This window comes from Corynebacterium sp. CNCTC7651, from assembly GCF_021496665.1.
In the GTDB taxonomy this organism is placed as follows: Bacteria; Actinomycetota; Actinomycetes; order Mycobacteriales; family Mycobacteriaceae; genus Corynebacterium.
In genome coordinates this window covers 1,768,823-1,999,508 of sequence record NZ_CP071246.1, presented here as the reverse complement: position 1 = coordinate 1,999,508, position 230,686 = coordinate 1,768,823, and the positions used below count along the sequence as shown (strand labels likewise).

187 protein-coding genes, 12 tRNA genes, 3 rRNA genes and 18 pseudogenes (1 of these 220 only partly in view) are annotated in these 230,686 nt (G+C 64.3%); 140 read left to right on the top strand and 80 right to left on the bottom strand.

Going from position 1 to position 230,686, the window contains the following annotated elements:
- Window positions 1–34: 34 nt before the first annotated feature.
- A complete protein-coding gene (locus tag JZY91_RS09625) occupies window positions 35–1,378 on the bottom strand; it encodes a M20/M25/M40 family metallo-hydrolase (protein ID WP_234947657.1) in 1,344 nt (447 codons plus the stop codon).
- Between the two features lie 181 nt (window positions 1,379–1,559).
- Here JZY91_RS09625 and groL point away from each other — a divergent pair, with 181 nt between their 5' ends.
- The 4 genes from groL (at window position 1,560) to ppk2 (ending at window position 5,100) form a co-directional block, all read left to right on the top strand.
- A complete protein-coding gene (gene groL / locus JZY91_RS09620; protein ID WP_234947656.1) occupies window positions 1,560–3,197 on the top strand; it encodes a chaperonin GroEL in 1,638 nt (545 codons plus the stop codon).
- A 509-nt stretch (window positions 3,198–3,706) separates the two neighbouring features.
- A complete protein-coding gene (locus JZY91_RS09615) occupies window positions 3,707–3,859 on the top strand; it encodes a hypothetical protein (RefSeq protein WP_234947655.1) in 153 nt (50 codons plus the stop codon).
- Between the two features lie 41 nt (window positions 3,860–3,900).
- Window positions 3,901–4,044: a hypothetical protein gene (locus tag JZY91_RS09610; RefSeq protein WP_234947654.1), complete on the top strand. Its 144-nt coding sequence runs from the start codon at window positions 3,901–3,903 to the stop codon at window positions 4,042–4,044.
- 156 nt (window positions 4,045–4,200) lie between these two features.
- Window positions 4,201–5,100: a polyphosphate kinase 2 gene (gene ppk2, locus JZY91_RS09605; RefSeq protein ID WP_234947653.1), complete on the top strand. Its 900-nt coding sequence runs from the start codon at window positions 4,201–4,203 to the stop codon at window positions 5,098–5,100.
- Window positions 5,101–5,259: 159 nt separating this feature from the next.
- On the opposite strand, the gene JZY91_RS09600 is transcribed toward ppk2, so the two are convergent.
- The 5 genes from JZY91_RS09600 to JZY91_RS09580 form a co-directional block, all read right to left on the bottom strand.
- Window positions 5,260–5,919 (bottom strand): hypothetical protein, encoded by a 660-nt coding sequence (locus JZY91_RS09600; RefSeq protein WP_234947652.1) that lies wholly within the window; start codon window positions 5,917–5,919, stop codon window positions 5,260–5,262.
- Window positions 5,920–6,064: 145 nt separating this feature from the next.
- On the bottom strand, window positions 6,065–6,799 hold the full coding sequence (locus JZY91_RS09595) for an amino acid ABC transporter ATP-binding protein (protein ID WP_234947651.1): 735 nt from the start codon (window positions 6,797–6,799) through the stop codon (window positions 6,065–6,067).
- On the bottom strand, window positions 6,800–7,471 hold the full coding sequence (locus JZY91_RS09590) for an amino acid ABC transporter permease (RefSeq protein ID WP_234947650.1): 672 nt from the start codon (window positions 7,469–7,471) through the stop codon (window positions 6,800–6,802). It lies immediately after the preceding gene.
- Window positions 7,461–8,114: an amino acid ABC transporter permease gene (locus JZY91_RS09585; RefSeq protein WP_255695742.1), complete on the bottom strand. Its 654-nt coding sequence runs from the start codon at window positions 8,112–8,114 to the stop codon at window positions 7,461–7,463. Before JZY91_RS09585 ends, JZY91_RS09590 begins: the two co-directional genes overlap by 11 nt.
- A gap of 34 nt (window positions 8,115–8,148) precedes the next feature.
- Window positions 8,149–9,033, bottom strand: coding sequence for a transporter substrate-binding domain-containing protein (locus tag JZY91_RS09580; RefSeq protein WP_234947649.1), 885 nt, complete (start codon window positions 9,031–9,033; stop codon window positions 8,149–8,151).
- A 169-nt stretch (window positions 9,034–9,202) separates the two neighbouring features.
- Between JZY91_RS09580 and JZY91_RS09575 the strand changes: the two genes are divergently transcribed.
- Both JZY91_RS09575 and JZY91_RS09570 read left to right on the top strand, forming a co-directional pair.
- Window positions 9,203–9,487, top strand: a complete 285-nt coding sequence (locus JZY91_RS09575) for a DUF1778 domain-containing protein (RefSeq protein WP_234947648.1) — start codon at window positions 9,203–9,205, stop codon at window positions 9,485–9,487.
- Window positions 9,477–9,989 (top strand): GNAT family N-acetyltransferase, encoded by a 513-nt coding sequence (locus JZY91_RS09570; RefSeq protein WP_234947647.1) that lies wholly within the window; start codon window positions 9,477–9,479, stop codon window positions 9,987–9,989. The genes JZY91_RS09575 and JZY91_RS09570 overlap by 11 nt, the downstream gene beginning before the upstream one ends.
- A 44-nt stretch (window positions 9,990–10,033) precedes the next feature.
- Here JZY91_RS09570 and JZY91_RS09565 read toward each other — a convergent pair whose 3' ends face one another.
- The 4 genes from JZY91_RS09565 to JZY91_RS09550 form a co-directional block, all read right to left on the bottom strand.
- Window positions 10,034–14,038, bottom strand: a complete 4,005-nt coding sequence (locus JZY91_RS09565) for a Pls/PosA family non-ribosomal peptide synthetase (protein WP_234947646.1) — start codon at window positions 14,036–14,038, stop codon at window positions 10,034–10,036.
- 325 nt (window positions 14,039–14,363) lie between these two features.
- A complete protein-coding gene (locus tag JZY91_RS09560; protein WP_234947645.1) occupies window positions 14,364–15,404 on the bottom strand; it encodes a hypothetical protein in 1,041 nt (346 codons plus the stop codon).
- A 286-nt stretch (window positions 15,405–15,690) separates the two neighbouring features.
- Complete coding sequence (locus JZY91_RS09555) at window positions 15,691–16,131, bottom strand: MarR family winged helix-turn-helix transcriptional regulator (protein WP_234947644.1); 441 nt, start codon at window positions 16,129–16,131, stop codon at window positions 15,691–15,693.
- 69 nt (window positions 16,132–16,200) lie between these two features.
- The gene (locus JZY91_RS09550; RefSeq protein WP_234947643.1) at window positions 16,201–16,500 is read right to left on the bottom strand and encodes a rhodanese-like domain-containing protein; all 300 of its coding nucleotides are present in this window, start codon (window positions 16,498–16,500) and stop codon (window positions 16,201–16,203) included.
- Window positions 16,501–16,524: 24 nt separating this feature from the next.
- Here JZY91_RS09550 and JZY91_RS09545 point away from each other — a divergent pair, with 24 nt between their 5' ends.
- The 6 genes from JZY91_RS09545 to JZY91_RS09520 all read left to right on the top strand — a co-directional run bounded on the left by JZY91_RS09545 (window position 16,525) and on the right by JZY91_RS09520 (window position 27,602).
- Window positions 16,525–17,331, top strand: coding sequence for a hypothetical protein (locus JZY91_RS09545; RefSeq protein ID WP_234947642.1), 807 nt, complete (start codon window positions 16,525–16,527; stop codon window positions 17,329–17,331).
- Between the two features lie 179 nt (window positions 17,332–17,510).
- Window positions 17,511–18,866 carry a hypothetical protein gene (locus JZY91_RS09540; protein ID WP_234947641.1) on the top strand — a complete coding sequence of 452 codons (1,356 nt, stop codon included), beginning with the start codon at window positions 17,511–17,513 and terminating at the stop codon, window positions 18,864–18,866.
- 797 nt (window positions 18,867–19,663) lie between these two features.
- Window positions 19,664–21,157, top strand: coding sequence for a SpaH/EbpB family LPXTG-anchored major pilin (locus JZY91_RS09535; RefSeq protein WP_234947640.1), 1,494 nt, complete (start codon window positions 19,664–19,666; stop codon window positions 21,155–21,157).
- A gap of 53 nt (window positions 21,158–21,210) precedes the next feature.
- Complete coding sequence (locus tag JZY91_RS09530; protein WP_370639219.1) at window positions 21,211–22,176, top strand: class C sortase; 966 nt, start codon at window positions 21,211–21,213, stop codon at window positions 22,174–22,176.
- Window positions 22,173–23,024 (top strand): SpaA isopeptide-forming pilin-related protein, encoded by an 852-nt coding sequence (locus JZY91_RS09525; RefSeq protein WP_234947638.1) that lies wholly within the window; start codon window positions 22,173–22,175, stop codon window positions 23,022–23,024. Before JZY91_RS09530 ends, JZY91_RS09525 begins: the two co-directional genes overlap by 4 nt.
- Window positions 23,025–23,042: 18 nt before the next feature.
- Window positions 23,043–27,602, top strand: coding sequence for a SpaA isopeptide-forming pilin-related protein (locus JZY91_RS09520; protein ID WP_234947637.1), 4,560 nt, complete (start codon window positions 23,043–23,045; stop codon window positions 27,600–27,602).
- A 296-nt stretch (window positions 27,603–27,898) separates the two neighbouring features.
- On the opposite strand, the gene JZY91_RS09515 is transcribed toward JZY91_RS09520, so the two are convergent.
- Entirely contained in the window at window positions 27,899–28,432 is a 534-nt protein-coding gene (locus JZY91_RS09515; protein WP_234947636.1) for an inorganic diphosphatase, read from the bottom strand.
- A 61-nt stretch (window positions 28,433–28,493) separates the two neighbouring features.
- Here JZY91_RS09515 and dacB point away from each other — a divergent pair, with 61 nt between their 5' ends.
- The 23 genes from dacB (at window position 28,494) to JZY91_RS09400 (ending at window position 56,497) form a co-directional block, all read left to right on the top strand.
- Entirely contained in the window at window positions 28,494–29,867 is a 1,374-nt protein-coding gene (gene dacB / locus JZY91_RS09510) for a D-alanyl-D-alanine carboxypeptidase/D-alanyl-D-alanine-endopeptidase (protein WP_234947635.1), read from the top strand.
- A 2-nt stretch (window positions 29,868–29,869) separates the two neighbouring features.
- Window positions 29,870–30,925, top strand: a complete 1,056-nt coding sequence (tilS, locus tag JZY91_RS09505; RefSeq protein WP_234947634.1) for a tRNA lysidine(34) synthetase TilS — start codon at window positions 29,870–29,872, stop codon at window positions 30,923–30,925.
- A 63-nt stretch (window positions 30,926–30,988) separates the two neighbouring features.
- A complete protein-coding gene (locus JZY91_RS09500; protein WP_234947633.1) occupies window positions 30,989–31,933 on the top strand; it encodes an endonuclease domain-containing protein in 945 nt (314 codons plus the stop codon).
- 594 nt (window positions 31,934–32,527) lie between these two features.
- Complete coding sequence (gene hpt, locus JZY91_RS09495; RefSeq protein ID WP_234949118.1) at window positions 32,528–33,115, top strand: hypoxanthine phosphoribosyltransferase; 588 nt, start codon at window positions 32,528–32,530, stop codon at window positions 33,113–33,115.
- Between the two features lie 2 nt (window positions 33,116–33,117).
- The gene (gene ftsH, locus JZY91_RS09490) at window positions 33,118–35,712 is read left to right on the top strand and encodes an ATP-dependent zinc metalloprotease FtsH (RefSeq protein WP_234947632.1); all 2,595 of its coding nucleotides are present in this window, start codon (window positions 33,118–33,120) and stop codon (window positions 35,710–35,712) included.
- Window positions 35,713–35,725: 13 nt separating this feature from the next.
- A complete protein-coding gene (gene folE, locus JZY91_RS09485; RefSeq protein WP_234947631.1) occupies window positions 35,726–36,370 on the top strand; it encodes a GTP cyclohydrolase I FolE in 645 nt (214 codons plus the stop codon).
- Between the two features lie 3 nt (window positions 36,371–36,373).
- On the top strand, window positions 36,374–37,225 hold the full coding sequence (gene folP, locus JZY91_RS09480) for a dihydropteroate synthase (RefSeq protein WP_234947630.1): 852 nt from the start codon (window positions 36,374–36,376) through the stop codon (window positions 37,223–37,225).
- Window positions 37,226–37,597 carry a dihydroneopterin aldolase gene (gene folB, locus JZY91_RS09475; RefSeq protein ID WP_234947629.1) on the top strand — a complete coding sequence of 124 codons (372 nt, stop codon included), beginning with the start codon at window positions 37,226–37,228 and terminating at the stop codon, window positions 37,595–37,597.
- Window position 37,598: 1 nt separating this feature from the next.
- A complete protein-coding gene (gene folK, locus JZY91_RS09470) occupies window positions 37,599–38,081 on the top strand; it encodes a 2-amino-4-hydroxy-6-hydroxymethyldihydropteridine diphosphokinase (RefSeq protein ID WP_234947628.1) in 483 nt (160 codons plus the stop codon).
- Window positions 38,078–38,545, top strand: a complete 468-nt coding sequence (locus tag JZY91_RS09465; protein ID WP_234947627.1) for a DUF3180 domain-containing protein — start codon at window positions 38,078–38,080, stop codon at window positions 38,543–38,545. Before folK ends, JZY91_RS09465 begins: the two co-directional genes overlap by 4 nt.
- Window positions 38,546–38,555: 10 nt before the next feature.
- Window positions 38,556–39,896 (top strand): DUF6779 domain-containing protein, encoded by a 1,341-nt coding sequence (locus JZY91_RS09460; protein ID WP_234947626.1) that lies wholly within the window; start codon window positions 38,556–38,558, stop codon window positions 39,894–39,896.
- Between the two features lie 7 nt (window positions 39,897–39,903).
- On the top strand, window positions 39,904–40,608 hold the full coding sequence (locus JZY91_RS09455; protein WP_234947625.1) for a hypothetical protein: 705 nt from the start codon (window positions 39,904–39,906) through the stop codon (window positions 40,606–40,608).
- Window positions 40,605–41,543, top strand: a complete 939-nt coding sequence (locus JZY91_RS09450; RefSeq protein WP_234947624.1) for a pantoate--beta-alanine ligase — start codon at window positions 40,605–40,607, stop codon at window positions 41,541–41,543. Before JZY91_RS09455 ends, JZY91_RS09450 begins: the two co-directional genes overlap by 4 nt.
- Before the next feature lie 361 nt (window positions 41,544–41,904).
- A complete protein-coding gene (locus JZY91_RS09445) occupies window positions 41,905–43,212 on the top strand; it encodes a hypothetical protein (RefSeq protein ID WP_234947623.1) in 1,308 nt (435 codons plus the stop codon).
- A 29-nt stretch (window positions 43,213–43,241) separates the two neighbouring features.
- Window positions 43,242–44,813, top strand: coding sequence for a lysine--tRNA ligase (gene lysS, locus JZY91_RS09440; protein WP_234947622.1), 1,572 nt, complete (start codon window positions 43,242–43,244; stop codon window positions 44,811–44,813).
- Window positions 44,814–44,866: 53 nt separating this feature from the next.
- Entirely contained in the window at window positions 44,867–46,633 is a 1,767-nt protein-coding gene (locus JZY91_RS09435) for an ATP-binding protein (protein WP_234947621.1), read from the top strand.
- Window positions 46,634–46,672: 39 nt separating this feature from the next.
- A complete protein-coding gene (locus JZY91_RS09430; protein WP_234947620.1) occupies window positions 46,673–47,656 on the top strand; it encodes a hypothetical protein in 984 nt (327 codons plus the stop codon).
- A 9-nt stretch (window positions 47,657–47,665) separates the two neighbouring features.
- Window positions 47,666–48,280: a hypothetical protein gene (locus JZY91_RS09425; RefSeq protein WP_234947619.1), complete on the top strand. Its 615-nt coding sequence runs from the start codon at window positions 47,666–47,668 to the stop codon at window positions 48,278–48,280.
- A gap of 137 nt (window positions 48,281–48,417) precedes the next feature.
- A complete protein-coding gene (locus JZY91_RS09420) occupies window positions 48,418–50,583 on the top strand; it encodes a glucose PTS transporter subunit IIA (protein WP_234947618.1) in 2,166 nt (721 codons plus the stop codon).
- Between the two features lie 101 nt (window positions 50,584–50,684).
- Window positions 50,685–52,064, top strand: coding sequence for an AAA family ATPase (locus tag JZY91_RS09415; RefSeq protein ID WP_234947617.1), 1,380 nt, complete (start codon window positions 50,685–50,687; stop codon window positions 52,062–52,064).
- The gene (locus JZY91_RS09410; RefSeq protein ID WP_370639218.1) at window positions 52,052–52,756 is read left to right on the top strand and encodes a retron system putative HNH endonuclease; all 705 of its coding nucleotides are present in this window, start codon (window positions 52,052–52,054) and stop codon (window positions 52,754–52,756) included. The genes JZY91_RS09415 and JZY91_RS09410 overlap by 13 nt, the downstream gene beginning before the upstream one ends.
- A gap of 110 nt (window positions 52,757–52,866) precedes the next feature.
- A complete protein-coding gene (ptsP, locus tag JZY91_RS09405; protein ID WP_234947615.1) occupies window positions 52,867–54,579 on the top strand; it encodes a phosphoenolpyruvate--protein phosphotransferase in 1,713 nt (570 codons plus the stop codon).
- 436 nt (window positions 54,580–55,015) lie between these two features.
- On the top strand, window positions 55,016–56,497 hold the full coding sequence (locus JZY91_RS09400; RefSeq protein WP_234947614.1) for a hypothetical protein: 1,482 nt from the start codon (window positions 55,016–55,018) through the stop codon (window positions 56,495–56,497).
- A gap of 657 nt (window positions 56,498–57,154) precedes the next feature.
- Here the strand turns inward: JZY91_RS09400 and JZY91_RS09395 are convergent.
- Window positions 57,155–58,009 (bottom strand): annotated as a pseudogene (locus JZY91_RS09395) (IS256 family transposase); the annotation flags it as partial.
- Window positions 58,010–58,284: 275 nt separating this feature from the next.
- Here JZY91_RS09395 and JZY91_RS09390 point away from each other — a divergent pair.
- Together JZY91_RS09390 and JZY91_RS09385 are read left to right on the top strand one after the other, a co-directional pair.
- A complete protein-coding gene (locus tag JZY91_RS09390) occupies window positions 58,285–58,488 on the top strand; it encodes a hypothetical protein (RefSeq protein ID WP_234947613.1) in 204 nt (67 codons plus the stop codon).
- Between the two features lie 12 nt (window positions 58,489–58,500).
- Window positions 58,501–59,067, top strand: a pseudogene (locus JZY91_RS09385) (ATP-binding protein); the annotation flags it as partial.
- A 621-nt stretch (window positions 59,068–59,688) separates the two neighbouring features.
- Here the strand turns inward: JZY91_RS09385 and JZY91_RS09380 are convergent.
- The 4 genes from JZY91_RS09380 to JZY91_RS09365 all read right to left on the bottom strand — a co-directional run bounded on the left by JZY91_RS09380 (window position 59,689) and on the right by JZY91_RS09365 (window position 64,869).
- Window positions 59,689–60,357, bottom strand: a complete 669-nt coding sequence (locus JZY91_RS09380) for a hypothetical protein (protein ID WP_234947612.1) — start codon at window positions 60,355–60,357, stop codon at window positions 59,689–59,691.
- 420 nt (window positions 60,358–60,777) lie between these two features.
- Window positions 60,778–61,959, bottom strand: a complete 1,182-nt coding sequence (locus JZY91_RS09375) for an IS1249 family transposase (protein WP_234947517.1) — start codon at window positions 61,957–61,959, stop codon at window positions 60,778–60,780.
- A gap of 64 nt (window positions 61,960–62,023) precedes the next feature.
- Complete coding sequence (locus tag JZY91_RS09370) at window positions 62,024–63,373, bottom strand: IS256 family transposase (RefSeq protein ID WP_234947083.1); 1,350 nt, start codon at window positions 63,371–63,373, stop codon at window positions 62,024–62,026.
- A 314-nt stretch (window positions 63,374–63,687) separates the two neighbouring features.
- Window positions 63,688–64,869, bottom strand: coding sequence for an IS1249 family transposase (locus JZY91_RS09365; protein ID WP_234947517.1), 1,182 nt, complete (start codon window positions 64,867–64,869; stop codon window positions 63,688–63,690).
- Between the two features lie 290 nt (window positions 64,870–65,159).
- On the opposite strand from JZY91_RS09365, the pseudogene JZY91_RS09360 reads away from it, so the two are divergent.
- Window positions 65,160–65,987: pseudogene (locus tag JZY91_RS09360) on the top strand (IS1249 family transposase); the annotation flags it as partial.
- A 95-nt stretch (window positions 65,988–66,082) separates the two neighbouring features.
- On the opposite strand, the gene istB (JZY91_RS09355) reads toward JZY91_RS09360, so the two are convergent.
- On the bottom strand, window positions 66,083–66,823 hold the full coding sequence (gene istB, locus JZY91_RS09355; RefSeq protein ID WP_234947519.1) for an IS21-like element helper ATPase IstB: 741 nt from the start codon (window positions 66,821–66,823) through the stop codon (window positions 66,083–66,085).
- A complete protein-coding gene (istA, locus tag JZY91_RS09350) occupies window positions 66,820–68,310 on the bottom strand; it encodes an IS21 family transposase (protein ID WP_234947520.1) in 1,491 nt (496 codons plus the stop codon). The genes istB (JZY91_RS09355) and istA (JZY91_RS09350) overlap by 4 nt, the downstream gene beginning before the upstream one ends.
- Before the next feature lie 240 nt (window positions 68,311–68,550).
- On the opposite strand from istA (JZY91_RS09350), the pseudogene JZY91_RS09345 reads away from it, so the two are divergent.
- Window positions 68,551–68,935: pseudogene (locus JZY91_RS09345) on the top strand (IS256 family transposase); the annotation flags it as partial.
- 281 nt (window positions 68,936–69,216) lie between these two features.
- On the opposite strand, the gene JZY91_RS09340 reads toward JZY91_RS09345, so the two are convergent.
- The 3 genes and pseudogenes from JZY91_RS09340 to JZY91_RS11905 all read right to left on the bottom strand — a co-directional run.
- Entirely contained in the window at window positions 69,217–70,209 is a 993-nt protein-coding gene (locus JZY91_RS09340; protein WP_234947611.1) for a DDE-type integrase/transposase/recombinase, read from the bottom strand.
- Window positions 70,206–70,547 carry a hypothetical protein gene (locus JZY91_RS09335; protein ID WP_234947610.1) on the bottom strand — a complete coding sequence of 114 codons (342 nt, stop codon included), beginning with the start codon at window positions 70,545–70,547 and terminating at the stop codon, window positions 70,206–70,208. Before JZY91_RS09335 ends, JZY91_RS09340 begins: the two co-directional genes overlap by 4 nt.
- Window positions 70,548–70,553: 6 nt before the next feature.
- Window positions 70,554–70,712, bottom strand: a pseudogene (locus JZY91_RS11905) (transposase); the annotation flags it as partial.
- A 351-nt stretch (window positions 70,713–71,063) separates the two neighbouring features.
- On the opposite strand from JZY91_RS11905, the gene JZY91_RS09330 reads away from it, so the two are divergent.
- The 3 genes and pseudogenes from JZY91_RS09330 to JZY91_RS09320 all read left to right on the top strand — a co-directional run bounded on the left by JZY91_RS09330 (window position 71,064) and on the right by JZY91_RS09320 (window position 76,305).
- Window positions 71,064–72,281 (top strand): DUF262 domain-containing protein, encoded by a 1,218-nt coding sequence (locus JZY91_RS09330; protein ID WP_234947609.1) that lies wholly within the window; start codon window positions 71,064–71,066, stop codon window positions 72,279–72,281.
- The gene (locus tag JZY91_RS09325; protein ID WP_234947608.1) at window positions 72,268–73,350 is read left to right on the top strand and encodes a hypothetical protein; all 1,083 of its coding nucleotides are present in this window, start codon (window positions 72,268–72,270) and stop codon (window positions 73,348–73,350) included. Before JZY91_RS09330 ends, JZY91_RS09325 begins: the two co-directional genes overlap by 14 nt.
- A gap of 203 nt (window positions 73,351–73,553) precedes the next feature.
- A pseudogene (locus JZY91_RS09320) lies at window positions 73,554–76,305 on the top strand (ATP-dependent Clp protease ATP-binding subunit).
- 59 nt (window positions 76,306–76,364) lie between these two features.
- Here JZY91_RS09320 and JZY91_RS09315 read toward each other — a convergent pair.
- A complete protein-coding gene (locus JZY91_RS09315) occupies window positions 76,365–78,005 on the bottom strand; it encodes an alpha/beta fold hydrolase (protein WP_234947607.1) in 1,641 nt (546 codons plus the stop codon).
- 24 nt (window positions 78,006–78,029) lie between these two features.
- On the opposite strand from JZY91_RS09315, the gene JZY91_RS09310 reads away from it, so the two are divergent.
- Window positions 78,030–78,200, top strand: a complete 171-nt coding sequence (locus JZY91_RS09310) for a DUF4236 domain-containing protein (RefSeq protein ID WP_234947606.1) — start codon at window positions 78,030–78,032, stop codon at window positions 78,198–78,200.
- A gap of 646 nt (window positions 78,201–78,846) precedes the next feature.
- On the opposite strand, the gene JZY91_RS09305 is transcribed toward JZY91_RS09310, so the two are convergent.
- Window positions 78,847–79,773: an A/G-specific adenine glycosylase gene (locus JZY91_RS09305; protein ID WP_234947605.1), complete on the bottom strand. Its 927-nt coding sequence runs from the start codon at window positions 79,771–79,773 to the stop codon at window positions 78,847–78,849.
- Between JZY91_RS09305 and JZY91_RS09300 the strand changes: the two genes are divergently transcribed.
- Window positions 79,772–80,371: a carbonic anhydrase gene (locus tag JZY91_RS09300; RefSeq protein WP_234947604.1), complete on the top strand. Its 600-nt coding sequence runs from the start codon at window positions 79,772–79,774 to the stop codon at window positions 80,369–80,371. The genes JZY91_RS09305 and JZY91_RS09300 overlap by 2 nt on opposite strands.
- Before the next feature lie 44 nt (window positions 80,372–80,415).
- On the opposite strand, the gene JZY91_RS11900 is transcribed toward JZY91_RS09300, so the two are convergent.
- A complete protein-coding gene (locus tag JZY91_RS11900; protein WP_370639217.1) occupies window positions 80,416–80,799 on the bottom strand; it encodes a hypothetical protein in 384 nt (127 codons plus the stop codon).
- A gap of 32 nt (window positions 80,800–80,831) precedes the next feature.
- Between JZY91_RS11900 and JZY91_RS11895 the strand changes: the two genes are divergently transcribed.
- Window positions 80,832–81,107, top strand: a complete 276-nt coding sequence (locus tag JZY91_RS11895) for a hypothetical protein (protein WP_370639216.1) — start codon at window positions 80,832–80,834, stop codon at window positions 81,105–81,107.
- Window positions 81,108–81,116: 9 nt separating this feature from the next.
- Here the strand turns inward: JZY91_RS11895 and JZY91_RS09290 are convergent, their stop codons facing one another.
- Genes JZY91_RS09290 through JZY91_RS09280 form a run of 3 tightly spaced genes read right to left on the bottom strand, consistent with a single transcriptional unit; the run spans window position 81,117 to window position 83,337 of the window.
- Window positions 81,117–81,389, bottom strand: a complete 273-nt coding sequence (locus JZY91_RS09290; protein ID WP_234947603.1) for a hypothetical protein — start codon at window positions 81,387–81,389, stop codon at window positions 81,117–81,119.
- A 59-nt stretch (window positions 81,390–81,448) separates the two neighbouring features.
- The gene (gene radA, locus JZY91_RS09285) at window positions 81,449–82,789 is read right to left on the bottom strand and encodes a DNA repair protein RadA (protein WP_234947602.1); all 1,341 of its coding nucleotides are present in this window, start codon (window positions 82,787–82,789) and stop codon (window positions 81,449–81,451) included.
- A 2-nt stretch (window positions 82,790–82,791) separates the two neighbouring features.
- Window positions 82,792–83,337 (bottom strand): hypothetical protein, encoded by a 546-nt coding sequence (locus tag JZY91_RS09280; RefSeq protein WP_234947601.1) that lies wholly within the window; start codon window positions 83,335–83,337, stop codon window positions 82,792–82,794.
- Between the two features lie 162 nt (window positions 83,338–83,499).
- On the opposite strand from JZY91_RS09280, the gene JZY91_RS09275 reads away from it, so the two are divergent.
- The 6 genes from JZY91_RS09275 to rlmB all read left to right on the top strand — a co-directional run bounded on the left by JZY91_RS09275 (window position 83,500) and on the right by rlmB (window position 89,040).
- A complete protein-coding gene (locus JZY91_RS09275) occupies window positions 83,500–84,087 on the top strand; it encodes a CarD family transcriptional regulator (protein ID WP_234947600.1) in 588 nt (195 codons plus the stop codon).
- Between the two features lie 75 nt (window positions 84,088–84,162).
- The gene (gene ispD / locus JZY91_RS09270) at window positions 84,163–84,897 is read left to right on the top strand and encodes a 2-C-methyl-D-erythritol 4-phosphate cytidylyltransferase (RefSeq protein WP_234949116.1); all 735 of its coding nucleotides are present in this window, start codon (window positions 84,163–84,165) and stop codon (window positions 84,895–84,897) included.
- A 265-nt stretch (window positions 84,898–85,162) separates the two neighbouring features.
- Window positions 85,163–86,107 carry a hypothetical protein gene (locus JZY91_RS09265; RefSeq protein WP_234947599.1) on the top strand — a complete coding sequence of 315 codons (945 nt, stop codon included), beginning with the start codon at window positions 85,163–85,165 and terminating at the stop codon, window positions 86,105–86,107.
- Window positions 86,108–86,214: 107 nt separating this feature from the next.
- Entirely contained in the window at window positions 86,215–86,712 is a 498-nt protein-coding gene (ispF, locus tag JZY91_RS09260; protein WP_234949115.1) for a 2-C-methyl-D-erythritol 2,4-cyclodiphosphate synthase, read from the top strand.
- Between the two features lie 10 nt (window positions 86,713–86,722).
- Window positions 86,723–88,096 (top strand): cysteine--tRNA ligase, encoded by a 1,374-nt coding sequence (gene cysS / locus JZY91_RS09255; RefSeq protein WP_234947598.1) that lies wholly within the window; start codon window positions 86,723–86,725, stop codon window positions 88,094–88,096.
- Window positions 88,096–89,040 (top strand): 23S rRNA (guanosine(2251)-2'-O)-methyltransferase RlmB, encoded by a 945-nt coding sequence (gene rlmB / locus JZY91_RS09250; RefSeq protein WP_234947597.1) that lies wholly within the window; start codon window positions 88,096–88,098, stop codon window positions 89,038–89,040. The genes cysS and rlmB overlap by 1 nt, the downstream gene beginning before the upstream one ends.
- On the opposite strand, the gene JZY91_RS09245 is transcribed toward rlmB, so the two are convergent.
- Window positions 89,000–89,812 carry a PHB depolymerase family esterase gene (locus tag JZY91_RS09245; protein WP_234947596.1) on the bottom strand — a complete coding sequence of 271 codons (813 nt, stop codon included), beginning with the start codon at window positions 89,810–89,812 and terminating at the stop codon, window positions 89,000–89,002. The two genes, rlmB and JZY91_RS09245, sit on opposite strands and share 41 nt — an antisense overlap.
- A 20-nt stretch (window positions 89,813–89,832) precedes the next feature.
- Between JZY91_RS09245 and JZY91_RS09240 the strand changes: the two genes are divergently transcribed.
- Window positions 89,833–90,900, top strand: a complete 1,068-nt coding sequence (locus tag JZY91_RS09240) for a LacI family DNA-binding transcriptional regulator (RefSeq protein WP_234947595.1) — start codon at window positions 89,833–89,835, stop codon at window positions 90,898–90,900.
- A gap of 78 nt (window positions 90,901–90,978) precedes the next feature.
- On the opposite strand, the gene JZY91_RS09235 is transcribed toward JZY91_RS09240, so the two are convergent.
- From JZY91_RS09235 to JZY91_RS09225, 3 genes are all read right to left on the bottom strand, one after another.
- Window positions 90,979–91,371 (bottom strand): hypothetical protein, encoded by a 393-nt coding sequence (locus JZY91_RS09235; RefSeq protein WP_234947594.1) that lies wholly within the window; start codon window positions 91,369–91,371, stop codon window positions 90,979–90,981.
- A 174-nt stretch (window positions 91,372–91,545) separates the two neighbouring features.
- A complete protein-coding gene (locus JZY91_RS09230; protein ID WP_234947593.1) occupies window positions 91,546–91,971 on the bottom strand; it encodes a histone in 426 nt (141 codons plus the stop codon).
- Between the two features lie 60 nt (window positions 91,972–92,031).
- A complete protein-coding gene (locus tag JZY91_RS09225; RefSeq protein ID WP_234947592.1) occupies window positions 92,032–93,537 on the bottom strand; it encodes a threonine/serine exporter ThrE family protein in 1,506 nt (501 codons plus the stop codon).
- Window positions 93,538–93,604: 67 nt separating this feature from the next.
- Between JZY91_RS09225 and JZY91_RS09220 the strand changes: the two genes are divergently transcribed.
- The 3 genes from JZY91_RS09220 (at window position 93,605) to JZY91_RS09210 (ending at window position 95,976) form a co-directional block, all read left to right on the top strand.
- Window positions 93,605–93,680 (top strand) — tRNA-Thr (locus JZY91_RS09220).
- Window positions 93,681–93,835: 155 nt separating this feature from the next.
- The gene (locus JZY91_RS09215) at window positions 93,836–94,540 is read left to right on the top strand and encodes a response regulator transcription factor (protein ID WP_234947591.1); all 705 of its coding nucleotides are present in this window, start codon (window positions 93,836–93,838) and stop codon (window positions 94,538–94,540) included.
- A 53-nt stretch (window positions 94,541–94,593) separates the two neighbouring features.
- Window positions 94,594–95,976 carry a cell wall metabolism sensor histidine kinase WalK gene (locus JZY91_RS09210; protein WP_234947590.1) on the top strand — a complete coding sequence of 461 codons (1,383 nt, stop codon included), beginning with the start codon at window positions 94,594–94,596 and terminating at the stop codon, window positions 95,974–95,976.
- Here JZY91_RS09210 and JZY91_RS09205 read toward each other — a convergent pair.
- The gene (locus JZY91_RS09205; protein ID WP_234947589.1) at window positions 95,948–96,358 is read right to left on the bottom strand and encodes an HIT family protein; all 411 of its coding nucleotides are present in this window, start codon (window positions 96,356–96,358) and stop codon (window positions 95,948–95,950) included. The two genes, JZY91_RS09210 and JZY91_RS09205, sit on opposite strands and share 29 nt — an antisense overlap.
- Before the next feature lie 31 nt (window positions 96,359–96,389).
- Here JZY91_RS09205 and purD point away from each other — a divergent pair.
- Together purD and purB are read left to right on the top strand one after the other, a co-directional pair.
- A pseudogene (gene purD, locus JZY91_RS09200) lies at window positions 96,390–97,734 on the top strand (phosphoribosylamine--glycine ligase).
- Window positions 97,735–97,954: 220 nt separating this feature from the next.
- On the top strand, window positions 97,955–99,385 hold the full coding sequence (gene purB / locus JZY91_RS09195) for an adenylosuccinate lyase (RefSeq protein WP_234947588.1): 1,431 nt from the start codon (window positions 97,955–97,957) through the stop codon (window positions 99,383–99,385).
- 188 nt (window positions 99,386–99,573) lie between these two features.
- Here purB and JZY91_RS09190 read toward each other — a convergent pair whose 3' ends face one another.
- Both JZY91_RS09190 and JZY91_RS09185 read right to left on the bottom strand, forming a co-directional pair.
- Window positions 99,574–100,563 (bottom strand): hypothetical protein, encoded by a 990-nt coding sequence (locus JZY91_RS09190; protein WP_234947587.1) that lies wholly within the window; start codon window positions 100,561–100,563, stop codon window positions 99,574–99,576.
- Window positions 100,564–100,833: 270 nt separating this feature from the next.
- Window positions 100,834–101,601, bottom strand: a complete 768-nt coding sequence (locus JZY91_RS09185; RefSeq protein ID WP_234947586.1) for a hypothetical protein — start codon at window positions 101,599–101,601, stop codon at window positions 100,834–100,836.
- Between the two features lie 19 nt (window positions 101,602–101,620).
- On the opposite strand from JZY91_RS09185, the gene JZY91_RS09180 reads away from it, so the two are divergent.
- From JZY91_RS09180 to JZY91_RS09170, 3 genes and pseudogenes are all read left to right on the top strand, one after another.
- Window positions 101,621–102,508 (top strand): phosphoribosylaminoimidazolesuccinocarboxamide synthase, encoded by an 888-nt coding sequence (locus JZY91_RS09180; RefSeq protein ID WP_234947585.1) that lies wholly within the window; start codon window positions 101,621–101,623, stop codon window positions 102,506–102,508.
- Between the two features lie 75 nt (window positions 102,509–102,583).
- Window positions 102,584–104,809 (top strand): annotated as a pseudogene (locus tag JZY91_RS09175) (S9 family peptidase).
- Between the two features lie 138 nt (window positions 104,810–104,947).
- Window positions 104,948–105,622: a DUF2334 domain-containing protein gene (locus tag JZY91_RS09170; RefSeq protein WP_234947584.1), complete on the top strand. Its 675-nt coding sequence runs from the start codon at window positions 104,948–104,950 to the stop codon at window positions 105,620–105,622.
- Between the two features lie 489 nt (window positions 105,623–106,111).
- On the opposite strand, the gene JZY91_RS09165 is transcribed toward JZY91_RS09170, so the two are convergent.
- From JZY91_RS09165 to JZY91_RS09145, 5 genes and pseudogenes are all read right to left on the bottom strand, one after another.
- Window positions 106,112–106,978, bottom strand: a complete 867-nt coding sequence (locus tag JZY91_RS09165; RefSeq protein ID WP_234947583.1) for a metal ABC transporter permease — start codon at window positions 106,976–106,978, stop codon at window positions 106,112–106,114.
- Window positions 106,978–107,661 (bottom strand): metal ABC transporter ATP-binding protein, encoded by a 684-nt coding sequence (locus JZY91_RS09160; RefSeq protein WP_234947582.1) that lies wholly within the window; start codon window positions 107,659–107,661, stop codon window positions 106,978–106,980. Before JZY91_RS09160 ends, JZY91_RS09165 begins: the two co-directional genes overlap by 1 nt.
- Before the next feature lie 11 nt (window positions 107,662–107,672).
- On the bottom strand, window positions 107,673–108,719 hold the full coding sequence (locus tag JZY91_RS09155) for a metal ABC transporter solute-binding protein, Zn/Mn family (RefSeq protein ID WP_234947581.1): 1,047 nt from the start codon (window positions 108,717–108,719) through the stop codon (window positions 107,673–107,675).
- 142 nt (window positions 108,720–108,861) lie between these two features.
- Window positions 108,862–111,378 (bottom strand): annotated as a pseudogene (locus JZY91_RS11760) (hypothetical protein); the annotation flags it as partial.
- Window positions 111,279–114,062, bottom strand: coding sequence for an ExeM/NucH family extracellular endonuclease (locus JZY91_RS09145; RefSeq protein ID WP_234947580.1), 2,784 nt, complete (start codon window positions 114,060–114,062; stop codon window positions 111,279–111,281). The pseudogene JZY91_RS11760 and the gene JZY91_RS09145, both read right to left, overlap by 100 nt.
- Window positions 114,063–114,343: 281 nt before the next feature.
- Between JZY91_RS09145 and purS the strand changes: the two genes are divergently transcribed.
- The 3 genes and pseudogenes from purS (at window position 114,344) to purL (ending at window position 117,591) form a co-directional block, all read left to right on the top strand.
- Complete coding sequence (purS, locus tag JZY91_RS09140; protein ID WP_234947579.1) at window positions 114,344–114,574, top strand: phosphoribosylformylglycinamidine synthase subunit PurS; 231 nt, start codon at window positions 114,344–114,346, stop codon at window positions 114,572–114,574.
- On the top strand, window positions 114,571–115,251 hold the full coding sequence (purQ, locus tag JZY91_RS09135; RefSeq protein ID WP_234947578.1) for a phosphoribosylformylglycinamidine synthase subunit PurQ: 681 nt from the start codon (window positions 114,571–114,573) through the stop codon (window positions 115,249–115,251). Before purS ends, purQ begins: the two co-directional genes overlap by 4 nt.
- 8 nt (window positions 115,252–115,259) lie before the next feature.
- Window positions 115,260–117,591 (top strand): annotated as a pseudogene (gene purL / locus JZY91_RS09130) (phosphoribosylformylglycinamidine synthase subunit PurL).
- A 331-nt stretch (window positions 117,592–117,922) separates the two neighbouring features.
- On the opposite strand, the gene JZY91_RS09125 reads toward purL, so the two are convergent.
- A complete protein-coding gene (locus tag JZY91_RS09125) occupies window positions 117,923–118,930 on the bottom strand; it encodes an acyl-CoA thioesterase (protein WP_234947577.1) in 1,008 nt (335 codons plus the stop codon).
- Between the two features lie 24 nt (window positions 118,931–118,954).
- On the opposite strand from JZY91_RS09125, the gene JZY91_RS09120 reads away from it, so the two are divergent.
- Genes JZY91_RS09120 through purM form a run of 3 tightly spaced genes read left to right on the top strand, consistent with a single transcriptional unit; the run spans window position 118,955 to window position 121,951 of the window.
- Complete coding sequence (locus tag JZY91_RS09120) at window positions 118,955–119,338, top strand: sterol carrier family protein (RefSeq protein WP_234947576.1); 384 nt, start codon at window positions 118,955–118,957, stop codon at window positions 119,336–119,338.
- 1 nt (window position 119,339) lies between these two features.
- Complete coding sequence (gene purF / locus JZY91_RS09115) at window positions 119,340–120,851, top strand: amidophosphoribosyltransferase (protein WP_370639215.1); 1,512 nt, start codon at window positions 119,340–119,342, stop codon at window positions 120,849–120,851.
- Entirely contained in the window at window positions 120,848–121,951 is a 1,104-nt protein-coding gene (gene purM / locus JZY91_RS09110; RefSeq protein WP_234947574.1) for a phosphoribosylformylglycinamidine cyclo-ligase, read from the top strand. The genes purF and purM overlap by 4 nt, the downstream gene beginning before the upstream one ends.
- Before the next feature lie 130 nt (window positions 121,952–122,081).
- On the opposite strand, the gene JZY91_RS09105 is transcribed toward purM, so the two are convergent.
- Both JZY91_RS09105 and JZY91_RS09100 read right to left on the bottom strand, forming a co-directional pair.
- Window positions 122,082–122,297 (bottom strand): DUF3073 domain-containing protein, encoded by a 216-nt coding sequence (locus tag JZY91_RS09105; RefSeq protein ID WP_234947573.1) that lies wholly within the window; start codon window positions 122,295–122,297, stop codon window positions 122,082–122,084.
- Window positions 122,298–122,427: 130 nt separating this feature from the next.
- Window positions 122,428–123,546, bottom strand: coding sequence for a folate-binding protein YgfZ (locus JZY91_RS09100; RefSeq protein WP_234947572.1), 1,119 nt, complete (start codon window positions 123,544–123,546; stop codon window positions 122,428–122,430).
- 32 nt (window positions 123,547–123,578) lie between these two features.
- Between JZY91_RS09100 and JZY91_RS09095 the strand changes: the two genes are divergently transcribed.
- A complete protein-coding gene (locus JZY91_RS09095) occupies window positions 123,579–124,526 on the top strand; it encodes an aminodeoxychorismate lyase (protein WP_234947571.1) in 948 nt (315 codons plus the stop codon).
- Window positions 124,527–124,545: 19 nt separating this feature from the next.
- On the opposite strand, the pseudogene JZY91_RS09090 reads toward JZY91_RS09095, so the two are convergent.
- A pseudogene (locus JZY91_RS09090) lies at window positions 124,546–125,257 on the bottom strand (FABP family protein).
- Window positions 125,258–125,280: 23 nt separating this feature from the next.
- On the opposite strand from JZY91_RS09090, the gene mshD reads away from it, so the two are divergent.
- From mshD to pstB, 5 genes are all read left to right on the top strand, one after another.
- Window positions 125,281–126,165 (top strand): mycothiol synthase, encoded by an 885-nt coding sequence (gene mshD, locus JZY91_RS09085; RefSeq protein WP_234947570.1) that lies wholly within the window; start codon window positions 125,281–125,283, stop codon window positions 126,163–126,165.
- 164 nt (window positions 126,166–126,329) lie between these two features.
- Complete coding sequence (gene pstS, locus JZY91_RS09080; protein WP_234947569.1) at window positions 126,330–127,532, top strand: phosphate ABC transporter substrate-binding protein PstS; 1,203 nt, start codon at window positions 126,330–126,332, stop codon at window positions 127,530–127,532.
- Between the two features lie 165 nt (window positions 127,533–127,697).
- Window positions 127,698–128,813, top strand: a complete 1,116-nt coding sequence (pstC, locus tag JZY91_RS09075; RefSeq protein WP_234947568.1) for a phosphate ABC transporter permease subunit PstC — start codon at window positions 127,698–127,700, stop codon at window positions 128,811–128,813.
- A gap of 18 nt (window positions 128,814–128,831) precedes the next feature.
- On the top strand, window positions 128,832–129,821 hold the full coding sequence (gene pstA / locus JZY91_RS09070; RefSeq protein WP_370639214.1) for a phosphate ABC transporter permease PstA: 990 nt from the start codon (window positions 128,832–128,834) through the stop codon (window positions 129,819–129,821).
- A gap of 37 nt (window positions 129,822–129,858) precedes the next feature.
- Entirely contained in the window at window positions 129,859–130,635 is a 777-nt protein-coding gene (gene pstB / locus JZY91_RS09065; protein WP_234947567.1) for a phosphate ABC transporter ATP-binding protein PstB, read from the top strand.
- A 403-nt stretch (window positions 130,636–131,038) separates the two neighbouring features.
- Here pstB and phoU read toward each other — a convergent pair whose 3' ends face one another.
- Together phoU and dusB are read right to left on the bottom strand one after the other, a co-directional pair.
- Window positions 131,039–131,881 carry a phosphate signaling complex protein PhoU gene (phoU, locus tag JZY91_RS09060; protein ID WP_234947566.1) on the bottom strand — a complete coding sequence of 281 codons (843 nt, stop codon included), beginning with the start codon at window positions 131,879–131,881 and terminating at the stop codon, window positions 131,039–131,041.
- A complete protein-coding gene (gene dusB, locus JZY91_RS09055) occupies window positions 131,862–133,034 on the bottom strand; it encodes a tRNA dihydrouridine synthase DusB (RefSeq protein WP_234947565.1) in 1,173 nt (390 codons plus the stop codon). The genes phoU and dusB overlap by 20 nt, the downstream gene beginning before the upstream one ends.
- A 181-nt stretch (window positions 133,035–133,215) precedes the next feature.
- Here dusB and JZY91_RS09050 point away from each other — a divergent pair.
- A pseudogene (locus tag JZY91_RS09050) lies at window positions 133,216–134,698 on the top strand (acetyl-CoA hydrolase/transferase family protein).
- 69 nt (window positions 134,699–134,767) lie between these two features.
- Here the strand turns inward: JZY91_RS09050 and cydC are convergent.
- The 4 genes from cydC to JZY91_RS09030 form a co-directional block, all read right to left on the bottom strand.
- Complete coding sequence (gene cydC, locus JZY91_RS09045; protein WP_234947564.1) at window positions 134,768–136,297, bottom strand: thiol reductant ABC exporter subunit CydC; 1,530 nt, start codon at window positions 136,295–136,297, stop codon at window positions 134,768–134,770.
- Complete coding sequence (locus JZY91_RS09040) at window positions 136,294–137,688, bottom strand: ABC transporter ATP-binding protein/permease (RefSeq protein WP_370639213.1); 1,395 nt, start codon at window positions 137,686–137,688, stop codon at window positions 136,294–136,296. The genes cydC and JZY91_RS09040 overlap by 4 nt, the downstream gene beginning before the upstream one ends.
- A 163-nt stretch (window positions 137,689–137,851) precedes the next feature.
- On the bottom strand, window positions 137,852–138,856 hold the full coding sequence (gene cydB / locus JZY91_RS09035) for a cytochrome d ubiquinol oxidase subunit II (protein ID WP_234947563.1): 1,005 nt from the start codon (window positions 138,854–138,856) through the stop codon (window positions 137,852–137,854).
- 4 nt (window positions 138,857–138,860) lie between these two features.
- The gene (locus JZY91_RS09030; protein WP_234947562.1) at window positions 138,861–140,411 is read right to left on the bottom strand and encodes a cytochrome ubiquinol oxidase subunit I; all 1,551 of its coding nucleotides are present in this window, start codon (window positions 140,409–140,411) and stop codon (window positions 138,861–138,863) included.
- A 176-nt stretch (window positions 140,412–140,587) separates the two neighbouring features.
- Between JZY91_RS09030 and JZY91_RS09025 the strand changes: the two genes are divergently transcribed.
- The 9 genes from JZY91_RS09025 to JZY91_RS08985 all read left to right on the top strand — a co-directional run bounded on the left by JZY91_RS09025 (window position 140,588) and on the right by JZY91_RS08985 (window position 150,327).
- Window positions 140,588–140,660: transfer RNA gene (locus JZY91_RS09025), tRNA-Lys, on the top strand.
- Between the two features lie 65 nt (window positions 140,661–140,725).
- The gene (zupT, locus tag JZY91_RS09020) at window positions 140,726–141,592 is read left to right on the top strand and encodes a zinc transporter ZupT (RefSeq protein WP_234947561.1); all 867 of its coding nucleotides are present in this window, start codon (window positions 140,726–140,728) and stop codon (window positions 141,590–141,592) included.
- Between the two features lie 37 nt (window positions 141,593–141,629).
- Window positions 141,630–142,043 (top strand): YccF domain-containing protein, encoded by a 414-nt coding sequence (locus JZY91_RS09015; RefSeq protein WP_234947560.1) that lies wholly within the window; start codon window positions 141,630–141,632, stop codon window positions 142,041–142,043.
- A gap of 69 nt (window positions 142,044–142,112) precedes the next feature.
- Window positions 142,113–142,185 (top strand) — tRNA-Glu (locus JZY91_RS09010).
- A 1-nt stretch (window position 142,186) separates the two neighbouring features.
- Window positions 142,187–142,263: transfer RNA gene (locus JZY91_RS09005), tRNA-Asp, on the top strand.
- A 226-nt stretch (window positions 142,264–142,489) separates the two neighbouring features.
- Entirely contained in the window at window positions 142,490–149,578 is a 7,089-nt protein-coding gene (locus JZY91_RS09000; RefSeq protein ID WP_234949153.1) for a hypothetical protein, read from the top strand.
- Between the two features lie 196 nt (window positions 149,579–149,774).
- A tRNA-Asp gene (locus tag JZY91_RS08995) sits at window positions 149,775–149,848 on the top strand.
- Between the two features lie 44 nt (window positions 149,849–149,892).
- Window positions 149,893–149,965, top strand: a tRNA-Phe gene (locus tag JZY91_RS08990).
- Between the two features lie 77 nt (window positions 149,966–150,042).
- Window positions 150,043–150,327 carry a GNAT family N-acetyltransferase gene (locus JZY91_RS08985; protein ID WP_234947559.1) on the top strand — a complete coding sequence of 95 codons (285 nt, stop codon included), beginning with the start codon at window positions 150,043–150,045 and terminating at the stop codon, window positions 150,325–150,327.
- Between the two features lie 30 nt (window positions 150,328–150,357).
- Here JZY91_RS08985 and epsC read toward each other — a convergent pair whose 3' ends face one another.
- Together epsC and cysK are read right to left on the bottom strand one after the other, a co-directional pair.
- Window positions 150,358–150,948, bottom strand: a complete 591-nt coding sequence (gene epsC / locus JZY91_RS08980) for a serine O-acetyltransferase EpsC (RefSeq protein WP_370639212.1) — start codon at window positions 150,946–150,948, stop codon at window positions 150,358–150,360.
- Window positions 150,949–151,038: 90 nt separating this feature from the next.
- Complete coding sequence (gene cysK, locus JZY91_RS08975; RefSeq protein WP_234947558.1) at window positions 151,039–151,980, bottom strand: cysteine synthase A; 942 nt, start codon at window positions 151,978–151,980, stop codon at window positions 151,039–151,041.
- A 327-nt stretch (window positions 151,981–152,307) separates the two neighbouring features.
- Between cysK and ramA the strand changes: the two genes are divergently transcribed.
- The 7 genes from ramA to JZY91_RS08940 all read left to right on the top strand — a co-directional run bounded on the left by ramA (window position 152,308) and on the right by JZY91_RS08940 (window position 163,863).
- Entirely contained in the window at window positions 152,308–153,147 is an 840-nt protein-coding gene (gene ramA, locus JZY91_RS08970) for an acetate metabolism transcriptional regulator RamA (RefSeq protein ID WP_234949112.1), read from the top strand.
- Between the two features lie 40 nt (window positions 153,148–153,187).
- A complete protein-coding gene (gene murA / locus JZY91_RS08965; RefSeq protein WP_234947557.1) occupies window positions 153,188–154,444 on the top strand; it encodes a UDP-N-acetylglucosamine 1-carboxyvinyltransferase in 1,257 nt (418 codons plus the stop codon).
- Window positions 154,445–155,070: 626 nt separating this feature from the next.
- Window positions 155,071–156,585, top strand: a 16S ribosomal RNA gene (locus tag JZY91_RS08960).
- A 451-nt stretch (window positions 156,586–157,036) separates the two neighbouring features.
- Window positions 157,037–160,114: ribosomal RNA gene (locus JZY91_RS08955) — 23S ribosomal RNA — on the top strand.
- A 163-nt stretch (window positions 160,115–160,277) separates the two neighbouring features.
- Window positions 160,278–160,394, top strand: a 5S ribosomal RNA gene (gene rrf / locus JZY91_RS08950).
- Together the 16S, 23S and 5S rRNA genes form the textbook arrangement of a ribosomal RNA operon.
- A gap of 166 nt (window positions 160,395–160,560) precedes the next feature.
- Window positions 160,561–161,286, top strand: coding sequence for an ABC transporter ATP-binding protein (locus JZY91_RS08945; RefSeq protein ID WP_234947556.1), 726 nt, complete (start codon window positions 160,561–160,563; stop codon window positions 161,284–161,286).
- Between the two features lie 3 nt (window positions 161,287–161,289).
- Window positions 161,290–163,863, top strand: a complete 2,574-nt coding sequence (locus JZY91_RS08940; protein ID WP_370639211.1) for an ABC transporter permease — start codon at window positions 161,290–161,292, stop codon at window positions 163,861–163,863.
- Window positions 163,864–163,870: 7 nt separating this feature from the next.
- Here the strand turns inward: JZY91_RS08940 and JZY91_RS08935 are convergent, their stop codons facing one another.
- Window positions 163,871–164,227, bottom strand: coding sequence for a CrcB family protein (locus JZY91_RS08935; protein WP_234947555.1), 357 nt, complete (start codon window positions 164,225–164,227; stop codon window positions 163,871–163,873).
- The gene (locus tag JZY91_RS08930) at window positions 164,220–164,564 is read right to left on the bottom strand and encodes a CrcB family protein (protein ID WP_234947554.1); all 345 of its coding nucleotides are present in this window, start codon (window positions 164,562–164,564) and stop codon (window positions 164,220–164,222) included. Before JZY91_RS08930 ends, JZY91_RS08935 begins: the two co-directional genes overlap by 8 nt.
- Before the next feature lie 103 nt (window positions 164,565–164,667).
- Here JZY91_RS08930 and pgm point away from each other — a divergent pair.
- The 7 genes and pseudogenes from pgm to JZY91_RS08895 all read left to right on the top strand — a co-directional run bounded on the left by pgm (window position 164,668) and on the right by JZY91_RS08895 (window position 169,190).
- Window positions 164,668–166,325, top strand: a pseudogene (gene pgm, locus JZY91_RS08925) (phosphoglucomutase (alpha-D-glucose-1,6-bisphosphate-dependent)).
- Window positions 166,326–166,349: 24 nt separating this feature from the next.
- Complete coding sequence (locus JZY91_RS08920) at window positions 166,350–166,853, top strand: MauE/DoxX family redox-associated membrane protein (RefSeq protein WP_350354525.1); 504 nt, start codon at window positions 166,350–166,352, stop codon at window positions 166,851–166,853.
- 41 nt (window positions 166,854–166,894) lie between these two features.
- Complete coding sequence (locus JZY91_RS08915) at window positions 166,895–167,635, top strand: thioredoxin domain-containing protein (RefSeq protein ID WP_234947553.1); 741 nt, start codon at window positions 166,895–166,897, stop codon at window positions 167,633–167,635.
- A gap of 81 nt (window positions 167,636–167,716) precedes the next feature.
- Window positions 167,717–167,789: transfer RNA gene (locus JZY91_RS08910), tRNA-Ala, on the top strand.
- A 44-nt stretch (window positions 167,790–167,833) separates the two neighbouring features.
- Window positions 167,834–167,909 (top strand) — tRNA-Ala (locus JZY91_RS08905).
- Window positions 167,909–168,388 (top strand): methylated-DNA--[protein]-cysteine S-methyltransferase, encoded by a 480-nt coding sequence (locus JZY91_RS08900; protein WP_234947552.1) that lies wholly within the window; start codon window positions 167,909–167,911, stop codon window positions 168,386–168,388. The genes JZY91_RS08905 and JZY91_RS08900 overlap by 1 nt, the downstream gene beginning before the upstream one ends.
- A complete protein-coding gene (locus JZY91_RS08895) occupies window positions 168,381–169,190 on the top strand; it encodes a fructosamine kinase family protein (RefSeq protein WP_234947551.1) in 810 nt (269 codons plus the stop codon). Before JZY91_RS08900 ends, JZY91_RS08895 begins: the two co-directional genes overlap by 8 nt.
- Here the strand turns inward: JZY91_RS08895 and nadE are convergent.
- A complete protein-coding gene (nadE, locus tag JZY91_RS08890; protein ID WP_234947550.1) occupies window positions 169,187–170,062 on the bottom strand; it encodes an ammonia-dependent NAD(+) synthetase in 876 nt (291 codons plus the stop codon). The genes JZY91_RS08895 and nadE overlap by 4 nt on opposite strands.
- A 144-nt stretch (window positions 170,063–170,206) precedes the next feature.
- On the opposite strand from nadE, the gene ykgO reads away from it, so the two are divergent.
- The 4 genes and pseudogenes from ykgO (at window position 170,207) to nrdE (ending at window position 173,651) form a co-directional block, all read left to right on the top strand.
- Complete coding sequence (gene ykgO / locus JZY91_RS08885; RefSeq protein ID WP_005288826.1) at window positions 170,207–170,329, top strand: type B 50S ribosomal protein L36; 123 nt, start codon at window positions 170,207–170,209, stop codon at window positions 170,327–170,329.
- Window positions 170,330–170,632: 303 nt separating this feature from the next.
- Window positions 170,633–170,860 (top strand): glutaredoxin-like protein NrdH, encoded by a 228-nt coding sequence (nrdH, locus tag JZY91_RS08880; RefSeq protein ID WP_234947549.1) that lies wholly within the window; start codon window positions 170,633–170,635, stop codon window positions 170,858–170,860.
- 31 nt (window positions 170,861–170,891) lie between these two features.
- Window positions 170,892–171,314, top strand: a pseudogene (nrdI, locus tag JZY91_RS08875) (class Ib ribonucleoside-diphosphate reductase assembly flavoprotein NrdI); the annotation flags it as partial.
- A gap of 228 nt (window positions 171,315–171,542) precedes the next feature.
- Entirely contained in the window at window positions 171,543–173,651 is a 2,109-nt protein-coding gene (gene nrdE / locus JZY91_RS08870; RefSeq protein ID WP_234949109.1) for a class 1b ribonucleoside-diphosphate reductase subunit alpha, read from the top strand.
- A 66-nt stretch (window positions 173,652–173,717) separates the two neighbouring features.
- On the opposite strand, the gene JZY91_RS08865 is transcribed toward nrdE, so the two are convergent.
- A complete protein-coding gene (locus tag JZY91_RS08865; protein ID WP_234947547.1) occupies window positions 173,718–174,452 on the bottom strand; it encodes a FadR/GntR family transcriptional regulator in 735 nt (244 codons plus the stop codon).
- Between the two features lie 103 nt (window positions 174,453–174,555).
- Here JZY91_RS08865 and nrdF point away from each other — a divergent pair, with 103 nt between their 5' ends.
- Window positions 174,556–175,548 carry a class 1b ribonucleoside-diphosphate reductase subunit beta gene (nrdF, locus tag JZY91_RS08860; RefSeq protein ID WP_234947546.1) on the top strand — a complete coding sequence of 331 codons (993 nt, stop codon included), beginning with the start codon at window positions 174,556–174,558 and terminating at the stop codon, window positions 175,546–175,548.
- Here the strand turns inward: nrdF and JZY91_RS08855 are convergent.
- Window positions 175,545–176,813 (bottom strand): HNH endonuclease signature motif containing protein, encoded by a 1,269-nt coding sequence (locus tag JZY91_RS08855; RefSeq protein ID WP_234947545.1) that lies wholly within the window; start codon window positions 176,811–176,813, stop codon window positions 175,545–175,547. The two genes, nrdF and JZY91_RS08855, sit on opposite strands and share 4 nt — an antisense overlap.
- A 355-nt stretch (window positions 176,814–177,168) precedes the next feature.
- Between JZY91_RS08855 and ctaD the strand changes: the two genes are divergently transcribed.
- The 3 genes from ctaD (at window position 177,169) to JZY91_RS08840 (ending at window position 181,047) form a co-directional block, all read left to right on the top strand.
- A complete protein-coding gene (ctaD, locus tag JZY91_RS08850; protein WP_234947544.1) occupies window positions 177,169–178,941 on the top strand; it encodes a cytochrome c oxidase subunit I in 1,773 nt (590 codons plus the stop codon).
- Window positions 178,942–179,038: 97 nt separating this feature from the next.
- Window positions 179,039–180,292 (top strand): phosphoserine phosphatase SerB, encoded by a 1,254-nt coding sequence (gene serB / locus JZY91_RS08845; protein WP_234947543.1) that lies wholly within the window; start codon window positions 179,039–179,041, stop codon window positions 180,290–180,292.
- Window positions 180,289–181,047 (top strand): peptidyl-tRNA hydrolase, encoded by a 759-nt coding sequence (locus JZY91_RS08840; protein ID WP_370639210.1) that lies wholly within the window; start codon window positions 180,289–180,291, stop codon window positions 181,045–181,047. Before serB ends, JZY91_RS08840 begins: the two co-directional genes overlap by 4 nt.
- Window positions 181,048–181,137: 90 nt before the next feature.
- Here JZY91_RS08840 and JZY91_RS08835 read toward each other — a convergent pair whose 3' ends face one another.
- Together JZY91_RS08835 and JZY91_RS08830 are read right to left on the bottom strand one after the other, a co-directional pair.
- Entirely contained in the window at window positions 181,138–183,108 is a 1,971-nt protein-coding gene (locus JZY91_RS08835; protein WP_234947542.1) for an ATP-dependent DNA helicase, read from the bottom strand.
- Window positions 183,109–184,427: pseudogene (locus JZY91_RS08830) on the bottom strand (nicotinate phosphoribosyltransferase).
- Between the two features lie 112 nt (window positions 184,428–184,539).
- Between JZY91_RS08830 and clpS the strand changes: the two are divergent.
- The 8 genes and pseudogenes from clpS to JZY91_RS08790 all read left to right on the top strand — a co-directional run bounded on the left by clpS (window position 184,540) and on the right by JZY91_RS08790 (window position 190,311).
- A complete protein-coding gene (gene clpS, locus JZY91_RS08825; protein ID WP_234949107.1) occupies window positions 184,540–184,827 on the top strand; it encodes an ATP-dependent Clp protease adapter ClpS in 288 nt (95 codons plus the stop codon).
- A gap of 5 nt (window positions 184,828–184,832) precedes the next feature.
- Window positions 184,833–185,372 carry a DUF2017 domain-containing protein gene (locus tag JZY91_RS08820; RefSeq protein ID WP_234949106.1) on the top strand — a complete coding sequence of 180 codons (540 nt, stop codon included), beginning with the start codon at window positions 184,833–184,835 and terminating at the stop codon, window positions 185,370–185,372.
- A gap of 10 nt (window positions 185,373–185,382) precedes the next feature.
- A complete protein-coding gene (locus JZY91_RS08815; RefSeq protein WP_234947541.1) occupies window positions 185,383–186,330 on the top strand; it encodes a P1 family peptidase in 948 nt (315 codons plus the stop codon).
- A 246-nt stretch (window positions 186,331–186,576) separates the two neighbouring features.
- Window positions 186,577–187,239 carry a rhomboid family intramembrane serine protease gene (locus tag JZY91_RS08810; RefSeq protein ID WP_234949105.1) on the top strand — a complete coding sequence of 221 codons (663 nt, stop codon included), beginning with the start codon at window positions 186,577–186,579 and terminating at the stop codon, window positions 187,237–187,239.
- A gap of 4 nt (window positions 187,240–187,243) precedes the next feature.
- Entirely contained in the window at window positions 187,244–188,059 is an 816-nt protein-coding gene (gene murI / locus JZY91_RS08805; protein ID WP_234947540.1) for a glutamate racemase, read from the top strand.
- A 52-nt stretch (window positions 188,060–188,111) separates the two neighbouring features.
- Window positions 188,112–188,887 (top strand): annotated as a pseudogene (locus JZY91_RS08800) (MBL fold metallo-hydrolase).
- Between the two features lie 14 nt (window positions 188,888–188,901).
- Window positions 188,902–189,634 (top strand): annotated as a pseudogene (rph, locus tag JZY91_RS08795) (ribonuclease PH).
- On the top strand, window positions 189,631–190,311 hold the full coding sequence (locus JZY91_RS08790; RefSeq protein WP_234947539.1) for a non-canonical purine NTP pyrophosphatase: 681 nt from the start codon (window positions 189,631–189,633) through the stop codon (window positions 190,309–190,311). The pseudogene rph and the gene JZY91_RS08790 overlap by 4 nt, the downstream one beginning before the upstream one ends.
- A gap of 34 nt (window positions 190,312–190,345) precedes the next feature.
- Here the strand turns inward: JZY91_RS08790 and JZY91_RS08785 are convergent, their stop codons facing one another.
- The 4 genes from JZY91_RS08785 to bcp form a co-directional block, all read right to left on the bottom strand.
- Window positions 190,346–190,633 (bottom strand): DUF3817 domain-containing protein, encoded by a 288-nt coding sequence (locus tag JZY91_RS08785; protein WP_234949104.1) that lies wholly within the window; start codon window positions 190,631–190,633, stop codon window positions 190,346–190,348.
- A gap of 194 nt (window positions 190,634–190,827) precedes the next feature.
- Window positions 190,828–191,295: a hypothetical protein gene (locus tag JZY91_RS08780; RefSeq protein ID WP_234947538.1), complete on the bottom strand. Its 468-nt coding sequence runs from the start codon at window positions 191,293–191,295 to the stop codon at window positions 190,828–190,830.
- A 52-nt stretch (window positions 191,296–191,347) separates the two neighbouring features.
- Window positions 191,348–191,429, bottom strand: a tRNA-Leu gene (locus tag JZY91_RS08775).
- 53 nt (window positions 191,430–191,482) lie between these two features.
- A complete protein-coding gene (bcp, locus tag JZY91_RS08770; protein WP_234947537.1) occupies window positions 191,483–191,956 on the bottom strand; it encodes a thioredoxin-dependent thiol peroxidase in 474 nt (157 codons plus the stop codon).
- 73 nt (window positions 191,957–192,029) lie between these two features.
- On the opposite strand from bcp, the gene JZY91_RS08765 reads away from it, so the two are divergent.
- Together JZY91_RS08765 and JZY91_RS08760 are read left to right on the top strand one after the other, a co-directional pair.
- Window positions 192,030–192,305, top strand: a complete 276-nt coding sequence (locus JZY91_RS08765) for a DUF3618 domain-containing protein (protein WP_234947536.1) — start codon at window positions 192,030–192,032, stop codon at window positions 192,303–192,305.
- An 89-nt stretch (window positions 192,306–192,394) separates the two neighbouring features.
- Window positions 192,395–193,072 carry a DUF305 domain-containing protein gene (locus JZY91_RS08760; RefSeq protein ID WP_234947535.1) on the top strand — a complete coding sequence of 226 codons (678 nt, stop codon included), beginning with the start codon at window positions 192,395–192,397 and terminating at the stop codon, window positions 193,070–193,072.
- A gap of 69 nt (window positions 193,073–193,141) precedes the next feature.
- Here JZY91_RS08760 and JZY91_RS08755 read toward each other — a convergent pair whose 3' ends face one another.
- The 3 genes from JZY91_RS08755 to JZY91_RS08745 form a co-directional block, all read right to left on the bottom strand.
- Window positions 193,142–193,699 (bottom strand): isochorismatase family protein, encoded by a 558-nt coding sequence (locus JZY91_RS08755; RefSeq protein ID WP_234947534.1) that lies wholly within the window; start codon window positions 193,697–193,699, stop codon window positions 193,142–193,144.
- A gap of 212 nt (window positions 193,700–193,911) precedes the next feature.
- Complete coding sequence (locus tag JZY91_RS08750) at window positions 193,912–194,979, bottom strand: site-specific integrase (RefSeq protein WP_234947533.1); 1,068 nt, start codon at window positions 194,977–194,979, stop codon at window positions 193,912–193,914.
- Window positions 194,980–195,058: 79 nt separating this feature from the next.
- Window positions 195,059–195,607 (bottom strand): hypothetical protein, encoded by a 549-nt coding sequence (locus JZY91_RS08745; RefSeq protein ID WP_234947532.1) that lies wholly within the window; start codon window positions 195,605–195,607, stop codon window positions 195,059–195,061.
- Between the two features lie 231 nt (window positions 195,608–195,838).
- Here JZY91_RS08745 and JZY91_RS08740 point away from each other — a divergent pair, with 231 nt between their 5' ends.
- The 12 genes and pseudogenes from JZY91_RS08740 to JZY91_RS08685 all read left to right on the top strand — a co-directional run.
- Window positions 195,839–196,024 (top strand): AlpA family transcriptional regulator, encoded by a 186-nt coding sequence (locus JZY91_RS08740; protein WP_234947531.1) that lies wholly within the window; start codon window positions 195,839–195,841, stop codon window positions 196,022–196,024.
- 16 nt (window positions 196,025–196,040) lie between these two features.
- Complete coding sequence (locus JZY91_RS08735; RefSeq protein ID WP_234947530.1) at window positions 196,041–196,826, top strand: hypothetical protein; 786 nt, start codon at window positions 196,041–196,043, stop codon at window positions 196,824–196,826.
- A gap of 180 nt (window positions 196,827–197,006) precedes the next feature.
- Entirely contained in the window at window positions 197,007–197,237 is a 231-nt protein-coding gene (locus tag JZY91_RS08730) for a hypothetical protein (RefSeq protein ID WP_234947529.1), read from the top strand.
- A 10-nt stretch (window positions 197,238–197,247) separates the two neighbouring features.
- On the top strand, window positions 197,248–197,445 hold the full coding sequence (locus JZY91_RS08725) for a hypothetical protein (protein ID WP_234947528.1): 198 nt from the start codon (window positions 197,248–197,250) through the stop codon (window positions 197,443–197,445).
- The gene (locus tag JZY91_RS08720) at window positions 197,442–197,957 is read left to right on the top strand and encodes a hypothetical protein (RefSeq protein WP_234947527.1); all 516 of its coding nucleotides are present in this window, start codon (window positions 197,442–197,444) and stop codon (window positions 197,955–197,957) included. The genes JZY91_RS08725 and JZY91_RS08720 overlap by 4 nt, the downstream gene beginning before the upstream one ends.
- A gap of 83 nt (window positions 197,958–198,040) precedes the next feature.
- Window positions 198,041–198,292, top strand: coding sequence for a hypothetical protein (locus tag JZY91_RS08715; RefSeq protein ID WP_234947526.1), 252 nt, complete (start codon window positions 198,041–198,043; stop codon window positions 198,290–198,292).
- A 137-nt stretch (window positions 198,293–198,429) separates the two neighbouring features.
- A complete protein-coding gene (locus tag JZY91_RS08710) occupies window positions 198,430–200,535 on the top strand; it encodes an AAA family ATPase (RefSeq protein WP_234947525.1) in 2,106 nt (701 codons plus the stop codon).
- Window positions 200,532–201,050, top strand: coding sequence for a WhiB family transcriptional regulator (locus JZY91_RS08705; RefSeq protein ID WP_234947524.1), 519 nt, complete (start codon window positions 200,532–200,534; stop codon window positions 201,048–201,050). The genes JZY91_RS08710 and JZY91_RS08705 overlap by 4 nt, the downstream gene beginning before the upstream one ends.
- An 85-nt stretch (window positions 201,051–201,135) precedes the next feature.
- Window positions 201,136–202,092, top strand: a complete 957-nt coding sequence (locus JZY91_RS08700; RefSeq protein WP_234947523.1) for a hypothetical protein — start codon at window positions 201,136–201,138, stop codon at window positions 202,090–202,092.
- A gap of 30 nt (window positions 202,093–202,122) precedes the next feature.
- A complete protein-coding gene (locus tag JZY91_RS08695) occupies window positions 202,123–202,479 on the top strand; it encodes a hypothetical protein (RefSeq protein WP_234947522.1) in 357 nt (118 codons plus the stop codon).
- Between the two features lie 889 nt (window positions 202,480–203,368).
- Window positions 203,369–203,773: a hypothetical protein gene (locus tag JZY91_RS08690; RefSeq protein ID WP_234947521.1), complete on the top strand. Its 405-nt coding sequence runs from the start codon at window positions 203,369–203,371 to the stop codon at window positions 203,771–203,773.
- Between the two features lie 29 nt (window positions 203,774–203,802).
- Window positions 203,803–204,049, top strand: a pseudogene (locus JZY91_RS08685) (UDP-N-acetylmuramoyl-tripeptide--D-alanyl-D-alanine ligase); the annotation flags it as partial.
- Window positions 204,050–204,522: 473 nt separating this feature from the next.
- Here the strand turns inward: JZY91_RS08685 and JZY91_RS08680 are convergent.
- A tRNA-Lys gene (locus JZY91_RS08680) sits at window positions 204,523–204,598 on the bottom strand.
- Between the two features lie 635 nt (window positions 204,599–205,233).
- On the opposite strand from JZY91_RS08680, the gene istA (JZY91_RS08675) reads away from it, so the two are divergent.
- The 4 genes from istA (JZY91_RS08675) (at window position 205,234) to JZY91_RS08660 (ending at window position 210,172) form a co-directional block, all read left to right on the top strand.
- Window positions 205,234–206,724, top strand: coding sequence for an IS21 family transposase (istA, locus tag JZY91_RS08675; protein WP_234947520.1), 1,491 nt, complete (start codon window positions 205,234–205,236; stop codon window positions 206,722–206,724).
- Complete coding sequence (gene istB / locus JZY91_RS08670; RefSeq protein ID WP_234947519.1) at window positions 206,721–207,461, top strand: IS21-like element helper ATPase IstB; 741 nt, start codon at window positions 206,721–206,723, stop codon at window positions 207,459–207,461. Before istA (JZY91_RS08675) ends, istB (JZY91_RS08670) begins: the two co-directional genes overlap by 4 nt.
- A gap of 193 nt (window positions 207,462–207,654) precedes the next feature.
- Window positions 207,655–208,890 carry an IS481 family transposase gene (locus JZY91_RS08665; protein ID WP_234947518.1) on the top strand — a complete coding sequence of 412 codons (1,236 nt, stop codon included), beginning with the start codon at window positions 207,655–207,657 and terminating at the stop codon, window positions 208,888–208,890.
- Window positions 208,891–208,990: 100 nt separating this feature from the next.
- A complete protein-coding gene (locus JZY91_RS08660) occupies window positions 208,991–210,172 on the top strand; it encodes an IS1249 family transposase (protein ID WP_234947517.1) in 1,182 nt (393 codons plus the stop codon).
- A 166-nt stretch (window positions 210,173–210,338) separates the two neighbouring features.
- Here the strand turns inward: JZY91_RS08660 and JZY91_RS08655 are convergent.
- From JZY91_RS08655 to JZY91_RS08620, 8 genes are all read right to left on the bottom strand, one after another.
- Window positions 210,339–210,411: transfer RNA gene (locus tag JZY91_RS08655), tRNA-His, on the bottom strand.
- A 47-nt stretch (window positions 210,412–210,458) separates the two neighbouring features.
- Window positions 210,459–211,088 (bottom strand): oligoribonuclease, encoded by a 630-nt coding sequence (gene orn / locus JZY91_RS08650; protein ID WP_255695741.1) that lies wholly within the window; start codon window positions 211,086–211,088, stop codon window positions 210,459–210,461.
- Window positions 211,081–211,896 carry a mycolate reductase gene (cmrA, locus tag JZY91_RS08645; protein WP_234947516.1) on the bottom strand — a complete coding sequence of 272 codons (816 nt, stop codon included), beginning with the start codon at window positions 211,894–211,896 and terminating at the stop codon, window positions 211,081–211,083. The genes orn and cmrA overlap by 8 nt, the downstream gene beginning before the upstream one ends.
- Window positions 211,897–211,916: 20 nt before the next feature.
- Window positions 211,917–212,267 carry a transcriptional regulator gene (locus JZY91_RS08640; RefSeq protein WP_234947515.1) on the bottom strand — a complete coding sequence of 117 codons (351 nt, stop codon included), beginning with the start codon at window positions 212,265–212,267 and terminating at the stop codon, window positions 211,917–211,919.
- Window positions 212,264–212,449, bottom strand: coding sequence for a hypothetical protein (locus tag JZY91_RS08635; RefSeq protein ID WP_234947514.1), 186 nt, complete (start codon window positions 212,447–212,449; stop codon window positions 212,264–212,266). The genes JZY91_RS08640 and JZY91_RS08635 overlap by 4 nt, the downstream gene beginning before the upstream one ends.
- A gap of 231 nt (window positions 212,450–212,680) precedes the next feature.
- Window positions 212,681–213,076, bottom strand: a complete 396-nt coding sequence (locus tag JZY91_RS08630) for a hypothetical protein (RefSeq protein WP_234947513.1) — start codon at window positions 213,074–213,076, stop codon at window positions 212,681–212,683.
- Window positions 213,077–213,078: 2 nt separating this feature from the next.
- A complete protein-coding gene (locus tag JZY91_RS08625) occupies window positions 213,079–213,243 on the bottom strand; it encodes a hypothetical protein (protein ID WP_234947512.1) in 165 nt (54 codons plus the stop codon).
- Between the two features lie 103 nt (window positions 213,244–213,346).
- A tRNA-Arg gene (locus JZY91_RS08620) sits at window positions 213,347–213,423 on the bottom strand.
- Window positions 213,424–213,490: 67 nt separating this feature from the next.
- On the opposite strand from JZY91_RS08620, the gene JZY91_RS08615 reads away from it, so the two are divergent.
- From JZY91_RS08615 to JZY91_RS08595, 5 genes are all read left to right on the top strand, one after another.
- Window positions 213,491–215,476, top strand: a complete 1,986-nt coding sequence (locus JZY91_RS08615) for a cytochrome c oxidase assembly protein (RefSeq protein WP_234947511.1) — start codon at window positions 213,491–213,493, stop codon at window positions 215,474–215,476.
- A 171-nt stretch (window positions 215,477–215,647) separates the two neighbouring features.
- Window positions 215,648–216,259, top strand: a complete 612-nt coding sequence (locus JZY91_RS08610) for a single-stranded DNA-binding protein (RefSeq protein WP_234947510.1) — start codon at window positions 215,648–215,650, stop codon at window positions 216,257–216,259.
- Window positions 216,260–216,429: 170 nt separating this feature from the next.
- On the top strand, window positions 216,430–218,100 hold the full coding sequence (gene ettA, locus JZY91_RS08605; RefSeq protein WP_234947509.1) for an energy-dependent translational throttle protein EttA: 1,671 nt from the start codon (window positions 216,430–216,432) through the stop codon (window positions 218,098–218,100).
- A 45-nt stretch (window positions 218,101–218,145) separates the two neighbouring features.
- Complete coding sequence (locus tag JZY91_RS08600; RefSeq protein ID WP_234947508.1) at window positions 218,146–218,577, top strand: thioesterase family protein; 432 nt, start codon at window positions 218,146–218,148, stop codon at window positions 218,575–218,577.
- A gap of 47 nt (window positions 218,578–218,624) precedes the next feature.
- Window positions 218,625–219,239, top strand: coding sequence for a hypothetical protein (locus tag JZY91_RS08595; protein ID WP_234947507.1), 615 nt, complete (start codon window positions 218,625–218,627; stop codon window positions 219,237–219,239).
- Window positions 219,240–219,257: 18 nt separating this feature from the next.
- Here the strand turns inward: JZY91_RS08595 and JZY91_RS08590 are convergent, their stop codons facing one another.
- Together JZY91_RS08590 and JZY91_RS08585 are read right to left on the bottom strand one after the other, a co-directional pair.
- Entirely contained in the window at window positions 219,258–219,665 is a 408-nt protein-coding gene (locus tag JZY91_RS08590) for a globin (protein WP_234947506.1), read from the bottom strand.
- Window positions 219,658–220,647: a mechanosensitive ion channel family protein gene (locus tag JZY91_RS08585; protein ID WP_234947505.1), complete on the bottom strand. Its 990-nt coding sequence runs from the start codon at window positions 220,645–220,647 to the stop codon at window positions 219,658–219,660. Before JZY91_RS08585 ends, JZY91_RS08590 begins: the two co-directional genes overlap by 8 nt.
- Window positions 220,648–220,723: 76 nt before the next feature.
- Here JZY91_RS08585 and JZY91_RS08580 point away from each other — a divergent pair, with 76 nt between their 5' ends.
- Entirely contained in the window at window positions 220,724–221,881 is a 1,158-nt protein-coding gene (locus JZY91_RS08580) for a cystathionine gamma-synthase (protein ID WP_234947504.1), read from the top strand.
- 41 nt (window positions 221,882–221,922) lie between these two features.
- Here the strand turns inward: JZY91_RS08580 and pepN are convergent, their stop codons facing one another.
- The gene (gene pepN, locus JZY91_RS08575; RefSeq protein ID WP_234947503.1) at window positions 221,923–224,325 is read right to left on the bottom strand and encodes an aminopeptidase N; all 2,403 of its coding nucleotides are present in this window, start codon (window positions 224,323–224,325) and stop codon (window positions 221,923–221,925) included.
- An 89-nt stretch (window positions 224,326–224,414) separates the two neighbouring features.
- Between pepN and JZY91_RS08570 the strand changes: the two genes are divergently transcribed.
- From JZY91_RS08570 to JZY91_RS08560, 3 genes are all read left to right on the top strand, one after another.
- Entirely contained in the window at window positions 224,415–225,041 is a 627-nt protein-coding gene (locus tag JZY91_RS08570) for a DsbA family protein (RefSeq protein ID WP_234947502.1), read from the top strand.
- Window positions 225,042–225,067: 26 nt separating this feature from the next.
- The gene (locus JZY91_RS08565; protein WP_234947501.1) at window positions 225,068–225,541 is read left to right on the top strand and encodes a ribose-5-phosphate isomerase; all 474 of its coding nucleotides are present in this window, start codon (window positions 225,068–225,070) and stop codon (window positions 225,539–225,541) included.
- A 74-nt stretch (window positions 225,542–225,615) separates the two neighbouring features.
- Window positions 225,616–226,824, top strand: coding sequence for an ATP-binding protein (locus JZY91_RS08560; protein ID WP_234947500.1), 1,209 nt, complete (start codon window positions 225,616–225,618; stop codon window positions 226,822–226,824).
- Between the two features lie 23 nt (window positions 226,825–226,847).
- Here the strand turns inward: JZY91_RS08560 and JZY91_RS08555 are convergent, their stop codons facing one another.
- From JZY91_RS08555 to JZY91_RS08545, 3 genes are read right to left on the bottom strand one after another with little or no spacing between them, the layout of a single operon-like run.
- Window positions 226,848–227,954 (bottom strand): glycosyltransferase family 2 protein, encoded by a 1,107-nt coding sequence (locus JZY91_RS08555; RefSeq protein ID WP_234947499.1) that lies wholly within the window; start codon window positions 227,952–227,954, stop codon window positions 226,848–226,850.
- Entirely contained in the window at window positions 227,930–228,832 is a 903-nt protein-coding gene (locus JZY91_RS08550; protein WP_234947498.1) for a glycosyltransferase family 1 protein, read from the bottom strand. Before JZY91_RS08550 ends, JZY91_RS08555 begins: the two co-directional genes overlap by 25 nt.
- Complete coding sequence (locus JZY91_RS08545; protein WP_234947497.1) at window positions 228,829–229,698, bottom strand: WcbI family polysaccharide biosynthesis putative acetyltransferase; 870 nt, start codon at window positions 229,696–229,698, stop codon at window positions 228,829–228,831. Before JZY91_RS08545 ends, JZY91_RS08550 begins: the two co-directional genes overlap by 4 nt.
- A gap of 64 nt (window positions 229,699–229,762) precedes the next feature.
- On the opposite strand from JZY91_RS08545, the gene JZY91_RS08540 reads away from it, so the two are divergent.
- A protein-coding gene (locus tag JZY91_RS08540; protein WP_234947496.1) for a glycosyltransferase crosses the window boundary here: on the top strand, window positions 229,763–230,686 show its 5' portion. It continues 63 nt past the right edge of the window; the window shows 924 of its 987 coding nt (coding positions 1–924); its start codon is at window positions 229,763–229,765; its stop codon lies off the right edge, out of view.

Below are 230,686 nucleotides of genomic sequence, written 5' to 3'. Positions count from 1 at the left end.
CGAGGCCTACTTGCCGAGGCCTCCCCGCCGAGGCCTACTTGCCGTAGCGCAGCAGGAACAGCGCCTGGGCCTTGGCCACGTGCTCGATCTCGGTCGGGTCCACGGACTCGTCCACGCCGTGGATGTTGCACTTCGGCTCCTCAACGCCGTAGAGCGCGAATTCCGCGTCCGGGAAGGTCTGCTGCAGGGTCACGCACAGCGGGATGGAGCCGCCGGAGCCGATCAGGGCGAACTCGTCGGTGCCGTAGGAGTCCTTGAGCGCCTGGATAACGGTGCCCACGCCCTCGCCGTCCACGTCGGTGCCGAACGGCTGGTTCACGCCGGAGATCTCCACCTCCACCTTCGCGCCGTACGGTGCGTGGGCGATCGCGTGCTCCTTGACCTTCTCTGCAACCTCGGCCGCGTCCTGGCCGGCCGGCACGCGGAGGTTCAACAGTGCCTCTGCGGTGGGGTTCACAATATTAGAGGCATCGGCGACCGGCACGGAGGTGAAGCCGATCATGGTCAGTGCCGGGCGGGCCCAGATCATGTCTGCCGGATCCTCGTCCTCAGTGCCCAGGATTTCCACGCCGTCCAGGATGCGTGCGTCCTGGCGGAACGCGTCGCGGCCGTACGGGTCGCCCTGCCACGTGCCGGTGCAATCCACGCCGTCGATACGCGTGCGCCCGTGCTCGTCGAAGAGGGAGTCGATGATGCGCACCAGCGCGTGCGCGGCGTCCGGGGCAGCGCCGCCGTAGCCGCCGGAGTGCACCGCGCCCTCGAGCGTGTTCACGGTAATGTGGACCTGGCCGCCACCTCGCAGGTGGGTGACCAGGGTGGGGTGGCCGACCTCCACGTTGCCGCCGTCGCCGATCACAATCATGTCCGCCTCGAAAAGCTCCGGGCGCTCCTTGATCATCTTGCTCAGGGAGTCCTTGCCGCCGAGCTCCTCGGCGCCCTCGAAGACCACCTTGAGGCCGAGGTCGGTGCCGCCGGCTTCCTCCACCAGGCGCAGGGACTCCAGGTGCATCGCAATGTTGCCCTTGCAGTCCGCGGCGCCGCGGCCGTACCAGCGCCCGTCCCGCTCCGTCAGTTCAGTCGGCGGGTTGGTCCACGCGTCCGGGTTGGTCACAATCACGGTGTCGTAGTGGGAGTACAGCAGCACGGTCGGCGCGCCGTTCTGCGCCTCCTTGGTGCCGACGATCAGGTCCGCATTATCAATGGTTTCAAAGCGCTCGACGTTCAGGCCCAGCTCCTCCAGCCGCTGCGCGCAGAAATCGGCGGCCGCCTGGTGGGATTCCTCCGCCGCCGGCGTGGAGTGCGGGGAGTAGAAGGAGACGAGCTCCTTCATGTCGGTCCAAATACGGTCACGGTTCGGGGTCAAATTTTCGGTACTCATGCCTCCACGCTAGCACCGGTTTCTGGGCGGGAGCTGGGAGCTTTTCGACGTTTGCAAGGAACCGTCGTCAAGCAAGGGCTCCTTGCACTCGGTGGGGCAGAGTGCTAAAAATGAGGCGTTGGCACTCGATTCGTGTGAGTGCTAAATAAACGCGAAACAGATAACGAAGGGCATTTACTCAATGGCAAAGATGATTGCGTTCGATGAGGAAGCACGCCGCAGCCTGGAAAACGGCCTGAACACCCTGGCGGATGCCGTGCGCGTCACGCTTGGCCCGAAGGGCCGCAACGTGGTGCTGGAGAAGAGCTGGGGCGCGCCGACGATCACGAACGACGGTGTGACCATCGCCAAGGAGATCGACCTCGAGGATCCGTACGAGAAGATCGGTGCGGAGCTGGTGAAGGAGGTTGCCAAGAAGACCGACGATGTTGCGGGTGACGGCACCACCACCGCTACCGTGCTCGCCCAGGCGCTCGTGCGCGAGGGCCTGCGCAACGTGGCTGCAGGCTCCAACCCGATGGGCATCAAGCGCGGCATCCAGGCTGCATCCGCCAAGGTGTCCGAGCACCTGCTGGAGACCGCCAAGGAGGTTGAGACCCAGGAGGAGATCGCTTCCACCGCCGGTATCTCCGCGGGCGACCCGGCAATCGGCGCCAAGATCGCCGAGGCGATGTACGCCGTGGGCAACGGTGCCGTGAACAAGGACTCCGTGATCACTGTGGAGGAGTCCAACACCTTCGGTGTTGAGCTCGAGGTCACCGAGGGCATGCGCTTTGACAAGGGCTTCATCTCCGCATACTTCGCCACCGACATGGAGCGCGGCGAGGCTGTGCTGGAGGATCCGTACATCCTCCTCGTCTCCTCCAAGATCTCCAACGTCAAGGAGCTCGTGCCGGTGCTGGAGCAGGTCATGCAGTCCGGCAAGCCGCTGCTGATCATCGCCGAGGACGTTGAAGGCGAGGCCCTGTCCACCCTGGTGGTGAACAAGATCCGCGGCACCTTCAAGTCCGTCGCCGTGAAGGCTCCGGGCTTCGGCGACCGCCGCAAGGCCATGCTGCAGGATCTGGCGATCCTGACCGGCGGCCAGGTCATCTCCGAAGAGGTTGGCCTGAACCTGGAGACCGCGGGCATCGAGCTGCTGGGCCAGGCACGCAAGGCGGTGATTACTAAGGACGAGACCACCATCGTCCAGGGCGCCGGCGACGCCGAGCAGATTGAGGGCCGCGTGCGCCAGATCCGCGCCGAGATTGAGAACACCGACTCTGACTACGACCGCGAGAAGCTGAACGAGCGCTTGGCCAAGCTGGCCGGCGGCGTTGCAGTGATCAAGGTCGGCGCTGCGACCGAGGTTGAGCTCAAGGAGCAGAAGCTGCGCATCGAGGACGCTGTGCGCAACGCGAAGGCTGCTGTGGAGGAGGGCATTGTCGCCGGCGGTGGCGTTGCGCTCCTGCAGGCCGCTTCCGTGCTCGAGGGCGACCTTGGCCTGGAAGGCGACGAGGCCACCGGCGTGAAGATCGTCCGCGAGGCGCTCTCCGCACCGCTGAAGCAGATCGCGCTGAACGCTGGCCTGGAGCCGGGCGTTGTGGCCGACAAGGTTTCCCACCTCCCGGAGGGCGAGGGCCTGAACGCCGCCACCGGCGAGTACGTGAACATGCTGGCAAACGGCATTGCGGACCCGGCTAAGGTGACCCGCTCCGCGCTGCAGAACGCAGCGTCCATCGCTGGTCTCTTCCTGACCACCGAGGCCGTTGTGGCTGACAAGCCGGAGCCGGCCGGTGCAGGCGCTGGCATGGACCCGGAGGCCATGGGCATGATGTAAGCCCCCTAGAGGCTTCCTGAGGCCCTGCTGGGCCGCTAGGCGCGCTCTTCCCGCGTGGGAGGGCGCGCTTTTGCTTTACGACGGCAGGTTGGGGCGCTTGTCCCTGGCGAAGCCCGGTCCGGCGGAGCGGGGCCCCGTGACGGAGGGGCCTGCGCTGGCCGCCGCGGCCACCCCCGATAGAGGGGGCGTCTTAAGGGGTGCAATGCGTTCGGTGGGGCTAGGTATCGATGCTTAGCGCGAGCGCGTTAACCCTTTCCGGGAAGAACTTTTGCCGATTTCGCAGTGTCAACGAAAATCCGCAGGTAATTGGGTGATGCTGATTTGACAATGGGGGCGCGCTGCAAGGTGGTCCAAAAGTGAACAGAAACTTAACGGGGATATAACTTTTCTATAGCCCTTGCGTGTCTTCTTGGGTGTGGCATACTACTTCCCGTGATACCCCTTGGAGGGTGTCAGGTATTTGTCAGTATCAAGCCAGGTTCTCTGGCACCGACACTAAAGGGGACAAAATGGACCTCAAGACCATCATCGATCTGCTCAAGGACTTCACCACCTTCGCAAAGAGCCTGTCCGCAGTTTTCCAGGACACCCCGAAGGCGATCCAGAACCTCACCAAGATCGACCTCGCGGAGACCCGCAAGGCTTTCAAGATCAACAAGTAATCGGTTAATACCCCACCCCTCTTAAGCAGAAGGATATTCAGATGAACAACTTCAAGACCGCTATCGACAACTGGGTCGCCCTCTCCAACGACTCCGCTACCGTTACCGGCGCACTGGTGAAGACCCTGGCTGACCTCGGCAAGATCGCTGAGAACCTCTCCAAGCTGCTCGGCCTGCTCAAGTAAGAGCGCCAAGCTTCTAAGCTTTCACCCCGCCCGCGCGATTGCGCAGGCGGGGTTTCGCTGTTGTTGGGGGATTGTGGTTGGGGAAGTGAACGTCGTCAAGCAACATGCCCCAGAGCGAGCGGGCAGGGCCTAAGTTCGCAGCGTAGAATGCAGATTATGGCTGACCACAAAGATGACGAACTGCCGATGATCGACCTCGCTGCGACCGAGGGTTGGGTCGTGGATGATTCTGACGAGGATGATCCGGTGCTGCTGATGCCGGACGGCTCCCCGATTGAGACGTGGCGCGAGCAGTACCCGTACGAGGAGCGGATGAGCCGCGACGAATACGAGGACAAGAAGCGCGCGCTGCAGATCGAACTGCTGAAGTGGCAGAACTGGACCAAGGACACTGGTCAGCGACACATTATTCTCTTTGAAGGTCGAGACGCTGCCGGCAAGGGCGGCACCATTAAGCGTTTTAACGAGCACCTGAACCCGCGTGGTGCGCGCACGGTGGCGCTGGAGAAGCCCTCCCCGCGCGAATCCACCAGCTGGTACTTCCAGCGCTACATTGAGCACTTCCCGGCTGCAGGCGAGATCGTCTTCTTCGACCGCTCCTGGTACAACCGCTCCGGCGTGGAGCGCGTAATGGGCTTCTGCACCGAATCCCAGCACGCTGAGTTCCTGCGCGAGGTGCCGATGCTGGAGAACATGATCCTCGGCTCCGGCATTTCCCTGACCAAGTTCTGGTTCTCCGTGACGCAGCGTGAGCAGCGCACTCGCTTCGCCATCCGCCAGGTGGACCCGGTGCGCCAGTGGAAGCTCTCCCCGATGGATCTGGCCAGCCTGGACAAGTGGGACGACTACACCCGTGCCAAGGAGGAGACGTTCCGCTACACGGATACGGATGAGTCCCCGTGGATCACCATCAAGTCCAACGACAAGAAGCGCGCCCGCCTCAACGCGATGCGCTACATCCTGTCCAAGTTCGAGTACACGAACAAGGACCACGACGTGGTGGGCGAGCCGGATCCACTGATTGTGAAGCGCGGCCGCGACCAGATCGGCGACTAGGGGCCGGCTGGCGGGCAAGACCCGCTTGCCTTGGGGTTAGGCAAAGAAAAAGAGGTGTGAGCCTGTGGGCTCGCACCTCTTTGGTGTTTAGTGGCCGCGTCGCGCTGGGCGCTGCGGTCAGGCCGGTCGCACCGGCGGTCGCGCCGGCGCGCTTGAGCGTTAGCGCTGGAGCATCTTCTGGATGGTCGGTAGTGCGAACGCGCCGATGCCCAGGACGGCCAGGACACCAACGACGACGGTGATGATGCCGAGCGGGGTCAGGCCCTCGTCGTCCTTAAAGGAAGAGAAGCCGTTCACGAACTTCAGCGCGGACTCGGCCTGTGCAAGCTGCTTCTCCTTCTCGGCGAGCTTTGCTTTGCTGTCAGCCAGCTGCTGCTTCGCGGTGTCGACCTTCTTCTTCTGGTCGTCGTACTTCTTCTGAGCTGCGTCGATCTTGGCCTTGTCGTTGGTCTTCTTCGCGTCCTCGAGCTCCTTGGACAAGTCAGCGAGCTTCTTATCTTCGGCCGCCAAGCGCTCCTCGACGTTGCCGAGCTCCCTGATTTTCTCCGCGCGAATCTGCTTCGCCTTTTCGAGTGCCTCAGCCGGTTTGAGGCCAGCCAGCTGGCGCTTAGCCTCTGCGACCGCGTCATCCGCGCCGACCTTGGTAATCGTGCTGACGGTAGTGGCCGGAGCCGCGTCAGTCTTGGTCACCGTTGCGGTGACATTCACGGAAGGGGCCACAGCTGCGATGGTGGCGGAATCGGCGTGTGCGGCCGGAACAACGATGGTGGTTGCGGCGAGGGAGGCGGCAACGATGCCGGCGCGCAGGGAGTTCTTCATTGGGGTCTCCAGTGTCCAGAGGGAAGGGCAGCGGGGCAGGGAAGCAAGGAGCTGCTCCCCTGGGATAGTACTGTGCCCCTGCTGGTAGCGCGCGGAAAAGGAACACCAAAAATCGGGGTACAGGCAACGCTAAGCGGCGCGAGACCTAGAACACCAGCTGGTTCAAGAACCGCTGGGCGCGCTCAGACTTGGGTGCGGCGAAGAACTCCTCAGGCGGGCCAACCTCGATGATCTGGCCGGCATCCATGAACACAATGCGGTCCGCAACGGCCTTTGCAAAGGACATCTCGTGGGTGACCACCAGCATGGTCATTCCCTCGCGGGCCAAATCCACAACCACCTCAAGTACCTCGCGGACGATTTCGGGGTCGAGGGAGGCTGTGATTTCGTCGAGAAGCAATGCCTTCGGCTGCATCATCAGCGCGCGCACGATGGCAACGCGCTGCTTCTGGCCGCCAGAAAGCTCGCGCGGGCGGGCGTCCGCCTTGTCGGCCAGGCCGACGCGATCCAGCAGCGCCAAGGCGCGCTCGCGTGCCTCTTTCTCGTTGGCGCCCTGCACCACCTTGGGGGCGAGCAGCAGATTCTTCATCACCGTGAGGTGGGGGAAGAGGTCGTAGGACTGGAAGACCATGCCCACGTCGGTGCGCACGTCCTTCAGCTTCGTCCCGGCGGCGGTCACGTCCACGCCGTCTACGAAGATGCGGCCGCTATCCACCGGCTCCAACCCGTTCACGGTGCGAAGGAGCGTGGACTTGCCGCAGCCGGACGGGCCGATGATGGCAACCACCTCGCCGGCCGCCACATCGAGGCTCACGCCGCGGAGGGCTTGGTGTCCGTTGGGGTAGGTCTTGTGAACGTCGTTAAGCGAAATAAGCTCCATTTAGCGCCACCTTTTCTCGAGTTTGCGTGCGGCGAGGGAGATGGGGAAACACACCGCGAAGTAGAGCAGGAACACCACGCCGTAGATCCACAGCGCGGCGGAGGGGTAGTCGAAGCGGTTGGCGTCGATGATTTGTTGCGCAACTTTCAGCACTTCGACAACGCCGATGAGCGCGACCAGCGAAGTGGTCATGATCATGCGGTTGGTCAGGTTAATGGTCAGCGGCAGCAGCCCGCGCACGGCTTGGGGCAGCACCACGTGGCGGTACAGGTCGCGGCCCTCAATGCCCAGCGCCGCCGCGGAAAGATACTGGTGCTGCGGCACGGCCTGGATGGAGCCGCGCACCAGGTCGCCCATCTCCGCGGTGCCCCACAGCGTGAATACGATCACGGCCGCGAGCTTGGCGTCCAGGTTGATGCCGAAGCCGCGCGTGAGGTCGAAGTACACCAGGAACAGCAGCACCAGCTGGGGCATGATGCGCACAAACTGCAGGTAGATCTGGGTGATTACCTGCACGGCGCGGTTCTTGGACGTCATCACCACGCCCAGCAGGGTGCCCAGCACCACAGAGAGCCCCATGGACGCGAGCGCGATCTGCACTGAGACCCACAGGCCGCCCAGCAGGCGGGCGAAGTTGTTGCCTTGGGCGAGGACCTCAAGATCAGAAAACATTCGCGCGCACCTTCCTCTCCACGGCACCCGCGATCAGGGAGATCGGCAGCAGAATCAGCAGGTAGAACGTAACCAGGAGGAACAGGGCCTCCCGCGTCTCGTACGTCTGGCCGATCTGCTCCTTCGCCGTGTACACCAGATCCGGCAGCGCCACGATGCTGACCACCGAGGTCTCCTTGATCAGGAACACAATGTTCGCCGTCAGCGCGGGTAGCGCAATCGCCGCCGCTTGCGGGGAGATCACGTGGCGCAGGGCCTGCGTCCGGCTGAGGCCCAAGCTTAACGACGACTGCAGCTGACTCTCCGGAACCCCTTCCAACCCAGCACGGATCGCCTCAGCCATATAGCTGCCGCCGAGGAACCCGAGGCCAACCACGGCGCACGTCTCCGAGGAGAGCACAATGCCCAGCTTGGGCAGGCCGAAGTAGAGGAAGAACAGCTGGACCAAAAGCGGGGTGTTGCGGGACAGTTCCACGTACGCGGTGACCAGCTGGCTGAGCACCGGCACGCGGAAATACTTCACACTTGCACATACGATGCCGACCAAAAATGCCAGGAGAATGCCTTTGGCGGCAACCCTCACGGTGAGGACTGCCGCCTGCGCATAAACCGGGATGTTGTCGGCTACTACCGAGAAATCCACTGGGGTGTTGGCCTCCGAGCCTAGAACGGGTGGGTTAGAGCTTGCCGCCCTCGACGACCAAGTCGTCGGCGGAGACCGCGTCGCCGTAGACCGGCTTCAGCGTCTTGTCGTAGGCCTGGTGGAAGAAGTTCTCCTTGCCCAGGTCCTCCAGCTCGTTGTTCATCCAGTCGCGCAGGTCGGTGTTGCCCTTGGCCACGGCGCCGGCGATGGTGTCGGTCTCACCCAGCGTGGGGATGGTGGCGGTGAAGCCGTCGGTCTTCGCGGCCCATGCAAGGGCCTCGGTGTTGTCGGTCACCCAGGCATCGCCGCGGCCGTCGATAAGCGCGTTGGTGGCCTCGGTGTACTGCTCAAACTTGGTCAGCTTGATCTCCGGGTGGTTCTTCTCCAGGAAGGTCTCCGCCGTGGTGCCCTTGACCACGATCACGTTCTTGCCCTCAAGCTCTTCCACGCTGTTCAGCGGAGCCTTGTCCGGGGTGACGGCGCCCAGGGAGACCTTCATGTACGGGTTGGCAAAGTCCACCTTCTCCTGGCGCTCCGGGGTGAGGGTGAAGTTGGCCAGGATGATGTCCACCTTGTTGGTGTCCAGGAACTCCACGCGGGAGGCCGCCTCCACCGGCACGTACTCCACGTTCACGCCTAGGTCCTCGCCGAGGCGGTTGCCGTACTCGATGTCGTAGCCCGCGTACTTGCCGTTCGCGTCCACGTAGCCGAACGGAGCCTTGTCGGAGAACACGCCGATCTTCACGGTGCCGTCGTTCTGAATGTCTTCCACGCTGCGGTAGCCGGCGGAGGCGGCGGTGTCGCCGCCCGCGGTGGTGGCGGAGGTGCCGGCGGTTTCGGTGCCGCCGCACGCGGTCAGGGTTGCTGCGGCAACCAGTGCGGCAAGGCCGGCAGCGAGGCGGTTACGGGTTACAGACATATCGGTCTACTTTCCAGTGCAGGTCGCGGAGCTTTTGCAAGCTTTACGACGCTCAGTGAACTATCTTGTCCGCTAAAACTACACCAGTCGGTCTACTTTGCAAATTGCCGGGGCGCCGGTTGGTGAGTGTATGTACAATGTGTGTACAAATGAGATGGGGAGGTTACCGATGACTATCAAGGATCAGCGGCTCAATCTGCGGGCCACGTCAGCGCAGAACGAGCTGCTTCGGCGCGCGGCTGAGGCGACTGAGCAATCGGTGTCGGAGTTCGTGCTGAGCAGCGCAGTGCACGAGGCAGAGATCGTGCTGGCGGACAAGCGCAGGTTTGTGCTTGATCAAGCGGATTTTGACGTGTTCCGTCACGCTCTGGACCAACCGATTCGCGTAGGAAAGCTTGCAGCCCTGTTCGCGGAGCCGGACGTGTTCGGCCAGGAGTTCTCCTTTGACCGCTGACAACGTCCTGCAGCCACCGAGGCGGCTGGAGAAGTCAGACAACCGTAAAGACTTTTCCTCTGGCGAACCGTCCTTGGACATCTGGTTCCACCGCTACGCCATGCAGAACCAGCGTGCGCGGAACTGCGTGGTGTACGTGAGCACGTGGAACGACCGAGTGATGGGGTACTACGCCGTGTGTACCGGCAGCGTGGAAAAGGAGCTCGCACCGGAAGACTTTGCCTCGGGGCGCCCGCGCGCGATTCCGGTGGTGATCCTCGCCCGGCTGGCCGTGGACCAGAGGGCGCAGGGGAAGGGGATCGGCCGGGCGCTGCTCCGGGACGCGTTGACCCGCTGCCTCGCCGGATCGGAGGCGATCGGGGCCGCGGCAGTAGTGGTGCACGCGTTGAACGAGGAAGCGAAGCAGTTCTACCTCAGCGCCGCGGACTTCATTGAGTTGCCGGGGGAGCCGCTGCACCTTATGTTGCCAATCGCCCAGATCGCGCGGGCTCTGCAGGAGTAGGCGGGGTGCGGGATTAGCTGCTCTGCGGGAGCAAGCCGCGCCCGCTACGCCGCCTCGACGGGGTTGCCCTGCCACACGGTGGAGGCCGGCACTACGTCGCCGCGCATGACCAGCGAGCCGGGGGCGATGGTGGCGGCACGCCCAAGCGAGGAACCCGGCAGCGCCACCGAGTTCGCGCCCAACGTGGCGCCATCGCCAATCTCCACCGGCGCGAGCGACATGACGCGGTCCTGGAACAGGTGCGTCTGCACCACGGTGCCGGGGCCCACGGCGGCGCCGGTGCCCACGCGGCACAGATCCGTCTCCGGGAACCAGTAGGACTCCACCCACGCGCCGCGCCCCACCTTCACGCCAAGCAGGCGCAGCGCCAGGTTCATCTCGCCGGAGCCGCCGGCCCAGTTGAAGAACCACGGCGCGGCCAGCGTCTCCACAAACTGGTCCTGCAGCTCGTTGAGCCAGACGAACCAGGAGTAGAGCGGGTGCTCGCCCGCCTTGTGGCGGCCCACGCAGACCCACTTGGCCAGGGCCGTCACCGCAAGCGCAACCGCGCCGAGCGCCATCCACAGCAGGCCGCCGAACGCGAGGACCCACAGGCCGAAGCTATCGAACAGCGCGATGGTGCCGAACACAAACCCGGCCGCGAGCACACCCTGCGCCGCCGGCGCCAGCAGGCGCAGCGTCTCAATCAGTCCGCGCCGGGCGCGCAGGCCCCTGGACGGCTCGAACGTCGCGGCCTCGCCGCCATCCGCGGCAACCTCCACGCGGCGCATGCGTTCCGGCGGGGAACCCCACCAGTTGGACCCGGCCTTGGACTTCTTCGGCGCCGCGGACTGCACCGCCACCAGCGACCCCTTGGCCACCTTGCGGCCCGGCGCCACAACGCCAGAGTTGCCCACGAAGGCGCGTTTGCCGATCACGGTTTCGTCGGCACGCATCCAGCCCCCGCTGAGTTCGTAGGGGGTGATCAGGGTGTCGTCGGCAAGAAATGCCCCCTCGCGCACCTCGGTGAGCGTGGGTGCCATGACCGCGGTGGAGACCTCCGCGCCGCGGCCGATGCGCGCGCCGAGCGCACGCAGCCACACCGGCGTGAGCAGGCTGGCGTAGACGGGGAAGTGGCGCGAGCGGGCGTCGTCCATCAGGCGCGTCACCGTCCACAGCCCCAGGCCCGGCGCGCTGCGTACGGGGTGGGTTCCGGGCTTCACGCTTATCGACGCCACCCTTACACCAACAAGCACAAGCACCATGCCAACTGCTTGGTAGACCACGCCGCCGAGAGCGCCGGCGAGCAGCGGGCGGCCCGTCGCGATGGTGAAGCGGAAGGCTGCCCACGCTGCTACACCGAGGCTGACCAGCGGCAACGCACCGATGATGAGAGCGGTTACTGTGTACGCGGCGGCCCATGCGCGGCCCGCCGGCGGGGCTTCGGTGGGGAAGGTCTGCTTGGTCTTGCCCACCTTGCGCGCCGGCGAGCCAGCCCAGCGCGCGTGCTTCTTCACCGGCTTGCGCCCGGTGACGGTGGAGTTCGGCTCCACCTCTGCGCCCTCGCGGATCTCCGCGCCGGGCAAGAGGGTGGAGCGGGCGCCGATGCGCACGTCCTTGCCGATGGTAATGGTGCCGACCCGCAGGATGTCCCCGTCCAGCCAGTAGCCGGAGAGGTCCGCGCCGGGCTCGATGGACGTGCCCGCGCCGATGGTGACCAGGCCGCTGACCGGCGGCAACGTCTGCATGTCCACGTCTTTGCCCACGCGGTTGCCCAGGATGCGGGCGGTGGTTTTGAACAGTGGCGTGGCTGAGAGGTTCAGCGCGCCGGAGGCCTGCAGCCAGCGCTCCGCGGCCCAGAGGCGCAGGTGCGTGGCGCCGCCGCGCGGGTACTCGCCGGGGGCGAGGCGGCCACGGAAGCCGTCGCGAATCAGGCGTGCGCCGTACGCGCCGATGGGCACGCGGCCCAGCGGGGTGCAGAAGATCAACCACAGGATCAACACCGGGACGATGTAGGATCCGGGCATGGCAATAGCCATGGCCAGCAGAATCCAGATGATCGGGCTAGCGGCGCGCAGCGTCATCACGGCCGCGAGTGTCAGCGTCTGGGCCACGCGGGTGCTCGCGGTGACAGGTTTGACGTGGCGGTCGATGGTTGGGGTGTTGGGTTTGACGGAAGCGTCGATACGCGAAGCGAGCGCCCCGAGGCGGGGATGGTCGTAGAGGTCGCGGACGGCGAACGTCGGCACGCGCTCGCGCAGGCGGGCGACCAGCGCGGCGGCGGCGAGGGAGGTGCCGCCGAGGTCGAAGAAGTCCGCGTCCACGCTGGTGACGTCCATGCCCAGGACCTCGACCCACTGTTCCGCGACCCAGCGCTCCGTGTCGGTCAGGCCCGCGACCTCGACGGATGCAGGCAGCGGCCACGGCAGCGCGGCCTTATCCACCTTGCCGGAGGTGCGCACGGGCAGCTCGTCCAGGATGGCGATGCGCGGCACGAGCGCGGCCGGCATGACCTCGGTGAGCTGGGCGCGCATGGTGGCCGGGTCGAGCTCGGCGCCGGGGTCGGGGGAGACGTAGCCGACCAGGACTTTGTCGCCGCCCGGGAGTTTCTGCACGGCTACGGCGCTGTTGTACACGCCGGGCAGCGCTGCGACGTTCGCCTCAACTTCGCCGAGCTCGATGCGGCGGCCGCCGATTTTCACCTGGTCGTCCGCGCGGCCGATGAAGGCGAGGCCGTCGTCAGTGATGCGCACGTGGTCGCCGGTGCGGTACGCGCGCTGCCAGTCGCCCAGCGGCGCGTACTTCTCCGCGTCCTTCGCCGGGTCCAAGTAGCGCGCGAGGCCCACGCCGCCGATCACCAGCTCGCCGTCCGGCTGAACGCGCAGGTCCCAGCCGTCCAGCGCCCAACCGATGGTCACCGGTTTGCCCGGCTCCAGCTTCGCAGCGCTGGCTACGACGGTCGCTTCCGTCGGCCCGTACGTATTCCACATCTCGCGCTCCGCGCTGAGGCGATCCGCCAGCTCCTGCGGGCAGGCCTCGCCGCCCACGATGAGTAGGCGAACGCCGTCCAGCGCTTCCGCGGGCCACAGGCCGGCGAGGGTGGGGACGGTAGACACGACAGTGACGTCGCGGCGGATCAGCCACGGGCCGAGGTCCTGGCCACTGCGGACCAGGCTGCGCGGGGCGGGGACCAGGCAGGCACCGTGGCGCCAGGCCAGCCACATCTCTTCGCAGCTGGCGTCGAAGGCGACGGACAGGCCCGCGAGCACACGGTCCTCCGGGCCCAGCGGCTCATCCTGGCAGAACAGGCGCGCCTCCGCGTCGACGAATGCGGCTGCGGAGCGGTGCGTCACCGCCACGCCCTTCGGCGTGCCCGTGGAGCCGGAGGTGAAGATGATCCAGCAATCGTCCTCCGGGGTGAGCTCGCGCGGTTGCGCGTGCTGGCGCTTGAGTACCTTCAGGCCGCGGTCGGTGAACATTGCGTCAATGTCCGCCTCGCCGAAGACCAGGTCCGCGCGCTCCTGCGGGTCATCCGCGTCCACCGGCACATAGGCGGCGCCGGCGAACAGCGTGGCCAGGATGGCGATGTACAGGTGGCGGGTACCCGACGTCATGCGGATGCCCACGCGCTGGCCGGGGCCAATGCCGTTGGCATTGAGCGTGGCGGCGAGGTGCTGCGCTTCCTCCACCAGCTCGGCGTAGGTGAGGATGCCGGAGTGGTGGTCGCGGTCGGTGTTGTTGGCGTGGTGGCTGGTCTCTTCCGCGGCCTCGTGGTCGGCGTCGTCGTCGCTGCCGTCGTCGATCGCGGGCGCGTCCGGGTACTGCTCCGCGGTGGCCAGGACGATATCCACCAGCGTGCGTGCCGACGGCGCGAGGTGGCCACGCAGCAAGTGCTCCGCGTGGGCGGACTCGGCATGGGCGTGGGCGTGCTCGGCGTCGGCGTGGGCGTGCTCGGCGTGGGCGTGCGGTTCCGCCGGCGCGGTGGGCTGCGGCTGCTCGGCCGTGCCCTCGTTCGTGCTGGTGCGGGCGTCTGAAGACACCTGCTCAGCGTGAAGTTCCGGTTTTGACATGCGCCTCACGCTAGTTGAGCTCGCCTAATACCTCAATTCGTTGGTGTTGGCCCATGAATTTTCAGTGGGCGGAGGCGCTGCCTGGAGTGAGTTTGCGGGGACTTGTTCCAGATCCGGCAGACACCGAAATATAGGACCCGAAGGGCAGATATCGAAATATAGGACCCGAAGGGCAGACACCGAAAAACGCCGCCGAGGGGGCGAACTTCGATACCTACCATTCGGTACCTAGGTTTCGGTGTCTGGGTTCGGGCTGGTCTGCGGCCAGTTTGCGGGCCGCCAGCGAGGAAACCGACCGATTTTCTTACCCGGCCCGATCTGAGGATTAGCGAGGCAGGAACTGCTGCAGGTTCGGCATCAGGGCTGCGCCGATAGCGAGGATCGCCGCCAGTACGCCGATAACAATGCCCGCGATACCCACCGGTGTCAGGGAGCCGTCCGGGTTGCTGGACTGCGGGAGGCTCGGGGTCTTCTTGTTCGCCTGTGCAGCCTTCTGTGCTTTGAGGTTGTCGAGGTTGGTCTGAGCCGTGGTTACAGCAGCCTCCGCCCGGGCGAGCACGAGCTCCGCTGCGGGCAGGGTGGCCTCCGCGTCCTTGGCGCTAGTCTTGTTTCCCTTGATCTGGTTCTCGACTTTTTTCAGTGCCAAGTCAGCCTCGTTGTATTTCTTCTCCACATCGTCGAACTCAACCGAGACCAGCAAGTCGGTCCCCTGGGCTGTCTGCAGGGCCCAGTTTGCGTTCTCGACGGCCTTCTCCTTGCCAGGCACGGCTTCCTTTGCTTTCGCGAGCTTTTCTTCAGCCGCAGCGATGTCAGCCGCCGTTGGCTGCTTTTCCTTCGGGGTGTCCTTATCGTTGACTTTCGCATTCAGCTGGTTGAGTTCCGCCTGAGCAGTGGTAACCGCATCGTTGGCGCTCTTAAGCGCCTTCGCTGCATCGTTAGCCTTGGTCTGCGCGGCGGTGACGGCGGCCTTTGCATCATCACGCTTCTTCTTTGCGGCTTTGTAGGCGGCCTCATGGGGTGCAAATGCAGCCTTAGCGTCGTCAAGTGCCTTCTGCTGCGCGGCGGTCGGCTTGCCGTCGTTAGCAATTGCTGCCTTGAGGGCCTCCACATTCAGCTTGGCTGTGTCGTAAATGGTCTTGACCTGCTCCAGCTGTGCCTCCGCGTCCGCGATCTGCTCGTCCAGCGTCTTCGGGGTGGACTGCTTGGCAGCGCCGGTATTGCCAGCTGGCTGCTCGGCGGCAAGTGCTGCCGGGGCGATAGCCGCCGGAACGGTTACAGAGGTAGTTGCAAGAGCGACGGCCAGGGCACCGGCGCGGAGGGTCTTCTTCATTGCGTCCTCGAGAAGTAGTTGGGGATACAGCTGCACGTTGAACGTACCTACTCCCAGTCAATCGGGAGAGATCTCTGAAAAATTACGCAGCGGGGCCGGGTCCAGGGGGCCGAGCGGGTTGACGGCTGCCCCGCGGGAGCAGGAGTTTGTGGATTCGCGCTCCCAGGCCACTAAAAGACCTGGTGGATTCATTTCTCCAAAAAGTTTGGCGCGGGCAGGGGCTCAGGCCGGCGCGGGCAGTGGCGTGACGGAGAGGGGGCACCGACCGGCGCTGCAACGGGCGTGACGGGGACGCGACGGCACCAAACCAGGGCCCCAGCCCCTACGCCTCCTCGGAGAGGATGGCCTTGGACAGCTTCTTCAGCGACTTCAGCTGCTTGGTGGTGGACATGTCGAGGGCGCGGTCTTCGGCAGTGGCGACGTCGTCAAGTAGCAGCGCATGCGCCTTCACGCCCTTCTTGGTGGGGGTGACAATCTGGCGGCGGCGGTCCTGCGGGTCGCGCTCGCGTTTGACCCACTCGTGGGCCTCGAGGGAATCGATCAACCGGACCATGTCGGAGGCGTCGATAACCAGCATCTCGGACAGCTGCCGTTGGGAAAGTCCCTGCTCCATCACGCAGCTTAAGATCCAGAATTCGCGCATGGTGGACCCGTGTTCCGCCAGAGTTCGCTCTACCTCATCTTTTGTGTGCCGGCGCACGCGTTCGATCTGAAACGACGGTGACCGGGTGAGGGTTGCGGGCAGCTCAGCGGGTTGGGACATAAATCCAGCGTAGGCGGAAATCGCGGGCAACGTAAACGATTTGGCGCGCCAACTGTTCTGGGCCCGCCGCTACCCGCGCGCGGTCTCCAACCCGGCATCCACCCACGCTTGGGTGCCGCCGGCCACGTTGATCACGTTGTCCCACCCCAGCGCATGCTCCAGGTACTCGGCGGCCTGCGAGGATCGCCCGCCCGATTTGCAGATCAGATAAATATCCCGGTCCGGGTCAATCTCGCGTGCGCGGATCACAAACTCGCTCAGCGGAATATTCACGGCATCCGCGGCGCGGATGTGGGCGAACTCGTCGGTTTCGCGGACGTCGATAAGCTGAGCCCCCTGGGGCACGTCTGTCACTGCAACTTCTTTCATGTCCGCAAAGTGTATTGTTTTCGCATGGCTGGCGATACGTACGTGCCGCGGCGGCCCCCTGAGCTGCCCCGATCTGAGCGCCGCCCCGCGCCGCGCCGCAACCCGCGCCCGCCGCGCTGGGTGTTTCACGTGCGTCGTATCGCCGCGCTGCTCATCCTCCTGCTGCTCATCTTCGGCCTCGTGCGCGCGTGCGGGGCTTTGCGTGACGACGTTTCCCCGGACCCAACCCCCACCGAAACCACCTCTTCGGCTGCGCCGGCGACAACCCCGACACCGACTACCACCGAGGCCGCACCCGCCGAACCGCCCGAGATCATCGACCAGTCCCGCCCGGTGGAGATGCGCATCCCCGCCGTGAACCTCACCGCGAAGTTCGAGGACGGCGATTGCCGGGTGGTCGACGGAAAGATTGATCCGGAGCCGCTGGGGAAGGCGTGTGCTTATACGAGCGTCGATAAGCCGTACCAGCTCCCGGGCACGCATACCTCCGACGTAGTTGTGCTGGCCGGGCACGCGGCGGCGGGTGTGCCGGCGGTGTTTGACAAGCTGTACAACCCGTCCGCGGAGGAGCACACGCTGAAAGTGGGGGACGTGATGTACCTGCGCACGGAGCGCAGCGGGGACTGGTGGCTGAAATACGTGGTCACGGACTTGCACGCGCCGGAGAAGAAGGAGCTTGCGGCCGCCGACGAGATTTGGGGCACGCAGCCCACGCCCGGCCGCCTGCTCACCATTTCCTGCGTGCAGCCGGCGAATCCTTTCCAGGATTCGGTGCGCAACGCGGTGATTGGGTGGCGCTTCGAGGGCGTGTCGCTTAACGACGCTTCCTAGACCAAACCTCCACGTCAGCGAGATGTAGGCCCCCCAATGTGGGGGCATTTTTCGTCGTGTGAAGGATGTGCTCGGCGGGACTTGTGTGACGAATGTGAATTGTGTGACTAGAGTGATGGAAAGTCTAAAGCCTGTATTGAGACTTTAGAGTGAGTCAACTTTTCCGAAGCCTTTCCTGAATGACCCTGGAGAACCTCATGAAGCGTTACGGCACGTCCATCACCGCCCTGGCTCTTGCTGGGGCCATTACCCTGTCGATCGCGCCGAACGCTACGGCGCAGTCCTCCGTTGGCGGCGAGCTCGCCGGCAGCAGCATCAACGCGGCGATCGAAGAGGTCGCGGCACCGGTTGCAAACCCGGTTATTGACTACCTGTCCAGCACCGCCACCACCCAGGCCGGCGCCACCACCGTCCTGGCCGCCATGCCGGAGTGGAAGGCTGGCGCAGAGGCTGGCATCTACCGCGGCAAGACCTGGTTCTACCTGGCAGACGGCCTGAACGTGACCATCGACGAGGCGCTGGCGAAGACCGAGGGCTCCAAGGCCACCGGCAACGCGGACACCGAGATGAGCATCATCGAGCTGGCCGTGATGACCAACCGCACCGTCCCGGCCAACAAGATCGAGGCGCTGAAGGAGGCTCACGCGAAAGCTTCCGTTGGCACCGTTGCTCTGGCTGACTGGCAGCCGGGCGTGCTGGCCATCAAGATCGGCGACATCGAGTGGTACTACCACGCAGACCGCTTCAACGTTGTCTCCGACAAGACCCGCGTCACCGGCGCTCTGCCGGCCACCGGCGTGAAGACCATCCTGGAGATCGCCCGCGAGGCCAAGGTGCGCCTGCCGGAGAACCTGGTGCAGCAGACCCTGCAGGTTGGCATCGGCGCAGCTGGCGCGACCGGCGCTGCCGGCGCCCAGGCTGCGTCCGAGAAGCAGGTCGAGTCCCTCACCGCCAAGAGCTCCAACCCGGCCTTCAACTACAACCTGGCCTCCCTCCCGGCATGGAAGGTCGGCGACCTCGCAGGCCAGCTGGACGGCGAGAGCTGGTTCTACGCCGCGGACTGGCGCTACGTGGTCAACAGCCCGGAGCTGGTTGGCAAGGCATTCGCCGAGGGCCAGTCCGGCTGGATGCGCATCGAGGACTTCGCGCAGCGCATGAACCTGTCCCTCCCGGCTGAGATCCGCCAGAACTTCCAGTTCCAGTTCAACACCGCGGACCTCGCGTTCGCGGGCATGATGGCCCTGCCGGCCATGCTGATCATCGGCGGCGTGAACTGGTACCTGAACCAAGACGGCCGCACCTACGTCATGGACATCACCCGCACCTCCTCCGTGCCCACCGCATGGGAGCGCGAGGCATCCGCCAACATGCTCTCCAGCAACCGCGCAGAGGTGGAGGCTCAGATTGAGACCAAGGGCCGCGGCGAGACCTTCGAGACCGGCTCCAACGCTTTCGGCAAGGGCCTGATCGCACTGCTGGTCGCATCCATCCTGGGTGCCGCGGTCTTCGCATTCGGACGCCGCCAGCTGGTCTAAACCTTCCGGATCTTAACGGTCCCCATCCCGGGTCCTGGGGAGCTTGGGGTGGGGACCTTTCGTCGTTAAGCAGAAACCCTAGATTCGCGCGAGTGCGAGGACTGGCTGAGTAGCTGGCGCAGGATGCGGGCACTGAGTTTTGAGGCCTACAGGGGTGTAGGCCTCAGCGAAGGTGGGCGCTGAGGCCTACCGGAAACCCGCAGGTCGCGTGTTACTGGTGTGACTCGGTTTTCTTGAGGCCTACACCCCTGTAGGCCTCAGCGGGTACCGGGGGTTGAGGCCTACAGTCTTGGGGGTCTGGGTGGTGGGGATTGACAACCTGAAGACAGGGACCGGAGGGTGTCCTGGGCCAACCGTCATGGTTGTTCTGGGGGGAACGAAAAGGCACCACCCGTTCGGGGGTGAAGGTGGGTTCGTGAAATCTGTGACGGCGCGATGTGACGAGGTTGCTGGCACGGTCTCAATGCCTTGGCTTTGCCTCACTCTGCACAGTAAAGAGCCATCTCTTGCCGCGCATGTGATGGAAATAACATCGGGAGGGCGATGTCTTTTCTATCATTAGTTTTGTCGCATGTGGAATATAAAGAGAGTCCAAAGTTGCAGGTTGACACTTTCGAAGCTACTCACCCAAAAACTTTTGGGAAACTAGCTTTTGAAGAAGCTGTTTTTTCGAAGATCTACCGATTGCGGACTGGGCGGGCGAAGGAGTTTACTAAGGGCCTCCCGCGGGCGACCGGCCGTTCGAAAGAAGCCGGCCCGTCGGTCCCAAACTCCCACTTCTTTCGAAAGGATTCGCTTTGGCTATTGCCACGAAGAAAACCGCCGCCATCGCCCTTGCGGCAGGTCTCGCAGTCTCTGGCTCCGCTGGCACCCTGACCGCCCCGATCGCATTCGCGCAGGATGCGACTGCAGAAACTGCGGGTGCCGGGATCAATGACAGCCGTTCCATGTCCCTCACGCTGCACAAGAAGAGGCTGACCAACAATGAGCAGCCCGGTGACAAGGCCACCGGTCAGCCCATGGAGGGCGTCCCGGGTGAGGGACTCTCTGGAGTCACCTACCGTCTTGACCTCATCAAGCCCCTTGAAACCACCAAAGATTGGCAGGAAGCAAACCAGCTCTGGGAATCATCCAAGGACGGCGGCGTCCTGGGCCTGACGGCTGAGCAAGCCAACGTGGCAAACGGCGAGACGAACAATGACGGCGAGCTGAAGTTCGACGGCCTGGCGAAGGGCCTGTACCGCGTCGTCGAGACCAGCGCGCCTGCTGGCGTTGTGCCGGGTGCGCCGTTCCTCGTGTACGTGCCGATGACCAACAGCGAGGGCACTGACTGGATCTACGATGTCCACGCCTACCCGAAGAACACCGAGAACACGGTGAAGAAGGAAGTCAAGGATGAGTGGGCCAATGCTGGCGACAAGTACACCTACACCCTGACCACCGGTGTTCCAGCCGGCAAGCTGACCAAGTACGTCGTCCGAGATGTACTGGACGAGCAGCTCGAGGCGCCGAAGGCGGGCGATGTAGAGGTTGAAGGCTTCGCGGCCGGCACTGATTACAACGTCGTCATCAACGGCCAGACGATCGAGGTTGTTTTCACTGACGCGGGCCTTGCAAAGCTGCAGGCTGGCACCAACGTCGTTACTACCATCAACGCTATCGTCAAGGCTGGTGTCCAGCACATCGCTAACCAGGGCACGCTGATCTACAACAACGGCAGCTCCGACTCTGATGTCGAGCACCCGACGGACAAGGTTCACTCCTACTGGGGCAGCCTCGAGATCACGAAGACCAACGAGGGCGACACCCCGCTGAAGGGCGCCGAGTTCCAGCTGGTGCGCTGTGAGCAGACGGCTGGCTCCGCAGGTGAAACTACCTGGACCCAGCTCGCGAACACCGGTGCCCAGTCCGCTTACGTCGGCGAAACGAAGACCGACAAGTTCGTGACCGGGGACGACGGCAAGGTGACCATCTCCGGCATCCACGTCTCCGACTTTGAAAACAACAGCAGCGCCGCCGTAAATACACAGCTCTGCCTAAAGGAGACCAAGGCACCGGCAGGCTACATCGCGAGCGACAAGCTCACCCCGTTTGAGCTGAAGCGCGGCGAGGTGGACGAGAACGGCAAGCCAACTGTCGCCATCCAAGCCGCCGCCACCGTTGTGAACCTCAAGTCCCCGAATACCCTGCCGAACACCGGTGGCATGGGTGTGGTGGTCCTGGCCCTCGCGGGTCTGACCATCGTCGGCGGCGGCATCTACGCCGCACGCCGCAACTCCAAGGCCGCGTAAGTCTCGCGGCTGGGTGTAACCGAACGTCGACAAGCACAAGCCCCGAGGAAAGGATGACAGCAGTGGCAACAACAACGGTTGAAAGGACGCCTCGGCAGGAGCCGGCGCAGAAGTCCTTCTTCCAGCGCGTTGGTCTGCCCGTCATTCTCATTCTTGTGGGCTTGGCGGTGCTGATGTACCCGGTCGTGGCCACGCAGTGGAATAACCGGGTGCAGCAAGATGTCGCGGAACGGTATGAAGAGCAGGTGCAGGCGACGCCGGCTGAGGAGAAGAACCAGCAGATCGAGTCCGCCCGCACCTTCAACGCCGAGCACACCGACGGCCCGATCTTGGACCCGTGGCTGGCGCGCATCAGTAAGGACAACGTTGAGTATCGCGAGTACCTCGACCAGCTGTCCGGCGCCCCTGCGATGTCGCAGGTGGTAATCCCATCCATCGATGTAAAGCTGCCGCTTTATCACGGCACCTCGGAGGAAACGCTCCAAAAGGGGCTCGGCCACCTGTACGGGACCTCGCTGCCCGTCGGTGGCGAGGGGACTCACTCGGTGATCACGGGGCACACGGGCCTGACGAACGCAACCCTCTTCGACGACCTCATCGATGTCCAGCCGGGCGACGCCATCTACGTCTCCACCTTCGGCGAGCGCATGAAGTACCAGGTGTACGGCACCGAGGTCGTGCTCCCGGACGAGGTGCAGAGCCTGCGCTCCGAGCCGGGCAAAGACCTGGTCACGTTGATCACCTGCACGCCCTACGGCATTAACACCCACCGCCTGCTGGTCCACGCGCAGCGTGTGTCGATGGACGCGGCGGAGGCGGAGGTCCTCGACAAATCCGCTTCCACCATCCAGTGGTGGATGTGGGTGCTCGGCGGGTTGTCGCTGGTCATCTTCGCCGGTATGGCGTTGTGGATCATCCGGGAGAAGCGAAAGGACGCGCAGCACACCGAGCTCGACGCGACCGCGGCGCGACGCCGCCAGCTCGCCCGCGAACTCAACGAGGAGCTGCGCCGCCGATGACCTACACAAACCGCGTCGCGGCCATTGCCGCGGCAGCCGCGATCACGGTCTCTGCGCTGGCTGCCACGCCGGCCGCAGGCCGGGTGATCAGCGGGAATGATGGGGGTTTGGTGGCGGAGAGCGTCGATAAGCAAAGGCCCCTAAGCCTCACCGTGCGCAAAACCGCGACCAACCCCTTCGACGATCTGCCGGCCGGCGAAAAGCCCGCCGCGATCGCCGGGGCGCGCTTCACACTGCGACTGGTGGAGGGCATCGACATCGCCACCACCGCCGGGCGCGAGCGCGCCAAGAGCTTCACGCTTGACGACGTTCAGTCCCACCACCTCACCCTCATCAGCGAGCGCACAACCGACGCCGACGGCGTTGCGCGGTTCACCGGCCTGGAACCCGGGCTGTACCTGCTTGAAGAGGCTGCGCCGGATACGCAGCACAACTACCGCGTTTCCGGTCCCAAGCTGGTGATTTTGCCGCTTGGCAATGTGGCCGGGAAGCAGTTTGAGTACGACAACGTTGTAGTGACCAAGCCGGAGCCGCAGAGCACCACGCCGCAGTCTCCGCAGAACACGCCGCACGCGAGGACGTCGCCGACTCCGACGCCGACGCCGACTCCAACGCCGACTCCAACGCCGACGCTTTCAACCTCGGTGACTACGGAAACCACGGCGACAACCCCCGTCCGGATAACCGGTACGACCGGAACACCCGTGCCTGGGGGCGGGGATTCCACCGGCCGCGGCGGCGGCCTGGCCTACACCGGCGCGAACGTGCTGTGGGCCCTGGGTATCGCGGCGCTGTTGATCGCGGCAGGCATCTACCTCATTCGGCGCGGCGCCGGAGCCACAACCTAGCGGACAGAAAGGAAACCAATGCGAAAGCTGTTTACCCGCGGCACCGAAGCGCCGCGCCTGCGTGCCGGTGGGCGGTTGCGCGGGGTGTCCGCTGCAGTGCTCTCAGCCGCGCTGGTTGTCGGTTCCGGCGCGTACCCGGCTGAAGGTGCTGCGCAGACGCAGGAGGGTGCCGCGACGCAGGCACCGGCTGCGACGCCGGTCAACGTCACTCGCACCAGCGGCGTAGACACCGTCACCGTCACCGATCCCACTGGGGAGGCCTGGGCATTTGGGGCCAAGGCCTCTGCGGAAGACATTTTCGCGCTCAAGCGCGTGGGTGCTGGGGAGATCGAAGAGATCCTCTCAATCACCGCGGACGGCAAGGAATTGGCACCGGAGTTCTACGGCTACGTGAATACCGCTAAGGGCGGTTACCTGGCCTTCGACCTCGACGCGCTGGACCAGGTCCCGCCGCGCGGGGTGACCATTGAAGCCCGCACCAGCGGGGATGCCGCTTATTCCGTCGCGGAGAGCGTTGAGGTGCCCTCCGCACGCGAACTTTCCGCGTCTGGCTACGGCCGCAACCCCGCCGCCGCGGCGACCGTGAACCCGGAGGGTGTGGGACAGGCGCGCGCGGCAACGCTGCCGGACTCCAAAGTGCAGCTGGTGCTCAATCCGATGTCCTTTTCGCAGATCAGCGGCGCACGGGATCCCATGCCGCCGCGGGGCACGCTGAAAACATCTATTGGCGGCGCGGCGGCGCAGCGCAACGTGTACCTGACGGAACTGGTGCTCACCCACAACAACAAGGCGGCTAAGTATTCGCTCGGCGGGCCGATCACCATTAGAAAGAACAACGGCACTGAGTACTGCACGGTGCAGGGCAGCGGCGTCAAGGTGTTGAGCACCAGGTCGGCTGCAGACGGCGGATCGGTGAACAAAATCTCGATTGACCTGACGCAGTGCGATCCGCAGATTGTGGTGTGGCAGGGCTCGAAGGACACTATCGACGTCGATTTCAACGGCCCAGGTACCGGCAACGCCAACAGCGACTACAGCATGGAGCTCTACGGCTCCTACGAAAGGTACCGGAGGCCGGCCCCGGAGACGTCGACAAGCGTGCAGCCCCCGGCGCCGAGTGGCGCCCAGTTCACCGCGTCGAGCCCCAACCTCGCGCTGAGCGGCGCGACCACGACCGGAACGAACCCGTACCGGACCACAGTGAGTGTCAACGGCCCGGCGACCTTCATCGGCGCAACCGTGCGCATCGACGCGCCGAGATCCATCCTGAGCGGCGAGGATTACACTCTCACTGTCGACGGCGTCGAGGGCACCGGCTTCGGCATCGGCCACACCGTGGCCCGCCGCAGCAACGACCTGGTGGAACTTGAATTCTTCCCGACCGAGAACGGCAGGCGCACTGAAGCACTTCCGCTTGGCGACGGCGCCACTTTCACCCTCACCTCCCGTTTCAGCGGTAACTCTGCTGCGACCGGCACGATCACCATCAACGGCCAGCCGCGGGAGACACCCCAAGCGCCGGGCGACAACGCGCCGGTGGTGGACGGCCCGTTGAGCGGCGAGTACAAGCTGCCGCTCGGCGCGGCCACGCTATCGACGCTTTCCGGCGGCGACCAACAAAAGCAGTTGACCGCGCCGCTGCTGGGTACTCGGACACAGCGCGATGTACACCCCACCAAGGTGCGCATCTCCTACAACGGCACCGTGAACAACAACACCGCCAGCCTGCGCGGCCCGGTGACGTTTACGAAGCAAAACGGTGAATCGTGCACAGTGCAAAACCCGCGCCCGGCGGCGACGCAACGCCAGCCGCGCGGCACTGCAGTGGTGACCGCGCTCGAGATCGATCTCAGTTCCTGCCGGATCAAGTTCTGGGAGGGTGCCAGCGACACAATGACCGTGACGTTCGGCGGCCCGGGCGGGCCCACTGGCAGCACCAACACGTACACCTTCGAGGCGTGGGGCCGCAGGGACCAGCTGCAGGCGGGCAGCCAGCCCGCGCCGGGAACCACCCCGCCCAGCCCGGTGGACGCGAACGGCAAGTGCGTTTCCAACGACCCGGAGACCCAGGTGCAGCCGCGCCTGGGCGCGCGGGAGCTGACGGCGCAGGAAAGGGCGCGGGGCACCGAGGTGTACGTCTCCACCTCCGGGGCGGCGAACGGCCAGGATCGGGATCGTGCCGCGTTAACGCACACCCAGCTCAGCGTGGAGCAGCAGGGTTCCGCCGAGTTCGTGCCGGTTGGTTCCAGCAACTGGATTTACAACGGCCTGGCATACAACCCGGAAGATAACTGGCTGTACGCCGTTAGCCAGTTCCGGGGAAGCAGTGCGGCGGTGGATCCGTGCTACCCGGCGGGACACCTGCTGCAGATCGACCCGACCACCGGTGCGGTGCGCGATCTAGGCGAGGTGACGCAGGGCGGCCGAAGCCCGTTCAGGGACGGCGCTGCCGGGCGCGACCGCACATTGATCAACGCCGGCGTGATCAGCGGGGGAGAGCTCTACGTGTCCAACTCCTCCAGCTCTGGGTCCCGCAACATGTACAAGGTCACCCTGCCGGAGGTTGGTGCAGCGAACCCCAGCGGCCGCGATATGGGGTACAAGGTGTACTCCGAGGATTACGCGGTGCTGCCCGACGCCCCCCAGTATGCGTGGGGTCTGGTGAGCACCTCGGCCTACAGGGAGCTCGGCTTCGGCAGCTACCAAAACGGTGTGTGGAGGGACAGCAACGGTGTCTACATCGAGCGCGTTGACCTCACTACCGGCAGGGTGGATCACTGGGCGATGGGATTTCTAGAGCGCCGCGCGAACATGGGCGAGTACCTCACCCAGAAGGCCACTTGGGGTAAAGCGTGGACCTACGGCAATGGCAACCTTGGGTTTGCCCAGGGCGGCGACTCCGCGAACCAGAGGAACCCCGGCGTGCAGATCACTGTGACCAACCCAACTGGTTACCGGCCCTCGTTCCAGGTAGTTGCACTGTTGGATAAGGTCCCGGAGTCCTACAACACGGACGCGGCGAGCAACGCGCGCAGGACACCGCCGCCGGTCAGCGATCTGGCCCTGGAGAAGGTAACCGTCTCGAAGAATGACGGCAGAACCTACCCGGGATTCGACAAACGCCAGATGCAGAGCGGCCGCACGTACTGGGCAATCAACGTCAAGAACTTGGGCCCGGACAACTCTCCCGGCGCGATTGTGACGGATGTCGTGCCCAAGGCGTTCGAGGATGTGCGGCTGGAAGCCGAGTACGGCAGGCAGAAGGATGGGTACGACACGCTGATCCAGCTGTCCCCGAACGACCGCAGCCTGCGCGCGGACGGCCTGTTTGGAACCGGGCCGACCGATTTTCAGTACATTCTCGGGCCGACGATGCCGGGGGATGAGGTCTGGATGTACCTTTCCGCGTCCCTGAAGCGCAAACAGCAGTGCGCCGCCAACACGGCCGCGGTTGCAAACAACGACCTTGACCCCAACCCGGGCAACAACTCGGACGAGTCCGGCTGCCCCCCGGCCGTTGAGCTGCACAAGGAGTTCGCCGGGGAGCCGCGCGACGGTACGTGGCTTGCACCGCTTGCCGACGGCAGCTTTGCCGTCAACTACCGAGTGACCGTGGCCAACAAGACTCCCACGAGCATCACCTACGATCCGCCAATCGACGAACTAGCGGTGCCGAAGGGTTTTGCGCTGAAGCGCGCCACGGTGACCTACACCAACGAGTACGCGAACAAGACGATCACTTGCGCGGTGGATGAGCGCAACGAGTACCTGAAACCGGGCGACTTCACCCCCGGCAGGTCCACGCGGTTCCGATTGCAGGATTGCCGTAAGGAAAACAGCCCGTACATCGGTTTTGACGGCGAGCGGAGCGAATCCAGGAGTGTCGCCGAGGCCAGGGCGCACCGCAACATCAACCCTAAGGGCGGCAGGGTGCTGGAGGGCAGCCACACGTACGACGTCTCGATGGTGCTCACCCTTGACCAAGGCGCCTACCTCGACGCGTACCCGGCTGCCGGCGGCGACGTGTGCACGTACGAGAACGGCGGCCTGGTGAATACGGCCTACATGGATGAGACTGAGTCCGAGCAGCCGTGCACCTACCCCCGCGTCTTCCGGCCTGAGCTGAAACTGGTCAAGCGCGCGGACACCCTGGACGGCCAGAACATTTCCAACCTGGGTGTGAAGTTCTCCATCTTCAACGATGCCAACGGCAAGCCGGGCGACGTGGTGTCCGGCATGGCCACGGACGGCGACGCACTCCGCGCAACTGAGCCCTTGCAGTACGACAAGAAGTACTGGCTGGTGGAGACGAAGGCACCGGCCAACTTCAGCCTGCTCGTAGAGCCGGTTGCGTTGGTCATTCGCCGCGACACCACCGGGTCCGCGCGCGTGGAGCTGCTGGAGAACGCGACGGTGGCGCGCAGTGAGCCTGGTGAATTCAACCTCGCCGTGCTCTCCGTCCTCAACGTCCGCCAGGGTGAGCTGCCCAAGACCGGCGGCGTGGGCATCGGTGTCGTCGCGCTGGTCGGCCTAGTGATTGTCGGTGCCGGCGTGGCGGCCGCGCGGCGCAGGGCCTAGGGGTGCTGGGGCGCGGGGCTCGCCGCGTTGAGAGATGCCGGGTGCAGCTCTCGGACGGGCACCGCGCCTTGAGGCCTACAGGGGTGTAGGCCTCAGCGGAGATGGGCGCTGAGGCCTACCGGAAATCCGCAGGTCGTGTGTTACTGGTGTGACTCGGTTTTCTTGAGGCCTACACCCGTGTAGGCCTCAGCGAAAATGGGGGCCGGCGGGGACGCAAAAGGGGCCGAAAATGGGGGCCGGCCTCGTCGAAAAAAGGGGCTGGCGTGGAAGCCAGCCCCAGCCCCCACAACCAAAACCTAGTTCTCGGTCTCGGTGTCCTTGTCGGCCTCAAGGCCCTCGCGGGAGTTGTCGCCCACGCGCTCGAACGCATCCAGCGCCGCCTGCAGGATCGCCTCAGCCTCAGCCTTGTCGCCCCAGCCGGAGCCGGTGACTTCCTTGTTCGGCTCCAGGTCCTTGTAGTGCACGAAGAAGTGCTCGATCTCGTCCTTGGTGAAGTCGTCCACGTCGGAAATGTCCTGGTACTGCTCGTAGCGCACGTCGTCGATGACGCAGAGCAGCTTGTCGTCGCCGCCGGCCTCATCCGTCATCTTGAACACGCCAATCGGGCGGGCAATGACGGTCACGCCCGGGAACACCGGCTCCGGGGTGATCACGAGGGCGTCGAGGGGATCGCCGTCGTCGGCAAGCGTGTGCTCAATGAAGCCGTAATCCGCCGGGTACGCCATGGGGGTGAACAGGTAGCGGTCCAGGAAGACGCGGCCGGTCTCGTGGTCCACCTCGTACTTGTTGCGGGACCCCTTCGGAATTTCAATGATGACTTCGATGGCCATGATGCTCCTTTGCTTGTGCGAATAGTCGCCGACCATCTTACGTGGGCTAGCATCACACCCGATGAAGGTCTGGACGTGGGTTGCCGCAGCCGCCGCGCTGATCGGCGTAGGCACGGTCGCGGGTTTCGGCGTGGCCGCACATGAGCAGCTCGCGGCCCTCGAGCACGCGCCCGCCTACGCGCTGCCCACTCCCGCGCCCGTCATGGTCCCGGCGTCGCCAAAGGAGCTTATGCTTGCCGACGCTTTCTCGAACCACGCCCAAGACCCCCGCCTCGCCGAGTTCCACGCGCGCATTACCAACGCGGCGACGGGCCAGGTTGTGTTTGACCAGCTCGCGGACGCGCCCCTGCGCCCCGCCTCCACCACTAAGATCCTCACCGCCGCCGCCGCGATCCTGGAGCTTGGCCCCCGCGACACCGTGCGCACCGACGTGTACCGGGTGGGGGATGACCTGGTGATTCGCGCCGCCGGCGACGTGTGGCTGAACGCCGAGGCGCTGGACGATCTCGCCGCCCAGATCTCTAGCGGCAGCGCTGTCACCGGCGCTGCCGCGGCCGGGGCGGGCGCTGCCACCGGCGCTGCCGCGGCCCGCGTCCTCATCGACACCACTGCGTGGGATGGCATGCCCGAACTCCTGCCCGGCTGGGATCCCATCGACATCGACGGCGGTTTCGTCGCGCCGTTGCAGCCCGCCATGCTGAACGGCGGCCGCGGCCTTGAGGAGGAGACCGGCGACGTCCCGCGCTCCCACACCCCGGCACTGGACGTGGCGCAGGCGCTGGCGGACCGGCTGGGGATCGCCGAGGTCGGCTACGGTGAGGCCCCGGCCGCCGGAGCGGTGGGTGGTGCCCCGGCCCCGGCTAGCGCACCTGCTCCGGCCGATGCCGCCGCCCCGGCCGACGAGCCCGTCGCCTCCATCGAGTCGCCCGACTTGGTGTCCCGCCTCGAGGTCATGATGAAGAACTCGGACAACGTGTACGCAGAGGCCATTGGTCGCGAGCTCGCCCTGCACCGCGGCTCCACCGATGCCCCCGGCGCCACGCTGGCCATTCTCGCCGAGCACGGGTTCGACACCTCGGCCGTCACGATCAACGACAACTCCGGCCTCTCCGAGCTCAACTTGATCACGCCGAAGCTGCTGGACGAGATCCTCGCCTCCGCCGCCGCGCCGGGCCCCAGCGACCTGCGCCCACTGCTGGCCACCCTGCCCGTCGCGTCCGGCGACGGCACCCTAATCCAGCGTTACGGCGACCTCCCCGGCCGCGGCTGGGTCCGCGCGAAAACCGGCACGCTGGATGAAACTTCGGCCCTCGCCGGCATTGTGACCAGCAAAAACGGCAACGTCTACACCTTCGCGTTCCTCTCCAACGGCTCAGACATCCTCTCTGCCCGCCGCGCGCTGGACGAGTTCGCCTCCGCCCTCCGCGAGTACTAGCCGTGGACCCCTTCTGGCCCCGTAAGTCCCCGCACTTCCTTGCTTGCCGACGCTCCCTCAAACACCTCCAAACCTCCCCCCACCAACCTGCACTGATCGGCCTCTCAGGAGGACCAGACTCCCTTGCGTTGGTGGCGGCGGCCGCCGCTGAACGCAAACACGTCCGTGCCGTGGTGGTTGATCACGGCCTGCAGTCCGGCTCCGCCGAAGTGGCGGCGCGCGCCGCCGAGCAGGCCCGCTCGCTTGGCGTGCCCGCCGAGGTTGTGCGCGTGGACGTTGCCCCGGGCGCCCCGGGCGCCGCGGGTGCTGCGGGCGCCGCACGCGCTGCGGGCGCCATACGTCCCGTCGGCCTTGAAGCAGCTGCGCGGGAGGCCCGCTACGCGGCCCTCTTCGCTGCGGCTTCTGCTGCGGCTGCTGCCGCGAGTGGGGCCGCGGCGGCTGCCGCGAGTGGGGCCGCGGCGCACAGTGGCGACGCCATCACTACGGCGCCCGAGGTCTGGGTGGCCCACACTGCGGACGACCAGGCCGAGACCCTGCTTCTTGGCGCGATGAGGGGGAATCCGGCGGGGATGGGGAGCGTCGAAAAGCGGCCCGGAGGGCTTCTTGTGCGGCCGTTCCTGCAGATCCGGCGTGCGGACACGGTGGGGGCGTGCGAGGAGCTCGGGTTGGAGTACTGGCGCGACCCGATGAACGATGACCCGGCGTACCGGCGCGTGGCTATGCGCCAACAGATCATTCCTGCGCTGACGGATCTGCTGGGCGGCGATGCCGTTCCGGCGCTTGCCGCCACCGCGGACCGGATTGCGGAGGATCGTCAGCTGCTTGACGCGCTGGTCAACTTGGAACCGACTGACGATTGCACCGAGTTGGCCGCGGACGCAGGACCGGTGCGGCGGCGCAGAATTGCGGCCGGGTTGCTAGAAAAAGGCGTCCCGGTGCAGGGGGATCAGCTGGCGGCCATCGAGCGGCTGGTTACGGATTGGCGCGGTCAGGGGCCGGTGAGCGTGGCGGGTGGATCGGTCGCGCGCCGGGATGGGCGTTTGGTCGTGGAGCGCTAGCGGGCTGCGTGGAAAGGGTGCGCCGCTAACGGAACCTGCGCGCGTTTCCAACGTCTAATACGTATGGGAACTATTGATAGAGAACATGAAACTGTCCGTGTGACTCGTCGAAACCGCGAGTCCGAAATTCTTAGCCACCTGATAAACCTCCGCAGGCTGACACACGAGCAAGCCGGTCAACTCACGGAGGCGTATCACGACCTCCACCCGCATTTGATCTACCCGCAACGGCTGTGGGACTCGCTGCCGTTTCACGAAAAACGCTGGTTAGAGGGGCGTTCCATTGCTATGACAAGTAGGAGAGCGATCCTCGTTGGCCGATCAGCTGCGCGCGAAACCGGGATGTGGGTGATCAGCCTCAGCGATGAACCGATCGAGCTGGTACTCCGCTCCGGTGGCACCGCGCCGCGCCGGGTGAAGCGCGGGGGCGTGGTTTATCGACGCATGAAGCTTCGCGACGATGAAATTACAGCCAGAGACGAATGCCCCGTCACCACGTATTTCCGCACATTTGCAGACATTGCCCGCTACCACGGGTTTCTTGAGGGGTTGATCGCAGCCGATTACCTCCTATATCGCGGGTGTGACCCCGAAACGCTACGCCGGCAGTTGCGACGATTGGGGCCGATCGACCGCATCGCCACGGTTCGGCGATGCCTTGACCACGCCGTGGAGAATTCGGATTCGCCGTACGAGACATTGGCACGGGGATTGTTGATCGAGGCCGGAATCGGGCCCTTGACCACGCAGTTTCAGATCCAGGGCTATTTCGCGGACATACTTATCGACGATTGGCTGATCATCGAAATCGATGGTGACGTGAAGTACGACGGCCCCGACGCCGAGGAAGTTAGGCAGCGGGAATTCAACCGGCAAAAGCGGATCACCAACATGGGCTACGTCATTCTTCGGTTCAGCCCCGACTTCATTCGGAACAATCCTGATCGGTTCATTGCGGAAGTCCGTGAGGCTCTCGCTGCCCGCGGCAAGGTTGTGGCTGGCGGTTAGGTGGCGCTGCCGGTTCGCTGCCGGTTCGCCGCAGTGACCCGGCGGGCCGGATCGCTTGTACCGCTAGGTCGCTCCGCGGACGCCATCGGGTCTGTACACCGGTACCGCCGGTCCGCGGACGCCACCAGGGCGCTCCGCGGAAACCGCAGGACCCACACGCTGCGCTTATGCCCTGCTGTGTTGCGTAGCCCTTATTGCGATCCTCCGTTGCCGATCCTCACACGACGATCCAAAGGCTTATATGCTTTCGGATTGTATGAATATAACCCTCTGGATCGCCACAAAAGGATCGTCTACAGGGGATCGGAATCGCAACCGGGGATCGCAATAGGGGAGCGCACCACCACGCCGACGAGCGCACCGCCAAGCCGCCGCACACCGCCAAGCCGCCGCTGACCACCACGCCAAAGGCGGCCACGCCCAACGCAGCCGGAAACGCAAACCACCAAAACAACCCCCACCACCCCGTTTCTTGAAGCGCCGAGCGGCAAAGTGGCAGTATGTAGTGGTTGAGCCATAAACAGCCACCTGAGCGAAAGGCCCGCCGCCATGACCGAGCACGAGCTGACCGAGCACGAGCTGACCGAGCACACGTTGCACGATAAGAAGGACTTCAACGTCCCCGCGAACCGCTACGGCGATGACGTGGAGGCGGTCCTTATTAATGAGGACGAGCTGCAGGCCCGCATCCAGGAGCTGGCGGACATGGTGTCCGAGAAATACAAGGGCGCGGAGCAGGAACTGATCCTCGTGTGCGTGCTCAAGGGCGCGGTGTTCTTCCTCACCGATTTCGCCCGCAAGCTCTCCATCCCGTGCGAGATGGAGTTCATGGCGGTGTCTTCCTACGGCAACTCCACCACCAGTTCGGGCGTCGTCCGCATTCTCAAGGACCTGGATAAGGAGATCGCCGGCCGCGACGTGCTGGTGGTCGAGGACATCATCGATTCCGGCCTGACCTTGTCCTGGCTGCTCAAGAACCTGAAAGGTCGCGGCCCGAAGACGCTCGAGGTGGTTACGCTCCTGCGCAAGCCGGAGGTGCAGACTGCCAAGATTGAGCTTCTCGACGTCGGCTTTGACATCCCCAACGAGTTCGTCATCGGCTACGGGCTGGATTATGCGGAGCAGTACCGTGATCTTCCGTACGTCGGCACGCTGCACCCGCGCGTTTACTCGGAAAACTAGATATGACAAAAAACCAAAAAGTGATGCGGTGGGGCCTGCTGGGCGCCACCGTCTTGATCGTCCTGTACCTGCTCACCCTGCTCGGGGATGACACGCGCGCCTACCAGCAGGTAGACACGTCCGTCGCCCTCGAGCAGCTCAAGGAGCACAACGCTGAGCAGGTGCAGATCGACGATCGCGAGCAGCGCGTCCGCATCGACCTGCGCGAGCCGATTACTGTCGACGAACGCGAGGGCATCGAGGCCATCAGCGCCCAGTACCCGGCCCGCACGACGCCGATTATCTTCGACGCCGTCCAGGAATCCGGCGCGGACAGCTACAAGACGAATGTGACGCAGGAATCCTTCCTGATGTCCATGATCGGCTTCATGCTGCCGATGATCATCATCTTCGGCCTGCTGATCTACTTCACCTACCGCATGCAGGCGGGCGGCGGCATGTTCGGCATCGGCGGCTCCAAGGCGAAGCAGCTGACCAAGGACAACCCGACGAACACGTTCGCGGACGTCGCCGGCGCGGACGAGGCAGTGGATGAGCTGCAGGAAGTGGTGGACTTCCTGGTCGATCCCACGATTTACCAGAAGCTCGGCGCGAAGATCCCGCGCGGTGTGCTGCTTTACGGCCCACCCGGCACCGGTAAGACGCTCCTGGCCCGCGCCGTGGCTGGTGAGGCCGGCGTGCCGTTCTACACCATCTCCGGTTCGGACTTTGTGGAAATGTTCGTCGGCGTCGGTGCGTCCCGCGTGCGCGACCTGTTCAAGCAGGCGCGCGAGAACTCGCCCTGCATCATCTTCATCGACGAGATTGATGCAGTCGGCCGCCAGCGCGGCTCCGGCATGGGCGGCGGCCACGACGAACGCGAGCAGACCCTCAACCAGCTCCTCGTGGAGCTGGACGGTTTCGACGGCCGCGAGGGCGTGATTCTCATCGCCGCCACCAACCGCCCGGACATCCTCGACCCGGCGCTGCTGCGCCCCGGCCGCTTCGACCGCCAGATCCCGGTGACCAACCCGGACCTGAAGGGCCGCGCCCAGATCCTCAAGGTGCACGCAAAGAACAAGCCGCTGTCCAAGGACGTGGACCTGGACGCGCTGGCCAAGCGCACCGCCGGCATGTCCGGCGCAGACCTGGCCAACGTGCTCAATGAGGCCGCGCTGCTTACCGCCCGCGTGGGCGGCAACGTGATCACCCCGGACGCCCTCGAAGAGGCGACCGACCGCGTGATCGGCGGCCCACGCCGCAGCTCCAAGCTCATCTCCGAAAAGGAGAAGAAGGTCACCGCGTACCACGAGGGCGGCCACACCCTCGCCGCGTGGGCGCTCAAGGACATCGAGCGCGTGTACAAGGTCACCATCCTCCAGCGCGGCAACACCGGCGGTTTCGCCATGACCGCGGATGAGGATGACAAGGGCATGTACAACCGCGACGAGCTCTTCGCCCGCATGGTCTTCGCCATGGGCGGCCGCAGCGCGGAGGAGCTGGTCTTCGGCGAGCCGACCACCGGCGCCTCCAACGACATCGAGCAGGCCACCAAGATCGCCCGCGCGATGGTCACCGAATACGGCATGACCAGCACGCTTGGCACCGTCAAGTACGGCGAGGCCCAGGGCGACCCGTTCTCCGGCCGCGGCGCCGGCGGCGTGCTGGAGTACTCGCCGGCCGTCGCCGAAAGCATCGACCGCGAGGTGCACGAGCTTGTCGACGCCGCACATGAGACCGCCTACAACATCCTGGCCAAGCACCGCGATCACCTGGACACGCTGGTGACCAAGCTCCTGGAAAAGGAGACGCTGCGCCGCCCGGACTTGGAGGCCATCTTCGACGACATCGAGCCGGAGCGCCCAGAGCTCCCGCTTCACGACGTTCGATTTACCCGCCAAAAGGACCACGAACCGGTGAAGACCCCGGTTGAGCTCGCGCTGGAGCGCGGCGAGGAACCGCCGAAGCGTTTCTCCATCTTGGAGGCGTCCCGCGAGACGCGCGAACGCCGCCGCCGCGAGCGCGAGGCCGAGCAGGCACAGCAGAACCAGCCGTACAACCGCTGGCGCGCCGGCAACAACGGCCAGCCCGGCCAGCCGGGCCACTACGGCCAAAGCGAACAGCCCGGCCAGCCTGGCGGACCCAACGGCCAAGGCGGCCAGCCTGGCGGGCCCAACGGCTCGACTCGCTGGCAACCGCACACCGGCAACCGGCCAAATTACGGCCCCACGCCACCTCCGGGTTGGACCTACCCGGGCCAGCCCGGCCAGCCTTCGGCGCCCCAGCAGCCAAACCAGCCCGGCCAGCCGCTGCAGCCGCAGCCACAGCACCCGGGCATGGACCACTACCGCCCCGGCGAAGAGACCGCGCAGTTGCCGCGCCCGCGCCACGCAGCCCCCGAGCAACCGGCACAGCCAGCACAGCCGACCCAGCAGCCGAACGGCCCCGAGGCACCGACCGAGGAGATCGGGTTCCGTTTGCCGGAGCACGAGCGCCCGGATCACCCGTTCGAGGAGGACGCAACGCGCCCCGACGTACCGGAAGAGGCGCCGGCTCGCGACGCAGACGAGATCGCCCAGCCGGACACCGAGGAACGCGAGATTACACGGGAAGAGTAAGAAGAGGACAACCATGACGCAGAACGAAAGCGAGCTCCTCGACCCGGAGCACACCAGCCCGGGCGCGAGCGACCACACGCTGGCAAAGCAGGGCACCTTCGACCGAGAGCGCGCCGAGGCAGCCATCCGTGAACTCCTGCTCGCGGTGGGGGAGGACCCGGACCGCGAGGGTCTGAAGGAAACGCCGGCTCGCGTCGCCCGCGCCTACGAAGAGGTCTTCGCGGGCCTCCACGCAGAGCCGACCGAGGTGCTGGAGAAGACCTTCGCAGAAAACCACCGCGAGCTGGTCCTGGTGCGCGACATCCCGATCTACTCCACCTGCGAGCACCACCTGGTGCCGTTCTACGGCAAGGCGCACATCGGCTACATCCCGGGCCCGGAAGGCAAGGTCACTGGCCTGAGCAAACTGGCCCGTCTCGCGGACCTCTACGCCAAACGCCCGCAGGTGCAGGAGAGGTTGACTGCGCAGGTGGCTGATGCGATCGTCAATAAGCTTGGTGCCTCGGCGGTGATTGTTGTCATCGAGTGCGAGCACCTGTGCATGGCCATGCGCGGCATCCGTAAGCCCGGTGCGGTGACCACCACCTCGGCGGTGCGCGGCGGGTTCCAGCACAACGCGGCCTCGCGCGCCGAGGTCATGAGCCTGATCCGGAGCTAACCCATGAGCGTAACCACCGTGCGGGACCTCACCGCCCCGGGCCGCACCACGGTGATGGGCATTGTGAACGTCACCACGGATAGTTTCTCGGACGGCGGGCAATTCCTCGATGTGGATAACGCCGTCGCGCACGCGCACGAGCTGGTGAGGCTGGGGGCGGACATTATTGACGTCGGTGCCGAATCCACCCGCCCCGGCGCAACCCGCGTCCCGGCTGAACTCGAGGCGGAGCGCGTGAAGCCTGTGATCGCGCAGCTGAACCAAGATGGCATCCGCACCAGCGTGGATACGATGCGCGCCGCCACCGCCCTCGCTGCGGCGGAGGCCGGCGCGGACCTGATCAACGACGTCTCCGGCGGCCTCGCGGACCCGCAGATGTACAGAGTGATGGCGGAAACCGGCCTGCCGGTGTGCCTGATGCACTGGCGCGCAGACCGCTTCGAATCCGCGGCCGGCGCGGCGGATCACGGCGGTGACGTGGTAAAAGACGTGCACCAAGTCCTCCAGCAGCTGGCCGACAACGCCATCGCCGCCGGCGTGAACCCGGAGCAGATCACGGTGGATCCGGGCCTGGGCTTTGCCAAGACCGCTGAGGACAACTGGGCGCTGCTGAACGCGCTGCCGGAGTTCATCGCCGGCCCGTACCCGGTGCTGGTGGGCGCGAGCCGCAAGCGGTTCTTAAGCGCCATTCGCGCAGATCGCGGCCTGGACCACCTGCCCACGGACGCGGACCCGGCTACCGCAGCCGTCACCGCGCTTGCCGCGCACATGGGTGCCTGGTGCGTGCGCGTGCACGAGGTGGCCGTGTCCCGCGATGCCGTCGATGTTGCCGCGGCGTGGAAGGCGGGCCGGTAGATGGCGGACCGCATCGAGCTCAAGGGCCTGACCGTCCACGCCAACCACGGCGTGCTGCCGCACGAGACGGAGCACGGCCAGACCTTCACCATCGACATCACCTGCTGGCTGGACTTTGCCAACGCCGCCGCGAACGACGACCTCACCCAAACCATCAACTACGCAGAGCTGGCTCAGCTGGCCCACGACATCGCCGCCGGCACCCCGCGCCAGCTCATCGAGACCGTGGCCACCGAGATCGCCGAGACCGCCCTGCGCACCTACGCGCAGCTCCACGCCGTGGAGGTCACGCTGCACAAGCCGCATGCGCCGATCCCGCTGGTGTTCCAGGACGTCGCCGTGGTCGCCCGCCGCTCCCGGAAGAGCCTCTAGCATGCGCGCAGTGCTCTCCACCGGCTCCAACATGGAGGATTCGCGCGCGCACCTCGCCGCCGTGGTCCGCGCATTCCGCCCGCACCTCATCCGCGCGAGCTCCCTCTACGCCACCGCGCCGTGGGGCGGCATTGACCAGCCGGACTTTTTGAACCAGGCACTGCTTATCGACGTTCCCCTCACACCCCACGAGCTCCTAGCAACCTGCCAGTCCCTCGAGCGCGAAGCGAACCGCGTGCGCGACGTCCGCTGGGGGCCGCGCACCCTGGACGTGGACATCGTGGACATCGAGGGCGTTACTTCTGACGACCCCACCCTGACCATCCCGCACCCCCGCGCCCACCAGCGCGAATTTGTGCTGCGCCCGTGGCTGGAGATCGACCCGGACGCCACCCTCAACGGCCAGCCGGTGGCGGACATCCTCGCCGCACTGGAGCCGCAGGGCGTGCGCAAGCTTTACGACGCTCCCGGGGACCTCCCATGACCCGCACCCCGCTCGCAGGCCTAATCGGCGCATTCGTGTTCACCACCGCCGCGTCCCTGATCCTGGTGCGCCGCTTCTACAACACGATGGTGAATCTCAGCCTCGTGGTGCCGCTCAGCCTGTGGATTGTCGCCGCCGCCTGCGCCTACTTCGCCTACATGGTGAAGAAGCGTCGCGAGGAGGGCAAAGTGGGCCTGGACCGCAGCCAGCTCAACCCCATGATGGCCGCGAACCTGATGATCTTCGGCAAAGCGTGCTCCTGGGCCGGGGCGCTCTGCGGGGGGCTTTACGCTGGCGTTTTAGTGTACGTCGTCCCGCAACTGAGCGTGCTTGCCGCGGCGGGCGAGGATTTCCCCTCCGTGCTCTCCGGAGCACTCGGCGGCGTTGCACTCGCCGCGGCGGGGGTGTGGCTGGAGCGGTCGTGCGAAGTGTCGCCGCCCTCGGCGGGCGAGGGCGTTAGCTAAGGTAATGCACATGACTGACCGCGAGCCGACGTCCACAACCAGCTCCAAGGGCACCATTTGGGTGATCATCCCCTTCGTGGTGGCTGTGATTGGCACCGTGGTCATGTTGTTCACCAACTCCGCGAACGCGCTGAAGATCGCCCTGATCTTCGCACTGTGGGCAGCCGTCGCCGGCATCATGGTCATTGACCGCACCCGCCGCGACCGCGACACCGCAGTGCAGCGCGCCGCCGAGCGCGAGGCAGAGCTTTCCCAGGCCCGCGCCGAACTGTCCAAGCGCGCCGAGGCTCCGGCCCCCGCGCCGACCGTGGACACCGAGGTGCTGCGCGAGCTCCAGGCCGAGATCAAGGCGCTGCGCACCCAGCTGGAGGACCTGCGCGGCGAGCCCTTCGAGTACGAACCCGCCGCCGTCCGCGCCAACGCCCGCCGCATCCAGGAGCTCGAGCCCACCCCCGCACCGAAGCAGCCGGGCCCCTCCAACGACGACACTGCCAAGATCGCCGCCGTCAAGGAGCCGATTGCTTATCGACGTCAGCGTTCCACCACCACGCCCACCGAGACCACCAAGCCGGCTGAGGCAAAGGCAACCGCTGCGAAGGTAACCGCGGCACCGAAGCCCGCAACGTCTCGCCCGTCTGTAGCGCCGCAGCCGTCCACCGCCTCCCGTCCTGCGGCCCCGCGCCCGGCAGCTCCGCGACCAGCCGCGTCCCGCCCGGCCGCCGCTGCTGCCTCTTCGGCCTCCACGTCCCGCGCCGCAACGCCGGGCGCCCCGACCGCGGACGCCATCTCCGGTCGCCTGGGCCAGCAGCCTACCCGCGAACACCCGAACCCGTTGGCAGCGCTGATCAGCGAGCGCGAACGCGAAGCCGCCCGCGAACAGGGCCGCACTGCGTCCAAGAACACTGCGCCGAAAACCCCGGCCGCCTCCAAGACCTCTGCGCCGAAGACCACCGCACCCACCGCGCCGAAGCCTTACCCGCAGCCGGCGGCGAAGCCGTTCCCAACTGCGGCTGCACCAGCTACTGCACAAAGTCCAGCAGCAACCGCTGCACAAACTCCCGCGGCGCCGAAGCCCGCTGAGCAGCCCAAGCCCGCTGAGCGCCCCGCTCCGTCTGCGCCCGCCGCCCCGAAGCCACAGCCCGCCCCGCCAGCCGCGCCGGCCACCGAGCCGAAGCCGGAACCAACGGCAGCGCCCAAGCCGGAGCAAACCACCGCGCCAACCGCCGAAACCACCACGCCGACCACCGACACCACCGCGCCAACCACGCGTCGTGGTGGCCGCCGTCGTCGTGATGAGCGCGGTGCCAGCGCCATCTCCGTCGCCGATCTGCTGAAGCGCGAAGACCAGTAACGCCCGTATGCCGCCCCGCCTTGCCATCGGCGTGATCGGTCAGCCCTGCCACTTGGCGGACCTCCTCGAGCGCGCCGGCCACACTGTCCACGCGATCGACCCGGACGATGACCCCGGCGCGATTCAGCACGTTGACCTCGTCGTCCTCAACGGCCCCGCCGAGGACATCCGTGCCATCGCCGCGGACCTCGCGCCGCACGCGCGCCCGCGCCAGATGTTCCTCCACACCGCGCTGGAGCACGGCCCCCAGCTGCTTGACGACGTCGAAACCGCCCACGCCATCGTCATGTCCGCCCACAACCTCTTCGACACCATCTGGGTCACCTCCGCCGCGGACGAGCTCGGCGAAACCCTCGTCGCCATCCTCATCGCCGAAGCCGGCGGCACTTCGATCCCCATCCAGGACACCGACCGCCCCGCCATCGCCGCCGCGCAGCACCTCCGCGCACTCGAGCGCACCGCCCGCGAGGACGCCTTCGACATCCTCCGCGCCGTGCTCCCGCTCGACCCGCTTCACGACGCTTTCTTCCAAGCCCCCCAAGCACCCCTCCCACCGACAACCCCCGCCGACCTCGACCGCCTCGCCAACGCCATTGACGATCCCGGCGCCCGCCGCCTCTTCGTCGACCTCCACCGCAGGCGCGCCGAACAAACCCACAGCACAGATATCGAACTGTGGGCCTACGAGCAGTACGAAGGAACCCGACCATGACTTTCACACCTGGCCAAGCCACCGTCGTCACCGATGAAGCCCTCCTTGCCACCTACGGCCGCGCGTTCCGCAAGATCGGCAAGACCATCGCCCTGGTACCCCTCTCCACCGCCCTTCATGCCGGGCACATCGAACTCATCCGCGCCGCTAAATCCCTCCTCGGCGCGTACACCGTGGTCACGTTCACCGGCGACCTCGACGCCACCGACGTCCCCACCCCGCCTCGCGACATCTTCACCCGCGAGAAGGTGGACCTGGTCTTCAACGGCTCGCTGACCACCACCGCCACCATCAACACCGGCCTCAACCACCTCGAGAACGCCGACGACATCGCACGCGACACCGCCCGCATTATCGCCGCCGCCAACCTCACCCACGCCACCGATCTGGTCATGGGGGAGAAGGACTTCGAACTCCTCGTAACCACCCAGCGCGCCGTCTCCGCCCTGCGCATGGAGGTCAAGCTCCACTCCGTCCCCACCGTCCGCACCACGGATGGCCTTGCCATTTCCCTTCGCAATTCGCTTATCGACGCTCCCTCCCAACCACAAGCCCTCGCCCTCGCCGCCGCGTTAACCGCGGGTGCCCACGCTGCCGAACACGGCGAGGAAGTAGTCCTTGAGACAGTCCGTGGCGTCCTCGCCGCTGCGGGCGTGGAGCCCACTTACCTGGAGATCCGCGACCTCGCCTTCGGCCCCGCACCCACAGCCGGCGACGCCCGCCTCCTCGCCGCCATCGACCTCCCCGCTGTCACTGACCTCCCCGCCGCCACTGACCCCGCCGACCCAGCCGATTCCACCGCCGCCACGGCCGGCAACCCAGACACCTCCGATTCCGCACCGGCCGATTCCACCAACCCCGCCACGGTGCACTTGGCGGACAACGTCGGTTTGCCCCTCGGTATCGGCTTCAAGCACATCGGCGACGACTTCTAGGCCCACAAGCCCCCCAACCACCCGGCCGGCCGGGCCCAAACCTGGCTAAATTGCCCCACGTTCCGATCCTCCCGCGGCGATCCTCCGTTACCGATCCTCACACGGCGATCCTCCGTTACCGATCCTCACACTGCGATCCAGAGGGTTAAATGCAACCCGATTGAATGAATAAATGCCTCTGGATCGTCGCAATAGGATCGGCAACGGGGGATCGGCAACAGAAGATCGCAACGGGCCGCCGTGGGAGCAGCGTCGGACCACCACCCGGCGAGAAGCTGAGCGCCACCCGGCCAAAACCCAAGCACCAAAACCCCACCAACCACCGCGCCTCGGCACAAACCCCTGCGCTAAACTCGCAACCATGTCTGCGCCCCTCATCGCCGCAATTCTCAATGACCGCCACGGCTTCAATTTCGCAGCCGATCGCGTCCGCGAGACGGCCCGCACCGCCTCCTCCACGATCTATGAAGCCAGCACCGACGATGGGGCAGCAGTCCAGGTCGAACTCTTCGACGTTCCCGTCGCACACGGCGCGCAGTTCAACGAGGTGCCGTCGCTCGGCGCCTTCCAGCCCCGCGGCGCCGGCCAGCTTGACGACGGCCGCTTGTACGTCCTCCAGGAAGCGCCCGTCGGCACGCCTCTTGCAGAGCTGATCTCCCAGAAGCGCCGCCAGAACGAAGTGTTCAGCCCGGTTGAAACCCGCGACTTGCTCCAGGCCGTCGCTGAAACGGTGGACGCCTACAACTCTTCCGGCCAGGCAGACCTCCTCGCACGCTCCATCAACGCGGAGCGCCTCCTGGTGCAGCCGGCGTGGTCGGACATCCCGGTCAAGCTCTCCCTTGTCGGCCCGAGCCTGGAAACCGCCGCACCGGAAGACAACCTGCACGACTTTTGGAACGTCGTCGCGGAGCTGACCGGCCACCCGGTCGATGAGGAAGCCGCCACCAAGCACACCACCGCCGTCGGCTACCTGGAAACCGCAACGCAGGACCAGATCAATGACAACACGTCGTTGATCCAGGCGCCCGTCGCCGCAGCAGCCCCGGCAGCAGCAATCCCCGCGGCCGCAGCCGCAGACCCCAACGCCACCCCGCAGCCGGACGTTTCCCCAGGCCCGCAGGACGGCTACCGCCGCCCGCCGGAGGCCTACCCGGCAAACGCCGCCCCGGCGCCGCAGCACGCGAAGAAATCCAACGTAAACCCGTGGCCGTGGATTATCGCCGTTCTCGCGCTCGCACTCGTGGCATTGCTCGTCGCATGGTGGTGGACCTCCAACCGTGGCGCTCAGTGGAGTGCGGCGGAGCAGCAGATTTCGGAGGCGTACCCGGGAATCGTCGGCAAGCGGTCCGGCCAAAAGGGCTGGGAGGATCTGAAGTGTGAGTCCGCGACCCCGGACGCGGACCAGGAGGCAAAGATCCGCTGCGCGAACGAGGACCTGGGTGTGTCCGTGGCCAAGTACACCACGCAGTCCGACCGCGATGACGCCGTCCCGGGCTCCGAGTACGCCACGGTCCTGGGCTCCGGCGAGTGCATGATCGATGATTTCGAGATCCCGGACGCCTACCCGCAGGCGTTCGCCATGGCGCCGCGCGATAAGGGCCAGTACCTCATCATTGTCAACGGCAATGAGGCGGAGGCGAAGCGCCTGGATCTGCCCGTCTGCAACTAGCGCAGGCGCAGCGACTACGATAGGCGGGCGTGAATCAGAAGCAGCCCGCCGCCAACGCCCTTAACCTCTCCGAGCAGCAGCAGATCCGCCGCGCGAAGCGCCAGAAGCTTATCGACGACGGCAGGGAAGCCTACCCCGCAGAGGTCAACCGCACGACCAGCCTGCGCGATCTCCGCGCGAAGTACCAGGTTGTGGAGGCTGGCGACCCGGCTGCGGACGGCATCATCAAGCTGGAGCCGGGCCAGGAGACCCAGGACGTGGTTTCCGTTGCCGGCCGCATCATGTTCCAGCGCAACACGGGCAAGCTCTGCTTTGCCACCCTCCAGGAGGGCGACGGCACCCAGCTTCAGGTCATGCTCTCCCTCGCAGAGGTGGGCGAAGAGGGCCTCGCCGATTGGAAGGCGGACACGGACCTGGGCGACATCGTCTCCGTCACCGGCCGCGTGATCGCATCCCGCCGCGGCGAGCTCTCCGTCCAGGCCCAGAGCTGGCAGATGGCCTCCAAGGCGCTGCGCCCGTTGCCGGTTGCGTTCGCGGATATGAATGAGGAGCAGCGCGTCCGCCACCGCTACACGGACCTGATCATGCGCGAGCAGGCCCGCACCAACGCTATGACCCGCATCAAGGTCATCGCCGCCGTGCGCAAGTACCTCACGCAGCTGGACTTCGTGGAGATTGAGACCCCGATGCTGCAGACCCTCCACGGCGGCGCCGCAGCCCGCCCGTTTGTCACCCACTCGAACGCGCTGGATATCGACCTCTACCTCCGCATTGCGCCGGAGCTCTTCCTCAAGCGCGCCGTGGTCGGCGGCATTGACCGCGTCTTTGAAATCAACCGGAACTTCCGCAACGAGGGCATCGATTCTTCCCACTCGCCGGAGTTCACCATGCTGGAGACCTACCAGGCGTGGGGTACCTACAAGGACGGCGCGGAAACCATCAAGGGACTCGTCCAGTTCTGCGCCCGCGAGGTGTTTGGCACGGAGCAGGTCACGCTTGCCGACGGCACTTTGTACGACCTCGGCGGCGAGTGGAAGGTGCTGGAGATGTACCCGAGCCTGAATGAGGCGCTCCAGCGCAAGTTCCCGGGCCAGCCCGAGGTGACCATCGATTCCACTGTTGAGGAGCTCACCGCAATCGCCGAGGCCATCGGCCTCGAGGTGCCCAAGAACGCCGGCTGGCTGCACGGCAAGCTGGTGGAGGAGATCTGGGAGCACCTCTGCTCCGACCAGCTCTACGAGCCGACCTTTGTTACCAACTTCCCGGTCGAGACCTCGCCGCTCACCCGCGACCACCGCGAAAAGCCCGGCGTGACCGAGAAGTGGGACCTCTACGTCCGCGGCTTCGAGCTGGCCACCGGCTACTCCGAGCTGGTGGACCCCGTGATTCAGCGCGAGCGCTTCGAGGACCAGGCACGCCTTGCCGCACACGGCGATGATGAGGCCATGCTTCTCGACGAAAACTTCCTCGCCGCCATGGAACAGGGCATGCCGCCAACCGCCGGTACCGGCATGGGCGTGGATCGCCTGCTGATGGCCCTGACCGGCCTGGGTATCCGCGAGACCGTCCTCTTCCCGTTGGTGAAGCCGGAGGCAAACTAGCCCTCATTGAAGAAACCGTTGTCCTCATTGCAACTCTCACTTAAGCTTTCAGTGTGACTTGGAATGAGCAGCGGCTCAGTGCGACTCTGACAGAGCTCCGGCGATTTGGGGATGACACCACTCTCGTAGAGTGCAAACGAGCTGCGGGTGGGGTGCCGGAGAATCTTGCGACGACTCTCTGTGCATTCGCAAACATGCCTCAACCGGGAATTATCCTCCTCGGTATCGATGAGCGCCAAGATTTTGCGGTGGCCGGCGTCAGTGGCCCTGCCTCATTGGAAAAGGCAGTTGCAAACCTCAATCGGAACTCAGTCGTACCGGCCCCTCAGTTAGAGTTCACTCATTTACAGATCGAGGGAAAGAGCGTTCTAGTTGTCGAAGTGACACCGCTTGCGCCGCAAGAAAAGCCGGCCCGTGTCAATAACCAGCCGTATCTGCGACAGGCCGACGGCGATTACAAGATGAACTCCAATGATCTCCGAGTTCTGGAACTCTCAGCCCTCATTGAAAGTCAGCAGCCTCAGTTTGATTTCGCAGTTCTCACTGGAACTAACACTGAGATTTTGGATCAGGAGATCCTCGCCCGGTATCTCGAGACGGTAAGAGAACGGCCGAGATTGTCCCGTGTGGAGGATGACCGGCGACTGCTGCAAATGACCAACGTCACCGATGGTGAGGGGCAGCTTCGCCGAGCTGGGCTTTACGCTCTTGGATATTTGCCGCAACTGCTCGAACCAGCGTTAGGTGCCACAGTTGCAGTGAGGCTTTCCAGAGAGGAGGGCGGCGGGCGCACAAAAAATCTCACTGAGATTGAGGGGCCTCTTCCGGCCATGCTGCAGGATACGGTGCGATGGATCAGACAAAACACTTCCGTCATCAGCAGTTACAACGCTAACGGGGACCTCGTGGACACACCGGAGTTCCCGCCAAGCGCCATCCGAGAGGTAGTGGCCAACGCGTTGGTTCACAGAGATCTCGGTCCTTCATTGGAAGTTGGAAAGAAAGTTGAAGTCCGCGTCACTGAGAAAGCACTTGTAGTGATGAATCCTGGCGGGCTGCGCGGTCTCTCGGTTGATCAGCTGAACAGCTCCTCGCTCACCAAAGCTGCGGTGAACAAGCGGCTCTACGAGATTGCGCGTTATCTCAGAACACCTGACGGCGCCCGCGTGATTGAGGGTGAAGGGGGAGGGATTCAAGAGATCCTCACCGTCTTGCGCGAAGCGCGGCTACCCAGCCCGCGTTTCGTGGATTCAGGCGTGGAGTTCAAGGTCATCTTCCCGCGTGGCTCTCGCTTCACACAGGAAGAGGATGAGTGGCTCACAAACCTTCCAGCGTCCGGTCCTTCGTTCACTCCGACAGAGGAAGACCTTCTGATCAACATTCGCAATCACGGACCGGTGACGCTGAGGCGAGTAGCTAACCTGTACTCACCCCTGAGTGAGTTCTCATGCCAATCAATGCTTGAACGTCTAACGGAAGCCGGGGTGCTGAACGAAGACGCTGGCGTGTACTCACTCAGCCCGTCATTGGGCCCCGGCCCTCAGTCTGATGCCACTACGGATAATGAGCAGACATTTCCGGAGAATTTCGGGGTCTCAGCATTGTCCGAGTTGGGCAAGAATGTGCCACGCGTGTTTGAGGCCATCAGTCGTCTCGAGAAACAGGAGGAGAGTGCCACCATTAGGGCGCTGGTCGGCCTTACGAGTCTTAGCGAGGGGCAAGTCAGATACGCTCTCGACCCAATGCTGCGAGCTGGCATCGCGGTTATGAACGGTGGGCAGGGTAGCCACACCACCACCTATTCCCTCGTCCGAAACTAAACCGGCTCCTGTAAGAAAATCTGCAGGTAATCTACCCGCATGATCACCTCTCGTCGCGCCGCCAAGAATGCCAACCCGCGCGCAATCCTGGCTACTGTCGCCGCGACCTTCCTCGCGGCTGGATCCCTCACCGGCTGCTCCACCTCTGAGAACGAACTCGCGGAGCCTGACGTGAAGGCCGCGCCGACCAGCGCCAGCGCCTCCAAGGAAACCTTGTCTTCCAAGGACGCAGGAGAGGCCTCCAGCAGCGCAACCACCACCACGCAGAAGCCGGTGTGCGCGGACTCCGCGCTGCAGGAAGATTTCCCTGACATGAGATTCGGCGAGGGTTGCGAGGACGGGTACGCGTTCATCGGCATCCCCAACTCCGACATCACCGCGATTGTGCACTGGACCGGCACGAAGTGGGAGCCGTTGCCCACCCACGGCGAGGCCTACTCTGCCCTGCACGGGATGACCGGCTGCTACGACCGTGCGAAGGCGAAGGAGCTTGCCATCCCCGCAGCTATCCAGAAACGCATGTTCTTCTGCGACCAGGACGAAAGCACCCTCGTCCCGGGCGGCAACCAAGGCAGCCAAAATCAGGCCAACCAGCAAAACCAGGCCAGCCAGCAAAATCAGGCCCAGCCCGCGAACCCCGCGCCGCAGGGCGGGGCCACCTACTTCCAGAACGGCATCATCCTCTCCGCCGGTCTCGGGGAGGCGGGGGAGGACGCGAGCTACCCGGCCTGCGACGGCCGCACCATCCTCATTCTCGATTCCGTCATCGACCAGGGCAACGATGGCGGCGCGATGAACGATATCGCCCGGCAGGTGCTGATCCAGCACCCGTCCGGCCAGCCCGTGCGCTTCACCGTCCCGGGCCAGTGCCCGTCCTTGCGTGCGCAGGTAGACGGCAACAACGTGTACCCCATTTACATCGATTATGGCACCAACACCTCGGCCGCCTGCCAGGCCAAGGCCACGTACGGCGGCAACGCCCGCGTGCTGTCCAACCGCGCCGAGTTCGTAGATCCCTGCTAGGAGCCACCTATGACTGAGCGCCCGCGCCAGCATTTCCCGGACACGGATCCGAACATCCCGGTCGTTGACCAGTACCCGGACCAGTACCCGAGCCAATACCCGAACACCGTCTACATCACCGAGCCCGCCCCGCCGAAGCGCCGTGCCTGGCCCTGGGTGCTGCTGACGATCCTGCTCCTCGCAGGCGCCGGTGCGGGCGGCTGGTACTGGTACGACAACTACGGCTCCACCAAACCGTGGCAGGGGGAGGAGGCGAACCTCGCCGCCGCATTCCCCAACCTCGCCAGCCACCGCGACGGCGGCAAGGGTTTCAACGGCATGCGCTGCCGTAACGCCACCACCGGCGAAAACGAGGTGGCCAAGATCCGCTGCGCCAACCCCACTGACGGCGTGAGCATCGTCCGGTTCAATTCCACCGCGCACCGCGATGCGGCAATCGCCTCCAACGCCGAGCCGGAGCACTTTGCCAACGATGTCTGCCGGCTCACCTCCAAGGAGTTCGAGGGCCAGAATCCTCCCGCGTACTACGTCGCCCCCTCCGGCAACGCAGATCTGGACACGGTCCTCTTCATCGTCAACGGCGCGAACGCCGCGAACCTCCGCCTCCAGCTCCCCATCTGCTAGGGGAGTGCCCAGCGTCACACATCGCCAGCCAATAGCTAATCCGCACAGATCGTACTAAAGTCCTACCTATGCAAACCCGAGCCGCGAACCCCACGCGCTCGGGTCTTTTTGTCCCTTAATCAAGGAGCACACGCACCATGGCACCAACAAAGGCGGACCTCAACGCGCAGGCCGCCGATATCGTCGCCGGCGTCGGCGGCCCAGACAACATCAGCTCTCTTACGCACTGCGCCACGCGCTTGCGCTTCGAGCTTAACGACGCCTCCTTGGCCGACAAAGACCGCCTCGAAGCCAACCCCAAGGTCATGGGCGCGGTCCCGCAAGGCGGTTCGCACTACCAGGTGATCGTGGGCGGCGATGTGGCCACCGTCTACACCGCCATCAACAATCTTCCGGAGATGCAGTCCCGCACCGGCACCGGCGGTCAATCCAACGATGACATCAAAGCCGCCCAGCGCGCCAAGGCCAAGGGCAAGGTCCCGTGGCTGGATGCGTTTTTCGAGTACCTTTCGGATTCCTTCCGCCCCATCCTCGGTGTGCTCCTCGGCGCGTCCCTGATCATCGCGTTCGCCGCGGTCATGGACGCTATCGGCCTCGTGGACTTCCGTGCGGAGGTGAAGTCCCCGGGCTGGCAGTTCGTGGACGCCATGTGGCGTTCCGTGTTCTACTTCCTGCCCGTCATGGTGGCGTACAACGCCGGTAAGAAGCTGAACATCGACGGCTGGGTCCCCGCCGCCATCATGTTCGCCCTGTTCACGCCCGAGTTCATCGACCTCGCCTCCCACCCCGAGGCCACCATTTCGGAAAACGCCATCCTCGGCTCCGAAGTCGCCTCCGTCCATGTCATGGGCCTGCCCATGCTCTTGCCTGAGTACGGCGGCAACGTTTTCGTCCCGCTGATCATGGCCGCCGTCGCGGCCGCGGTCTACAAGGGCCTGCAGAAGATCATCCCCAGCTCGGTGCACATGGTGTTCGTACCCTTCCTCACCATGCTGATCATGATTCCGGTCACTGCCATCGTCATCGGCCCGCTGGGCTACGCGCTCGGCGCGTGGATCGGTGCCGGCCTGGCCTGGCTGAACGGTAACGCCCCGTTCGTCTTCGCCATCCTGATCCCGATGCTGTACCCGTTCCTCGTCCCGCTGGGTCTCCACTGGCCGCTGAACGCGCTCATGCTGGTGAATATCAACACGCTGGGTTACGACTTCATCCAGGGCCCCATGGGCGCCTGGAACTTCGCATGCTTCGGCGCCACCGCCGCGGTCCTGGCCATCTCTATCCGCGACCGCGACCCGCTCATGCGCCAGACCTCCGGCTCCGCCCTCGCGGCCGGCCTCCTCGGCGGCATCTCCGAGCCGTCCCTCTACGGCATCCACCTCCGCTACAAGCGCATCTACCCGCGCATGCTGGTGGGCTGCTTCGCCGGCGGCCTCACCATCGCCATCCTGGGCACCCCGTTCGGCGGCGTGCAGACGAACGCTTTCGTCTTCACCTCGCTGCTTACCATCCCGGTCTTCAACCCGGCGTGGGTGTACATGATCGCCATCGCCGTCGCCTTCTTCACCGCGTTCGCCGTCATCTTCGTCACGGACTACCGCACCCCGGAGGAGAAGGAGGAGGCACTCGCACGCGCCGCGGCAGCTCGGGCTTCTACTGACGACGACACCTCCGCCCTCGAACCGGGCGACGAGCCGATTGTCCCCGCCCCGGCAGCAGCCACCACGACCGCCGCAGCAGCCGGCAGCACCGCCCTCGCCACCAAGCCCGAGACCGCCGCCGCCACTGAAGCCCCGGTTGCAGCCGACGAAACCCCCGCCGAGCCCATCATCACCGACGTCCTCGCACCTATTGCCGGCGAGGTTGTCGCCCAGGAAGCCATCAAGGATGCTGCATTCGCGTCCGGCGCCCTCGGCAAGGCCGTCGGCGTGATCCCGGCCCCCGGCACCGAAACCGCCACCGTGGTCGCCCCGGTCGCCGGCAAGATCATCTCCGTCGCCAAGACCGGCCACGCCTACGGCATCAAGACCACCGATGGCGTGGAGATCCTCGTCCACATCGGCATCGACACCGTCGCACTCGAGGGCGCAGGCTTCACCCCGCGCGTCGAGCGCAAGGAGCAGGTCGAGGCGGGTACCCCGCTTGCCGACGTCGACTTCGCCTCCGTCGTCGCCTCCAACACCGACCCGACCGTGATCACTACGGTGGTGAACACCAAGAAACTGGCGAAGGTCGACGACATCGCCGAACCCGCCCCCAACGGCACCGTCCCCGCCGGTGCCCCCATCCTCCGCGCCACCAAGTAGCCCCGGCCCCGCCACTGCCGCCGCGGGGATCGCCCAGATCCCCGAGCAACGGCCCCGACTTAAACTGGGGTCAATCCACTTATATCGAAAGGGGAACACAGGTGAAGTTCGCCTCTTTGAAGCTGCAGAACTTCCGCAGGTTCGATGAATTTCACATCGACTTCGACTCAGAGCTCACCGTCATCACTGCCCCGAACGGGCAGGGAAAGACGTCGGTCCTCGATGCTGCGGCGCTCTCCCTAGCCCCGTTCGTGGAAGCGCTTAGTCGGTACAACACTGGCGGCCACCAATTCAACATAGATATCGAGCCGACTGATCCGCGGTACGCAGTGAACAGGTCGCCAATCAGTAATGCGGTGGTTTACGAGCAGGTGTATCCGGCCACGCTCACTGCTTCATTCCTCGACCCTGTAATGGAATCCCAGCGTTCGTTTACCGATAACGCTACTAGGCCGAGAAAGGAAGGCACTGACGATCTTCGTGGTTACGGACAGTCGCTTGTTGCCGAACTCGCCACACCAACAACTATTCCGGTGATCCGTTACTTTCGTTCCAATCGCCGTTGGAGTACCGACTACCTGCAGCGTCCGAAGGCCGACTCGGAGCTCACTCGGAGCCGCACAGCGGGTTATAACGACTGCCTAGCAGCTGAAACCGATTTCCGTCAGTTTCAGGACTGGTTTAGGGCGGCGACGCTCGCCTACCTGCAGAACATCCAGCTAAAGGTCGAATCCAATATCGCCGACCTCTTGAACGGTATCGGCAAAGCGGTCGACGAAATGGTTTCCGCTGAGGGGCTTTCTGGCTTCCACTACAGCTTCGTTCACGAAGCGCCCGCGCTGGTCCACCCGGATCACGGGCCCTTGCCGGTCGCGATGCTTAGCGACGGCATTTGCTCAGCCACGACGATGGCTGCGGACCTCGCGCAGCGCTGCGCCCGCCTGAACCCCCACCTCGGGGCCGAAGCGCCAAAGCTCACTCCCGGCATGGTGCTTATCGACGAAGTCGATCTCCACCTCCATCCTGCATGGCAGCAACGAATCCTTCCAGGTCTCCGCGTCGCATTTCCTCTCGTCCAGTTCATAGTGAGTACCCACAGCCCCCAGGTGCTGAGTACCACGGATAGCGAGCAGATTCGAGTTATCGCCCAAGACGGCAACGGTAGATGGTTTACAGACGAGCCGGACCGCCAGGTGGTTGGACGCTCGAGCGCGGATGCCTTAGTCGAGGTGATGGGAGTAAGCCCGACACCACCAACGGAGGAATCACGCAAGGTAGACCACTACATCAACCTCATCGAAACCGGTCAGCATCAAACCAAGGAGGGGCAGGCGCTGAGACAAGAGCTCGAGAACATTTACGGCTCCTCGAACCCGGTGATGGTCCGGGTGAGGCAGCAGGAGCGTTTCCGAGATTTCAAGAAGAGATCTGCACCAAGGCCTCCGGCTCCAAACGGGGGAGTGGAACCATGCGATCCATAGTTCGTGCAGCTGCACCGACTTGCCTCTCCTCGGTCCGCACGAGTGACAAATGGGAAGATCTGGAACCTGTTAGCAAATCCGAAATTAGGGACGCGTTAGCCGGCATGTCCGAGAGCGATGAAGGATCGCTGTGCCACTACTGTGAGCGCAGCATTAAATGGAAGAAGGATCGCTACAGCATTGACCACCTCTTCCCGCGGCATCGCTTCCCGGACAGAACGTTCGACTGGGCGAATCTCTACCTGTCTTGTAAAACTCCTGATCACTGCGAGCAGTACAAGGATGCGCCTGGCCATCCCGACTACGACCCCGCAGACCTCGTCCGTCCCGATGTTGACGACCCCGACCGTTTTTTCCAATTCCTTTCCGACGGCCGCGTGATACCTCGTCCCGGGATTCGGGAGCCTGACCGCCATCGCGCTGAAACCACAATTGAGGTTCTCAACCTGAATTGCCCGCGACTGGTTACCAGCCGCCGGCAAGTCGTGAGCATGGCTGAAGCGATCGTGTCAGAGGTTATGGAGCTCTCGGGACTTTCTCCCGACGAACGCGAGGAACTCCTGCGTCTGGAGATCCGAGACGCAAGATCCGATCTCTCGCGCATTGCGCATGGGACTGTTGCCCGCCACTACTTCTTTTACTTTCGGTGGGCGGACTGCGATGAAGTATCGACATCCCCTTCTAAACCCTAGTCCGAACCCCTTACCGACCGCGTGAGACTGTCCCCGCACAAGTGGGTCCCCAACGCGCATTTAGAACCACACAACACCCAGCACACCCCGAGAACAAGGAATCAACAACGATGACCTCCCCGCAGACCCCAGAAACCACCCGCAAAGTCCTCCACGGCATCGGCGTCTCCGCCGGCACCGCTTCCGGCCCCGTCGCCATCGTCACACCGGCAGTCGGCATCGACGAGCACGAGCCCGCCTCCGTCGACCCCGAGGCCGATTCCCAGCGCGTCCGCGATGCCCTTGACCAGGTCGCAGCCAGCCTCACCAACCGCGCCGAGCACGCGAACTCCGAGACCTCCAAGAAGGTCCTCGAGGCCACCGCGACCCTTGCAACCGACAAGGGTCTCATCAAGCAGATCGACAAGGAACTGAAGAAGGGCACCGGCATCACCAAGGCCATTCACGACGCCGTGGAGGTCTACGCCGGCAAGCTCCGCAAGATCGGCGGTTACATGGCGGAGCGCGTGACGGACCTTTACGACATCCGCGATCGCGCCACCGCCCGCGTCCGCAACCTCCCCGAACCGGGTATCCCCACGCTGGAGCAGCCCTCCATCCTCGTGGCCGAGGACCTCGCGCCGGCAGAGACCGCCACGCTCGACCCGTCTCAGGTCCTCGGCATCGTCACCGAAGCCGGCGGCGCAACTTCCCACACCGCGATTCTCGCGGCCCAGCTCGGCATCCCCGCCGCCGTCCAGGTGAAGGGTATTGCAGAGGCCATCGCTAACAGTCCGGAGGTCGCCCTCGACGGCGGTGTCGGGGAGGTCATCGTCGCCCCCACAGAGCAGGACACTGCGGAGCTGGAGGAGCGCTCCCGCCGCCGCGCCGCAGCCCTCGCCGGCTCCTCCGGCGAAGGCGCTACCAAGGACGGCTTCAAGGTCAAGCTCCTCGCCAACATCGGTACTGCGGACGACGCCAAGAAGGCCGCGGAGTACGACCTCGAAGGCTCCGGCCTCTTCCGCACCGAGTTCCTCTTCCTGGACCGCGACGCCGCCCCAACCGTCGAGGAACAGACTGAGACCTATATATCTGTGCTGAAGAGCTTCGGCCAGCGCCGTGTGGTCGTCCGCACCCTTGACGCCGGCGCGGATAAGCCGCTCTCCTTCGCCGATCTCGGCCCGGAGGAGAACCCGGCCCTCGGCCGCCGCGGTCTGCGCCTCTCCCAGGCCCGCGAGGACCTGCTGAACGACCAGCTCCAGGCCCTCGCCACCGCCCGCGAGTCCGTCGAGGGTGCAGAGCTCTGGGTCATGGCCCCGATGGTCGCCACCGTCGAGGAAGCCCAGTGGTTTGCCGACAAGGCCCGCAGCTACAACCTCCCCCAGGTTGGTGTGATGGTGGAGACTCCCGCTGCGGCCATTCTTTCCGAGGAAATCCTCTCCATCGCGGACTTCGCTTCCATCGGTACCAATGACCTCTCCCAGTACACGATGGCCGCAGACCGCATGCAGGGCGAGCTTGCGGAGCTCCTCTCTCCCTGGCAGCCCGCTGTCCTAAAGATGATCCGCGCAACCGCCAAGGGTGGCGAGCGCAACGGCAAGCCCATCGGCGTCTGCGGCGAGGCCGGGGGAGACCCCCTCATGGCCCTCGTCCTTGTGGGCCTCGGTGTGCAGTCCCTTTCCATGGCCCCGGGCAAGGTTAACGCCGTCCGCGCCGCCCTGCGTCTGCATGAGCTCGATGCTTGCCGACGCATGTCCGCGGCCGCCCTCCAAGCCCCCACCGCGGCCCAGGCCCGAGAGGCGGTGTTGGCAATCGCTGACCCGGTGCTGCGAGACCTCGTGTAGGAAATCCCATCTACACCCCCGACCGGCGTATCGTTCGCGACACGCCGGCCGATGCCATTTCCGGCAAGATAAAGCACGCTGGCGCGTCGCGTTTCCGCAGGTCGTACAATCAGGTACCCCAATATGGGGGGATAACTCCAGAGGTTGTAGTGAAAGTTGTTAATCCCAGAGCCCTGGTGAGTCATGTGGTGAAATTGCAGCTAAACCGTGGTCTGCGGGATAACTAGTTGGCAGCTAACTTTCAGGAACTGAACCTTTTTCGGATATGACTTGCAAGAGTTTTGGTGCATTCGTAATGTATCTGGGGACGGAGCCGATATAGGTAAATGAGAACCACGGGTGATCATTTCCAATGTCCCGTTTGTTCCGGAAAAGTTTTCGGCCGAGACGACCGTCTGGGTCAGACTCACCTACTACTCTCTAGGAGTATTCACACATGTTCAAGAACCGTGTTCGCACCGCAGCTCTTGCTGGTGCTATCGCAGTTGCTACCGGCGTGTCCGGCCTGACCGTTCCGGCTTACGCTGACCCGATTTCTGGTGACCACCACAACCAGCCGGATGCTTCCAAGTCCACCGCGGGTACGGAGAAAGTTAACGCTTCGGCGGTTGCAGGAGTTAAGGCTGCTGACGTTCTGCGCGACGCTGCGACGGCGGACCGCAAGGCTATCGCCAACCACGACTTTGTGAACTTCGAGGACCTCAAGTTCCGTCCGGTGGAGGCAGACTCCAAGGCTAAGGCTGACAAGAAGGTTGCTGAGGCTACCGAGCTGCTGAACAAGGCGGTCGCGACCCTCAACGATATCGATACCACCCTGAAGGCAGTTCAGGCGGAGACCAATGCGGCGAACGATGCATGGGCTAAGTACGCAACGGCTGTCTCCATCTCCCGTTCCGAGTACGAGGCACTTCAGAAGCTTGAGAACGACCTCGACCTGGACGCAGTTCTGGGTAAGACTGGCCCGTTCTACTTCACCGGCAAGATCAACCCGGTTGATAAGAAGGCTGGCCAGGATGGTCACGTTGCTGAGGTTGCAAAGAGCCGTGAGACCCTTGAGGGTACCGAGGGTGAGGCAGGCCTCACCGAGGAGCTGAACAACGAGCTCAAGAAGCTTGACCCGACCGCTGAGGGTGACATCGAGAAGATCAACAAGCTGACCACTTACCAGGCTAAGCTGAACAGCTTCCTGAACGGCTGGACCGAGCGCGATGCACTCTACGCAGACGCGATCAACAAGACCAACACCGCGACGAGCCGCAACATCGCCGTGATCAAGGACGCTTACAAGATTGCGCAGGCTAACGTACGTGCAGCACGTACCCTCCAAGCGTACTACATCTTCGCTTCTCGCTGGCTCGACCTGTACGAGGCTGACGTTCTGAAGAACAACGAGGATACCGACGTTGCAACCGTTCGTGCCGAGTACGAGAACATTCTGTTCAACGCCCCGTCCCTTCGTGACCGTGCCGGTGACGCAATCGCCAACAACTCCAGCAAGAACAAGGCATACGACACCGACAACGAGATCGACAGCAACCTCGCTTGGGAGAGCGGCGTTCAGCGTGTCCGTCTGATCGACAAGCGCTACAACGCTGACGTTGAGGCTGCGGCCGCGGCTGATGCAGCTAAGGAAGCTCAGTCCAAGGATCTGAACGCTCAGCTCGCCAACATTGCTCAGGAGCTCAAGAAGCTCAACGAGGCTAAGGCGACCGGCCAGAACAACTCCAACACCCCGTCCAACACCCCGGCACCGAACAACCCGGCTGCTCCGGCCAAGTCTTCCCTTTCCATCAAGAAGGAAGACGGCTCCGTTAACGGCGGCGTTGTTGCAGCTATCGTGATCGGTATCATCGCTGCTCTCGGCGCAATTGCTACCGTCGCGCTGCCGACCGTCCAGCAGTTCCTGCCGAAGTTCTAACTTCGAAGCCCTGAAACGGGTTTAGAGTAGAGCCACCCAGCTCCCCAGCTGGGTGGCTTTCCTTATGCCGCGTCGGATGGTGGGTCCGGTCAGCATGTCGTGCTACACGGTCTGAAACTTTTGCAAGTTGGTCTTGAACGCAAGCTGCACTGCCTAGTGATCTCGAGCGGGTCGTCAGCCAGCTATGTTTTGGTTTGCAGGTTCCAATCGAACGTGCATGGTGGGACGTGGGTCGATTCCCGATAGCGGATAAGGTTACGCCGCTAATACAGGACGGGTGTTTCTCGCGGAAGAACTTTTAGTAGTCGGCGCCAACGTCGTACGAGTTTAGTGTCCAACCGCATAACTGGCTGAGGCTGGTGATCTTGGTCAATTTCAGCGTGGGGGCGTCGATACTCTGTTCGTTGTCGGTGCGAGCCGGCTGTTGGCTCGTTCTCAGCGCCGCCACAACTGAATTTGAGTCCTTGCCCCGGGGGCTGCCTTGGTGACAAGAGAGGGCGCCGGCTTGCTGAACGAGCGTCGATAAGCAAAAGCCCTGGGGTGAGCTGGGGTAGCAGTATACGGCTCGGTAGGTGCCGAGGGTCGTGGGTTTGGCGCGTTGAATGGTCGTGAGCCTGAGGGAGGGCCTATGGGGTGATGCTGAGAAGGTGTCGGAGTGATCAGGTGCACGATACAGGTCTGCACCATCGAGTTCGGCCAGGTTGCCTCCACCGCCTCGGGCAGGCCCTTGAGCCCGTCGCAGCAGACGATGAACACGTCCTGCACCCCACGGTTAGCAAGGTCAGCGCACACGGACGCCCAGAATGCGGCACCTTCGTTATCGGCGATCCACAAGCCCAAGATGTGTTTGATGCCGTCCATGTCCACACCGACGGCCATGTAGCAGGACTTGTTGACCACGCGGTGGCCGTTGTGGATCTTGACCCGGAGTGCGTCGAGGAAGATCACCGGGTAGAACTCATCTAGTTGGCGGTTCTGCCACAGCACCACCTCATTGAGCACCGCGTCGGTGATCGTGCTGATGGTATCCGGGCTCATATCCACACCCAGGGTGGTTGCAAGGTGGTGCTGGATATCGCGCACGGTCATCCCACCCGCGTACAGGGAGATGATCATGTCATCGAGCTCGGTGAGCCGGCGAGCACCCTTGGGCACCATCTGCGGGCGAAACGTCCCCGCCCGATCCCTGGGCATGGTCACTTCTAACGGGCCGTAGCCGGAATCGACGATCTTGGTGTACGACCCATTTCGGTGGTTACCACCACCAACATCCTCGAGGTGGGCTTTGGCTTTACGGTCGGAGTGCTCGTAGCCCAAATGGGCATCCATCTCCGCCTGCAGGCCAGCGTTGATTGATGCCTGCAAAAGCCCCTTCACCAGCTCGCTGGCGTCATCGGTGGAGGTGGAGAGCTCCCCGATGAGCTTAGCGAGCTCGGGGTTATCCATCAGCTTCTCGCTGATCGCGTTGACCCTCGACGGGTCATAGCCTTTCTTCGGTGACACCGTAGTCATTATCGGTGAAACTCCTTTAGATCAGAGCCTCACACACAAAACTCCTGACACCCTCGGGCGGTGACCTATACCGCGGTGAAAACCATGATGGCCGTCGTGCGTAAAGAAGCAGCCACACGACCCACTGGACCTGTGCCACCCGCAGCGACGTTCACCACGCCACAAGCGGACACAAATACACCCCAACCATCCGCGCACGACACCACAGGTGCCTTCCTAGGTGGCGCGGCCCAGTTCAGCCTCGACAACCTCACCAAGAAAGGACCCTACTAACCATGACCACCCAAACGACCCCACAGCCAGCTTCAGCAAGCGCGCGCTTTCTTGACGAGTCGATCCTGCCGGTGTTGACCGACTTGAGGATGACCGCGTTCGGACAAACCGTCATCGACATCGCCCACAACCCCGACTTCGACGACTGGAGCTTCTCCGACAAAATCCTCTACGCCATCGACAAACAGGTCGCGGCCAAACGCTAAAGGCGGGTCGCCAAACTACTCAAAGCATCCCGATCGCCAAATCCCGATGCTTGCGTCGAAGACATCACCTACGCGCCCGGCCGCACCATCAACAAAGAGCAAATCAGCAGACTCGCTCACTGCCAATGGTGCCAAAACACCCAAAACATTGTCGTCCTGGGCAAATCCTCAGTCGGCAAAACCTACCTCGCACTTGCATTGCTCGCCGCGGCGTGCCGCAAGGACTACTCCGCAACGTTTTTCCGCACCGACACCCTAGCCAACCACCTCGCCGTGCTCACTCCAGCTGATCCAGAACGGATCACGTTTCTCACCGAGCTGCACAACACCGACGTGTTAGTCCTCGACGACTTCTTGACTACACCCATCGACGCACCCACCGCGCACCAGTTGCTCAACATCTTCGCTGAGCGTGAAGGCCGCGGAGCAACCATCGTGACATCGCAGTTCACCCCGGACGAGTGGTACAAATCCACCCCAGATGCCGTGATTGCCGAATCCATCCTCAACCGCCTCGTCGCCGGCGCCGAAATCATCACCATCGAAGGAGAAAACATGCGACTGACCCCGAACCAATAGACCAACCGCCCACGTGGGAGCACCGCTACCACAAACCCACGCGGGCGCTACCAGAAAGCCACCACACCGCTACCATTTGCGTGGTCTAAACACGCAACAACCCCCGCCCTGCAACCACTTCAGGCACAATAACCAACGACCACACTGGGCTACTTTTCAAAGAGCGCCAAGGGGCTACATTTCGAAGAGCGCTTACAGCGTCAGCTACTTCACAGCGGAACTGGCCCGTCTATCCGGACGATGATCGGATGTATCGGCGCGTATCGCGATAGCTTCCAGGTCTGGGCCATCTGTATGGATTAGTCACCTTCTGCGGCTACCGAGTAGCGAAAACGCGAGCCCTAGCGGCAAGGAGCTTGTCACACGCGCTACTTATCTCCGAGTTGGTGAAAGTCGTCGAGGACAACTTCTGCGTGTATGGGGTGGACGAGATTTGGAGGGCCGTGCAGTGAGATGGCTTGGACATTGGCCGTGATCAGACCGCACTGTTGGTGGCACTCATCGGCGTACAAGGCCGCAGGCGGGCGGGCCCTAGCCAGTGCTGCTTATACAATGGCTGGCACATTGGGCTGTCGGCCAAGAATTGACTTGTAAGCAAACCGTGGTTGAAGAAAAATTTAATCAGTACCGGATCGCCGCCCTGAGATTGTAGGTAGGCCCGTTGATCCTACAAGGTCGCTCCATCCAGATGCCCTCGACGCGGTCAAGTGCATTGACGATCTCAACGGGTTCCGGACCGAGTGCTGATAACAGAGGCGTTATGTAATTCTGAAAAGCTTCGGCGATCTCTATATTTAGGAGAGAGTCGACGTGATTGGCGCGGTTCCGGAGATGAACTGCGATGCGTGCATACTCGCCAATGGATTCTCCGGGATTCGATCTTCGCGATATGGTTCGGATGGGTTCGGGAAAGGCTACGGACAGGGATTTCTCCCACAAAGCATCGCGGGAGCTGTTCCGAGTCTGGTTTCGATCGAACCTGTTTGGTAGCAACTGCGTCCACGCGCCAAATGTTGAGTGGGCCACCAGGTCGTCATGGTTGATGTCGCGCCTTGAGGTGGCGTGGCTCTGCGCATAGCCTTTACGATTCCTTCGCACGTCCTCTTTCAGCTTGCGTTCGTTGAAGTAAGGAAGCCCACGCGAATCTCTAATACTTTGCAAGTGCGCAACCCGATCATAATTTGCGATCCATTGGCCGTGAGCGCCGCGGGCACAGCGTAGCTGCGCGTCCATAGCATGGCGAAGATAAACCTCAGTCAGGCCGAGGGTTTCTTGGATGGCTCCTGCCATACGGATCCCCCAAATATAGAGTGCGTCTGGACTAATGTTCCCCGCTCGGGCGGCTTCATAGTAAATGGAATACCGGGTTGGGGGCAGCGTATTTGCTAGGGCTATCGGGGTTAATGGCGATCCTAAGGACATGTTTTAAAATTTTGAAGACAGTCGCTTTTTGTCTGAAAAGTGTCCATTTTGTTACAAAAATCTCATCCTCTGACATTTCGCCATGCTATAGTTACCGCTAGCCGCTGGAGAATTTTCCCCAGCGAAGAAGGAGACGAACCACGGTCTAGTTCGCCGTCGTTGACTGTCCCTTTGGAATGGGCGACTGCTGTTGCAGTCGCCCATTCCTTTTTGGGGGTTAAGTAGGGGTTAAGTAGCAAAAAGGGGTTAAACGACAAAATGTGTGTCTGGGTTCGGCGTGTCGTGGGGTTAGATGTGGCCTTTTTGGATGCCGATTGAGTGTGTGTAGTTGGTGTCGATAGCGTTGTCGTAGAGGGCTGGTCGTCCGGTTTCGTGGTTGGCTTGGTTCTCGTTGGGGGTCAGGGTGGATACTTTGGCGAGTTGGTCCTGGCCCCAGTTGGACTGCCTGGCGATCTCTACTGGATCGTCAGGCAGTTCCGTTTTCAGATACAGCCACCACTCCAGCATCCGGCGCTGATGCTCACCGGATCTGCCGCGGTGGGTGCGGGCCAGCAGTTTCAGCTGGGCGTTGATGCCGCCTTCCAGGCTGTTGGTGGTGGCTTTGATTCGGCTGACATCGAGGACACCGTTGGGTGGTTCGAGGTAGACGAACAGTAGGTTGTTGCGCCATAGGTGGTTGAGGCTGTTGTAGGCCTTGCGGGTGCGTTCGTGTGTCCACGACCAGGTGCGTTGACGTGTCGCCGGGTCGGTTGTCCACGTTTTCTGGTTCATCCAGTCGCGGTAGATCGTGCCGTATTCATGCAGCTGCGCACCCCACACGGCCGCCTCGTCAAGATCGGTGATCTTGGTGAGGTTGAGCGCGAGCTGATAGATCGCTCGTCCTGCATCGGTGCGCGGGCGTGCGGTGGTGTGCCGGCGCACCACGCGTTGAGCGTGGACAAGGCAACGCTGGATCTTGGTGTTAGGCCAGCATGTTTTGATCGCGCTGGCGGCACCTTGGCCACCGTCGATGACAGCGATCAAGGGTGCGGGGATACGCTCGAGGAGCCTTTGGTAGTCGCGGGTGGTTTCACGTGTGCACCAGTGCCAGGCAATGACGTGGTCCAAGGTGGCGGCCACGATGAGACACCCACCGGCGGTGTAGGTGCCGTCAAGAAAGACCTGGTCGTAGACCCGGCCTTCGTGCCCGATCGTGGGATCGGGGACATCAACTAGCCAGAAGTGTTTAAACCGGCGTTGGAGGGTACGAGGATGACACCCTGCTTCGGTGGCAGTGGTTTTCAAGCTCGCACCGGTCGTGAGGTGTGTGATAAATGCTGCGAAGGCTGCGGCGTTGGTGATATCGGGGCGCTGTTTGGTGGTGGAGGCGCCGCAGGTTTTGCATCGCCACCGGGTGCGGTTGGCGGAGGTCTTTCCGTTGCGTTTCATCTCGCCGCCGCACACTTGGCAGCGGGGTTGGTTCTTCGGCATTGATCAAGCCAACACCGGCCACTACCACAGAGAGTGTCCGATTGTTTGTGTGCGGGGGCTTGGTTTACACGTAGTCCGCGAACCGGTCGGGGTATGCCACGGCTAGTTGGTTGATGGCTTGTTTCCACCCGGTGGCTTTCGCCCCTTCAATATAGCCGTTGCACTCAGTTGCCCGTTTCGCCTTCTTCGCACGCTGGGCGGCACGCTTGTCTTCGATGTTGCAGATCATCAACCACAGCGTCTTCAGCGCCGCAGTGTCGTTCGGGAACTGGCCCCGGTTGCGGGTGGCTTTCCGCAATTCCGCGTTGAGCGACTCGATGGAGTTCGTGGTGTAGAGCACCCGGCGGGCTGCCGGCGGGAACTGCAGAAACGGCACGAACCGATCCCACGCGTCGCGCCATACCTTCACCGACTGGGGGTAGCGCCGCCCAAGTTCAGATGCTTCGAACGCGTCTAGGGCGGCGCGCGCGGTGTCTTCGTTGGGTGCGGTGTAGACCTCCCGCAGTGCGCTGGAGACGGGTTTGCGGTCCTGGTAGGACACCCACCTGTTCGCCGCCCGAATCAGGTGCACGATACAGGTCTGCACCATGGAACTCGGCCAGGTTGCCTCCACCGCCTCGGGCAGGCCCTTGAGCCCGTCGCAGCAGACGATGAACACGTCCTGCACCCCACGGTTTGCAAGGTCAGCGCACACGGACGCCCAGAATGCGGCACCTTCGGTATCGGCGATCCACAAGCCCAGGATGTGTTTGATGCCGTCCATGTCCACACCGACGGCCATGTAGCAGGACTTGTTGACCACGCGGTGGCCGTCGCGGATCTTGACCCGCAACGCGTCGAGGAAGATCACCGGGTAGAACTCATCTAACTGGCGGTTCTGCCAGATCATCACCTCATCGAGCACCGCGTCGGTGATCGTGCTGATGGTATCCGGGCTCATATCCACACCCAGGGTGGTTGCAAGGTGATGCTGGATATCGCGCACGGTCATCCCACCCGCGTACAGGGAGATGATCATGTCATCGAGCTCGGTGAGCCGGCGAGCGCCCTTGGGCACCATCTGCGGCCGGAACGTGCCCGCCCGATCCCTGGGCACGGTCACTTCCAGCGGACCGTAGCCGGAATCCACGGTCTTGGTGTACGACCCATTGCGGTGGTTACCACCACCCCGGGCATCGACCTGGGCTTTGGCTTTGCGGTCGGAGTGCTCGTAGCCCAAATGAGCATCCATCTCCGCCTGCAGGCCAGCGTTGATCGATGCTTGTAGAAGACCCTTCACCAGCTCGCTGGCGTCATCGGTGGAGGTGGAGAGCTCCCCGATGAGCTTAGCGAGCTCGGGGTTATTCATCAGCTTCTCGCTGATCGCGTTGACCCTCGACGGGTCATAGCCTTTCTTTGGTGACACCGTAGTCATTATCGGTGAAACTCCATTCAGATCAGAGCCTCACACACAAAACTCCTGACACCCTCCTACCACACGCTGCTGTCACACCCCGGTATTTCGCCGCCCTCGGGCAGATATAAGCCCCAGGAGCATATACTTTCCGGATTACCCCTGATCATCCCAAACAAACCGACGAATCCGGACACACATTCTGTCGTTTAACCCCCGGTCGGCGTGTCCCCGGTGGGGCACACTTTCGAGTTAAGTAGCAGAATGTGTGTCCGGTTTCGGGGTATTGCGGGTTAAACGACAAAATGTGTGTCTGGGTTCGGCGTGTCGTGGGGTTAGATGTGGCCTTTTTGGATGCCGATTGAGTGTGTGTAGTTGGTGTCGATAGCGTTGTCGTAGAGGGCTGGTCGTCCGGTTTCGTGGTTGGCTTGGTTCTCGTTGGGGGTCAGGGTGGATACTTTGGCGAGTTGGTCCTGGCCCCAGTTGGACTGCCTGGCGATCTCTACTGGATCGTCAGGCAGTTCCGTTTTCAGATACAGCCACCACTCCAGCATCCGGCGCTGATGCTCACCGGATCTGCCGCGGTGGGTGCGGGCCAGCAGTTTCAGCTGGGCGTTGATGCCGCCTTCCAGGCTGTTGGTGGTGGCTTTGATTCGGCTGACATCGAGGACACCGTTGGGTGGTTCGAGGTAGACGAACAGTAGGTTGTTGCGCCATAGGTGGTTGAGGCTGTTGTAGGCCTTGCGGGTGCGTTCGTGTGTCCACGACCAGGTGCGTTGACGTGTCGCCGGGTCGGTTGTCCACGTTTTCTGGTTCATCCAGTCGCGGTAGATCGTGCCGTATTCATGCAGCTGCGCACCCCACACGGCCGCCTCGTCAAGATCGGTGATCTTGGTGAGGTTGAGCGCGAGCTGATAGATCGCTCGTCCTGCATCGGTGCGCGGGCGTGCGGTGGTGTGCCGGCGCACCACGCGTTGAGCGTGGACAAGGCAACGCTGGATCTTGGTGTTAGGCCAGCATGTTTTGATCGCGCTGGCGGCACCTTGGCCACCGTCGATGACAGCGATCAAGGGTGCGGGGATACGCTCGAGGAGCCTTTGGTAGTCGCGGGTGGTTTCACGTGTGCACCAGTGCCAGGCAATGACGTGGTCCAAGGTGGCGGCCACGATGAGACACCCACCGGCGGTGTAGGTGCCGTCAAGAAAGACCTGGTCGTAGACCCGGCCTTCGTGCCCGATCGTGGGATCGGGGACATCAACTAGCCAGAAGTGTTTAAACCGGCGTTGGAGGGTACGAGGATGACACCCTGCTTCGGTGGCAGTGGTTTTCAAGCTCGCACCGGTCGTGAGGTGTGTGATAAATGCTGCGAAGGCTGCGGCGTTGGTGATATCGGGGCGCTGTTTGGTGGTGGAGGCGCCGCAGGTTTTGCATCGCCACCGGGTGCGGTTGGCGGAGGTCTTTCCGTTGCGTTTCATCTCGCCGCCGCACACTTGGCAGCGGGGTTGGTTCTTCGGCATTGATCAAGCCAACACCGGCCACTACCACACGCTGCTGTCACACCCCGGTATTTCGCCGCCCTCGGGCAGATATAAGCCCCAGGAGCATATACTTTCCGGATTACCCCTGATCATCCCAAACAAACCGACGAATCCGGACACACATTCTGTCGTTTAACCCGGTATTGCTGCTGCTCAACCTGTCTAAATGGGGCTTGAATATGGTTTCAGACCGTATTCGGGCCCCATTTTCGTTCAATCCACCGGAATGGCACCAGTATGTGCTAGTGGGGTGTTGATTTGCTTTCCCGGTGACACCAAGCAGACCACGATGCCCCGTATGCGCAGGGGAAACAAAGAAAAACGGCACCACATCTAAAGGCACGACACGATGGCGATGCAAAGACCCCCAATGCGGCAGCTCCACCACCCACACCCGTAACGACCAAGCCTTAAAACGCGACTTCACAGCGTTTCACCGCTACGTCACATCAACAACACCGCTGCCCCAGATCGCACGTGACCTGGGTGTGAGCAGGTGGACATTGGATCGCCGGTTCGAGACGTTCTGGCTCATCGATGTGCCCAACACCCCCGACCCGAACCGGGTCTACGACCAGATCTTCATCGACGGCACCTACACCGCCGCCGGCTGCCTGCTGATCGCGGCGAGCGTGGACCATGTCATCGCCTGGCACTGGGCAAAGCAGGAATCAGCCCACGCCTACACCCAGCTGCTGTCGAAGATCGCCGAGCCCTTATGCGTGGTGCTCGATGGTGGGCGCGGCGCCTACACCGCAATCAAAGCCGTCTGGCCAAACGCGTTGATCCAACGCTGCCTCGTCCACGCCCAGCGAGTGATCCGCCGCCACACCACCAGCCGGCCCCGCACCGACGCCGGGCGGGCGATCTACGCACTGGCGCTGAAACTGACCAAGATCACCACGCTTGACCAGGCACGCGAATGGACGCTCAGGCTGCACGACTTCGGCGTGGTCTACAAAACCTTCCTGAACGAGAAAACCCAGGTACCCAAAGAGCGCCGCACCACAAACCGCGACTGGGAATGGACCCACGACAGGGTCCGCAAAGCCTACAACTCACTGCTGCACCTCTCACACAGCAACTGGCTATTCACTGTGTTTTGTCAAGTTGTAGTAGGCCATTTCGGCTCGGTTTTTTAGGCCAGGTCTGCACGGTTTTGGGCCGTGTGAGCGTTGCTGGGGTTTCGGGGCTATTTCATGAGGGCGTTTGCCATGCGGTAGGACTGGCCGGTGAAGGTGATCATGCGGCCGTGGTGGACGATGCGGTCGATTGCGGCGGCTGCCATGTCGTCGTTTCCGAAGACTTGGCCCCATTGGGAAAATGCAAGGTTGGTGGTGATGATCAGGCTGCGTTGTTCGTACGCGTCGGCGATTGCTTGGAACAGAAGTCTTGCCCCGTCGGTGTCGATGGGGATGTAGCCGAGTTCGTCGATGACGAGGAGTTCGTTTTTGCCTAGGGATGCGAGCTCTTTGTCGAGTTTGCCTGCGTGTTTCGCGTTCCGTAGATGGTCGACGAGTCCTGCGGCGGTGAAAAACCGTGCCGGGATGCCTCTGAGACATGCCGCGGTGACCAGTGCGATGGCGAGGTGTGTTTTGCCGGTTCCGACGTCGCCGTAGAAGACGAGGTCTTCACACCCGTTGAGGAAGTCGAGTGTGGTGAGGTGTTCGCGGGTGATGTCGGCGGGCAAGGTGACCGGGGACCAGTCGTAGCTGTCGAGGGTTTTGCGTACCGGGACACGCGCGCGGTGCATCAGGCGCCGCGCTCTTGATGCGGCCCTGGAAGAAAGCTCCGCTTCGAAGAGCTCAATGAGGATGTCGCATTGGCGTGGGGTGGCATGGTCTGCGCACTGGCGTAACACGGCGGTAGTGAGGTAGAGCTGGCGGCCAAGAGCCACCACGCGGTCTTTGTTGTTGGTGGTATCGGTGCTCACTGTGAGGTCACCTCCGCATGCTGTGAGGTGGTTGTGGTGGCAAGGAGCTGGTCATAGGTGGTGAGGTTCGCTCGTGTGTGTTGTGGTGGTGGTGGGGAGCTGTAGCGTGCGGCGATACCCAGATGAGGCCCGGTTGGTTGGGCGTTGGTCTCTAAGAGTGCGGCGGCTGCGGTGACGGTGGCGTCGAATCCGCATTCTGTGGCGGTGGTTTGCGCGTGGGTGAAAAACTCCCGGCGTGTAGCGGTATCCGCCCCGTCGAGGTAGCCCACGACAGCGTCCGGCAGGTGATGGCGAAGCGGTGAGTTCGTCCACGCCCCGGGTTTTTTCGCTAACCCAGGCAGCAAACTCATCGGGTTGATCACCGTCGAGTCTGCGGTACCGAAAACTCTCGGCAATGCGATGATGCGTCTGGTGTCGTCGTCTAAAACGGTGACGGTGTCGTGGGACAACTCCAGCGTGACTTGCCTGTTCGCCCAGGCAGGCCCGACCAGGTAACGGTTGCCGTCTAGGGTGACAACGCCGGTTTTGTCGGTGCGGCGCACGTCGAAACGCACCGGGTTAAACCGCACCGACGGGCACGCTTTGAGCGCTTGCTGATCCTGTTTGAACAGTTCAGCGACCGTGGCTGCCTTCTTGTAGTGGGTGTGGGTAGCAAACGCGGCGCACCCGGACTCCAAGATGGTGTTCAACTCCGCTAGGGAGGCTACTTCCGGCACAGGCACAAGCAGGTTTCGGCGGATGAAGCCGACCGCGTTTTCCACATTGCCTTTCTCATGGCCCGAGTACGGATTGCAGTACCGAGCCTTCGTCCTATAGTGCGCTTTGAACGCGGCGAAAAGCTCCGATTCCACCACTTTCGGGCCGACACGGCGCCCAACGGCGGTCGCGTTATCGAAGACCATCTCAGTCGGCACCCCGCCGGCGGTGTCGATGACATCTAAAAGCCCGGTAATGACGCACTCAGCGGTTTCGCCGGCAAAGGCCCTGCAAAACCTCATATTTGAATACGGAAACGTCACCACCAGAAGGTGCACAACCCTTGCGGCTGACGCCATGATGACTTCTGCCTGGCCGAAATCGACCTGGATGACCCCCGGTGACCATTCCAACTCCATGAACCCATCCCCCGGGGATTTATGGTCCTGTTTCCACTGCTTGACGTAGCGCTGCACCGGTGAATACGAGCCCGTATAGCCATGCTCGTTGATCAGCCGGTCACAGATGCGTTGCGCAGTGTGGCGTTGCTTGCGTGGCATGCGCTGATCATCCTCGAGCCAACCATCAATCACAGCGCACAACGCCTCACCCAGCACGATTGAGCCTGGTTTGCGTGTCTTCACCGGCACGGTTGGGCTGAAATCGTCCTGGTTAACGTACTTATCGACCGTAGCGCGCGACACGTTCACCGCCTTGGCAATCGCTCGTCTGGACATTCCCTCGTCATCGAGCTGTCTGATAGTTTCGATCGTGGTCATGCTGATCGTCATCTACTTTCTGGTCCCTTCCTGAAAACCCAAGTCCCGGACCTCGCGGCCAAACGAAGATGGGACATTTCTCAGGAACAGAAACCTACTGGGGGTGGTTATCGGCATGGCCCTTCCCTTTCTAAAAAGGAGCCACACCAGTCACAGCCACATGGGGAAGTGGCCTAATTTTCCGCGCTGAAACGGACCAAAACAGGCCGCCAACACGGCCTACTTCCCAAGACGAACTGGACCAACTACATCAGATCAGACACACTATTCACCTACCTGCAGCCACCCGCCAACGCACTTGAACCCGACCGGTGGAAAGCAACCACAAACAGCCTCGAAGGCGGGGTCAACGCACAACTCAAACGCATCGCTGACGCGCACCGCGGTAGGACAGGAGAGCGGCAACGCAAGATGCTCGAGTGGTACCTGCACACCAAAACGCAGCTGCCTGACGACCCGCTCGAGATCGCCAGGCAGTGCAACTTGCGGACAAGACCAACTCGCCAAAGTTCCAGGCCTTGTACCAGAAGACCAAAACAAAGCCGACCAACACACAGGCCGACCAGCCTTCTACGACAACGCTATCCCAACCGAATACAAACACTCGATAGGAATCAGGAAAGGCCCCCTCAAATAACAGAAAGTGTGCCCCACCGGCGACACGCCGACCGGACACACATTTTGCTACTTAACCCACACTTCTGCTATCTGCGCCGGAGCAGCTAGGAAGATCGGCCGTGTATCGAAACAAATGCCCGTTGGCCTCTGAATGTTCTGCTGCACTAGGCGGGCTACCGGATGGTGCAGGGCTGCTTCGGACGGTGCCGGTCTTAGAAAAGTTCCCCTGCCAAATACAGTCCAGCTTGACACGGGACTGCGGCTTTCCTGTGAACCTCTGTGGCCATCTAGTCGTGTTTGTTAGGTAGCTGTGGCTAGAGCGCGTCGCTCTGCCAGGGTTGTGTAGCCCTTACCTGGGTGTGTGGTGAGCCTTTCGTAGACGAACCAGTCCAGGTGGGTTTCAAGATAGTCCATGAAGTCCTCGGTGCCCATCTTTTCGGAGTTAATTCCGGCGGCGTAGAGCTCCCTTTTGAGCAGGCCGAAGAATCCTTCCACCCTGGCGTTATCGCCGCTTTTGCCGACTCGCGACAACGATGGGATTGCAACCCAGGCGTTGTCGCAGGGTTTGCCCGGGTCGCAGGTGTCGCATGCTGCCTGGTCGTGGGTGGGGTCGGTGAGCATGCCGACCCATTCCGGGTGGCGGTAGGCCCACCCGCGGTCGGAGTGGATGACCGGCTTGGTTCCGGGCTGGAAGGTTGCCAACGCAGCCTCCAGCATGGTGTTCGTCAGCGCGGCGTTCGGGCTGGTGCTCATGGTATAGACGACGGGCAGATTGTCATGGAAGTCGATCAGGGGGCTGAAGAAGACCTTGCCGTCTCGGCAGGCGAACTCAGTGACGTCGGTGCCGAACTTCTCGTTCGGTTTATCGGCGTAGAAGTCGTGAACCAAGTCGGGCTCAAGGGCAGCGCGACGCCTGCGTGCTTCGCGCGAGTAGCCCTGCGAGACAACGACATCTGCGGCCGCTGCTTCATCCAGGTCCCCGATGAGCAGCTTATTCGCCGGCCGGTGGGCGTTTTCTCCTTTGTAGGAGCGGTACCTCATGGCGCGCTTGGACTTCGGGGTGAGGTTTTCTTCGTACATGATGGCGCGTACTGTTTTCTCACCTATCGTCCACCCGTTTTGCCTGCACAGCGCCAAGATCCTGCGGTAGCCGTAGATGCCGTTGCTCGCTTTCGACACCGCGATGACCGCCGCTGCGGCAGCTTTGCGCTTCGACGTCGGGTACTTTAACCGCCGGCACGCATGCTTGTAGGTGCTCGGGTTCAACCCGAAGTGCTCGCAGCTGGCTTTCACTTGATATCCGTGCGCCCGGAGTCGCTGAACAGCTTGAGCGACGACCACGCTGTCGAACGTCTCCGGGCTGGGGCTTTTCCCTCCGACTCCATCGCAGCCTCGAACAAGGCCCTATCCGCAAGCCGTAAAAACCGCTCGTGGCGCAACATCGCTTTAAGCTCTTCGGGATCATCCGGCAACGCAGCATCATCGAGCTGCGTCACGTGCTGCTCACTGGCAATCTTGGCAGCCTTAGCGCTAGACGGCTTGGAAGCTTGCGGCGATGCGCTTTTGCGCGGGCGGCGTTTATGTTGTTCCACACGCCACAGTGTCGCCTGCTCTAGCTGCTCAGGGCTCATCCCACGCCGCGTCTCTTCTTCAGGAGCGAAACTGCGGACCCAAATCGACAACGTAGCCGGCGACACACCAACTTGCCGGCTCATCTTCCGCAGCGACCCCGGTGAGGTCAATGCCGCCCGCACCGCTGCGGCGATCTCACTCGGGCTGCGCCGGCGATGATCCACCTCAACACCGTGCTCAGCATCAACTGCCCACCGCCAATCGACGCCGCCGAGGGAACAGGATCGACACCTTCCTCACGCAAACGGGCGCGTACCTGCTGCGGCTCTAGACCCTTGCCGTAAAGCTCGACGGCACGCTCACGAACCGCCAACGGATAACTCATCTGGAACTCCTCACCGATGGCCGACGGTTCACAGGAAAGCTTCAGTCCCCACCATAAGCACTCCGCGCGAAGGGTTCCTTTTTGGGCAAGGCAGAAGCGATAATTTGGATTTTATGGGAAAACCAGAGGAATATCCGAGCGGATCAGTTAAAGTAAGTGTCAATACCATATGTAAGAGGGTTGGGGTGTTATGGCACGCTTAATCGCAGGTGAAGCGCTGAAGACAGGCGAGAGGTACGCTTTCGAAGTTGATCCGTCCAAGGACTTGGAGGCGCAGTACGAGGCGGGCACTTACCGTATTGTCACTGAGCAAGGTCGAACTCAACTTCCGGAACTAGCGCGGTCGATAGTTGAGGACCAGATATACGACTTGCACCCTTCTTATCAAAGGGAAGAAACGTGGTCGATCGAGAAGCAGTCAAAACTCATCGAATCGTTTTTGATGAACATCCCAATCCCGCCCATATTTCTCTACGAAACCAGCTACGCCCAATATGAGGTAATGGATGGCCTGCAAAGATTGTCGACCATTCGGAACTTTTATCAGAACGATCTTGTATTGACCGGGCTGGAAGTTTGGGCACCACTGAACGGGATGACGAGAAACGATCTACCCGAAAAGATTCGGCAGGGAATCGACAGGCGATACCTCTCATCGGTGATCCTACTCACAGAATCTGCAAAAACGACTTCCGCAGCAGGGGACCTGAAGAATGAGGTGTTTTCTCGGCTGAACACTGGCGGCATGGCCCTCAACGCTCAGGAACTTAGAAATGCGGCGAGTTCCGGGCCTCTTTCAAATGAAATCAGCCGACTGGTCGCCAAATCAAGGGCATTCAGAGACTTGTGGGGAATCACAGATGCTGAGATCGCAGCCCAAGCTGGGGATACACTAAACGCAACCCAGTACGAACTCCTGAAGAGAGGGGGGGCCGAAGAACTAATTCTGCGATTTTTTGCGAACCGTCAGAGAGGTGAGATCGGAGGGAGCGGAACTTACAAAGAGTTTCTTGATGCTTACTGGTATTTGGGTAACCGCCAACTGGATGAGGGCGTTGTTAAAGAAATTGGGGCAATCTTTGATCAGACCTGCGGTCTTTTGCTGGATCTCTTTGAGGATGAGGCGCTCTTCGCGGTTCGACAGCGCGCTGGTGAAATGAAGTTAGTTCGCCAACGTTCGGTGTTAGTTTATGACACCCTGATGGCCGCTTTCTGTGACTATATCGGACACAGTGCGTTATTACGCGAACATGCGTCGGAGATTCGGCAGGATGTTCAATCTCTCTACATCAAGGAGAAATCGACCTTCGATGGGCGAAAAACTGATCGAGCCGATTTCCTCAAGCGGGTCTCAATGGTTCAAAAAATAATTCGCGGTTACGTGGACGAGAGTAATGCTGGACGCTAACGAGCTTGCACGTCTCCAGCGGACCTTCGCAAGAGATCTCGCTTCAGATGAGCGCCTCGAAATCAAATCGCTTCTGACCAGAGGGTTCGTTGCCCAGCAGATTGCCAATTTCGAAGAAAACGCCTTAAGTAGGCTGGAAGCTTGCTTTAGAGTTCTTTGGGATCTCAACGAGCGGAATGCTCTCCAGCTGCAGAGAACGCGCCCAGCTGAGTGGGCAGCCTTCGAAACTGCATGCTCCGATTTAGCTGCCGAGCTGAGTAGCAAAAGTAAGTACTGGTGGGGTGATGCACCAAAGCGGGATCAACTCGCCGTGTATACTCAGGTGGCCGATCACCTCAAGGCTCCGTCAGTCGATGCCGGCGAACCCCCAGAATTTCACCGCCTCGTTGCCAGATCTCGTACTGCCAATCTAGGTTCCGAAACTTATAACAAACTTATCCAACGGATAGTGAAGTTATTCTCAGTCTACGATCACGAGCTCGAGAAGCGGTGTAGCTCCATATTTGACCGTTCCTACGTGTCGAAGTCGGACGACGTATTTGAGATTAGAAACTACGTTGTTCACGGGCCTCTACTAGAGCAGTATCCGAGCTTGGAAGAGTTTGAAACTAACGTAGAAGCTATGTGCGTCGTCATCGAACACGTAGACCATGTCTTTCAAGCATTAATGGTCAGCATCCTAGGGATTTTATCGGACGGCGGTAATAACTCCGCCAGCGTAAGAAACATCCACTACACCGATCAGATTAATCCGTGGCTAACCTTTGAGAGTAAAACCAGTTACCTGCAGTTCTATAACAGCTTTCCTTCGGGGCTAGTACTGATGGCGGCTGATGGTTGGCAGAAGATTTTTCGCCCCGACTGCTCGAGCTTCGGTCTTCTCCAGCTCCCTCCACCCCCTACAGACTCAGTCGATCAACAAAACTTTTCCATCGAAGAAGCAGGATTCCAAGTTAGGGCTGAATTGAAAAGCGAGCCTTCCTCGAAATGGCGGAACAAGCACCAGGCCGGAAAGCTCCACTTCTTTCCTATTTTCGGATCTGAAGCGAAAGCCTTAAATTTTCTGTAGGTTGCGGATTCGGTTAAGTCTGCAGTGTCGGTCCGAAATGCAAGCATTCAGGTTGTTCGCTACCAGCATAAATGCTGCTGAGCAGTGCTAATCGGGCGGCGAGAACGTTACTAACGGCCTTGTAGTAACCAAGCGATAGAAGCAGCGTTATGGTTGGTTCTCGCTTCCAGTAACTCTTGAAACTCGATGAAGGTACACGAAGAATGTTCGAACGATTTACCGACCGCGCTCGCCGCGTCATTGTCCTTGCCCAGGAAGAAGCGCGCGAGCTTAACCACAATTACATGGGCACCGAGCACATCCTGCTCGGGCTTATTAAAGAGGGCGAAGGCGTAGCCGCCAAAGCCCTCGAGTCGATGGGGATTAACCTCGAGGACGTGCGCCGCGAGGTCATCGACATCATTGGCCACGGCACTCAGCCGGTGACCGGTCACATCCCGTTTACCCCGCGCGCCAAGAAGGTGCTTGAGCTTTCCTTACGCGAGGGGCTGCAGATGGGGCACAAGTACATCGGCACCGAGTTTCTGCTGCTCGGCCTCATCCGTGAGGGCGAGGGTGTCGCAGCTCAGGTTCTGATCAAGCTCGGCGCCGACCTGCCTCGCGTGCGTCAGCAGGTTATCCAGCTGCTCTCGGGGTACGAGGGCGGCGAGGGCCAGAACCCGGAGTCTCCGCAGCAGCCCGCCGGAGCATCGGCTGGTGGGCCGGGTCCGCGGAGCGGTGGACCGCAGCAGGGTGAGCGATCCTCCTCCCTGGTGCTGGACCAGTTCGGGCGCAACCTCACCGCCGCTGCAAAGGAGGGCAAGCTCGACCCGGTCGTGGGCCGCGACAAGGAAATCGAGCGCATCATGCAGGTGCTCTCCCGTCGTACCAAGAACAACCCGGTGCTGATTGGCGAGCCGGGTGTGGGTAAGACGGCCGTCGTCGAGGGCCTTGCTTTGGATATCGCCAACGGCAAGGTGCCAGAGACGCTCAAGGACAAGCAGGTGTACTCGCTGGACCTTGGCTCGCTGGTTGCTGGTTCCCGCTACCGCGGTGACTTCGAGGAGCGGTTGAAGAAGGTGCTTAAGGAGATCAACCAGCGCGGCGACATCATCCTATTCATCGATGAGATTCACACGCTCGTCGGCGCGGGTGCTGCTGAAGGTGCAATCGATGCTGCGTCGCTGCTGAAGCCGAAACTGGCCCGCGGTGAGCTGCAGACCATCGGTGCGACCACGCTGGATGAGTACCGAAAGCACATTGAGAAGGACGCGGCGCTTGAACGTCGTTTCCAGCCGGTACAGGTGGATGAGCCGAGCGTGGAGGACACGATCACCATCCTTAAGGGGCTGCGTGACCGCTACGAGGCGCACCACCGTGTGTCCTACACGGACGGCGCGCTATCCGCGGCTGCGAACCTGTCAGATCGCTACATCAACGACCGCTTTCTGCCGGATAAGGCCGTGGACCTGCTTGACGAGGCTGGTGCCCGCATGCGCATCAAGCGCATGACCGCTCCGGAGGAGCTGCGCGAGGTGGATGATCGCATCGCGGAAGTTCGCAAGGAGAAGGAAGCGGCGATTGACGCCCAGGACTTCGAAAAGGCTGCCGGCCTGCGCGACACCGAGCGCAAGCTCGGCGAGGAGCGCGCAGAGAAGGAAAAGAAGTGGCGCTCGGACGACCTGGAGGAGATCGCCGAGGTTGGCGAGGACCAGATCGCCGAGGTGCTGGCGCACTGGACCGGCATCCCGGTGTTCAAGCTGACGGAGTCCGAATCCTCGCGTCTGCTGCACATGGAAGATGAGCTGCACAAGCGCATCATCGGTCAGGATGAGGCTGTGAAGGGCTGTGTCCCGCTCGATCCGCCGTACGCGTGCGGGCCTGAAGGACCCGAAGCGTCCGAGCGGTTCCTTCATTTTCGCCGGCCCGTCCGGTGTGGGTAAGACGGAGCTGTCCAAGGCACTCGCGGAGTTCCTGTTCGGCGACGAGGATTCCCTGATCCAGGTGGACATGGGCGAGTTCCACGACCGCTTCACCGCGTCCCGACTCTTTGGTGCCCCTCCGGGATACGTGGGCTACGAGGAGGGTGGCCAGCTGACGGAGAAGGTGCGTCGTAAGCCGTTCTCTGTGGTGCTCTTCGACGAAATTGAGAAGGCGCACAAGGAGATCTACAACACGCTCCTGCAGGTGCTCGAGGAGGGCCACGTCACTGACGGTCAGGGACGCAACGTGGACTTCAAAAACACGGTGCTGATCTTCACCTCCAACCTGGGTACTGGCGACATCTCCAAGGCCGTGGGTCTGGGCTTCAGCGGCAACACCGCCACCGACACGGATGCGCAGTACGAGCGCATGAAGAACAAGGTGCACGACGAGCTGAAGAAGCACTTCCGCCCCGAGTTCCTGAACCGTATCGATGAGATTGTGGTGTTCCGCCAGCTCACCCAGGAAGAGATCGTGGAGATGGTGGACCTGCTCATCGCCCGCGTGGACAAGAACCTGGCCGCGCAGGACATGGGCATTGAGCTCACCGACAAGGCGAAGAACTTGCTGGCGCTCCGAGGCTTCGATCCGGTGCTGGGCGCGCGCCCGCTGCGTCGCACGATTCAGCGTGAGATCGAGGACGTGCTGTCCGAGAAGATCCTCTTCGGCGAGATTGGTGCCGGCGAGATCATCACCGTAGACGTCGAGGGCTGGGACGGCGACGTGGAAGCCGCCCGCGACGCGCGCGGCAAGGTTGCCGAGGGCGCAACGTTCACCTTCACGCCGCGCCCTAAGCCGCTGCCGGCGGACACCTTCGACGACGCTGACCGTGAGCTCGAGGAAGAGATCCGCGAGATCGACCCGGACAAGGCAGAGCAGCCGACCGAAGCATCCGAGTTCCCGGATGAGCGCGACGGCAACGAGCCGGACGACGGGGACGACTTCGGCGGCGAGCTCGACGAGGATGGCCGCGGCCCGGTCGAGCCGGCGTAGCGTAGTGGGCCAAATACGGCCCACTACGGGAGTTCGTCCCGCTACGGGGGTATCGCCCGCTACGGGAGGACTGCGGTGAGCCAGTCCTTCAGGCGTGGATCCAGGTACGGGTCCAGCCAGCCGTGGGTGAACGCCTGGTAGGCCCCGCCTAGCGCTAGCCCTGTGATCGCCGTTATCGTGCCCAGCACGATGGCGGCGATTTCTACTTGGTTGAGGCGGATCTCCACATCGGGGGTGTCGGCATCGTCCGGGTTAAGGACGGTGGTGCCAGTGTCGCCGGGGCAGGTGCGGGTAAGCGGCTTGCCCTCGAAGCGGTCGTCCATCCAGGCGGCCGCATGTCTGGTCTCCAGCAGCAGCGGGGTGGCGTGGCCGGCCGTGGGAGTGTTGGAGACGATCAGAGCCGAGCTCAGATCGGCCTTGGTGTACAGCGGCATGGTCGCTGTGCCAGGGACGGTCACCTTGCGATACTCGACCGGGGAGCCAAGGGCGCAGTAGTCGGCGGCGAGCTGGGTCGCTTGGGGTTCCGGAACCAGGTCATCGTCTGGGTTGGTCAGCACCATGATCGGGGCGCTCACCGGAGCTTGGCCGAGTTTGTTGTGGTTGAGGTATTTGAGGATGCGGTCGTCGTCACGCGCGATCTGCGCGAGTGTGCGGCCGTCGGTGGTGTAGGACTCGAAGGGTTGGGGCAGTGCCCGGGTGCCGTCGAGGATGCAGGCGTTGCCAACCTGGGCGAGGATCTGCTTGCCTTCGTTGGTAAGCGTGGCACTCAGCGCCTCGTCGAACTCGGGGTAGGTGCTGGCATAGCTCACGGCGGCGAAGCTGGCCACCAGGTCCGTGATGCCCGGGGGAGCCTGCTCGAGCACGGCGATGGGATCGGCGGGAGGGGCGCCGGCGAAGGTGCCCACCACGTTGAGCTCGGGGGCGTAATCCGCGACCAGCTCTGCTGCGGCTGCGGCGGCACCGCCGCCTTGGGAGTAGCCCCAGAATCCGACCTTCTCTCCAGGCTTGGCGGTGGCCCGGGCGGCGTCGATAAGCGCGTGCCCCTGCTCCACCCTGTTGAGGTAGGTGTGGGTGCCCTCCGAGCCGAGGCCGATGTAATCGATGACCACAACGCGGTAGCCGGATTTGTTGAGCTCGCGGACCACGGGGGTCTCGTAATTCACGTTGATGGAGCCGTCCGTGATGGAGAGCGTGAGGCCCGCGGGGGCGGAGGGGGCGCAGTGGTTGCCCATGCCGCGGGTGCCGGGGGCGAGGGCGATGAGGCCTTTGGCGTTTGGGGTGTCGTACAGCGCGCCGGTGGTGGAGACTATCTGGCCGTTCTCCTTGGTGGTGGTGTAGCTGATGCGCGTTATGCGGGGTGCGCCGGGGACCTTGGTGGTGTCGCCGAGCTGGCCGGCGGTGGTGCCGATGGCGGGGGAGGGGCGCTGGCTGGACGTGTCCGCGAGGCGGGCGCCGGAAGTGAGCACGGCACCGAGGGTGGAGGAACCGAAGGTGGCGAGGGAGGAAAGGGCCTCCGAGCTTGCGTCCGGTTCGAGGGCTTCCGCGGGGGTGGCGAGCGTGAGCGATTCCGCTAGGAGCGCTGTGCTGGCGAGGGTGGCCAGGATGGTGTGCGGGCGGGAGCGCGTGGTGGTGGGGTGCTTGGTGCGTGGGTTGGGGCGCGTGGTGGTGGGGTTGGGGGCGCGGAAACGGGAAGGGGACATGGCGCGGAGTGTAGTCTTTCGCGCATGGGTGTTCAGTACAGGAAGAAGCACAAGGTGGGCAAGAACGTGTGGATCAACCAGACGGGCACGGGCGCGTCTGTGAGCACGAAACTTGGGCCCGTGACGGTGAACTCGCGCGGGGGCGTGTGGGTGAACCTGCCGGGTGGGATGACGTACCGGGGGCGTTGGAAGTAGCAATTCCCGGCGTGCTCTTCGCTTCGTGGAGCTCCATAGCATTCTGCGGATGTGGCAAACTTTTGCATCCCGGCAAAAGAATGCCTGTTCGAACCTGTGTAGAAGACTTGTCGCATTTTGAAACACAATGTGTCGAATGAATGTCACGTCCCTGCCGGGAATGGGGTATCGTAAGGGACTGAAACGATAAGTTTCGTAAAAAAGATATGCAGCCGGGTGCAACCAGCTGCATATCTCGGGCTTACGCCCAGTCGCGGAAGACTTCGAAAATCCTATCCGCGATTACGGCAATGAGGTGGAAGGCTCCGCCTGCGAGATGCTTGTTAGCATTGCGGCTGGCGGGGTCTTTCCCTTTCTCATCGCCAGGTGGGTGACTCCCATGTTCAGTCATAGGAATACTTCCTCCCTTTCAGTCCGGCCCTCTACCCAAGCAGAGTTCGAGGATGGCCCGGCAGGACGCGCGGGCTTACCACGATCCTCTGAGCAGAGAGGACTCCCTTTCGGGAGCACCTAGTGCCTCACGGCACCGCAGAATAGCTTACCACTCAAGTTTTCGAACACCTATGACACGAGCGGCGCTCAAGAAAAACGAGCGCTCGTTATTCTTGAGCGCTCGCGAGCCTGCTTGCCGGCGCAGTGGGGCACGCTACCGCGGGAGGCGGAAGCGGCCGTCGGGGGTTTGCTCGGCCAGTCCGTCCTCGATGAGGGAGAAGAGGGCGCGGGCGCGCTGGGCGTCGTCGGGCCAGACCACATCGATGTCCGCTTGGGGGACAGGCTCCGGACTTTCGCGCAGGAGTTTCATGATCTTGCCGCGGACTTGGCGGTCGGTGCGTTGGAAGGTTTGGCGGGGCAGGGTTTCGTCGATAAGCGGGGCGGGCCTGCCCGCAGCAAGCCAGGCGCAGTGTGCGGCGATGGGGCACGCGTGGCATTGCGGGGCGCGGGAGGTGCAGATCAGCGCGCCGAGTTCCATGAGCCCCACGGAGAACGTGGGGCCGTCCGTGGCGGGGAGGAACCCCGCAACGTCGGCGAGTTCGGCCTTGCGGGGCTTCATGTTCGCGCGGCCGAGGATGGCGCGGGCGTAGACGCGGCGGACGTTGGTATCCACCACCGCCACGTTCTGGCCGAACGCGAAGCAGGCGACGGCGCGGGCGGTGTAGTCGCCGATGCCGGGCAGGGCCAGGAGGGCATCGACGTCTGCGGGCACTTCGCCGCCGTGCTGCTCCACGATCGCGCGGGAGCATTCATGCAGGCGAAGGGCACGTCGCGGGTAGCCGAGGGAGCCCCAGGCTCTCAGGATTTCGTCGATACGCTCTTCCCAGGCTCTCAGGATTTCGTCGATACGCTCTTGTGCGAAAGCCTGCGGTGTGGGCCAACGCCGGACCCAGTCTTGCCAAATGGGGGCGACGCGCTCGACTTGGGTTTGGTGTGACATGACCTCGGAGAGCAGGACGCCCCACGGGGTGGTGCCGGGCGCGCGCCACGGCAGCGGGCGGGCGTTTGCGCGGTACCAATCGATGATTGGTCGCTGAATTTCATGTTCGGTGCTCACGGTGAGTGCCAGAATAATGGGCATGCCTACTTCCATGACAGCCCGCGAGGTCTGGGACTCCCTGACCGCGGGCAACGAGCGCTTCGCAACCGACGCCACCAACGCCCCGCACCGCGACACCAAGCGCCGCGCGGAGATCCTGGGCGGGCAGGATCCCGTCGCCGCCGTCATCGCCTGCTCTGACTCTCGGGTGCCGGTTGAGCTGCTATTCGATGCCGGCTTGGGCGACATCTTTGTCATCCGCACCGCCGGTGGTTGCGTGGACGCGGCGGTGTCCGCATCCGTGGAATACGCGGTGGACGTGCTTGGTGTGCCGCTGGTGGTGTTCCTGTCGCACGAGCGCTGCGGTGCGGTGGGTGCGGCGATCTCCGCGGTGGACAACGCCGAGGTGCCGCGCGGTTTGACCAGGGTGTTTGTGGAGAAGATTGCGCCTTCGGTGATTGAGGCGCGGTCCAACGGGCACTCCGACGCGGACGCTGTGGAGGCGGAGCACGCGCGCATTATGGCGCAACACTTGGAGGACCGCGTGCCGGCGATCCACGCGCGCGGGGCTGGCGTTGTGGCTGCGCGGTACCGGCTGGCGGACGGCCGTGTCGAGACCGTGTACGAGGCCATCGGTTAATAGAGTGGGGGCATGACGAACCGCCGCCCGCTCCCAGACGAGATCTACATGCGCCGCAGGGTCGCGGCGCTGGTTGTGCTGCTGTTGGTGGTGGCCATGATCGTGTGGGGGCTCACGGCCTGGGCGCGGTCTGGGAACTCGGGGGAGGGTTCCGGGGTTGGCGCGTCGGCGACGGTGACGACTGGGGCGGCTGCGTCAGGTGTGACGTCCACTGAGCCTGCACCGGTCACGTCGCCGACTGTGTCTTTGAGCGGGGAAACTTCTGCGGCTGCTTCGGAGGAGGGGTCCGAGGAAGCGTCGGCAAGCAATGAGCCCCAGCCGAGCGAAACCCTGATCGCGAGCGGGAAGTGCGATCTTTCGGATCTGCTGATTAGTGCGTCGACGTCGCAGCCGTCGTATGGGCCGGGCGAGATTCCGTTGTTGTACATGACGGTGAAGAACCCGACCGATACGGGATTGTGTGCTGGATCTGGAGGACGGCGCGCTGCGGTTTGAGGTGTACGGGATGGCGTCCAACGACCGGATGTGGGCGGATACGGATTGCTACCCGTCGGTGGAGCAGGGGCGTCAAGAATTCCCCGCCGGCGAGGAGCGCGGGTTTGACGCGCGGTGGTCTAAGAAGGGATCCGCGCCGGGGCAGTGCACCAACCGCGCGGCGGTGCCGGCGGGTGCGTACTACCTGCACGCGGTGATTGAGGATAACGCCTCGGATCCCGCGCCGTTTAACCTGACGTAGGGGGTGCGCTTAGGGCCGCTCTACCGTTTCGCCGTCCTCAAGCCACTCCAGCTCGGTACGATCCAGGCCAGCGGCGATGGCTGTAGCTGTCTCGCGCCAGGCAGTTAGATTGGTTAGAGCAAGGTGCGACTGGCCGGTTGAGAAAGACGCGCGCGCGGCATTCAGGAGGTCCTGGGCGCAGACTTGCCGATCTTCCGGCGGGAGGGCGTGCATCCAAGGGAACGCCAGGGTCATTCGTTCTTGGAGCAGTTGGGCTTGCCCGTTCGCGTCCTGGTTGGCCATGGAGTGGAATGTAGTCGGGATTTGCTGGGAGGTCTAGGGGCCTGCGCGGCCTCGGCCCGCTAGCCCAAGAACGAGATGGCCTCGGCGAGGGTGCTGGCGCTGCGGACGCGCATGCCGGGGATCTTGGGGGTGTCGCCGGCTGGGACGATCGCGTGGGTGTAGCCCAGGCGGGCGGCTTCCTGGAGGCGTCGGCCGAGGTTGGGCACGCGGCGCAGCTCCCCGGCTAGGCCGACTTCACCGATGACCACGGTCTTTGCGGGCAGCGGGGTTTCATGGAGGCTGGACCAGGTGGCAAGTGCCACGGCGAGGTCGGTGGCTGTCTCGGTGATGCGCATGCCGCCGACGGTGGCTAGGTAGGCGTCCTTGTCATTGGTGCGCTCGCCGCAGCGCGCCTGCAGCACGGCCAGCACCATGGGCACGCGGTTGGGGTCCAAACCGGTGACCACGCGGCGCGGGGATTTGTTCACCGGATCGACGGTGAGCGCCTGGACCTCAGCGAGGATTGGGCGTACGCCGTCCATGGCGACGGTGACGGCGGAACCGTCCGGAGTCTGGCCGCGGTGGGAGAGGAACAACCCGGATGGGTCCGGGACCTCGCGGATGCCCTCGGCGGTTTGCTCGAAGCAGCCAACCTCATCGGTGGCGCCGAAGCGGTTCTTGATGCCGCGGAGCATGCGCAGCGAAGACTGGCGGTCGCCTTCAAAGTTCAGTACCACGTCCACCAGGTGCTCCAGCACGCGGGGGCCGGCGACGTTGCCGTCCTTGGTCACGTGGCCAACCAGCAGCACAGGCAGGTTGGTGGTTTTGGCAAGCGTCGTCAGCGCGGCGGTGACGGCGCGGGATTGCGCCACGCCGCCGGCAACGCCCTCCACACCGGCGGCGTGCATGGTCTGCACGGAGTCGACGATCAGCAAGCTCGGGTCGATCTCACGGACGTGGCCGAAGACGGTGTCCAGGTTGGACTCGGCTGCCAGGTAGAGGGTGTCCTGCAGCGCGCCAGTTCGCTCGGCGCGGGCGCGGACCTGGCCGGCGGATTCCTCCGCGGTGGCGTAGAGGACGCGTCGGCCTTCAGCGGCCCAGCGGGAGGCGACCTCCAGCAGCAGGGTGGACTTGCCCACGCCCGGTTCGCCGGCCATCAGCACCACGGAGCCGGGCACAACGCCGGTGCCCAACACGCGATCAAGCTCGCCGATGCCGGACTTTAAGGTGTGCGTAGCCGCCGCATCAATAGCAGTGATGGGTTGGGCTGGGGAGGTGGGGGTGATCGAAGGAGTCGCTGTAAAGCTGGGCTCCTCCTGCAATGTCCCCCAGGAACCGCACTCCGGGCAGCGCCCCAGCCACTTGGGGGAGGAGTAGCCGCACTCGGAGCAGGTGTGAGTGGCGCGAGGCTTTTTAGCCACGCTTACTTGGTTACGTCGCGCTCAACCTTGCCGGAGGGCAGCAGCGGGGCGGCGACGGTGGCATCCACATCAATGGTGCCGGAATCAAAGGTGAACTTCACCGGAACGTTGCCGGCGTACGCGAAGTCCTTGTTCTCCACGGAAGTCTCCACGTACTGGATGCACGCGCTGTCAGACTGCGGGATGCGGTCCAGGCCATCCTTGGAGTCAGCCACCAGCACGCAGTTGTAGCCGATGCCCTGCGCGGAACCAAGGGTGACCGGCTGGCCGGCCACCTCTGCGGAGACGAGCTTGTGCTCGCGCATGGACGGGTCCTGGTTGGTGGCGGTGAACTTCAGCGCAGCGTCCCCGTCCTCGGAGAGCACCAGGGTGACATCCTGGACGGACAGGGAGCCATCCTCGGTGAACACGGTTGCGCCGTCCACGGCCGCGACCTGGGACGAAGTCTGGGTGATCTGGCCTGCGGAGCAACCAACCAGGGCAAGAGAGGCGGCAACGGCGGCCACAACTGCAACCGGCTTCTTGGACTTCACGAGGGTGTCCTCCATCTAGTGGTGCGCATGGGTGCGCGAGACGTGTCTATCTCCGTCACACCCTACTCGCAGGTGCCCCACATTTCCCAGTTTCCGTAGCGCCCGCTGTATCAGGGGGTAAACTTTTGGAGCGGTGTGTAGTGTTGGGTGGTTGTTCGAGCCTTAAAGGAGTAGCGCATGGAATTCAAGGTCGGCGAGGTGGTTGTGTACCCGCACCACGGAGCGGCGCGGATCGCGGATATTGAGCAGCGTGAGATGGGCGGGGAGACTCTGGATTACCTCGTGCTGCAGATCCTCCAGTCCGACCTTGAGGTGCGCGTGCCGGTGAAGAACACTGAGCTGGTGGGCGTGCGCGACGTGGTGAATGAGGAAGGCCTGCAGAAGGTCTTCTCCGTCCTGCGCGAGACTGATGTTGAGGAGGCTGGCAACTGGTCCCGCCGCTACAAGGCAAACCAGGAGCGCCTGGCATCCGGCGACATTAACAAGGTGGCTGAGGTAGTGCGCGACCTGTGGCGCCGCGACCAGGGCAAGGGTCTTTCCGCTGGTGAGAAGCGCATGCTGGGCAAGGCTCGCCAGATTCTGGTGGGGGAGCTTGCGCTGGCCGAGCCTATCGACGAAGAAAAGGTCGCCTCCATGGAGTCCGAGATCGCGAAGATCATTGAGGAGCAGGTGAAGGCCGGCATCGTCGAGGATCCGCGCGAGGACATTGATGACGACCTTGATATGGACGACGATCTCTCTTTCGACGACGAGGACGAGGAGTAGTTGACCGCTAGCGCGGGGGGCGCTGCAGCTGGTGCGGGTGCGGATGGCACGGGCGCTGCGCGGCGGGTTGTAGCGATCGTTGCCGCCGCGGGGCAGGGGACCCGTTTGGGCGCGCCGGTGCCGAAGGCGTATGTGCCACTTCGCGGGCGGAGTTTGCTTGAACGCTCCGTGACGGCGATGGAGACCAGCGGAATCGTTGATTCCGTGGTGGTCGTCGTCTCGCCGGAGATGGAGCCCGTGGCGCGCAAACTGCTGGAGGGGCACGAGGTCACATTCGTCCACGGGGGTGCGGAGCGCGCGGATTCCATCTGGGCTGCGCTGCAAACGCTTTCCGACGAGGAGCTCGGCCTTGGCGCTGGGGCTGGCTCCGGCGCGGTCGTCCTCATCCACGATGCCGCCCGCGCGTTAACGCCTCCCGGCATGATTGCCCGTGTGGCGCGCGCTGTGTTGGATGGCGCGGACGCGGTGATTCCCGTTGTGCCGGTGGCGGACACGATCAAGGTTGTTGGTGACGGCGGAGTTGTCGAGTCCACTCCGGATCGTTCCCGCCTGCGCGCAGTGCAGACGCCGCAGGGTTTTGACCTGAGCGTTTTGCGTGAGGCGAACGAAAAGTACTTCGCGCTGGACGAGGACGAGCGCGGGTTCGTCGCCACCGACGATGCCTCCCTGATGGAGTGGCATGGCGTTCCCGTGCTCACGGTGCAGGGCGATCCGATGGCGTTCAAGATCACCACGCCGATTGATCTCCGTCTGGCTACTTCAATCACCGACGAAGCCGAGCCGACCGTTTTTGAGGTCCCTGGGAACTAGGGCCACGTCCCGTCGGCTGTGCCACAGGATGCAATTCGCCCCGAAAAAGAGCCGGATTTCGGGTGAAAATGCATTCTTTGGCAGGCGGAAACGTAATCTGTGGCAGCGTTCGGGGCTAGGGGTCGTCTCGGGGAGGGCCAGGGTGAATGTTAGGGAAGACCGAACGGAATCTCGGGCTGAATGTCACGGATAACGCGGGGGTCGGGTGTGGCGATAGGGGAGGCAAAACACCTTAAAACTGTCGCAACAAACCCTGGGAGTCATCATGCGTAAGTCGTCCACCGTTAAGCCGTCTACTGTCCTGTCCGCTGCTGTCCTTGCCGTCGCTCTGAGTTTGGGTGGGGTGGCTCAGCCGGCGGTGGGTGAGGTGGGCATCGTGAAGCAAGAAACTGCGCTAGAGCTAGCGCGGGAGGCGGCGGAGACTGCGGCTGGAGAGGCCTGGGCCAAGAAGGCGCAGGACGTAGAGCAGAAGCTCGTGAATGCGGCGGAGACTACGAAGCAGTCGGAAGGGGCGGGGCAGCTTCTGGCGCAGCACCAGCACAATCTGGTGCGCGAGGAGGCGGAAGCTTTGCTGAAGGATCTGTCAGCGTATGCGGCGAAGCGTCGGGAGACGGATCGGCAGATTCCGGAGTTAATCGCGCGGGACGATGCGACGCTGTCGGATGAGCAAGCCACTGATCTGGCTGGATGGGTGGAAGTAGTTAAGAGGGACCGTCTGCGTGCCGAGGAAGCGAGGAACTCGCTGCAGTACGCGATTTGGGTCGATCTGAGCGAAGGCAATCGGGCGATCATGGAAAAAGGACGGCAGCTTGCCGTGGCCATCGACCGCGGAGAGAAGGTGGAGCACAAGGAGGTGCAACACACGGCGGTCGCACTGAAGAAGTACGCCGATGACCGGTCTGCTGCGCTGAAGCGGTTTGAGGCAGTCATCGAGGACGGGACCGTCGCGCGCAGCGATAAGGAACTCGCGGAGATGAAGATATTTCGAGAGCAGGTTGCTGGGCAAAGTGTTGGAGCTTCAACCACGTATGAGAAGCTGCGCCGGTACCTGGACGATGAACCATCGGCAGGCGTTGGGGCGCCTGAGAGGAGCTCCCTGAGTACGCCGGCGGCGGTGGTCCTCGGCCTGGTGGCGGTGCTGGCCGTGGGTGGCGCGGTCGCTGCGGCGGCGTTCAATGTGCCTGCGCTGCGGGCGCTGTTGCCGGTCTAGGCGGGAGGTTGGTGGCGCGCTCTAAGGTGGAGCGCATGACGAGTACAGGCGAGCACACCAGCGGCGAGCACACCAGCGACACGGCCCCCAGCGGCGGGCGAAACCCGATGACCAACCTGCGCGTGGGCAGCGCGTTCGACGCGCACCAGATCCAGGCGGGCAAGGACTGCTGGATCGCGGGCATTCTGCACGAGGGCCAGGACGGGTGCGAGGGGCACTCGGACGGGGACGTGGTGAGCCACGCGATCGTGGATGCGGTGCTCAGTGCGTGCGGGCTGGGTGACTTGGGCAGCTTCGTGGGTGTTGGCCGGCCGGAGTACGACGGGGTGAAGGGCGTGCAGCTGCTCGGTGAGCTGCGGGAGCTGGTGGAGTCGAATGGGCACCAGGTGGTCAACGTGTCGGCGCAGCTCATCGCGCAGACGCCCAAGATGGGGCCGGTGCGGGAAGAATGCCAGCGGGTGCTCAGCCAGGCGCTGGGCGCGCCGGTGAGCATCAGCGCGACAACCACGGATCACATGGGTTTCACGGGCTCGGGTGAAGGTCGCGCGGCTATTGCAACGGCGCTGGTAGCGCTGGGTAACGGCGACCTCGGGACAGCACAGTAAGGTAAACGGCGTGACACAGAAGATTTTCGATACCGCCTCGCGGTCCCTGCGCGAATTCGAGCCGGTGCGCCCCGGGCACGTCTCCATGTACGTCTGCGGCGCAACGCCACAGTCCGCGCCGCACATCGGGCACCTGCGCAGCGGTGTTGCGTTCGATATCGTGCGCCGCTGGTTTATGGCCCAGGGGTATGACGTGGCGTTTGTCCGCAACGTCACGGACATCGACGACAAGATATTGACCAAAGCCGCCGACAACGGCCGCCCGTGGTGGGAGTGGGTGTCCACGTATGAGCGCGAGTTCACGCGCGCATACAACACGCTGGGCGTGCTGCCGCCGTCGGTGGAGCCGCGCGCGACCGGGCACGTGACGCAGATGGTCGAGTACATGCAGCGGCTCATCGACAATGGGTACGCCTATGCGGCGGGCGGGTCGGTGTACTTCGACGTCCCAGCGTGGGTTGCGGCAGGGGGCGACTATGGCTCCGTCTCCGGCAACCGCGTCGAGGAGATGGTGGCGGAGGATTCGGGCGCGCCGGGTCAGGGGAACGTCGAAAAGCGAAGCCCCCTGGACTTCGCCCTGTGGAAGGCGGCGAAGCCGGGCGAGCCGCACTGGCCCACGCCGTGGGGCGACGGGCGCCCGGGGTGGCACCTGGAGTGCTCCGCGATGAGTACGTGGTACTTGGGCGAGCGGTTTGACATCCACGGCGGCGGGCTTGACCTGCAGTTTCCGCACCACGAGAATGAGCAGGCGCAGTCCCACGCCGCGGGTGACGCGTTTGCGAATTTCTGGATGCACAACCACTGGGTCACCATGGCGGGCGAGAAAATGTCCAAGTCACTGGGCAATGTCCTCGCGCTGGACGCGATGCCGGTGCGCCCCGTGGAGCTGCGCTACTACCTCGGCTCCGCGCATTACCGCAGCGTGCTGGAGTATTCGCCGGAGGCGCTGCAGGAGGCCGCGGCCGGCTACCAGCGCATCGAGGAGTTTGTGAAGCGCGCCGGCTACCCGGAGCCCACCACGTGGACGGAGGGCTTCGCCGCCGCCATGGAGGATGATTTCGCGGTGCCGCGCGCGCTGGCAGAGATCCACAACGTGGTGCGCGAGGGCAATAAGGCTACTGACGACGAATCCAGGAAAGCGCTCGCAGCCCAGGTCAGGGCCATGGCGGCGGTGCTTGGTGTGGATCCGGGTGTGTGGGAAGCGCCCACAAGCAAGGAAGCCCAGGGCGCGCTGGACGTGCTGGTGGGGGCCGAGCTGGAGCGGCGCGCGCAGGCCCGGGCGAATAAGGATTGGGCCGAGGCGGACGCGGTGCGCGACCGGCTGGCGGCGGCGGGGATTGAGGTCACCGACACGCCCGACGGCCCGAAGTGGGAGATGAAATAATGGCAAAACCGTACGAACGCCCAGATAAGCAGAAGAAAAACAAGAAGGGCGCCACGAAGGGCTCCGGCGGGCAGCGCCGCCGCGGGCTGGAGGGCAAGGGCGCGACCCCGCGCGCGGAGGACCGCGTGTACCACGCCGCGCACAAGCGCAAGCTGGAGCGGCAGCGGCGCGACTCCGGCCGGCACGAGCGTGAGCAGGCGGATCTGGTGGTGGGGCGCAACCCTGTCGTGGAGTGCTTGCACGCGAAGGTGCCGGCTGAGGCGCTGTACGTTGCGCTGGGCACGGGTCACGACGATCGCCTGAGCGAAGCCGTCACCCTGGCCAACTCCAAGGGCATTCCGGTGCATGAGGTCCCGCGCCAGCAGCTGGATGACATGACGGGCAACGGCCTGCACCAGGGCGTGGGTCTGAAAATTCAGCCGTACAAGTACTCAGACGTGTTCGACCTGATTGCGGGTGTGAAGGACCGCGGCGAGACGGGCATGTTCGTGGTGCTGGATAACATCACGGACCCGCGCAACCTGGGCGCGGTGATTCGCTCCACGGCGGCGTTCGGCGGCCACGGCGTGATCATCCCGGAGCGCAGGTCCGCGCAGGTCACAGGCGTGGCGTGGCGCACCTCGGCGGGCACGGCGGCGCGGCTGCCGGTGTCCAAGGTGACCAACATTTCGCGCACCCTGAAGGAGTTCAAGGACAACGGCTACATGGTCGTGGGCTTGGATGCCGGCGGGGAGCACACGCTGGACACGTTCGACGGCGGCACGGATCCCGTGGTGATTGTCGTCGGCTCCGAGGGCAAGGGCATTTCCCGCCTGGTGCGCGAGAACTGCGACGTGATCATGTCCGTGCCCATGGCGGAGTGGGTCGAATCGTTGAACGCCTCCGTTGCGGCGGGCGTGGTGCTCAGCGAGTTTGCACGCCAGCGTCGCGCAGAAACTGAGTAAGCAGTTCCGCCCCGGTGACCTTGGTGGTGCCGGGGCCCAGGCGCGGGTCCAGCTCCTTGGCCACGGGGACCATGTGGCCGAAGTCGTGGATGGTGACTAGGCGGACGGGGTTCGCGCCCTGCCACGTGTCCACGGTGTAGCCGTCGTGCTCCTCTGTGTGGTGGTCGGTGCATGCGTTGAGCTTGGCAAACGTCTCCGCCGAGTCGCGCGCGGAGCGGGCCGTGCCACGGTTGTTGTTGCCGATACCGCTCTCCCCGCCCTCGTACGGCACCAGCGGGTCTGCCGTCCCCTGCACGCTGAGGATCGGTGTGGGCGTGTACTCGCCTTGGGGTTGGAGCAGGTTGTCGTCGGTAGGCAGCGGTGCCCCGAACAGGGCGACGGCGCGGAAGATGGGGGATTTTCGCTCTGGGGATGCGTCGAAAAGCATGCGAATCAGCATCTGGCCGCCGTTAGAGAAACCGCAGGCCACGGGGCACGGGTGCTGCTGGAGGAGGGCGGAGAGGAAGCCGACGTCGTCGATGCCCAAGGTGCGCGCGGATTCGGTGAAGCCCACGCGCATGTCGTTGAAGTGGCGGCCGATGCCGTCCGGGTAGATCACGCTGCCGAGTGCCTCGAACTGGCGGTCCGTGAAGTTGCGCGCAACGCTGCCGGATTGCCGAGAGCCGTGGAGGAAGAGGATGCTGGTGCCGGGCTCGGCGGTGGTGGCGGTGCTCTCGCCGGGTGCTTCGACCCACGTGCGCGTGCGGCCGCCGAACTCCATGCTGTGCTTCATCGGGCGGATACTATCGCTCTATGCCCTCGCTCGCCTCGATCGCCGCGGAGCTCGGCGTGTCCCGCACCACGGTGTCCAACGCGTACAACCATTCGGACCAACTGTCCGTGGAGCTTCGCGAGCGCATCCTCGCCGCCGCCGAACGCGCGGGCTACGCCGGGCCCGACCCCATGGCGCGCTCGCTGCGCACGCAACGCACCGGCGCCATCGGCGTGGTGCTCACGGAAGCGCTGGCGTTCGCGTTCGAGGACCGCGCGTCCGTCGACTTCCTCGCCGGCCTGTCCACCATCCCCGATTACTCGCTGACCATCATCCCCGACGGCGCCAGCGTGCACGACGCGATCGTGGACGGCATCGTCGCCTACTCCGTCGCCGCCACCGACCCGCAGCTGCTGGACGCGCGCGCCCGTGGCCTCCCGCTTGTGGTTTGCGATCAGCCCAAGGACTTCGGCGCGCCCTTCGTGGGCATCGACGACCGCTCCGCCATCAAACCCGCTGCGCAATTGCTTATCGACGCAGGCCACACCCACATCGCCATCCTTGCCAAGCGCATGTTCTCCCAGCCGTTCAACGGGTTTGTGGGTGTGGATGGTGGTGTTGGCGCGGGTGGTGGGCGCGGCGCGACAGCCCGGATCAGCACAGCCGACTTGGACGTGCAGCGCGAACGTGTCGAGGGCGCACTCGAGGTCTTTGCCGCGGCCGGGCTCACCGACATTCCGGTGGTTACCCGCCACCTTAACGACGTCGACGCCGCTGCCGACGGTGCTCGCGAACTCCTCGAGCGCTACCCGGACACCACCGCCATTTTGTGCACGACTGACTCTATGGCTCTGGGTGTTGTGCAAGCCTGCGGGGACCGGGTCGTGGGCGTCGGTGCTGCTCACGGCGCGATCTCGCTGGTCGGCTTTGATGGCATCGACGAGGCCCTCCACCGCGGTATCACCACCGTTGCCCAGCCGAACCGGCGAAAGGGAGAGGCAGCGGCTGGTCTGCTCCGCGCGATGATGGAGGGTGAGGCTCCCGAGACGGACCGGATCATCCTGGATACGGAGTTGGTTCTGGGCCGCACCGTCGCCCCGCCAGCGTAGGCGCCAAGCAGGGCGGCTGGAGCGCCGCCGAGTGGTGGAGGATTGTCACAATGGCCCGTCGAAAGCCTGCGTGGGGCCCTAGAGGCGCATGAGGCGGATGCTCGGTGGGTCGAGCTGAGGAGCGGCCGCATCGGGGACGGTGACTAAGAGGCGCTCGGTGTCGCTAAGTTCGCGGACCGAGAAGGTCGCGCCGGGCACAAGCAGGGACGCGAGCTGGTCGTGGGTGTAGCGGGCGCCGCCGATGCAGGTGTCGTCGGGGGCGGCGAGGTCGACAGAGGTGAGGGTCACCGTCGGCAAGTCGGTGGGCGAGGCGGAATCGCCCGAGGGTGCGTCCTCGCGCGAGAGTTGGCCACTGACCTGCGCGCACGGGGTGGTGCCCTCAAATTGATTGTCGTTGACCTGGACGTTTGCTTTGCCGGCGGCGTCGAGAGGCAGGTCGCCGGGCACGCCGGGGTTGGTGTAGACGGCCACGACCTGCCAGGTAGGGGGCTCGGCACTGCAAGCCGCCAACGAAGAGACAAGTGGCAGCGCGACAAGTAGCGCAGCGCCCGCGCGGCGCGAACGGCGCCCAGCTCTGCCAGCCGGCCCAGCCCCGGCAGCCGGCCCAGCCCCGGCAGCCGGCCCAGCCCCAGCCACGAACACCACCTACTCCTCGGTGGTGGTTGCCTTCTTGGCGGTCGTCTTCTTCGCGGCCTTCTTTGCCGTGGACTTCGTCGCCTTCTTAGTCGTCTTCTTCGTGGTCTTCTTGGCAGCCTTCTTCGTGGCCTTCTTGGCGGTGGACTTGGTTGCCTTCTTAGCGGTCTTCTTCGCCGCCTTCTTGGTCGTCTTCTTTGCCGGTGCTTCCGCTTCAGTGCCCTCGGAAGCGGCGGCAAGGTCTGCCTCGCGCTGCTCGTTGTAGCGCTTGTACACGAAGCCCTTCGGCTCCACGCCCAGCATGGACATCAGGGTCACGCCGTCGTGGAAGTCCTCGGCGTAGGTTGCCACGATCCGTCGCGCGCCGGAGGCCGTCTGCTCCTCCATCTCGACGATGGCGTCGTGGGCCGGGCGGGAGTCGGTGATCTTGGGTGGCACTTAGGGTTCCTCCTGGGTGGAAAATGTCCTGGGTGGAAAAATGAACGTCGAAAAGCAAGTTTAGCGCTTGCGGGTGCGGCGCAGCTGTTGGAAGGTGAACCTGCCCACGCGCTTGAGTGCGTGGTACGGCATGTAGAGCTGCGGGGCGCGGATGCGGCGGGCAACCCATTCGCCGAAGATCACGCCGCCGGCCAGCGCCATGCAGGTGGCAATGGCGGAGAAGATGTTGTTCATGCCCATCACCATCTGCTCATTCATCACGGCGTACATGCCGCGGTACACGCCGGAGCCGGGCAGGAACGGTGTCACGCCGGCCACGGCTGTGATCACGGGGCTGATTTCAAACCGGCGCGCAATCAAACCGCCGGCCAGGCCCACCACGGTCGCGCACGCGGCGGTGGCCATGAAGCGGTCGGTGCCAAACGGGATCAAAAACAGGTAGTAGATCGCGGAACCGGCCGCGGCGGTGATGAAGCTCAGAGCAATCGCGGCGCGCTCCGCAAAACACGTGATGGCGAATGCGGCCGCGGCCATGGCGCTGCCCAGCACGCGCCAGATCACGGAATCCAGGCTGGGTTTGCCGGGCATCGTCTCCACAGGCGGCAGGCCCACGCCCACCAGGTCGGAGAACCACAACCCCATGGCCACGCCGGCCACAATGCCGCCGGTGTTCAGCGCCGTGTTGAAGAAGCGGGCGGAGGCGGTGACGGGGGAGCCGGTTACGCCGTCCAGCAGCGATTGCACCAGGGTCAGGCCGGCCAGCAGGACCACGATGCCGGACGCGATCACCTGGCTCGGCACAATCGTGCGGCCGATGGAGGCGGAGAAGTCGTAGAAGATCGCCGCCGGAATCGTGGCCATAAATCCGCCCAGCACGCAGTGGTAGAAGTACGGCAGCGAGTTGCGCGACAGGATCTTGTTAAAGCCCATGATCAAAAACGCGGTCAGCCCGCCGATCAGGGACATTAGCCAGTCTCCGCCGAGCAGGATAGACACGGACGCCCCCATCAGCGCCCACCCGCCGAGGAAGCGGGCGTTGCGGTAGGGGATGGGGGAGGCGTCGATCTCGTCCAGGATCTGCTCCGCGCGCTCGGGGCGCACCTCGCCGCCCCGGATGGCGCGGATCAGGCGGTCCGCCTCCTGGAGCTTGTGGTAGTTCTCGCTCATCATGGTGACCACGCGGAACACCGTCACCGGCGTGCGCTTTTCCACGCCGATGATCGCGTTCATGGTGATCGTGTTCACCGTGATGTCCACGTGGCAGTAGTGCAGGCCGTAGGACGACGTCACCGTGCGGATCTGCGCAATCGCGTCGGAGCTCGTCGTGCCGTTGGCAATCAGGATCTCGCCGATGCGCGCGCCGATCTGCATCACGGCGGCGACCTGCGCCGGGTCCGTGAGATCCACCGGCGCGAGGACGGACGGAGGGGGAGACGTCCTGGCCTCATCAATCGTGGCCACGTTCTGCCGCGAGCTGTTGCGAATGGCGTCGCGCACTTTCCGGCCCCAGCTGCGCGAATCAGCCTGCTCTACGCGTTGCGTGTCCTCGACGTTGCTGCTCTCCACCCCACAAACCCTAACGATTGGCCGTGTTTCGCGCAGCTGGCGGGCTTGTGTAGGATTTTTAGGCATTGCTGGAGTGGCGCAATCGGTAGCGCAACGGTCTTGTAAACCGTAGGTTGCGAGTTCAAGTCTCGTCTCCAGCTCCAATTCTTGGTGGGGGTTGGGGCTTGCTTTTGCTTGACGACGGTTAAGGGGAACGTCGCAAAGCAAAATGCCCTGGAGTTGTACAGTGAGTGTTCAGGAAACGTCCAGCGGGGCGGTGTTGAATGAACGAGTTACCGCGTTGAGGAAGGGAGCAACAATGGCCGAAAACCAGGGCGTGAAGGTGCTGGTTGTTGATGATGAGCCGAACATTGTGGAGCTGTTGACGGTGAGTCTGAAGTTCCAGGGGTTCGAGGTGGAGAGCGCGAACTCCGGGCAGGACGCGCTGGATCTGGCGCGGACGTTTAAGCCGGAGGCGTACATCCTGGATGTGATGATGCCGGGGATGGACGGCTTTGAGTTGCTGGGCAAGCTGCGCGCCGAGGGGCTGGACGGCCCGGTGCTGTTCCTGACCGCGAAGGATGCGGTGGAGGATCGCATCCACGGCCTGACCATCGGCGCGGACGATTACGTGACCAAGCCGTTCAGCCTCGAAGAGGTGATTACCCGCCTGCGCGTGATTTTGCGCCGCGGCAACGTGACGGAGGACGCGGGCGAGGATTCGACGCTGCGCTACGCGGACCTGACGCTGAATGATGAGACGCACGAGGTGACCAAGGCGGGCAAGATCGTGGACCTGTCCCCGACGGAGTTCAACCTGCTGCGCTACCTCATGCTCAATGCGGAGGTTGTGGTGAGCAAGGCGAAGATCCTGGACAACGTCTGGCACTACGATTTTGGCGGGGACGGCAACGTGGTTGAGTCCTACATCTCCTACCTGCGCCGCAAGGTGGACCAGGGCGATCAGCAGCTCATCCACACCGTGCGCGGCGTGGGCTACGTGCTGCGCACGCCGCGCCAGTAACCGGCGGGCGTTAGGGCGTTTGGGGCGATAGGGCGTTTGGGGCGATAAGCAGAGTGCGGTACCCGATTTCGGCGCGGACCTACCGCGTCACCACGCCGCTGCAGAAGCGGCTGGTGGCGCTGGTGGTTGTGGTGTCCTCGCTGGCGATGATTCTGAGCTTCACCTTCGTCTACTTCCTCATGCAGCACATCCTCTACCAGCGCGCGGACGAGCAGCTGGAAGAGGGCCTTGAGACGTGGGTGGGCCAGACCGTGTGGCTGCCGGGCTTCGGCGCGCCGAGCGAGTTCTACCAGGGCATTCTGGTGCCCGGGCACGAGACCCCGTGGGCGCCGACGCCCTCGACCACACCGCCGGATTGGTCCCAGCTGAGGGGCTACGACAAGCCGCAGACCATCGGTTCCGTCCCGGAGAGCGACGTGAACCGGCAGTGGCGCGCCATGGCGCACCAGGAAGACAACGGCACCGTCAAGCTGGTGGCAAAGAAGCTGGATGCTGAACGACGCATGCTTACCGGCCTCGCCCTCACCGAGCTAGCCATTGGCGCGCTGGCCACCCTGGGCATTGTGGTGGTGGGGCGTGAACTGGTGCGCCGCTCCCTGGCGCCGCTGCGTGAGGTGGAGTCCACAGCCCTGGCGATTGCGTCCGGCGACCAGAACCGCCGCGTGCCCGCCTGGCCGCGCGATACGGAGGTGGGCAAGCTTTCCTACGCCGTGAACACCATGGTCACCCAGTTGCAGGACACGGCCCAGGAGGCGCAGAGCAAAGAGGAGCAGATGCGCCGTTTTGTGGGGGATGCGTCGCACGAGCTGCGCACGCCGCTGACCTCCATCCGCGGGTACGCGGAGCTCTACCGCTCCGGCATGGCGCCGGACGCGGACATGGTGCTGGGCAAAATCGAGCAGGAATCCGCCCGCATGCAGCTTCTGGTGGAGGACCTGTTGGCGCTGACCCGCGCCGAAGGCACCCGCCTGGAGAAGAAGCAGCTGGACATGCTGCAGCTCACTGCGGACGTGGCCAGCTCCGCGCGCGCCGCGTTCCCGGGCCGCGTGATCCATATCAACCACGACTGCACCCGCCCGCCCGTGGTGGAGGGGGACCCGGACCGCCTGCACCAGGTGCTGCTCAACCTGATCTCCAACGCCTTCAAGCACGCGGGCGAGGACGCGGAAGTGACCATCACGCTGCGCGACAACCTGGATCGCTTGTTCATTGACGTCGCGGACAACGGCGTGGGCATGAGCCCGGAGGACGCGGAGCACATCTTCGAGCGTTTCTACCGCGCGGACACCTCACGCCACCGCGCGGCCGGCGGCGGCTCCGGCCTGGGCTTGGCAATTACGAAGTCCCTGGTGGAGCAGCACGACGGCACGATCTCCGTCGTCTCCGCTCCGGGCGAGGGCTCCACGTTTACAATTTCGCTGCCACTGCCTGCTTAAGCGTCTCGGCGGCGGCGTCCATCTTCTCTGGATCCGTCTCGTCGTGCTTCATGGCGCTTGCCAGGTTGTAGCCGCTCATGTCATCCGCAGGGAAGACGTGGATGTGCGCGTGCGGCACCTCAAAGCCTGCGATGAGGTAGCCGGCGCGCTGGCAGTCGAACTCTTCCACAATCGCCTGGCCCACGGCCTGCGCCACCTCATTCATGTGCGCCCACAGCTCCGGCGCCAGGTCAGTCCACTTGTCCACTTCCTCCACCGGCACGATGAGCGTGTGGCCGTACGCCACCGGCTCAATGGTCAGAAACGCGGCGACGGTCTCGTCGCGGTACACGAAGCGGCCCGGGATCTCCCCGGCGATGATCTTGCTGAATACGGTGCTCATAGTCGCCGACGCTACCTGTAATCTCGGACCCATGCGCATCCTCGTCATCGGTTCGGGCGGCCGCGAACACGCCCTGCTCAAGGGCCTTAGCGGCCACACCCTCACGGTTGCCCCGGGTAACGCTGGGATGCACTCGCTTGCCGACGTTCACTCGTTAGACGTCAACGACCCCGCCGCCGTGGTTGCCCTGGCCCGCGAGGTTGAGGCGGAGTTTGTGGTCATCGGCCCGGAGATCCCGCTGGTGGCCGGCGCGGCGGACGCGCTGCGCGAGGCCGGCATCCATCCCCGTCTTCGGCCCGAGCCAGGCCGCCGCGCAGCTCGAGGGGTCCAAGGCGTTTGCCAAGGACGTGATGGCAGCGGCCGGCGTGCTCACCGCGGCGGCGACGCAGGTCGCCCCGGGCGGGGATATCGACGTCGCGCTCGACGAGTACGGCCCCACCTACGTGGTAAAGGACGACGGCCTGGCCGGCGGCAAGGGCGTGGTGGTCACCGCGGACCGCGCGGCCGCCAAAGCCCACGCGGAGGCCGTGCTGGCCTCCGGCAACCCCGTGCTTTTCGAGTCCTTCCTCGAAGGCCCCGAGGTCTCCCTCTTCTGCCTGGTCGACGGGGAAACCGTCGTCCCGCTCCTGCCCGCGCAGGACCACAAGCGCGCCTACGACAACGATGAGGGCCCCAACACCGGCGGCATGGGCGCCTACACGCCGCTGCCGTGGCTTCCGGAGGACGGCGTGCAGCGCATCGTCGCCGAAATCGCGGAACCCGTCGCCCGCGAGATGGTCGCCCGCGGCATCCCCTACCAGGGCCTTCTCTACGTCGGCGCGGCGTGGGGCCCGTCCGGCCCGGCCGTCGTGGAGTTCAACGCCCGCTTCGGCGACCCGGAGACGCAGCCCGTCCTCTCCCTCCTGGACGGGGACAAGGGGCCTTCGCTTTTCGACGCCCTCTTCGCCACCGCCACCGGCACCCTCGCCGAGCTTCCTCCGCTGGCGTGGAAGCCGGGCTTTGCTGCGACCGTGGTGCTGGCCGCCGACGGCTACCCGGCCGGCCCGAAGACCGGCGACGTAATCTCCGCGCCTGCCGAGCCGGGCGAGCCGGGCGCGCCTAGCGAAGCCGTTTCCCCCGCCCTGCTCGACGATCCCGCCCGCGTCCTCCACGCCGGAACCGCCCGCAACGACGATGGCGACTACGTCTCCGCCGGCGGCCGCGTGCTCAACGTGCTCGGCCACGGCGACACCCTCGAAGCCGCGGTAGCGAATGCGTACGCCACGATCGAGCAGATCGAGATGCCCGGGTCGTTCTACCGGAAGGACATCGCGCGTCCCGCGATTGAGGGCGCGATCGCTGTCGTGGCGGAGGAAGGGCAGGAAGAAGAACAGTAATCTTCTGTGGGATTGCGTACATAGTTGAATCCGCGCATTTATGTGTGAAGTCCACACATAATGCTGCGGAATCACATATATATCGCATCTCAAAAAACCAAGGTGTGTACCCGCCGGGGCTTGGGCGGGGAGTTTTGGCTGGGATTTGGGCTTGGGCGGGGGCTTGGTGGTTGGGAAGTGAACGTCGTAAAGCAGAATGCCCCCGTGCGATAATTGGGGCATGACCTCGAAACCGAAGAACTCCAACGTCCTGTCCAACCGCTACGCGTCGCCGGAGATGGCGACGCTGTGGAGCGCCGAGCACAAAATTATTCTGGAGCGGCAGCTGTGGATCGCCGTGATGCGCGCGCAGCAGGATCTGGGGGTGGAGATTCCGGCGGGCGCGATCGAGGATTATGAGCGCGTGATTGACCAGGTGGATCTGGCGAGCATCGCGAAGCGTGAGGCTGTGACGCGCCACGACGTGAAGGCGCGCATTGAGGAGTTCAACGCGCTGGCGGGGCACGAGGAGATCCACAAGGGCATGACCTCGCGCGACCTGACCGAGAACGTGGAGCAGCTGCAGCTGCTGCGCTCGCTGGAGCTGGTGCGCGACAAGGCCGTGGCCACGCTGAAGGCGATTGGCAACCGCGCGGGCGAGTACCAGGAGCTGGTGATGGCCGGCCGTAGCCACAATGTCGCCGCGCAGGCAACGACGCTGGGCAAACGCTTTGCGACGGCCGCCGATGAGATGCTGGTGGCTGTCCAGCGCATCGAGGAGCTGATTGCGCGCTACCCGCTGCGCGGCATCAAGGGCCCGATGGGCACGGCGCAGGACATGCTTGATTTGATGGGCGGCGACGAGGGCAAGTTGATCGAGCTCGAGGCCGCGATTGCGCAGCACCTGGGCTTTGACCGCGTCTTTGATTCCGTCGGCCAGGTGTACCCGCGCTCGCTGGACTTCGACGTTGTCAGTGCCCTGGTGCAGCTCGGCGCCGGCCCGTCCTCTCTGGCCACCACGATCCGCCTGATGGCCGGCAATGAAACCGTCACCGAGGGCTTCAAGGAGGGCCAGGTCGGCTCCTCCGCGATGCCGCACAAGATGAACGCCCGCAGCTGCGAGCGCGTCGGCGGCTTCCAGGTCATCCTGCGCGGCTACCTCACCATGGTCGCGGACTTGGCCGGCCAGCAGTGGAACGAGGGCGACGTGTTCTGCTCGGTGGTGCGGCGCGTCGCGCTTCCGGACGCCTGCTTCGCCATCGACGGCATGCTGGAGACCTTCCTGACTGTTTTGGACGAGTTCGGCGCCTTCCCGGCGATGATCAACCGCGAACTGGACCGCTACCTGCCGTTCCTTGCCACCACCAGGATCCTCATGGCGTCCGTGCGCGCGGGCGTTGGCCGCGAGACCGCGCACGAGGTGATCAAGGAAAACGCCGTGGCGATGGCGCTGGACATGCGCGAGCGCGGCGCCGAGCAGAACTTGGTGGAGCGTTTGGCTGCGGACGATCGCCTGCCCTTGTCCGCGGAAGACCTGGAGGCGGCTCTGGAGGACCGCCACGCCTTCATCGGCGCTGCCGAGTCCCAGGTCGAGCGCGTCCGCGCCCGCATCGAGGCCCTGGTGGACAAGTACCCCGAGGCCGCCCAGTACCGCCCCGGCGAGATTTTGTAGGGTCGGGGCGGGAGGGGCCCGGCCGGCGCCCCCTGCCCGCCCTGCCGGGCCCGCCGGGCCCGGCCGCTGAGGCCCGCCGCGAACCTGAGTAGAGCATAAGTTTGTCATCTCCCGCGCGAAGCGCTTCATAAGCCCTGGTGGGTGACAAACTGGACAAACTTTGGCTCTGGGAGGGGCCCGGCCGGAGGTCAGCCGGACTGCCCCGGCGGCTCGGCTTCGAGGCCGAGTTCCCTGGTCACCAGGGTCACAACCAAGTCGTAGACCTCTCTCAAGGTGCGTTTTGTAATCCGCTGCAGGTCCCAACCGGCCTTGGCACACTTCAGATTGATCAGGTTGTCCTTCATCCACTGTTCCTGGCCAATGTGGTGGGCGCCGTCGTACATCAGGCCGAGCTTGAGGTCGGTTCCGGGTTTGGTGAGGGCTAGGTCGAGCGTCGTCACCCATTCATCGCCCAAATAAACCGGGACCTGCTCCTGAAGAACCAGGTCAAACCGTTCAGCAATTTCCGCAATGATGAGCCGAAGCTCGGTCTCCTTCGGAGAATCAGCCAGCTCAGAGGATGCCTCAATCACATCGGCCAACCACTTCCGGTCAAGCCGCGCATGTCCCGCTTTCAGCACATCGGTGGCATCGACGCCGAGCTGCCTGCAAGCGTCGATAAGCTGCACTGCCCTGACGAAGGTGGGCTCGTAGCCGCCGCAGTCGAGGACGTGCCAGCCGTTAATGCCGCGGCGGATGATTTTCAGTGCCTGCACCGTCGCCACCGCGGGGGTTGTCATTCGAATGGGCTTGTCGCGGCAGGTCACGGTCCAGGTATCGGTGGCTGGCGGCGTCCCCTTGATCAACATCGGGTGGTAGGAGCTGGGCTGCGCGTTACGACGAATCGGACCAGCCGCCAGCACCGTATCGCAAGCGTTGACGAAGTATCTGAGCCCGTAGAGGGAGAGGGCGGCGAAGCCAGTGACTGTGTAATTGGGGTGGTGCAGAGCGGCAGCGGCGGCGCGTAATTCCGCAGGCACCTGGTACTCAATGCCGCGCTTGTGGAATTGCGCGTTCTGCTTGGCAAACTCCCAGTCGATGAGCTGTTGGCTGGGTATTGCGAATTTGCTGGAGATGCGGTGAAAGCCGCGTAAGTCTGGGGTGATGGGGATCAGGAGGTCGCCGGCGGCCACCGTCATTCCGTTTTGGAGTCTTTGTTTTCTCATACCCATTGGACTCCCGCGGGGCCCTACAGGTTCCGTTGTGGTGGTAACTGGGGGAGGGCGGGGGAACCTGAGACGCGCATAAGTTTGCAATCCACGGCTCTGGGCCTTCTGTTCATGCAGGTCGGTGCAGGAGTGGGAAAACTTACGCGCCCGTAGGTGCCGGGGGAGGGGCAGGGTGTAGCTCGGGTGGGGCCAGCAGGTGGGCCGGGTGGGTCGTAGACGCCTGGGGCAGGTGGCCGGGGGTTAGTTGGTCCAGAGGAGGACGGTGTCGGCGGCGCCGGAGTTCGGGGCCGTGAGCCGCACGCCGGTTGCGGGGATCCCGTACAGGCCATCCCAACTGACGACGAACGTTTCAAACGCCTCCCCGTCCGCAACCATCTGTCGCAGGTCAGGGGTGTAGCCGGTGGGCGGGCGGGTGACGTCGCCGCAGAGGGTCGGGTCGGGAATGAAGTTCGCGTTGAGCAGCGGCGGCAGCGCCGGGGAGGTTGCGGAGGTCGGGGAGGTGGGGGCCGTGGTCGTAGCCGGCGACGTGGCGGAAGTGGCGGAACTGGCCCCGGCGGACGTTGCCGTAGTGGTTGCCGTGCCAGAGGCGGCCGTGCTGGTGGCAGCTGACGACGAGGAGGTTGCCGGCGTGGAGGTGGTCGCCGGCGTGGCGCTGGCCCCGGCGGCCTCCCCAACCACCGCGTCCGGGTCCACGGCGACCGGGTCGAAGCGGGGAACGGGCACGGTCACGTCCACGCCAAACTCGCCAACTTCCACAGGGGCGAGGCGGACGGGGTAGCAGTGGGCTTCGGGGTAGGTGGGGGTTGCGTCGATAAGCAAGGGCTCCGAGACGGCGACCTCCCAGGTGACGGGGACCCCGAAGCGGGCGTCGGCAGTAATGACCTGGGTAGTCGCGCCGAGCGGGAGCGCGGAGGAACCCGTGGAACCGACTGGACCGGCGTAGGGGGCGGGCGCGGCGCAGGCGGTGAGGAGGAGGGCGAGTGGGAGGACCTGAGCGGCGCGACGCATGGCGCATATACTAACCCGCATGCGCGCAGAGCTCTCTGACTACATGCATCTGGCCGGCGGCAAAGTCCGCGAGATCTACGAGGTGGACCAGCAGACGTTGCTGATGGTGGCCTCGGACCGGATTTCGGCGTTCGATTTTTCGCTGGAACCGGCGATTCCGGACAAGGGCCGGATCCTCACGGCGACGTCGATGTTCTTCTTCGACCTGCTGGACGTGCCGAACCACCTGGCAGGCCCGATCGATGATCCGCGGGTGCCGGAGGAGGTGCTGGGCCGCGCGATGGTGGTCAAGCGCCTGGAGATGGTGCCGTTCGAATGTGTGGTGCGCGGCTACCTCACCGGCTCCGGCAAGAAGGAGTATGACCAGCGCGGCAAGGTGTGCGGCGTGGCGCTGCCGGAGGGGCTGACGGAGGCGTCGCGTCTGCCGGAGCCGATTTTCACGCCGGCGACGAAGGCGGAACAGGGCGATCACGATGAGAACGTGACCTTCGAGTTCATGGCCAACAAGATCGGCACTGAGCGGGCGGAGCAGCTGCGCGAGGTGTCTCTTCAGGTGTACTCCAAGGCCGCCGTGCACGCGGAGAGCAAGGGCATCATCCTCGCGGACACGAAGCTGGAGTTCGGCATCGACTCCGAGGGCACTGTCGTGCTTGCCGACGAAGTCCTCACACCCGACAGCTCCCGCTACTGGCCCGCCGATTCTTATGAAGAGGGCAAGGCCCAGCCCAGCTTTGACAAGCAGTACGTGCGTAACTGGCTGACCGGCCCGAAGGCGGACTGGGACCCGGAGGCCGGCACGCAGCCGCCGGAGCTGCCGGGGTCTGTGGTGGAGGCAACGCGCGACCGCTACATCGAGGCGTACGAGCGCCTTTCCGGCAAGCGCTTCGCGGACTGGCCGGGGGCGTAGACCGCCGGTCGCGGGTCTGGGCACCGCCCCGCCGCCGCCCCGCCTGCCCGCCGCGGGGGCGTAAGCTCGGGCGGTATGTCTGCACCAAAACCGCCCGTCGCACGCAAAGCCCCGCACACCCGCTCCTTCCACGGCCGCGAGTTCGTGGACAATTACGAGTGGCTGCGTGAGAAGGAAAACCCGGAGGTCATTCAGCATCTCGAGGCGGAGAACGCCTACACGGAGGCGATGACCGCCGGGCTGCAGCCGCTCGCGGAGGCGGTGTACGGCGAGATCAAGTCCCGCGTGAAGGAGACGGACATGTCCGTCCCGCAGCGCCAGGGCGACTGGTGGTACTACGGCCGCACGCAGGAGGGCCAAAGCTACGGCATCTCCTGCCGCGTCCCCGTCGCGGGCGATCCCTGGACCCCGCCCAAGGTCACCGAAAACATGCCCGGGGAGCAGGTGCTTATCGACGCTAACTTGCTCGCCCACGGCCACGAGTTTTTCTCCATCGGCGCGTCCAGCGTGGCCACCACGGGCCGCCTGCTCGCCTACTCCACGGACACGGTTGGCGACGAGCGCTTCGACCTGCGCATCAAGAACCTTGAGACCGGCGAGCTGCTGGAAGACGAGCTGACCGGCATCTTCTACGGCGCCGTGTGGGCGGGGGAGGAGTACCTCTTCTACCTGCGCGTGGACGACGCGTGGCGCCCCTACCAGGTGTGGCGCCACCGCGTGGGCACCCCGCAGGTCGAGGACGTGCTGGTGTACGAAGAGACGGACGAGCGCTTCAACGTCGCCGTCGGGGCCGACCGCGCGGAGAAGTAGAAGTACCTCTACATCGCGGCGGCGTCCTCGCTGACCTCGGAGTACCGCGTCCTGCCTTTGGAAACGCCCACCGGCGAGTTCGAGGTCCTCTGGCCCCGCGAGGCTGGCGTGGAGTACCACCCGGATTACGTCGAGGTGGACGGCCAGGAGTACTGGGTGATCACCCACAATGCTCTGGGGGCGAACTTTGCGGTTGGGGTTTGTGGGATCGTCGATAAGCTTCCTGCCCTGCGTGACCTGCGGGAACTCGTGCCGCACTCCGACACCGTGCGCGTGGAGGGCGTGGACGCGTACCGCGACTTCATGTTCATGAGCTACCGTCGCGGCGGCATTTCGCGGCTGGCGGTGGCGCAGCTCACGGACGGGTTTGGGCCGTTTGAGGAGCTGGAGTTCGAGGAGGAGCTGTACACCGCGTCGCTGGCCGGCAATCCGGAGTGGGACGCGCCCGTGGTGCGCATCGGCTACACCTCCTTCACCCGCCCCGCGCAGGTGCTGGACTATTGCGTATCGACGGCCGAATTTTCCCTCCTCAAGGAACAGGAAGTGCAGGGCGGCTACGACCCGAACGAATACGAGGCGTTCCGGTTGTGGGCAGTAGCGGAGGACGGTGCCGAGGTGCCGATCTCCGTGGTGCGGCGCGTAGGTGGTGCTGTGGACGGTGCCGGTGACGGCTCGGAGGGCGAGGGCGCTGCGGCCGGCGAGGGCTCCGCGGAGGGGCCGGCGCCGCTGTTGCTGTACGGCTATGGGTCCTACGAGGCGTCGGTGGATCCTGGGTTCTCGGTGGCGAGGTTGTCTTTGCTGGACCGCGGGATGATCTGGGCGTGCGCGCACGTACGCGGCGGCGGCGAGATGGGTCGCGCGTGGTACGACCAGGGCAAGATGGTGCACAAGCGCAACAGCTTCACCGATTTCATCGCGTGCGCGGACAAGGTGGTTGAGGCCGGGTTGACCACTTACGGCCAGATGGTTGCGGAGGGCGGCTCCGCCGGCGGCTTGCTGATGGGCGCGGTGGCTAACCTGGCGCCGGAAAAGTTCGCGGGCATTCTGGCGGTGGTGCCGTTTGTGGATCCGCTGACGTCGATACTCATGCCCGAGCTGCCGCTGACGGTTGGCGAGTGGGAAGAGTGGGGCGACCCGTACCACGAGGCCGAGGTGTACGACTACATGTCGGGCTACGCCCCCTACGAAAACGTGGCGGCGCAGAAGTACCCGCCGATTCTGGCTGTGACCTCGCTCAATGACACCCGTGTGCTGTACGTCGAGCCGGCAAAGTGGGTGGCCAAGCTTCGCGAGGTGGCTGGGGGTGCGGCTGGCGGCAGGAGCGGCCCGTTCCTCCTGAAGACCGAGATGTCCGCCGGCCACGGCGGCGTCTCCGGCCGCTACGCCAAGTGGAAGCAGACGGCGTTCGAGTACGCGTGGGTGCTGGACGCGGCTGGGGCTGGTGAAGACGCTTCGGCCGGCGGAACCGACGATGGTTCTGAGACAAAGTGACAATTATTGGATTCCGCTGATCTATGTGTGGGGCGCGCACATAGTTGGTAGAGGGGATCGTCGTTAAGCTTCGCCCCGGTCCCTGAACCCCGCCGCTTCGCCCAGCGAGCCGCGACGAGCTGTGCGACAATGTTCCCTATGCCCGGCCGTTTGCTCGTCTCGATTTCTTCTATTTTTGACGGAACGGTGGACAACGTCTCCAGCCTCGTGGGGGAGCTGGATCGCGAGGAGATTCCGGTATCGCTGCTGGTAGCGCCGCACATCGATAAGAAGTGGCACCTGGCGAAGGACAAGAAGACCCGTAAGTGGCTGCTGGATCAGCGCGGAGTGCGGGCGCTGCTGCTCAACGGTTTCGACCAGCCAGTGCAGGGGCGCCGCTCCGAATTCGCGACGCTGGAGGAGCACGAAGCGCGCCTACGCCTCAAGGGCGCAACGCGGCAAATGGAGGCGCTGGGCTTCGATCTCGACATGTTCGCACCTCCGCGCTGGAGGCTTTCCGACGGTACCTTGGATGTCCTCCCCGATTTTGGCTTCACCCTCGCGGCTTCGGAGCGTGGCATTTACCGCTTGGAGCACGATGATTTTGTGCAGTGTCGTAACTTGTCCGTCGGCGAGGGCTACGGTGCGGCGAAGTGGTGGCGTCGCAACATCATCCGCGCCGCCGAGCGAGGCGCAGAGCGCGGCAACACCATCCGTCTCTCCGTCTCCGGCCGTGAGCTGGGGGATAAGAAGGTGCGCCGGGATTTCGTGGCCGCGGCTTTGGCGGCAGAGCGGGCAGGAGCAGAGCCGTCCGACTACCGCGCGTTTAGGTAGGCGGGGGAGCGTTTAGGTAGGCGGGGGAGCGTTTAGGTAGGTCGGGCCGCACCGACCGGTAGCTGAGGCGACGGCGGTCGGTCGCTGAGACCGCCTCGAGGATGTCGGCCGAACCTGGGTGTGTGACTCGCCCCCTACCCGTGCGTTGCGATCCTCCATTCCGATCCCCCATTCCGATCCCCCGTAGGCGATCCTCACACGACGATCCAGGGGCTTTTATTCTTTGAATCTGGCTGCATTTAAGCCTCTGGATCGTCGTCTGAGGATCGGCAATAGGGGATCGCAACAGAGGATCGGAATGTCGGGCCCGGGAGCTGGTTTAGGCCCGGGAGCGGGGGTGGGCCTGAGCTGTGCGGGTCCGTGAACTGGGGGTTTGGTACCAAAAGGCGGCCCGGGAGCTGGAGGTTTGGTACCCGGATGCCGGGCCACGGAAGCCAGCAGAAGGGGAACACCAGACGGGGAACGCCAGCCGGCTGCGCGGCCGCCAAACTACAGAGCGACGCGGATTGTGCGGCCGCGAACCGCAGCGACCAGGCGGCACACCAAGTAGATGCCGAAAGAGATGAAGGCCACGAAGACGGAGACCGGGATGCCGGGGGCCAAGGACAGCACCATGCCGCCAACGGCCGCGACCTCCGCAAACAACACCGACAACCATACGGCGCGGACCGGATTAGCGGTCACGGCAGCGGCGGACGCGCCGGGCGTGATCAGCAAAGACATCACCAGAAGCGCACCGACGATCTGCACCGACTGCGCAGAAGCCACACCCACCAACACGGCGAACACCAAGGACATGGTGCGGACGGGTACTCCACACGCGGCGGCCATCTCGGGGTCCGAGGAGGCGAAAATGAGGGGTCGCCAGAGGATGAGGAGGAGGGCGGAGACAAGGAGCGTCGTCAAGCAAAGAAGCCAAACGTTTTGCGTGGAAACGCCGACGATTTGGCCGGTGAGCAGGGACAACGCCCGGTTGGAGTTGCCGGGATAGAGGTGGATGAAAAGGACGGAGAGGCCCATGCCGAAGCTCATGACCACGCCCACGGCGCTGTCCTGCTGGCCGCGGAACCCCAGCGCGGCCAGGACCAGCGCGGCAACTACCGCGCCAGCGACGGCGCCGAATCCCACGTTCAGGCCGAAGAGCAGCGCGGCGGAGGCGCCCATCAGCGCCAGCTCGGAGGTGGCGTGGACGCTGAAGGACATCTGTCGCAACACAATCAGCGGCGCCATCACGCCGGACAGGACGCCCAAAAGCGCGCAGGCCACCAGCGTGGTCTGGACGAAATCGATGCCCAGCAGGTAGACGGTGTCCGCCCACCAAGTCTGCCAGGTGGCCGGCGAGAGCAACGCGCCCATTACAGCACCACCATCCGGCCATCGTCCTCGACGATGTCGACGCGGGTGCCGTAGAGCTCGCTCAGCACATCTGAGCGCATCACCTCGCTGACCGGCCCCACCACGTGGCCCTCCGGGCCGATGTACAGCACGCGGTCCACCACGCTGAGCAGCGGGTTTATCGAGTGCGTCACGCACAACACCGCCGCCCCAGACTCCGCCAGGCGCGAAACGGTGTCGCGTTGGCGGGCGGGATCGAGGGAGAGCAAGGGTTCGTCGGCAAGCAAAAGCTCCGGGGATTGCGCGAAGGCCTGCGCCTGACGGATGAGCTGCTGCTGCCCGCCGGAGAGGAGCCCCACGCGCTGATCCGCGAAGTGCAGCGCGCCGACCTGGGACAATTGCTTCTCGACGTTCGCCTTCCCCGCCCGTCGGAGCGGTTTCGGCGACATTGCGAGGCTGACCAAGTCGCGGCCGCGCATCGGCAGATCGCGCGGGAACATGCGCTGCTGCGGGATGAATCCGACGCGGCCGGTGACACTGACCGTGCCCGCGGTGAGGCGGCGCGTGCCCAAGATGGTGCCCAGCAACGTGGATTTGCCCACGCCGTTGGGGCCGAGGACGGCGATGAACTCGCCGCGGTCAACGGCGAGGTTCAGGCCGGACCAGAGTGGTGCGACGGCGGCGTCAGTGAAGGTGAGAACCACGAATGGGCAGTTTAGTGCGAGTGGCCGGAGGGCATGTGCCCGCCGTCGCTGCCATGGGCAGCGCCATCGCCGTGGGCATCCGCGTGCTCCTTGGCGTGCGCGGCCAGCTCCTCGATCTGGTCCACGATCTGCGCGAGGTAGTCCAGGAAGTTCGTGCCGGCCGGCGGGGTCTCCGTGATCTCCACGATGGGCACGTCGCTCGCCTTCGCCGCGTCCGCCAGGCGCTGTGTCGCGGCGTTCGTGCTCTGCGGGTTGACCACCAGGAAATCCAGGTCGCCGGATTCGATGAGCTGCACGAACGCGGCCACGTCCTGCGCGGACGGCTCCGCGTGGTTCAGGGCGGAGCGGAGGTAGCCCTCCGGGGTGACGTCGTGAAGCTCGGTGCCGTAGACCAGCCCCGCGGCGATCGGCTCCGTCATTGCCATGTGCGTGTGCGCGATGCCGGCCAGGCGCTGCTCGATGTCGCGCATCTGCTCCACGACGCTCCCCGCATCACCGCCCACCTTCGCCTGAATCTCCTCCGCCACCTGGGCGACGAGCTTCGGGGAGAAGAACGCGTGCTCGATCGCGTCGAAGTTGAACGGGTCCTCCGCCTCCTCCGCGCGGTGGCCGTGGCCCTCGTGCCCGTGGTCGTGGCTATGCGCCTCCGCCGCGTCCAGCAACGGGATCGCGTGGATCACTTTGTCCTGGTCGGCGACGGTGTACAGCGTCGCGTCGTACGCACCGCCCGTGGCCACCACGTGCTCCGCCTCGCTCACGCGCGCGAGCTCCGTCGCGGACGGCTCAAAGTGGTGCGGGTCAATGCTCGTGCCGCTGATGATCGCGTCCACGTGCTCACCCGTCACCGCCGCCGCCACGTCCGCCCACACCTGTGTGGTGGCAACCAGGCCAACCAGGCTGGTTTTCTGGTTCGCTTCCGCGGCGGAGGAGACGCTCGAGGCCGCACTCGCCGGGGTCCCGCTTTCCGACGGCGCACAGCCAACCATCACCGAACCAACAAGCGCCAAAGTTGCCGCCGCGCCCAGCGCAGTACGGCCAGAGGTGTGAGTAAAACGCATGAGCACCATTGTGGCACTAATGAAAAACGTTTTCAATTCAGGGTGCGGGCCGGAGGGTTCCGGGAACGAGTAACCCCGCCGCCGGAGCCTTTGCTTTCCGACGACGGGGTTACGTCAGGTGGTTAACCCCCAGCTAGTGGAACTAGCGAGAGGAACCGTTACCCGGGGTGCACACGGTAGCCAGGTGCGCTGCAGCGCTGATGCCGTACACCAGCGCAGCCAGGCCGCCCAAGAGCTGGCCTGCGCTCATGCCGAACTGGCGGCGGAACTGCGCGTCCGCCTCAGCGATCTGGCGCTGGAGCTCCGGAGCGATGGCAGGAGCCGGGAGACCCGCGTTCGCCAGGAGGCCGATCGGGATCAGCGCCAGCAGCGGCAGACCCCAGCCGAGGGCCGCGTTGGTGCAACGTGCCTGCTCCTCCGCGGTGAGCTGGGTGCGCTTGGCGTTCACATTGCGGTTAGCAATGCGGCCGAAGTTCTGCTCGGTGCCGTCGCTATAAGTAGCGACCAGCTCCTCCTTGTTGTTGAACTCCAGCTTGACGATGGTGGTTACACCATCCTTGCCAGGTGCGCCGGTGTCGCCCTTCGGGCCCTGCGCGCCGGTCTCGCCCTTGTCGCCCTTCGGGCCCTGGGTGCCGTAACCGTCGGAGCCGTCGCGGCCGTCCTTGCCGTCGCGACCCGGTGCGCCGGTTGCTCCGGTGTCGCCCTTGTCGCCCTTCGGGCCCTGAGCACCGTCCTTGCCTGCAGCGCCGTCGGCACCCTTGACCTTGCCAAGGTTGTGGGTGGTGTCATCGCTCAAGGTGACAACCAACTCGCCCTTGTCATTGATTACGAAGGACTTGACGCTGCGGCCGTCCTTACCATCCTTGCCATCCTTGCCCGCGGCGCCCTTGTCGCCCTTCGGGCCCTGAGCGCCGTCCTTGCCGGGTGCGCCGGTGTCGCCCTTGTCACCCTTGTCGCCCTTCGGGCCCTGAGCGCCGTCCTTGCCGGGTGCGCCGGTGTCGCCCTTGTCACCCTTGTCACCCTTCGGGCCCTGAGCGCCGTCCTTACCGTCGTTGCCCTTCACGTTCCCGAGGTTCTGGGTGGTGCCGTCGGTTAGCGTGACAACCAGCTCACCCTTGTCGTTAATGACGAAGGACTTGACGCTCTCGCCGTCCTTGCCGTCCGAGCCGTCGCGACCCGGTGCGCCGGTGTCGCCCTTCGGGCCCTGAGCGCCGGTGTCGCCCTTCGGGCCCTGAGCGCCGGTGTCGCCCTTCGGGCCCTGAGCGCCGGTGTCGCCCTTCGGGCCCTGAGCGCCGGTGTCGCCCTTCGGGCCCTGAGCGCCGGTGTCGCCCTTCGGGCCCTGAGCGCCGGTGTCGCCCTTCGGACCCTGAGCGCCGGTGTCGCCCTTGTCGCCCTTCGGACCCTGAGCGCCGGTGTCGCCCTTGTCACCCTTCGGACCCTGAGCGCCATCCTTGCCGTCGTTGCCACGGACATTGCCGAGGTTCTGGGTGGAGTCGTCAGTTAGCGTGACGATCAGCTCGCCCTCGTCGTTGATAACGAAGGCCTTGACGCTGCGACCGTCCTGGCCGGCTGCGCCGGTGTCGCCCTTGTCGCCCTTGTCGCCCTTCGGACCCTGTGCACCCTTGACCACGCCAAGGTTTTCAGTCTTGCCGTCGCTGAAGGTAATGAGCAGCTCGCCCTTGTCGTTGATCTCGGCAGCGTTGATCCCGCGACCGTCTTGACCGTCCTTGCCGTCCTGGCCTGCAGCGCCAGTATCACCCTTGTCGCCCTTCGGACCCTGGGCGCCGTCCTTGCCGTCGGCACCGTCCTTACCAGGTGCGCCGTCCTTGCCATCCTTACCAGGTGCGCCGGTCTCGCCCTTTTCGCCAGTGACCTTGCCAGCGTTTTGAACAACGCCGTTCGTCAAAGTGATGACAAGCTCGCCCTCATCGTTGATCTCGATCTTCGAGATGCCCACACCGGCATCGCCCTTGTCACCCTTCGGACCCTGAGCGCCGTCCTTACCGTCGGCGCCGTCCTTACCTGGTGCGCCGGTGTCGCCCTTGTCGCCCTTGTCGCCCTTCGGGCCTTGGTCGCCCTTGTCGCCCTTCGGGCCTTGGTCGCCCTTCGGGCCTTGGTCGCCCTTGTCGCCCTTCGGGCCTTGGTCGCCCTTGTCGCCCTTCGGGCCCTGCTCGCCTTGGTCGCCCTTCGGGCCCTGCTCGCCTTGGTCGCCCTTCGGGCCCTGCTCGCCTTGGTCGCCCTTCGGGCCCTGCTCGCCTTGGTCGCCCTTCGGGCCCTGGTCGCCCTTGTCGCCCTTGTCGCCCTTCGGGCCCTGGTCGCCCTTGTCGCCCTTGTCGCCCTTCGGGCCCTGCTCGCCCTTGTCGCCCTTCGGGCCCTGCTCGCCCTTGTCGCCCTTCGGGCCCTGCTCGCCCTTGTCGCCCTTCGGGCCCTGCTCGCCCTGGTCGCCCTTCGGGCCCTGCTCACCCTGGTCGCCCTTCGGGCCCTGCTCACCCTGGTCGCCCTTCGGGCCCTGCGGGCCCTGCGGGCCCTGCGGCGCAGCCTTGGGCTTGACGTTAACTACTACCTCGACCTCGTCGGTGGTGTTATCCGGGTACGTAACCTTGATATTGCCCGGCTGGCCGTCCCCGACTTGATCGTGGATCGTTGTCCACTCGAACTTCGTACCGGCCGGGAGCTTGTCAGCGTTCTGGATGACAGACTTGGCCTCCGGAAGTCCGCCCCTTCCTCAATGGTCACTTCTTCCGGCTTTTGCGGCTCGTAGGTCTCGTTCTGCGGCTTCCTCTCGATGTTGAAGCCAACCTTGACCGGATCGTGGTCCGAGGATGCGAACGGGTCGTTCCGGTTGAACACGTCCGTGCCGTGGTAGTTGCGGCGGGAGTACTGGAAGATGATCGGCTCGTCAGCGTTGATGTTCCACACTGCGGCGTTCTGAACCATGGCCTTAGCCGCGTCGTTGCCGAGGACGTGGTCGAGGGAGCCGACATGCTTGTTGAACGAGTAGGACGCGGTCTGGGAGGCCTTGCTAGCTCCATCCCCTTCAGCGAACACGGTGTTCTCGATGAGCTTGAACCCACCGCCCTCGAGGGCCTTGATGGAGTCCTCCTGAGAGTAGGAGTTCAGGTCACCCAGGATAAAGACCGGCTTGCCATCCCACTGATTCTGCTTCCCCAAGTGATCGAGCAGCGCCTGGGCCTGGGCCTTGCGGACCTGTGCGGAATTCGCCTGGCCATCCTTCTGGTCGACATCGCCGCGGGCGGCAGAACCCTTGGACTTGAAGTGGTTCACGATGGCGACGAAGCTCTCCTCGTCCGCACCCCCGACGGGCTTGAACTCCTGAGCGAGGGGCTGGCGCGCGGTACCGGTGAATGCCGGGTCATCGAAGATGACCGATTCGCCCACGGGCTCCAGCTTGGTCTTGTTGTAGATGAAGGCCACGCGGATAACGTCCTCGTTGGTGCCGAGGTTGAGCGGGGACTTAACGTATGCCCACTCGGTGCCGTCCTTCTTGGTGGGCGCCTGGTTAAGCGCCGTGACAAGTTCGCTCAGGGTGTGGTCGCGGCGGGCGACATCGCCCGAGGTGGTAGCGGTGTTCTCAACCTCCATGAGGCCGACTACGTCAGCGTTGAGCTCATTAATAGCGAGCACAATCTTTGCTTCCTGATCTTCGAAAGCCGTCCGGCTGAACGCGCCGCGGACGCGGCACCGGTTCGTCGCAATAGGCTCACCAAAGCGATCGGTGTAGGCCTGGCAGTTGTCTTCGTCCTTGCCGAGGGATGTGAAGTAGTTCAGGACGTTGAACGAGCCAATCGAGTAGTCGCCTGTAACCCTGTTCGGGATATCGCGCACGGCTGCGCGGGTATCGGCCCAGGTAACCGGGATGTCCTGCTCAGGGCTCTTGCCGGTCAACGGAAGCCGCGGTTGGAAACGCCAGTCGTTGTGGGCAAACTCGAAGATGACACCCTCGTCCTTGAACGTCAGGTGGTCACCGACGCGCATCGAGCGGATCTCGGAGGAGTCCGAATTCTCCACGTACGGAAGCGGAATGTCCTTGTTCTTCTGGAAGTAGTTGTAGGTGTTGCCGTCGTCCAGGCGGATGATGGTCTTGAGCTGGTCCTGCTCCAGCTGGTAAGCCGCATCACCTGGAGCCATGAAGTCGGTCGGCTGGCGCAGCGGCTCCGTGCCCGGAACGATGCCGAAATCGCCGTACTTGTTGAACTCGTACACATCGGTGACGGTGTGGGTCCCCGGCTTCAGCAGCATGCCTTCGTACGGTTCACGTGCAGCGTCGGAAAGCGGAAGCTCCCCGACCTCGACGGGAGTGACGGGCTCAACCTGCTCGGTCAGCTTGGTCACCGTGAGCGGCTTGCCGGAGAGCTGCTTGATCTGGGTCAAGCCGTAGAACTCGGTCACGGCGCCGGAAACCTCGACGTAGTCGCCAAGTGCGGGGTACTCTGCGTTGGAACCGCCGACGTACACGAAAATGGCGTCCGAAGCGTCACCGACGTTCTTCTGCTTGCCTGCACCCGGCGTCTGAATGTAGAAGCCCTGTTTGCCGCCTTCAGCGTAGACAGCGGTGACGACACCGCGGGTGGTTGCCGTCTTGCCCTTGTACGGCGACTCGCTGCCAGTGCCCTGGATTTCGGCAATCGCTACGACATCGGTCGCTGGGGCACCCGGATTGCCCGGGCCGGGGGTACCAGGGTTGCCGGGTCCCGGGGTGCCAGGGCCGTTGGGAGCCGGGGTGTTCGGCTGGGTAGTGCCGGAGTTCTTCGGAGTCGGCTCAGCTACCACGAAGTCGTTGGCATTGTTATCCGTGTCAACGCCAGGCTGCTTGCGCTGGACGGACTCGGTGTTCTTGGTCTTGCCGGCGGGGGAGCCCTCAGAAACGGTGGCAGCGCCCCAGCCGACCAGATCGACCACAGTGCCGTTCGCGTCGATGAGGCGAGCGATAGCCTCGGAGCCAGAGAACGTCAAGCTCTTGCCTTCTGCATCAGGGGTAGGGAGCGGCTCGGTGCCACCGTTACCTTGAGCGCCCTGGATCAGGTAGTAGCCCTTCGCGGGGACGACACCCGAGAGCGTGGCGGTGCCATTGCCGGTGTCGGACTTGGAGCGCTGCGTAACGGTCCAACCAGTGACATCAATCGGCTGGTCGGTCGGGTTGTAGAGCTCGACGAAGTCGTGGGTGTACTTCGCGCCGGAGTTACCGCCGCCGCCGTACACCTCATTAATGACGACGTTCTTGCCGTCCGGTGCGGCGTGAGCAGATGGGACAACAGAGACAGTGCCGGCCGCGAGCGCGATGATGAACGACGCGCTCAGGGCCTTACGGCTGGGGTTACGCATGGTGGGCATACCTCTAGGGAGTAGGAGGGGGTAGGGGCTTGCACGCGCCAACGTAGGCCGGAAACTGTGAGATTGCTCGCCATGTTGCCAGGTTTTCCCAAGATTTAACGCCGAGTTAACTTTTGGTCACGGGTCAACATGTTTGGGCGGCAAACGAACGTCGTCAAGCAAAAGCCCCCAACCTGCGTAACCCCCGCAAACCTGCAGCTCACAGCTAAATTGCGTGGTCCGATATACTGAGACGGACCTCCACCTCTACTTTCTTAACGCGAAGGATTCTCATGGCACGAGTCGTGGTTAATGTCATGCCCAAGGCTGAAATTCTGGATCCGCAGGGCCAGGCGGTGCACCGGGCGCTGGGTCGGATTGGTATTGAGGGCGTGCAGGATGTGCGTCAGGGCAAGCGGTTCGAGATCGAGGTGGATGACACCGTGAGCGATGAGGACCTGCGCCGTATGGCGGAGACCCTGCTGACCAACACCGTGATCGAGGATTTCGAGGTTGTTCGATGAGCGCAACCATCGGCGTAATCACCTTCCCGGGCACGCTGGATGATGTGGACGCGCTGCGTGCCGTCCGCCTCGCCGGCGCGACCCCGCGCGAGCTGTGGCACGCGGACTCCGACCTCACGGGCGTGGATGCTGTCGTGGTCCCCGGCGGCTTCTCCTACGGCGACTACCTGCGCTCCGGCGCCATCGCCGCGCAGGCACCGATGATGGGCGCGGTCATCGAGGCCGCGAAGGGCGGCATGCCGGTCCTGGGCATCTGCAACGGCTTCCAAATCCTCACCGAAGCCGGCCTCCTGCCGGGCGCGCTGACCCGCAACCAGGGGCTGAACTTCCACTGCGTGGACACGTTCCTCGAGGTAGCGAACGCGGACACGGCTTGGACTTCGCTTTTCGACGATGGACAGAAGATCCACATCCCCGCAAAGCACGGCGAAGGCCGTTTCCAGGCCGCCCCGGAAACCATCGAGGCGCTGGAGAAGGAGGGCCGCGTGGTGTTCCGCTACACGGATAACTTCAACGGCTCTGTCAACGCAATCGCCGGCGTGACCAATGAGACTGGCCGCGTGGTTGGCCTCATGCCGCACCCGGAGCACGCGATTGAGCTGCTCACCGGCCCGTCCGAGGATGGCCTGGGCCTGTTCAAATCCGCCATCGACGCGATTTCCAAGATCGGAGCGTGACCTATTCCATGACTGTGGTGAACGATACCGTCGACAAGGCGGGCGAGACCCCGGACCTGGCGCAGCCGTACGCGGAGCTGGGGCTGAAGGACGACGAATACCAGAAGATCAAGGACATCCTGGGCCGCCGCCCGACGGATGCGGAGCTGACCGTCTACTCCGTGATGTGGTCGGAGCACTGCTCCTACAAGTCCTCCAAGGTGCACCTGCGCTACTTCGGCCAGACGATGACGGAGGAGATGGCCTCCAAGCTCCTCGCCGGCATCGGCGAGAACGCTGGTGTGGTGGACATCGGCGGCGGCGACGCGGTGACGTTCCGCGTGGAGAGCCACAACCACCCGTCGTTCGTGGAGCCCTACCAGGGAGCCGGCCACCGGCGTGGGCGGCATTGTGCGCGACATCATGGCTATGGGCGCCCGCCCGATCGCCGTGATGGACCAGCTGCGCTTCGGTGCTATCGACGCGGATGACACCAAGCGCGTCCTGCCGGGCGTGGTGCACGGCATCGGCGGCTACGGCAACTGCCTCGGCCTGCCCAACATCGGCGGCGAGACCGTGTTCGACGAGGCGTACGCGGGCAACCCGCTGGTCAACGCCCTCTGCGTGGGCACGCTGAAGGTGGAGGACCTCCACCTGGCGTTCGCGTCCGGCACGGGCAACAAGGTGATCCTGTTCGGCTCCCGCACCGGCTTGGACGGCATCGGCGGCGTGTCCGTGCTCGGCTCCGCCACGTTCGAGGAGGGCGAGGAGCGCAAGCTTCCCGCCGTCCAGGTGGGCGACCCGTTCGCGGAGAAGGTGCTCATTGAGTGCTGCCTGGAGCTCTACCACGCCGGCGTTGTGGTTGGCATCCAGGATCTGGGCGGCGGCGGCCTCGCCTGCGCGACCTCCGAGCTGGCTGCTGCCGGCGACGGCGGCATGCGCGTGGACCTCGATGCCGTGCCGCTGCGCGCAGAGAACATGTCCGCGGCGGAGATCCTGGCGTCCGAGTCCCAGGAGCGCATGTGCGCCGTGGTGGAGCCGGGCAACGTGGACCGCTTCATGGAGATCTGCAAGAAGTGGGACGTCGGCGCCGCCGTGATCGGCGAGGTGACGGATGAGCGCGATCGCCTCGCCGTCTACCACCAGGGCGAGCTGGTGCTGGACGCGCCGCCTTCGACCATCGACGAAGGCCCGGTTTACGAGCGCCCCTTCGCCCGCCCGGCATGGCTCGACGACGTGCAGGCTGCCGGCGCGGCCGGCGGCGTGGAAAAGAGCGATGACCTGCGTGGCACTTGGCTGAAGATGGTCGCATCCCCGGCACTGTGCTCCCGCGACTTCATCACCGAGCAGTACGACCGCTACGTGCGCGGCAACACCGTGCAGTCCAAGTACGCCAACTCCGGCGTGCTGCGCATCAACGAGGAATCCCGCCGCGGCGTTGCCGTCTCCGCCGACTCCTCCGGCCGCTACACCTACCTGGACCCGAACATGGGAACGCGCCTGGCGCTGGCGGAAGCGTACCGCAACGTTGCCGTCACCGGCGCCCGCCCGGTTGCCGTGACCAACTGCCTTAACTTCGGCTCCCCCGAGAACCCGGACGTGATGTGGCAGTTCCGCGAGGCCGTGCACGGGCTTGCGGACGGTGCCCTCGAGCTCACCATCCCGGTCTCCGGCGGCAACGTGTCCTTCTACAACCAGACCGGCGAGACCCCGATCCTACCGACCCCGGTTGTCGGCGTGCTGGGTGTCATCGAGGACGTTGCCCAGGCCGTGCCGCACGCGCTGCCGTCTGCTTCGGACGAGCCGCTCACCCTGATCCTCTTAGGCGAGACCCGCGACGAGTTCGGCGGCTCCGTCTGGCAGGACATCTCCGGCCAGGGCCTTGCCGGCCTCCCGCCGCAGGTGGATCTAGCCAACGAGGAGCGCCTGGCCGAGTACCTGCTCACCGCGGGTGCCGGGGTCATCGTCGCCGCGCACGACCTCTCCGAGGGCGGCCTTTCCCAGGCCGTCTTCGAGATGCTGCTCGGTTCCGGGCAGGGCGCTGAGCTGGAGCTTTCCTCGCTTGCCGACGATCCCTTCACCGCCCTCTTCTCTGAATCCGCCTCCCGCGTTCTGGTGGCCGTCACTCGCGACCGCGCGGACGCCGCAGTCCAGCGCGCCCTGGATGCTGGTGTCCCGGCTGCCGTGATCGGTTCCACCACGGACGACGGTGTGATCCGCGTTGCTGGTGCCGACGAGGCCGGCGCCGAGGGTGCAGCGGCTGCGGGCTTCGAGATCCCGGTCGCGGAGCTTGCCGGCGCCTGGGCCGCGACCCTGCCGAGCCACTTCGGCCACGCAACAGCTCCGAACGCCGCCGTCTAGTCCGGCGGGGCCGGCTGGCCGGCCCGGCCTGGTCTGGTCCGCCTGTCCCGGTCCGCCCGGCCCGTCTCGGCCCCTGCCCGCCCCGGCCCACCCCGGCGAAAGAATCCACAGATTCCTTCGCCGGGGCCTCTATTTTCCCAGGTCGCTGCAGTCCCGGGACGATTCTTTCGCCGGGGCCTCTATTTTCCCAGGTCGTGGCAGATCGGCGACGATTTCTTCGCCGAGGAGGCCGGAGGGCGCGGGGGCCGGAGGTCGGCCGCTACTCCCGGCCTGGCGACCGGCCGCTACCGGCCCGCCTCGGCCTGCCCGGCCCACGCCGGCCCCCAACCCCCTAGTCCACGCGCTGGGCGGCGCCGGGGACGGCCACCAGCGGCACCGGCTCGTACTCGCCGCGCAGGTCCTTGAGGGTCTGGGTGTGGTCCCAGAGCCGCTTGTCCTCGTCGGTGACGGGGGTGAACTTGCGGGCGGGGAGGGCGTTGCCGTCGATGTCGATGCCAACGTACGTCACGGAGGCGTGGATGGCGTCGGTCAGCGATTCACGCCCGCCGCGCGGGTCGCCCGAACGGACGTGGATGGAGGTGTGCAACGAGCGGGAATCGGTGCGCGTGAGCCGCGCCTCCACCTCAATCAAATCGCCGATGTGAATCGGCTGGTAGAAGCGGATGCCGCCGGCGTACACGGCCACGGTCCGCTCGCCGGACCACTCCATGGTGCAGGCCACGCCGGCCTCATCGATCCATTCCATGGCGGTGCCGCCGTGGACGTTGCCGCCCCAGTTCACGTCGGTGGGCTTGGCCAGGAAGCGGTTGATCAGGATCGGCGCGGTGGAGTCGGACGTGTACGTCTGCTGGCTCATCTCCTCCTCAATCGCCTTGCGCAGGTCGATGCGGGATAGCGCGGCCTCGGCCACGCGGCGCTCCTCCTCTGTAGAAGGCACGAACTCCGGCACCTTGGTGGGCCGGCCGGTAACGGCATCCTTGGCCACGAAGATCACCAGGCAGTCGCACGCGCGGGTGAATACGCCTTGACGCGGATCGGCAGAGAGCACCTCGTTCACAATGTGCATGGAGGAACGCCCGGTCATGGCAATGCGCGAACGCACCTCCACAATGTGGCCGGAGGGAATGGGCCGGGTGAAGTGGATGTGGCCCACGTACGCCGTCACGCAGTAGGTGCCGGACCATTGGGCCGCGCACGCGTACGCAGCCTTATCAATCCACTCCAGGACACGCCCGCCGGATACGCCTTGGGCGCCGGCGAAGAGGACGTCGTTAGGCGAGGCCATGAAGCGCAGGGTGATGGACGGGGACTTCGTCGCGGCGACGGGCGTGTTCGGCATGCAGCTAACCCTAATATGGGCCGCATGGCGAAGAAGTTGGATCCCGCCGAAACTCGCCGGGCGGTTGAGGCTGTGGCGGGGTGGTTGGAAGGAAGCGTCGATAAGCAAAAGCCCAGTCGGGGGGAACTGGCGGCGGCGGTGAGGGCCACGGCGCGGACGCTCGCGGAGGAGCTCCCGGGGCACGCGGTAGAGCTGCGGGTGCCGCCGTTTGTGGCCGTGCAGTGCGTGGAGGGGCCGCGGCACACGCGCGGCACGCCGCCGAACGTGGTGGAGACGGACCCGGAGACGTGGCTGAAGCTGGCCACGGGTAGGACGACGTTCGAGGAAGCGCTCCAGCTGGGCAAGGTGGATGCCTCGGGGTCCCGCGCGGGTGAGGTTGCCCGCGGGCTGCCGGTGGTGACGCTGTAAGATGGCAGCCGTGCAAACCGAATTCGATGACACGCGGTTAGGTGACACACGGCCCGACGAACCCTGCGAAGAATGCGGCGTTTTCGGTGTCTGGGCCCCCGAAGAGGACGTGTCCAAGCTGACGTACTTCGGGCTGTTCGCGCTGCAGCACCGCGGCCAGGAGGGCGCGGGTATTGCGGTGGGGGACCACGAGAACATTGTGGTGTTCAAGGACACGGGCCTGGTCAGCCAGGTTTTTGATGAGTCTGTGCTGGACGCCCTGCAGGGCGATGTGGCGATTGGCCACACGCGCTACTCCACGGCCGGCGGCAACTCCTGGGAGAACGTGCAGCCGATGTTCCGCACGTCCCCCAACGGCACGGATGTCGCGCTGGCCCACAACGGCAACCTGATCAACTACATGGAGTTGCAGCAGGAGGCGATTGCGAAGAAGCTCATCCCGGCCACCGGGGTGAAGGGGCAGGGGTCCTCCTCCGACACCGCCGTGGTGTCCGCGCTGCTGGCAGATCTGATCACCGATGAGCGCACGCTTCTCGACGCTTGCAGGGACCTCCTCCCGCGCATCAAAGGCGCCTTCTGCTTCATGATCACGGATGGGCACACGCTCTTCGCCGCGCGTGACCCGCACGGTGTGCGCCCGCTGTCGCTGGGGCGCTTGGACGGCGGCTGGGTGATCGCCTCGGAGACCGCGGCGCTGGATATCGTCGGCGCGTCCTTTGTGCGCGACGTGGAGCCGGGCGAGATGGTCTGGGTGGATGCTTCGGGCGTGCACTCGGAGCGTTTCGCCGATGAGACGAAGGCGCACTGCGTGTTCGAGTACGTCTACGTCGCGCGACCGGACTCGGTGATTGACGGGCAGACGGTGAACTCGGCGAGGATTGAGATTGGGCGCAAATTAGCGCACGTGCTCCCGGTAGACGCTGACCTGGTGATGCCGGTGCCGGAGAGCGGAACCCCGGCCGCGATCGGCTACGCGGAGGAGTCCGGGATCCCGTTCAAGCAGGGCCTGATGAAGAACGCGTATGTGGGGCGCACGTTCATCCAGCCGTCCGATACCTTGCGCCAGCTGGGGCTTCGCCTGAAGCTCAACCCGGTGCGCGAGGTGATTGAGGGCAAGAAACTCGCGGTGGTGGATGATTCCATCGTGCGCGGCAACACCCAGCGCAAGCTGATCCGCATGCTGCGCGAGGCCGGCGCGGGCGAGGTGCACGTGCGCATCGCCTCCCCGCCGGTGAAGTGGCCGTGCTTCTACGGCATCGACTTCGCCAGCCCCGGCGAGCTGATTGCCAACCACGGGCGGGGCGGCAGCGACGCGGAGATCGCCGAATCCATCCGCACCATGATCGGCGCGGACAGCCTTGCTTTCGTGCCTATCGACGATATGGTCTCCGCCTCCCAGCAAGACCCCGCCAACCTGTGCGCCGCGTGCTTCACCGGCCACTACCCCCTCGGTCTGCCGGAGGGCAACCCCAACGCCGACCTTGTCCGCCGCATCCAGAGAGGTGAGTCATGAGTGATGTAAACAACGAGACCGCAGTGGGCAGGACCCCTTTGGCCAACGAGGCTGTGTCCTACGAGGCCGCGGGTGTCTCCATCGAAGCCGGCGACAAGGCCGTGGAGCTCTTCGCGCCGCACGCCAAGCGCGCCACCCGCCCCGAGGTGCGCGGCGGCCTGGGCGGCTTCGCCGGCCTGTTTGCGCTGGGCAAGTACAAGGAGCCGCTCCTGGCTGCCGGTTCTGACGGCGTGGGCACCAAGCTCGCCGTTGCCCAGGCGATGGACAAGCACGACACCATCGGCATCGACCTGGTCGCCATGTGCGTGGATGACCTGGTGGTGTGCGGCGCGGAGCCGCTGTTCCTGCAGGACTACATCGCCATCGGCAAGGTTGTGCCGGAGAAGGTCGCCGAGATTGTTGCCGGTATCGCCGAGGGCTGCGTCCAGGCCGGCTGCGCCCTGCTGGGCGGCGAGACCGCGGAGCACCCGGGCGTGATGGATCCGGATGAGTATGACGTGTCCGCCACCGCCGTGGGCGTTGTGGAGGCTGATGAGCTGCTGGGTCCGGACCGCGTCCGCGAGGGCGACGTGATCATCGGCATGGCATCCTCCGGCCTCCACTCCAACGGCTACTCCCTGGCCCGCCACGTGCTGCTGGAGCGCGCCGGGCTGCCCCTGGACGGCCACATCGAGGAACTCGGCCGCACCCTGGGCGAGGAACTGCTTGAGCCGACCCGCATCTACGCCCTGGACTGCCTGGAGCTGGCCGCGGAGTGCGACGTCCGCACCTTCTGCCACGTCACCGGCGGCGGCCTGGCCGGCAACATGGAGCGCGTGATCCCGGAGGGCCTGGTTGCAGAAATGCACCGCGCCACCTGGACGCCGGGCCAGATCTTCCGCACCATCAAGTCCGTCGGACAGGTGCCGGATGAGGAGATGGAGAAGACCTTCAACATGGGCGTGGGCATGGTGGCCATCGTGTCCGCCGCGGACCGCGACCGCGCGCTGGCCATCCTGGCTGCGCGCCACATTGACAGCTGGGTGCTCGGCGAAGTCCGCGCCGCCGGCGAGGGCGACACTGCCCGTGCTGTGCTGACCGGCACCCACCCGCAGTACTAGGTCGCCTGCCGGGGCCGGGCCGGCACCTAACTAGTGGGCCGGGGTGAGATGCCCCGGCCGGACCCGGCCGGGAAGCAACCGTCGTAAAGCAAAAAGCACCCCGAAGGGTGCTTCACAAACCACGAGGTGTTTAGCGGGCTGCCGCCTGGTCCTCGTCGTCCTCGTCCCAGTCTGCGTAGTCGGCGTAGTCGCCGTACTGGTCCACCTCGTCCTCATCATCCCAGCTGTTCGCCGGTGCCTGACCTGCGAGCTCGCGCTGCAGGGAGTCCAGGTCCATTTCCGGAGAGTTGTACTTGAGCTGGCGAGCGACCTTGGTCTGCTTTGCTTTGGCGCGTCCGCGACCCATGGCGTGACCCCCTTGAGGTGGTTCGGGCGGCCTAGAACAGGCGGCCTCTTCTATTCGAAAGTATTGTCCTGCGAGACATCATAGCCAATGGCCCCAAAAAATTCCCTTCCGCCCTGTATGCTGCGCATTTCTAGGCCGGCCCCAGGCCTCGGCGAAGCTTTTCGACGGCCACCTTCCCCGCCTTCTCCCCCTCAAACAACGGCAAAGAATCCGGGTCCACGGTGGCGGCGGTGCCGTCGATATCCAGCTGCGCGCCCGGCTGTCCCGGGGCGGGCAAGGCGGACCGCTTGATCAGTGCGAGGGCGATCGGGCCGTAATCCGCGTCGTGCACCACGGTGCCCAGGCGGCCAACCTTCCGGCCACTGGAGGTGATGGTGGTGCCGGGGGCGGGTTCGGTGGGGGAGGAGCCGTCGAGCTGCAGCATCACCAGAAGCCGCGGCGAGCGGCCGAGGTTTTCCACGCGCGCCACGGTCTCCTGCCCGCGGTAGCAGCCTTTGTACAGGTGGACGGCGCCGGGCCAGGGGGCCGCGGCACCCGCCGGACCGCCGGTGCGCGTGATTAACCGGGGGACCTCGTGGGGGATGGACTTGTCGTCCAAGTCCGCGCCAAGTTCCGGCTCGCCAGCCCGCACGCGCTGGGCGGTGAACGCCAGCAGGCCCGTCATGTCCCCGCCGCGTGCAACCCACTGCTCCGCCGCTTCCTTGAGCTGGGGGCGGGGCAGCCAGACGTCGTAACGCACAAAGCCCTCGAGCCAGGGGACCTCGCGGGTCCAGAGCGCGCCCGGAAGGTCCGCGGGCAGCCCGGCGGGGCCGAGGAGCGTCACGATGGCTAGGTCCGCCTCCTCCACCTCGACGTCGGACCAGAAAATCATGCGGCGCAGGTAGTCCAGCAAGCTCTGGCCCTGCGCGGCGGGAACGTCGAGGTAAAACGTGGTGCCGTCGTAAAACACGTCCGCGTGGTGCAGGATGTGCCCCTGCATGTCCAGGTCCAGGGCGGCGCCGGCGAACCCGGGTGCGGCGTTGTCAAGTTTCTGCGATAGCAGATTGTTCAGAAACACCGGCGCGTCCGGGCCTGAAACCGTCACCACCGTGCGCTGGGAGCGGTCCACCAAGCCGGCGCGTTGCGCAAGGCGGCGTTGCTCGCCCAACGGGTCGCCGTAGTGAAGCGCCACGCCGGCGGCATCGAGGGGTGATTCGCCCTCAAGCGCCGCCGCGCCGGGAAGGTCCAAGAGTGCACTGCGGTACGTCACGCGGCCCGATCATAGGGGCATAATGGACCTTTATGGGTCAATCGCTGCTTCCCCCCGAGCCCGTGATCTACCTCGTGGAGTCGTTCGGCGGCCCGATACGCAGGCAAAACCCCAACATGCCCCACGTGTTTTGGGACGATGCCGCAGTCACGCGCGGCGACGGTGTCTTCGAGACCATCCTGGTCCGCGGCGGCCGCGCGCTGAACCTGGACAAGCACGTTGCCCGCTTCATCCGCTCCGCCGCCGCGCTGGCCCTCCCGGAGCCGAACGCCGCGCAGTGGGTCGCCGCCACCGAGGAGGCCGTTGCGGACTACTGCAGGGAGCACTTGCGTATCGACGATCCCTCGAACCCACCCGAAGCAAAATGCGTATGGACCATGACGCGCGGGCGCGAAACCACGGGTGTGCCAACCGCCTGGCTGACCATTCGCCCGATTGGGCAGGAGGTGCTGCGGCAGCGCGAGGAGGGCGTGGCTGTGGTGACCACCCCGCGCGGGCTGAGCGTGGCGGCTGATGTGCCGTGGATGGCAGTGGAAGCGAAGACGCTGAACTACGCGGCATCCATGGCCGCCCTGCGGTGGGCGCGCGCCCAGGGTTTCGACGACGTGATTTACACCGAGCCCGCCGCCGACCGTGCTGATGGTGCCGATGGCGCCGACCTTGCCGAGCGCGTGCTCGAGGGCGCGACCAGCACCGTGGTGATGGTGAAGAAGGGCGGCAGGCTGCGCACGCCGGCGCCCGGCCCCGGCATCCTGCCGGGCACCACGCAGGCCGCGTTGTTTGACTTTGCTTCCGAGCGCGGCTGGAAATGCAAGGCCAAAGACATCTACGTCAATGAGCTGGAGAAGGCGGAGTCCGTGTGGCTGGTCAGCTCCACACGCATTTGCGCGCGGGTGACCAGGCTCAACGATCGCGAGCTGCCCGCGCCAGCCAACGAGGCCGAGGTGCGCGAGCTCATCACCGCCGCGCTGGAGGCTTAGCCCGCGACGCGCTCGAGGCTTAGCCCGCGACGCGCTCCAGCTCCGCGGACATGTACGGCACAATGCTCTCGCCCACCACACGCTCATCCACCCAGCCGAGGTTGTTGTTGGGCATGAGGCCGTAGAGGCGGCGGCCCGGTCCGTGGTCCGCCGGGCCGTTCTCGGTGGCGATGGTGCTGGCGCTCTCGATGCGCCACGCGCGCTCGTTCACCGGCTCGCCGTACAGCACCTCCACCAGGCCGCGCGAGTTGGTCAGCGTGACCTCAATCTCGTCCTTCTCCGAGATGCGCCAGAAACCAACCTCGCGCTGGTCCGGGCCCTGGGGTTCGCCCTGATCGTCAATACGCCTGATCGTCAATACGCCAGATGCGCGACTCAAAACGCAGGTAGTTCTCGCCGTCGTGGGAGAACACCAGCTGCTGGCCAAAGGTGTACTGCTCGCCGTGGTCGTCGGCCTGGCCGGTGCCCTGCCACACGCCAACCAGCGGCAGGAGCGCAAGCAGGCCGTCGTGCAGGCTGGGGCCCTGGCGCAGGTTCGCGGTGTCGTCCTCCAGCGGGAAGTCCTCGAAGCCCAGACCCGGAATGTTGCGGTGCGCGGTGCGCTTGGACTGCTCCGCGGCCAGATTCACCGCGGCGCTGCCGTCCAGAGTCTCCGGCTGCGGCTGGGGCTCCTGCTCCGGGGTCTCCGGGGTCTCCTGCGGCGTGGGCTGGTTGTTTTCGTTCTCAGTCATGCAACCCAGCGTAGCCTTGGGGCATGACAGCCGAGATTAGGGAAGTGTCCGCGCCGGTTGATGGGGCTGAGGGGTTGCTTGGGAGCGTCGAAAAGCATGATGGCGTGGCGCCGCTCTCCGAGCAGTACCTGGCTGCGTTGCGCGATCCCGCGCGCGGCCACACGCACTTGGCGGCGTACCGCGGCGAGCAGCTCGTGGGGCTTGCCGCGTGCGCGCCGGACGGTGGGGTGGAGCTTGCGGTGCACCCCGATTTCCGCAGGCAGGGCGTGGGTTCCGGGCTGCTTTCGCGTATCGACGATCCTTCGAACCGCGCCTTTTGGGCCCACGGCAACCTGGAGGGGGCGCGGGGCCTTGCAGCCGCGCGGGGCATGGAGCCGAAGCGGGAGCTCTTGGTGATGTCGATTGACGCGGAGGGTCTTGAGGTGGGCGGGACGGAGCTGCCTGACGGGTTCGCTGCGCTGAACTACGCCCAAGCCGTGGAGCGATTCGGTCGCGAGCGTGTGGAAGCGGACTGGCTGGCGGTGAATAACGACGCGTTTTCGTGGCACCCTGAGCAGGGGGGATGGGACCTTGCGCGGTTGCGGCAGGGCATGGACACCGACTGGTTTGATCCGGAGGGGCTGTGGTTTCTCTACGACGAGCGTGGGGCGGAGCCTGCGCTGGCGGGTTTCCACTGGACAAAGCGTCATCCGGGCGCAACTGGTGAGGTCTATGTGGTTGGGCTGTCTTCGAGTTACCGGGGGGAGGGAATGGGGGGACCTCTCATGGCGATCGGGCTGGAGCACCTTGTAAAAGACGGATCTTCGCAGGTCATCCTGTATGTTGAGGCCGATAATCAGCCCGCGGTAAAACGCTACAATGAGATCGGGTTCACAGTTGCCGAATCTCACGTTGTTTATCACTATTAAGCGATCTACCTGCGGTTTTACAGCCAAAAATCAGAGTTCATTGATTGTTAACTTGCGGCGACACCGTTGGTTAACCCCTGCCCCGTAGCTTTACCGGCTGTGAGTAATCGGAGTTGATCTGCGTCTGCCGCACGGCAGGAGTGGTTCAAACCCTTCGGGAACCGATGCTCTTTGCATTGATCTCTTTAACACCGGAAAGGTACCCCGTGATCCGCAACTTCAAGCGCACCGCCGCAATCATCGGCGTCGTCGCAGCATCCTCCGCTTCCCTCGTCGCCTGCGGTGACTCCAACGACAACGCTGCTACCACCGCAGCTGAGACCGCAGCTTCCTCCGCAGCTGACGCTACCTCCGCAACCGACGCTGCTTCCGAGACCGCTGCAGCTAAGGGCGACTACGAGCTCTCCGGCGAGACCGGCCAGCTGGTCGCTGAGGGTGCTTCCTCCCAGCAGAACGCAATGGACTACTTCGGCTCCGTCTACGCAGCTGAGGTTCCGGGTGCTTCCCTGGCCTACACCCCGTCCGGCTCCGGCTCCGGCATCAAGAACTTCATCGCTAACCAGGCTGTCTTTGCTGGTTCCGACTCCCCGCTGAAGGACGAGGAGATCCAGCCGGCTGCAGACCGCTGCGGTGGCAACGAGGCATGGCACCTGCCGTTCGTCATCGGCCCGGTTGCAATCGCTTACAACCTGGACGGCGTGGACGAGCTGAACCTGACCGTCGACAACATCGTCGACATCTTCCAGGGCAACATCACCAACTGGAACGACCCGGCTATCGCCGAGTCCAACCCGGGTGCTTCCCTGCCGGACCAGGCAATCAACGTCTTCTACCGCTCTGACGAGTCCGGTACCTCCGACAACTTCCAGAAGTTCCTGAAGGCTGCTTCCGACGGCAAGTGGGACTCCACCGGCAAGGCATTCCCGAACGCTGTTGGTACCGGTGCAAACGGTTCCTCCGGTGTTGCACAGGAGGTCTCCGCGACCCCGGGTGCTATCACCTACGTTGAGGCTGGCTTCGCTGACCAGAAGGCAAACATCGACTTCGGTGCTGGCCCGGTTGAGCTGAACGAGGAGTCCGTGGGCAAGGCTCTGGACAACCTGACCTTCAAGACCGAGGGCCACAACATGGTTGTTGACTCCTCCGCTCTGTTCGCTTCCCACGACAACGGCGCATACCCGCTGGTGCTGACCACCTACGAGATCGTCTGCTCCGCTGGCTACGATGAGGCAACCGCGAACATGGTCCGCGACTTCCTGAACATCGCTCTGGACTCCCAGGACGAGGAGCTGGCTGACGCTGGCTTCATCCCGGTCTCCGGTTCTCACGCAGACCGCCTGCGCGAGGCTATCAACGCGATCCAGTAAGCATCGCAGCTTCAGGTTGCGGCGCCTCGCCCACGGCGAGGTGCGGTAACCGATAGACCCCCCAAACACTGAGAAACGTTCGGGGGGTCTATCTATGCGGGGATGCAGGCAGTGTTCTGTGTCACCGTGGCTATCTTCCTCCCATTTTCCTAAGGATTCGCGAACATGGCTGACAACGAACTGCCTGCTACCGAACACGACGACCGCGGTGCAGGTCCCGCGACAAAGTCCGATCCCGTTATCCAGCAGTCCTCCGGCACCCCGATCGAGAAGGGTCAGGACCCGGCGACTGAGGGCACCCCCACCACCGGCACTGCCGAGGGCAACACTGCCGACACCGGCACCGGCGCAGGCGTGAAGCGCCCGGGCGACCGCGTCTTCGAGGCTCTCTCCACCATCTCCGCAGCGCTGATCACCGTGCTGGTTGCTGCGATTGGTATCTTCCTGCTCATCCAGGCGTTTGAGCCGCTGCGCCGCAACGAGGGCGGCCTGCTGGGCTTCTTCACCTACGGCGGCCAGTGGCAGACCGCCAACCTCGAGGCGATGAAGTTCGGTATCCCGAACCTCTTCTTCTCCACCATCACGATCTCCCTGATCGCGCTGATCATCGCCATGCCGGTTGCACTCGGCGTCGCGCTGTTCCTCTCCAACTACGCACCGGACAACCTGGTTCGCCCGCTGGGCACCCTGGTGGACATGCTCGCTGCCGTGCCGTCCATCGTGTACGGCCTCTGGGGCGCGCAGGTCCTCGGCCCAATGCTGAGCAATTTCTACCGCTGGCTGAACGGCTGGGCCGGCGACTTCTTCCTGTTCGCCACCTACCAGAACTCCCCGCCGTTCTCCACCGGCCGCAACATGATGACTGGTGGCATTGTGCTGGCGGTCATGATCCTCCCGATCATCGCCGCTACCGCACGCGAGATCTTCGTGCAGACCCCTCCGGGCCAGATCGAGTCCGCCCTGGCACTCGGCGCCACCCGCTGGGAAGTCATCCGCATGACCGTGATCCCGTTCGGCCTGTCCGGCTTCATTGCAGGTTCCATGCTCGGCCTCGGCCGCGCACTGGGTGAGACCATGGCCCTCTACATGGCTGTGGCTCCGGCGAACAGCTACCGCGGCTCGCTTTTCGACGGTGGTACCACCTTCGCTACCGCCATCGCTAACGCGTCCGCCGAGTTCAACAACCCGATCTCCGCCGGCGCCTACATCGCCGCGGGTCTGGTGCTGTTCCTCCTGACCTTCATCGTTAACTCGATCGCCCGCTCGATCGTCAACAAGTAGTGGGGAGCTAGGAAGAAAATGTCTACCGCAGTACCCAACAACAGCGCCAACACCGGCGCGACCTCGTCGAAGGTGACCACCACCACTGACACGGCGACTACCACCACCGCTCCCGCACGCACCTCGAGCGAGAACCCGTTCACCGACATCTCCTCCAGCCGCAAGAACATGAACTCCTTCATGGGTGGCCTGATGTGGTTCGCGATGATCCTCGCCCTCATCCCGCTGCTGTGGCTGCTGCTGACCGTTATCGGCCGCGGCTGGCAAGCAGTTGTGGACCCGGCCTGGTGGACCAGCGACATGGTCGGCGTCCGCGCCACCAAGGCAGGCGGCGGCGCCGCTCACGCTATCGTCGGTACGCTTGTGCAGACGCTCATCGCGTCCCTGTTCGCAATCCCGATCGGTATCTTCACCGCCATCTACCTGGTGGAGTACTCCAACGGCAACCGCCTGGGCAAGCTGACCACCTTCATGGTGGACATCCTGTCCGGTGTCCCGTCCATCGTTGCCGCCCTGTTCATCTACGCACTGTGGATCACCATGCTGGGCCAGCAGCGCTCCGGCTTCGCCGTGTCGCTCTCCCTGATCCTGCTCATGATCCCGGTTGTGGTGCGTAACACCGAAGAGATGCTCCGCGTGGTCCCGATGGATCTGCGCGAGGCTACCTACGCACTCGGTGTGCCGAAGTGGAAGACCATTGCACGCATCGTGCTGCCGACCGCCCTGTCCGGCATCGTCACCGGCATCATGCTGGCAATCGCCCGCGTGATGGGTGAGTCCGCGCCGGTGCTGGTGCTCGTTGGTTCCACCCCGGCTCTGAACTGGTTCAACATGTTCGACCAGCCGCAGTCCTCCCTCCCGCTGTTCATGCTGGACATGTGGAAGGCTGGCGCTTCCGGCCCAGCGAACGACCGCCTCTGGGGCGCGGCTCTGACGCTTGTCATCCTCGTCGTCACCCTGAACCTGCTTGCCCGCTTTGTGGCGAAGAAGTTCTCGGTCAAGAAGTAACCCACCCGCGTACCACCACATTCAGGAGTAAACCCAGATGTCTACCAAGCTCGTTCTCGACGACGTCAACATCTACTACGGCGACTTCCACGCTGTGCAGAACGTCAACATGCAGATCCCGGCTCAGGCCGTGACCGCATTCATCGGCCCGTCCGGCTGCGGCAAGTCCACCGTGCTTCGCACCCTCAACCGCATGCACGAGGTCATCCCCGGCGCATACGTGAAGGGCAACATCCTGCTCGACGGCAACAACATCTACGGCCCGAAGGTTGACCCGGTTGCAGTGCGCAACACCATCGGCATGGTGTTCCAGAAGGCAAACCCGTTCCCGACCATGTCCATCGCCGAGAACGTTGTCGCCGGCCTGACCCTGCAGGGTGAGAAGGACAAGAAGAAGCTCGCAGAGATCACCGAGGAGTCCCTCCGCGGCGCGAACCTGTGGGACGAGGTGAAGGACCGTCTGGACAAGCCGGGCGGCGGCCTCTCCGGTGGTCAGCAGCAGCGTCTCTGCATCGCCCGCGCAATCGCGGTGCGCCCGGAGGTTCTCCTCATGGATGAGCCTTGCTCCGCTCTTGACCCGATCTCGACCCTGGCTGTTGAGGACCTGATCCACGAGCTGAAGACCGACTACACCATCGTGATCGTGACCCACAACATGCAGCAGGCAGCTCGTGTGTCCGACAAGACCGCGTTCTTCTCCCTCGAGGCAACCGGTAAGCCGGGCCACCTCGTGGAGTACGACGACACCACCACCATCTTCGAGAACCCGTCCCAGAAGGAGACCGAGGACTACATCTCCGGTCGCTTCGGCTAAAGGTTTGTGCGGGGGCTTGCTCCCGCTTTACGACGTTCGCCGCTCACCCCTTAACCCAGGGGCGGGCGGCCTCGCCGTTTCTTGGGGCTGCAGAGTGTGCCTGCCCCACTGCGCTGAGGCACCTGCTGCGGTGAATCTCATCGTGGCGCTCCGGCCCTTGATCAACCCCTCGTGCGCTGAGGCCTACACCCCTGTAGGCCTCAATAAATCCGAGTCACACCAGTAACACGCGACCTGGGGTTTTTCGGTAGGCCTCAATGTCCGGGAACGCTGAGGCCTACACCCCTGTAGGCCTCAAGGAATTGGGGTACGGTCCGCGCCGCGGGGCCGAGTGGGCGCAGCTCGCGCGCCGCGGGGCCGAGTGGGCGCAGCTCGCGCGCCATGGGACCGTGCTTGGCGCTGGCTACCGTTCGCGGGGGCCGTTGGCCATGAAGTCGACTTGGCGGGCGATAGCCACACAGTGATCGGCGAAGCGTTCGTAGTAGCGGCAGATCAGCGCGAGCTCCACGGCCTGACGCGACGAGTGGTCCCAGTTTCCGCAGGTCAGGCGGGTGAGGTCGCGTGCGGTGTTGTCCACCGTGTCGTCCAATGCGACTAGCTCATCAGTGGCCAGCTCGCCGGTGGCAATCAGCTCACTCGCCCTCCCAGCCATGCGTTCTGCGGCGGTGGCCATGTCACGCACGCGGTCGGTGACATCGTCGGGCAGCGCGGGGGAGGGATGATGCTGGCGCGCCACTTTGGCAATGAGTTTCGCCAAGTTGCTCATGCGCTCGAGATCAGTCTCGATGTGGATGTAGGCCAGCACCCGTCGCAGGTCACTGGCAACTGGGCTTTGGCGTGCGAGGAGTTTCAAGGCGCGGTCCTCGCAGCGGCAGTGGATCTCAACTGCGGTATCGGAGCCGGTCAGCGCATCTTCCGCGGCCTCAAGGTCTTGGTCCAGCAACGCACGCGTCGCGTGGAGCAGATTAACTCGCGCCAGCTCGCACATTTCGAGAATGTCGTCCTGGTAGGCCTCCAGGTTTGCGCGGAACTCGGTGCGCAAGCGCGTGCCTGGGCGCTGCGGGGTGCCCGCGCTTGTGCCGGCGCCCGTGCCCACGCCCGCGCCTGCGCCGCGGCCCGCTGCAGCGCCTGCGCCGCGGCCCGCTGCAGCACCTGCACCTGCGCCTGCGTCGCGGCCCGCGCCACCTGCGCCTGCGCCGCGGCCAGCGCGACCCGCACCCGCGCGGCTACCCACCGTTGTTCTCAATCTCGGCGCCTTCGGGCACCGTGTCGTCCTCTGGGTCGTCCAGCCAGCCTTCGGGCAGCGCGACCTTGGAGGGGGAGCCTTGGCGGCCGCGGGCGTCGTCGGCGTGCTCGGCAACTGCCTCGGCCAGCTCCGGGTCGGACCAGATTTGCTCCAGCAACCCGCGCAGCTCTGCCAGCGTGGAGACTTTGGCAAGCGAGCGTCGGAAATCGCCCCCAACGGGGAAGCCCCGCAGGTACCAGCCGGTGTGTTTGCGAATGTCGCGGCAGGCGTGGGACTCGCCGTCGTGAAGCGAGAGAAGCTCCGCGTGGCGGTAGATGATGCGCGCGACCTGGCCCAGCGTAGGCTCGGCCGGCACCTCCTCCCCGCGCAGTTGCGCGCCGAGCTGGGCGAACAGCCACGGGCGGCCAAGGCAGCCGCGGCCCACCTCGACGCCGTGGCAGCCGGTTTGCGCCATCATGCGTGCAGCGTCGTCCGCGGCGAAAATGTCGCCGTTGCCTATCACGGGCAGGCCGGTGCCGTCCATGTGCTGGACAAGGCGGGTGATCTCGTCCCAGTGCGCGACGCCGGAATAGCGCTGGTCGGCCGTGCGCGCGTGCAGCGCCACGGCGGCCGCCCCCTGCTCAGCGGCGATGCGCCCCGCGTCGAGGTGCGTGTGGTGTTCTTCATCCAACCCGATGCGGAACTTCACCGTCACCGGAATGCCCGACCCCTCCGCCGCGCGCACGGCGGCGCCGACGATGTTGCCGTAGAGCCTGCGCTTGTACGGAATTGCGGAACCGCCGCCGCGGCGGGTGACCTTGGGCACGGGGCAGCCGAAGTTCATGTCGATGTGGTCGGCGATGTCTTCCTCAACGATCATCCGCACTGCGTCATACGTGTACTTCGGGTCCACTGTGTAGAGCTGCATGGAGCGCGGCCGCTCCACGTCGGCAAAGGTGGTCATGTGCAGCGTTTTCTCGTTGCGCTCCACCATCGCGCGCGCGGTGATCATCTCGCACACGTACAGTCCGGACGCGGTGCAGGTGAGCTCTTGCTCAATCTCGCGGCACAGCACGCGGAACGGCATGTTGGTCACGCCCGCCATGGGCGCGAGGATGACCGGCGAGTCGAGTTCGATCCCGCCGATGCGTAGCGCCTGGGTTGCAACCGTCATGGAGCACTATCTTTCCTTGCCGCGCGCGCCCAGTCCAATCACACTTTTGGGGGTGGGGCCTACGCTTTTCGACGCTAGCTTTAAACCCGCAATGCAAGATAGGTCACAATATGTGGGTACGTGTTACCCACACCCGTTCGTCTATCTAGAGAGGGATTTTCATGAGCTCCGCGACAAGGTGATGTCCGCAGCTGAGGCCGCCGAGTTCGTCGAGCACGGCGACAAGGTCGGTATCTCCGGCTTCACCGGCGCCGGCTACCCCAAGGCCATGCCGGGTGCAATCGCCGAGAAGGCGAGCCGAGAAGGCGAAGGCCGCGCACGAGAAGGGCCAGGACTACAAGATCGACCTGTTCACCGGCGCGTCCACCGCGCCCGAGTGCGATGGTGTCCTCGCCGAGGCGGGCGCGCTGCGCTACCGCATGCCGTACCAGTCCGACCCGATGATGCGCAACAAGATCAACGCGGGCGAGATGAAGTTCCAGGACATCCACCTCTCCCACTCCGGCATGATGGTGGAGCAGGGCTTCTTCGGCGACCTGGACGTGGCCATCGTGGAGGCCGTCCGCATCACCGAGGACGGCAACATCGTCCCGTCCTCCTCCGTCGGCAACTCCGTGGAGTTCCTCAACGCCGCGAAGAAGATCATCATCGAGGTCAACTCCTGGCAGTCCGAGGACCTTGAGGGCATGCACGACATTTGGACCGTGCCGGCGCTGCCGAACCGCATCCCGATCCCGATCACCAAGGCCGGCGACCGCATCGGCACCACCTACATCGAGATCGACCCGGAGAAGGTTGTCGCCGTCATCGAGACCGATGATCCGGACCGCAACGCGCCGTTCAAGGCTCCGGACGAGGTGTCCGAGCAGATCGCCGGCAACTTCCTCGACTTCCTGGAGAACGAGGTCAAGTTCGGCCGCCTCTCCTACGACGGGTACGTTATGCAGTCCGGCGTGGGCAACGTCCCGAACGCCGTGATGGCTGGCCTGATGGACTCCAAGTTTGAGAACATCCAGGCATACACCGAGGTTATCCAGGACGGCATGGTGGACCTCATCGACGCCGGCAAGATGACCGTGGCTTCCGCGACCTCCTTCTCCCTCTCCCCGGAGTACGCGGAGAAGATGAACAACGAGGCAGCTCGCTACCGCGAGTCCATCATCCTGCGCCCGCAGTCCATCTCCAACCACCCGGAGGTTATCCGCCGCACGGGCCTGATCGCCTCCAACGGCATGATCGAGGCGGACATCTACGGCAACGCCAACTCCACCCACATCAACGGCTCTCGTCTGATGAACGCCCTCGGCGGCTCCGGCGACTTCACCCGTAACGCCTACATCTCCTCCTTCATCTCCCCGTCCATTGCGAAGGACGGCGCCATCTCCGCCATCGTGCCGATGGTCTCCCACGTGGACCACACCGAGCACGACGCCATGGTCTTCATCACCGAGTACGGTGTTGCCGACCTGCGCGGCCTGGCTCCGCGCGACCGCGTGGCAAAGATGATCTCCATCGCCCACCCGTCCTACCGCCCGCTGCTGGAGGAGTACGTGGAGCTCGCCTCCAAGTGCAAGTACCAGCAGACCCCGCACGACCTGAAGCACGCTTTCGACTTCCACACCCGCATCGAAGAGACGGGCACCATGCAGAAGTCTGCAGAGTAGCTCTGCGCGCTTACACCCCAGTACGGACCATCACGGTTCGTACTGGGGTTTTGGTGTTTTCCGGCAGGTTCAGACAGGGCGCGGGAATACCTCGGTGCCCACGGGGCCGTCAACGTGTGTGACCACGATGACCGTGCGGTCCGGTTTCGCGCCGGGCAGCGGCTGGTGCAGGAGCATGTCCATGACTCCGGCGGCAGCGTCGGGGGAGAGGTGCTCGGTGGGTTCGTCGAGAAGCAGCACATCGGCATCGCTGACCAGCGCGCGGGCGAGCAGCAGACGGCGGTGCTGACCGGGACCGGAAGAAAGCGAATCGGCGCCGTCGGCAAGCAAAAGGTCCAGGGGAAACTCGAAGCCGACCGCGGTGAGCGCCTCCTCCAGCACAGCGTCGGGTGCCGTGGGGTTCGCCACCAGCAGGTTTTCGCGCACGGCGGTGGCGAAGACCCACGCGTCTTCTGCGAAGAATCGCGCGCCGGTGGGTTGCGTGACACGACCTGCGCGCGGCGGCTGCAGACCGGCGACGGTGGCCAGCATTTGCGTCTTGCCGCTTCCCGACGGTCCCCGCACCACCATCCGCTCGCCTTCCGCGAGGCGGAAGTTCCACACCGTGTCGCCGTGGAGGGTGGCAAGGTCCTCGGCGACCACGGCGCGGGTGTCTTCACGCTGAAGCTTGGTGGGCGCCGGCTGTTCGGCCACCGCGCGCAGGCGCGCGGCGGCGCGCCGGGCCGCGTCGAAGTGGATGGCGGCAACGCCAAGCGGCCCGTGCGACTCGAACGCGGCGAGCGGAAGCATGATCAGCATGCCCAGCCACACCGGGTTGCCCGTGTAGGCGGTCGCCGCCACCCACAACACGGCCACGGCGGTGAGGCCCGTGGCCCACGCCTGCATGCCGGCGGCCAGCGCCTCGGGGCGCTTCGAACGCACCCAGGCGGCGCTCGCCTGCTCGGAGGCGCGGGCAGCTTTCGCCGCGCGCTGATCCGTCAGCCCGGCGGCGGTGAACTCGACGCGGTCGCTGAGCACCGAGTCCAACTGGGAGATGAACGCGTTCTCCGCGCTCACAAGATCGGTGCTGCGCGCAGAGCGCACGGCGAGCGCGGGCACCAACACTCCAGTCACCGCAAAACCGCACGCCAACGCCACCGCGGCCTGTGGCTGCAGCAGCACCGCAGCCACCAGTGCGACCGCGCTCACCACCACCGCCACGCCGGCGGGCACAATCGCACGCACGATCACGTCGGTCACGCGTTCGGTGTCCGCCACCAGCAATGCTTGGGCGTCGCCGCGGGAGGTGACGGGTGCGCGCGATTGAGCGTCGTAAAGCGTGGCCCGAAGCTGCGTCAGGGAGGAAAGCGCGAGCTTGTGGGACACCAGCCGGTCTAGGTAGCGGAACACGGCGCGGGAGATGCCCAGCGCGCGCACGGCGGTAACCGCGACGGAGAGTTCGAGCACCGGCGGCATTTCCCACGCGCGCGTGATCAGCCAGCCAGACAGCACCGCCAGGCCAAGCGCGGTGAGCAGTGTGACGGCCCCGGCGATGATGGGACCGATGAAATCGCGCGGCCGCACCCCAGCCAGCCGCAGCACGTAGCGCAGATCACTCACAGCGCCACCACCTCATCCGCGGCGGCGACTACGCGGTGATCGTGCGAGGCGACCAGCACCGTGCGGCCCTCGGCGGCGAGGCACTGCATCCGCGCAATGACCTCCGCCGCGAGCTCGGGGGAGAGGTGCGCTGTGGGCTCGTCGAGGAGCACGATGCTTGCTTCCGACGCGAGCATACGCGCAAGCCCCACCCGCTGCCGCTGTCCTGCGGATATGCCGCTGCCGTCCGCGGCCACGGGGTGGTCGGGCGCAAGGCCCGGCAGCGCGGCGAGCTCACCCGCGGGCGCCGTGCCGGTAAGCACGAGGTTGCTGGCAACCGTGCCTGCCTCCACGGCGGGTCGCGCGGGGAGGTAGGCCACGTCGCCGTGCACTGCAACCTCTCCAGCAACAGCGTCGTCAGGCAGCACGCCCAGTACTGCGAGCAACGCAGTGGATTTGCCGGAGCCGTTCGCACCGGTGAGCACGGTGAGCTGGCCGGGGCGGGCGTGAAAGTGCAGGTTCTCGGGCCGAGTGCCGTCGCGGCCGGCAACGCTCAGGCCCTCCGCACGCACGCCGGAGGGCGCTCCAACGGGCCCGCGGCGCAGGTAAGAACCGGCGACGGGCGGGGGAGCGTCGATAAGCGTGAGCACCGCGTCCGCGGCCTCGAGCCCGTCCGCCGCAGCGTGGTACGCCCCGCCGACGCGGCGCACCGGATTGAACACCTCCGGCACGATGATCAGCACCACCAACCCTGGCAGCAGCGCGATCTCGCCGACCACCAGACGCAGGCCGATGCTCACCGCCACTACAGCCACGGACAGCGTGGCCAGGAACTCCAGCGCGAACGAGGACAGGAAAGCCAGGCGCAGCACGCTCATGGTGGCGCGTTCGTGCCTTTCGCCGGATTCGCGGATCTGCCGCGCCGGGCGTTCCGCGGCGTGCAGCGCGCGCAGCGTCGGCGCGGCCGCCAGCAAGTCGCCCAACTGGGCTCCCAGCCCGGCGGTGACCTCCAGGCGGCGGCGCGTGTGGTCGGCGGTCAACTTACCGATGAGCACCATGAAAAACGGGATGAGCGGCAGGGTAATCACGCAGATCAGGCCGGACACCCAGTCGTAATAAAAGACCACCGCCAGCGCGAGCGGCGTGCCCACGCACGTGGCCACCAGCGCCGGCAGAAACTCGGTCAAAAACGGACGGAAATCGCCCAGGCCGCGCGTGAGCACGTGGCGCCAGTAGCCGGCGCGCTCCTCCACCTCCCGCGGGTCGCGGGCGGCGAGCGCCCGCATCGCCTGTGTGCGCAGCGTATCGACGACAGCCCCAACCGACCGATTCGCCGCCCGCGCAGCCAGCCAGGCCACCAGCCCGTGAGCGAGGACCACAAGGACGAGGGCAGTGAAAGGAAGCGTCGTCAAGCAAAGTGCCCGTGACCGTGCCCGCAGCCACGGTGCCGATGAGCACACCCCGAGCGATGAGCAGCATCGACTCGAGCGCCTGCGCGACGCCGGTGCGGACGATGAACCCCCGCACCGGCGGGACAAGCCGGATCAGGCGGGGGTCGATCGGGGAAGCCACGGACTAGACGCGCACGCGCTTGCGGAACTGCCAGTACGTCCACGCCTGGCCGGCGGCGACGACGGGGAAGAGGAGCACCGCGGCCCAGGTCATGATCTTCAGCGTGTACGGGCTGGAGGATGCGTTGTAGATGGTCCAGCCCTCGAACGCGGCGCTGGTGGACGGCATTACGTCCGGGAAGAGGATGCCGAAAAGCATGACGGAGCAACCCAGGATGGCCACGGTGGTGGACCAGAACGCCAGCTTGTCGTTGCCACGTGCCAGCCCCAAGACGGTGGCCAGGAGCGCCAGCACGGTGAGGGCGAGGGGGAGCCAGGTCAAGCCGCTACCAAGCGAGAGCTGCACCCAGAGCAGGTAGATGCCGCCGCCGACCAGCACGATGGGGGCGAGCATCTTCAGGCCGATGGCGTGCGCCTCGCTGCGCAGCGGGTCGTGCGCCTTGCGGCCGATGAATGTCGCGCCATGCAGCATGAACAGCGCCACAAACGCCACGCCGCCGAGCAGCCCCAGCGGGTTGAGCAGGCCGAGGAAGCCGTCGCTGAAGCTGTCCAAGCGCCCGTTCTCATTCAGCGGCACGCCGCGCACGATGTTGGTGAACGCCACGCCCCACAGGAAGCTGACCAGGTAGGAACCGACGGCGATGGCGGTGTCGCAGCGGCGGCGCCACTCGTAGGTGTCCACTTTGCCGCGCCACTCAATGGCCACGCCGCGCAGAATCAGCCCGATGACGATGAGCACGAGCGGCAGGTAGAAGCCGGAGAAGAGCGTTGCGTACCACTCCGGGAACGCCGCGAAAATGGCAGCGCCGGCGGTGATCAACCACACCTCGTTGCCGTCCCACACCGGGCCGATGGTGTTGATCGCGGCGGTGCGGCGACGGTCATTCTCTTCCCCCTCGCCCTTCATGAACGGCAGCAGCATGCCCACGCCGAAATCGAACCCCTCCAGGATGAAGTACCCGGTGAAGAAGAAGGCGATGAGGATAAACCAGATGATTTGCAGGTCCATGGCCTTAACGCTCCTTGCCTTGCTTTTCGACGACAGTAGAACCCGCCCCGAAGCTCAACGGCTCCAGCGTGGTGTTTTCCTCCGGCCCGTAGGTGATTTCCGCAACGCGCTCCGAATCCCCGTGGTGGAGGCCCGGCTGGTTCATGCCCTTCTTGGTGTAGCGGGCGATCAGCCACACCCAGATGACGGCGCCGACGCCGTAAATGAGCGTGAACAGGGACATGGAGAGCAGCACCTGCCACGGCTGGTGGTCCGAGACACCGAAGTCCACGATCATGTGGATCTGGTCCTGCATCCCCTCCGGGTTCTGGCCTTGGTAGATCGGGTTCGGGTGCACGATCCAGGGCTGGCGGCCCATCTCGGTGAACACCCAGCCGGAGATGTTGGATAGCCACGGTGCGGGCAGCGCGATGATGCAGGCCGGCATGATCCACTTCGCGGAAGGCACGCGCTTGCCGCGCGTCATCCAGAGAGCGATCACGGCCATGACCATGCTCACGGCCATGAAGCCGATCATCATGCGGAAGGACCAGTAGGTGACAAAGAGGTTCGGGGTGTAGTTGCCCGGGCCGTAGAGCGCCTCGTACTGCTCCTGCAGGTCCAGCACGCCTTGCAGCGTCACGCCGGTGAATTTGCCGTCCGCCAGGAACGGCAGCACGTAGGGGATGCCGATGAGCTGGACGGCTGATTCACAGTCATTCAGCGTGGAGATGGAAAGCACGGAGAAGTGCGGGTCCATCTCTGTGCGGCACAGCGCCTCTGCAGAGGCCATCTTCATGGGCTGCTGGGTGAACATGAGCTTTGCCAGCTTGTCGCCCGTGGCGAAGATGAGGACGCTGGCCACCAGTATGGTCCACGCGCCGAAGCGGGTGCAGCTGCGCCAGATGGTGGCGGCGTTGCCTTCCGGGTCGCCTGCGCGCTGCTCCTTGACCATCCACCAGCCGGCCAGGCCGCATACCAGCGTGCCCGCCAGCATCCAGGAACCGAACACTGCGTGCGGGAACGCGGCCAGGACGGTGGGGTTGGTCAGCAGTGCCCAGAAGTCCACCAGCTCGGCGCGGTCGGTCTCCGGGTTGTACACCGCACCCACCGGGTGTTGCATGAAGGAATTGGCGGTGATGATCCAGTAGGCGGAGACGTTCACCGCGAACGCCACGACCCAGATCGAGGCCAGGTGCGCCCACTTGGGCACGCGGCCCCAGCCGAAGATCCACACGCCCAGGAAGATGGACTCGAAGAAGAAGGCGGTCAGGCCCTCGAAGGCGAGCGGGGCACCGAACACGTCACCGACGAAGCTGGAGTATTCGGACCAGTTCAGGCCGAACTGGAACTCCTGCACAATGCCGGTGACAATGCCCATGGCGAAGTTGATCAGCAAAATGTTGCCGAAGAATCGTGTGGCGCGGTACCAGCGTTCGTCGTCAGTCCGGTGCCACATCGTCTGCATGATGGCCACCATCGGGGCCAGACCCATCGTGAGCGGTACAAAAAGGTAGTGGTAAACGGTGGTGATGCCGAATTGCCACCGTGAGAGGTCGACGAGATCGAGCTCCATCTGCGGCGTCCTTTCCGGGAAATGAAGACCGAGAAGCGCAAAAGCACGCAACTGTATACAGCGTTCTACATAGGTCGTACGAAAGGTGGGGAACGCGTCATTTTGAGACGCACGTCGCACGCGCCCCGGGGGTAATTTCATCCCGCAGATTCCCACGGACTACCATGAACGCGCACGGGCCTTTAGCTCAGTTGGTAGAGCTACGGACTTTTAATCCGCAGGTCCCGGGTTCGAGCCCCGGAGGGCCCACTGCCATCCCCCCAATCCACGCGGTTGGGGGTTATGTCATTCATGCCGCCCATTACAGTGGGGCCATGCTCTCTGGGTTTGACACTTCGGCGATAGCGGTGGCGTTTGGCATCACGCTGCTGGCCGGGCTGTCTACCGGTTTAGGCGGGCTCCTCGTAGCCCTGAAGCACGCGCCGGGGCAGCGTTTCCTCGCAGGTTCGCTGGGTTTTTCCGCTGGCGTGATGGTCTACATTTCGCTGGTAGAGCTGCTGCCGGAGGGCATTGCCGAGCTTGCCGACGCTTCCTCCACCAACCCACATCTCCACGGCACTATCGCCTTCTTTGCGGGCATCGCCTTGATTGCGCTGATTGACCGCGTTGTTCCGGACGGTGTGAACCCGCGGCAAACGCCGCCCGGCGGTGGTGGCGGCGCCGGTGCGGGTGCAGGAGCAGGAGCGGGCGCAGATGCTGGCACGCGAGCTAGTACGCGCGCGACGCAACAGATGCGCAACGTGGGCCTGCTTACCGCGCTGGCGATTGCCCTGCACAACTTCCCGGAGGGGTTTGCCACTTTCGTTGTGGCGCTTCAAGATCCGGTGCTGGCGCTTCCAATCGCGGTGGCCATTGCAATCCACAACATTCCGGAGGGCGTAGCCGTCGCAGTGCCTCTGCGCGAGGCGACGGGGCAGAAGTGGCGTGCCGCCGGCTGGGCCATGCTCTCCGGGCTCGCGGAGCCGCTCGGTGCCCTACTTGGTTTTCTCCTGTTGCGCCCGTTTATGGGCCCGACAACGCTGGGCTACAGCTTCGCCGCCGTCGCGGGCATCATGGTCTTTGTCAGCCTAGCCAAGCTCTTGCCCACCGCGATCCAGTCCGGCCGCCTGAACGCCGCCGCATACGGCACGGTCGCTGGCATGGCTGTCATGGCCGCGAGCCTTCTCATTCTCCCTGGTTAACCCACCACGCGAGCCGAAACCGCGCTACCCTGCGGGTATGGGTCTCATTCGCTTCATCCTCAACATCATCTGGCTGTTCACGGCCGGGATCTGGCTGTTCATCGCCTACACTCTCGCCGGCATCATTTCTTGCCTCCTGATTGTCACCATCCCGTTCGGCATCGCCTCCTTCCGCATCGCCGGCTACGTCATCTGGCCGTTCGGCCGCGAGGTTGTGCAGGGCAACACCGGCGCCTTCGGCATGCTGGGCAATATCCTCTGGTTCGTCTTCGCCGGCATGTGGCTCTCCATCGGCCACGTGGTCACCGCCGGCGTGCAGGCGATCACCATCATTGGCCTCCCGCTCGCCTGGGCGAACTTGAAGATGATCCCGGTCATGTGCTTCCCGTTCGGCTCCCGAATCGTCAGCTCTTCTGACGATCGCGCCCGTTACGCCCCCGTCGTCCGCTAATCGCCCAGCTAAGCACTCTGTTTGGTCTTGTCCCCCGGCCTGTTTTATGATTGGCGGGCTGTTATCAGCGCCCCTATCGTCTAGAGGCCTAGGACTCCGCCCTTTCACGGCGGCAACACGGGTTCGAATCCCGTTGGGGGTACGGCCCTGTGGCGCAGTTGGTTAGCGCGCCGCCCTGTCACGGCGGAGGTCGCGGGTTCAAGTCCCGTCAGGGTCGCCATTTGCCCGAGGTTAGCCTCGGGCTTTTGCTTTTCGACGTACGTTCTCAGCCCCAAACTCTCGTGGACATCCCGCGGTGCAAGAGGTCACGCGCTATAGATCTGTTGCCAAACTGTTAGCGAGATTAAGCTCACCTTCTAATGAGTTTGGCGTTCCAGAGCTCATCTGTTTGTCCCTCTGAAAGCAAGGACCCCCTCGTGAAAAGAGAAAAAGTAACTGCCGCAGTCATGGCTGCGGTCTTGGCTACTGCTGGCGTGCTAGCCCCCAGTGCACCGGTAGCAGACGCCCGCACTACGGCTGACCCGAAATTCGAACCGAAGCGCAAGGGCAACCAGGGCCTGATCGACGGGGCATTGGACAGGCTGAAGACGTTGGAGGACAACTACGTCAAAGCTGAGGTCGCGCTTCAGACGGCGAAAGCCAAGGGGGAACCGACCAAGGACCTTGAATACGATGTCGATTTCCAGCGGAAGTCTGTCCTGCGCCAGCGCGCGGTGGTAACGCAGGTTTACATGGATGCCGCCTGGGATAAGGGCTTGAAAAAGCCGAATCTCGAGTACGACGCGTGGAATAAGTTTTACAAGGAAAACATGGCATTGGCGCTGACCGCCAATGATCCTCAGAGGGCTGAGAAGACGCTTGGCATACACATCCAGGCGCTTCAGAAAGCCGGAATTGTGGATTCCAAGCACCTCAGCACCACTCTTGATGATCTCCGCAAAGAGGCAAAGGTCGAGGAGGAATTCAAGGATGACAAGGAGGTAGCGAACGAGCCTCCAAAGCCCGAAAACCCGACGGACCCGAACCCGGGCGGCACTGAGAACCCGGGCGGCACCGACGACAGCAACGGCGATGCCGACAATCCGGGCAGCACCGACGACAACACTGGTGGTTCCGACAACCCGGACAACCCGGGCGGCGCCGACGACAACACCGGCGGTTCCGACAACTCCGGCGGTTCCGACGGCAGCACCGGTGGCTCGGACGACAACCCGGGCACCACCGACGACAGCGCCGGTGGTTCTGACGACAGCACCGGTGGTTCTGACGACAACACTGGTGGTTCTGACGACAGCACTGGCGGTTCCGACAACCCGGGCGGCGCCGACGACAACACCGGCAGCACCGACGACAGCACCGGTGGTTCTGACGACAGCACCGGTGGTTCTGACGACAGCACCGGTGGTTCTGACGACAACCCGGGCACCACCGACGACAGCACCGGCGGTTCTGACAACAACACCGGTGGTTCTGACGGCAACGGCGACGGTGGTTCCGACGACCAGGACAACACTGGCGGTTCCGGCGACAACACTGGCGGGAACGGTGACGACAGCACCGGCGGTTCCGGCGACAACACTGGCGGGAACGGTGACGACAACACCGGTGGTTCCGACGACAGCAACGGCGGCAACGGCGACGGTGGTTCCGACGATTCGGACGGCACCGGTGGCTCTGACGACAGCACCGGCGGTTCCGACAACTCGGGTGGTTCTGACAACCAGGACGGCACTGGTGGTTCTGACAACCAGGACAACACTGGCGCGAACGGTGACGACAACACCGGTGGTTCCGACGACACGACCGGCGGGAACGGTGACGGTGGTTCCGACGACCAGGACGGCACCGGTGGTTCCGACGACAGCACCGGCGGTTCTGACAACAACACCGGTGGTTCTGACGGCAACGGCGACGGTGGTTCCGACGACCAGGACAACACTGGCGGTTCCGGCGACAACACTGGCGGGAACGGTGACGACAGCACCGGCGGTTCTGACGACAGCACCGGTGGTTCTGACAGCAACACCGGCGGCACGCAGAACCCGGGCGGTTCCGACAACTCGGGTGGTTCTGACAACCAGGACGGCACTGGTGGTTCTGACAACCAGGACAACACTGGCGCGAACGGTGACGACAACACCGGCGGCACGGAGAACCCGGGCGGTTCCGGCGACACCACCGGCGGGAACGGTGACGGCAACGGCGGTGGTACCGACAACCAGGACGGCACCGGCGGTTCTGACAACAACACCGGTGGTTCTGACGGCAACGGCGACGGTGGTTCCGACGACCAGGACAACACTGGCGGTTCCGGCGACAACACTGGCGGGAACGGCGGCGACAACACCGGTGGCTCCGACGACACCACCGGCGGGAATGGTGACGGTGGTTCCGACGACGAGGACGGCACTGGTGGTTCCGACGGCCAGGACAACTCTGGCGCGAACGGTGACGACAACACCGGCGGTTCCGACGACACCACCGGCGGGAACGGTGACGACACCACCGGGGGGAACGGTGACGACAACACCGGTGGCTCCGGCGACAGCACCGGCGGGAATGGTGACGGTGGTTCCGACGACCAGGACGGCACTGGTGGTTCCGGCGACAACACTGGTGGTTCCGACGGCAGCACCGGTGGTTCCGACGACAGCACCGGTGGTTCTGACGACAACACTGGTGGTTCTGACGACAGCACCGGCGACGCCGACAACCCGGGCGGCGCCGACGACAACACCGGCAGCACCGACGACAGCACCGGTGGTTCTGACGACAACTCGGGCGGCGCCGACGACAACACCGGCAGCACCGACGACAGCACTGGTGGTTCTGGCGACAACACCGGTGGTTCCGGCAGCACTGGTGGCTCGGACGACAACACTGGTGGCTCGGACGACAACACTGGTGGTTCTGACGACAGCGCCGGCGATGCCGACAACTCGGGCAGCACCGACGACAACTCCGGTGGTTCCGACAACAACGGTGGTTCTGACAACTCCGGCGGTTCCGACAACCCGGACAACCCGGACAACCCGGGCAGCACCGACGACAACACTGGTGGTTCCGACAACCCGGACAACCCGGGCGGCGCCGACGACAACACCGGCGGTTCCGGCAGCACTGGTGGCTCGGACGACAGCACCGGTGGCTCGGACGACAACCCGGGCACCACCGACGACAGCACCGGTGGTTCCGACGACAACGGCGGTTCTGACGACAACACTGGTGGCTCGGACGACAACTCCGGCGGTTCCGACGGCAGCACCGGTGGTTCCGACGGCAGCACCGGCGGTTCTGACGACAGCACCGGCGGTTCCGACAGCACTGGTGGCTCGGACGACAGCACCGGTGGCTCGGACGACAACCCGGGCACCACCGACGACAGCACCGGTGGTTCCGACGACAACGGCGGTTCTGACGACAACACTGGTGGTTCTGACGACAACTCCGGCGGTTCCGACGGCAGCACCGGTGGTTCCGACGGCAGCACCGGCGGTTCTGACGGCAGCACCGGCGGTTCCGACAACCCGGGCACCACCGACGACAGCACCGGTGGCTCGGACGACAACCCGGGCACCACCGACGACAGCACCGGTGGTTCCGACGACAACGGCGGTTCTGACGACAACACTGGTGGTTCTGACGACAACTCCGGCGGTTCCGACGGCAGCACCGGCGGTTCCGACGGCAGCACCGGCGGTTCTGACGACAGCACCGGCGGTTCCGACAACCCGGGCACCACCGACGACAGCACCGGTGGCTCGGACGACAACTCGGGCAGCACCGGTGGTTCTGACGACAGCACCGGCGGTTCCGACAACCCGGGCACCACCGATGACAGCACCGGCGGTTCTGACGACAGCACCGGTGGTTCTGACGACAACCCGGGCACCACCGACGACAGCACCGGTGGTTCTGACAACCCGGACAACCCGGGCGGCGCCGACGGCAGCACCGGCGGTTCCGACGACAGCACCGGCGGTTCCGACAACAACGGCGGCTCTGACGACAACACTGGTGGTTCTGACGACAACACTGGTGGTTCCGACAACAACGGCGGTTCCGACAACTCCGGCGGTTCCGACAACTCCGGCGGTTCCGACGGCAGCACCGGTGGCTCGGACGACAACTCGGGCAGCACCGACGACAACACTGGTGGTTCTGACGACAGCACTGGTGGTTCTGACGACAGCAACGGCGATGCCGACAACCCGGGCGGCGCTGACGACAACACCGGCGGTTCCGACAACACCGGCGGTTCCGACAACAACGGCGGTTCCGACAACTCCGGCGGTTCCGACGGCAGCACCGGTGGTTCCGACGACAACACCGGCGGTTCCGACGACAACACCGGCGGTTCCGACGACAACACTGGTGGTTCCGACGGCAGCACCGGTGGTTCCGACGACAACACTGGTGGTTCCGACGACAGCAACGGCGGTTCCGACAACTCGGGCAGCGCCGATGACAGCACCGGTGGTTCTGACGGCAGCACCGGTGGTTCCGACGACAGCACCGGTGGTTCTGACGGCAGCACTGATGGTTCTGACGACAGCAACGGCGATGCCGACAACCCGGGCGGCGCCGACGACAACACTGGTGGTTCCGACGACAGCAACGGCGATGCCGACAACCCGGGCGGCGCCGACGACAACACTGGTGGTTCCGACGGCAGCACTGGTGGTTCCGACGACAGCACCGGCGACGCCGACAATCCGGGCAGCGCCGACGGCAGCACCGGCGGTTCCGACGGCAGCACCGGCGGTTCCGACAACCCGGACAACCCGGGCGGCGCCGACGACAACACTGGTGGTTCCGACGGCAACACCGGCGGTTCCGGCAACACCGGTGGTTCTGACGACAACACTGGTGGTTCAGACGACAGCACCGGCGATGCCGACAACTCGGGCAGCGCCGACAATCCGGGCGGCGCCGACGACAGCAACGGCGACGCCGACAATCCGGGCAGCGCCGACGGCAGCACCGGCGGTTCCGACGACAACACTGGTGGTTCTGACGACAGCAACGGCGATGCCGACAATCCGGGCAGCACCGACGACAACACTGGTGGTTCTGACGACAACACTGGTGGTTCTGACGACAGCACCGGCGATGCCGACAACTCGGGCAGCGCCGACGACAACTCCGGCGGTTCCGACAACAACGGTGGTTCTGACAACTCCGGCGGTTCCGACAACCCGGACAATCCGGACAGCCCGGGCAGCACCGACGACAACAACGGCGGCTCCGACAACAACGGCGGTTCTGACGACAACACTGGTGGTTCTGACGAGAACACCGGTGGTTCCGACAACCCGGACAACCCGGGCAGCACCGACGACAACAACGGCGGTTCCGACGGCAGCACCGGTGGTTCCGACGACAACACTGGTGGTTCTGACGACAGCACTGGTGGTTCTGACGACAGCAACGGCGATGCCGACAACCCGGGCAGCACCGACGACAACAACGGCGGTTCCGACGACAGCACCGGTGGTTCCGACGACCAGGACAACACTGGCGGTTCCGACGGGCAGGACGGCACTGGTGGCTCCGACGACACCACCGGCGGTTCCGACAACTCCGGTGGTTCCGACAACTCCGGTGGTTCCGACAACTCCGGTGGTTCCGACAACCCGGACAACCCGGACCACCCGGGCAGCGCCGACGACAGCACCGGTGGTTCCGACGACCAGGACAACACTGGCGGTTCCGACGGGCAGGACGGCACTGGTGGCTCCGACGACACCACCGGCGGGAACGGTGACGGCAACGGCGGTGGTACCGACAACCAGGACAACACTGGCGGTTCTGACAACAACACCGGCGGCACGGAGAACCCGGGCGGTTCCGACAACTCGGGTGGTTCTGACAACCAGGACAGCACTGATGGTTCCGACGGCCAGGACAAGACTGGCGGTTCCGACGGGCAGGACGGCACGGGTGGCTCCGACGACAGCACCGGCGGGAGCGGTGACGGTGGTTCCGACGACCAGGACGGCACGGGTGGCTCCGACGGCCAGGACAACACTGGCGCGAACGGTGACGACAACACCGGCGGCACGGAGAACCCGGGCGGTTCCGGCGACAACACTGGCGGGAACGGCGGCGACAGCACCGGCGCCAACGGCGACGGTGGTTCCGACGATTCGGACGGCACCGGTGGCTCTGACGACAGCACCGGTGGTTCTGACAACAACACCGGCGGCACGGAGAACCCGGGCGGTTCCGACAACTCGGGTGGTTCTGACAACCAGGACAACACTGGCGCGAACGGTGACGACAACACCGGCGGTTCCGACAACTCGGGTGGTTCTGACAACCAGGACGGCACTGGTGGCTCCGACGGCCAGGACAACACTGGCGCGAACGGTGACGACAACACCGGCGGTTCCGACGACACCACCGGCGGGAACGGTGACGTCAACACCGGTGGCTCCGACGACAGCACCGGCGGTTCCGACAACTCGGGTGGTTCCGACGACCAGGACGGCACTGGTGGCTCCGACGGCCAGGACAACACTGGCGCGAACGGTGACGACAACACCGGCGGTTCCGACGACACCACCGGCGGGAACGGTGACGTCAACACCGGTGGCTCCGACGACAGCACCGGCGGTTCCGACAACTCGGGTGGTTCCGACGACCAGGACGGCACTGGTGGCTCCGACGGCCAGGACAACACTGGCGCGAACGGAGACGACACCACCGGCGGGAACGGTGACGACAACACCGGTGGCTCCGACGACAGCACCGGCGGTTCCGACAACAACACCGGTGGTTCTGACGGCAACGGCGACGGTGGCTCCGACGACAGCACCGGCGGGAACGGTGACGGTGGTTCCGGCGACCAGGACGGCACTGGTGGTTCCGGCGACAACACTGGCGGGAACGGTGACGACAACACCGGCGGTTCCGGCGACAACACTGGCGGGAACGGCGATGACAGCACCGGCGCTTCCGGCGAAAGCACCGGTGGCAACGGCGACGACAACACCGCCGGCAACGGCGACGGTGGTTCCGACGATTCGGACGGCAGCGGTGGCTCTGACGACAACACCGGCGGTTCAGACGGCGACAACACCGGCGGTTCAGACGGCGACGGCGGTGGCACCGACAACCAGGACAACAACGGTGGCGACGGGAACGGCGACGACAACACCGGCGGGAACGACAACCCGGGTGGTTCTGACGGCAATGTCGGTGGCTCGGACGACGCCAGCGGCACCGACGGCGGCAGCAATGCTGGCGGTGCTAATGGCACCTCCGACAAGCCCGGAAACACCGGCGGAAACTCGGATGGAGAGACTGGTTCCACGCAGCGGCCCGGTGCCGCCGAGAAACCGACCAGGGGAGAAAACAGCAGCTCTTTCGAGGGCTCTTCCGACTGCGGTTCTTCGCGCGGTCGCGGTATCTGGTGGTGGCTGTTTGTAGTGCCATTCCTCATGGGTGTGGTTGGCGTCATCGGGTACCTTGCCCCGATGTACGCGCCGCGAGTCGAGGAGCGTGTGAACGCCTTTATCAAGGGTTTCTAACCTCTAGCGACATCAACATCTGAAGCGCCCGCTGTCCAGCAGAACGTTTGGGCGGCGGGCGTTTCGCTCTTCCTTGGCACCTCTACATGCTGGATAACCTGCGGATTTGTACCCATCTGGTGGGCGTGTGTAAGGTATCAACTCGTGCAAGCGACCGGTTCTTACGCCGGAGAGCGAGCGCAAAACAAAGGAATATGGCCCTGTGGCGCAGTTGGTTAGCGCGCCGCCCTGTCACGGCGGAGGTCGCGGGTTCAAGTCCCGTCAGGGTCGCAGAATCGTAGAGTCTGTGCGCATGCCGCGCAGCACACGGTTCCGGCTAGATAGCTCAGTCGGTAGAGCACACGCCTGAAAAGTGTGGGGTCGCCAGTTCGATCCTGGCTCTAGCCACAACGAAAACTCCTCACTGCCCAGCGCAGTGAGGAGTTTTTCCGTTTCAGAGACCGAGACACCGGTAGGGTGAGTGCATGTCTGAGAACAACACCAACGTGGCAATCAACGAAGCTAAGCAGCGCTACGAACTATTCGTGGACGGGGAGCTTGCCGGTTTCGCCGATTACAGCGACCTCATCGGCGTGCGCGTCCTGCCGCACACCGTGGTGGACCCGAAGTTCCGGGGCCGGGGCCTGTCCAAGCCGCTGATTAAGTACGCACTGGACGATATTCGCGAGCAGGGCATGGGCGTTGTGCCCATGTGCTCTGCTGTCTCCGCGTTCATTGACGCGAACCCGGAATATCGGGACATGGTGTAACCGGGGCTCAATACCGGGTTAGTACCGGGGCTAAATGATGTAGCTGCCCGGATCGACGTAGCGGTCCGGGTCCACAAGGTGCTTGCGCTCGTCAGAGGCGCGCTCGCGCGCCTTGGCTGGGATGCCAACCGCGATGGAGTTGGCCGGCACGTCCTTGGTCACCACCGCGTTGGCGCCGATGGCGGAGTTTTCTCCGATGGTAATCGGGCCGAGTACCTTCGCGCCCGCGCCGATGGTGACGTTATCCCCAATCGTCGGGTGGCGCTTCGTTTGGGTGAGCACCTGCCCGCCGAGGGTGACGCCGTGGTACAGCATGACGCCGTCGCCGATCTCCGCGGTCTCACCAATCACAATGCCCATGCCGTGGTCGATGAAGAAGCGTCGTCCAATGGTTGCGCCCGGGTGAATCTCAATGCCGGTGAGGAAGCGGTTGAACTGCGCCAGGATGCGTGCCGGAGCCTTCCAGCCCCGGATCCACATGGCGTGGCATGCGCGGTGGATCCAGATGGCGTGGAGGCCGGAGTACACAATCGCGTTCTCCACGTCGCCGCGCGCTGCCGGGTCGTGCGCCCGCGCGTTAGCAAGATCCTCGCGGACGGTGGAGATGATCGAAGCAATCATGCCGGTGAGCTTACATAAGCAACCCCCGCCCTCTGCCGGTTGTATTCGCGCAGCAGGGCGGGGGTTACGGGTTGCTTGGAAGCGACGGGGTTAGTCGCGGATATCGTCGTAAAGCAGGGTGGAAACGTAGCGCTCACCGAAGTCGCACACGACCACGACAATGGTCTTGCCCTCGTTCTCCGGGCGGGACGCAATCTCCAGCGCAGCCTTCAGGTTCGCGCCGGTGGAGATGCCGCCGAGGATCGCGTCCTCGCGGGCGAGCTCGCGGGAGGTAGCGACGGCGTCCTCGTTGGTGACGGTGATGATCTCATCGATGATGGTGCGGTCCAGCGTGCCCGGCACGAAGTTGGCACCCAAGCCCTGGATCTTGTGCGGGCCAGCCTCGCCCTTGCTCAGCAGCGGAGACGCAGCCGGCTCAACAGCGATCGCCTTCAGCTCCGGGTTCTGCTCCTTGAGGTACTTGCCGGCACCGGAGATGGTGCCGCCGGTGCCCACACCCGCAACCAGGAAGTCCACCTGGCCATCGGTGTCAGCCCAGATCTCCGGGCCGGTGGTGGTGTAGTGGATGCGCGGGTTGGCCTCATTCTCAAACTGGCGGGCCAGGATTGCGTTCTCCGTCTCGGCGACAATCTCGTTGGCCTTCTCCACAGCGCCCTTCATGCCGGCAGCGCCCGGGGTGAGCACGATCTCCGCGCCAAATGCGCGCAGCACTACACGACGCTCAATGGACATGGTCTCCGGCATGGTCAGGATGACCTTGTAGCCCTTGGCCGCACCGGCCAAGGCGAGGGCGATACCAGTGTTGCCGGAGGTCGCCTCCACGATGGTGCCGCCGGGCTTCAGGTCGCCGGAAGCCTCAGCAGCCTCGACGATGGCCTTACCGATGCGGTCCTTCACCGAGTTGGCCGGGTTGTAGAACTCCAGCTTTGCCAGCACGCGTGCCTTTGCGCCGTGTGCTTCGGTGATGCCGTGCAGCTCCACCAGCGGGGTGCCGCCGACCAAATCCAGGACGTTGTTAGCAATCTTTGCCATTGAATTCGCTCCTTAGTTTCTCTGGATAGTTTCGGAGTATACACACCAAAACTAGACCGTCCAGTCTTTTGCGAAGAGACTATGCGGTCTCGCATGAGAGCTGGGGGTTTGCTCGAGTGAACGTCGAAAAGCATCTGCCCAAGGGCGGCTCCCCCCGTCCGCTAACCACGGGGGCAGCGCGCGGGTGTAGTGAAACCAACACTGTCGGGCACGCGCGCTTCGGCGAGGGTGAATTTTGCTACCCCCTCCGAGGGGTTATGATCACGTTTTAAGCCCGCTTAGGAAGTACAGCGGGAGGTTGCGGGAAGGCAGAAAGACCCAATGACTGTGGATGCCCAACGGATCAAAGATGACGACGACGCGATCCGCGCCGCCCTCACCGCCCTCAAAACCGCGACCGGGATCCCGGTTGCAATGTACGGCACGCTGTTGGCGGATAACCGTCTGCAAATCACGCAGTGGATCGGTCTGCGCACCCCCGCGCTGCAGAACCTCATCATTGAGCAGGGTGCTGGTGTGGGCGGCCGCGTTGTCACCACTCGCCGCGCCGTGGGTGTCTCCGACTACACGCGAGCAAACGTCATCTCCCACGAATACGACAAGGTGATTCAGGACGAAGGTCTGCACTCTGTGGTTGCTGTTCCCGTCATCGTGCAGCGCGAGATTCGCGGTGTGCTGTATGTGGGTGTGCACTCCACCGTGCGTTTGGGCGACAAGGTGATCGAAGAGGTCACGCTGACCGCCCGCACGCTGGAACAGGACTTGGCAGTGAATTCCGCGATGCGCCGTCTGGACGGCGGGAAAGGCGCCGCGAAGCCTGGCCGGGTAATGAACGGCGCGGAGTGGGAACAGGTGCGCGCCACGCACTCGAAGCTGCGCATGCTGGCCAATCGCGTGGAAGATGAGGCGCTGCGCAAGGAGCTGGAGCAGCTCTGCGATCAGATGGTCTCGCCGGTGCGGGTGAAGCAGTCCACCAAACTTTCCGCACGTGAGCTGGACGTGCTGTCCTGCGTGGCGCTGGGCCACACCAATGTGGAGGCTGCGGAAGAGATGGGCATTGGCGCGGAGACTGTGAAGTCTTACCTGCGCAGCGTGATGCGCAAGCTGGGTGCCCACACCCGCTACGAGGCGGTCAACGCCGCCCGTCGTATCGGCGCGCTGCCTTAAGCTCCCGGCCTCGCCCGCCAACGTCGGTACGCTTGGGGGCGTGAAAGAGAAATTCCTGGTAACCGGCGGCACTCGCCTTGAGGGCGTGGTGAAGGTGGACGGCGCGAAGAACAGCGTGCTCAAGCTCATGGCTGCGGCGCTGTTGGCGGAGGGCACGACAACGTTGCACAACTGCCCCGAGATCCTGGATGTGCCGCTGATGGCGCAGGTGCTGGTGGGTCTTGGCTGCGAGGTTGAGGTGGAGGGTGCCACGGTGCGCATCCACACCCCGGCCGAGGTTTCTCCCAATGCAGATTTTGAGGCCGTGCGCCAGTTCCGCGCCTCTGTCGCCGTGCTTGGGCCCCTGGTTGCGCGTTGCCACGAGGCGCGCGTGGCACTCCCGGGCGGTGACGCGATCGGCTCCCGTCCCCTGGACATGCACCAGACCGGGCTGGAGAAGCTGGGTGCTACCACGCACATCGAGCACGGCGCGGTAGTAGCGGAGGTGGAACAGCTCCGCGGCGCGAACATCAAGCTGGACTTCCCGTCGGTCGGCGCGACGGAGAACATCGTCACCGCTTCCGTGCTTGCCAAGGGGCGCACCGTCCTCGACAACGCCGCCCGTGAGCCGGAGATTGTGGATCTGTGCGACATGCTCTGCGAGATGGGCGCCCAGATCGAGGGTGCCGGCACCTCCACCATCACCATCGACGGCGTGGAGCGGCTCACCCCGACCGAGCACACCGTGGTGGGGGACCGCATTGTGGCCGGCACATGGGCGTACGCCGCGGCGATCACCCGCGGCGACATTACGGTTACCGGCATCGCCCCCCGCCACCTGCACCTGGCACTGAGCAAGCTCAAGCTGGCCGGGGCGAATGTGGAGACCTACGAGCACGGCTTCCGCGTCCGCATGGACCAGCGCCCCAAGGCGGTGGACTACCAGACGCTGCCGTTCCCGGGCTTTCCCACGGATCTGCAGCCGATGGCCATTGCGATCTCCACCGTTGCGGACGGCGTTTCCGTGATCACCGAGAACGTCTTCGAGGCCCGCTTCCGCTTCGTCGACGAGATGCTGCGCCTCGGCGCCGATGCCAACGTTGACGGCCACCACGTTGTCCTGCGAGGTGTTGACCAGCTCAGCTCCACCGATGTCTGGTCCTCCGACATCCGCGCCGGCGCCGGCCTTGTTCTTGCCGGGCTTGTCGCCGACGGCGTGACCACGGTCCACGACGTCTACCACATCGACCGCGGCTACCCATCCTTCGTGGAGCAGCTCACCGCGCTGGGGGCACACATCGAGCGCGTTCAGAGCTAGAGCGCTTTACGACGTTCGTTTGGTCACGTTCATGCTTTCATAAACCCCCGTTGTGCTGGGGGTTTGTGTTGTTGTGGTGGGGTGTGTAACTTAGTTCGAGTCAGCGCGACCGACAACGCCCCGCCGGGACGACATGGTGATCATGGTCTGGTGTGTGAGCGGTTAGGAAAACTACCGCTGACGGAAATACGAAAGCTACTCACAGCGCTCTGATTTGGTTCGGATGTGTTGGGGTGTGCGTGTGTTGTTTGAGAACTCGATAGTGTGCCAATGCATTTTTGTTTGTGGGTTGGTTGTGTGCCTGTGACATGTTGGCTGCATGGTTCCGTGTTTTGCGGGGTGTGTGGTTGGTGTGTGCTGGTGGCTGCGTTCTGAATCCTTTGATGGGGGCGTGGTTGATCGGTTGGGCCATGATTGGTTCACTGACGTTTTTTGCAAAGTTTTTGGTTGGCCCCAAGTTTTTCCTCGTCGGATGTGGGGCCAGCCGTGTTTGCAGTAATTTTAGGAAAACATTTTTTGTAAGCCAGTTCTGCACCGGTTGGTGTGGGGTGGTTTGTTTTGGTTGGGTATTGGGCTTTTCACGGCCTGTTTCTTGACGAAACTTGACACTCTATTTCGGAGTGTTTTTTGTGGAGAGTTTGATCCTGGCTCAGGATGAACGCTGGCGGCGTGCTTAACACATGCAAGTCGAACGGAAAGGCCCCGCTTGCGGGGTGCTCGAGTGGCGAACGGGTGAGTAACACGTGGGTGATCTGCCCTGCACTTTGGGATAAGCCTGGGAAACTGGGTCTAATACCGGATAGGACCATCGTTTAGTGTCGGTGGTGGAAAGATTTTTTGGTGTGGGATGAGCTCGCGGCCTATCAGCTTGTTGGTGGGGTAATGGCCTACCAAGGCGTCGACGGGTAGCCGGCCTGAGAGGGTGTACGGCCACATTGGGACTGAGATACGGCCCAGACTCCTACGGGAGGCAGCAGTGGGGAATATTGCACAATGGGCGCAAGCCTGATGCAGCGACGCCGCGTGGGGGATGACGGCCTTCGGGTTGTAAACTCCTTTCGCCAAGGACGAATTTTGGACGGTACTTGGAGAAGAAGCACCGGCTAACTACGTGCCAGCAGCCGCGGTAATACGTAGGGTGCGAGCGTTGTCCGGAATTACTGGGCGTAAAGAGCTCGTAGGTGGTTTGTCGCGTCGTTTGTGGAATACCGCAGCTTAACTGTGGGGTTGCAGGCGATACGGGCATAACTTGAGTGCTGTAGGGGAGACTGGAATTCCTGGTGTAGCGGTGAAATGCGCAGATATCAGGAGGAACACCGATGGCGAAGGCAGGTCTCTGGGCAGTAACTGACGCTGAGGAGCGAAAGCATGGGGAGCGAACAGGATTAGATACCCTGGTAGTCCATGCCGTAAACGGTGGGCGCTAGGTGTGAGTCCCTTCCACGGGGTTCGTGCCGTAGCTAACGCATTAAGCGCCCCGCCTGGGGAGTACGGCCGCAAGGCTAAAACTCAAAGGAATTGACGGGGGCCCGCACAAGCGGCGGAGCATGTGGATTAATTCGATGCAACGCGAAGAACCTTACCTGGGCTTGACATACACCAGATCGGGCTAGAGATAGTCTTTCCCTTGTGGTTGGTGTACAGGTGGTGCATGGTTGTCGTCAGCTCGTGTCGTGAGATGTTGGGTTAAGTCCCGCAACGAGCGCAACCCTTGTCTTATGTTGCCAGCGGTTTGGCCGGGGACTCATGAGAGACTGCCGGGGTTAACTCGGAGGAAGGTGGGGATGACGTCAAATCATCATGCCCCTTATGTCCAGGGCTTCACACATGCTACAATGGTCGGTACAACGCGCAGCTTCCCTGTGAGGGGGTGCGAATCGCTGAAAGCCGGTCGTAGTTCGGATTGGGGTCTGCAACTCGACCCCATGAAGTCGGAGTCGCTAGTAATCGCAGATCAGCAACGCTGCGGTGAATACGTTCCCGGGCCTTGTACACACCGCCCGTCACGTCATGAAAGTTGGTAACACCCGAAGCCAGTGGCCCAAACGATTTGTGGGGAGCTGTCGAAGGTGGGATCGGCGATTGGGACGAAGTCGTAACAAGGTAGCCGTACCGGAAGGTGCGGCTGGATCACCTCCTTTCTAAGGAGCTTTATGTTTTGTACCCGCAGTTGCGGGTGCCGCACAGTGATTGCTGTGTGGTTGGTGGTTGAGTCGCCGTGTGTGCGGCTGCCACTGTGTTTGTTTGAAAATTTTCCAGGTGGACATGCACCGGCTGGGTTGGATGCCCGGCTCATGGGTGTGGTGCTGGGGATGCAACCTTTTCCCCGTGTGGGGGTCCGCGAACAAAGTGTTGTATGTGTTGGCATGCTGTTGGGTGTCTGGGGCAGCACAGGTGTTGTGTTGTTTCTGTGGCCTGCATGGTTCGCGCTGCTTACCGTTGTGATGGGTGGTGTGGTGTGTGGGTGTGGTGTGTGAGAACTGGAGAGTGGACGCGAGCATCTGACAACATCCGCGTTTGTGCCTTGCACGTGTGTGTGGGGTGTGGGTGTTGTTGTTTTTTCTGTTTTTTTTGTGTGTTTGTTCTTAGTGTGTTGTTTTTATGTAAGGGCGTACGGTGGATGCCTTGGCATGCTGAGCCGATGAAGGACGTGTGAGGCTGCGTTATGCCTCGGGGAGTTGCCAACTAAGCGTTGATCCGAGGATGTCCGAATGGGGAAACCCAGCACCAGTTGTGTGGTGTTACCTGCAGGTGAATGCATAGCCTGTGTGGGGGTTGACGCGGGGAAGTGAAACATCTCAGTACCCGTAGGAGAAGAAAACAATTTGTGATTCCGTGTGTAGTGGCGAGCGATAGCGGATGAGGCTAAACCATGTGCGTGTGATACCTGGCAGGGGTTGCGTGTGTGGGGTTGTGGGGTGCGGCTGTGTGCAGTCTGCCAACTGTGCCGACTTGTGTGCGTGTGTGAGCGGAAGTGCCTGGGATGGTGCACCGGAGTGGGTGATGAGTCCCGTACGCGTATATGCATGTGCTGGTTGTGTCGCAAACCCCGAGTAGCAGCGGGCTCGTGGAATCTGCTGTGAATCTGCCGGGACCACCCGGTAAGCCTAAATACTCAGTGTGACCGATAGTGGATTAAGTACCGTGAGGGAATGGTGAAAAGTACCCCGGGAGGGGAGTGAAAGAGTTCCTGAAACCGTGCGCTTACAATCCGTCAGAGCACCTCAGTGTGTGATGGCGTGCCTTTTGAAGAATGAGCCTGCGAGTCAGCGGCATGTCGCGAGGTTAACCCGTGTGTGGGGTAGTCGTAGCGAAAGCGAATCCGAAATGGGTGTTGTAGTGGCATGTCCTGGACCCGAAGCGGGGTGATCTACCCATGGCCAGTGTGAAGCAGCTGTAAGAGGTTGTGGAGGCGCGAACCCACTTAGGTTGAAAACTGAGGGGATGAGTTGTGGGTAGGGGTGAAAGGCCAATCAAACTCCGTGATAGCTGGTTCTCCCCGAAATGCATTTAGGTGCAGCGTTATGTGAGCTTGCCGGAGGTAGAGCTACTGGTTGGTTGAGCGGGACGATCATCTTAGCAATGTCAGCCAAACTCCGAATGCCGGTTGAAGTGGTGCATAGCAGTGAGACTGTGGGGGATAAGCTTCATAGTCGAGAGGGAAACAGCCCAGATCGCCGGTTAAGGCCCCTAAGGGTGTACTAAGTGGAAAAGGATGTGGGATCGCGAAGACAGCCAGGAGGTTGGCTTAGAAGCAGCCATCCTTGAAAGAGTGCGTAATAGCTCACTGGTCGAGTGGTTTTGCGCCGACAATGTAGTGGGGCTCAAGTACACCGCCGAAACCGCGGCAAGACATTGTCTTGGGTAGGGGAGCGTCGTGTGTGGGGTGAAGCCGTATCGTAAGGGGCGGTGGACTGCATGCGAGTGAGAATGCAGGCATGAGTAACGAGAGATACGTGAGAATCGTATCCGCCGAATGACTAAGGGTTCCTGGGTCAAGTTCGTCTTCCCAGGGTGAGTCGGGTCCTAAGGCGAGGCCGACAGGCGTAGTCGATGGTCAACGGGTTGATATTCCCGTACCCGTGTATGCGCGCCAAATGCTGAAGCGGTGATACTAACCACCCTGAACCACACGGCAAGACGTCTTTGACTTCTACTGTGTGGTGATGCGTGGGGCCTGATCTGTGGTAGGTAAGTGATGGGGTGACGCAGAGTGGTAGCCGCGCCAGTTATTGGATTCTGGTGCAAGCGTGTAGCACGACGCCTTGTTAAATGCGGGCGTCACTAGGTGTGAGGCGTGATGCGTAGCCCAATTGGGTGATGGTGGTGATCCTGTGCTGTCGAGAAAAGCCTCTAGCGATGTGCATGTACGGCCCGTACCCGAAACCGACACAGGTAGTCAGGTAGAGCATACTAAGGCGGTCGGGTGAACTGTGGTTAAGGAACTCGGCAAAATGCCCCCGTAACTTCGGGAGAAGGGGGACCACACCCGGTGATGCCATCTTGCGTGGTTGAGCTGGTGGTGGTCGCAGAGAAGAGAGGGGAGCGACTGTTTATCAAAAACACAGGTCCGTGCGAAGACGATTAAGTTGATGTATACGGACTGACGCCTGCCCGGTGCTGGAAGGTTAAGAGGACCTGTTAGGTAGTGATACCGAAGCGGAGAATTTAAGCCCCAGTAAACGGCGGTGGTAACTATAACCATCCTAAGGTAGCGAAATTCCTTGTCGGGTAAGTTCCGACCTGCACGAATGGCGTAACGACTCCCCTGCTGTCTCAACCACAGGCCCGGTGAAATTGCAGTACGAGTAAAGATGCTCGTTTCGCGCGGCAGGACGAAAAGACCCCGGGACCTTCACTATAGCTTGGTATTGGTGTTCGGTGCGGTTTGTGTAGGATAGGTGGGAGACGTTGATGCATCAACGCCAGTTGGTGTGGAGTCGTTGTTGAAATACCACTCTGACCGTAGTGGATACCTTAACCTTGGCCCATGATCTGGGTTGGGGACAGTGCCTGGTGGGTAGTTTAACTGGGGCGGTTGCCTCCCAAAATGTAACGGAGGCGCCCAAAGGTTCCCTCAGCCTGGTTGGCAATCAGGTGTTTAGAGTGTAAGTGCACAAGGGAGCTTGACTGCGAGACTTACAAGTCGAGCAGGGACGAAAGTCGGGACTAGTGATCCGGCACCTACTTGTGGATGTGGTGTCGCTCAACGGATAAAAGGTACCCCGGGGATAACAGGCTGATCTTCCCCAAGAGTCCATATCGACGGGATGGTTTGGCACCTCGATGTCGGCTCGTCGCATCCTGGGGCTGGAGTAGGTCCCAAGGGTTGGGCTGTTCGCCCATTAAAGCGGCACGCGAGCTGGGTTCAGAACGTCGTGAGACAGTTCGGTCTCTATCCGCCGCGCGCGTTGAAACTTGCAGAAGGCTGTCCCTAGTACGAGAGGACCGGGACGGACGTACCTCTGGTGTGCCAGTTGTTCCGCCAGGAGCATCGCTGGTTAGCTACGTACGGGAGGGATAACCGCTGAAAGCATCTAAGCGGGAAGCCTGTTTTAAGATGAGGTTTCTTTTGAGGTTCCCAGCAGACTACTGGGTTGATAGGCCGGAACTGGACACACAGCAATGTGCGGAGGCGACCGGTACTAATACACCAACAACAAACAACCACCACCAACCAACACCCACTTAGGTCACGGTTCGGTGTCCTGCAAACACACACCAACACGGTGTGCACGCGTCCACTCACCAGTATCTGACACACCACACACCACCCGAGTGCGGGGCCAGACAACTCCACATCAACCAATGTTGCTAACCCCGAAATAGATGTGTCGGTGGTGATAGCGGCGGGGAAACGCCCGGACCCATTCCGAACCCGGAAGCTAAGCCCGCCCGCGCCGATGGTACTGCACCCGGGAGGGTGTGGGAGAGTAGGTTACCGCCGACCCAACAACTTAAAAACAACACCGCTAACCCGGTACCAACCACACGGCACAACGCCACGGTGGTCGGTACCGGGTTTTCGGCATTTTCCCAAAGGAGCCCAGCCCGCGTACCGTGGCTATGTCAACGTCGAACGTCAAACGCCATGCGTCGAGGAAGCGGGAGCGGAAATGGAAGCAGCAGCCAGAGCTGTCGATCTAGTGAAAACCTACGGCCAGGGCGATACGCAAGTGGCTGCGCTGGACGGGGTGAACGTCGCTTTCGAGCGCAACGCGTTCACCGCCATCATGGGGCCCTCCGGCAGCGGCAAATCCACCCTCATGCACACCATGGCAGGGCTGGACTCCTTCACCTCCGGCGAGGCGTACATCGGCGGCACTGCGCTTTCCGGCCTGTCCGATAAAGAGATCACTGAGCTGCGGCGCGACCGCCTCGGCTTTATCTTCCAGTCCTTCAACCTCGTGCCCACCCTTACGGCGGCTGAGAACATCACGCTGCCCACAGACATTGCCGGCGGGAGAATCGACCAAGCGTGGTTCGAAGAGATCACGCAGCGCCTTGGACTGGCTAAGCGCCTCAAACACCGGCCGAGCGAGCTCTCCGGCGGCCAGCAGCAGCGCGTGGCGTGCGCCCGCGCCCTGGTAAGCAAACCCGAGATCATTTTCGGCGATGAGCCGACCGGCAACCTGGACTCCAACGCTGGCAAAGAGGTGTTGAGCATCCTCCGCCACGCGGTCGACCACGACGGCCAAACGGTTGTCATTGTCACCCACGACGCCCGCGCCGCCTCCTACGCGGACCGTGTGGTGTTCCTCCGCGACGGCCAGATCGTGGACGAAATGCTGGACCCCACAATGGATGCCATCCTCCGCGTCATGGCCGGGATCGAGGGGTAACCCGTGGCGGCAGGATCGCAGGCGATGACCAAGGTCTCGCTCCGAAATATTGGCTCGCACAAGCTGCGCCTCGCGCTCACGGTGCTCGCGGTGGTGCTGGGCACAGCGTTCATCGCCGGCTCCATGATGTTCACCAACATGCTGGAGCGCACGTTCGATTCCGCGGTGGCCACCCAGTACAAGAACGCGGACGCTGTCGTGGAGCCGGGGGAGGACTCCAGCGCCGTGCCCGCCGACGTCGCTGAGACCGTCACCAAGATGGACACCGTCGAGCGGGCGAACATCGTCGGTTCCCGGACGGTTGTAGCCGCCACAACGGATGAGGAAGCCATCCAGATGCGCCAGGGCCGGGCGAGTGCCGCCGCGTACTACGGCGCCGAGGACAACGTCGGCCAAGCCCCAGAAATCGTCGACGGCCGCGCACCGGAGCCCGGCCACGATCCTGCCGAGGCCGTCCTTAACGCCAACGGCGCCGCATTTTACGGCATCGAACTCAACCAAGAGCTCATCGTCGTGGATACCCGCGGGCGCCAGCGCTACACCATCACCGGGTTGTACGAGGATGAGGTTGTCCAGGAGACGTCGTTAAGCTTCCTGCTCCCGGAGGCGGACTACCGCGAGTTCTACGTCACGCAGGACACCGTCCCCGGCCTGCTGCTCGCGGGTCCGGAGGGCACGGAGCCCCAGTTGCTTGTCGACGAAATTTCGAACGCCCACCCGGACCTGACGGTGCGGACGGGGGAAGAGGCGGCGGAGGAGACGTCGAAAAGCGTGCGCGAGGCGTTAAGCTTCGTGTCCTACTTCCTCATCGCGTTCGGCCTGGTGGGGCTGCTCGTGGGCACGTTCCTGATCGCGAACACGTTCTCCATGATCGTGGCGCAGCGGACGAAGGAGTTCGCGCTGCTGCGCGCGCTGGGCGCGAGCCGTGGGCAGGTGACGCGTTCCGTGCTGGCGGAGGCGCTGATTGTGGGGCTTATCGGCTCTGCCGTTGGTGTCGCGGCCGGCGCGGGCCTGGTCGCAGTGATCAAGCAGGTCATGGCGCGCTACAACATGCACTTGCCGGCGGGCGGCATCGGTTTCGAGCCGGATACGGCGGTGGTGCCGATTGTGGCCGGCGTGATTGTCACCCTGATCTCCGCGTGGGCGCCGGCGCGGCAAGCCGGCCGTGTGCAGCCGGTCGAAGCGATGCGGGCGAGCGAATCAGCGGCGCCGCAACCGCTGATGAAGCGCACTGTGCCCGGTGCGGTGCTGATCGCGGCCGGTGTCGCCGTCGCGGTGGTGGCGCTTGCGTGGGGCGACGGTGCCACATCGCGCCGCGCGTCCCTGGTCGGCGTGGCTGCGGTTGCGGTGATCGCGGGCATTTTCCTCGCCGGTCCCGCGATGAGTTTGCCGGTGGTGCCGCCGATCGGCCGGCTCATCGGCGCGCCGTTTGGCACGGTGGGTCGCCTCGCCTCCACGAACACGCAGCGCAACCCGCGCCGCACGTCCGCAACGGCGTTCGCGCTCATGCTGGGCATTGCGCTGGTGACCATCATCGGCATGCTTGGCGCGTCGATGAAATATTCCGTGGACACGGTTGCGGAGAACGAGGTCAGCGCCGAATACGTTCTCGCCGGGCCGGACATGGCGGCGTTCCCGATTCCGAAGGACCTGATGGAGCGGCTGCCGGAGGTGGACGGCGTCGGCGCGGTGGCGGCGTACACCGAGGCCGCGATTACCGTCGACGGCGAGTACAGCGCCCAGCTCGGCGACTTCGGCTCCACGACGGTGCTGTACGGCGACCCGGGCAACCTCATCTCGCTGGACATGGCGGAGGGGTCCTCCTCCCTCGAGGGCAACACCGTCATCGCGCCGCGCGCGTGGGCGCAGGAGCGCGGCTGGCAGGTCGGCGACACGGTGACCCTCGCCGCGCCAGGGATCACGCCCATGACGGTGGAGGCGACTGTGGGCGGCATCTTCGAAGAGTCCTCCATGCTGCCCGCGGTGGTGGTGAGCGCGGACGCGGTGGGCGAGGTCCTGCCGCCAAACTCCGCCAACATCATCATGCTGGGCGTGGTTGGTGACGGTTCCGTGAGCACCGCGCAGCTGCGCGAAAACCTCGAAGCTGAGGTCAAGCCCGACATCGTGGTGCAGATCAAGAGCAAGGACGACATCTCCGGCGAGGTGCTGGACCTCATCGACCAGATGCTGTTCATCCTGTACGCGCTGCTCTCACTCGCGGTGGTGATTGCGGTGCTGGGCATCGTGAATACGCTGACGCTCTCGGTGATCGAGCGCCGCCAGGAGATCGGCATGCTGCGCGCAGTGGGCACGCACCGCCGCCAAGTGCGCATCATGATCATCCTGGAATCCGTGCAGATGGCGTTCTTCGGCGCAGTGCTGGGCGTGCTTCTGGGGTTGGGCCTGGGCTGGTCCTTCCTGACCGTCCTGGCAAACCAAGGGTTGGAGAAGATCGTGATCCCGTGGGGCCTGGTCGGCTGGATGTTGGGCGGCAGCGTGGTGGTGGGCATCATCGCAGCCCTCTGGCCCGCAGGCCGCGCCGCGAAGACGCCGCCACTGGACGCGATCGCGGACTAGCGCCCGCCTAGCGCGGCGCCCACATCATGCCGAAACCGGCGCTGGCCACACCGATCGCGGCCGTGGCCAGCACGTATTTCGTCGCCTCCGCGTAATCCTTCTTCTTGATCAGCTCGCCGACTTCGCGGGCGAGCGTAGAAAACGTCGATAAGCTGCCCGCAAAGCCCGCGCCGACCGCGATCTGCCACATCGCCGGCCCCATGGCAACGAAGCCCAGCACGCCCGCCGCCGCGACGTTGGCCGCGAACGTTGCCGCCCGCGGGTTGGGGATCAGCCGCGTGAGCCACCAGCGCAGCACGCCACCCGCGAAGCCGCCGGCGAACACCGCGGCGACGCCCACCAGCAGCACTTGTACGTTAAGCATTCGCCCGCCCCCTCGCCGCGTCTCCTGCGATCCACGCCGCGACGTTCACCGCGAAACTCAAGGCCAGCACAAGCAGGGCCCCGCTTATCGACGATTGCAACGCCGCAAACGCCACCGCCGAATACGTGGTCAAGCCCCCGAGGAACCCGGTACCCCATAGCGGGCCGGGCTTGAACCACCCCATGGCGAAGCAGCCGGCGGCGTTGATGGCGAAGGTGAGTGCCAGCGCCGCGAGCGAACCGGGGGCGGCGCCGAGGAGCACGAACCAGCGGGTCAGCGCCCCGAGGCCAGCGCCGACGCCGACGGCGAGGGCAGTGGAGAAAGGATCTGTACGCACACCAGCGCAGTGTAGTTCGGCGCACCCGTGGCGCAATTGCCGCCGCGCGCCCACAATGGGAGGTGAACCGCACCCGCCCCCACTGGAAGTGAAGGAGCCCGACATGGCACACGAGCGCGCCGGCCAGCCCGCCCGCCCCGAAGACCTGATCGACATCGCCGAACTGGTCACCGCCTACTACACCCGCGACATTGATCCGCAGGCCCCGGAGCAGCAGGTGGCCTTCGGCACCTCCGGCCACCGCGGCTCCTCCCTGGACAACGCGTTCAACGAGCCGCACATTCTGGCCACCACGCAGGCGATTGTGGATTACCGCCGCGGCCAGAACATCGGCGGGCCGGTGTACATCGGCCGCGACACCCACGCGCTGTCTGAGCCGGCGATGGTCTCCGCGTCGAGGTGCTGATTGCCAACGACGTCCACGTTCTCGTGGACGCGGAAGGCCGCTACACGCCGACGCCGGCCGTCTCCCACGCCATCCTCTCCCACAACGCCCAGCTTGCGGGCGGGGTGACGGGCACCGATGCCGCGCGTGCCGACGGCATTGTGATCACCCCATCACACAACCCGCCGCGCGACGGCGGCTTCAAGTACAACCCGCCGAACGGCGGCCCGGCCGGCACGGACGCGACCGACTGGATCGCGGCGCGCGCCAACGAGTACCTGGCGAACGGCCTCGAGGGCGTGAAGCGCGTGCCGGTTGCGGGCGTGCTGGATGCCCGCGCGGAGAAGTTCGACTTCAAGGGCCGCTACGTGGCGGACCTGGTCAACGTGGTGGACATCGACGCGATCCGCGGCTCCGACCTGTCCATCGGCGCGGACCCGATGGGTGGCGCGTCCGTGGACTACTGGGGTGCGATCGCGGAGACCCACGGGCTGAACCTGACCGTGGTCAACCCGGAGGTGGACGCCACCTGGCGGTTTATGACCTTGGACACCGACGGCAAGATCCGCATGGACTGCTCCTCGCCGAACTCCATGGCATCTTTGGTGCACAACCGCGATAAGTACTCCATCGCCACGGGCAACGATGCGGACGCGGACCGCCACGGCATTGTCACCCCGGACGCCGGGCTGATGAACCCGAACCACTACCTCGCCGTGGCCATCGAGTACCTGTTCAGCCACCGCGACGGCTGGGCACCCGGCACCGCCGTGGGCAAGACTCTCGTGTCCTCCTCCATGATCGACCGCGTGGTCGCCTCCCTCGGCCGCGAGCTGGTGGAGGTGCCCGTGGGCTTCAAGTGGTTCGTGCCCGGGCTTATCGACGGCACCATCGGATTCGGCGGCGAAGAGTCCGCCGGCGCCTCCTTCCTGCGCAAGGACGGTACCGTGTGGTCCACCGACAAGGACGGCATCATCCTGGACCTCCTCGCCTCCGAGATCACCGCGGTGACCGGCAAGACGCCGTCGCAGCGTTACGCAGAGCTCGAGGCGCAGTTCGGCGCGCCTGCCTACGCACGCATCGACGCACCCGCGAACCGCGAGCAGAAGGCCACGCTCAAGGCCCTGTCGCCCGAGCAGGTTGCTGCGGATGAGCTGGCGGGCGAAGTGATCGTCGCAAAGCTCACGGAAGCCCCCGGCAACGGTGCCGCGATCGGCGGCCTGAAGGTGACCACGGAGAACGCCTGGTTCGCCGCGCGTCCCTCCGGCACCGAGGACAAGTACAAGATCTACGCCGAGTCCTTCAAGGGCCCGGAGCACCTCAAGCAGGTGCAGGACGAGGCTGTGGCGCTGGTCTCAGAGGTGCTGGGGCAGTAGCGCTCATGCGCTAGGGTCGATCGGGTGACAACGAAAACCGCGGGATCGACCGCTGCCCAGCCACGGGATGCGCAGGCCACGACGGGGCTGGTGCTGGACATCGCGTCCGCGCTCGCCCGCTTCGGGCTGGCGTTCATGTGGATCTACTCCGGCTACACCAAGCTCGGGGCGCACCTGGACGTGACCAAATCCATCGAGGCGTACGAGATTTTCACCCCGTACTGGTCCGACCTGCTCGCGCGCGTGATCGGCCCGCTGGAGATCGCCGGCGGGCTGCTCCTGCTGCTGGGGATCAAACTGCGCTGGGCCGGGGCCGTGAGCATCGCCGTGCTGGCGATGTTCATCATGGGCCTGTACAGCGTGTACAGCCGCGGTCTGGTCATCGACTGCGGCTGCTTCAACCCGAACGCCTCGGGCGACGCGGAGTCCGGGGACATTCTCCGCGCGCTGTGGCGCGACGTGTTCCTCCTCGCTGTGACCGGGTTCATGGTGTGGCGACCGTTTAAGAAGTTCGCCATCTACCCCTAGAATTGCTATCCGGCACTCAAACTGGACGTCAAGGAGACACCGTGACCACTCGCAAGGTGCAGAACCCGAACAGCAAGGGCAACACCGCGTTCCTCTGGGCAGTAATCGCCGTGCTGGCCATCGCCGCACTGGTTATCGGCCTGATTGTGAACAACGGCCGCAACAACCAGAAAGCCGCCGCGGAGGCGGAAATGGTGAAGATGGACGGCATCAACGTCACCTGGAACGAGGGCGAAGACACCATCCACCTCGCCGGCGCGAACCCGAAGGCGGACGCGAACGAGGGCGACCTGTTCGAAGACTTCTCCTGCTCCTACTGCGCGAAATACCACATTGCTACCGACGCGGACATGCTCGAGCTGGTCAAGGACGGCGACATCACCATGAACCTGCGCATGATGGTGGGCCAGGACCGCGGCACGGTGGGCCACTCCACCAAGTCCACCGCGGCGTTCCTCGCGCTGCTGGCGCACGGCGACGTGGATGCAGCGTTCACGCTGCGCAACTACCTGTACGAGAACCAGCAGCAGGTGTACAACAACGTAGACGAGACCAAGCTGGCGGATCTGGCGAAGAGCTACGGCGCCTCCAACGCTGCGCTGCAGGATATCCGCGATGCCAAGTACATCGACGCGGCCATGAAGATGAGCGGCGACAACGCCAAGCTGCAGCAGGACACCTCTGGTGAGGCGTGGACCCCGCGCGTGCTGATTGACGGCGAGGACCTCTACGCGGACGGCAACCTGACCGAGACCTGGCCTGCCGATCTGGCCGCGCGCTAGGGGATTTGGTCGGCGGGGTGCCCGCCGGTATATTGAGCGGAGTTGTTTTCCAGCCGGTGACGGCGGGAATACACCCGCATCGGGGCTATGGCGCAGCTGGTAGCGCACCACACTGGCAGTGTGGGGGTCACGGGTTCGAATCCCGTTAGCTCCACTCCACAACTCCATATTTTCCGCCGGGACCCCAGGTTCCGGTTCGGGGCTATGGCGCAGCTGGTAGCGCACCACACTGGCAGTGTGGGGGTCACGGGTTCGAATCCCGTTAGCTCCACCATGCAGGACCGCACGTACCGCATTCACCGCACCCCGGTGGGGGAGGTACTGAGCGTGTCCACACCGCGCGGGCTGGTTCGAATCGAGCTGGATCCCGCGCGGTTTTCGCTTGTCCAGGCTGGGTGCTCGGCTGAGGGCGGGGAAGGGGACGTCGGCACGCAACTGGCGCAATACTTCGCCGGGGAGCGCCGGGCGTTTGAGCTCGCGCTGGATTGGGGTGCGCGCGAGGGGTTTCGGCTGCGCGCGCAGCAGGCGCTGCTGGAGATTCCGTACGGAGAGACCGCGACGTACTCGCAGCTCGCGGCCCTGGCCGGCAATCCGCGCGCGGTGCGTGCCGCGGGGACGGCGTGCGCGACCAACCCGCTACCCATCGTTGTGCCGTGCCACCGGGTGGTGCGTGCGGACGGCACCGTGGGCAACTACGCCGGCGGCCCCGCGATGAAGCGGTTCCTACTTGAATTGGAGGCTCGACATGGCTGAAACGTTTCTCAAGCGCGGCTCCGGCCCGGGTTCCGCCGCCGCGGAGGCACACGGGTTGCGGTGGCTGCGCGAGGGTTCCGCCGCGGTGGTCAAGGTGCTCTCGCTTGACGACGCTTCAAATACCCTCACCATCGAACACGTCACCACCACGCGCCCCACTGCGGAGGCTGCCCGCGCGGCGGGCCGAGAGCTGGCCGCGATCCACGCGCAGGGTGCGGCGGCGTTCGGTGCACCGCCGGAGGGGTGGGACGGGCCGAACTACATCGGCCGCGCGCCCCAAGAATGCACGCCGACTGAGCGGTGGGCCGAGTTCTACGTCGGGCAGCGCGTGCTGCCGTTCGCGGAGAAGGCGGCCGCGGCAGGGAACCTGAGCGAGCGCGGCTTGGCGACGGTGCGACGCGCCTGCGACGCGCTGCTCGCGGAAGACGAGGACGCCCCGCTCGCCCGTATCCACGGCGACCTGTGGTCCGGCAACCTACTCTTTGGCGTCGACGGCCCGCGGTTCATCGACCCCGCCGCGCACGGCGGCCACCCGCTGACGGACATCGCGATGCTGGAACTCTTCGGCGCGCCGTACTTCGAGGAAATCGTGGAGGGCTACCTGGCCGCTGGCGGGGACCTTGGCCCCGGCGCGGATGGCCGCGGTGTTAGCGCTGGCTCCGGCCCCGGCGGCTGGCGCGAGCGCATCCCCGCGCACCAGCTCCACCCGCTTGCCGTCCACGCGTTCACGCACGGCCCGAGCTACGGCTCCGCGCTGGTTCGCGCCGCCGAAGCCACACTCAGCGCATTGGGGGAGCGCTAGCGCCACCAGGTCTCGGCCGGGCCGGGCGGCAGGTGCCGCTTGTGCTGGCCCACGCGCCACAGGTGCTCCAGGCGCTCGCGAGCGGCCTCGGGCACGTCCTTGCCCTCGAGATAATCGTCGATCTCGGCATACGTCACGCCCAGCGCCTCCTCATCCGGCAGCGCCGGACGATCTTCCTCGAGATCGGCGGTGGGGGTCTTCTCAAACAAGCGTCGATTAGCGCCCAAGTGCTCCAGCATCTGCGCGCCCTGCCGCTTGTTCAGCCCGGCGAGCGGCACAAGGTCCGCCGCGCCGTCGCCGAACTTGGTGAAAAAGCCGGTGATGTTCTCCGCTGCGTGGTCCGTGCCCACGACCAGCAGGCCGCGCTCGCCCGCAATCGCGTACTGCGCCACCATGCGCAGCCGCGCCTTGACGTTGCCCTTGTTGAAATCCCCCAGCTTCGGCTTGCCCAGCTCGGCCGCGACGGCCCGGTCCACCGCGTCCGTCGCCGGCTTGATGTCCACGGTCACCGTCTGGTCCGGCTGGATGAACTGCAGCGCGAGCTGCGCGTCCTCCTCATCCGCCTGCACCCCGTGCGGCAGGCGGACCGCGACAAACTCCGCCTCCGCCCCCTGGGCACGACGCTTTTCGACGGCCACTTGCGCCAGCCTCCCTGCCAACGTCGAGTCCTGCCCTCCGGAAATGCCCAGGACATACCCCTTGGCGCCGGACGTTTCCAAGTAATCGACGAGGAAGTCAACGCGCGCGGCAACCTCCGCCGCGGGATCGATGCTCGGCTTCACCCCGAGGGCGTTGATGATGTGGGCTTGGGTAGTTGGGTGCTGGGTGGTTGGTTCCGGGGTGCTGTGTTCCGGGGTGCTCTGTTCCTGCATGCCAGCCATGCTAGCCGGGTTGGTGCTGGCTAAAGTCGCAGGTTTGGAGCCGGGGAGGGGGGCGTGTAGCATGTATCGACGTGTCGCGACCCGGCGTGCCCGCCGCGTGTCGCTTGAATGAATCCGAGTAGAAAGGAGCGCCCGATGAAGGTCCGCAAGTCGCTTCGGTCGCTGAAGAACAAGCCGGGCGCTCAGGTTGTGCGCCGCCACGGCAAGGTGTACGTGATCAACAAGAAGGATCCGCGCTTCAAGGCCCGCCAGGGCTAGTCGGCGACCGCCGAACGCGTACCCGCCTCGCGATGGTGTCATGCCATCCGGGGCGGGTTTTCGCTTTCTCAGGAACATTTAATCCCACCGTTGTAAGCTTCGGTGCATTCGGGTGGACTACATGTGGGTAATTTCCTGTGCGTATCCTGCAATTACACTGGTGTAACTACTACATATAGTGTTGGTTGCCGAATATTTCCCCAAGGTATAGTGTCTCTGGTGTGCAGCCGAGGGGATCGGCGCAATCTGAAAAGTCCGGGGGAACCGCCACCCGAACTAGCTAATAGGAAGGCCGGAGAAGTTATGTCCATCACCGTTTACACCAAGCCCGCTTGCCAGCAGTGCCGCGCGACCACCCGCGCCCTGGACAAGGCTGGCCTGGAGTACAACCTTGTAGACATTTCCCTGGACGACAGCGCTCGCGACTATGTCATGGCGCTCGGCCACCTGCAGGCGCCCGTGGTTGAGGTAGACGGCGAGCACTGGTCCGGCTTCCGCCCGGACCGTATCCGCGGCCTTGCTGCGGCGTAGCCCGCGCTGAACCCTCGCCGAGTTTTGCGCCATGCTGGTCGTCTATTTTTCCTCCGCAACCGAGAACACGAAGCGGTTCGTAGAAAAACTCGGCCTCCCCGCCAAGCGTATTCCGCTGAAGCGCGGTGACGGGGATTTGGTGGTGGAGGAGCCGTACGTGCTCATTTGCCCCACGTACGGCGGCGGCGCCTCCACCACGCAGCAGCATTCCCGCCCGGTACCGCCCCAGGTGATCCGGTTCCTGAACAACGAGCACAACCGCGGCCTCATCCGCGGCGTGATCGCAGCCGGCAACGCCAACTTCGGGGCGGATTTTTGCCGCGCTGGGGACGTTATCGCCGCGAAATGCGGCGTGCCGTACCTGTACCGCTTCGAGCTCATGGGCGGCGCGGACGACGTGCAGCGCGTCCGCCAGCAACTTCTCACCCACGCGGAGCGCCTCGGCCTCGCCCCCGCCGGGGGTACGCCCGCGCTCGCTGTATCCGCTGATCCCGCGGTGGATGAGGCTGCTGAGCGCCTCGCCCGCCTGCGAGCCAAGTACGCTCGCTCTCGTTCCCGCAACCACGCATCCGTTTAGCCCTCTCTTCTTCGCGTCGACGAAAGGCCCACAACCGTGTCCACCACCACGCCCGCAACTCCCCACGGTAGAAGCGTCCCCGAGCCGGCCACGGAGGCCGCGCAGCTGGATTACCACGCGCTCAACGCGCTGCTGAACTTGTACGACGCTGACGGCAACATCCAGTTCGACAAGGACCGCGAGGCCGCCAACCAGTTCTTCCTGCAGCACGTCAACCAGAACACCGTCTACTTCCACGACCTGGAAGAGAAGATGGATTACTTGATTGAGAACAAGTACTACGAGCCGGGCGTTATCGAGCAGTACGACTGGGACTTTGTGAAGTCCACGTTCAAGCGCGCCTACAGCTACAAGTTCCGCTTCAAGTCCTTCCTGGGCGCGTACAAGTACTACACGTCCTACACGCTGAAGACGTTCGACGGCCGCCGCTACCTCGAGCGTTTCGAGGACCGCGTCTCCATGACCGCACTCTTCCTCGCGAACGGTGACGAGGGGCTTGCTACCGCGCTTGTCGACGAAATTATGACCGGCCGCTTCCAACCCGCTACCCCGACGTTTTTGAACGCGGGCAAGGCGCAGCGCGGCGAGCTCGTGTCCTGCTTCCTGCTGCGTATCGAGGACAACATGGAGTCCATCGGCCGCGCCATCAACTCCTCGCTGCAGCTTTCCAAGCGCGGCGGCGGCGTGGCGCTGCTGCTGTCCAACATCCGCGAGTCTGGTGCTCCGATCAAGCACATTGAAAATCAATCGTCGGGAGTAATTCCGGTGATGAAGCTGCTGGAGGATTCCTTCTCCTACGCCAACCAGCTCGGCGCGCGCCAGGGTGCGGGTGCGGTGTACCTCAACGCGCACCACCCGGACATCATGCGCTTCCTGGACACGAAGCGCGAGAACGCGGACGAGAAGATCCGTATTAAGACCCTGTCGCTCGGTGTGGTGATCCCGGACATCACGTTCGAGCTGGCGAAGCGCAACGACGACATGTACCTGTTCTCCCCGTACGATGTCGAGCGCATCTACGGCGTGCCGTTCGCGGACATCTCGATCACCGAGAAGTACGACGAGATGGTGGAGGACCCGCGCATCCGCAAGACCAAGATCAAGGCGCGCCAGTTCTTCCAGACCATCGCGGAGATCCAGTTCGAGTCCGGCTACCCGTACATCATGTTCGAGGACACGGCGAACCGGGCGAACCCGGTGAAGACCGGCCGCATCAACATGTCCAACCTGTGCTCCGAGATCCTGCAGGTCAATTCGCCTTCCGTGCTGAACGACGATCTGAGCTACGCCGAGATCGGCCACGACATCTCCTGCAACCTCGGTTCCCTGAACATTGCCATGGCGATGGACTCTGATAACTTCTCCCGGACCGTCGAAACGGCGATCCGCGGCCTGACCGCGGTGGCGGACCGTACCTCCATTGATTCCGTGCCGTCCGTGCGCGAGGGCAACAACGCGTCGCACGCGATCGGCCTCGGCCAGATGAACCTCCACGGCTACCTGGGCCGCGAGCACATCGAGTACGGCTCCGAGGAGGGCCTGGACTTCACCAACGCCTACTTCGCGGCGGTGATGTACGAGTGCATCCGCGCGTCCCACAAGATCGCCGTGGAAAAGGGTGAGGCTTTCGCGGACTTCGCCGAGTCCGAGTACGCGTCCGGCGAGTTCTTCGACCGTTACGATCCGGCCGACTTCCAACCGAAGACCGCCAAGGTGCAGGCGCTTTTCGACGCTTCCGATATCGCCGTCCCGACCGCGGAGGAGTGGGCGCAGCTGAAGGCCGACGTGGCGCGCGACGGCATCTACAACCGCTACCTGCAGGCCGTCCCGCCGACCGGCTCCATCTCCTACATCAACAACTCCACCTCGTCGATCCACCCGATTGCCTCCAAGATCGAGATCCGCAAGGAAGGCAAGATCGGCCGCGTCTACTACCCGGCGCCGCACATGGACAACGAGAACCTGGAGTACTTCAAGGACGCGTACGAGATCGGCTACGAGAAGATCATCGACACCTACGCCGAGGCCACCAAGTACGTCGACCAAGGCTTGTCGCTGACGCTGTTCTTCAAGGACACGGTGACTACCCGCGACATCAACAAGGCCCAGATTTACGCCTGGCGCAAGGGCGTGAAGACGCTGTACTACATCCGCCTCCGCCAGATGGCGCTGGAGGGCACCGAGGTCGAGGGCTGCGTGTCCTGCATGCTCTAGGCCTCCCGCCCAGCGACCACAGCAAGAAAGCCCGCACGTCGTGTGCGGGCTTTCGCCGTGCGGGCTCTAGCCTCGCCCGGTGCCGCGCTTGTTGTCCATGAACTCGTTGATGCCCTTGAGCAGGTTGCGCGAGGTGGTTTCGGAGGCTTCGGCGTCGCCACCCGCGATAGCGTCGACAAGCGCGAGGTGCAGGCGCATCGCTTCGAGCTCGGGTTCGTCCGGCATGATGCCGTAACGCGTGCGGCCTTCGAGGACGTTCATGATCGGCATCGCCAGGGCCGCAAACATCTCGTTGCCCGAGGCCACCAGTAACAGGGTGTGGAACTCTTTGTCGGTGTCCAGGAATTCGTCGGAATTGCCGGCCCCGTCCTCGGAGAGTTCCACGAGGCGGGTGGCCAGCTCTTTCAATCGCTGGATGTGCTCGGGCTCCGCGTTCTCCGCGGCGAGGCGCGCCGCGACGGGCTCCACCGCCGTGCGCAGCGCGTCAAGGGAGGCGATCTGCGCGGGACGGTGCTCCGCGCTCGCCAGCCGCCAGCCGATGACGGCCTTGTCGAACACCGCCCAGCGGCTCGCCGGCAACACCCGGATACCCACGCGACGAGAGGAAGACACCAGCCCAAGCTGCTCCAGCGCGCGCATCGCTTCACGCGCGACAGTCCGGGAAATGCCGAAACGATCCGACAGTTCCTGCAGGGTGAACGTGTGACCCTCGGGCATGACGCCCGAGACGATCTCCTCGCCGAGCTTGTCTAGGACGGACGCGAGCAGGGGTTCTGCAGACGACTCCCGCGGGGATGCCATGGGTAAACCTCCGTCAGTCACCAATGTTGAACATCAAAGTATTATCAGTCTAATGAACGGGGTCCCCACCCCCCACAATCGGACGTGGGTAATAATGGGTGCCATGAGCGACGCGGACTACCAGGATCACATCCAGGCCCACCCCGAGCCGATGCGGGCGATTAACTGGAACACCATCCCGGACGACAAGGACCAGGAAGTCTGGGACCGTCTAACAGGCAATTTCTGGCTTCCGGAGAAGATTCCGGTGTCCAACGACATTCCGAGCTGGAATACCCTTAATGAGGCGGAGCAGCTGTCCACCATGCGGGTGTTTGCCAACCTCACCCTGTTGGACACACTGCAGAGTTCCGTGGGTGCGATTTCGCTGCTGCCGGACGCGCGCACGCTGCACGAGGAGGCGGTGTACACCAACATCGCGTTCATGGAGTCGGTGCACGCGAAGTCCTACTCCAACATCTTCATGACGTTGGCGTCCACCCCGCAGATCAACGACGCATTCCGTTGGACCGAGGAAAACGCCGAGGTGCAGCGCAAGGCGCGCATCATCGAGAGCTACTACTGCGGCGACGATCCGCTGAAGCGCAAGATCGCCTCCGTCATGCTGGAGTCGTTCCTCTTCTACTCCGGTTTTTACTTGCCGCTGAACTGGTCGGTGCACTCGAAACTCACCAACACGGCGGACATCATCCGACTGATCATCCGCGATGAGGCCGTGCACGGGTATTACATCGGCTACAAGTACCAGGTGGGCCTGCGCGATGAGAGCGAGGAGCGCCGCGAGGAGCTCAAGGAGCACGCCTTCGACCTGCTCTACGACCTGTACGACAACGAGACCCAGTACACCGAGGACATCTACGATCCGCTGGGGTGGACCGAGGACGTCAAGCGCTTCCTGCGCTACAACGCGAACAAGGCGCTGAATAACCTGGGCTACGAGGGTCTCTTCCCGGCCGACGAGACTCGCGTGTCCCCGGCGATCCTCGCCTCCCTGGCACCGAACGCGGACGAGAACCACGACTTCTTCTCCGGATCCGGCTCCTCCTACGTCATCGGCAAGGCGGAGGACACCCAGGACGACGACTGGGACTTCTAACCCACAGGGGCTTTTTGCTTATCGACGTTCGCTCCAAACAACGTCGCCATCGCACCGTACGGGTGAAGCTGGTTTGCCACGAGGTAGCCGCGGGGTGAGCGCCAAATTGGCGCGCCGCCCTGCCTCACGATGCGGCCGCGGACGTTGATGTCTGGGTCGTCGTCGTTGGTGCCGTTGTGGTAGCTGCACAGCGGCGCCAGGTTGTTCATGTTGGTCTCGCCGCCATGCTTCCACGCGGTGATGTGGTGGATCTGGCACTGGTCCGCGCCGTGGCGGCACCCGGGTAGCGGGCAGATCGGGTTGGTGGCCCGCGCGAGGTCGCGCTGCTTCCGGTTGGCTAGGCGCTCAGTGCGGTAGAGGTTCACTGGGCCCTCTTGGGGGTGGAAGACGGCGGCCTCGAGGTGGTTCTCCGCAGTCGCGGCGGTGGAGTTGAGGAATTCGGCGCCGGTCATGGTGGTGCCGTCGGTAAGCCCCAGCGTTACATCGTCTCCATCGCCGCTCTGAATCTTTACCCATGCCGGCAGCGGGATGAGCAGAAGCGGCCGCGGCACAGCCTGTGGGATCCCGCCGCCGGGGCTGCCTGCACCGGGGCTACCTGCACCGGGGCTACCTGCACCGGGACTGCCGGCACCGGGGCTGCCGGCACCGGGGCTGCCTGCACCGGGGCTGCCTGCACTGGGGCTGCCTGCACTGGGGCTGCCTGCACTGGGGCTGCCTGCACTGGGGTCGAGTTTTCCGCGTACGAAAGCGATGAACCGCTCAAGCATGTGCTGCGACATGGCCTTGCCCTCGGGGTGTCCTTGGCGGAGGAAGTGTTCGACGTCGGCGAGGAAGCGCTCCGGCGCGTGCACCACCATGCGGCGCTTGCCGTTGCGCGAGCTGGAGAACCAGATCGAATCCTTCGGCGGATCCGCGGGCTTCTTCGGAATGATGCTCTTCAGCTGGCGCGCGAAGTCGCGGTAACGCCCCTTCAGCTCCAGCGCCGCTTTGCGGAGCTTCGCTTTTGTGCGTCCATGCTTGATGGGTTTCAGGCTGCGCTCGATCAGGCAAAGCTCATCGATCGACAATTCATTTCGCCTCGCTGCTTCAAGGGCGAGGCGCTGCTTTTGCGGTGATGAAGTGGAGCCGAAGTACACCTCGTGGGCGTGCTCCCAGTCTCGGACCCGGGCGGGGTCGAGGCCGGCATCGAGAGCGAACTCCCGATCGAAGCCCTTGAGGGAATCGACCGTGGCAACGGTACAAACCAGGGATCGGAATTCTGTCATGGCTCGCACAGTAAACCGCGATTCAAACCCACACAAGGAAAATAACCAAATTGTGGATAACGTAAATGGTGGCCGAAACTCATCCACAGGCCAGTTTCAATACGAACTGGCGTTTTTCATTAGCGGGGTAGGGACTACCCCGTACGGGTGAAAAGGGTGAGCGTCGTCAAGCAATGCTTTTGTGCAGGTGAGGGTGGGATTTCCGGGGAGTTCGTGTGCAAGCGTCCCATTTTGCGGGGCCCGGGGATACACTCGTCGCTGTAACCAGCCTGTGATGGCTGGTAATTCAATGAGCCTGTCAGTTATGATGACTCGGTATTAATACTGGCTTTCGTGCACTTGTCAGGAGGATCGCATGACCGCTGTGGCGCCTAGGCTGGACAATTACGTCCCGCCGACACGTCCGGAGCCGACGGGAACTGCCCGTCGCGGCTCCAAGATCTACAAGCAGATCACTACGACCGACCACAAAGAGCTGGGCATCATGTACATCATCATGTCCTTCATCTGGTTCTTTGTCGGCGGTTTGATGGCGCTGCTCATCCGTGCTGAGCTCTTCAGCCCGGGCCTGCAGTTCCTCTCCAACGAGCAGTTCAACCAGCTGTTCACCATGCACGGCACCGTGATGCTGCTGGCATTCGGCACTCCGATTGTGTGGGGCTTCGCCAACTACGTCCTGCCGCTGCAGATCGGCGCGCCGGATGTGGCGTTCCCGCGTCTGAACGCGTTCGGTTTCTGGATTACCACCGTCGGCGTTATTGCCATGCTCGCGGGCTTCATCACCCCGGGTGGCGCGGCTGACTTCGGCTGGACCATGTACATGCCGCTGGCTGACGCGACCCACACCCCGTCCGTGTCCGCGAACCTGTGGATCGTCGGCGTGGGCGCGACCGGTGTCGGCACCGTGGCTTCCGCCATCAACATGCTCACCACCGTGCTGACCATGCGCGCACCGGGCATGACCATGTTCCGCCTCCCGGTGTTCACCTGGACCGTCTTCGTCACCTCCATCATCGCGCTGATGATCTTCCCGCTGCTGCTTGCTGCGGCTCTCGGCGTGCTGTACGACCGCCTGCTCGGTGCCCACATCTACGACACCGCTAACGGCGGCGCGATCCTGTGGCAGCACCTGTTCTGGTTCTTCGGCCACCCTGAGGTGTACGTCCTGGCCCTGCCGTTCTTCGGCATCATCTCCGAGATCATCCCGGTGTTCTCCCGCAAGCCGATCTTCGGCTACATCGGCCTGGTCTTCGCAACCCTGGCTATCGCCGGCCTGTCCATGGCCGTGTGGGCGCACCACATGTTCGCCACCGGCGCCATCCTGCTGCCGTTCTTCTCCTTCATGACCTTCCTGATCGCGGTCCCGACCGGCGTGAAGTTCTTCAACTGGGTCGGCACCATGTGGAACGGCCGCATCACCTTCGACAGCCCGATGATGTGGGTCATGGGCTTCCTGTTCACCTTCCTCTTCGGTGGCCTGACCGGCATCATGCTGGCTGCTCCGCCGCTGGACTTCCACCTGCACGACTCCTACTTCGTGGTCGCGCACTTCCACTACACCCTGTTCGGCACCGTGGTGTTCTCCGCCATCGCCGGCGTCCACTTCTGGTTCCCGAAGATGACCGGCCGCATGCTGGACGAGCGCCTGGCCAAGATCTCCTTCTGGCTGGTGTTCATCGGCTTCAACATGACCTTCCTGATTCAGCACTGGCTGGGCAACATGGGTATGCCGCGCCGCTACGCCGACTACCTGGACTCCGACGGGTTCACTCTGCTGAACCAGGTGTCCACGGTAGGCGCCTTCATCCTGGGTATCGGCATGCTGCCGTTCATCTGGAACGTGTTCAAGTCCTGGCGCTACGGCGAGATCGTCACCGTGGACGATCCGTGGGGCTACGGCAACTCCCTCGAGTGGGCAACCTCCTGCCCGCCGCCGCGCCACAACTTCACCTCCCTGCCGCGTATCCGCTCTGAGCGCCCGGCGTTCGAGCTGCACTACCCGCACATGGTGGAGACCCTGCGCCGCGAGGCACACACCGGCCACTCCTCCGATACTCCGGCAACCTGGAAGGGTTCCACCCACGAGTTCGACAATGTGGACGGCCCCGCCGCCACCACTGCGAAGTAAGGCTCTCGGCCGAAGGCCACTCCTGACGGCCTGAAAGCTTCCGCGAAGCCCCCGCCCTGATGAACGGCGGGGGCTTCGTCGTGTTATGGTTTCGCCCATGCCCGCCATGGAGGTTGAACTGCAAGAAGGCTTGAAACCGGCCGTGATTACGACGTCTGGGCCGGATCGCCCGGGTGTCTCCGCCGCGTTCTTTTCGGCGTTGGCGCGCCACGAGGTGCAGCTGCTGGATGTGGAGCAAACGAACTTCCGCGGCCGCCTCATGCTCGCAGCGCTTGTGGGCATGGAGCCGCACATGCTCAGCGAGATTGAGCGGGATCTTCGCGTAGGCCTGTGGGAGTTTGGCCAGCGCGTCACCATCGAGACTGGCGTCGAGTCCGGCTCCGTTTCCCGCCCGAGCTCCACGCACGTGGTGGTCGCGCTGGGCAACCCGATTACCGCGGCAGCGGTGTCCAAACTGGGCGGGATCCTCGCGGCCTACGGTGCGAACATCAACGTGATCCGCGGCATTGCGCAGTACCCGGTAACGGGCCTGGAGTTTCGCGTCACCATCCCGAATTACACCCCGGGCGACGGTCAGGAGATCCGCAAGTCGCTGGCAAAGCTTTCCGCCGAGCTGGGCATCGACCTCGCGATGGAGCACGCGGGCCTGCACCGTCGCGCCAAGCGCTTGGTGTGCTTCGACTGCGACTCGACGCTGATCACCGGCGAGGTCATCGAGATGCTGGCCGCGCACGCAGGCAAGGAGGCGGAAGTCGCGGAGGTCACCGAGCGCGCGATGCGCGGCGAGCTCGACTTCGAGGAGTCCCTCCGCGAACGCGTGAAAACCCTCGCCGGGCTCGACGCTTCCGTGATCGACGAGGTTGCCGCCGCCATCGAGCTCACCCCCGGCGCGCGCACGACGATCCGCACGCTCAACTCCATGGGATACCGCACCGCGGTCGTGTCCGGCGGTTTCATCCAGGTCCTCGAGGGCCTTGCTGAAGAGCTCGAGCTCGATTACGTCCGCGCGAACACGCTGGAGATCGAGGACGGCAAGTTGACAGGCCGGGTGACGGGGAAGATCGTCGATAGGCAAGCGAAGGCGGATTTCCTCGCCGAGTTCGCTGCCGATTCCGGCTTGACCATGAACCAGACGGTGGCTGTGGGCGACGGCGCCAACGACATCGACATGCTCTCGCGCGCCGGCCTGGGCATCGCGTTCAACGCAAAACCGGCGCTGAAGGAGGTCGCGGACGCGTCGGTGAACCACCCGTTCCTCGACGAGGTGCTGTACATCCTCGGCATTCCACGCGAGGAAATCGACCACGCGAACAGCAGCGCCGGCATCGACGGCCGCGTGCCCCTGCCGTGACGGACTTTTTCGCCGCCGATCCGTGCGCGTCCGATCCGTTCGCGGCCGCGCACGCGCTGCTCGCCGAGCTGGTGGAACGCGATTACCGCGCCCGCAGCGAGGATTCCGCCGACCCAGCCACGGTGCAGGCGATGCAGCTCGCGCTCAACCTGCCGAAGCAGAACCCGCCGCCGCGCAACCGGGTGCTGGTGGAGGCAGCGCAGGCCGTCGTCGCAGTGTGTCTCGACGAGCGCGCCGGCACCGACGGCTTCTGGCGCGAACACCTGGCCGGCTGGTACTCGCACCGCATCCGTAAGGTCGCGCGTCGCGCGCGCAACAAGGCGTGGGACGACGTCCAGGCGCTGCCCGGGGTCACCGTCGGCGGGGTGCGCGCCTTCGTCCCCTCCGCGGTGGGTGAGGTCCCGCCCGCCATTGCCAAGCTGCAGATTAAGGGCACCGAGCTTATCGACGATTCCCCGAACCCTCTCAACGACCCATCCACGCCGACGATTTTGGTCGATGCGTCGCTAGGCATGACCTTGGGCAAGGCGTGTGCGCAGGTCGGGCACGCGTCGATGCTGTATGCGGCGAACCTGGACGTGGAAGTGGCGCGGGCGTGGGCGACGGCGGGGTTCCCGCTCACCGTGCGCGAGGAGGAGGACCCGGCTGAGTTCGAGACGGCGGTGCGGTCGACCGGTGCCGTGCCGGTCCGCGACGCCGGCTACACCGAGGTTGCGCCGGGCTCAGTGACGGTCGTCGCACTACCCCCAGCCTAACCCGCGCCGCGCCCGCCACCCCGGGGCGCCGCGCCCGCACCCCGCGCCGCGCCCGCCACCCCCGCGCCGTGCCCGCCACCCCGCGCTGCGTTAGCGGGTCTCGCCGGAAACTAGGCGTCGCAACGCCCCCAGCACCTTCTCCTTGTCGGTGGTCTGCCAGAAATCGAGGAGGGATTTGCGGAGGTAGGCGCCGTAACGTTTCGTCGTCAAGCGATTGTCCAGCACGGCAATGACCCCGCGGTCGGTGGGGGAGCGCAGGAGGCGACCCGTGCCCTGCGCGAGGAGGAGCGCGGCGTGCGCGGCGGAGACCTCCATGAACCCGGAGCGGCCGGCGGCATCGGCGGCCTTTGCGCGCGCCTGCGGCAACGGGTCGTCGGGGCGGGGGAAGGGAATGCGGTCGATGATCACTAGCGAGCACGCGCTGCCCGGTACGTCGACGCCCTGCCACAGCGTGAGCGTGCCGAAGAGGCAGGAGTTCTCGTTCTTGGCAAACCGGTCCACAAGCGCGCCGGTGGTGTCCTCGCCTTGGAGATAGATGTCGAAGGGCAGGCGCTCGCGCATCGCCTCCGCGGCTTGCTGGGCTGCACGGCGCGAGGAAAAGAGTCCCAGCGTCCGTCCGCCGGCGGCGGTGATGAGCTCCGCGATCTCGTCCAGCGTGGCATCGGCGAGGCCCTCGCGCCCCGGCGTCGGTAGGTGCGCGGCGGTGTAGAGAATGCCGCTCTTGCGCGGGTTGAACGGCGTGCCAGCGTCCAGCGAATCCCATGTTCCGGCGGGCAGGCCCCAATTCGCGGCCATCGCGTTGAAGTTACCGCCGACGGCAAGAGTGGCGGAGGTGAGGACGACGGTGGTGTCGTCGAAAAGCGTCTCGTGCAGGAGGTGCGCCACTGACAACGGCGCGACTGCGACCGAGTCGCCCCAACGGTCGGAGCGCTCCAGCCACACGACGTCGGAGTGCTTGGAGGGGTCGTCCTCGTCGAAAACGTCGAGGATGCGCACGATGGCGTCGTGCAAGTCACCGAGGTGGTTGCGCAAATTGGTGCGCTCGGCGAAGGTTTCGGGGTCGTTGTCGGCTTCGCCCTCGGGAGCGTCGGCAATCGCCGTGCGCGTGGTCCACAGCGCATCGCGCAACCCGGCGAACGCACCGCGCGCGGGCTCGGAGATGCGCTCCCAGCGCCCGGGCGGTTCGAGGTCGAGCACAGCGGTGAAGTCGTCGATGACGTCCTCGAGCGTGCCTTTCTTGGCACCGAGCTTTTCCGCGCGGCGCGCCGCCATGGTCAGCGAGCGTTTGGAAATGCCGTTGGTGGCTACGGACGTGACGCGCCCGTCGAGCTCGTGCGCCTCGTCGACGATAACCGCGTCGTGCGGGGGCAGCACGTCCACATCCGAAAGCGCGTCGATGGCCAACAGCGCGTGGTTGGTCACCACCACGTCCACTTTGTGTGCGCGCTCGCGCGCGAGCTCAGCGAAGCACTCCGCCCCGTGCGGGCAGCGCGTGGCGCCGAGGCACTCGCGCGAGGATGTGGACACGTGGGACCACACCTCGTCCGGCACGCCGGGGGCGAGGTCGTCGCGGTCGCCCGTTTCGGTCTCCTGCGCCCACTCGGCTACGCGCTTGATGTGGCGGCCCATCCAGGAGAGGTCGTCCTCCTCGATGAGCGCCTCCGGCACCTCGTCGTCAACGCTAAGTTTGTGCAGGCAGAGGTAGTTGTTGCGGCCCTTAAGAATGGCGAACGTCGGGCGGCGCTCCATCAGCGGCTCGAGCGCGTCCGCGAGCCGCGGCAGGTCGCGCTCAACCAGCTGCCGCTGCAGCGCGAGCGTGGCGGTGGAGACCACCACCGTGTTGCCGGCGGTTTGCGCGTGCAGCATCGCGGGCACGAGGTACGCCAGCGATTTGCCGGTGCCGGTTCCGGCCTGCACGGCGAGGTGCCGCTCCGACTCGAACGCGTGCGTCACGGCGCGCGCCATCGCCACCTGCCCGGGCCGCGGCACACCACCGATCGCCTCTACGGCTGCGGCGAGCAGGTCCTCGGTCGTTTGCGCGAGCGGCTGGTCGGCGGCCACTTACTCGGTCGGCTCGGGGAAGCCGACGAACTGCGTCGGGATCGCAGCCTCGCCGCGGGATAGCGCCAGGCCCTCCCACGGCAGCGTTTCGCGTGCGGCGCGGTGCGTTTCGCGCGCTTCCTCGAGGCTGAACGGCGCGTCCACGATCTCGCCGCCGCGGATCATCGGCACCGTGAGCTGGCGGTACTCCAGGTTCGGCTTGCGCGCGATCTCCGCCCCTTCCGGCCGCACGACCTCCGCCACGGCGACCCCGGACGCGCGGTACGCACGGAAGGCGGTTTTCGCACCGCCGTAGGTGGCTTTCCCGGAGCTCCGCTTGGCGACGGCATGTCCCTCCACCTCTACAAGCTTGTACACAAGCCCTGCCGTGGGGGCGCCGGAGCCGGTGACTACGGAGGTACCTACGCCGAATCCGTCGACTGGGTCGCCGCGCAGGCCGGCGATGGTGAACTCGTCCAGGTCGGAGGAGACGATGATGCGGGTGTTGAAGGCTCCGGCGTCGTCAAGCTGCTTGCGCACGCGGCGCGACATGATGCCGAGGTCGCCCGAGTCGATGCGCACGGCGCCGAGCTCAGTGCCCGCGACCTCGAGCGCGTTTTCCACGCCCTTGGAAATGTCGAACGTGTCCACCAGCAGCGTGGTGTCGACGCCGGCGGCATCGATCTGGGCGCGGAAGGCGGCGCGCTCGTCCGGCACCCCGTCCTCGTCGACGTGCAGCAGCGTCCAGGCGTGCGCCGCGGTGCCGGAGGCGGGGATGCCGTAGCGCAGGGACGCCTCCATATTGCTTGTCGCGTCGAAGCCCGCGATGTACGTCGCACGCGCGGCGGTGACGGCGGCTTGCTCGTGCGTGCGGCGCGACCCCATCTCGATGATCGGCCTGCCGTCCGCCGCGGACACCATGCGCGACGCTGCCGACGCCACCGCGGAGTCCGAGTTCAAGATGGACAGAATCACCGTCTCCAGAATCACGCACTCTGCGAACGTGCCGTGCACGGTCAAGATCGGCGAGAACGGGAAGTAGAGCTCGCCCTCGCGGTATCCGTCGACATCGCCGGAGAAGCGGTAGTTGCGCAGGTACTCTTTCGCCTCCTCGGAGAGGAAGTCGGCGCTGGCGATCTGCTCCTCGGTGAAGCGGAAATTCGAAATTGCGTCGATCACACGCGCGGTGCCCGCACCTCGAATGCGCACTTGCGGTGCGCGGTGCCGTCTTTCAGCGCCGCGTCGAGCATCGTCAGCTCGTACATGTCGGTGAGAAACGCGGTGGAATCGTGGCAGGCGTTGTTACGTGCGTCGCTCACGCGGGAGGGTGTGTCATTCATGCTGCCCAAGGATAGCCCCCGCTGCTCGGGTAAATTCATGCTGCCCAAGGATAGCCCCCGCTGCTCGGGTAAGGTGGTGCGCATGCAGTGTGAGGCGCGAATGGGCTCGCCGATGGCGTCGCCCGAGTTGGACGAGGCGATTGAGGTCGACGTTGCCACGGCCGAGAACCTGCCTTGGATGTGCATTGTGTGGGATGACCCGGTCAACCTCATGAGTTACGTCAGCTACGTCTTCCAAACCGTGCTGGGCTACGACCGCAAGCGCGCGAACGAGCTGATGATGCAGGTGCACACCGAAGGCAAGGCCGTCGTGTCCTCCGGCGAGAAGGACAAGGTCGAGGGCGACGTGAAGAAGCTGCACACCGCCGGCCTGTGGGCCACGATGCAGCAGGCGGGGTAGGGCAGATGCAGGAGTGGCGCCGCAAGAAAGGCCTGATGCGGTCGGGCGTGAAGTTTTCCACGCGCTTCGATCCGCTGGAGCGCGAGTTGATCGGGGACCTCACGGCGACGGTGTCGGAGGCGCTGATCGCCCGCGCGCAGTCCGCCCCGCGCGATGAGTTCGCGGAGATGTTGGGCGTGTCCACCGGCCACACGGAGGCGCCGACGGATCCGAAGCTGGCCCGCCTGCTGCCGGACTTCGAGCGCGAGGGCGACGAGGAGTTCGACGGGGACAACGGCCTGCTGCGTTCCCTCCACGAGAACGACATCATCAAGGCCAAGCTGATGAACCTGCAGGTGATCAATGAGAAGCTCGGCCCCACCGGGGGCGTGGACGTGACGGTGGATGAGGCGGAGGCGCAGCAATTCGTCGCCGCGCTCAACGACATGCGCCTTTTCGTCTCTGAGGAGACCGGCGGCGGCGAGCAGGCTGAGCAGCACCGCGCCATCCTCATGGACTGGCTCGCCGCGTGCCAGGACTCGCTGCTTCAGGCAATGCTGGACTAGGGGGCTTTCCTTGCTTGACGACGGCTGGGGGCTGCGCATCGGCCACACCTCCCTGGGCGATACCGGGGTGACCGCGCTGGTCGCCGACGATCCGGCCGGGATGGTCGCCGCGGTGGATGTACGCGGCGGCGGCCCGGGGACGCGGGAGACTGATCTTTTGGAGCCGCACAACACCGTCGAGCGCGTGAACGCGATTCTTCTCTGCGGCGGTTCCGCGTTCGGGCTGGCTGCGGCAGACGGCGCGATGCGTGAGTTGGAGCGCCGCGGCATGGGGTTCAAGGTGTTCGGCGATGCGTTGCCGGGTGGACCGATCGTGCCGATCGTCCCCGCGGCGGTGATTTTCGACCTCGCAGTGGGCGACCCGTCGCACCGCCCCGGGCCCGAAGACGGGGCGGCAGCCGTGGTGGCGGCGTTTGGGGATGGTGGTTCGGGGGAAGCGTCGTCAAGCGTAGGTGCAGGATGCGGGGCGACGGCGGGCGTGCTGCGCGGCGGTTTTGGCACGGCGCACGTGCATGTGGGGCCGCACACGGTGACGGCGTACGTGGTGGCGAACCCGGTGGGCAGCGTGGTCGATCCGCGCACGGGGCTGCTGTACGGCGATCCGACGTGGCCTGCGGTCGATGTCGAGGCGTTTCGCGCGTTGAAGCGCCCCGTGCCGCGGCTGAATACCACCATCGGCGTGATTGCCACTGACGCGCCGCTGACGAAGGCGCAGCTCAAGCGGCTGGCGATGACGGGCCACGACGGGATCGCGCGCGCCGTTGTACCTGCGCACTCGCCGCTGGACGGGGACACGCTGTTCGCGGTCTCCGTGGCTGAAAGAGCGGGCGGCGTAGATGACGTGCAGCTGCTGACCACGCTCGGTGCGGCCGGTGCCGGTGTGGTGCAGGCCGCGATCGTGGACGCGGTGGTCAACGCGACGAGCGCGGTCACCGCGTGGCGCGACATTGCCCGCTAAGCTTGGGCGACGATGACGAATAACCAGCACCCAACTCCGCCCGGCTGGGGCTACGGCGAGACCGGCCAGCCAGGCTACGGCAAGCCGTTCCAGCGCCCGTTTTCTCACCCGGAGCGGCAGCAGCCGGCGTTTCCCCAAGACGGCTACGGCCTGGGTTTCGGCAACGGTGCCGGGAGCGGCTACGGGCTGCAGCCGGGCCAGCCGGGCGCGTACCCGCAGCCGGGCGCGTACCCGGGCCAGCCCGGGATGCAGCCGGGCCTGGAGCCGGCGAGGCGCGGGGGGAAGCGGACGTCGAAACGCGTGGCCCAGCGCAACACCGGGTTGCGCTTCGCCGCGGGCTACGTGATCGCGATCTGGGTGGTCTACCTGGTCAACCTGTTCGTGTTCCAGGGCAACTTGCTGTTCTTCGGCATTCACCCGCTGGAAATTTCGTCCCTGCCGTTCATTTTCACCTCGCCGCTGCTGCACGGCAGCTTCGAGCACATTCTGTCCAACACCGTTCCGGGAGCGATCTTCGCGTTCCTGGTCGGGTATTCGGGCAAGCGCGTGTTCTGGGAGGTCACGACGTTTGTTGTCGTGATCGGCGGCTTGGGCACGTGGCTGGTCGGCGGCATTGGCACGAACCACATCGGCGCTTCCGGGCTCGTGTACGGCTGGCTGGCGTACCTGGTGGTGCGCGGATTTTTCAACCGCTCCGGGTCCCAGATCACGCTGGGCCTGACGCTGGGCTTCTTCTACTCCGGTTTGATTTGGGGCGTGCTGCCCGGCACCCCGGGCGTGAGCTGGCAGGCGCACCTTTTCGGTGCGATTGGCGGCATTATCGCGGCGATGGTGATCACGTCGGACGATCCGCCGCAGCTGGTTGCGCGTCGCCAGGAAAAGCAGGCCCAGAAGCAGCTCGGGCGGTAGCGCGGTGGGTGGCAATAACGCGCCGATCGGGCTGTTTGACTCAGGCGTCGGCGGGCTGACCGTGGCGCGTGCGGTGATGGACCAGCTGCCGGATGAGTCGCTGATCTACATCGGCGATACCGCGAACGCGCCGTACGGGCCGCGGCCGATCGCGCAGGTGCGGGAATTCGCGCAGCGCATTGGCGACGATCTGGTGGAGCGCGGCTGCAAAATGCTGGTCATCGCGTGTAATACCGCCACGTCCGCGTTCTTGCACGACGCGCGCGAGCGCTACGACATCCCCGTCGTCGAGGTGATTCAGCCGGCTGTGCGCCGCGCGATGGCGACCACGCGAAATGGCAAGGTGGGCGTGATCGGCACCGAAGGCACCATCAACTCCGGCGCGTACCAGGACCTCTTCTCGCTCCACCCGAACGTGGAAGTGCACGCGGCGGCGTGCCCGGCGTTCGTCGAGTTCGTGGAACGCGGCACCACCACCGGGCGCCAGATCCTTGGCGTGGCGCAGGGCTACCTCGAGCCGCTACAGGCCGCCGGCGTGGATACTCTGGTGCTGGGTTGCACGCACTACCCGCTGCTCTCCGGCGTGATCCAGCTGGCGATGGGGGACCACGTCACGCTGGTGAACTCGGCGGAGGAGACTTCGAAGGACGTGCTGCGCATCCTCACGGAACGCGACATGTTGGCGGATCCAGTGGCGCTGACCGGCAACGCTCCCACCCGCGTGTTTGAGTCCACGGGGGACCCGGAACTCTTCGACAAGCTCGCGGAGCGAATCATCGGGCCGCGGGTGCACGCGGTCGGTTCCAAGGTTTCGCAGTAACGCGCCAGCCCAGCGTTCGTGTTCGGGGCGATTCCGTGGCACAGTGTTTCCCATGAAGCTCACCATCCTTGGATGCTCGGGCAGTCTTGGCGCGCCGGGCAACCCGGGATCGTCCTACGTGGTTTCCACCGCGGGCAACCCGGATGTGATCATGGATTTCGGGCCGGGCGCGCTCGCGGCGATGCAGGAGCGGTTCAACCCTTCCGCCGCGCACGTGGTGTTCAGCCACCTGCACGCGGACCACTGTTCTGACGCCGCGTCTCTGCTGGTGTGGCGCCGCTACCACCCGCATGCGCCGGCGACTGGGCGCAACCGCATGCACGGGCCGTCCTACACCCCGCAGCATCTCGGCCGCCTGGGCGCGGATGGGCCGCACGATATGACCGACATTTCGGACACGTTCGACTTCGCGCCGTGGGTGAGCTACGAGCCGGTCGCGTTCGAGGGCGTCAGCATCACCCCACCCCGTTCCCGGTCGAGCACCCCGCCGTGGAGTCGCACGCACTGCGCGTCGCCGACACCGCCGCCGGCACCGTGCTCACTTATTCCGGGGACACGGGCTTCACACCCACGCTTATCGACGCTGCCCGGGACGCCAACCTCTTCCTCTGCGAAGCCGCTTGGGGGCCTACGTCCGACGGGCATCCGCAGGGCATGCATTTGTCTGGTGCTGAGGCGGGGATTGTGGCGCGTGAAGCGAACGTCGAAAAGCTTGTGCTCGTGCACATCCAGCCGTGGAGCGACGCGGAGGCGACGCTGGCCGCGGCGAAGTCCGAGTTCGGCGGGGAAGTGGTGCTGGGCCACGCGGGCGACGAGTTCGAGGTGTAGCTACCCTTGGTCGCATGACTGAGATTTTTTCCCGCGTTGACGGGCGCGCGTTCGACGAAATGCGCCCCGTGCGCATCACCCGTGGTTTCACCTCCAACCCGGCGGGCAGCGTGCTCGTGGAATTCGGGCAGACGCGCGTGATGTGCACGGCGACCGTGGAGGAGGGCGTGCCGCGGTTCAAGAAGGATTCCGGCGAGGGTTGGCTGACTGCGGAGTACGCGATGCTGCCGTCCGCGACGCACGAGCGCATGCCGCGCGAGTCCATGAAAGGCAAGGTCAAGGGCCGCACGCACGAAATTTCGCGCCTGGTGGGCCGCAGCCTGCGTGCTGCGGTAGACCTGGCACAGCTCGGCGAGAACACGATTCAGTTGGACTGCGACGTGCTGCAGGCCGACGGCGGTACCCGCACCGCGTCCATTACGGGCGCGTACGTGGCGCTGGCGGACGCGATCGCGGTGCTGAAGGAGCGCGGCGTGGTGCCGGGTGAGCCGCTGCTCGCGCCGGTGGCTGCGGTCTCCGCCGGCATCGTGGACGGGCACGTGTGCCTGGACCTGCCGTACGTGGAGGATTCTCGCGCAGAGGTGGACCTGAACGTGGTGATGCCAGGAGGGCGGCAACTTCGTCGAAATCCAGGGCACCGGCGAGCACGGTCTGTTCGGGCGCGAGGAGCTTGCCGCGATGCTGGACGTCGCCGAGAAGGGCTGCAACGAGCTCATCGCCGCGCAGAAGGCGGCGCTGGGGCTGTGAGGCTGCTCGTCGCGTCCGGGAACCCGAAGAAGCTGCGGGAGCTGGAGCAGGTCCTCACCGAGCTCGGCATTGCGGGGGTAGAGCTTGTTTCGCTTAACGACGTTTCCCCCTACCCCGAGCCCGCCGAAACCGGCCTCACGTTTGAGGAAAACGCGTTGATCAAAGCGCGGGCGGGTGCGGCGGCGACGGGGCTGCCGTGCGTTGCGGATGATTCCGGCCTTGCCGTCGCGGCGCTCAACGGGATGCCGGGGGTGTTGTCCGCCCGGTGGTCCGGCGCCCACGGCGACGACGAGGCGAACAACCGCCTGCTGCTTGCGCAGATGTCTGACATCGCGCAGCGGGAGGCGGCGTTCGTGTCCTGCTGCGCGCTCGTCGTACCGGCGGGCGCTAGCGCGGGCAAACCCGGCGCAGCGGCGGGCGAGGTTGGTGCCGCGGCGGGCAAACCTGGCGCAGCTGGCGGGGTGGCGCGGGAAGTCACTGCGGAAGGCCGCTGGGAGGGTCGCCTGCTGCGCGAACCGCGGGGCGAAGGCGGTTTCGGCTACGACCCGATCTTCGAACCCCTCGACGCTGGAGGCCGCTCCTCGGCGGAGTTGACCCCGGAAGAGAAGAACGCGCGCTCCCACAGGGGGAACGCGCTGCGTCAGCTCGCGCCGGCGATTGCGGAACTGCTCCGCTGATTCCGGATGGTGCCAGCTGGCACCATCTGTCGGGCTAGAGCTGGAATGTCTCCGTGACTTCCTTGCGGCGCTTCGCTTCCACCACGAAAGACAGGAACGGCACCACACCGGAGATTGCCGTGACCACCCAGGTGACGGCAGACCAGCGGGCTTTGAGGCCGAGGTTGAGGGACGTCATCAAGAACGCGATGAACGCCAGACCGTGCACGCGCGCTACCCACGCCAGGGCGGAGACATCCATGTGGAAGCCGTACTCCATCACCATGCGAGCGACAAGGAGCAGCAGAAGCACACCGGTCACCCACGCCGCGATGGAGAACATGGTCAGCGCCTGGCGCACGCGGCGCTGACGCTCCGGGTGGATCCGCGGCGCGCCGGGCTGGGAGGAAGCTGCGCCGGGCTGGGCGGAAGCTGCGCCGGGCTGGGCGGAAGCTGCGCCGGGCTGGGAGGAAGCTGCGCCGGGCTGGGAGGAAGCTGCGCCCGGCTGGTTGGGGGTCGCGTTCGGCTGGGTCATGGTTACTCGGTCCGGCCTTTCGTCTCGTCTACGTCCGCCACGCGCTGGCGGCGCGGGGTGAGGATCTCGTTATACGTCTCTACGTCGATTTCGGGGCGCTGGGGGAGGAAGTCCTCGTCGATCTCGGTCGCGGCGCGGGTGCCGTCGGCACCATAGCGGGCCAGGTCCGCCTCGTACATATCCGCGATCGCGTCGCCAGAGTTGATGGCGTCGATCTTTTCGTTCTCCATCTTGATGCCCATCCGGTAGGCATACACAAAGAACGCGCCAAAAAACGGCCACTGCAGCGCGTAGCCCAAGTTTTGGAACGTGCCGGTGCCGGACTGGTAGCGCTCCCACTGCCAATTCGCCAGCAACAGGCACGTGATCACGGCCGCGATCAGCAGCAGGATGTGCCACGCGCGAACTTTCACGCGGGCGCGCTGCGGCACATTGCCGCCTGGTGTCTCCCCGTTCGCCTGCTCACTCACAGTGCCCAAGCTTACCCCCGGGCCGCGCACGGCCAAACTAAAGTTTGAGTTGTGCGCCCGGAGAGACTTGAACTCTCACGTCATAAGACACTGGAACCTAAATCCAGCGCGTCTGCCAATTCCGCCACGGGCGCTTGCCGCACATCACTGTACACAGTGGGGCGGAAAAGCCGAACGTCGGCAAGCGTTAAATGCCCCAGTCGCGCAAGATGCGGTCCACGTGGCCGGCGGCGCGTACGTTGTACTGCGCCTGCTCGATGCGCCCGTCCGTGCCGACGAGGAACGTGGAGCGGATCACGCCCTCGACGATCTTGCCGTAGTTGTTCTTCTCCCCGAAGGCGCCCCATGCGCGGAGGGTGTCCTTGGATTCGTCGGAAAGCAGCTCGACCTTGAGGTCGTGGTCCGCGCGGAACGTGGCCAACTTGTCCACCGGGTCCGGCGAAATGCCCAGGACGGTGACGGAAGCGTCCGCGAACTGGTCGAAGCGCTCGGTGAAATCGCACGCTTCGGTGGTGCAGCCGGGGGTGTTCGCGCGCGGGTAGAAGTACACAATGACGCGCTGGCCGGCGTAGTCCGCGAGCGAAACCTGCTCGCCGCGGTCATTGGGCAGGGTGAAAGCGGGGGCGACGTCGCCCGGTGCAAGACGGATCTGCTCACTCATGGCCCCCGTTCTACACTGATTGCTCGGCTCTTTTCCACTACTGTGGGAGCGAGTACCAAACAAAGGAGTAGACGTGGCACGAGACATTCACGATATTGAGCGCGACCTCGAGCGCACCCGCAGCCAGCTGGCCAGCACCCTCGACGAACTGGCGGATCGCACCAACCCGTCCAAGCTCGCCGACAACGCGAAGGACCAGGCGATGGATTGGCTGCAGGATGAGACCGTGCAGAAGGTGCTTGGCGGCATCGCACTCGGCGTTGCGGCGCTGGTGAGCGTGAAGTTCTTCAACAGCCGCAAGCGCAAGAAGGAGCTCAAGGAGCTGCAGCGTCTGCTGTCGCGTCGCTAGGGGCTTTTGCTTTACGACGGTGAATTGTAAGCCACTTGGCTCCCCAGGGGTTGAGTGGCTTTTTCAGGTCTAGAAAGAAAGGAAAAGATATGACTATGCAGAGCGGCGATACGGATGACTTGGCCGGAGTGAAGCGCTCCCGGCAGAAACCGCTGTGGATTGCGGCGGCGGTAGTGGGAGCGATCGCACTTGTGTTGGCGCTGCTGGGGCCGACGTTTGGGCGGCTGGGGGAGACGTCGTCAAGCACGGCGCCCGAGGCGAGCACGAGTGCGGCGGGTGCCGCGGGTGAGGCTGGCGCGACCGAGCACAACGACGTGGACGTGCACTTCCTTGGCATGATGGTGCCGCACCACGAGCAGGCGATCGAAATGTCGGACGTGCTCCTCGCGTCCGACGTGCAGGATCCTCAGGTGCGGGATCTGGCGCAGCGCATCAAGGACGGGCAAGAGCGCGAGAACGCGCAGATGCGCGCCTGGGCGGACGAGTGGGGCATCCAGAAGGACATGGAGGGGCATTCCCGCCACATCGCAAACGGCATGTTCTACCCGGAGGAGCTGGCGAAGTTCCGCGAGCTGCAGGGCGACGAGCTGCGCACCACGTTCCTCGAGTGGATGCACTATCACCACGCCCACGTCATCCCGATGACCGAGGGCGAGGTGAACAACGGCGGGTACGCTCCGCTTAAGGACATGGCGCGCGAGATGATCGACGTGCAAACCGCGGAGATGCGGGAGATGGAGCAAATCCTGGGCTACACGCCGAAGTAACGCCCCGCGGCCGGGGGTTGGTGTATGGCGTGCCGGGGGCGCAGACGGCGTGCCGGGGGCGCCGCCGGGTTAGGCGATCTCGGCCCCAGCCGCCGCCATTTCCTCGAGGGCGGCGGCGCCGCGGGCCTCGTCGACGGGGGAGCAGAGGTCCGAGAGCACGCGCACCGTGAAGCCCTCCTTGCGCGCGTCCAGTACCGTAGCGCGCACGCAGTGGTCGGTGGCAATGCCGGCCACGTCGAGCGCGTCGACGCCGTTTTCGCGCAACCAGTCGGCGAGCAGGACCTCGTTGTCATCGCTGCCCTCGAAGCCCGAGTAGGCGGCGGTGTACGCGCCTTTGCGGAAGTAGTGGTCGATCTTCGAGGTATCGACAGGCTCACGGATCTCCGCGCCTGGCGAACCTGCCACACAGTGCACCGGCCACGAGTCCACAAAGTCGGGATTCTCGGAGAAGTGCGTGCCGGGGTCGATGTGCCAATCCTGGGTGGCCAGGATGTGGGAGTAGGTGGTCGAGGGATCGTCGATAAGCGCGGCAATCGCCTGCGCTACCTCGTCTCCGCGGGCGGTTGCGAGGGAGCCGCCGGGGCAGAAATCGTTTTGAACGTCCACAAGAAGCAGTGCGCGAGTCATGGCCTTACCCTACCCAACGCGAAAGCGGGGCCGGTGAATTGCCTCCGGCCCCGCTTTCGGGATTGTGCGCCACCAGGGAATCGAACCCCGAACCCACTGATAGGGAAACCTGGCGTTTGCGTCTCCGGCTAGTTTATTCTAGTGCCGAGTATTCCCAGCGTATAGCATCGGACGTGCTAACTATTCCGCTTAGGATTGCCAACTGTTAGCGACTATTTGGCCACTTTTTGGCCACTTTCAGATGGGAACAAGTGATCGTTGAGCACCTCTGCGACAGCCGGCCCGGCCTTCGGCCGCGATATGTAGTGGTGCTGTGTGACCGTGGTGTCAGCGTGGCCAAGTTGCTGTGTTGCCGCGTTGACGCTCACTCGCTCCGACAGCACCGTCGCGACATGCTTCCGCATCGTGTGGAACGTTACCCACGACACATCGGGCCGGCCTTTCGCTTCGTTGGCCTTCTCCCATTCGTGTCGCGCTTCGCGCATCCACCGCTCGGCAGTCGACTTCGAGATGTGGGTGCCGGTGGAAGTGGGGAAGAGCCAGTCGAACGTGCCGCCGGTGTCTCGGAGTTGGTCTCGCGCCGCATCGGCTGCGATCTTCGGCAGTTGTACGACGCGGGTTGAGGTGCCGCCGTCTTTCGTTGGCCGGACGATAGCTGTCGGCGTCTCGGCGTCCAGGTCGACGTCGCTCGCTCGAATCGAAAGCGCCTCGGAGAGCCTTACGCCGGTTCCAGCGAGGAAGCGTACTAAGCGGGGGAAAGCGGCGCCGCGGCCTTTGCGGCCGCTGGTGGTGTAGTGGTCGACCATCGCCAGAAACGTCGCGAGCTCGTCACCCTCGAAGGCGCGCACCTCGCCGCGTTTTTGCTTCGGAGGGAGTGTTTCGCGGATTGGGTTTGAGGTGATGAGGTCTTGGCGCACAGCGAGGCCGAATGCCGACGAGAGTATCGACCGGGCGCGCTTCGCAGTCGCCGGCATCTCTTCGAGCCGGTGGAGGAATGCTTGCATTGTTGACGGCCGCACTTCGTTGAGCCGAAGCTCTCCGATGTTGGGCGTGATGTGGTTGCGTGCAGTGCTTCGGTAGACGTCGACGGTGCCGGCGGCGCCGTCGTGGTGGTTTAGCCAGTGGTCGACTAGCTCAGCAATGGTGCTGTTGGTGCGCAGCTCATCGTTGTCGCGTAGGGCGACTGCGTTAGCGGCTAGCGCCTTCACTTTGCGGGTGGCTTCTGCCTTCGTCTTGCCCCGCACTCGGATGCGCTTCGTCTCACCATTGAGCAGACGCACGCGAGTATGAGCTTGCACCTTGCCGCCGTCGAGCTGGGTGAAGCTAATCTCGCCGTGTGTGCCGGGCGCTGTCGCTGGCCTACCCCTCGGCATCTTTGGGCTCCACTAGGCAATCGAACCAATGCGGAAGGCTGACATCGCCGTTGTATGAAGCTACGGCGCTGGCTTGTAAGCGCACCTGTGCTTTGTAGAATGCGGCGCCCTCTAGCTCGATGACGTCTCCTTCTAGGAGGAGGAACGGTTCAGCGTCTTGCATTGCCGGCAACTCCTCGATCGATGCAACTAGCTTGTGATATCTCTCGATCGCGCTGCGCAGCTCCAAGCTGTTTTCGTACTGCATCGCATGAGGCCCACCTTTAAGCCACAGGGGGACTTCCTCGAACTTAGGGCTTGATGTGAACCATTCTTGGGCGCGTTCACTAACCGTTTCGACCCGTTGAGTTGCAAAGTGCCGCCTATCGGGCAGGCCTGGAAAGATGAGGTCAATTGGGGCGACATGCAAAGCGGTCGCGAGAGTCAACACCTCAGCTACATCGACTTTGGAATTACGGCTGTTGCTCTCGATCTTCGCGATCGTGGCGCGCGTAATCGGATAACCGATCTCGCGTGTTCGGTTCGACAGCTCCACAGCAGTCAGCTCCATTTTTTCCCGCCAGAACTTGACCGCCTGGCCGAATTGCTCTGCTAGCTTGCTGGACCATTCCTTGGCCGCTTGGTCACCGCGAGTCTTCTTTTGGTCTCGTCGACCGGTTTCGTGCTCATAATCGGAAACTTTACACGGATTTCTTGCGCTTATTCTGAACAATCTGTAGTGTTCGGGATAGCAGCACAGATTGTGCTTACTGGGAAGGATTGATACATGACTGCCACTATCACGATCACGGAAGCGGCACAATTGCTGGGAATCAGTCGCAGCAGCGCCTATGAGGCTGCGCGTACCGGTAATTTTCCTGCGCCCGTTCTGAAGATCAACGGCCGCTACGTCGTGCCAAAGAAGCCGCTACTCGACGTGCTCGGCCTGGACGAGCTACCCGCCACCGCCTAGCTAGAAGGAACGCTCAATGCTTTTCATCCCCACCATCGAGAAGCGAGGCGATACGGCCGCAGTCTTCCTCGATGAGCCCCGCATATTCGCCGAAGGCATCGACCTGGACGCCGCTCGTGCAATCGCCGACGCCCTTAACGATCGCTTCGAGATTTACTCAATCGCGAACGAACCCGGCTATCTGGTCTTGATCTACGACAACCAAGAGCTCATCAAGTCGGAAAAGGTCGAAACTTGGGTGGCCGCGCTCGATACCGTCGTCGAGCATGCGGCAGACCTTGCGCCCGAAGGTTCCGCCGAAGAATCCGAAGGTGCCGAAGATTCCAAGATTCCCGCGAGCGGCGACCGCTCCACCTTCGGGGCCGAACCACTAGAGCACGCGCCCGTGAAATCATCTACGAGCTGCACCCCAGCAGACTCCCTTCGATATCTCCACCTCGACAGCCTGCTCAACGAAGGGCTCACCAAGCTCGATGAGCTCTTAAAAGACGGAAACCTGGCGCCCCACGAGCGGCGCAAGCGCAACCTCCGCACAGTCCGCAGCACCATCTCGAACGCGAGGGCACTCATTCGCGACGAGTACGGGTCTGATCGATCAGACGGTGAAGACCCGGCAGTCTACTCGAATGGTGTCCCAGTCACGACGGAACTGCCGCACACTGCCGGCGGCACCCGGCACTCGACGTCTTCCAAGGTGCCGCGCCAGAGAATCAACCACCCGAGCGCCGTTTCGCGGCCCTTAACCCGCTCTTCCGCCGTCGACCGCAGCTTCGACGGACTCGAGGACGGATACGTCGCATAGCGGGCTAGTGGCCTGCCAGAGGTGAAGCGAAATGCCAAAGAAGGTGAAGACCCGCAGAAGAGAAAAACATCGACACCGCCTGCCCAATGTGGCCACGCAGAAAGGCTCCTCTACGCGAACCGCACTGCTAGACGAGCCGTTAGCCAATCACACAAGCCACCACAAGGAGAAATACTGACCATGAACGCCAGGAATGCCGCCGTCCCCAAACTTCCGAACGGCGCCAATCTGACCAGCACCATCGACGTCACACTCACCACCGAGCTCAGTGTCGCCCTGGGCGAGTTCTTCGATGCCGGCATCTACGACAACAACCGGCTCGCAAAATACCTCGTCCAAACCGGCAACCTCGTCACCACCATCCGCGAACGACTTCTCGCCGCCGACCTCGACAGCTTCCGAAGGAAATAAGGAGCCTGAAATGGATAACGAGCTCGCCGACTCGGCCATTGCCGCGGGGAGAACTATCGCGCAACGCCTTCGAGCCACAGAAGCAATAACGGTCGCCGACTACATGGCCAAAGCGGGCGATAAGGAGCGGGCCGAGATGGAGCGCTTGCTCAGCATCGTCGCGATCTACGAATACCTGAAATGGACGGAAGGGAAATCCACACTATGAGACTCACAAACGACAGCACCCCGGTAGTCGCGCCAACGACCACCGGGGCGGAGGAGAAGCTTGCTGACGGCATCTCAACGGCCAACGCTACCCCAAAGCCGATTGCTCTACACCTACCCCACAAGCACGCTGGCCACCTCATCACATGGGGCAATTGCAATCTCGCGCCTCAGTCCACCCGCAGCTTGTTTGTTGACGCTGCCGAATACCTCGACCTTCGTGACGAAGGGCGCCCCGCTCAGCTTTGCCCCGAATGCGTGGGCGCCAAGATCGCCCACGCAGAGGCAGAGCAACGCAAAAGAGAAGAGCAACTTCGCCTGCAACAAGCGGTCGAACGAGCGTCTCGACGCCAAGCTCGCGAAGCAGAGATGCACTACGAGCTAGTAGACGCCTACCGGGCCGGCGACACCGAAACCGTGAAGAAGCTGCTCGACGCGTTTCTGGCCGAAGACGATGCCACGCTCGCCAAGCTCGGCATCTCGGCATGGGATGAGTTGAACGCTGATGAATGAGCTTCTAGACCAGGCAGACGCCCTCATTGTCGCCGACGCCGAAAATTTGCTCGCTCACCTCGATCTTACGAAGGGAGTTTTCGATGAACGGTAACGGAAACCGCGCCGCTGAAGAGCTGGCAGAAGCGCTCCGGCGGCACGACGAAGAAGTGCTCGCCCCAATTCGACGCGCGTACGCCGAAGAGCGCGAAACGCTCGTCCGAGAGCACAGATACAAAGACCTAGCTGTCTTCGACGCGCTGGAAACCCTACGCGACGTCGAAAGCTCTTGCACAGACGAATGCGCAGCTAGCCAAATCCGCGAGGTGATCGATCGACTCGAAGCCGTCTTCTAAACCTAAGGCGCAGGCCGACGAGCAGACAGGCGGGTGCGAGTCCCGCCGCGGCCACAGGGGGCAGTCCCCATTCAAAAAGCGAATCCCCGCGCGCTCGCGCAAAGACCACACAGGGCCACAGGAAGGAAAGCCACACAGTGACAGCCAACAAGAACGGCAGAAACGCATTCGAGCGAGTGCGCGACGCCGTGGAAGCCGAAGGGCTCGCGTGGATTGAGACTGAGAGCGGCCGGCGAGCACGATTTCAAACCCCGGGACACAGCCTTCGTCACGCGAACGATTTGGGCGGTTCAGCGCTCTACGACGGCGAGCAGGTCTCGCTTCACTTCTTCGACGAACCGGACGAGAAGCAAGTCAAAGATCGGATTCTCAACGATTTAGGCCTATCGTGGGCCGACCTGTTCGACAACAAAGAGGTTCGCTATCCGTACACGGATGGATTCGTGGTGCGCCGGCTACCCAACAAGGTTTTCAGGCAAGTCTGCAAGCACAACAAATCGCCCAAAAACTGCGCCGAGTGCAAGCACATCGCCGTCCGGGCGCTCTACGGGATCGAGACAATAAGCGGCACAGGGCCGGTCTATATCGTCGAAGGCGAGAAAGACGTCAACAGCGCCCGCGAGTTTTGGGGCGCGTCCGCCGTCTCCCAGGCACAGGGCGCTCAAACTTCACCCGACAAAGCCGACTGGGCGCCCCTCATCGGCCGCGACCTCATCATCGTTGCCGACAACGACGAATCTGGAAACAAGCGCGCCCGAAAGGTTTTCGACCATCTCGTCGCGATTGGGCAACCCGAAGCCAAGCTGTCACTCACCCACGCCGCAGCGGGCAAAGACCTTACCGATCACATCGCAGCCGGGCACGGCCCGGACGAGCTAGTCAGGTTGGCGGAGCGCCCTAACAGCCGCCGCGTCACCCTCATTCCGGCATCGAGCGTCAAAACCGAGCGCCTAGACTGGCTCATCCCCAACTGGATTCCCAAACGCTCCCTAACGCTGCTCGCCGGCCGCGAAGGTCTCGGCAAGTCCACGATCGCGTGCGATATTGCAGCACAGGCAACCCGCGGCGAGCTTGCCGGCGGACCTATGCGCGTGGCATACCTCGCAACTGAAGACAGCCCCTCAATTACGGTCAAGCCGCGACTGCAAGCCGCCGGCGCCAATCTGGACAACGTCTTCTTCTTCGAGGTGTCCACTGAAACAGGCGGTGCCGGCTCGCTCACCCTTCCCGGCGATACCGGTCTGCTTACCCGCGCTCTCGTCAACAACAACGTGCACCTCGTCGTGCTTGATGCCGCGAAGAGCGCAATGCACGGCTCCCTCGACGGTTACCGCGACGATGACGTGCGGCAGTTTCTCGAACCTCTCGCTTCAATGGCAGACAACATTGCCGTCATTGGTCTCACCCACTTCGGAAAACGCGAAAGCGCCGACCCCGGCAAACTCATGCTCGGTTCGATCGCATGGTCACAGATCGCGCGAAGCGTGCTATCCGTGGCACCCAAAGAAGACGGCACACTCGTTGTGACGAATACGAAGGGAAACCTAGCTCGCGAGACCGTCTCGCGCGAAGTCCGCATCGTTTCCGCCACCGTTCCCGTGGATCTGGGGGAGACTGCGGAAGTTGGACGCGCCGAGTGGGGAGGTGTCACGAGCATTTCCGCTGCTGACTTGCTTGCGCCTCGAGACGAAGCGAACGACGAGCGCGGCGAGATCGAAGCTGTGGTTATCGACTACCTCATCGAGAACGGCGGCAGCGCCCCGGCGAGCGACGTTCTCAAAGCAACACGTGCCGCCGGCCTCAACGACAGTGCAGTCAAGAAAGCCCGGAAGCGAATCGGAGTCAAAACCGAGAAGCGGGGCATGAAATCCGGCTGGGAATGGTCGATCGACTTCTCGAAGGTTCCCGAAGGCGCCCGCGCATTATTCCGGGAATCTTCGGCACCTTCGGGGGATTCTTCGCCGGATACCCGCGGCGGCAGCGAGCCCGGCAGCCCGGCCCAAGTATCAGATGCCATTGCCGATCTGTCCTCGCTCGAAGCGCTAAGCACCCCAATACTCGAAGCGCTAAGCGCCGAGAAGGGGCTCTCGCTCGCCCGGGTGCAAGCTTCACTTCCCAACAAGCTGCTCAACAAACACGACCCAGGGCAACACCTTCGAGACGCCCTCGACGGACTCATCCGCGCCGGCGCCGTCCGAAAAGATCGACGCGGCAAGTACTACCGGAACGAGATAGCGGCATGAAAGCACGGTTCAATCGCAGCGGGCGAGGGTGGCGCAGCGTCGAAGTCGTAGTCACCGCCCGCCATACCGAAGGGCACCATCGCGCCATCGTCACAGTGACGCAAAGAGACGGCACCCGCCACATCCTCGAACTTAACCGCACCCAGGCTTTCCAGTTCGCCGATGAGATTGTCGATGCCTTAGAGACGGGAGGTGATACCGTGACTGAGAGACAGCTCCGCGGGGTAGAGGGCGCGACGGAGAACTTCGCGCTCCGATACTTCGCAGCCCAAATACAACCGCACAAGCAAGACCTGGCCCGCGGCCTATGCGTTGGGCAGGCCCCGATGTTCGATCGCGGCCCCAACCCCGGCGAGACCAAAACCGAACAGCAGCACCGGATTGCCCACGCCGAAAACCTCTGTCGCAAATGCCCCGTGCTCGCGACGTGCTCCGCCAATGTCCCAAAGCGGGCGGATGGAGTGTGGGCCGGCGAACTCTACGAACTCGGGAAACCACGGAAGGAGACCGCATGAATCACGCTCGATTGCCGCCCCGGTCGCCACCCCGCGCGGCGAGCCCCGAAACCCTAATCCCCAAACTTCCAGAAAGGAAACCACAATGTCAGCTAAAGGCTTCGATTTCACCATCCCGGCCGCATCCGGATTTGAAGGGCAAATCCAACTCATCGAAGAGACCTGGGGCGTAACTCTCGACGCCCCACGCCCCGAAGCCCGCATCCGCCAGCGCCTCGAAGCATTCAACGAATGGGCCGATAGCGTACCCCGCCCCGACTTCGCCGCGATCTTCCTTCACGCTCCCGCCGACGAATGGGACACGCTCGTGCAGGCAGAACTGAAAAAGGAAGAGCACTGGCGAGTTGTCGCAGAGGTCTCCGACCTGGGGCAGGAGCTAGGCCGGCAGCAGCGCGCCCTCTTCACGAACGGGGCGGCATTCGACTGGATACTAGATCAACTCGACATCCAGAAGATGACGGCGCTGTTCATGAAGAGCGTGAAGGAGCTCGGCAACGTCCGTGACCTGGACACTGCCCTCGACACCAAACCCAAAGCCGCACTCGAGCTTCGCAAGTCTGGACGCGCGCTCGCGGCACTTTCGGCAATTGCCCCCACATCAGCAGGCCTCGGCGACCCGCGGCAGCGACAGCGATTCTTCGAGCTGCGCACCTGCGCCGCGCTCGCGCGGCCTACGCGAGAGTTTGACCCGCTCATCCGGCACCGGTACTCGTCCGGCTGGGTACACACCGAAGACACCTGGGAGCCAGCCGAGTACGACGCCCAACTTGAGGCGGCGGCCGCAGCTCAGCCGGGCAATGTCAGCGAGTTTCTCGTCAGCCTCGCGCGCGGCGACATAAAGCACTTCGAGCTCGCGCCAGTGACCTCGCTCAACGAACTGCGGCAGCGTCAACACGCGCTTCACGCACTCGGGACCATTGTTGAAGTCGACAAGGGCTTCGGCAGGGCGATCACCGCGGAAGACCGAAAAGAAGCGCGCAGTCAGAAGATCGCAGCGGCCAACAAAGTTAAGGCTCAACGCCCACTAGACCCCGACGCCTAGCGCTCACAGGGCAACCACAGGGAGGAAAGCATGCCCCCTAACCCCAACAGTGTCGCTGCCGAGCACCGGGGTCACAAGCTGCAAGAGCTTTCAGACCGCGTTGCAGAGCTCGAGCACGAACGGGACCGCTGGCGCGAATTCGCTCGAGAATGGGAGAAGCGCGCCAAGAGGGAAAGTCGAAAGCTCGAGCGCCAGCGGGCGGACCAAAGCCGCGAACAAAGCGACCGTGACAACGCCTGGCAGCGCCGGCTCCTCGCAGAGCGGTATGGCCTCAGTGCGAGTGACGCCGAGCTGTTCCTCAACCGGGATAGCCCGGAAGAGAACGAGCGCATCGCGGCCAGGCTCGCCACCCGCAAGCGGCACAGCCCCTCCAAGCTGCCGGAGTAAGCCCTACAAGTACGATGCCCGGAAACTACGGCTACAACAGGTCGCAGATGCCGGGCACACTGGCCAGCACCCCGCCGCCCCCAGCTCTGAACGGCGCCTCAGCTTCCGACGACGAAAGAAAGAAACGAACACACCCAAAAAGGCCCCTGGGGGAAACCCCCTGGTCAGAGGCCCAGGGCCGCCCCGATGGCAAAGGCGCTCGGGCTGGCTACGGGTCTGGCGTTTTCGCCCTCTGCAATAACCGTAACCGATTTGAGGTGTGATCGAACTAGGTTACGGGACGAAATGAGGCTGTCCGAAGGGCTAGTGCCTTGACTCTGGAAGCGTGCGCCAGGGGCTTCCCTTCGCGGTGTCCGCGGGCGAGTTGTGGCGCGGTAGTGCCGCCGCCCCCGTTCTGGCGCCACGGTCAAGCGTCGGGCGGGAACGGCGCCGCGAAGAACCGCGGGGAGTTAGAGGGCGACAGATTGGCTGCGGCGGCGGCAGAAGTCGCCTCTCGCGGCACGTCGCTCGTTTAGGTGGACTGCATTGTTGTCGCAGCGGGCGCCGCTGTCGCTAGTGCCGCCACTGGGAAGTCGGGGTGAACGTCCGCAAACGTAGCGCCAGCCGTTCGCGGCCCGGGCGGGGCGTGAGCTATGCAGCGAATGGCGCTCGGGGTGAGCTTTCAGGTGGGGCTTGAATTAGTGCCGGCGATTCGCCGGCACGGATGAAATACGGAAGAGGTCTGATGCTTTCAGAAAATGAGATGCGTGCAGCCGTCGCGTCGGCTGCACGGGATGCTCGACGCCTTCTAGGTGCGATCGAGGAAATGAAGACAATGCGCGGCCATTCTGATACCGCGCGAAAGATGAGGCCTACATTCGGGCCGACGGCGCCGGGGAACGATCGAGTCGTGGATACGACGCTATTGGTCGAGATTCGACTTCGTGAATGGTGCCGACACCTGCGAGACGAGATCGAGCCCGAGCATTCGTTAGGCGGGGAACCGTCGGGTTGGTGTCGCTGGATTGAGTCTCATGCGGCGGCGATCGCGAAACACGAAGAGGCTTGGCCGTTTCTTATCGCGATCAACGAAATGCGGCGCCGCATGAGTGAGATTGTGGATGGACCGGCGGAAGAGCAGCGCGCCGAGAACAGGGTTTCCGCCGCCACCGCGGCGCGCCGAATGCAGGTCAAACCGGATGATGTGCGGCAATGGGTGCGTGATGGACTCATTTCTGTCGAGCGAGACAGTAGCGGTTCGCTTTTCGTGCTCATGTCGGAGGTGCGGCAGTTTGTCGAGGAGAATTGCCTCTGATTGGCTTCTTGGGCGGGGGTAAGTTTCGCGGCCACATCGCGCACCTCGCGCGCATCGCCCCGCCGCAGGTGGGCGTGGTGCACAACGCGGGCTCCGCGCACCCTGGCCAAGGGCGAGCTAGTAGAGGCGCTGCCATCCGTTGCCGACGACCTGGTTGCCGCCATGGCCTCCCGCACCACCGCGCGGGTGGTCACGTTCTGTGCGGAGGGCCGCAAGGCGGAATACTTCGCCACGGACGTGGAGCTGGATGAGCTGGCGCGTGCCACCTTCACCATGCGCAGCCCGGCGGGCGAGCCGCTGCAGCGGTGCGCCCCGGCGTGCGCTCGGTGAAGGTGTCCGATCGCGGAAAGGAGTTTGTGCTTGCAGCGGGCGGGCTGAAGCGCGGGTTTCCCGGGGCCGATACTGGCTCCAGCGTCCGCGAGCACCTTTCTGGGTATCGAACTGCCACTAATCAATCACGGCGAGTACAGCGGTCTTCTGACGCGACGGTCGAGTCCAGGCCGAGCGTAACGATGGAGTGCGAGTCGGGTATCCACGCCGTGGGGCTCTGGGTTTCGCTTGCGCGAGCTAGAGTCATGCCGGCGATCGCGCGAACGGGGAAGACGTGTCGCGAGATGAACCGTGGTCGCCGGGCCGGCTCCTCGCAGGTTTGTCCGGGACAGTGGCGGCGACATTCTGGCCAATTTTTGGCCACTTTATGAAAATGGACCAGGCTAGAGAGTGGATTTATACCCTCTGGCCTGGCCCTATGGTGCGCCACCAGGGAATCGAACCCCGAACCCACTGATTAAGAGTCAGTTGCTCTGCCAATTGAGCTAGTGGCGCATTTTTCTTTTGTCTGTGCCCTGCTGGGCAACGAAGAAGAACTATAGCAGCGTAGTTTGAAAGGGTGAAATCGCCTGGTCGGGTGGGGAATTGAGCGTCGATAAGCAAGGTGCAAAGCGCGGTGCGGAAGGAAGGAGTTGTCGGGGCCATCAGCACCCGCCAGCAACGCAAAATCCCGGCCCGCACGATCTCGTGCAGACCGGGATTCCAGTCGGGGTGGCTGACGGTGTCTGGGTTCACGACATATTTGACACGGTGTGCCTGCGGCGATGGTTGTGATGCTTGACAGGTGAGCCGGGACATCCTTGACACTTAGGCCTGCCTCGCTTCGACGGGTGATGGTTGACAGGTGAGTCGGGACATACTTGACACTGCCGTCCGCATGTGTCTGATCTGATGTAGTTGGTCCAGTTCGTCTTGGGAAGTAGGCCGTGTTGGCGGCCTGTTTTGGTCCGTTTCAGCGCGGAAAATTAGGCCACTTCCCCATGTGGCTGTGACTGGTGTGGCTCCTTTTTAGAAAGGGAAGGGCCATGCCGATAACCACCCCCAGTAGGTTTCTGTTCCTGAGAAATGTCCCATCTTCGTTTGGCCGCGAGGTCCGGGACTTGGGTTTTCAGGAAGGGACCAGAAAGTAGATGACGATCAGCATGACCACGATCGAAACTATCAGACAGCTCGATGACGAGGGAATGTCCAGACGAGCGATTGCCAAGGCGGTGAACGTGTCGCGCGCTACGGTCGATAAGTACGTTAACCAGGACGATTTCAGCCCAACCGTGCCGGTGAAGACACGCAAACCAGGCTCAATCGTGCTGGGTGAGGCGTTGTGCGCTGTGATTGATGGTTGGCTCGAGGATGATCAGCGCATGCCACGCAAGCAACGCCACACTGCGCAACGCATCTGTGACCGGCTGATCAACGAGCATGGCTATACGGGCTCGTATTCACCGGTGCAGCGCTACGTCAAGCAGTGGAAACAGGACCATAAATCCCCGGGGGATGGGTTCATGGAGTTGGAATGGTCACCGGGGGTCATCCAGGTCGATTTCGGCCAGGCAGAAGTCATCATGGCGTCAGCCGCAAGGGTTGTGCACCTTCTGGTGGTGACGTTTCCGTATTCAAATATGAGGTTTTGCAGGGCCTTTGCCGGCGAAACCGCTGAGTGCGTCATTACCGGGCTTTTAGATGTCATCGACACCGCCGGCGGGGTGCCGACTGAGATGGTCTTCGATAACGCGACCGCCGTTGGGCGCCGTGTCGGCCCGAAAGTGGTGGAATCGGAGCTTTTCGCCGCGTTCAAAGCGCACTATAGGACGAAGGCTCGGTACTGCAATCCGTACTCGGGCCATGAGAAAGGCAATGTGGAAAACGCGGTCGGCTTCATCCGCCGAAACCTGCTTGTGCCTGTGCCGGAAGTAGCCTCCCTAGCGGAGTTGAACACCATCTTGGAGTCCGGGTGCGCCGCGTTTGCTACCCACACCCACTACAAGAAGGCAGCCACGGTCGCTGAACTGTTCAAACAGGATCAGCAAGCGCTCAAAGCGTGCCCGTCGGTGCGGTTTAACCCGGTGCGTTTCGACGTGCGCCGCACCGACAAAACCGGCGTTGTCACCCTAGACGGCAACCGTTACCTGGTCGGGCCTGCCTGGGCGAACAGGCAAGTCACGCTGGAGTTGTCCCACGACACCGTCACCGTTTTAGACGACGACACCAGACGCATCATCGCATTGCCGAGAGTTTTCGGTACCGCAGACTCGACGGTGATCAACCCGATGAGTTTGCTGCCTGGGTTAGCGAAAAAACCCGGGGCGTGGACGAACTCACCGCTTCGCCATCACCTGCCGGACGCTGTCGTGGGCTACCTCGACGGGGCGGATACCGCTACACGCCGGGAGTTTTTCACCCACGCGCAAACCACCGCCACAGAATGCGGATTCGACGCCACCGTCACCGCAGCCGCCGCACTCTTAGAGACCAACGCCCAACCAACCGGGCCTCATCTGGGTATCGCCGCACGCTACAGCTCCCCACCACCACCACAACACACACGAGCGAACCTCACCACCTATGACCAGCTCCTTGCCACCACAACCACCTCACAGCATGCGGAGGTGACCTCACAGTGAGCACCGATACCACCAACAACAAAGACCGCGTGGTGGCTCTTGGCCGCCAGCTCTACCTCACTACCGCCGTGTTACGCCAGTGCGCAGACCATGCCACCCCACGCCAATGCGACATCCTCATTGAGCTCTTCGAAGCGGAGCTTTCTTCCAGGGCCGCATCAAGAGCGCGGCGCCTGATGCACCGCGCGCGTGTCCCGGTACGCAAAACCCTCGACAGCTACGACTGGTCCCCGGTCACCTTGCCCGCCGACATCACCCGCGAACACCTCACCACACTCGACTTCCTCAACGGGTGTGAAGACCTCGTCTTCTACGGCGACGTCGGAACCGGCAAAACACACCTCGCCATCGCACTGGTCACCGCGGCATGTCTCAGAGGCATCCCGGCACGGTTTTTCACCGCCGCAGGACTCGTCGACCATCTACGGAACGCGAAACACGCAGGCAAACTCGACAAAGAGCTCGCATCCCTAGGCAAAAACGAACTCCTCGTCATCGACGAACTCGGCTACATCCCCATCGACACCGACGGGGCAAGACTTCTGTTCCAAGCAATCGCCGACGCGTACGAACAACGCAGCCTGATCATCACCACCAACCTTGCATTTTCCCAATGGGGCCAAGTCTTCGGAAACGACGACATGGCAGCCGCCGCAATCGACCGCATCGTCCACCACGGCCGCATGATCACCTTCACCGGCCAGTCCTACCGCATGGCAAACGCCCTCATGAAATAGCCCCGAAACCCCAGCAACGCTCACACGGCCCAAAACCGTGCAGACCTGGCCTAAAAAACCGAGCCGAAATGGCCTACTACAACTTGACAAAACACATCCGCATTTGGGCCCCGCACACAAACACCCAGACACCCTCTGGCCCGGGTGGGCGTGGCGCGGCAGGAAGACAGATCCGCCGCGCCATCGTTGGCCAATGAACAGCCCCAACCGCAACCTCGCCATCGTCAAAGCCGTGCGCGACCAAGGCGAACCCGTCGCTAAAGTCGCCGCACGATTCGGCATCTCCCGCCAGCGCGTCTACCAAATCCTGTACAAGTACGACGCTGGCGGGCCCGAGGCGATTGCGCCTAAAACCCGCGCCCCGCACACCCACCCACAAGCAGTGCCGAAAACGCTGCGCAACCACATCATCGACATGCGCAAAGAGCTGGTGAAATCCGGCCTAGACGCAGGCCCCGACACCATCGCCTTTCACCTCGAGCAGCAAGGAATGCGAGTGCCGTCCACATCCACGATCCGCCGCATCCTCACCGACGCCGGCCTCGTCACACCGCAACCGAAGAAGAAACCGCGCAGCGCCTACATCAGATTCGAAGCCGCCATGCCCAACGAATGCTGGCAAGCAGACATCACCCACCTCTACCTCATCGACGGCACCCGCATCGAAGTCCTCGACTTCCTCGACGACCACTCCCGCTACCTGCTATCCATCACCGCCAAACACGCCTTCACGGGCACCGCCGTCGCCGCCGAACTCGAGCGCCTCATCACCATCTACGGTCCACCAGCATCCACCCTCACCGACAACGGCCTCGTCTTCACCGCCCGCCTAGCCGGAGCCAAAGGAGGGCGCAACGCCTTCGAAAAAACCCTCAACCACCACCGCATACAGCAGAAAAACGGCCGCCCAGGACACCCCCAAACCCAAGGCAAAATCGAACGCTTCCACCAAACCCTCAAAAAATGGATAGCCGCCAAACCCCCAGCTGAAACCCTGCCCCAACTCCAGCGCTACCTCGATGAATTCGCCGACTACTACAACACCACCCGCCCCCACCGAGCACTCGGCAGAAAAACCCCCGAACAGGCCTACACCACCGGCCCGAAAGCCGAACCCAACGACAACCCCAAAGAAGAATGGCGAATCAGAAACGACATCGTCACCCCAGGCGGCAAAGTCACCGTCCGCTACGCCGGCAAACTCTACCAACTCGGCATCAGCCGCAAATACGCCGGCGAACCCGTCCTCATGGTCATCACCGACAACCACATCACCACATCACTGAAAGAAACCGGCGAGATCATCACCGAGCACTACATCGACACATCCCGCAACTACCAAAAACCATATTGGAAACACGGCCAACCAGGGTTAAACGACAGAATGTGTGTCCGGATTCGTCGGTTTGTTTGGGATGATCAGGGGTAATCCGGAAAGTATATGCTCCTGGGGCTTATATCTGCCCGAGGGCGGCGAAATACCGGGGTGTGACAGCAGCGTGTGGTAGTGGCCGGTGTTGGCTTGATCAATGCCGAAGAACCAACCCCGCTGCCAAGTGTGCGGCGGCGAGATGAAACGCAACGGAAAGACCTCCGCCAACCGCACCCGGTGGCGATGCAAAACCTGCGGCGCCTCCACCACCAAACAGCGCCCCGATATCACCAACGCCGCAGCCTTCGCAGCATTTATCACACACCTCACGACCGGTGCGAGCTTGAAAACCACTGCCACCGAAGCAGGGTGTCATCCTCGTACCCTCCAACGCCGGTTTAAACACTTCTGGCTAGTTGATGTCCCCGATCCCACGATCGGGCACGAAGGCCGGGTCTACGACCAGGTCTTTCTTGACGGCACCTACACCGCCGGTGGGTGTCTCATCGTGGCCGCCACCTTGGACCACGTCATTGCCTGGCACTGGTGCACACGTGAAACCACCCGCGACTACCAAAGGCTCCTCGAGCGTATCCCCGCACCCTTGATCGCTGTCATCGACGGTGGCCAAGGTGCCGCCAGCGCGATCAAAACATGCTGGCCTAACACCAAGATCCAGCGTTGCCTTGTCCACGCTCAACGCGTGGTGCGCCGGCACACCACCGCACGCCCGCGCACCGATGCAGGACGAGCGATCTATCAGCTCGCGCTCAACCTCACCAAGATCACCGATCTTGACGAGGCGGCCGTGTGGGGTGCGCAGCTGCATGAATACGGCACGATCTACCGCGACTGGATGAACCAGAAAACGTGGACAACCGACCCGGCGACACGTCAACGCACCTGGTCGTGGACACACGAACGCACCCGCAAGGCCTACAACAGCCTCAACCACCTATGGCGCAACAACCTACTGTTCGTCTACCTCGAACCACCCAACGGTGTCCTCGATGTCAGCCGAATCAAAGCCACCACCAACAGCCTGGAAGGCGGCATCAACGCCCAGCTGAAACTGCTGGCCCGCACCCACCGCGGCAGATCCGGTGAGCATCAGCGCCGGATGCTGGAGTGGTGGCTGTATCTGAAAACGGAACTGCCTGACGATCCAGTAGAGATCGCCAGGCAGTCCAACTGGGGCCAGGACCAACTCGCCAAAGTATCCACCCTGACCCCCAACGAGAACCAAGCCAACCACGAAACCGGACGACCAGCCCTCTACGACAACGCTATCGACACCAACTACACACACTCAATCGGCATCCAAAAAGGCCACATCTAACCCCACGACACGCCGAACCCAGACACACATTTTGTCGTTTAACCCGCCAACCACCCCTGACCTAAAAACAACAAAACCGGCACCCTGGAAAACCAAAAACCAGAGCGCCGGTTTGTCCACCATGTCGCGACTCACATGTCAAGCATGTCGCGACTGATGACATCGGGGTGGCTGACGGGACTCGAACCCGCGACACCTAGGATCACAACCTAGTGCTCTACCAGCTGAACTACAGCCACCATCGCTGCGAAAGCAGCGGGATTAACCTTAGTACGCGCTCGAACGTTTACAAAAACCGCTGGTAGCTCTCGCGCGCCTCGGCTGCGGCGGCGCGGGCATCCCCGTCCGGCCCCGGGGCGGGGGTGAAAACGGAACGTCGATAGTAGTCCAGCTCTTGAATGGACTCCACGATGTCCGAAAGCGCGCGGTGGCTCAAACCCTTCTCCGGCTGGTTCTGGTACGCCTTGGGGAACCAGCGGCGGGAGAGCTCCTTGACGGTGGATACGTCGATCATGCGGTAGTGCAGCGCGGCATCCAGGCGCGGCATGTGCGCGCGGATGAACGCGCGGTCGGTCGCGATCGAGTTGCCGGCCAGCGGCGCGGGGTGGGCGGGATCGCAGTGGCGCGCGATGAGCTCGAGCACGGCATCTTCCGCCTCCGCGACACTCACGGGCGACGCCTTGATCTCCTCCAGCAGCCCGTTCGACGTGTGCATCTCGGTGACAAACGCGTCCATCTCAGCGAGTTCGGCGTCGGTGGCGTGGATGACAAGGTCCAATCCGTCGTCGAGAAGCGTGAGCTCAGCGTCGGTGATCAGCGCCGCAACCTCGACGATGACGTGGCGCGCGGGGTCGAGCCCCGTCATTTCCAAGTCGACCCAGACGATGCGATTATCCTTCGCGGCGATCTCAAGCACGCTGTTCCTCTCCCATCTTTGCGTAGAACGACCCGATCAGCGGCGCGAGCGACCCGCGCGGGGCGTACGTGGACACCACGTCCATCGCCTTGGACAGCGGCCCCGGCACCACACGCCGCTTGTTCTCGCGCATCGCGCGCAGCGTGTCCTCGGCGCAGGACTCGTAGGTGGTCCACAAAAAATCGGGCACAAGCTTATCGACGAACGTTTGCTCCGCCTCGTCGATCTCCGCCTCGCGCACCGGACCCGGGGCCAGCAGGGTGCAGTGCACGCCGGTTGGTTTCAGCTCGTAGTGCAGCGATTCGGTGAACGTGTTCACGCCCGCCTTGGTGAACACGTACGTGGCGTTGTTCGGAATCGGCGAGTTGCCTGCTGCGGAGCCGACGTTGCACAGCGCGCCCGAGCCGCGCGCGACCATCTGGTCCAGCACCGCCTTCGTGATGCGGAACACGGCGGTGGCGTTGAGGTTGAATTGGTTCACCTCGTAGTTCCAATCCGCGGTGAGGAACGGGCCGAAACTTGCGATGCCGGCGGAGTTCACGCAGATCGAAATCTCGCGGCGCGCGATGTGCTCCAGCAGCGCGGTCACGTCGCGCTCCTTGGACAGGTCCGCGGCGAACACCTCCACGTTCACGCCGTGGGTGGTTGCGAGCACATCGGCGATGCGCATGAGCACTGCTTCGCGCCGCGCGACCAGGATCAGATTGTGGCCGGCAGCGGCGAGTTTGCGGGCCATCGCTTCACCGATGCCCTGGCTTGCGCCCGTTACCAGGGCATAAGCGCTTATCGACGGTTGTGGAAAAGCCATATCCTCAAACCTACCCGCGCCTACCCTTCGGCGATCTGCTGCAGCGCGGCGACGTGGCCCTCGAACGCGCGCACTCCAGCTGCCGTGAGCGTGACCCAGACGGTGTCCTTGCCGCGGGAGGAACCGTACTCGCGGAAACGGGTGATGTAGCCGTGCTCTTCCAGTGCGCTGAGCTGCTTCGAAAGGGCTGAGTCGGACAACCCAGTCGCGTCCTTCAGCGCGGTGAAGCGCATCTCTTGGCGGCTGGCCGCCGTTTCTGTTGCGCCGGAATGAAAAAGTGCGGCGCAGATCTTCAGACGACCCAGCGGGTGGATGACGGCGTCGAAACCGTCGCTGTTGCCGCCGGGCGCGCCGTCGTTGTGCGCGCTCATGGCTGCCGCCCGTTCTGCAGCTTCGTTTCGCGCCAGGTGGCGTACCCGGTGACCGCACCCGACACGGCACCCGCGCCCAGCGCGACGGGCAAATTACCGTGGGGAAGGATCGTCGCCACGGCGAATGTGATGATGGGGACGAGCACGAAAGTCCAGTTGGTAGTGCTCGTGTCCTCCTGCATCGGCTGCTTGTAGCTGGCGCGGACGGTCCGATAATCACGCCGGACCCCACCGCACCCGGTGACGACTTGGGCGCGTTGCTGTTTTCGATGGCATGGACCGCATCGAGTGCCTCGCGGGCTTCTTCACGCGAAATATCCTTGTTTTCCATACTGGAAAGCGTAGAAACCCGCGCACCGAGATGTCAAGGGTCTCGGGGCGCGGGTTGGGGAAGTGTACCGCTGTGCGGCTGTTTAGCGGGCGATGCCGTCGCCGTCCACGTCGGTGCTGTCAACCGCGGCACGGTCAACGTCGGCACGGTCAACATCGGTGCCTGCCGCGTCCGAACGGTCAACGTCGGCACGGTCAACATCCGTGCGATCGACATCGGTGCGGAGCTGGTCCGGGGTCGCACCGTGCTCACCGGTGGTCACGTCGCGCTGGCTGTCAACGGCATCCTGATCGGCCTGGTCGAAGTCGCCGAAAGAACCGTCGTCGTTCGGCTCGTTGCCGATGCGGCGGGTGGCGGCATCCAGCAGGCGATCGGTTTCGCTGCCCGGCTCAACGCCAGTGTTCTCGGTACCAGTGTTCTCGACACCAGTGTTCTCGATGCCGGTGTTGTCAACGTTCTCGGTGTTCGGGTTCGTCATCGCTACTTCTCCTCGGTGGCGTCGGATGCACCGTTGCCGGTGATGTCGGTGTTGTTCGCGGTCTCGTCCGCCGAGGCCTCTTCCTGGACCTGGTGGGTGGCATCCGGATCGCCCAGCTGGTCGATGCTGTCCTCGCTCTTCGGCGGGCGGCTGGTCTGCTCAGACATGTGGGGGTTCCTCCTCGGTTTCGTTGTGCTTACTTGGGTGCTACCGAGGGTACCCACTTCTTGGAGGGGGAGGTAAGAAATGTCCCCGTACCTGCGAAAACAATGGCGCCCCCAGCAGGACTCGAACCCGCGACACACCGGGTAGAAGCCGGTTGCTCTAATCCACTGAGCTATGGAGGCAGACGATAGAAAAGTGTAGCGCACCGCCGGTTATGCCCTAAAACGTCGCGAAAGTAGGGTGAGGCGTATGGGAGAGGCAGTGCGCACCAAGGCAGCGGCGCGTCCGTCGTGGCCGTTGTACCTCGCGGCGACATTGGTTGCGGCGGTGTTGGCGGGCGCGGTGGCGCAGTCTTTCGTCGGTGAATCGCTGGTCGCCCTCGGCATTCCGGATCCCGGCCCGGCCACCACGTTCGGTCTCCCGGCGCTGCGCGGCGCCGCGTGGATGTTGGCGGCGCTCGCTGTGGGGTCGTTTATGTTTTCGGTGTGGTTGATTCCGCCGTCGATAAGCAAAAATAGCTTGAACGGCGCGCCGCTGACGGTGGATGGCCACATCGCGTCGCGCACGGGGGCGGGGGCGAGCGCTGGGCTCGCGCTGATTGCGCTGGCGATGATTCCGCTGACGCTTTCCGACGTTTCCGGGCAGCCCCTAAGCACCGTATTTTTCTCCGTAGGTTCTTGGAACACGGCGTTGAACCAGGTCAGCGACGCGCGGGTGTGGCTGATTGTGGCGGCGTTTGCCGCGGTGGTGGCGCTTGGCGGATTCATCGCGTCGCATTGGTGGCCGCAAGTGGCGCTGTTCGTCGGCGCGATTGTGACGATTTTGCCGCTGGGGTTGTCCGGGCATTCCGCGACCGGCGGCAACCACGATTACGGCACGAACTCCTTCATCTGGCACCTCATGTGCATGGTGTTGTGGGTTGGCGCACTGATGGCGCTGGTGGCGCACGGGCGCAGGCTGGGGCCGAACCTGGAGCCGGCGGTGCGCAGGTACTCGCGCATCGCGCTGTTCGCGTACGTGGGGATGCTGCTTTCGGGCGTGATCAACGCCGCGGTGCGCGTAAGGTTCGAGGATCTCACGCAGTACCACTACGGCTGGGTGCTCATCGCGAAGGTGATCGGGCTGGTGGTGCTCGGCGGCCTGGGATTTTGGCACCGGCAGGTAACCATCCCACGCTTGTCCACCGACCGGCGCGCGTTCACCCGCCTCGCCGCGGGTGAGGTGCTGGTGATGGCGGCGGTGACGGGGCTTGCCGCGACCTTGGGGCGCACCCCTCCGCCCCCGCCGCGCGAAGTGAACCTCACGCAGATGCAGGTCCAGATGGGCTACAACCTCGCCGAGCCGCTGACGTGGACGAACTGGGTCACCGAGTGGCGCTTCGAGCTGCTCTACAGCGTCATCGCGATCCTGCTCGCCGCGTACTACCTGCACCTCGCGCGCCGCGTGCAGGGGTGGAAAGTGTCGCGCACGGCGTGGTGGCTGTTGGGTTGCGCGACAGTCGTCGTCACGCTGAGCTCCGGAATCGGCCTGCACATGCCTGCGTCCTATTCGGCGCACATGACGGTGCACATGATTCTCTCAATGGGCGTGCCCGTGTTCTTGGTGCTCGGCGCGCCGCTGACGCTGGTGCGCGAGGCGTACCCGGCGGGGGAGTTCAACCCGCGCATGTGGGCGGAGAGCTTCCAGCACTCGCGGTTCGTACGGATTATCACGTACCCGCCGGTCAGCCTCGTGCAGTTCCTGGTCTTCTTCTACGTGATCTACATGTTCATTCCGCTGTACGAGCTGATGATTTCGGAGCATGCCGGCCACGTGATCATGAACGGCGTGTTCATGGTCTCCGGCTACTTCTACTTCTGGGAGCTCATCGGCCCGGACGAGATTCCGGGCCGCTCCTCCGCCAAGGTGCGCCTGGCGTGGCTGTGGGTGTCCATGCCGATTCACCTGTTCATGGGCGTCTACCTCATGCAGCTGAACGTTGTCATGGCGGAAGAGTTCTACACATCGCTGCAGCTGCCGTGGAATCCCGATCTGCTGGCGGACCAGAAGGTGGGCGGCGGTATCGCGTGGGCGTCCGGTTCCTTCCCGCTGGTGATCGTCTTCGGCGTGTTGTTCTGGCAGTGGCTTGCGGAGGACCGCGCCGAGACCCGCGAAATCGACCGCATCGCGGACGAGACCGACGACGAGGAATGGCGCCGCTACAACGAGATGCTTTCCCAGTACACCCGCCACTAGCTGCGTTTTTTCAATAAGCTGTGGAATTCTAATCAGTTATCCACAGGCTTCTCGGCCGCGCCCTTGGCCGATCTTGCGGTTCGTGCCACGCTGCAGGTGCGTCGGGCTTTTGCTTTCCGACGCTCACTTGAACACCACTACCTTTCCAACGAACCGCAAAGGACTTTCACCATGGGCGCAACATTCGTGACCATCCAGGGCAACCTGACCGAGGACCCGACTTACAACAACTACCCGCCGTCAACCACGCAGCTCACGCGCTTCCGCCTGGCCGCCTCCAAACGCCGCAAGACCGATGACAAGGATGACAGCGGCAAGGAGATTTGGGTGGAATCGGACCACCTGTATATCGACGTGAAGTGCTGGGGCAAGCTGGCCAACAACTGCCGCATGTCCCTGCGCCGGGGCCACCCGGTTACCGTGACCGGCAAACTGATCACCGAGTCGTGGCAGGAGACCATCTACAACGCCGAGGGCAAGCAGGAAGCCGTGATGCGCTCGAAGATTGTGCTAGTGGCCTCGCAGGTGGCGTTCAACCTCGCCAACTTCCAGGTCAACAGCATTAAGACGGAAACGATGACGCACACGATTCCGGGATCCGAAGAGATGAAGGTTCGCGATTCCGCCACTTTCGACTTCGAAGCGGAGCGGCGCGAACGTGAGCAGCGCGAACGCGAGCTGGCCTCCGTGTCCGCGGCGGCGCCGTCTTTCTCGGACGAGGCGTACAACGCGATGGCGGGCCAGGAAGGAGGTGAGCAGGGGAGCGTCGACACCCCGTTCTAGCCGGCGCGGGCGGTGGTCGGACCGGCACTTGGGCGGTGGTCGGACCGGCACGCGGGCGATTGGCCGCGCCGGCGCGGGCGGTGGTCGGGCCAATCGCCCCGCAGCCCCCGCTGGGGGTGTGATGTACCCTGTGGAAAACTGTTCCAGCATTTCTCACAAGGGGATTTCACGTGGCTGAATTCATCTACACGATGAAAAACGTCCGCAGGGCTATCGGTGAAAAGGTCATTTTGGACAACGTCACCATGGCCTTCTACCCCGGCGCCAAGATCGGCGTCGTTGGCCCGAACGGCGCCGGTAAGTCGTCGTTGCTCAAGATTATGGCGGGCATTGATCAGCCGAACAACGGCGAGGCTTTCCTGCAGCCGGGTGCCACCGTTGGCATCCTGATGCAGGAGCCGCCGTTGACGGAGGATAAGACGGTCCGCGAGAACGTCGAGGAGGGCCTCGGCGAGATCTTTGAAAAGAAACAGCGCTTCGAGCAGATCGCCGAAGAGATGGCCACCAACTACTCGGACGAGCTCATGGAAGAGATGGGCAAGCTCCAGGAGGAACTCGACGCGGCTGACGCGTGGGAGGTTGACTCCAAGATTGAGCAGGCCATGGAGGCACTGCGCTGCCCGCCTTCCGATTCGCCGGTGACTAATCTTTCGGGTGGTGAGCGCCGTCGAGTAGCACTGGCCAAGCTCCTGCTCTCCGAGCCGGACCTGCTCCTGCTGGATGAGCCGACGAACCACCTGGACGCGGAGAGCGTGCTGTGGCTGGAGAAGCACCTGCAGACCTACCCGGGCGCCGTGCTTGCCATTACGCACGACCGTTACTTCCTGGACAACGTCGCGGAGTGGATCTGCGAGGTGGACCGCGGCAAGCTCTACCCGTACGAGGGCAACTACTCCACCTACCTGGAGAAGAAGGCGGAGCGCCTCGAGGTTGCGGGCAAGAAGGACCAGAAGCTGCAGAAGCGCCTGAAGAGCGAGCTGGAGTGGGTGCGTTCCTCCCCGAAGGCTCGCCAGGCGAAGAACAAGGCCCGTCTGGAGCGCTACGAGGAGATGGCGGCTGAGGCTGAGCAGTACCGCAAGCTGGACTTCGAGGAGATCCAGATCCCGACCCCGCCGCGCCTGGGCAACAAGGTCGTTGAGGTCAACGAGCTGGACAAGGGCTTCGACGGCCGTGTGCTGATCAAGGACTTGTCTTTCACCCTGCCGCGCAACGGCATCGTGGGCGTGATCGGCCCGAACGGTGTGGGTAAGACCACCCTGTTCAAGACCATCGTGGGCTTGGAGGAGCCGGACGACGGCACCGTGGACGTCGGCGAGACCGTCAAGCTGTCCTACGTGGACCAGAACCGCGCGAACATCGACCCGGAGAAGACGGTGTGGGAGGTTGTCTCGGACGGCCTGGATTACATCACCGTCGGCCAGAACGAGATGCCGTCGCGCGCGTACCTGTCCGCGTTCGGCTTCAAGGGCCCGGACCAGCAGAAGCCGTCCAAGGTGCTTTCCGGTGGTGAGCGCAACCGCCTGAACCTGGCGCTGACGCTGAAGCAGGGCGGCAACCTGATCCTGCTCGATGAGCCGACCAACGACTTGGACGTGGAAACCCTGGGCTCCCTGGAGAACGCGCTGCAGAAGTTCCCGGGCTGCGCCGTGGTGATCTCGCACGACCGCTGGTTCCTCGACCGCACCTGCACCCACATCCTGGCGTGGGAGGGCAACATCGAGGAGGGCAAGTGGTTCTGGTTCGAAGGCAACTTCGGCGACTACGAGAAGAACAAGGTTGAGCGCCTAGGCGAGGAGGCGGCGAAGCCGTCCCGCGTCACGCACCGTAAGCTCACGCGCTAAGCTGGCGGTCGACACTGTACAAGTTTCAACCGAAAGTGTGCATGCATGGCTGACATGGGCGCCCCCGACAACATCCACGTCCACCAGGTCCACCTGCGGTGGGGTGACTTCGACCGCAACGGCCACGTCACCAACTCCGCGTACATCGAGATCGCGCAGGAAGCCCGCATCGCGTTCGCGCGCGAGTTCCTGTACGCGGACGGGACGGAATTCACCGCGTTCGTGCGCCGCATCGAGGCGGACTATATCCGCCCGGTGCTGCCCAACACCTCAGCGGTGACGGTGGAGACCTACGTGTCCCGCATCGGCAACACCTCCTTCACCACTCACCAGGACGTGAAGGATGAACAGGGCCGCGTGTGCTGCTCCATCGAATGCATCCAGGTCACGGTGGACATGGCGACAGCGTCTCCGCGCGCGATCACGCAGAAAGAGATCGGCATTCTCACCCGCGTCGCCGCAAGCAACGAGCAGTAGCGCCGCATCCCGTGGAAACACTCGCGGTTCGTGCTGGGGCACCCAGCTTGACGACGTTCGTGGGGCGCGCCCTCGCAATAGACAACACCGCCACCGCCCGCATCCGCGTGGTGGATGAAGAGCAAGGCGCGCTTGATGTCTGTGTGAGCACCCCCTTTGACTGCGTGGCGGCCCGTCGCGTGGTGGGTGCGGTGTCCCGCGACGGTGCAGCGGTTGCGGCGGCGGACTTGCTCGCCGCGCTGCGCAGCGGATCCGCGGGGGAGCCTGACCCCGCGCCGATCGGCCCCGCGCGCGACGCGATGTGGCCCGGCGCGTTGCCGCCCGTGGTCGGGTTCGTGGAGCGCGACATCGTCCCGGTCTCGGTTGCGCGCCAGCTTGCGGACGACGGCCGCGCCCTCGCCCGCCAATTCTCCGGCCCGGCGGGCCCGCCGAAATCGCTGCTGGACAGCGTGGTGCTTACCGCGGATGCGGAATCGGCGGACCCGGTGGAGATTCCGATGCGGATGATCTTCACCTGCACCGCGCTGGGCCTCATCCCCGGCTTCGAAGCGCCGGCGGATATCCCGCGCCACCTGCGCGTAGCCACGGCGGGCAGGTGGGTGCGCCTCGATGCCCCGTTCGGCTCCGTCTACCGCAACGCCGGTCTGGGCCTGCTGTTCTAGCGGCCGAGGATGCGGCCGCTAGAAGGCGCGCGGGCCCTGGTTGATCATCATGTACGCCACGCGCTGCATGTGGTTCCACAGTTGCGCGCGGTAGGCCGGTGCCAACTCCTCGTCGCTGAACTGCTCGAGAGACTTCCCCATGAGCTCGAGCCAGCGGTCCGCCTCAGCCTCGCCGATGGGGAAGGGGAAGTGGCGTCGCCGCAGCATCGGGTTGCCGCGCTCCTCCTGGTAGGTGCGCGGCCCGCCCCAGTACTGCTCCAGGAACCAGCGCAGCCGGTTCTCCGCACCCTCCCAGTCATCCTCCGGGTACATAGGGCCGATCAGGTCGTCCTCTTTCACCTGGTCGTAGAAGCCTTTGACCAACGTTTGGAAGAAGGGGGTGCCCCCGACTCCGTCGTAAAGCGTGTGCTCCTGCGGGCTAGTCATGGGAGGCCTCCGGGGTGTCGTTGACGGTGATGATGCGGCGCGGCTCCAGCCCCGGCATGACAATCTGCGCATCCTGCAGGGCTTCGAGGATCTCCTCGTACATGTGGCGGCTCACGGCCCACTGCGCACCCGGCATGGTCTTCACGCTCACGCGGTAGGTGAGGTGGTCCGGCGTGAAGCTGGACATGCCCAGGACCTCGGGCTGGCCGATGACGGAGTCGCGGATCGTGTCGTCCTGCACGGCGGCGATGGACGCGCGCTCGATGACGGCGGCGGCATCGGACGGGTCGCTGGACAGGGAGATCGGCACCTCGAGGCGCGCGACGGAGTACACGTCGGACTGGTTGCCCACCTGGTCGATGTCGCCGTTGCGGATGTACCACAGCGTGCCGTCGATGTCGCGGACGGTGGTGATACGCATGGTCATGTGCTCGACGGTGCCGGAGATGTCGCCGATCTGCACCGAGTCGCCCACGCCGTACTGGTTCTCAATGAGCATGAACATGCCGGAGAGGAAGTCCTTGACCAGGGATTGCGCGCCGAAACCAAGCGCCACGCCGACCACGCCGGCGGACGCGACCAGCGGCGCCACGTTCACGCCCAGCTGGTCCAGGACGGCCATGGCCGCCCACACCCAGATAATGATGGCCACGGCGGAGCGCCCCACGTTGGCGAGGGTTTTGATCCGTGCTTGACGACGCTGCTCTTGCGAGCGCGCCTGCGGGGAATCGTCGTCCTGCTCGCCGCGGCGCAGCGCGATCGTGCCGCCAGGGTTGGCAATGGAGCGTTGCGCCGCGCGGTTGATAATGCGGTTGAGCACCATCTGCAGCACGATCGCGATGACGATAATCAGCAGGATCCACAGCGGGCGTTCCACGAAAAGGTTCCGCGTTTGCGGATCGTTGATCCACTCTTCCAGGTCATTCACAGCGTCATTCGCCGCGGCGCTGGCGGCGAGCATGGTCACGGTTTCGGTTCGCATCGCGGGCCAGTCTACGCGCCGGATATAAATCCGCCCTAACGCCCAATTCTGAACCGCTTGGTCTACTATGCGTCACATGACACACGCATCTCAGACCGGTCAGTCCGGCCCGTCCACGAAGGCCATCCACGCGGGCTACGCTCCGGACAGCCAGTACGGCCCGATCAACACGCCGATCTACGCCTCCACCACCTTTGCCCAGGACGGCCTGGCGAAGCTGCGCGGCGGCTACGAGTACACCCGCGTGGGCAACCCCACCATCACCGCGCTGGAAGAGACGGTGGCGGGCCTGGAGGGTTCGAAGTACGCGGTCGCGTTCGCCTCCGGCATGGCGGCGGTGGACACCGTGCTGCGCATTCTGCTCAAGCCGGGCGACCACATCGTGATCAGCAGCGACGCGTACGGCGGCACCTACCGCCTGATCCAGCAGATCTTCACCCAGTGGGGCGTGGAGAACACGGTGGTGAACATGACCGATACCGCCGCCGTCGCCGCCGCAGTGCAGGACAACACCAAGGTGATCTGGGTGGAGACGCCGACAAACCCGCTGCTGGACATCGTCGACATCGCCGCTATCGCCGAGGTCAAGGCCGGCGCCACGCTGGTGGTGGACAACACGTTCGCCTCCCCGTACCTGCAGCAGCCGTTCACGCACGGCGCGGACGTGGTGCTGCACTCCACCACCAAGTACATCGGCGGCCACTCCGACGTGATCGGCGGCGTGGTCTGCGGCAACGACCCAGAGTTTGAGGAGCACCTGCGCTTCTTCTTCGGCTGGGTCGGCGCGGTGCCCTCGCCGTTTGACACCTACCTCACCGCCCGCGGCCTGAAGACGCTGCCGGTGCGCATGGAGCGCCACTGCGACAACGCGGAGGCCGTCGCCGCATTCCTCGAGCGCCAGGATGCGGTGGCGCGGGTGTGCTACCCGGGCTTGGAATCGCACCCGGGCCACAAGATTGCGAAGAAGCAGATGCGCCGCTTCGGCGGCATGGTCTCCGTGCTCATGCAGACGGAAGAGCAGGCCAAGGCGCTGTGCCTGAACACCGAGTTCTGCCTGGCGGAATCCTTGGGCGGTGTGGAAAGCAGCCTCATCGAGCACCCGGCCACCATGACGCACTTGGCGGTCACGGGCTCGGCGCTCGAGGTGCCGCGCGAGCTGGTGCGCATCTCGGTCGGCATCGAGGATGAGGCGGACCTCATCGCCGACCTCGAGCAGGCGCTCGCGAAGCTGTAACCCCGAGCTAGGGCCGGACATACGGCCCCAGCTCGCAACCGTTACTGCGCGGCGGCGTCCACCGCGCGGTTGCGCACGGCCATTGCCACGCGGTCCTGGCCCTCGGCCAGGATGCGGCGCAGGCCGGCTGGAACGGAATCGTCGTTAAGCAGCGCATTTGCCTTACCGACGGCCGCTTCAGACACGTCCCACAGCGGGTACATGCCTTCGAGGGTGCGCTGCGCCATCTCGTTGGTCAGGCGGTCCCACAGGCCGGGGGCGACGCGGAAGTATTCGTCCGAAAGCCCCTCCAGCCCGGCAGCGTTGAAGTGCAGACCGTCCATGAGGTAGCGGGCCTCCAGGTTGGTCAGGTCCTCGTTGACCAGCTTGTCCCACGCCCAGCGCTTATCCACGGTCGCGCGTGCGCGCAGGCGGGAAATGGCGCCCTCGTTGGAGTCGTCCTGCTCCTCGTCCGCGGCCTCGACCGGAAGCTCACCCGCTGCGATGAGGCTGGTCAGCGCGAGCCAGCGCACCTCCTGGTTGGAGGCCGGCGCGGTCTCCAGCAGCTTCTTAAAGTAGGCGACGGTCTCCTCGTTCGGAGTGACGCGGGCCAGGGCGCGGTCGAAGATGGAGGCCGGCTGGGCGCCGCGGAACGCCTCGTTGAGCAGGTCGAAGCCCTCGCCCTGCCACGCCGGGTCCACGAACTGCTTGACGGCCTGGATGGCCTGGTGCAGCAGGCGCTCCTGCACACTCGGGTGGGTCTCATCCGGCGCGAAACGCGCCACCAGCTGCACGAACTTGCGGGCCGGCAGCAGGCCGTCGCGGGTCGCCTCCCACATGGCGGACCAGCACACGGTGCGCGCCAGCGGATCCTCAATCTCGCCCAGGTGCTCCAGCACGAACTCTTGGTGCTCCGGCGTGAGCCCCATCTTGCAGTAGGTGAGGTCCTCATCGTTCACCAATGCCAGGTCGTGCTCCACACCGGCAAACTCTGGAATCTCGGTGCGCTCGCCCTCGATGTCGGTGCGGAGGTTGTGGGTGCGCTGCACACGACCGTCGATAAGCGAATAAAGCCCGACGCCCACGCGGTGCGTGCGCTGCGTATCGGATTCCTGGACCACGGTGAAGCTGGAGTCCGTGATCTCCGGGTAGAGGCGGGAGACGCCCGTCGTGCGCAGCCACTGGTCGGCCCAGTCGGAGAGGTCGCGGCCGGAGGCCTCCTCGAGCGCGCCGAGCAGGTCGTCGAAGGTGGCGTTGGCGTAAGCGTGGTTGTCAAAGTGCTTGCGCACGCCGGCGAAGAACTCGTCGTAGCCCACGTACGCCTGCAGCTGCTTGAGCACGCTGGCACCCTTGGCGTAGGTGATGCCGTCGAAGTTCTGCTCTGCGGTCTCGATGTCCGGCGCGTCCGCCGCGATCGGGTGAGTGGTGGGGAGCTGGTCCTGGCTGTAGGCCCAGGCCTTCTCAATGGCGGCGAAGGTGACCCACGCGTCCGGGTACTCGCCGATGCCGGTCTGCGCGGTGGCGGCGGACCAGGTGGCGAAGGACTCGTTCAGCCACAGGTCGTCCCACCACTGCATGGTCACCAGGTCGCCGAACCACATGTGGGCCATCTCGTGGAGGATCGTGTCGTTGCGGCGCTCCATGCGGTGCGGGGTCGGCTCGGAGGTGAAGATGTACTCGTCGCGGTACGTCACAGCGCCGACGTGCTCCATCGCGCCCATGTTGTACTCCGGGCAGAAAATCTGGTCGTACTTGTCGCCGAACGGGTAGGAGCGGCCGAAGTTAGCGTGGTAGAAGTCGAAGCCGTCCTTGGTCTGGCGGAACAGGCGCTCCGCGTCCATGTGCTCGATGAGCGACGCGCGGGCGTAGAGGCCCAGCGCGATCTCGCGGCCGTCCTTCTCATCCACGTAGGTGTCGGTGACGTGCTCGTACTCGCCGGCCACAATCGCGATCAGGTAGGTGGACAGCGGGTAGGTGATCTCGGTGGACCAAGTGTTGCCCTCGCGCGTCACTGCCTCATTGAGCACCACGGTGTAGGACTCCGGCGCGACCACGTGCACGTTGTAGGTGGCCTTCAGATCCGGCTGGTCGAAGCAGCCGAACACCTTCATGGCCATCGCCGGCTCGAACTGGGTGTACAGGTAGTCCTTGCCGTCCTTCGGGTCGGTGAACTTGTGCAGGCCCTCGCCGGTGCGGTTGTAGGTGATCGTCGCGTCCACCACCAGCTCGTGGGAGCCCTCGGTGAGGTTGAGCGTGCGGCCGTCGGTCGCCTCGCCGTCCAGGGTCGCCGTGAACTCGTCCGCAACCAGGTCGAAGAACGTCTCGCCAGCCTTGGAATCGAAGGTGACCACGGTGTGGGAGGTGAACTGCTCCTTGCCGTTGACGTCCACGGTGATGTCGTAGTGGACGTTGTCGATCAGCTGCTTGCGTGCTTGCGCGTCTGCGCGAGTGAGGTTGGTCTTCATGCGGACCAACATACCGCCCGCGCCGGTGAGGATTTGAAGGTGCGTCTACAGTGGGGCGCACCTACAACAACCGCAAGAAAGGTAGCACTATGGCTGCGAGCAATGTGACTTTCTACTTCGACGTCTCCTGCCCGTTCTGCTGGCAGACCTCCCGCTGGATCAAGGAGGTGGAGCAGGTCCGCGACATTGAGGTGGAGTGGGTGCCCATGAGCCTTTCCGTGCTTAACGACGGTCGGGATTTGCCCGAATCCTACGCAGCAATGATGGAAGCTAACTGGGGCCCGGCACGGGTGTTTGCCAAGGTGAAGGCAGATGAGCCGGAGAAGGTCGACGAGCTGTACACGGTGATGGGCGAGATGGTCCACGCCCGCGGCGAGGGCGGCAAGCAGGGCTACGGCGCGTACGACGAAATCATCTGCGCCGCGCTGGAGGAGGTCGGCCTGCCGACCACGATCGCTGAGGTGGCGAACACCGAGGCGGCCGATGATCTGCTTCGCGGCTTCCACTCCCGCGCGATGGACGCGGTAGGCGACGAGGTTGGCACCCCGGTGGTTCAGCTCGGCGACACCGCGTTCTTCGGCCCCGTGATCACCCGCGTGCCGCGCGGCGAGGAGGCGGGCGAGCTTTTCGACGCTTCCGTGAAGCTCGCGTCATTCCCGTACTTCTTCGAACTCAAGCGCTCCCGCACCGAGGACCCGCAGATCGAACAGGGCTAGCTTGCCCGCCAGGTAGCATGGTCGGCATGCGTATTTACCTAGGAGCAGACCACGCCGGTTTCGAGCGGAAGAACCAGATCAAGGCGCACCTGGAGTCCAAGGGCTTCGAGGTCACCGACTGCGGCGCCCACGAGTATGACGCGTTGGATGACTACCCGGCCTTCTGCATCGCCGCAGCTGAGGCTGTGGTGGCGGACCCGGGTTCGCTGGGCATCGTGCTCGGCGGCTCCGGCAATGGTGAGCAGATCGCGGCCAACAAGGTCAAGGGTGCACGCTGCGCGCTGGCATGGTCCGTGGAGACCGCGAAGCTGGCACGTGAGCACAACAATGCCCAGCTCATCGGCATCGGCGGGCGCATGCACACCGAGGAGGAAGCGCTGGCGATCGTGGACGCCTTCGTTTCCCAGCCGTGGAGCGAGGAGGAGCGCCACCAGCGCCGCATTGACATCCTCGCCGAGTACGAGAACACCGGCGTCGCCCCAGAGCTTCCGGGCGCGTAACGACGTTCGGGATTTACGACTATGTTCGTAATTCCCGCCTATTCCTTCCCGATTTACGAGTACAGTCGTAAATCGTGAAAATTTTTCCGCGCCCACAGTACCTCGAAGAGCTCAAGGCTGTTGATAGCCCTGACCTCGTTCGACTGATTACTGGCGTGCGCCGTAGCGGCAAGTCGACGCTGCTGCAGCTGTACCGCGAGTATCTGGTGGGCAACGGTGCGGACCCGACTGCAATCCTCACGATCAACTTTGAGGATCTCGCTTTTGACCCGCTGCGGGACGCACACGCATTCCACGAGCACGTTGTGGAAGCAGCGTCTCGCGGGGTGACCCACCTGCATGTGGACGAAGTCCAGGAACTGGACCAGTGGGCCAGGGTGATTAACTCCCTACGAGCTTCCCAAGATCTTGAGATCTGCGTCACCGGGTCCAACGCATCCATGTTTGCGGGGGAGGGGCTGACTTATCTGGCTGGCAGGTACGTGTCCATTGAAGTCTTCCCTCTTTCGCTTCAAGAGTTCAGACAGTTCACGGGCACCGATGATGGTGAGCCGGTGGAGACCTCGTATCAGCGGTGGATGATCACCGGCGGTTTCGCGCGAAGCGTGCTTGCCACGTCACCCGAGCTGACTAGGCAGTTGAACCGCGATCTCTTCGATTCGATCTTCACCCGAGACATCGCGCTAAGAGGTGAGGTCCGCGATACCGCAGTGTTCCTGAAGGTCGCGGCATTTGTCCTTGACAATTCCGGTTCGCCGCTTTCCGCAAACAAAGTCGCGAACACACTGAAGTCTGCAGGAACAGCGGTGAGCACCGACACGGTTGACCGCTATCTCAAGCTCATGGCGGATGCCCACCTCATCTATCGATGCCACCGATACGACACCCGCGGCAGAGGCTGGCTGAAATCAACGCCCAAGTACTACTGGGTCGATGCAGGCCTGCGCGACGCCCTCACTGGGCGCCGCAACACCAATGCTGGCCATGACCTCGAGAATCAGGTGTATCTGGAATTGCTCCGTCAGCGCTACGAGGTGTTCACAGGTGTTGGGCCCGGAGGTGAGATTGACTTTCTCGCCCGCCGCGATGACTCCACCTTATTTATCCAGGTGGCGCTTACGGCTCTGGATGAACGCGTGCTGGAACGTGAGCTTTCCTCATTCGATGGGTTGCCACCGGGTGCGCGTTGCGTCCTCATGACAGGGGACCGGTTCGACTTAGACACCGGCCATGTCGAGCAGGTAAACGCCATTGGTTTTCTCGCGCGCCGGGTCGCGCTGTAAGCCGTGGCCCATATGAACCGCGGCTACCAGCCGGCGAAGTAGCGCTCCAGCTGCAGCGGCCCGGCCACAGGCGTGAGCCCGATGTCCTCCGGCCGCGCCGTCACCGGCTCCAGGCCAAGCGCCGCGGCGCGCCGGGTGCGTAGCATCGTGCCGTCCGGGCACAGCACGTGCTCGGCGGCGCGCAGCGCGTCCATGTCTTGCGGGGCCCAGCCGGCACCGACGGCCACGTGCACGCGAGCGTCCACCGGATCGGTGCCCACCCGCGGGTCCGCGGCGAAGAGCTCCGGCACCTCGGCGACCCGCACGTACGCGCCCACCTTCACCCACTCGGCGATCACGAACTCCAGCACGCCCTCGCCGTCGAGCTCCGGCACGGCCACGCTGACGTCGAAGTTGCTGAAGATCACGCCCTCCGGCCGCGCGAGCGGGTGCGATATGCGCCGCGCCAAGGCCAGCGACTCGGCGTTTTTGACGCGGATGCGCTGGGAGGGATCGTCGTAACGCGAGCCAAAGTCTTCCTCGGGGTGGACCGCAACGGCTAGGGGCTCGTGGACCAGCGTCGCGCCGGCGTTCCACGCGCGGAAGCCGAACTCCCAGTCCTCGCCGCCGTAGCCGACGAAGCTGCCGTCGAAACCGCCGACCTTGTCGAAAAACGCCTTCGAGCAGGTCAACACGGCGGAAATGACGTAGCGCCAGGAAGAGTGGTCGGCGGCGCGGAGGTTGTCGGTGGCCTCCCAAGCATCGGCAAGCCACTGCGGCTCCGAGCGCTGCGCTCCGGTGAGGCGGGTGCCCACGACCACGGCGCGCGGATCGCCCACGATGTGCGGCACCACCGCGGAGAGGTAACCCTGCTCCGGCACTGTGTCCGCGTCGAGGAAGGCGAGGACCTCGCCGCTCGCCGCCGCGGCACCGAGGTTGCGCGCGGCGGCGGCGCGAAAGCCCATGTCCTCTTGCTGCACCAATCGCACGCCGGGGATCTGGGGGAGGGATTCGGAGCCGTCGTCCGCCACGACAATCTCCACCTCGCCCGCGTAATCCTGCGCGCGCACCGCCTCCACCACACGCGCAAGCGAATCCGGCGCGTTGTAGTGGGGGATAACCACGCTTACATCAGGCCAGCGGAATGCCATGCGTCCTCCCATTCGCTCGCGACGTCGGCCCAGCCGTAGCTCGGCGGAGCCAAAACTTCGGGTTCAAAAGCCTCCACGGCGCTGCGCCAATCGCCGCTGACTAGGGTGATGCGGCCGGGCAACCACGCGTCGATCTCGCGGGTGTAGTCCGAATCTTTGGCCAGCACGGTACGGCCGGCGCCCAGCCACGTCATCAGCGACCCGGACGCGGAAAAGTGCCGGTGGGCGCACACGGGCACCTCGATGCGGCCCATCTCCTCGGCCATCTGCGCATCGGTGAGCCAACCGGTGATCTCCGCGTGGCGCGAAAGCTCCTCCGCCCACGCCTCGTGCCCCTTTGACACGGAGCCGAGGAAGCGCAGCCGCCGCCCGCTGCCATCAAGCGCCGCAATCAGGTCCTCGTGCCCTTTGCCGGGGTAGAGGAACCCGAGCACGCCGACGGTCCCGGGCTCCGGGGCAAAGCGGGACTGGATCACCGGAATCGGCAGGCGAATCACCGCCGGGTCGAACCCCTCGAAGAACCGCGCCTCATGCTGCGAGTTCACGCCTACCACGTCCGCCGCCGCAGCCAAGCGCCGGTACGCGCCCGAGCGCCGGGCATAGCGCGCCTCGCCCTCTTCCGGCTGCGGCACGTCGTGGAAGCTCACGGACAGCGGCCGCGCTCCCACCCGGGCAAGCAGCTTTTCGACGGACGCATCCGGGCCCGTTCCAAACAGATGGTCCGTAAACGCCACGTGGATCGGCGCGTCCGGCAGCGGCGCGTCGGTGAACGTCTCCTCCCGCACCACAGCGTCGTCGCCCGCGCCCAGCGCATCCGCGAGCTGCAGCGCGTACGCGGTCACGCCGTGGCCCGCGGGCCCAACGATCAGGTGGATCATGCCGGTACCTCCAGCAAGCCCAGGTTTGCAATGCGCTCAGCGTGGCGCACCAGGCCGTGCTCCACCACGTGGGGCCGGGCGCGGTAGTACTCCAGTTGGGCGTGGGCGATCTCGGAAGCGTCGATAAGCCCGGAGCTCCTGTCGCGCCACGCGTCGCGCGCGGTGAGCCCGGGGCGGTCCGCAACGCCCAGCGCCTCGGCCGCGGCCATGTCCACGGGCGCGTCGAGCTGGCCCAGCATCTCGTAATCCGGCAGCGCGGGGTCCGCATCGATGCCCAGCGCGCGCAGCACACGCGTGGCCAGGACGGCCAGCGTGGCGTTGTCCGGATGGTTGATGGTGTGCCACAGCGGCGCGGTGGCCAGGTAGTCGGACACCACCACGGAACCGTGCGCGCGCTCGCGGATGCTGATCTGCTCCACGGACATCGCGGCGGCGCGGCGCAGCGCCTCGTCCGAGGCCTCCGGGCGCACCGGTGCGTCCAGCCCGCGCGCGGCGGCGGCGAGGATCCGCAGGTCGTGGTACGGCACCACAGGCGGGTTTTCCGACGTGTCCTGCGGGTTGCGGATGATGGCGTGGTAGGGCATGAGCCCGTCGAAACGCATGACCGGCACCACCACGTGCCGCGCGCCGCGGGGGAGGTGCTCGCACATCTGCGCGGTGCCCACCGGCACGCCGCGGTAATCGTTGCGGATCGGCTGGGTGACCAGCACGTCGGTGCGCGCAAGGAGATCGGTGAACCAGCCGAGGTCGGCGGGTTCGATCTCGTGGATCGGTTTGATGCGTTCGGACTCGAATTCGCCGGTGGACATGAGCAGCCGGCGCGTGGATTCGGCCTGGCAATTGCCTACAACCGTGAGGATTGGCATGTGCTCACCCTAGCAACGGGTTAACCCCAGAACTTATTGATGCGCAAACGATTATATTAGTGGGGTGAACTTCAACCGTCGCGCCGTGCGGGTCCTCTCGATCCCGGCAGAACACCCCTATACGCAGGCAATTCGCCCTGCTGGCGTGGCGTATCTCCCGGACCCGGACATTGACGGTAACTGGTGGCCGCACCCCGCGTTCACCGCGAAATATTGGCGCGAGCTGGATCCCGCCCAGCGCCCCGACATCCTGCACGTCCACTTCGGCTTCGAGCACTTTACGACGGCTGAGATCAGCGCCATGGTCGCCGAGCTTCCGGTGCCGCTTGTGGTGACGGTGCACGACATTGACAACCCGCACCTGGAAGACCAGCGCGACCACCATGCGCGCCTGAAGGTGCTGGTGGACGCCGCGGCAGCAACGCTCACGCTCACGGACTGTGCGGCGGCCGCGTTGCGGGAGGACTTCGGGGTGGGTGAAGTGAACGTCGTCAAGCATCCGCGAATTGCTGCGGTGCCGGCGGTGGAGAAGCGCGGCGAGCGTGCGGCGGTGTTTGTGAAGTCCTTGCGCGGCAACGTGGTGGCGGACGCGCAGTTCTACCGCGACATTGCAGCAGAGGTGCCGCTGGATGTGTACGTGCACGATGTGCCTGCGACCGAGGACCTGCGAGAGGGGCTGGACGGCGTGGAGAACCTCGCGCTGCACGTGCACGAGCCGTTCGGCGACGCGGAGCTGCACGCAGCGGTGGCGCGCGCCGGCGCGTGCGTGCTGCCGTACACGCGCGGGACGCATTCCGGATGGTTGGAGATGTGCCGGGACCACGGCACGCCCGTCGCAGTGCCGGATATCGGCTGCTACGCGGGCCAGGCGGACACGCCTGAGGCGGTTGCCGTGTACCCTGCGTGCGACGGGCGCGCGGCGGGCCGCGCAGCGAAAGACCTGGTTGCGCGCGGCGGCGTGGCCTACCACGGGGACCGCGAGGCGCAG

Excerpts from the sequence above, each read along its gene's own strand:
- JZY91_RS09625 (WP_234947657.1), bottom strand. The coding sequence starts at position 1,378 with ATGAGTACCGAAAATTTGACCCCGAACCGTGACCGTATTTGGACCGAC.
- groL (WP_234947656.1), top strand. The coding sequence starts at position 1,560 with ATGGCAAAGATGATTGCGTTCGATGAGGAAGCACGCCGCAGCCTGGAA.
- JZY91_RS09615 (WP_234947655.1), top strand. The coding sequence starts at position 3,707 with ATGGACCTCAAGACCATCATCGATCTGCTCAAGGACTTCACCACCTTC.
- JZY91_RS09610 (WP_234947654.1), top strand. The coding sequence starts at position 3,901 with ATGAACAACTTCAAGACCGCTATCGACAACTGGGTCGCCCTCTCCAAC.
- ppk2 (WP_234947653.1), top strand. The coding sequence starts at position 4,201 with ATGGCTGACCACAAAGATGACGAACTGCCGATGATCGACCTCGCTGCG.
- JZY91_RS09600 (WP_234947652.1), bottom strand. The coding sequence starts at position 5,919 with ATGAAGAACTCCCTGCGCGCCGGCATCGTTGCCGCCTCCCTCGCCGCA.
- JZY91_RS09595 (WP_234947651.1), bottom strand. The coding sequence starts at position 6,799 with ATGGAGCTTATTTCGCTTAACGACGTTCACAAGACCTACCCCAACGGA.
- JZY91_RS09590 (WP_234947650.1), bottom strand. The coding sequence starts at position 7,471 with ATGTTTTCTGATCTTGAGGTCCTCGCCCAAGGCAACAACTTCGCCCGC.
- JZY91_RS09580 (WP_234947649.1), bottom strand. The coding sequence starts at position 9,033 with ATGTCTGTAACCCGTAACCGCCTCGCTGCCGGCCTTGCCGCACTGGTT.
- JZY91_RS09575 (WP_234947648.1), top strand. The coding sequence starts at position 9,203 with ATGACTATCAAGGATCAGCGGCTCAATCTGCGGGCCACGTCAGCGCAG.
- JZY91_RS09565 (WP_234947646.1), bottom strand. The coding sequence starts at position 14,038 with ATGTCAAAACCGGAACTTCACGCTGAGCAGGTGTCTTCAGACGCCCGC.
- JZY91_RS09555 (WP_234947644.1), bottom strand. The coding sequence starts at position 16,131 with ATGTCCCAACCCGCTGAGCTGCCCGCAACCCTCACCCGGTCACCGTCG.
- JZY91_RS09550 (WP_234947643.1), bottom strand. The coding sequence starts at position 16,500 with ATGAAAGAAGTTGCAGTGACAGACGTGCCCCAGGGGGCTCAGCTTATC.
- JZY91_RS09545 (WP_234947642.1), top strand. The coding sequence starts at position 16,525 with ATGGCTGGCGATACGTACGTGCCGCGGCGGCCCCCTGAGCTGCCCCGA.
- JZY91_RS09540 (WP_234947641.1), top strand. The coding sequence starts at position 17,511 with ATGACCCTGGAGAACCTCATGAAGCGTTACGGCACGTCCATCACCGCC.
- JZY91_RS09530 (WP_370639219.1), top strand. The coding sequence starts at position 21,211 with ATGACAGCAGTGGCAACAACAACGGTTGAAAGGACGCCTCGGCAGGAG.
- JZY91_RS09525 (WP_234947638.1), top strand. The coding sequence starts at position 22,173 with ATGACCTACACAAACCGCGTCGCGGCCATTGCCGCGGCAGCCGCGATC.
- JZY91_RS09520 (WP_234947637.1), top strand. The coding sequence starts at position 23,043 with ATGCGAAAGCTGTTTACCCGCGGCACCGAAGCGCCGCGCCTGCGTGCC.
- JZY91_RS09515 (WP_234947636.1), bottom strand. The coding sequence starts at position 28,432 with ATGGCCATCGAAGTCATCATTGAAATTCCGAAGGGGTCCCGCAACAAG.
- dacB (WP_234947635.1), top strand. The coding sequence starts at position 28,494 with ATGAAGGTCTGGACGTGGGTTGCCGCAGCCGCCGCGCTGATCGGCGTA.
- JZY91_RS09500 (WP_234947633.1), top strand. The coding sequence starts at position 30,989 with ATGGGAACTATTGATAGAGAACATGAAACTGTCCGTGTGACTCGTCGA.
- ftsH (WP_234947632.1), top strand. The coding sequence starts at position 33,118 with ATGACAAAAAACCAAAAAGTGATGCGGTGGGGCCTGCTGGGCGCCACC.
- folE (WP_234947631.1), top strand. The coding sequence starts at position 35,726 with ATGACGCAGAACGAAAGCGAGCTCCTCGACCCGGAGCACACCAGCCCG.
- folP (WP_234947630.1), top strand. The coding sequence starts at position 36,374 with ATGAGCGTAACCACCGTGCGGGACCTCACCGCCCCGGGCCGCACCACG.
- folB (WP_234947629.1), top strand. The coding sequence starts at position 37,226 with ATGGCGGACCGCATCGAGCTCAAGGGCCTGACCGTCCACGCCAACCAC.
- folK (WP_234947628.1), top strand. The coding sequence starts at position 37,599 with ATGCGCGCAGTGCTCTCCACCGGCTCCAACATGGAGGATTCGCGCGCG.
- JZY91_RS09465 (WP_234947627.1), top strand. The coding sequence starts at position 38,078 with ATGACCCGCACCCCGCTCGCAGGCCTAATCGGCGCATTCGTGTTCACC.
- JZY91_RS09460 (WP_234947626.1), top strand. The coding sequence starts at position 38,556 with ATGACTGACCGCGAGCCGACGTCCACAACCAGCTCCAAGGGCACCATT.
- JZY91_RS09455 (WP_234947625.1), top strand. The coding sequence starts at position 39,904 with ATGCCGCCCCGCCTTGCCATCGGCGTGATCGGTCAGCCCTGCCACTTG.
- JZY91_RS09450 (WP_234947624.1), top strand. The coding sequence starts at position 40,605 with ATGACTTTCACACCTGGCCAAGCCACCGTCGTCACCGATGAAGCCCTC.
- JZY91_RS09445 (WP_234947623.1), top strand. The coding sequence starts at position 41,905 with ATGTCTGCGCCCCTCATCGCCGCAATTCTCAATGACCGCCACGGCTTC.
- JZY91_RS09430 (WP_234947620.1), top strand. The coding sequence starts at position 46,673 with ATGATCACCTCTCGTCGCGCCGCCAAGAATGCCAACCCGCGCGCAATC.
- JZY91_RS09425 (WP_234947619.1), top strand. The coding sequence starts at position 47,666 with ATGACTGAGCGCCCGCGCCAGCATTTCCCGGACACGGATCCGAACATC.
- JZY91_RS09420 (WP_234947618.1), top strand. The coding sequence starts at position 48,418 with ATGGCACCAACAAAGGCGGACCTCAACGCGCAGGCCGCCGATATCGTC.
- JZY91_RS09410 (WP_370639218.1), top strand. The coding sequence starts at position 52,052 with ATGCGATCCATAGTTCGTGCAGCTGCACCGACTTGCCTCTCCTCGGTC.
- ptsP (WP_234947615.1), top strand. The coding sequence starts at position 52,867 with ATGACCTCCCCGCAGACCCCAGAAACCACCCGCAAAGTCCTCCACGGC.
- JZY91_RS09400 (WP_234947614.1), top strand. The coding sequence starts at position 55,016 with ATGTTCAAGAACCGTGTTCGCACCGCAGCTCTTGCTGGTGCTATCGCA.
- JZY91_RS09390 (WP_234947613.1), top strand. The coding sequence starts at position 58,285 with ATGACCACCCAAACGACCCCACAGCCAGCTTCAGCAAGCGCGCGCTTT.
- JZY91_RS09380 (WP_234947612.1), bottom strand. The coding sequence starts at position 60,357 with ATGGCAGGAGCCATCCAAGAAACCCTCGGCCTGACTGAGGTTTATCTT.
- JZY91_RS09375 (WP_234947517.1), bottom strand. The coding sequence starts at position 61,959 with ATGCCGAAGAACCAACCCCGCTGCCAAGTGTGCGGCGGCGAGATGAAA.
- JZY91_RS09370 (WP_234947083.1), bottom strand. The coding sequence starts at position 63,373 with ATGACTACGGTGTCACCAAAGAAAGGCTATGACCCGTCGAGGGTCAAC.
- JZY91_RS09365 (WP_234947517.1), bottom strand. The coding sequence starts at position 64,869 with ATGCCGAAGAACCAACCCCGCTGCCAAGTGTGCGGCGGCGAGATGAAA.
- istA (WP_234947520.1), bottom strand. The coding sequence starts at position 68,310 with ATGACGATCAGCATGACCACGATCGAAACTATCAGACAGCTCGATGAC.
- JZY91_RS09335 (WP_234947610.1), bottom strand. The coding sequence starts at position 70,547 with ATGAGCCCTGAGCAGCTAGAGCAGGCGACACTGTGGCGTGTGGAACAA.
- JZY91_RS09330 (WP_234947609.1), top strand. The coding sequence starts at position 71,064 with ATGGCACGCTTAATCGCAGGTGAAGCGCTGAAGACAGGCGAGAGGTAC.
- JZY91_RS09325 (WP_234947608.1), top strand. The coding sequence starts at position 72,268 with ATGCTGGACGCTAACGAGCTTGCACGTCTCCAGCGGACCTTCGCAAGA.
- JZY91_RS09315 (WP_234947607.1), bottom strand. The coding sequence starts at position 78,005 with ATGTCCCCTTCCCGTTTCCGCGCCCCCAACCCCACCACCACGCGCCCC.
- JZY91_RS09310 (WP_234947606.1), top strand. The coding sequence starts at position 78,030 with ATGGGTGTTCAGTACAGGAAGAAGCACAAGGTGGGCAAGAACGTGTGG.
- JZY91_RS09300 (WP_234947604.1), top strand. The coding sequence starts at position 79,772 with ATGCCTACTTCCATGACAGCCCGCGAGGTCTGGGACTCCCTGACCGCG.
- JZY91_RS09305 (WP_234947605.1), bottom strand. The coding sequence starts at position 79,773 with ATGCCCATTATTCTGGCACTCACCGTGAGCACCGAACATGAAATTCAG.
- JZY91_RS11900 (WP_370639217.1), bottom strand. The coding sequence starts at position 80,799 with ATGTACAACAACGGAATCTCGCCCGGCCCATACGACGGCTGCGACGTC.
- JZY91_RS09290 (WP_234947603.1), bottom strand. The coding sequence starts at position 81,389 with ATGGCCAACCAGGACGCGAACGGGCAAGCCCAACTGCTCCAAGAACGA.
- JZY91_RS09280 (WP_234947601.1), bottom strand. The coding sequence starts at position 83,337 with ATGGAGGACACCCTCGTGAAGTCCAAGAAGCCGGTTGCAGTTGTGGCC.
- JZY91_RS09275 (WP_234947600.1), top strand. The coding sequence starts at position 83,500 with ATGGAATTCAAGGTCGGCGAGGTGGTTGTGTACCCGCACCACGGAGCG.
- JZY91_RS09265 (WP_234947599.1), top strand. The coding sequence starts at position 85,163 with ATGCGTAAGTCGTCCACCGTTAAGCCGTCTACTGTCCTGTCCGCTGCT.
- ispF (WP_234949115.1), top strand. The coding sequence starts at position 86,215 with ATGACCAACCTGCGCGTGGGCAGCGCGTTCGACGCGCACCAGATCCAG.
- rlmB (WP_234947597.1), top strand. The coding sequence starts at position 88,096 with ATGGCAAAACCGTACGAACGCCCAGATAAGCAGAAGAAAAACAAGAAG.
- JZY91_RS09245 (WP_234947596.1), bottom strand. The coding sequence starts at position 89,812 with ATGAAGCACAGCATGGAGTTCGGCGGCCGCACGCGCACGTGGGTCGAA.
- JZY91_RS09240 (WP_234947595.1), top strand. The coding sequence starts at position 89,833 with ATGCCCTCGCTCGCCTCGATCGCCGCGGAGCTCGGCGTGTCCCGCACC.
- JZY91_RS09215 (WP_234947591.1), top strand. The coding sequence starts at position 93,836 with ATGGCCGAAAACCAGGGCGTGAAGGTGCTGGTTGTTGATGATGAGCCG.
- JZY91_RS09205 (WP_234947589.1), bottom strand. The coding sequence starts at position 96,358 with ATGAGCACCGTATTCAGCAAGATCATCGCCGGGGAGATCCCGGGCCGC.
- purB (WP_234947588.1), top strand. The coding sequence starts at position 97,955 with ATGACCTCGAAACCGAAGAACTCCAACGTCCTGTCCAACCGCTACGCG.
- JZY91_RS09190 (WP_234947587.1), bottom strand. The coding sequence starts at position 100,563 with ATGACGGTGGCCGCCGGCGACCTCCTGATCCCCATCACCCCAGACTTA.
- JZY91_RS09185 (WP_234947586.1), bottom strand. The coding sequence starts at position 101,601 with ATGCGTCGCGCCGCTCAGGTCCTCCCACTCGCCCTCCTCCTCACCGCC.
- JZY91_RS09180 (WP_234947585.1), top strand. The coding sequence starts at position 101,621 with ATGCGCGCAGAGCTCTCTGACTACATGCATCTGGCCGGCGGCAAAGTC.
- JZY91_RS09170 (WP_234947584.1), top strand. The coding sequence starts at position 104,948 with ATGCCCGGCCGTTTGCTCGTCTCGATTTCTTCTATTTTTGACGGAACG.
- JZY91_RS09165 (WP_234947583.1), bottom strand. The coding sequence starts at position 106,978 with ATGGGCGCGTTGCTCTCGCCGGCCACCTGGCAGACTTGGTGGGCGGAC.
- JZY91_RS09155 (WP_234947581.1), bottom strand. The coding sequence starts at position 108,719 with ATGCGTTTTACTCACACCTCTGGCCGTACTGCGCTGGGCGCGGCGGCA.
- JZY91_RS09145 (WP_234947580.1), bottom strand. The coding sequence starts at position 114,062 with ATGCGTAACCCCAGCCGTAAGGCCCTGAGCGCGTCGTTCATCATCGCG.
- purS (WP_234947579.1), top strand. The coding sequence starts at position 114,344 with ATGGCACGAGTCGTGGTTAATGTCATGCCCAAGGCTGAAATTCTGGAT.
- purQ (WP_234947578.1), top strand. The coding sequence starts at position 114,571 with ATGAGCGCAACCATCGGCGTAATCACCTTCCCGGGCACGCTGGATGAT.
- JZY91_RS09125 (WP_234947577.1), bottom strand. The coding sequence starts at position 118,930 with ATGCCGAACACGCCCGTCGCCGCGACGAAGTCCCCGTCCATCACCCTG.
- JZY91_RS09120 (WP_234947576.1), top strand. The coding sequence starts at position 118,955 with ATGGCGAAGAAGTTGGATCCCGCCGAAACTCGCCGGGCGGTTGAGGCT.
- purF (WP_370639215.1), top strand. The coding sequence starts at position 119,340 with ATGGCAGCCGTGCAAACCGAATTCGATGACACGCGGTTAGGTGACACA.
- purM (WP_234947574.1), top strand. The coding sequence starts at position 120,848 with ATGAGTGATGTAAACAACGAGACCGCAGTGGGCAGGACCCCTTTGGCC.
- JZY91_RS09105 (WP_234947573.1), bottom strand. The coding sequence starts at position 122,297 with ATGGGTCGCGGACGCGCCAAAGCAAAGCAGACCAAGGTCGCTCGCCAG.
- JZY91_RS09095 (WP_234947571.1), top strand. The coding sequence starts at position 123,579 with ATGGGTCAATCGCTGCTTCCCCCCGAGCCCGTGATCTACCTCGTGGAG.
- mshD (WP_234947570.1), top strand. The coding sequence starts at position 125,281 with ATGACAGCCGAGATTAGGGAAGTGTCCGCGCCGGTTGATGGGGCTGAG.
- pstS (WP_234947569.1), top strand. The coding sequence starts at position 126,330 with ATGCTCTTTGCATTGATCTCTTTAACACCGGAAAGGTACCCCGTGATC.
- pstC (WP_234947568.1), top strand. The coding sequence starts at position 127,698 with ATGGCTGACAACGAACTGCCTGCTACCGAACACGACGACCGCGGTGCA.
- pstA (WP_370639214.1), top strand. The coding sequence starts at position 128,832 with ATGTCTACCGCAGTACCCAACAACAGCGCCAACACCGGCGCGACCTCG.
- pstB (WP_234947567.1), top strand. The coding sequence starts at position 129,859 with ATGTCTACCAAGCTCGTTCTCGACGACGTCAACATCTACTACGGCGAC.
- dusB (WP_234947565.1), bottom strand. The coding sequence starts at position 133,034 with ATGACGGTTGCAACCCAGGCGCTACGCATCGGCGGGATCGAACTCGAC.
- cydB (WP_234947563.1), bottom strand. The coding sequence starts at position 138,856 with ATGGACCTGCAAATCATCTGGTTTATCCTCATCGCCTTCTTCTTCACC.
- JZY91_RS09030 (WP_234947562.1), bottom strand. The coding sequence starts at position 140,411 with ATGGAGCTCGATCTCGTCGACCTCTCACGGTGGCAATTCGGCATCACC.
- zupT (WP_234947561.1), top strand. The coding sequence starts at position 140,726 with ATGCTCTCTGGGTTTGACACTTCGGCGATAGCGGTGGCGTTTGGCATC.
- JZY91_RS09015 (WP_234947560.1), top strand. The coding sequence starts at position 141,630 with ATGGGTCTCATTCGCTTCATCCTCAACATCATCTGGCTGTTCACGGCC.
- JZY91_RS09000 (WP_234949153.1), top strand. The coding sequence starts at position 142,490 with ATGGCTGCGGTCTTGGCTACTGCTGGCGTGCTAGCCCCCAGTGCACCG.
- JZY91_RS08985 (WP_234947559.1), top strand. The coding sequence starts at position 150,043 with ATGTCTGAGAACAACACCAACGTGGCAATCAACGAAGCTAAGCAGCGC.
- epsC (WP_370639212.1), bottom strand. The coding sequence starts at position 150,948 with ATGATTGCTTCGATCATCTCCACCGTCCGCGAGGATCTTGCTAACGCG.
- cysK (WP_234947558.1), bottom strand. The coding sequence starts at position 151,980 with ATGGCAAAGATTGCTAACAACGTCCTGGATTTGGTCGGCGGCACCCCG.
- JZY91_RS08945 (WP_234947556.1), top strand. The coding sequence starts at position 160,561 with ATGGAAGCAGCAGCCAGAGCTGTCGATCTAGTGAAAACCTACGGCCAG.
- JZY91_RS08935 (WP_234947555.1), bottom strand. The coding sequence starts at position 164,227 with ATGCTTAACGTACAAGTGCTGCTGGTGGGCGTCGCCGCGGTGTTCGCC.
- JZY91_RS08900 (WP_234947552.1), top strand. The coding sequence starts at position 167,909 with ATGCAGGACCGCACGTACCGCATTCACCGCACCCCGGTGGGGGAGGTA.
- JZY91_RS08895 (WP_234947551.1), top strand. The coding sequence starts at position 168,381 with ATGGCTGAAACGTTTCTCAAGCGCGGCTCCGGCCCGGGTTCCGCCGCC.
- nadE (WP_234947550.1), bottom strand. The coding sequence starts at position 170,062 with ATGCAGGAACAGAGCACCCCGGAACACAGCACCCCGGAACCAACCACC.
- ykgO (WP_005288826.1), top strand. The coding sequence starts at position 170,207 with ATGAAGGTCCGCAAGTCGCTTCGGTCGCTGAAGAACAAGCCGGGCGCT.
- nrdH (WP_234947549.1), top strand. The coding sequence starts at position 170,633 with ATGTCCATCACCGTTTACACCAAGCCCGCTTGCCAGCAGTGCCGCGCG.
- JZY91_RS08865 (WP_234947547.1), bottom strand. The coding sequence starts at position 174,452 with ATGGCATCCCCGCGGGAGTCGTCTGCAGAACCCCTGCTCGCGTCCGTC.
- nrdF (WP_234947546.1), top strand. The coding sequence starts at position 174,556 with ATGAGCGACGCGGACTACCAGGATCACATCCAGGCCCACCCCGAGCCG.
- JZY91_RS08855 (WP_234947545.1), bottom strand. The coding sequence starts at position 176,813 with ATGACAGAATTCCGATCCCTGGTTTGTACCGTTGCCACGGTCGATTCC.
- ctaD (WP_234947544.1), top strand. The coding sequence starts at position 177,169 with ATGACCGCTGTGGCGCCTAGGCTGGACAATTACGTCCCGCCGACACGT.
- serB (WP_234947543.1), top strand. The coding sequence starts at position 179,039 with ATGCCCGCCATGGAGGTTGAACTGCAAGAAGGCTTGAAACCGGCCGTG.
- clpS (WP_234949107.1), top strand. The coding sequence starts at position 184,540 with ATGGCGTCGCCCGAGTTGGACGAGGCGATTGAGGTCGACGTTGCCACG.
- JZY91_RS08820 (WP_234949106.1), top strand. The coding sequence starts at position 184,833 with ATGCAGGAGTGGCGCCGCAAGAAAGGCCTGATGCGGTCGGGCGTGAAG.
- JZY91_RS08810 (WP_234949105.1), top strand. The coding sequence starts at position 186,577 with ATGCAGCCGGGCCTGGAGCCGGCGAGGCGCGGGGGGAAGCGGACGTCG.
- JZY91_RS08785 (WP_234949104.1), bottom strand. The coding sequence starts at position 190,633 with ATGTTCTCCATCGCGGCGTGGGTGACCGGTGTGCTTCTGCTGCTCCTT.
- bcp (WP_234947537.1), bottom strand. The coding sequence starts at position 191,956 with ATGAGTGAGCAGATCCGTCTTGCACCGGGCGACGTCGCCCCCGCTTTC.
- JZY91_RS08760 (WP_234947535.1), top strand. The coding sequence starts at position 192,395 with ATGACTATGCAGAGCGGCGATACGGATGACTTGGCCGGAGTGAAGCGC.
- JZY91_RS08755 (WP_234947534.1), bottom strand. The coding sequence starts at position 193,699 with ATGACTCGCGCACTGCTTCTTGTGGACGTTCAAAACGATTTCTGCCCC.
- JZY91_RS08740 (WP_234947531.1), top strand. The coding sequence starts at position 195,839 with ATGACTGCCACTATCACGATCACGGAAGCGGCACAATTGCTGGGAATC.
- JZY91_RS08735 (WP_234947530.1), top strand. The coding sequence starts at position 196,041 with ATGCTTTTCATCCCCACCATCGAGAAGCGAGGCGATACGGCCGCAGTC.
- JZY91_RS08730 (WP_234947529.1), top strand. The coding sequence starts at position 197,007 with ATGAACGCCAGGAATGCCGCCGTCCCCAAACTTCCGAACGGCGCCAAT.
- JZY91_RS08725 (WP_234947528.1), top strand. The coding sequence starts at position 197,248 with ATGGATAACGAGCTCGCCGACTCGGCCATTGCCGCGGGGAGAACTATC.
- JZY91_RS08720 (WP_234947527.1), top strand. The coding sequence starts at position 197,442 with ATGAGACTCACAAACGACAGCACCCCGGTAGTCGCGCCAACGACCACC.
- JZY91_RS08715 (WP_234947526.1), top strand. The coding sequence starts at position 198,041 with ATGAACGGTAACGGAAACCGCGCCGCTGAAGAGCTGGCAGAAGCGCTC.
- JZY91_RS08705 (WP_234947524.1), top strand. The coding sequence starts at position 200,532 with ATGAAAGCACGGTTCAATCGCAGCGGGCGAGGGTGGCGCAGCGTCGAA.
- JZY91_RS08700 (WP_234947523.1), top strand. The coding sequence starts at position 201,136 with ATGTCAGCTAAAGGCTTCGATTTCACCATCCCGGCCGCATCCGGATTT.
- JZY91_RS08695 (WP_234947522.1), top strand. The coding sequence starts at position 202,123 with ATGCCCCCTAACCCCAACAGTGTCGCTGCCGAGCACCGGGGTCACAAG.
- istA (WP_234947520.1), top strand. The coding sequence starts at position 205,234 with ATGACGATCAGCATGACCACGATCGAAACTATCAGACAGCTCGATGAC.
- JZY91_RS08665 (WP_234947518.1), top strand. The coding sequence starts at position 207,655 with ATGAACAGCCCCAACCGCAACCTCGCCATCGTCAAAGCCGTGCGCGAC.
- JZY91_RS08660 (WP_234947517.1), top strand. The coding sequence starts at position 208,991 with ATGCCGAAGAACCAACCCCGCTGCCAAGTGTGCGGCGGCGAGATGAAA.
- cmrA (WP_234947516.1), bottom strand. The coding sequence starts at position 211,896 with ATGGCTTTTCCACAACCGTCGATAAGCGCTTATGCCCTGGTAACGGGC.
- JZY91_RS08640 (WP_234947515.1), bottom strand. The coding sequence starts at position 212,267 with ATGAGCGCGCACAACGACGGCGCGCCCGGCGGCAACAGCGACGGTTTC.
- JZY91_RS08635 (WP_234947514.1), bottom strand. The coding sequence starts at position 212,449 with ATGCAGGAGGACACGAGCACTACCAACTGGACTTTCGTGCTCGTCCCC.
- JZY91_RS08630 (WP_234947513.1), bottom strand. The coding sequence starts at position 213,076 with ATGACGAACCCGAACACCGAGAACGTTGACAACACCGGCATCGAGAAC.
- JZY91_RS08625 (WP_234947512.1), bottom strand. The coding sequence starts at position 213,243 with ATGTCTGAGCAGACCAGCCGCCCGCCGAAGAGCGAGGACAGCATCGAC.
- JZY91_RS08615 (WP_234947511.1), top strand. The coding sequence starts at position 213,491 with ATGGGAGAGGCAGTGCGCACCAAGGCAGCGGCGCGTCCGTCGTGGCCG.
- JZY91_RS08610 (WP_234947510.1), top strand. The coding sequence starts at position 215,648 with ATGGGCGCAACATTCGTGACCATCCAGGGCAACCTGACCGAGGACCCG.
- JZY91_RS08600 (WP_234947508.1), top strand. The coding sequence starts at position 218,146 with ATGGCTGACATGGGCGCCCCCGACAACATCCACGTCCACCAGGTCCAC.
- JZY91_RS08590 (WP_234947506.1), bottom strand. The coding sequence starts at position 219,665 with ATGACTAGCCCGCAGGAGCACACGCTTTACGACGGAGTCGGGGGCACC.
- JZY91_RS08585 (WP_234947505.1), bottom strand. The coding sequence starts at position 220,647 with ATGCGAACCGAAACCGTGACCATGCTCGCCGCCAGCGCCGCGGCGAAT.
- JZY91_RS08580 (WP_234947504.1), top strand. The coding sequence starts at position 220,724 with ATGACACACGCATCTCAGACCGGTCAGTCCGGCCCGTCCACGAAGGCC.
- pepN (WP_234947503.1), bottom strand. The coding sequence starts at position 224,325 with ATGAAGACCAACCTCACTCGCGCAGACGCGCAAGCACGCAAGCAGCTG.
- JZY91_RS08570 (WP_234947502.1), top strand. The coding sequence starts at position 224,415 with ATGGCTGCGAGCAATGTGACTTTCTACTTCGACGTCTCCTGCCCGTTC.
- JZY91_RS08565 (WP_234947501.1), top strand. The coding sequence starts at position 225,068 with ATGCGTATTTACCTAGGAGCAGACCACGCCGGTTTCGAGCGGAAGAAC.
- JZY91_RS08555 (WP_234947499.1), bottom strand. The coding sequence starts at position 227,954 with ATGGCATTCCGCTGGCCTGATGTAAGCGTGGTTATCCCCCACTACAAC.
- JZY91_RS08550 (WP_234947498.1), bottom strand. The coding sequence starts at position 228,832 with ATGATCCACCTGATCGTTGGGCCCGCGGGCCACGGCGTGACCGCGTAC.
- JZY91_RS08545 (WP_234947497.1), bottom strand. The coding sequence starts at position 229,698 with ATGCCAATCCTCACGGTTGTAGGCAATTGCCAGGCCGAATCCACGCGC.